At 40.1% G+C, this 230,686-nt stretch carries 206 protein-coding genes and 2 pseudogenes (1 of these 208 cut by a window edge); 89 read left to right on the top strand and 119 right to left on the bottom strand.

What is annotated here, in order from left to right:
• Positions 1–281: the end of an SOS response-associated peptidase gene (locus GSQ84_RS19320; protein WP_158798957.1), read on the top strand. 385 nt of this gene lie to the left of the window's left edge; only the last 281 of its 666 coding nucleotides appear in the window; its start codon lies off the left edge, out of view; it ends in the stop codon at positions 279–281.
• Positions 282–728: 447 nt separating this feature from the next.
• On the opposite strand, the gene GSQ84_RS19315 is transcribed toward GSQ84_RS19320, so the two are convergent.
• The 4 genes from GSQ84_RS19315 to GSQ84_RS19300 all read right to left on the bottom strand — a co-directional run bounded on the left by GSQ84_RS19315 (position 729) and on the right by GSQ84_RS19300 (position 4,898).
• Positions 729–1,364 (bottom strand): outer membrane beta-barrel protein, encoded by a 636-nt coding sequence (locus GSQ84_RS19315; RefSeq protein WP_158798955.1) that lies wholly within the window; start codon positions 1,362–1,364, stop codon positions 729–731.
• A gap of 402 nt (positions 1,365–1,766) precedes the next feature.
• A complete protein-coding gene (locus tag GSQ84_RS19310; RefSeq protein ID WP_158798953.1) occupies positions 1,767–2,924 on the bottom strand; it encodes a zinc-dependent alcohol dehydrogenase in 1,158 nt (385 codons plus the stop codon).
• Positions 2,925–3,146: 222 nt separating this feature from the next.
• Positions 3,147–3,941: an alpha/beta hydrolase gene (locus GSQ84_RS19305; RefSeq protein ID WP_158798951.1), complete on the bottom strand. Its 795-nt coding sequence runs from the start codon at positions 3,939–3,941 to the stop codon at positions 3,147–3,149.
• 96 nt (positions 3,942–4,037) lie between these two features.
• The gene (locus GSQ84_RS19300; RefSeq protein WP_158798949.1) at positions 4,038–4,898 is read right to left on the bottom strand and encodes a helix-turn-helix domain-containing protein; all 861 of its coding nucleotides are present in this window, start codon (positions 4,896–4,898) and stop codon (positions 4,038–4,040) included.
• A gap of 375 nt (positions 4,899–5,273) precedes the next feature.
• Here GSQ84_RS19300 and GSQ84_RS19295 point away from each other — a divergent pair, with 375 nt between their 5' ends.
• Both GSQ84_RS19295 and GSQ84_RS19290 read left to right on the top strand, forming a co-directional pair.
• Complete coding sequence (locus GSQ84_RS19295) at positions 5,274–6,803, top strand: GAF domain-containing protein (protein WP_158798947.1); 1,530 nt, start codon at positions 5,274–5,276, stop codon at positions 6,801–6,803.
• Positions 6,803–11,647 carry a chemotaxis protein CheB gene (locus tag GSQ84_RS19290; RefSeq protein ID WP_254070917.1) on the top strand — a complete coding sequence of 1,615 codons (4,845 nt, stop codon included), beginning with the start codon at positions 6,803–6,805 and terminating at the stop codon, positions 11,645–11,647. The genes GSQ84_RS19295 and GSQ84_RS19290 overlap by 1 nt, the downstream gene beginning before the upstream one ends.
• A gap of 86 nt (positions 11,648–11,733) precedes the next feature.
• Here the strand turns inward: GSQ84_RS19290 and GSQ84_RS19285 are convergent, their stop codons facing one another.
• The 12 genes from GSQ84_RS19285 to GSQ84_RS19230 form a co-directional block, all read right to left on the bottom strand.
• On the bottom strand, positions 11,734–14,625 hold the full coding sequence (locus GSQ84_RS19285) for an AsmA-like C-terminal region-containing protein (RefSeq protein ID WP_158798946.1): 2,892 nt from the start codon (positions 14,623–14,625) through the stop codon (positions 11,734–11,736).
• A 314-nt stretch (positions 14,626–14,939) separates the two neighbouring features.
• Entirely contained in the window at positions 14,940–17,411 is a 2,472-nt protein-coding gene (locus tag GSQ84_RS19280; protein ID WP_254070916.1) for a glycoside hydrolase N-terminal domain-containing protein, read from the bottom strand.
• A gap of 130 nt (positions 17,412–17,541) precedes the next feature.
• Entirely contained in the window at positions 17,542–17,826 is a 285-nt protein-coding gene (locus GSQ84_RS19275) for a DUF6799 domain-containing protein (RefSeq protein WP_216848989.1), read from the bottom strand.
• A gap of 358 nt (positions 17,827–18,184) precedes the next feature.
• On the bottom strand, positions 18,185–20,398 hold the full coding sequence (locus tag GSQ84_RS19270) for a hypothetical protein (RefSeq protein WP_158798942.1): 2,214 nt from the start codon (positions 20,396–20,398) through the stop codon (positions 18,185–18,187).
• A 166-nt stretch (positions 20,399–20,564) separates the two neighbouring features.
• Positions 20,565–21,011, bottom strand: a complete 447-nt coding sequence (locus tag GSQ84_RS19265; protein ID WP_158798940.1) for a hypothetical protein — start codon at positions 21,009–21,011, stop codon at positions 20,565–20,567.
• Positions 21,004–21,570, bottom strand: a complete 567-nt coding sequence (locus GSQ84_RS19260; RefSeq protein ID WP_158798939.1) for a hypothetical protein — start codon at positions 21,568–21,570, stop codon at positions 21,004–21,006. Before GSQ84_RS19260 ends, GSQ84_RS19265 begins: the two co-directional genes overlap by 8 nt.
• 96 nt (positions 21,571–21,666) lie before the next feature.
• Positions 21,667–23,286 (bottom strand): ATP-binding protein, encoded by a 1,620-nt coding sequence (locus GSQ84_RS19255; RefSeq protein WP_158798937.1) that lies wholly within the window; start codon positions 23,284–23,286, stop codon positions 21,667–21,669.
• 65 nt (positions 23,287–23,351) lie between these two features.
• Positions 23,352–23,741, bottom strand: a complete 390-nt coding sequence (locus GSQ84_RS19250) for a response regulator (protein WP_371416403.1) — start codon at positions 23,739–23,741, stop codon at positions 23,352–23,354.
• An 89-nt stretch (positions 23,742–23,830) separates the two neighbouring features.
• Positions 23,831–26,326, bottom strand: a complete 2,496-nt coding sequence (locus GSQ84_RS19245) for a PAS domain-containing sensor histidine kinase (RefSeq protein WP_158798934.1) — start codon at positions 26,324–26,326, stop codon at positions 23,831–23,833.
• Between the two features lie 15 nt (positions 26,327–26,341).
• Positions 26,342–26,725 (bottom strand): response regulator transcription factor, encoded by a 384-nt coding sequence (locus GSQ84_RS19240; protein ID WP_158798932.1) that lies wholly within the window; start codon positions 26,723–26,725, stop codon positions 26,342–26,344.
• A gap of 136 nt (positions 26,726–26,861) precedes the next feature.
• Positions 26,862–28,064 (bottom strand): GAF domain-containing sensor histidine kinase, encoded by a 1,203-nt coding sequence (locus GSQ84_RS19235; protein ID WP_158798931.1) that lies wholly within the window; start codon positions 28,062–28,064, stop codon positions 26,862–26,864.
• Between the two features lie 29 nt (positions 28,065–28,093).
• A complete protein-coding gene (locus tag GSQ84_RS19230) occupies positions 28,094–29,224 on the bottom strand; it encodes a cell wall metabolism sensor histidine kinase WalK (protein WP_158798929.1) in 1,131 nt (376 codons plus the stop codon).
• Positions 29,225–29,632: 408 nt separating this feature from the next.
• On the opposite strand from GSQ84_RS19230, the gene GSQ84_RS19225 reads away from it, so the two are divergent.
• Positions 29,633–30,166: a sigma-70 family RNA polymerase sigma factor gene (locus tag GSQ84_RS19225; RefSeq protein WP_158798927.1), complete on the top strand. Its 534-nt coding sequence runs from the start codon at positions 29,633–29,635 to the stop codon at positions 30,164–30,166.
• 82 nt (positions 30,167–30,248) lie between these two features.
• Here the strand turns inward: GSQ84_RS19225 and GSQ84_RS19220 are convergent, their stop codons facing one another.
• Entirely contained in the window at positions 30,249–31,433 is a 1,185-nt protein-coding gene (locus GSQ84_RS19220; protein ID WP_254070915.1) for a GAF domain-containing sensor histidine kinase, read from the bottom strand.
• A 271-nt stretch (positions 31,434–31,704) separates the two neighbouring features.
• On the opposite strand from GSQ84_RS19220, the gene GSQ84_RS19215 reads away from it, so the two are divergent.
• On the top strand, positions 31,705–33,435 hold the full coding sequence (locus GSQ84_RS19215; protein WP_158798926.1) for a glycoside hydrolase family 15 protein: 1,731 nt from the start codon (positions 31,705–31,707) through the stop codon (positions 33,433–33,435).
• Between the two features lie 86 nt (positions 33,436–33,521).
• Here the strand turns inward: GSQ84_RS19215 and GSQ84_RS19210 are convergent, their stop codons facing one another.
• A complete protein-coding gene (locus GSQ84_RS19210) occupies positions 33,522–34,421 on the bottom strand; it encodes an SDR family oxidoreductase (protein WP_158798925.1) in 900 nt (299 codons plus the stop codon).
• A gap of 364 nt (positions 34,422–34,785) precedes the next feature.
• Here GSQ84_RS19210 and GSQ84_RS19205 point away from each other — a divergent pair, with 364 nt between their 5' ends.
• From GSQ84_RS19205 to GSQ84_RS19195, 3 genes are all read left to right on the top strand, one after another.
• The gene (locus GSQ84_RS19205; RefSeq protein ID WP_254070914.1) at positions 34,786–35,118 is read left to right on the top strand and encodes an AraC family transcriptional regulator; all 333 of its coding nucleotides are present in this window, start codon (positions 34,786–34,788) and stop codon (positions 35,116–35,118) included.
• Between the two features lie 145 nt (positions 35,119–35,263).
• A complete protein-coding gene (locus tag GSQ84_RS19200) occupies positions 35,264–36,067 on the top strand; it encodes an SDR family oxidoreductase (protein WP_158798924.1) in 804 nt (267 codons plus the stop codon).
• A 30-nt stretch (positions 36,068–36,097) separates the two neighbouring features.
• Positions 36,098–37,009, top strand: a complete 912-nt coding sequence (locus GSQ84_RS19195; protein WP_158798922.1) for an AraC family transcriptional regulator — start codon at positions 36,098–36,100, stop codon at positions 37,007–37,009.
• 88 nt (positions 37,010–37,097) lie between these two features.
• Here GSQ84_RS19195 and GSQ84_RS19190 read toward each other — a convergent pair whose 3' ends face one another.
• On the bottom strand, positions 37,098–37,667 hold the full coding sequence (locus tag GSQ84_RS19190) for a Crp/Fnr family transcriptional regulator (RefSeq protein WP_158798921.1): 570 nt from the start codon (positions 37,665–37,667) through the stop codon (positions 37,098–37,100).
• An 8-nt stretch (positions 37,668–37,675) separates the two neighbouring features.
• The gene (locus GSQ84_RS19185) at positions 37,676–38,905 is read right to left on the bottom strand and encodes an MFS transporter (protein ID WP_158798919.1); all 1,230 of its coding nucleotides are present in this window, start codon (positions 38,903–38,905) and stop codon (positions 37,676–37,678) included.
• A 145-nt stretch (positions 38,906–39,050) separates the two neighbouring features.
• Between GSQ84_RS19185 and GSQ84_RS19180 the strand changes: the two genes are divergently transcribed.
• A complete protein-coding gene (locus GSQ84_RS19180; protein WP_158798917.1) occupies positions 39,051–39,512 on the top strand; it encodes a PA2169 family four-helix-bundle protein in 462 nt (153 codons plus the stop codon).
• A 92-nt stretch (positions 39,513–39,604) separates the two neighbouring features.
• Here the strand turns inward: GSQ84_RS19180 and GSQ84_RS19175 are convergent, their stop codons facing one another.
• The 3 genes from GSQ84_RS19175 to GSQ84_RS19165 form a co-directional block, all read right to left on the bottom strand.
• Positions 39,605–39,856 (bottom strand): DUF3072 domain-containing protein, encoded by a 252-nt coding sequence (locus tag GSQ84_RS19175; protein ID WP_158798916.1) that lies wholly within the window; start codon positions 39,854–39,856, stop codon positions 39,605–39,607.
• Positions 39,857–39,958: 102 nt separating this feature from the next.
• Positions 39,959–40,951, bottom strand: a complete 993-nt coding sequence (locus GSQ84_RS19170) for a glycosyltransferase (RefSeq protein WP_158798914.1) — start codon at positions 40,949–40,951, stop codon at positions 39,959–39,961.
• Between the two features lie 16 nt (positions 40,952–40,967).
• Entirely contained in the window at positions 40,968–43,604 is a 2,637-nt protein-coding gene (locus GSQ84_RS19165; protein ID WP_158798913.1) for an amino acid adenylation domain-containing protein, read from the bottom strand.
• Between the two features lie 264 nt (positions 43,605–43,868).
• On the opposite strand from GSQ84_RS19165, the gene GSQ84_RS19160 reads away from it, so the two are divergent.
• Together GSQ84_RS19160 and GSQ84_RS19155 are read left to right on the top strand one after the other, a co-directional pair.
• Entirely contained in the window at positions 43,869–44,507 is a 639-nt protein-coding gene (locus GSQ84_RS19160) for a DUF6875 domain-containing protein (protein WP_158798911.1), read from the top strand.
• Positions 44,508–44,510: 3 nt separating this feature from the next.
• Complete coding sequence (locus GSQ84_RS19155; RefSeq protein WP_158798910.1) at positions 44,511–44,984, top strand: aminoacyl-tRNA deacylase; 474 nt, start codon at positions 44,511–44,513, stop codon at positions 44,982–44,984.
• An 85-nt stretch (positions 44,985–45,069) separates the two neighbouring features.
• On the opposite strand, the gene GSQ84_RS19150 is transcribed toward GSQ84_RS19155, so the two are convergent.
• Positions 45,070–45,231, bottom strand: coding sequence for a hypothetical protein (locus GSQ84_RS19150; RefSeq protein WP_158798909.1), 162 nt, complete (start codon positions 45,229–45,231; stop codon positions 45,070–45,072).
• Positions 45,232–45,743: 512 nt separating this feature from the next.
• Here GSQ84_RS19150 and GSQ84_RS19145 point away from each other — a divergent pair.
• From GSQ84_RS19145 to GSQ84_RS19130, 4 genes are all read left to right on the top strand, one after another.
• A complete protein-coding gene (locus tag GSQ84_RS19145) occupies positions 45,744–47,108 on the top strand; it encodes a TolC family protein (protein ID WP_158798907.1) in 1,365 nt (454 codons plus the stop codon).
• Between the two features lies 1 nt (position 47,109).
• Positions 47,110–48,279, top strand: coding sequence for an efflux RND transporter periplasmic adaptor subunit (locus GSQ84_RS19140; protein ID WP_158798906.1), 1,170 nt, complete (start codon positions 47,110–47,112; stop codon positions 48,277–48,279).
• A gap of 42 nt (positions 48,280–48,321) precedes the next feature.
• Positions 48,322–51,570, top strand: a complete 3,249-nt coding sequence (locus tag GSQ84_RS19135) for an efflux RND transporter permease subunit (RefSeq protein ID WP_158798905.1) — start codon at positions 48,322–48,324, stop codon at positions 51,568–51,570.
• Positions 51,571–51,670: 100 nt separating this feature from the next.
• On the top strand, positions 51,671–51,853 hold the full coding sequence (locus GSQ84_RS19130) for a hypothetical protein (protein WP_158798904.1): 183 nt from the start codon (positions 51,671–51,673) through the stop codon (positions 51,851–51,853).
• Positions 51,854–52,084: 231 nt separating this feature from the next.
• Here the strand turns inward: GSQ84_RS19130 and bla are convergent, their stop codons facing one another.
• Positions 52,085–52,972, bottom strand: coding sequence for a class A beta-lactamase, subclass A2 (gene bla / locus GSQ84_RS19125; RefSeq protein ID WP_158799365.1), 888 nt, complete (start codon positions 52,970–52,972; stop codon positions 52,085–52,087).
• A gap of 116 nt (positions 52,973–53,088) precedes the next feature.
• Entirely contained in the window at positions 53,089–54,180 is a 1,092-nt protein-coding gene (locus GSQ84_RS19120; RefSeq protein WP_158798902.1) for a hypothetical protein, read from the bottom strand.
• Positions 54,181–54,332: 152 nt separating this feature from the next.
• Here GSQ84_RS19120 and GSQ84_RS19115 point away from each other — a divergent pair, with 152 nt between their 5' ends.
• Positions 54,333–55,583 (top strand): hypothetical protein, encoded by a 1,251-nt coding sequence (locus tag GSQ84_RS19115; RefSeq protein WP_158798901.1) that lies wholly within the window; start codon positions 54,333–54,335, stop codon positions 55,581–55,583.
• A 273-nt stretch (positions 55,584–55,856) separates the two neighbouring features.
• Here the strand turns inward: GSQ84_RS19115 and GSQ84_RS19110 are convergent, their stop codons facing one another.
• Positions 55,857–57,260: an NAD-dependent succinate-semialdehyde dehydrogenase gene (locus GSQ84_RS19110; protein ID WP_158798899.1), complete on the bottom strand. Its 1,404-nt coding sequence runs from the start codon at positions 57,258–57,260 to the stop codon at positions 55,857–55,859.
• A gap of 298 nt (positions 57,261–57,558) precedes the next feature.
• On the opposite strand from GSQ84_RS19110, the gene efp reads away from it, so the two are divergent.
• Complete coding sequence (gene efp, locus GSQ84_RS19105) at positions 57,559–58,119, top strand: elongation factor P (RefSeq protein WP_158798897.1); 561 nt, start codon at positions 57,559–57,561, stop codon at positions 58,117–58,119.
• A gap of 90 nt (positions 58,120–58,209) precedes the next feature.
• Here efp and GSQ84_RS19100 read toward each other — a convergent pair whose 3' ends face one another.
• The gene (locus GSQ84_RS19100) at positions 58,210–60,171 is read right to left on the bottom strand and encodes a M1 family metallopeptidase (protein WP_158798895.1); all 1,962 of its coding nucleotides are present in this window, start codon (positions 60,169–60,171) and stop codon (positions 58,210–58,212) included.
• A gap of 272 nt (positions 60,172–60,443) precedes the next feature.
• Between GSQ84_RS19100 and GSQ84_RS19095 the strand changes: the two genes are divergently transcribed.
• Positions 60,444–60,830, top strand: a complete 387-nt coding sequence (locus GSQ84_RS19095) for a hypothetical protein (RefSeq protein ID WP_158798894.1) — start codon at positions 60,444–60,446, stop codon at positions 60,828–60,830.
• Positions 60,831–60,887: 57 nt separating this feature from the next.
• Here the strand turns inward: GSQ84_RS19095 and ccsB are convergent, their stop codons facing one another.
• The 11 genes from ccsB to GSQ84_RS19040 all read right to left on the bottom strand — a co-directional run bounded on the left by ccsB (position 60,888) and on the right by GSQ84_RS19040 (position 74,161).
• Positions 60,888–64,118, bottom strand: coding sequence for a c-type cytochrome biogenesis protein CcsB (ccsB, locus tag GSQ84_RS19090; protein ID WP_254070913.1), 3,231 nt, complete (start codon positions 64,116–64,118; stop codon positions 60,888–60,890).
• Positions 64,119–64,365: 247 nt separating this feature from the next.
• Positions 64,366–65,463 carry an acyltransferase gene (locus GSQ84_RS19085; protein WP_158798892.1) on the bottom strand — a complete coding sequence of 366 codons (1,098 nt, stop codon included), beginning with the start codon at positions 65,461–65,463 and terminating at the stop codon, positions 64,366–64,368.
• Positions 65,464–65,950: 487 nt separating this feature from the next.
• Positions 65,951–66,343 (bottom strand): thioesterase family protein, encoded by a 393-nt coding sequence (locus GSQ84_RS19080; RefSeq protein ID WP_158798890.1) that lies wholly within the window; start codon positions 66,341–66,343, stop codon positions 65,951–65,953.
• A gap of 69 nt (positions 66,344–66,412) precedes the next feature.
• Positions 66,413–66,760: a TfoX/Sxy family protein gene (locus GSQ84_RS19075; protein ID WP_158799363.1), complete on the bottom strand. Its 348-nt coding sequence runs from the start codon at positions 66,758–66,760 to the stop codon at positions 66,413–66,415.
• Positions 66,761–67,360: 600 nt separating this feature from the next.
• The gene (locus GSQ84_RS19070) at positions 67,361–68,425 is read right to left on the bottom strand and encodes a LacI family DNA-binding transcriptional regulator (protein WP_158798888.1); all 1,065 of its coding nucleotides are present in this window, start codon (positions 68,423–68,425) and stop codon (positions 67,361–67,363) included.
• 13 nt (positions 68,426–68,438) lie between these two features.
• Positions 68,439–69,980, bottom strand: coding sequence for a beta-N-acetylhexosaminidase (locus GSQ84_RS19065; protein WP_254070912.1), 1,542 nt, complete (start codon positions 69,978–69,980; stop codon positions 68,439–68,441).
• A gap of 25 nt (positions 69,981–70,005) precedes the next feature.
• Positions 70,006–70,767: a glucosamine-6-phosphate deaminase gene (locus GSQ84_RS19060; RefSeq protein WP_174238678.1), complete on the bottom strand. Its 762-nt coding sequence runs from the start codon at positions 70,765–70,767 to the stop codon at positions 70,006–70,008.
• Between the two features lie 3 nt (positions 70,768–70,770).
• A complete protein-coding gene (gene nagA, locus GSQ84_RS19055) occupies positions 70,771–71,973 on the bottom strand; it encodes an N-acetylglucosamine-6-phosphate deacetylase (RefSeq protein ID WP_158798884.1) in 1,203 nt (400 codons plus the stop codon).
• A 110-nt stretch (positions 71,974–72,083) separates the two neighbouring features.
• Positions 72,084–72,389 (bottom strand): GNAT family N-acetyltransferase, encoded by a 306-nt coding sequence (locus GSQ84_RS19050; protein WP_158798882.1) that lies wholly within the window; start codon positions 72,387–72,389, stop codon positions 72,084–72,086.
• Positions 72,390–72,482: 93 nt separating this feature from the next.
• Positions 72,483–73,511, bottom strand: coding sequence for a prolyl oligopeptidase family serine peptidase (locus tag GSQ84_RS19045; protein WP_158798881.1), 1,029 nt, complete (start codon positions 73,509–73,511; stop codon positions 72,483–72,485).
• Positions 73,512–73,576: 65 nt separating this feature from the next.
• A complete protein-coding gene (locus GSQ84_RS19040; RefSeq protein WP_158798879.1) occupies positions 73,577–74,161 on the bottom strand; it encodes a Crp/Fnr family transcriptional regulator in 585 nt (194 codons plus the stop codon).
• Between the two features lie 113 nt (positions 74,162–74,274).
• On the opposite strand from GSQ84_RS19040, the gene GSQ84_RS19035 reads away from it, so the two are divergent.
• Positions 74,275–75,645, top strand: coding sequence for an MFS transporter (locus GSQ84_RS19035; RefSeq protein ID WP_158798877.1), 1,371 nt, complete (start codon positions 74,275–74,277; stop codon positions 75,643–75,645).
• 21 nt (positions 75,646–75,666) lie between these two features.
• Here GSQ84_RS19035 and GSQ84_RS19030 read toward each other — a convergent pair whose 3' ends face one another.
• The 8 genes from GSQ84_RS19030 to GSQ84_RS18995 all read right to left on the bottom strand — a co-directional run bounded on the left by GSQ84_RS19030 (position 75,667) and on the right by GSQ84_RS18995 (position 82,341).
• Positions 75,667–75,921 carry a hypothetical protein gene (locus GSQ84_RS19030; protein ID WP_158798875.1) on the bottom strand — a complete coding sequence of 85 codons (255 nt, stop codon included), beginning with the start codon at positions 75,919–75,921 and terminating at the stop codon, positions 75,667–75,669.
• Positions 75,922–75,996: 75 nt separating this feature from the next.
• Positions 75,997–76,245, bottom strand: a complete 249-nt coding sequence (locus GSQ84_RS19025; RefSeq protein ID WP_254070911.1) for a protein tyrosine phosphatase — start codon at positions 76,243–76,245, stop codon at positions 75,997–75,999.
• A gap of 125 nt (positions 76,246–76,370) precedes the next feature.
• The gene (locus GSQ84_RS19020; RefSeq protein ID WP_158798871.1) at positions 76,371–77,054 is read right to left on the bottom strand and encodes a MarR family winged helix-turn-helix transcriptional regulator; all 684 of its coding nucleotides are present in this window, start codon (positions 77,052–77,054) and stop codon (positions 76,371–76,373) included.
• Positions 77,055–77,171: 117 nt separating this feature from the next.
• Complete coding sequence (locus GSQ84_RS19015) at positions 77,172–78,425, bottom strand: NAD(P)/FAD-dependent oxidoreductase (RefSeq protein ID WP_158798870.1); 1,254 nt, start codon at positions 78,423–78,425, stop codon at positions 77,172–77,174.
• Positions 78,426–78,430: 5 nt separating this feature from the next.
• Positions 78,431–79,075, bottom strand: a complete 645-nt coding sequence (locus tag GSQ84_RS19010) for a flavin reductase family protein (protein WP_158798869.1) — start codon at positions 79,073–79,075, stop codon at positions 78,431–78,433.
• A 1-nt stretch (position 79,076) separates the two neighbouring features.
• On the bottom strand, positions 79,077–79,793 hold the full coding sequence (locus GSQ84_RS19005) for an SDR family NAD(P)-dependent oxidoreductase (RefSeq protein WP_158798868.1): 717 nt from the start codon (positions 79,791–79,793) through the stop codon (positions 79,077–79,079).
• Between the two features lie 64 nt (positions 79,794–79,857).
• Entirely contained in the window at positions 79,858–80,694 is an 837-nt protein-coding gene (locus tag GSQ84_RS19000) for a phytoene/squalene synthase family protein (RefSeq protein WP_158798867.1), read from the bottom strand.
• Positions 80,695–80,913: 219 nt separating this feature from the next.
• Positions 80,914–82,341, bottom strand: coding sequence for a TonB-dependent receptor (locus tag GSQ84_RS18995; RefSeq protein ID WP_158798866.1), 1,428 nt, complete (start codon positions 82,339–82,341; stop codon positions 80,914–80,916).
• Between the two features lie 332 nt (positions 82,342–82,673).
• Here GSQ84_RS18995 and GSQ84_RS18990 point away from each other — a divergent pair, with 332 nt between their 5' ends.
• Positions 82,674–84,494: an alpha-amylase family glycosyl hydrolase gene (locus GSQ84_RS18990; RefSeq protein ID WP_158798865.1), complete on the top strand. Its 1,821-nt coding sequence runs from the start codon at positions 82,674–82,676 to the stop codon at positions 84,492–84,494.
• A gap of 40 nt (positions 84,495–84,534) precedes the next feature.
• On the top strand, positions 84,535–84,711 hold the full coding sequence (locus GSQ84_RS18985; protein WP_158798864.1) for a hypothetical protein: 177 nt from the start codon (positions 84,535–84,537) through the stop codon (positions 84,709–84,711).
• Positions 84,712–84,950: 239 nt separating this feature from the next.
• Here the strand turns inward: GSQ84_RS18985 and GSQ84_RS18980 are convergent, their stop codons facing one another.
• The gene (locus tag GSQ84_RS18980; RefSeq protein WP_158798863.1) at positions 84,951–85,700 is read right to left on the bottom strand and encodes a M17 family peptidase N-terminal domain-containing protein; all 750 of its coding nucleotides are present in this window, start codon (positions 85,698–85,700) and stop codon (positions 84,951–84,953) included.
• Between the two features lie 307 nt (positions 85,701–86,007).
• Between GSQ84_RS18980 and GSQ84_RS18975 the strand changes: the two genes are divergently transcribed.
• Entirely contained in the window at positions 86,008–86,664 is a 657-nt protein-coding gene (locus GSQ84_RS18975; RefSeq protein WP_158798862.1) for a hypothetical protein, read from the top strand.
• Between the two features lie 15 nt (positions 86,665–86,679).
• Here GSQ84_RS18975 and GSQ84_RS18970 read toward each other — a convergent pair whose 3' ends face one another.
• From GSQ84_RS18970 to GSQ84_RS18955, 4 genes are read right to left on the bottom strand one after another with little or no spacing between them, the layout of a single operon-like run.
• Positions 86,680–87,276, bottom strand: a complete 597-nt coding sequence (locus tag GSQ84_RS18970) for a hypothetical protein (protein ID WP_158798861.1) — start codon at positions 87,274–87,276, stop codon at positions 86,680–86,682.
• A gap of 3 nt (positions 87,277–87,279) precedes the next feature.
• A complete protein-coding gene (locus tag GSQ84_RS18965) occupies positions 87,280–87,498 on the bottom strand; it encodes a hypothetical protein (protein WP_158798860.1) in 219 nt (72 codons plus the stop codon).
• A 43-nt stretch (positions 87,499–87,541) separates the two neighbouring features.
• Positions 87,542–90,097 (bottom strand): hypothetical protein, encoded by a 2,556-nt coding sequence (locus GSQ84_RS18960; RefSeq protein WP_216848986.1) that lies wholly within the window; start codon positions 90,095–90,097, stop codon positions 87,542–87,544.
• On the bottom strand, positions 90,098–90,928 hold the full coding sequence (locus GSQ84_RS18955) for a phytanoyl-CoA dioxygenase family protein (RefSeq protein ID WP_158798858.1): 831 nt from the start codon (positions 90,926–90,928) through the stop codon (positions 90,098–90,100).
• Positions 90,929–91,138: 210 nt separating this feature from the next.
• Between GSQ84_RS18955 and GSQ84_RS18950 the strand changes: the two genes are divergently transcribed.
• Positions 91,139–93,610, top strand: a complete 2,472-nt coding sequence (locus tag GSQ84_RS18950; RefSeq protein WP_158798857.1) for an alpha-L-rhamnosidase C-terminal domain-containing protein — start codon at positions 91,139–91,141, stop codon at positions 93,608–93,610.
• Positions 93,610–94,431, top strand: coding sequence for a sugar phosphate isomerase/epimerase (locus GSQ84_RS18945; protein WP_158798856.1), 822 nt, complete (start codon positions 93,610–93,612; stop codon positions 94,429–94,431). Before GSQ84_RS18950 ends, GSQ84_RS18945 begins: the two co-directional genes overlap by 1 nt.
• 15 nt (positions 94,432–94,446) lie before the next feature.
• On the opposite strand, the gene GSQ84_RS18940 is transcribed toward GSQ84_RS18945, so the two are convergent.
• Positions 94,447–95,334, bottom strand: a complete 888-nt coding sequence (locus GSQ84_RS18940) for an AraC family transcriptional regulator (RefSeq protein WP_158798855.1) — start codon at positions 95,332–95,334, stop codon at positions 94,447–94,449.
• Between the two features lie 360 nt (positions 95,335–95,694).
• Between GSQ84_RS18940 and GSQ84_RS18935 the strand changes: the two genes are divergently transcribed.
• The 7 genes from GSQ84_RS18935 (at position 95,695) to GSQ84_RS18905 (ending at position 105,230) form a co-directional block, all read left to right on the top strand.
• Complete coding sequence (locus GSQ84_RS18935; RefSeq protein WP_216848984.1) at positions 95,695–98,772, top strand: TonB-dependent receptor; 3,078 nt, start codon at positions 95,695–95,697, stop codon at positions 98,770–98,772.
• A 10-nt stretch (positions 98,773–98,782) separates the two neighbouring features.
• Entirely contained in the window at positions 98,783–100,321 is a 1,539-nt protein-coding gene (locus GSQ84_RS18930) for a RagB/SusD family nutrient uptake outer membrane protein (RefSeq protein ID WP_158798854.1), read from the top strand.
• A 420-nt stretch (positions 100,322–100,741) separates the two neighbouring features.
• Positions 100,742–101,560 carry an alpha/beta fold hydrolase gene (locus tag GSQ84_RS18925; RefSeq protein WP_158798853.1) on the top strand — a complete coding sequence of 273 codons (819 nt, stop codon included), beginning with the start codon at positions 100,742–100,744 and terminating at the stop codon, positions 101,558–101,560.
• Between the two features lie 161 nt (positions 101,561–101,721).
• Complete coding sequence (locus tag GSQ84_RS18920; protein WP_158798852.1) at positions 101,722–102,927, top strand: PepSY domain-containing protein; 1,206 nt, start codon at positions 101,722–101,724, stop codon at positions 102,925–102,927.
• A 132-nt stretch (positions 102,928–103,059) separates the two neighbouring features.
• On the top strand, positions 103,060–103,848 hold the full coding sequence (locus GSQ84_RS18915) for an alpha/beta hydrolase (protein WP_158798851.1): 789 nt from the start codon (positions 103,060–103,062) through the stop codon (positions 103,846–103,848).
• Between the two features lie 310 nt (positions 103,849–104,158).
• On the top strand, positions 104,159–104,575 hold the full coding sequence (locus tag GSQ84_RS18910) for an organic hydroperoxide resistance protein (protein ID WP_158798850.1): 417 nt from the start codon (positions 104,159–104,161) through the stop codon (positions 104,573–104,575).
• Positions 104,576–104,795: 220 nt separating this feature from the next.
• Entirely contained in the window at positions 104,796–105,230 is a 435-nt protein-coding gene (locus GSQ84_RS18905; protein WP_158798849.1) for a MarR family winged helix-turn-helix transcriptional regulator, read from the top strand.
• Here GSQ84_RS18905 and GSQ84_RS18900 read toward each other — a convergent pair whose 3' ends face one another.
• A complete protein-coding gene (locus tag GSQ84_RS18900; RefSeq protein ID WP_158798848.1) occupies positions 105,231–106,091 on the bottom strand; it encodes a helix-turn-helix domain-containing protein in 861 nt (286 codons plus the stop codon).
• A 116-nt stretch (positions 106,092–106,207) separates the two neighbouring features.
• On the opposite strand from GSQ84_RS18900, the gene GSQ84_RS18895 reads away from it, so the two are divergent.
• Complete coding sequence (locus tag GSQ84_RS18895) at positions 106,208–107,137, top strand: NAD-dependent epimerase/dehydratase family protein (RefSeq protein ID WP_158798847.1); 930 nt, start codon at positions 106,208–106,210, stop codon at positions 107,135–107,137.
• A gap of 161 nt (positions 107,138–107,298) precedes the next feature.
• Entirely contained in the window at positions 107,299–108,750 is a 1,452-nt protein-coding gene (locus GSQ84_RS18890) for a PAS domain-containing sensor histidine kinase (RefSeq protein ID WP_158798846.1), read from the top strand.
• A gap of 168 nt (positions 108,751–108,918) precedes the next feature.
• Here the strand turns inward: GSQ84_RS18890 and GSQ84_RS18885 are convergent, their stop codons facing one another.
• From GSQ84_RS18885 to GSQ84_RS18865, 5 genes are all read right to left on the bottom strand, one after another.
• Positions 108,919–109,839 carry an AraC family transcriptional regulator gene (locus tag GSQ84_RS18885; protein WP_158798845.1) on the bottom strand — a complete coding sequence of 307 codons (921 nt, stop codon included), beginning with the start codon at positions 109,837–109,839 and terminating at the stop codon, positions 108,919–108,921.
• Between the two features lie 12 nt (positions 109,840–109,851).
• Complete coding sequence (locus GSQ84_RS18880) at positions 109,852–110,781, bottom strand: NAD(P)H-binding protein (protein ID WP_158798844.1); 930 nt, start codon at positions 110,779–110,781, stop codon at positions 109,852–109,854.
• A 4-nt stretch (positions 110,782–110,785) separates the two neighbouring features.
• Positions 110,786–111,682, bottom strand: a complete 897-nt coding sequence (locus tag GSQ84_RS18875; protein WP_158798843.1) for an SDR family oxidoreductase — start codon at positions 111,680–111,682, stop codon at positions 110,786–110,788.
• A 155-nt stretch (positions 111,683–111,837) separates the two neighbouring features.
• Complete coding sequence (locus tag GSQ84_RS18870) at positions 111,838–112,524, bottom strand: response regulator transcription factor (RefSeq protein ID WP_158798842.1); 687 nt, start codon at positions 112,522–112,524, stop codon at positions 111,838–111,840.
• Positions 112,521–113,975, bottom strand: coding sequence for a sensor histidine kinase KdpD (locus GSQ84_RS18865; RefSeq protein ID WP_158798841.1), 1,455 nt, complete (start codon positions 113,973–113,975; stop codon positions 112,521–112,523). The genes GSQ84_RS18870 and GSQ84_RS18865 overlap by 4 nt, the downstream gene beginning before the upstream one ends.
• Before the next feature lie 109 nt (positions 113,976–114,084).
• Between GSQ84_RS18865 and GSQ84_RS18860 the strand changes: the two genes are divergently transcribed.
• On the top strand, positions 114,085–116,472 hold the full coding sequence (locus GSQ84_RS18860) for an outer membrane beta-barrel family protein (RefSeq protein ID WP_158798840.1): 2,388 nt from the start codon (positions 114,085–114,087) through the stop codon (positions 116,470–116,472).
• 19 nt (positions 116,473–116,491) lie between these two features.
• On the opposite strand, the gene GSQ84_RS18855 is transcribed toward GSQ84_RS18860, so the two are convergent.
• The gene (locus GSQ84_RS18855) at positions 116,492–117,430 is read right to left on the bottom strand and encodes an alpha/beta fold hydrolase (RefSeq protein ID WP_158798839.1); all 939 of its coding nucleotides are present in this window, start codon (positions 117,428–117,430) and stop codon (positions 116,492–116,494) included.
• Positions 117,431–117,548: 118 nt separating this feature from the next.
• Here GSQ84_RS18855 and GSQ84_RS18850 point away from each other — a divergent pair, with 118 nt between their 5' ends.
• Together GSQ84_RS18850 and GSQ84_RS18845 are read left to right on the top strand one after the other, a co-directional pair.
• Positions 117,549–118,877, top strand: coding sequence for an APC family permease (locus GSQ84_RS18850; RefSeq protein ID WP_158798838.1), 1,329 nt, complete (start codon positions 117,549–117,551; stop codon positions 118,875–118,877).
• A 346-nt stretch (positions 118,878–119,223) separates the two neighbouring features.
• Positions 119,224–120,285, top strand: a complete 1,062-nt coding sequence (locus GSQ84_RS18845; protein WP_254070910.1) for an alpha/beta hydrolase — start codon at positions 119,224–119,226, stop codon at positions 120,283–120,285.
• On the opposite strand, the gene GSQ84_RS18840 is transcribed toward GSQ84_RS18845, so the two are convergent.
• Complete coding sequence (locus tag GSQ84_RS18840) at positions 120,282–120,545, bottom strand: helix-turn-helix domain-containing protein (RefSeq protein WP_158798837.1); 264 nt, start codon at positions 120,543–120,545, stop codon at positions 120,282–120,284. The two genes, GSQ84_RS18845 and GSQ84_RS18840, sit on opposite strands and share 4 nt — an antisense overlap.
• A 221-nt stretch (positions 120,546–120,766) precedes the next feature.
• On the opposite strand from GSQ84_RS18840, the gene GSQ84_RS18835 reads away from it, so the two are divergent.
• Together GSQ84_RS18835 and GSQ84_RS18830 are read left to right on the top strand one after the other, a co-directional pair.
• A complete protein-coding gene (locus GSQ84_RS18835; protein ID WP_158798836.1) occupies positions 120,767–121,054 on the top strand; it encodes a hypothetical protein in 288 nt (95 codons plus the stop codon).
• Positions 121,055–121,132: 78 nt separating this feature from the next.
• On the top strand, positions 121,133–121,552 hold the full coding sequence (locus tag GSQ84_RS18830) for a hypothetical protein (protein ID WP_158798835.1): 420 nt from the start codon (positions 121,133–121,135) through the stop codon (positions 121,550–121,552).
• A gap of 77 nt (positions 121,553–121,629) precedes the next feature.
• Here GSQ84_RS18830 and GSQ84_RS18825 read toward each other — a convergent pair whose 3' ends face one another.
• Positions 121,630–122,796 carry an NAD(P)/FAD-dependent oxidoreductase gene (locus GSQ84_RS18825; RefSeq protein WP_158798834.1) on the bottom strand — a complete coding sequence of 389 codons (1,167 nt, stop codon included), beginning with the start codon at positions 122,794–122,796 and terminating at the stop codon, positions 121,630–121,632.
• A gap of 29 nt (positions 122,797–122,825) precedes the next feature.
• Positions 122,826–123,569, bottom strand: coding sequence for an AraC family transcriptional regulator (locus tag GSQ84_RS18820; RefSeq protein ID WP_158798833.1), 744 nt, complete (start codon positions 123,567–123,569; stop codon positions 122,826–122,828).
• Between the two features lie 232 nt (positions 123,570–123,801).
• On the opposite strand from GSQ84_RS18820, the gene GSQ84_RS18815 reads away from it, so the two are divergent.
• Positions 123,802–125,817, top strand: coding sequence for a PAS domain S-box protein (locus tag GSQ84_RS18815; protein WP_158798832.1), 2,016 nt, complete (start codon positions 123,802–123,804; stop codon positions 125,815–125,817).
• Positions 125,818–125,993: 176 nt separating this feature from the next.
• Complete coding sequence (locus GSQ84_RS18810; RefSeq protein ID WP_158798831.1) at positions 125,994–126,554, top strand: flavin reductase family protein; 561 nt, start codon at positions 125,994–125,996, stop codon at positions 126,552–126,554.
• A gap of 10 nt (positions 126,555–126,564) precedes the next feature.
• On the opposite strand, the gene GSQ84_RS18805 is transcribed toward GSQ84_RS18810, so the two are convergent.
• Together GSQ84_RS18805 and GSQ84_RS18800 are read right to left on the bottom strand one after the other, a co-directional pair.
• Complete coding sequence (locus GSQ84_RS18805; protein ID WP_158798830.1) at positions 126,565–127,761, bottom strand: winged helix-turn-helix domain-containing protein; 1,197 nt, start codon at positions 127,759–127,761, stop codon at positions 126,565–126,567.
• A gap of 466 nt (positions 127,762–128,227) precedes the next feature.
• On the bottom strand, positions 128,228–129,352 hold the full coding sequence (locus GSQ84_RS18800) for a TlpA disulfide reductase family protein (RefSeq protein ID WP_158798829.1): 1,125 nt from the start codon (positions 129,350–129,352) through the stop codon (positions 128,228–128,230).
• A 514-nt stretch (positions 129,353–129,866) separates the two neighbouring features.
• Here GSQ84_RS18800 and GSQ84_RS27825 point away from each other — a divergent pair.
• The 6 genes from GSQ84_RS27825 (at position 129,867) to GSQ84_RS18780 (ending at position 134,802) form a co-directional block, all read left to right on the top strand.
• Positions 129,867–130,040 carry a hypothetical protein gene (locus tag GSQ84_RS27825; protein ID WP_174238677.1) on the top strand — a complete coding sequence of 58 codons (174 nt, stop codon included), beginning with the start codon at positions 129,867–129,869 and terminating at the stop codon, positions 130,038–130,040.
• Positions 130,041–130,498: 458 nt separating this feature from the next.
• Positions 130,499–132,328, top strand: coding sequence for an ABC transporter ATP-binding protein (locus tag GSQ84_RS18795; protein WP_158798828.1), 1,830 nt, complete (start codon positions 130,499–130,501; stop codon positions 132,326–132,328).
• A gap of 18 nt (positions 132,329–132,346) precedes the next feature.
• Complete coding sequence (locus GSQ84_RS18790) at positions 132,347–133,123, top strand: AraC family transcriptional regulator (RefSeq protein WP_254070909.1); 777 nt, start codon at positions 132,347–132,349, stop codon at positions 133,121–133,123.
• 64 nt (positions 133,124–133,187) lie between these two features.
• Positions 133,188–133,280, top strand: a complete 93-nt coding sequence (locus GSQ84_RS27915) for an FAD-dependent monooxygenase (RefSeq protein ID WP_216848982.1) — start codon at positions 133,188–133,190, stop codon at positions 133,278–133,280.
• Between the two features lie 105 nt (positions 133,281–133,385).
• A complete protein-coding gene (locus GSQ84_RS18785) occupies positions 133,386–134,285 on the top strand; it encodes an NAD(P)/FAD-dependent oxidoreductase (RefSeq protein ID WP_216848980.1) in 900 nt (299 codons plus the stop codon).
• A 112-nt stretch (positions 134,286–134,397) separates the two neighbouring features.
• On the top strand, positions 134,398–134,802 hold the full coding sequence (locus GSQ84_RS18780; RefSeq protein WP_216848979.1) for a DUF2809 domain-containing protein: 405 nt from the start codon (positions 134,398–134,400) through the stop codon (positions 134,800–134,802).
• 145 nt (positions 134,803–134,947) lie between these two features.
• Here GSQ84_RS18780 and GSQ84_RS18775 read toward each other — a convergent pair whose 3' ends face one another.
• Positions 134,948–135,835 carry an AraC family transcriptional regulator gene (locus tag GSQ84_RS18775; RefSeq protein ID WP_158798827.1) on the bottom strand — a complete coding sequence of 296 codons (888 nt, stop codon included), beginning with the start codon at positions 135,833–135,835 and terminating at the stop codon, positions 134,948–134,950.
• A gap of 76 nt (positions 135,836–135,911) precedes the next feature.
• Entirely contained in the window at positions 135,912–136,736 is an 825-nt protein-coding gene (locus GSQ84_RS18770) for an SDR family NAD(P)-dependent oxidoreductase (protein WP_158798826.1), read from the bottom strand.
• A 426-nt stretch (positions 136,737–137,162) separates the two neighbouring features.
• Between GSQ84_RS18770 and GSQ84_RS18765 the strand changes: the two genes are divergently transcribed.
• Positions 137,163–137,453 (top strand): putative quinol monooxygenase, encoded by a 291-nt coding sequence (locus GSQ84_RS18765; RefSeq protein ID WP_158798825.1) that lies wholly within the window; start codon positions 137,163–137,165, stop codon positions 137,451–137,453.
• A 56-nt stretch (positions 137,454–137,509) separates the two neighbouring features.
• A complete protein-coding gene (locus GSQ84_RS18760) occupies positions 137,510–138,208 on the top strand; it encodes a type 1 glutamine amidotransferase domain-containing protein (protein WP_158798824.1) in 699 nt (232 codons plus the stop codon).
• A 268-nt stretch (positions 138,209–138,476) separates the two neighbouring features.
• Here the strand turns inward: GSQ84_RS18760 and GSQ84_RS18755 are convergent, their stop codons facing one another.
• From GSQ84_RS18755 to GSQ84_RS18740, 4 genes are read right to left on the bottom strand one after another with little or no spacing between them, the layout of a single operon-like run.
• A complete protein-coding gene (locus GSQ84_RS18755) occupies positions 138,477–138,785 on the bottom strand; it encodes a hypothetical protein (protein WP_216848978.1) in 309 nt (102 codons plus the stop codon).
• A gap of 48 nt (positions 138,786–138,833) precedes the next feature.
• Complete coding sequence (locus GSQ84_RS18750) at positions 138,834–139,079, bottom strand: hypothetical protein (RefSeq protein ID WP_158798822.1); 246 nt, start codon at positions 139,077–139,079, stop codon at positions 138,834–138,836.
• Positions 139,080–139,110: 31 nt separating this feature from the next.
• Positions 139,111–139,260: a DUF2256 domain-containing protein gene (locus GSQ84_RS18745; RefSeq protein WP_158798821.1), complete on the bottom strand. Its 150-nt coding sequence runs from the start codon at positions 139,258–139,260 to the stop codon at positions 139,111–139,113.
• Complete coding sequence (locus GSQ84_RS18740) at positions 139,247–139,729, bottom strand: DUF4385 domain-containing protein (RefSeq protein ID WP_158798820.1); 483 nt, start codon at positions 139,727–139,729, stop codon at positions 139,247–139,249. Before GSQ84_RS18740 ends, GSQ84_RS18745 begins: the two co-directional genes overlap by 14 nt.
• Positions 139,730–139,873: 144 nt before the next feature.
• On the opposite strand from GSQ84_RS18740, the gene GSQ84_RS18735 reads away from it, so the two are divergent.
• Positions 139,874–140,452, top strand: coding sequence for a GNAT family N-acetyltransferase (locus GSQ84_RS18735; RefSeq protein ID WP_216848976.1), 579 nt, complete (start codon positions 139,874–139,876; stop codon positions 140,450–140,452).
• A 71-nt stretch (positions 140,453–140,523) separates the two neighbouring features.
• On the opposite strand, the gene GSQ84_RS18730 is transcribed toward GSQ84_RS18735, so the two are convergent.
• Together GSQ84_RS18730 and GSQ84_RS18725 are read right to left on the bottom strand one after the other, a co-directional pair.
• Complete coding sequence (locus GSQ84_RS18730; protein ID WP_158798819.1) at positions 140,524–140,769, bottom strand: DUF3253 domain-containing protein; 246 nt, start codon at positions 140,767–140,769, stop codon at positions 140,524–140,526.
• 181 nt (positions 140,770–140,950) lie between these two features.
• Positions 140,951–141,589, bottom strand: coding sequence for a hypothetical protein (locus GSQ84_RS18725; RefSeq protein WP_158798818.1), 639 nt, complete (start codon positions 141,587–141,589; stop codon positions 140,951–140,953).
• A gap of 331 nt (positions 141,590–141,920) precedes the next feature.
• Here GSQ84_RS18725 and GSQ84_RS18720 point away from each other — a divergent pair, with 331 nt between their 5' ends.
• From GSQ84_RS18720 to GSQ84_RS18695, 6 genes are all read left to right on the top strand, one after another.
• A complete protein-coding gene (locus tag GSQ84_RS18720; protein ID WP_158798817.1) occupies positions 141,921–142,736 on the top strand; it encodes an SDR family oxidoreductase in 816 nt (271 codons plus the stop codon).
• Positions 142,737–142,817: 81 nt separating this feature from the next.
• On the top strand, positions 142,818–143,729 hold the full coding sequence (locus GSQ84_RS18715; protein ID WP_158798816.1) for an AraC family transcriptional regulator: 912 nt from the start codon (positions 142,818–142,820) through the stop codon (positions 143,727–143,729).
• Positions 143,730–143,864: 135 nt separating this feature from the next.
• Positions 143,865–144,851, top strand: a complete 987-nt coding sequence (locus GSQ84_RS18710; RefSeq protein ID WP_158798815.1) for a glycosyl hydrolase family 18 protein — start codon at positions 143,865–143,867, stop codon at positions 144,849–144,851.
• Positions 144,852–145,154: 303 nt separating this feature from the next.
• Positions 145,155–145,520 (top strand): BlaI/MecI/CopY family transcriptional regulator, encoded by a 366-nt coding sequence (locus GSQ84_RS18705; protein ID WP_158798814.1) that lies wholly within the window; start codon positions 145,155–145,157, stop codon positions 145,518–145,520.
• A 2-nt stretch (positions 145,521–145,522) separates the two neighbouring features.
• Complete coding sequence (locus GSQ84_RS18700; RefSeq protein ID WP_158798813.1) at positions 145,523–146,830, top strand: M56 family metallopeptidase; 1,308 nt, start codon at positions 145,523–145,525, stop codon at positions 146,828–146,830.
• Positions 146,831–146,868: 38 nt separating this feature from the next.
• Positions 146,869–147,672, top strand: coding sequence for a TlpA disulfide reductase family protein (locus GSQ84_RS18695; protein ID WP_158798812.1), 804 nt, complete (start codon positions 146,869–146,871; stop codon positions 147,670–147,672).
• A 27-nt stretch (positions 147,673–147,699) separates the two neighbouring features.
• Here GSQ84_RS18695 and GSQ84_RS18690 read toward each other — a convergent pair whose 3' ends face one another.
• Positions 147,700–148,332, bottom strand: a complete 633-nt coding sequence (locus tag GSQ84_RS18690) for an NAD(P)-dependent oxidoreductase (RefSeq protein WP_158798811.1) — start codon at positions 148,330–148,332, stop codon at positions 147,700–147,702.
• Positions 148,333–148,454: 122 nt separating this feature from the next.
• Between GSQ84_RS18690 and GSQ84_RS18685 the strand changes: the two genes are divergently transcribed.
• The 3 genes from GSQ84_RS18685 (at position 148,455) to GSQ84_RS18675 (ending at position 150,746) form a co-directional block, all read left to right on the top strand.
• The gene (locus GSQ84_RS18685; protein ID WP_158798810.1) at positions 148,455–148,817 is read left to right on the top strand and encodes a MerR family transcriptional regulator; all 363 of its coding nucleotides are present in this window, start codon (positions 148,455–148,457) and stop codon (positions 148,815–148,817) included.
• Positions 148,818–148,933: 116 nt separating this feature from the next.
• On the top strand, positions 148,934–149,854 hold the full coding sequence (locus GSQ84_RS18680) for an SDR family NAD(P)-dependent oxidoreductase (protein ID WP_158798809.1): 921 nt from the start codon (positions 148,934–148,936) through the stop codon (positions 149,852–149,854).
• A gap of 91 nt (positions 149,855–149,945) precedes the next feature.
• Positions 149,946–150,746, top strand: coding sequence for an AraC family transcriptional regulator (locus GSQ84_RS18675; RefSeq protein ID WP_158798808.1), 801 nt, complete (start codon positions 149,946–149,948; stop codon positions 150,744–150,746).
• Positions 150,747–150,961: 215 nt separating this feature from the next.
• On the opposite strand, the gene GSQ84_RS18670 is transcribed toward GSQ84_RS18675, so the two are convergent.
• The 9 genes from GSQ84_RS18670 to GSQ84_RS18630 all read right to left on the bottom strand — a co-directional run bounded on the left by GSQ84_RS18670 (position 150,962) and on the right by GSQ84_RS18630 (position 158,354).
• Positions 150,962–151,540 (bottom strand): Crp/Fnr family transcriptional regulator, encoded by a 579-nt coding sequence (locus GSQ84_RS18670; protein ID WP_158798807.1) that lies wholly within the window; start codon positions 151,538–151,540, stop codon positions 150,962–150,964.
• A gap of 30 nt (positions 151,541–151,570) precedes the next feature.
• On the bottom strand, positions 151,571–152,257 hold the full coding sequence (locus GSQ84_RS18665; RefSeq protein ID WP_158798806.1) for an alpha/beta hydrolase: 687 nt from the start codon (positions 152,255–152,257) through the stop codon (positions 151,571–151,573).
• A 35-nt stretch (positions 152,258–152,292) separates the two neighbouring features.
• Positions 152,293–152,853 (bottom strand): ester cyclase, encoded by a 561-nt coding sequence (locus GSQ84_RS18660; protein WP_158798805.1) that lies wholly within the window; start codon positions 152,851–152,853, stop codon positions 152,293–152,295.
• Positions 152,854–152,950: 97 nt separating this feature from the next.
• The gene (locus tag GSQ84_RS18655; protein WP_158798804.1) at positions 152,951–154,141 is read right to left on the bottom strand and encodes an NAD(P)/FAD-dependent oxidoreductase; all 1,191 of its coding nucleotides are present in this window, start codon (positions 154,139–154,141) and stop codon (positions 152,951–152,953) included.
• A 78-nt stretch (positions 154,142–154,219) separates the two neighbouring features.
• Entirely contained in the window at positions 154,220–155,077 is an 858-nt protein-coding gene (locus GSQ84_RS18650) for an AraC family transcriptional regulator (protein ID WP_158798803.1), read from the bottom strand.
• 79 nt (positions 155,078–155,156) lie between these two features.
• Entirely contained in the window at positions 155,157–155,432 is a 276-nt protein-coding gene (locus GSQ84_RS18645) for a hypothetical protein (protein WP_158798802.1), read from the bottom strand.
• Positions 155,433–156,172: 740 nt separating this feature from the next.
• Complete coding sequence (locus GSQ84_RS18640; RefSeq protein WP_216848974.1) at positions 156,173–156,565, bottom strand: ester cyclase; 393 nt, start codon at positions 156,563–156,565, stop codon at positions 156,173–156,175.
• 194 nt (positions 156,566–156,759) lie between these two features.
• Positions 156,760–157,749: an amidohydrolase family protein gene (locus tag GSQ84_RS18635; protein ID WP_158798800.1), complete on the bottom strand. Its 990-nt coding sequence runs from the start codon at positions 157,747–157,749 to the stop codon at positions 156,760–156,762.
• 239 nt (positions 157,750–157,988) lie between these two features.
• Positions 157,989–158,354 carry a nuclear transport factor 2 family protein gene (locus GSQ84_RS18630; RefSeq protein ID WP_158798799.1) on the bottom strand — a complete coding sequence of 122 codons (366 nt, stop codon included), beginning with the start codon at positions 158,352–158,354 and terminating at the stop codon, positions 157,989–157,991.
• Positions 158,355–158,453: 99 nt separating this feature from the next.
• Between GSQ84_RS18630 and GSQ84_RS18625 the strand changes: the two genes are divergently transcribed.
• The 4 genes from GSQ84_RS18625 (at position 158,454) to GSQ84_RS18610 (ending at position 161,741) form a co-directional block, all read left to right on the top strand.
• Complete coding sequence (locus GSQ84_RS18625) at positions 158,454–159,368, top strand: AraC family transcriptional regulator (RefSeq protein WP_158798798.1); 915 nt, start codon at positions 158,454–158,456, stop codon at positions 159,366–159,368.
• A gap of 132 nt (positions 159,369–159,500) precedes the next feature.
• Positions 159,501–160,406 carry an NAD(P)H-binding protein gene (locus tag GSQ84_RS18620; protein ID WP_158798797.1) on the top strand — a complete coding sequence of 302 codons (906 nt, stop codon included), beginning with the start codon at positions 159,501–159,503 and terminating at the stop codon, positions 160,404–160,406.
• Positions 160,407–160,418: 12 nt separating this feature from the next.
• Positions 160,419–161,336: an AraC family transcriptional regulator gene (locus tag GSQ84_RS18615; RefSeq protein WP_158798796.1), complete on the top strand. Its 918-nt coding sequence runs from the start codon at positions 160,419–160,421 to the stop codon at positions 161,334–161,336.
• 27 nt (positions 161,337–161,363) lie between these two features.
• A complete protein-coding gene (locus GSQ84_RS18610; protein WP_158798795.1) occupies positions 161,364–161,741 on the top strand; it encodes a DoxX family protein in 378 nt (125 codons plus the stop codon).
• A gap of 58 nt (positions 161,742–161,799) precedes the next feature.
• On the opposite strand, the gene GSQ84_RS18605 is transcribed toward GSQ84_RS18610, so the two are convergent.
• Positions 161,800–164,808: a glycosyl hydrolase gene (locus GSQ84_RS18605; RefSeq protein ID WP_254070908.1), complete on the bottom strand. Its 3,009-nt coding sequence runs from the start codon at positions 164,806–164,808 to the stop codon at positions 161,800–161,802.
• Positions 164,809–165,138: 330 nt separating this feature from the next.
• Here GSQ84_RS18605 and GSQ84_RS18600 point away from each other — a divergent pair, with 330 nt between their 5' ends.
• The 8 genes from GSQ84_RS18600 (at position 165,139) to GSQ84_RS18570 (ending at position 171,946) form a co-directional block, all read left to right on the top strand.
• The gene (locus GSQ84_RS18600) at positions 165,139–166,023 is read left to right on the top strand and encodes an NAD(P)H-binding protein (RefSeq protein WP_158798793.1); all 885 of its coding nucleotides are present in this window, start codon (positions 165,139–165,141) and stop codon (positions 166,021–166,023) included.
• Between the two features lie 21 nt (positions 166,024–166,044).
• Entirely contained in the window at positions 166,045–166,956 is a 912-nt protein-coding gene (locus GSQ84_RS18595; protein ID WP_371416399.1) for a helix-turn-helix domain-containing protein, read from the top strand.
• Positions 166,957–167,277: 321 nt separating this feature from the next.
• Complete coding sequence (locus tag GSQ84_RS18590; protein WP_158798791.1) at positions 167,278–167,841, top strand: SDR family NAD(P)-dependent oxidoreductase; 564 nt, start codon at positions 167,278–167,280, stop codon at positions 167,839–167,841.
• A gap of 39 nt (positions 167,842–167,880) precedes the next feature.
• Positions 167,881–168,819: an AraC family transcriptional regulator gene (locus GSQ84_RS18585; RefSeq protein WP_158798790.1), complete on the top strand. Its 939-nt coding sequence runs from the start codon at positions 167,881–167,883 to the stop codon at positions 168,817–168,819.
• Between the two features lie 127 nt (positions 168,820–168,946).
• A complete protein-coding gene (locus GSQ84_RS28215; RefSeq protein WP_256377535.1) occupies positions 168,947–169,081 on the top strand; it encodes a hypothetical protein in 135 nt (44 codons plus the stop codon).
• 125 nt (positions 169,082–169,206) lie between these two features.
• The gene (locus tag GSQ84_RS18580) at positions 169,207–170,358 is read left to right on the top strand and encodes an alkene reductase (protein WP_158798789.1); all 1,152 of its coding nucleotides are present in this window, start codon (positions 169,207–169,209) and stop codon (positions 170,356–170,358) included.
• Positions 170,359–170,418: 60 nt separating this feature from the next.
• The gene (locus GSQ84_RS18575) at positions 170,419–171,171 is read left to right on the top strand and encodes an SDR family NAD(P)-dependent oxidoreductase (RefSeq protein WP_158798788.1); all 753 of its coding nucleotides are present in this window, start codon (positions 170,419–170,421) and stop codon (positions 171,169–171,171) included.
• 22 nt (positions 171,172–171,193) lie between these two features.
• A complete protein-coding gene (locus GSQ84_RS18570) occupies positions 171,194–171,946 on the top strand; it encodes a glucose 1-dehydrogenase (RefSeq protein WP_158798787.1) in 753 nt (250 codons plus the stop codon).
• Between the two features lie 522 nt (positions 171,947–172,468).
• Here GSQ84_RS18570 and GSQ84_RS18565 read toward each other — a convergent pair.
• Together GSQ84_RS18565 and GSQ84_RS18560 are read right to left on the bottom strand one after the other, a co-directional pair.
• Positions 172,469–173,269 carry a hypothetical protein gene (locus GSQ84_RS18565; RefSeq protein WP_158798786.1) on the bottom strand — a complete coding sequence of 267 codons (801 nt, stop codon included), beginning with the start codon at positions 173,267–173,269 and terminating at the stop codon, positions 172,469–172,471.
• Positions 173,270–173,279: 10 nt separating this feature from the next.
• Positions 173,280–173,846, bottom strand: a complete 567-nt coding sequence (locus GSQ84_RS18560; RefSeq protein WP_158798785.1) for a hypothetical protein — start codon at positions 173,844–173,846, stop codon at positions 173,280–173,282.
• A 674-nt stretch (positions 173,847–174,520) separates the two neighbouring features.
• Here GSQ84_RS18560 and GSQ84_RS28425 point away from each other — a divergent pair.
• Both GSQ84_RS28425 and GSQ84_RS18550 read left to right on the top strand, forming a co-directional pair.
• Entirely contained in the window at positions 174,521–174,907 is a 387-nt protein-coding gene (locus GSQ84_RS28425; RefSeq protein ID WP_158798784.1) for a DUF4870 domain-containing protein, read from the top strand.
• A 599-nt stretch (positions 174,908–175,506) separates the two neighbouring features.
• Positions 175,507–176,097 carry a Pycsar system effector family protein gene (locus tag GSQ84_RS18550; protein ID WP_158798783.1) on the top strand — a complete coding sequence of 197 codons (591 nt, stop codon included), beginning with the start codon at positions 175,507–175,509 and terminating at the stop codon, positions 176,095–176,097.
• Positions 176,098–176,195: 98 nt separating this feature from the next.
• Here the strand turns inward: GSQ84_RS18550 and GSQ84_RS18545 are convergent, their stop codons facing one another.
• The 4 genes from GSQ84_RS18545 to GSQ84_RS18530 all read right to left on the bottom strand — a co-directional run bounded on the left by GSQ84_RS18545 (position 176,196) and on the right by GSQ84_RS18530 (position 179,760).
• Positions 176,196–176,714 (bottom strand): N-acetyltransferase, encoded by a 519-nt coding sequence (locus tag GSQ84_RS18545; protein WP_158798782.1) that lies wholly within the window; start codon positions 176,712–176,714, stop codon positions 176,196–176,198.
• An 80-nt stretch (positions 176,715–176,794) separates the two neighbouring features.
• Complete coding sequence (locus GSQ84_RS18540) at positions 176,795–178,195, bottom strand: PLP-dependent aminotransferase family protein (RefSeq protein WP_158798781.1); 1,401 nt, start codon at positions 178,193–178,195, stop codon at positions 176,795–176,797.
• A 207-nt stretch (positions 178,196–178,402) separates the two neighbouring features.
• Positions 178,403–178,873 (bottom strand): GNAT family N-acetyltransferase, encoded by a 471-nt coding sequence (locus tag GSQ84_RS18535; protein WP_158798780.1) that lies wholly within the window; start codon positions 178,871–178,873, stop codon positions 178,403–178,405.
• The gene (locus tag GSQ84_RS18530; RefSeq protein ID WP_158798779.1) at positions 178,873–179,760 is read right to left on the bottom strand and encodes a LysR family transcriptional regulator; all 888 of its coding nucleotides are present in this window, start codon (positions 179,758–179,760) and stop codon (positions 178,873–178,875) included. The genes GSQ84_RS18535 and GSQ84_RS18530 overlap by 1 nt, the downstream gene beginning before the upstream one ends.
• Before the next feature lie 169 nt (positions 179,761–179,929).
• Between GSQ84_RS18530 and GSQ84_RS18525 the strand changes: the two genes are divergently transcribed.
• Positions 179,930–180,277 (top strand): rhodanese-like domain-containing protein, encoded by a 348-nt coding sequence (locus GSQ84_RS18525; RefSeq protein WP_216848973.1) that lies wholly within the window; start codon positions 179,930–179,932, stop codon positions 180,275–180,277.
• A gap of 238 nt (positions 180,278–180,515) precedes the next feature.
• Here GSQ84_RS18525 and GSQ84_RS18520 read toward each other — a convergent pair whose 3' ends face one another.
• On the bottom strand, positions 180,516–180,902 hold the full coding sequence (locus tag GSQ84_RS18520; protein ID WP_158798777.1) for a hypothetical protein: 387 nt from the start codon (positions 180,900–180,902) through the stop codon (positions 180,516–180,518).
• A gap of 20 nt (positions 180,903–180,922) precedes the next feature.
• Positions 180,923–181,153: a hypothetical protein gene (locus GSQ84_RS18515; RefSeq protein ID WP_158798776.1), complete on the bottom strand. Its 231-nt coding sequence runs from the start codon at positions 181,151–181,153 to the stop codon at positions 180,923–180,925.
• Positions 181,154–181,679: 526 nt separating this feature from the next.
• Between GSQ84_RS18515 and GSQ84_RS18510 the strand changes: the two genes are divergently transcribed.
• On the top strand, positions 181,680–182,468 hold the full coding sequence (locus GSQ84_RS18510) for a Fic family protein (RefSeq protein WP_254070907.1): 789 nt from the start codon (positions 181,680–181,682) through the stop codon (positions 182,466–182,468).
• 69 nt (positions 182,469–182,537) lie between these two features.
• On the opposite strand, the gene GSQ84_RS18505 is transcribed toward GSQ84_RS18510, so the two are convergent.
• The 3 genes from GSQ84_RS18505 to GSQ84_RS18495 all read right to left on the bottom strand — a co-directional run bounded on the left by GSQ84_RS18505 (position 182,538) and on the right by GSQ84_RS18495 (position 187,390).
• Positions 182,538–184,976, bottom strand: a complete 2,439-nt coding sequence (locus tag GSQ84_RS18505) for a TonB-dependent receptor domain-containing protein (RefSeq protein WP_254070942.1) — start codon at positions 184,974–184,976, stop codon at positions 182,538–182,540.
• Positions 184,977–185,580: 604 nt separating this feature from the next.
• Entirely contained in the window at positions 185,581–186,609 is a 1,029-nt protein-coding gene (locus tag GSQ84_RS18500) for a hypothetical protein (RefSeq protein WP_158798773.1), read from the bottom strand.
• Positions 186,610–187,171: 562 nt separating this feature from the next.
• The gene (locus GSQ84_RS18495; RefSeq protein WP_158798772.1) at positions 187,172–187,390 is read right to left on the bottom strand and encodes a hypothetical protein; all 219 of its coding nucleotides are present in this window, start codon (positions 187,388–187,390) and stop codon (positions 187,172–187,174) included.
• A 631-nt stretch (positions 187,391–188,021) separates the two neighbouring features.
• Here GSQ84_RS18495 and GSQ84_RS18490 point away from each other — a divergent pair.
• The 3 genes from GSQ84_RS18490 (at position 188,022) to GSQ84_RS18480 (ending at position 190,762) form a co-directional block, all read left to right on the top strand.
• The gene (locus GSQ84_RS18490) at positions 188,022–189,608 is read left to right on the top strand and encodes a hypothetical protein (protein WP_158798771.1); all 1,587 of its coding nucleotides are present in this window, start codon (positions 188,022–188,024) and stop codon (positions 189,606–189,608) included.
• Between the two features lie 8 nt (positions 189,609–189,616).
• Positions 189,617–190,111, top strand: coding sequence for a hypothetical protein (locus GSQ84_RS18485; protein WP_158798770.1), 495 nt, complete (start codon positions 189,617–189,619; stop codon positions 190,109–190,111).
• Between the two features lie 279 nt (positions 190,112–190,390).
• Positions 190,391–190,762, top strand: coding sequence for a hypothetical protein (locus GSQ84_RS18480; protein ID WP_158798769.1), 372 nt, complete (start codon positions 190,391–190,393; stop codon positions 190,760–190,762).
• 31 nt (positions 190,763–190,793) lie between these two features.
• Here GSQ84_RS18480 and GSQ84_RS18475 read toward each other — a convergent pair whose 3' ends face one another.
• The gene (locus GSQ84_RS18475) at positions 190,794–191,402 is read right to left on the bottom strand and encodes a hypothetical protein (protein ID WP_158798768.1); all 609 of its coding nucleotides are present in this window, start codon (positions 191,400–191,402) and stop codon (positions 190,794–190,796) included.
• Positions 191,403–191,494: 92 nt separating this feature from the next.
• Here GSQ84_RS18475 and GSQ84_RS18470 point away from each other — a divergent pair, with 92 nt between their 5' ends.
• Complete coding sequence (locus tag GSQ84_RS18470; RefSeq protein WP_158798767.1) at positions 191,495–192,172, top strand: hypothetical protein; 678 nt, start codon at positions 191,495–191,497, stop codon at positions 192,170–192,172.
• Positions 192,173–192,222: 50 nt separating this feature from the next.
• Here GSQ84_RS18470 and GSQ84_RS28090 read toward each other — a convergent pair whose 3' ends face one another.
• Entirely contained in the window at positions 192,223–192,387 is a 165-nt protein-coding gene (locus GSQ84_RS28090; protein ID WP_254070906.1) for a hypothetical protein, read from the bottom strand.
• Positions 192,388–192,804: 417 nt separating this feature from the next.
• Between GSQ84_RS28090 and GSQ84_RS18460 the strand changes: the two genes are divergently transcribed.
• Positions 192,805–193,464, top strand: a complete 660-nt coding sequence (locus GSQ84_RS18460; RefSeq protein WP_158798766.1) for a DUF6624 domain-containing protein — start codon at positions 192,805–192,807, stop codon at positions 193,462–193,464.
• Positions 193,465–193,851: 387 nt separating this feature from the next.
• Here GSQ84_RS18460 and GSQ84_RS18455 read toward each other — a convergent pair whose 3' ends face one another.
• The 3 genes from GSQ84_RS18455 to GSQ84_RS18445 all read right to left on the bottom strand — a co-directional run bounded on the left by GSQ84_RS18455 (position 193,852) and on the right by GSQ84_RS18445 (position 200,057).
• Positions 193,852–194,493, bottom strand: a complete 642-nt coding sequence (locus GSQ84_RS18455; protein WP_158798765.1) for a DUF4276 family protein — start codon at positions 194,491–194,493, stop codon at positions 193,852–193,854.
• Positions 194,493–195,734, bottom strand: coding sequence for an AAA family ATPase (locus GSQ84_RS18450; RefSeq protein WP_158798764.1), 1,242 nt, complete (start codon positions 195,732–195,734; stop codon positions 194,493–194,495). The genes GSQ84_RS18455 and GSQ84_RS18450 overlap by 1 nt, the downstream gene beginning before the upstream one ends.
• A gap of 180 nt (positions 195,735–195,914) precedes the next feature.
• A complete protein-coding gene (locus GSQ84_RS18445; protein WP_158798763.1) occupies positions 195,915–200,057 on the bottom strand; it encodes a hybrid sensor histidine kinase/response regulator transcription factor in 4,143 nt (1,380 codons plus the stop codon).
• Positions 200,058–200,251: 194 nt separating this feature from the next.
• Between GSQ84_RS18445 and GSQ84_RS18440 the strand changes: the two genes are divergently transcribed.
• From GSQ84_RS18440 to GSQ84_RS18415, 6 genes are all read left to right on the top strand, one after another.
• Positions 200,252–203,428: a glycoside hydrolase family 2 TIM barrel-domain containing protein gene (locus GSQ84_RS18440; protein WP_158798762.1), complete on the top strand. Its 3,177-nt coding sequence runs from the start codon at positions 200,252–200,254 to the stop codon at positions 203,426–203,428.
• A gap of 2 nt (positions 203,429–203,430) precedes the next feature.
• Positions 203,431–205,677, top strand: coding sequence for a GH92 family glycosyl hydrolase (locus tag GSQ84_RS18435; RefSeq protein ID WP_158798761.1), 2,247 nt, complete (start codon positions 203,431–203,433; stop codon positions 205,675–205,677).
• 191 nt (positions 205,678–205,868) lie between these two features.
• On the top strand, positions 205,869–207,833 hold the full coding sequence (locus GSQ84_RS18430) for a glycoside hydrolase family 97 protein (RefSeq protein ID WP_216848972.1): 1,965 nt from the start codon (positions 205,869–205,871) through the stop codon (positions 207,831–207,833).
• A gap of 66 nt (positions 207,834–207,899) precedes the next feature.
• Entirely contained in the window at positions 207,900–209,822 is a 1,923-nt protein-coding gene (locus tag GSQ84_RS18425; RefSeq protein WP_158798760.1) for a glycoside hydrolase family 97 protein, read from the top strand.
• Positions 209,823–210,205: 383 nt separating this feature from the next.
• Positions 210,206–211,129: an AraC family transcriptional regulator gene (locus tag GSQ84_RS18420; protein WP_158798759.1), complete on the top strand. Its 924-nt coding sequence runs from the start codon at positions 210,206–210,208 to the stop codon at positions 211,127–211,129.
• A gap of 140 nt (positions 211,130–211,269) precedes the next feature.
• Entirely contained in the window at positions 211,270–212,214 is a 945-nt protein-coding gene (locus GSQ84_RS18415; RefSeq protein WP_158798758.1) for an SDR family NAD(P)-dependent oxidoreductase, read from the top strand.
• A gap of 50 nt (positions 212,215–212,264) precedes the next feature.
• On the opposite strand, the gene GSQ84_RS18410 is transcribed toward GSQ84_RS18415, so the two are convergent.
• On the bottom strand, positions 212,265–212,795 hold the full coding sequence (locus GSQ84_RS18410; protein WP_158798757.1) for a DUF3455 domain-containing protein: 531 nt from the start codon (positions 212,793–212,795) through the stop codon (positions 212,265–212,267).
• 85 nt (positions 212,796–212,880) lie between these two features.
• Positions 212,881–213,657, bottom strand: a complete 777-nt coding sequence (locus GSQ84_RS18405; protein ID WP_158798756.1) for an SDR family oxidoreductase — start codon at positions 213,655–213,657, stop codon at positions 212,881–212,883.
• 169 nt (positions 213,658–213,826) lie between these two features.
• Here GSQ84_RS18405 and GSQ84_RS18400 point away from each other — a divergent pair, with 169 nt between their 5' ends.
• Complete coding sequence (locus tag GSQ84_RS18400; RefSeq protein WP_158798755.1) at positions 213,827–214,768, top strand: AraC family transcriptional regulator; 942 nt, start codon at positions 213,827–213,829, stop codon at positions 214,766–214,768.
• Between the two features lie 73 nt (positions 214,769–214,841).
• Here GSQ84_RS18400 and GSQ84_RS18395 read toward each other — a convergent pair whose 3' ends face one another.
• The 3 genes from GSQ84_RS18395 to GSQ84_RS18385 form a co-directional block, all read right to left on the bottom strand.
• On the bottom strand, positions 214,842–215,288 hold the full coding sequence (locus GSQ84_RS18395; protein ID WP_158798754.1) for a hypothetical protein: 447 nt from the start codon (positions 215,286–215,288) through the stop codon (positions 214,842–214,844).
• A gap of 281 nt (positions 215,289–215,569) precedes the next feature.
• Positions 215,570–216,772: an MFS transporter gene (locus GSQ84_RS18390; RefSeq protein ID WP_158798753.1), complete on the bottom strand. Its 1,203-nt coding sequence runs from the start codon at positions 216,770–216,772 to the stop codon at positions 215,570–215,572.
• 109 nt (positions 216,773–216,881) lie between these two features.
• Positions 216,882–218,042 carry an NAD(P)/FAD-dependent oxidoreductase gene (locus tag GSQ84_RS18385; protein WP_158798752.1) on the bottom strand — a complete coding sequence of 387 codons (1,161 nt, stop codon included), beginning with the start codon at positions 218,040–218,042 and terminating at the stop codon, positions 216,882–216,884.
• 90 nt (positions 218,043–218,132) lie between these two features.
• Here GSQ84_RS18385 and GSQ84_RS18380 point away from each other — a divergent pair, with 90 nt between their 5' ends.
• Positions 218,133–219,095 (top strand): AraC family transcriptional regulator, encoded by a 963-nt coding sequence (locus tag GSQ84_RS18380; RefSeq protein WP_158798751.1) that lies wholly within the window; start codon positions 218,133–218,135, stop codon positions 219,093–219,095.
• A 425-nt stretch (positions 219,096–219,520) separates the two neighbouring features.
• Positions 219,521–219,805 (top strand): DUF1304 family protein, encoded by a 285-nt coding sequence (locus tag GSQ84_RS28420; RefSeq protein WP_158799355.1) that lies wholly within the window; start codon positions 219,521–219,523, stop codon positions 219,803–219,805.
• Positions 219,806–219,998: 193 nt separating this feature from the next.
• Here GSQ84_RS28420 and GSQ84_RS18370 read toward each other — a convergent pair whose 3' ends face one another.
• From GSQ84_RS18370 to GSQ84_RS28410, 4 genes are all read right to left on the bottom strand, one after another.
• On the bottom strand, positions 219,999–220,166 hold the full coding sequence (locus GSQ84_RS18370; RefSeq protein ID WP_158798750.1) for a hypothetical protein: 168 nt from the start codon (positions 220,164–220,166) through the stop codon (positions 219,999–220,001).
• A gap of 285 nt (positions 220,167–220,451) precedes the next feature.
• Positions 220,452–220,667 (bottom strand): DNA/RNA helicase domain-containing protein, encoded by a 216-nt coding sequence (locus tag GSQ84_RS28415; RefSeq protein ID WP_371416416.1) that lies wholly within the window; start codon positions 220,665–220,667, stop codon positions 220,452–220,454.
• A complete protein-coding gene (locus tag GSQ84_RS18360) occupies positions 220,667–220,897 on the bottom strand; it encodes a hypothetical protein (protein WP_158798749.1) in 231 nt (76 codons plus the stop codon). Before GSQ84_RS18360 ends, GSQ84_RS28415 begins: the two co-directional genes overlap by 1 nt.
• A gap of 10 nt (positions 220,898–220,907) precedes the next feature.
• Positions 220,908–221,078 carry a DNA/RNA helicase domain-containing protein gene (locus GSQ84_RS28410; protein WP_158799353.1) on the bottom strand — a complete coding sequence of 57 codons (171 nt, stop codon included), beginning with the start codon at positions 221,076–221,078 and terminating at the stop codon, positions 220,908–220,910.
• Between the two features lie 203 nt (positions 221,079–221,281).
• Between GSQ84_RS28410 and GSQ84_RS18350 the strand changes: the two genes are divergently transcribed.
• Entirely contained in the window at positions 221,282–222,844 is a 1,563-nt protein-coding gene (locus GSQ84_RS18350) for a glycosyl hydrolase family 28-related protein (protein WP_158798748.1), read from the top strand.
• A 325-nt stretch (positions 222,845–223,169) separates the two neighbouring features.
• Here GSQ84_RS18350 and GSQ84_RS18345 read toward each other — a convergent pair whose 3' ends face one another.
• The 10 genes and pseudogenes from GSQ84_RS18345 to GSQ84_RS28400 form a co-directional block, all read right to left on the bottom strand.
• Positions 223,170–223,889: an RloB family protein gene (locus GSQ84_RS18345; RefSeq protein ID WP_158798747.1), complete on the bottom strand. Its 720-nt coding sequence runs from the start codon at positions 223,887–223,889 to the stop codon at positions 223,170–223,172.
• An 11-nt stretch (positions 223,890–223,900) separates the two neighbouring features.
• Entirely contained in the window at positions 223,901–225,199 is a 1,299-nt protein-coding gene (locus tag GSQ84_RS18340) for an ATP/GTP-binding protein (protein ID WP_158798746.1), read from the bottom strand.
• A 375-nt stretch (positions 225,200–225,574) separates the two neighbouring features.
• Positions 225,575–225,679, bottom strand: coding sequence for a hypothetical protein (locus tag GSQ84_RS28405; protein WP_371416397.1), 105 nt, complete (start codon positions 225,677–225,679; stop codon positions 225,575–225,577).
• A complete protein-coding gene (locus GSQ84_RS18330) occupies positions 225,651–226,238 on the bottom strand; it encodes a transposase (RefSeq protein WP_256377536.1) in 588 nt (195 codons plus the stop codon). Before GSQ84_RS18330 ends, GSQ84_RS28405 begins: the two co-directional genes overlap by 29 nt.
• A 42-nt stretch (positions 226,239–226,280) precedes the next feature.
• The gene (gene ltrA / locus GSQ84_RS18325; RefSeq protein ID WP_216848971.1) at positions 226,281–227,999 is read right to left on the bottom strand and encodes a group II intron reverse transcriptase/maturase; all 1,719 of its coding nucleotides are present in this window, start codon (positions 227,997–227,999) and stop codon (positions 226,281–226,283) included.
• A gap of 204 nt (positions 228,000–228,203) precedes the next feature.
• Positions 228,204–228,386 carry a hypothetical protein gene (locus GSQ84_RS18320; RefSeq protein ID WP_158798743.1) on the bottom strand — a complete coding sequence of 61 codons (183 nt, stop codon included), beginning with the start codon at positions 228,384–228,386 and terminating at the stop codon, positions 228,204–228,206.
• Between the two features lie 194 nt (positions 228,387–228,580).
• Positions 228,581–229,546, bottom strand: a pseudogene (locus GSQ84_RS18310) (transposase).
• Between the two features lie 75 nt (positions 229,547–229,621).
• Complete coding sequence (gene tnpB, locus GSQ84_RS18305) at positions 229,622–229,984, bottom strand: IS66 family insertion sequence element accessory protein TnpB (RefSeq protein WP_158798741.1); 363 nt, start codon at positions 229,982–229,984, stop codon at positions 229,622–229,624.
• Complete coding sequence (locus tag GSQ84_RS18300) at positions 229,981–230,337, bottom strand: hypothetical protein (protein ID WP_158798740.1); 357 nt, start codon at positions 230,335–230,337, stop codon at positions 229,981–229,983. Before GSQ84_RS18300 ends, tnpB begins: the two co-directional genes overlap by 4 nt.
• A 46-nt stretch (positions 230,338–230,383) precedes the next feature.
• Positions 230,384–230,536, bottom strand: a pseudogene (locus GSQ84_RS28400) (ATP-binding protein); the annotation flags it as partial.
• Positions 230,537–230,686: the final 150 nt, after the last annotated feature.

Below are 230,686 nucleotides of genomic sequence, written 5' to 3'. Positions count from 1 at the left end.
GTTTGTGGAGCCAGTGGAAACATAAATTTAGCGAAGAGGTTTACCGCTCATTTACAATTATGACTACAGTTGCCAACCAAACGGTGGGAAAAGTTCATGATCCAAAATTTAGAATGCCGGTTATATTGGATAAACATGAAGAGCAAATGTGGCTAAGTAAGGATCTCAGCGTAACTGAGTTGCTCACTTTATGTAACCCTTATCCTGATGAAGATATGGTAAGTTTCAAGGTTTCCACAGCTGTAAATGCAACTACAAAGAATAAAATTAACCGAAGATAGTGAAACATAGATTAAAAAGACGATTTTTTGAGACATAAATATCACAAAAAACGGATTGAAAAATAACACCCCCATTATGTCTTAAAAAACGACCGTTAATATAATTGATTTAAAATGCAAATCCGCAAATATTCAGGAGTATTGCTGTCAAATATTCGAATAAATCACAAGAAGTAATTATTGTGGAAGTATCGTTTTTTTGATAATTTAACGCCAAATTTTTCCTAATACTAACCAGTCACTTTTTATTTCAAATAATTTAGATTAATAACACAATCCAATATCCTAATTTTATTAATGCACATACAAGATTTTCAGCAACACTTGCCTCTGAAGTACAACCTTCCGAGTTCAAAAGATCTGGATGATTAATTCATTATCAAGAGCTACCTTAATTATTTTAGGCCGGTAGATCCAACATTTTTGCCATTCCGTTTTATTGGTTATTTATAAAGGCGCTTTAATCCCAATCATTGCGCTGATGCCACTGAGGTGCGTACTTGATTTATTGGGTAGATGTGGTATTGTTGACCCCTGCATTTCAAGGTAAATTATAAACGATTTAGAAACTTTATAGTTCATACCCCCACCTGCATTGACGTATAAGTACGTGCCCGAGAATGTGGTGTAATTAACCGTATTAGTTTCTCTGTCAAGTGATGCAGCAGGTACATCTATAAAAGAAGCTCCGGCACCAGCCAAAACAAATGGCTGCCAGTGACCAAAACTACGCTGGTAACCAAAATTTAAACCCAGATTTGTGCTGTTGGCCTTTGCGTCAACCGCCGAATTTATAGCACCAAAGTTACTCTGTGATTTAAAATTTACCGTTGTTTGTCCAAATTGAAGTTCGGCAAAATAGTCCTGGTGATAGTTAAGCTGTAAGGAAGTCATAGCATTAGACCCCATCAAGGCCTTTTGACCTTTGTCATGATCATAGGGAATAAATATACCTATAGAACCACCAAAATCCAGGTACAATTTGCGGGCTGTCGGGTCATCATTACTTTGTGCGTGCGCAATAGATGTAGATACACCTAAACAGATCAGTACAATAAAAAAAATTACTTTGGATATAGTCATTAGCCGCTAAAATTAGCTGCAATTCCTGGTACATCGTACAATTACAGTGTCACAATTAAAAATTAAGAATTCATCATACTGGATTGCAGCGCAGATTGATCCTGAATACGAGGTTAATTACCCATGCCTACAGCCTTTCAAAAAGCGAATCACCTCTTGCAAATAAAACGTACTAAGGTAACTTTGAGTTACATCCCATAAAACCAGGTAAATTAACCGTGCAAAGCCTTAAAAAACATATCTGCATGTTAAAACGCATTGTTATGCAAAATAGAAGATAAAGGGACTTTGTGCTGTTTTGCAATGAGCAGTTTCATACATACTGATTGAATGGATCTGCCAATCAGGCAAATCCATTCAACCAGTATAGTAGATTTTACTATCGACAAAAAGTTTATCAGGTTAAGGTTTTAAAACAACCTTTACACAATCATCTTCTTTTTCATCGAAAATCTTGTAGGCTTTGGATACCTCACTTAGTGGCATGGTATGGGTAATAATATCATCTAAAACTACCTTTTCTTCTTTTACCAACTGAATCAGTTTATCAATATGGTTAAGCACCGGGGCCTGCCCCTGCTTAATGGTTAACCCTTTGTCAAATATCCGGAATAAGGGGAAGTTGTCATATGGACTACCATATACACCCAAAATAGAAACTGTACCGCTTCTGCGAACCGCTTCAAAACACATTTCAAGTACTTTAATACTGCCTTTTTCAAAGTTAACAGTTGCTTTTACTTTATCCAGAAAAGTTCTTTCGGGTTCAAAACCCACTGCATCTATGCATACATCTGCACCACGGCCAGCTGTCATTTCACGGATGGCGGCTATCACATCTACCTTATGCGGGTTCAAAGTATCCACATTATTTACGGCTTTTGCTTTTTCCAAACGGTAATCTAGTGGGTCTATAGCAATAACGCGGCTTGCACCATGTAACCACGCAGCCTTCTGGGCCATTAAACCAACAGGACCGGAACCAAAAATGGCAACCACCTCACCGCCTTTAAGCTGTGCCCAGTCTACTCCCGACCAGCCGGTAGGAAAAATATCAGTGAGGAACAATGCTTGTTCATCTGTGATATTATCAGGAATAACCCTGGGGCTTACATCAGCATATGGAACACGAACATACTCTGCCTGTCCGCCAGAATAACCTCCGTAAAGGTCTGTGTAACCAAATAAGGCTGCCCCTTTTTGATCCATCATATCGCCATTAGGGCCATAATGTTTGTAATTGGAGTTTTCACAACTCGGCGAAGCACCGTGGTTACAGAAAAAACATGAACCACAGGCAATGGGGAATGGCACAATAACCCGGTCGCCTTTTTTTAAATTCTTTACTTCGGCACCCACTTCTTCAACAATCCCCATAAATTCATGTCCCATTACCATATCGGTACTTTGAGGCACTGCCCCGCTAAGAATATGAAGGTCTGATCCGCAGATTGCTGTTGAGGTTACTTTTAAAATAATGTCTGTTGCCAGTTCAATACGGGGATCTGGAACAGTTGTATAACTGATATCGCCTGGTTTGTGGAATACTGCTGCTTTCATTTTCAATAGGTTTTAGATGAATAATAGCAGTCAACAAAACATAGGGATGAATGTTTATCTTATTTTAAACGTATCGTATAACCCTGACAACGTTACCAATTGTACATCCGATTTGTTTGCATTTATTTATATAGTCAAGAAAACACATGCTAACCCTATATAAAAAAATGCAAACCTCCATTCTTTGAGGCTTGCATGGGCATAAATATGGAATACAGAAATTTATTTAGCTTTTGAGGCATTTTCAGCAGCCTCGATAATCACTTTGGCAACTTCATCCGGATGGGAAATAAATACGGCATGGCTGCCTTTTATTTCGGTTATTTTTGCACCGGCGTGTTTATACATGTTCCGCTCAATTTCAGGATTAATAGCTTTGTCTTCTGTAGCTACTATACCATAACTTGGTTTATTTTTCCATGCGGCTTCCGTAATTGGAGCGGTAAAACACTGAACAAATATTGGCCCCTGGGAGGCTGCCATAAAATCAGCATCGGCTTTAGATAGATCAGCCGCAAAACCAGCGTGAAATTTAGCCTTATCATAATAGACAATACCTTTTTCATCCGGAGGCAAGATTCCGTTTTCGGGTGCTGGCGGCAGTGCAGAAATCAATTGGCCTGCGGTCTGTCCATTGTCTGGTGCAAATGCCGCAACGTAAACCAAACCTACCACTTTTTGGTTTACACCAGCTTCGGTGATTACCGCCCCGCCCCATGAATGGCCAACAAGAATTACCGGCCCGTTTTGTTGATCAACTATCCTGTTAGTAGCGTCAACATCATCCTTTAGGGAAGTAAGAGGATTTTGAACAATTGAAACATTGTACCCTTTTTTTGTAAGGATATCAAATACTTTTTTAAATCCAGAGCCATCTGCAAAAGCGCCGTGTACTACTACAATGTTCTTCACTGCCTGTGCGCTGGCCTGTATAGAGAAACCGAAAGTTGTCGATAAAGCGGTTATGGCGATGATGAACCCGCTTTTTAATTTGTTTTTTAGAAGTGTATTTTTCATTTTCGTGGGTGTTGATCTTTAATGTTTGAATCAACAGCACAAAGATGACCCAGAAAATGGACGCAAAGAACGGTGTAACTTCCCGATAACTTGTAATTATTTCCCGACTTCTACCGTTAGCAGGTTGTTTCTAAATTCTAAAGGTGCAAATGAGGTGTGCTTTTTAAAAAATTTAGCAAAATAGGCAGGGTCTTCAAATCCAAGTTCATAGGTGATTTGTTTAACGGATTTACTGGTATAATATAACAGCCGCTTCGCTTCGGTAATAATTCTTTCACGGATCACCTGCTGGGGAGTTCGCTGGTAATAAAGGGCAAAAATATTGGACAGGGTTTTTGGCGACTTATTCATTATTCCGGCATAATAATTTACGGTATGTTCGGTCCGGAAATTTCCCTCAACCAGTAAATTGAATTTACGGAATATATCCAGCCGCTGGTCATGCAACTTTACGTCTGGCGCAAACTTACTCATTGCCAGCCGGGTGATGAATATGATTAAACGCTTTAAGAGAATGGTTAGCATTTCGCTTTGAATGCTGTCCTGGGTATTCAATTCTTCTATGAACACATTTAGCAATAAGTTCAGTTTGTACTGAGCAGGTTCATCAAGCTTAATGAATAACTCATCTCCCATACAAAATAAAAAACCTACGCAGCTTACTTCAGCATCATGGTCAATGATACAATAAAACTCCCGGTTAAACTGCCACGCAATAATGTCAAAAGGGCGCTCAAAGGAAAACGATTGATCAAACATCAGCGGTATCAGTGTGTTGGGCATAAAATCATGTAAAACACCATCGATTGTGATACGCTGCTGATCACCCTTATTCCAGGCGATAGTAAAGTATTTTTTGTCTTTATCCCGAGAGTAAAAAAGCCTGTCGAAACTTTGCTGTTCACTTAAAAGTAATAGATCGCCGCCAGTTTTAGGATCAGTAAGAGTTAATTTCATAACACCATAAAGTTAAGGCAGCGGATTTTATATATGGTCAGTTCAGTGTCTATTGTTTTGAGGTATTGACCGTAAGTTTTTAATTGTTCATGAACCAATGAGGTGATGTACATTGCAAAAAGGTGAATATATCAGGGCGGTAAGTAATCAAAAAATCGCATCATCATGATGTCACAATACCTTTACAGCTATAGTTAAGGCCTGTAATTTCCAGCATCACCTACTGTTTCAGCCCTTTGCTGATTGTTTTTTCCAGTGAATTTTATATTTTAGCCCATCTGGGCCCATGTTTTACCGTAATTACAAAACATGATGAAAGGAATAGTGTTACCCCTGGTAACATCAATCCATCCCGATTGCATTTGAAAAATAAAAATGGCTGAAAATCAAAATTATGATGCCGCATTCTGCGGTAACCTTGCTATACATCAAACCAACTCTATTCAGGATTACGGTTTTTTACTGGTGATAGACATTGAAAACTTTGAAATTGTTCAAGGAAGTGAAAACCTCGACAAGTTATGTTCAAAGCATATCTCCGAGCTGATAGGCGCCAGTCTTTCTGATTTTATGACAGCTGAAGATTTGAAATCCCTCAGGACCGAAACTGCCAAGGGGCCCAGAAACAGGGTGCCATTTAGCTTTAACTTTATTAATGAACAAATTCAAGTTCCAGTAAATGTATTATGCCATGTGAAAAACGACATGGTGATCATGGAAATTGAAGTAGATGACCAGGAGCCCGAGCGTAGTTTTTCATCTGCTTTTCAGGAGGTCAGATCATTTATTTCCACCCTTGAAAACACCAGCGATTTACAGCAAATCTGCCAGGCCAGCATCCACGAAATACGTCGTATCACCGGATTTGACGGAATCAGGATGTACCGTTTTGATCGTGACTGGAACGGCACCGTCATCGCCGAAGAGATTCAGGGAGATCTGGAAAGTTACCTGGGTAATACTTTTCCGGCCTCAGACGTGCCTAAACAGGCCAGGGCACTATATATAAAAAATCCCTTCCGCTTAATCCCAAACAGAGAGTATAAAGCTTACAAACTTTTTCCGGTTATCAACAGCATTACCAATGGTTTCCTTGATCTATCGGATTGTAACCTTAGAAGTGTAGCACGTGTGCACCTGGAATATATGGCCAATATGAACGTTACCGCATCGATGTCAATCAGGGTAATGGTAGAGGGTGCGCTCTGGGGGCTTATATCCTGCCATCACATCAAGCCCAAGTATATGAGTACCGAGAGCAGGTTTATATTTGAATGGCTTAGTATGGAAATCTCTTACAGGATATCATCCATCCTCAAACAAGAGCAACTGGCCATATCGGCAGAGAAGCTAAAGCTAAAGGCTTCCTTAACTGAAAACATATTCTCAAAAGGAGATATTCTAAAAGGTTTGCTGGAAGATGAAAACCAAATACTGCTAAAGTTGTTTAACTGTGATGGGTGCGCTGTGTGTTTGAATGGTAAAGTTACTACACTGGGCACCGTACCCCTAAAAGAAGATATTGAGAATTTACTGCTGTGGGCAGACGGGAAAGCTTTGGGAAATACTTTTGCAACCCATGAATTGGGAGAAATTTATGAGGAAGGCAAAAGCTATACAGATATGGGTAGCGGTATACTGATTATCCCATTAAATAGAACTAAAGGCGATCTGATTATTTGTTTCAGACCGGAAAAGGTGAAAAGCATTAAATGGGGAGGTGACCCTAATCAGGCAATCAATTTTGAAAAAGATAAGTTGAGTTACCACCCGCGCAATTCTTTTAAAATCTGGATGCAGACAGTATATGGACAGGCCGAAATCTGGAATGATACAGAAATGGAAATGGCAGAATCACTGAGAAATTTTCTTTTTCAGTATAGTGCCGACCAACAATTTAATTAATGCAAAATCATAAAATGACCGAGCGCAATACTAAATATACTACAAAACGATACGACAAATATATAGTGGCTATTGGAGCTTCTGCAGGCGGACTTGAATCAATTCATACCTTCTTTGACAATATGCCGTCTAACACCAGTTTTTCTTTTGTGGTGATCCAGCATTTGTCTTCCGATTATAAAAGTCTGTTGGTTGAGCTGGTGGCCAAACATACACATATGAAGGTGTTTGAAGCGGCCGATGATATGGCCATACAACAGGATTGCGTTTATATCATACCGAATAATAAATTAATGACAGTGAGCCGTGGCAGGCTTAAACTTACTGAAAAGTCATTAGTGAAAGCCCCGAATACAGCAATTGACCATTTTCTGTATACCCTTGCAAAAGACAAAAAAGAAAAAGCAATTGCTATCATACTTTCGGGAACCGGATCGGACGGAACAAGGGGTATACAGGCTATAAAAGAGTGCGGCGGAATGGTTATCGTACAGGAACCTTCTACCGCGAAGTTTGACGGAATGCCTAACAGTGCAATTGCATCTGGTAATGCAGACTTTATTCTATCGCCTCCAGACATGCACAAGGAACTTTTCAATTATGTAAATGAAGAGCCCGTAAAAGTATTGGAAAACGGAAATATCAATGAAGAATTGCTAGATGAAATTTTTACCCTGGTACATCAGCTGAGCGGCAATGATTTTAATCTTTATAAAACCCCTACTATTATCCGCAGGATTGGAAGGAGAATGAATGAAAATGAAATCAAAACATTGGATGAATATGTTGATTTTCTGAAAGAAAATGAAAAAGAGGTATCTATCCTTGGTCAGGATTTCCTGATTGGGGTAACCAAATTTTTTCGTGACACCGCCGCGTTTGATGTTTTCAATGAACAGCTTCGCCAGGTGATAAACGGCAAAAATCACGGAGACACCTTAAAGATTTGGGTATGTGCATGCAGCACAGGGCAGGAAGCCTATAGCATCGCCGTTCTGGCTTGCGATGCAGTAAATAAATCCGGCAAGCACATTGATGTGAAAATATTTGCAACCGATATTGATGAAAAAAGTATCGAGATAGCTTCCAAAAATCAATACCATGCTAACATCATCAAAGAGGTCCCTCCTCAATTATTTAAAAAGTATTTCAATCAGGATGGAAACTTTTACGGAGTGATCCCTGAGGTGAGAAAAACGGTGGTATTTGCCAAACATGACGTGATCAAGTCGCCACCGTTCATCAAAAATGATATCGTTACCTGCCGTAATATGCTGATTTATGTAAACAGTATTCTGCAGGAAAAGATATTATCTGTTTTTCATTTTTCATTGGTGCAGGGAGGATACTTATTCCTGGGTTCAAGTGAAACAGTTTCCTCGCTTAAAGATGGGTTCAGGGAAATCTCCTCCAAATGGAAACTATACCAGAAATCGGGGACAATAAATTATGCAGCTTACAATACTTATAATACCAACCACAAAGCGCAACTTGATAAAAGCAAAAAGAAACCGCAGATAACCGACCTGGTGATGAGCCCGATAGAAAAAAGTTTCAATAGCTTTTTAACGGGCGAACTTGGATACGCGGGTATATATGTAGACAGGTCTTATGTGATGCAGGATGCTATCGGTGATTACCGTAAGTACCTTAACCTGCCGCCTGACAAAATTGAGTTGAACATCCTGAAGATGGTTCCAAAAGAGGTATCAATTGTATTGAATACAGCCTTGAGGACTTCCTGGAAAAACGGTGAAACTACGCATTTAAAGCGGATCCGTTTTCAAAAGGACAACGTAGAAACTTATCTCAACATCTCTGTTAAACCTCCCGATCAGGAAAACGGGGTTGGTTTTACCATGATCCTTTTTGGCGAAAGTACATTGGAAACGATTCCGGAAAAGGACGACCGTGGAATGGTTGAGCTGCATGATGGGAATGAACATGAGTATATATTTGAACTTGAAGCAGAGCTCAACGAAACCAGGAACAGTTTGCAGCTTGCAGTAGAGGAAATGGAAACCACCAATGAGGAACTGCAGTCTACCAATGAAGAGATGCTCTCTGCCAATGAGGAATTACAGTCCAGTAATGAAGAACTGCAATCCTTAAATGAAGAATTACATACCCTGAATACCGAACATCAGTTAAAAATCAAGGAGTTAGTTGATTTGAACGATGACCTGGACAACTATTTTAGAAGTACCGATATCGGTCAGATCTTTATTGATTCCGGACTTTTCATCCGTAAGTTTAATGCAGCGGCGATCAGTATGGTTAACCTGATAGAGGCAGATATAGGCCGTTCTATTGAACAGATTTCTAACAATATCAAATCTGAGAACCTGAATAACGACATTCAGGAGGTGCTGGGAAGTGGTAAAGTCCTGGAAAAAGAAGTGCAGATCAGAACCGGTACCAGTAGTTTAATGCGCATATTGCCTTACATCAGAAAAGATAAAAAGACAGATGGTGTGGTCATCACTTTCGTGGACATATCAAAAATCACAGAACTCAATAATATCATTTCAGGAGTTTTTAATGCCAGTTTAAATGGCGTACTGGCATTCAGATCTATCAGAAATAAACAGCATTTTATCACAGATTTTGAATGTATATCTTTTAATCAGGCTGCCTGCCAAATTCTTAAGCGCGATGAGCAGGAACTATTACACTCCAGGATCCTTGAAAAGCTACCCGAACTAACGGAAGGTAACTTAATGGAGAAATACAATAATGTTGTTGAAAAGGGCAGTCAGCTGCAGGTTGAATTTAAATTACATGATCATGTCTGGCTGGAACTGGTTGCCGTAAAAATGTCTGATGGATTTGCCGCTACAATTACTGATATCACTAAGCAGAAACTTTCTGAGGAAAAGTTAAAAAGGAACTATAATGAGCTGCTGGGCACAAGGGAAAATCTAAAAACGCTCAATGCAGAACTGGAATTAAAAGTAAGGGAACGCACATTGCGTTTATCTGAAAGTGAAGACCGTTTTAACCTGGTTTCACAGGCCACCAACGACACCATCTGGGATTGGAACATGGCAGAAAATACAATGTGGCGCAGTGTAAACTTCACTACGCTGTATGGTTATGAGCAAACTGCCGAAAACCAAAACATAGGATTCTACTTTAACATTATCCATCCTGATGACCGCAAGGCCATAAAAAAAGGGATTTATGATTCGATAAATAAGGGTGAAAGCCAATGGTCTGCCCAGTACCGGCTAATGAAGGCCGATGGCGAGTATGTAACTATCCTGGATAGAGGATCCATTTTAACCGACGAAAATGATGTCCCTTACCGAATGGTAGGATCTATGATAGATATTTCTGTTTTAATTGACACCGAAACCCGGTTAAATTCTACACAGCGGAAATTCAGGAAGATCTTTGATTCCAACGTAATTGGTATGCTCTTCTCCAATATGGAGACAGGCAAAATAGAAACAGCCAATCATATCTTTTTAGATATGCTCGGTTATACCACTGAAGATTTTGAGCAGGGAAATATCAACTGGAAGGATCTTACCCCAGAGGCCTTCCGACCTATAAGCGAGGTATGTGCAGACCTGGTAAAAACACATGGGTTCTGTGAACCGTTTGAAAAACAATACCTGGCAAAAGATGGGAAGCCTGTAGACGTGTTGGTTGGATCAGCCATTTTGGACGATGAAAATCTAACTGATGCCGTCACTTATGTAATTGATATCAGCCGGCAGAAAGAAAATGAAAAACGAAGGGCAGAATTACAGGAGCTGATCAAAAAGCAACAGGATGAATTTTACAGTATCTTTAAAAAAGCACCAGCGCTGATTAGTATAAAAAGAGGTGATCGTCTGGTCTACGAATTTGTGAACGAGTCTTTTATTCAGTTTGACGGTGGCACAGATTATATAGGAAAGGACGAGCTGCGTAAAGGATCACAGTTAGACAGTGATGAGCTAAAAGGTTTTGAAAAGCAGGTGATGTCTACAGGAGAAACTTTTGTGGCAAGTTCTTACAAGATAATCCATGAGGACTTGCAAACAGGTGAAACAAAAGATAGCTGGTTTGACATTATCATTAATCCTGTATATTCTGCTGGTGGGGTTATTGACGGTGTATCATTCTTCGGTTTTGAAGTTACCGATCTGATGATTGCCCAGCACACCACAAAAGAACTCATGTACAAAAAAGATGAGTTTATGAGCATTGCCAGTCATGAGCTTAAAACACCAATTACCACGATTAAAGGTTATCTCCAATTTGCACTTAAAATGGCCGAACAGGAGAAATTTGGTCAGATTTTTGGGTTTATTGATAAGGCAAACAAACAGGTTGCAAAACTGACAACACTGGTTGATGATTTGCTGGACGTTACCAAAATCCAGGCCGGCAAAATGAATTTCACGTATTCAACATTTGATATCGGAGAAATTATAAGTGAGGCAGTTGATGGCATCCAGGGCAGTTTGAACGGCCAGACTATTGTGCAGGATATTGACCATATTACGATTACTGCCGATAGAAACAGAATTGAACAGGTTATCTCAAATTTTATGTCAAACGGGCTGAAATATTCTCCTGATGGAAAACAAATCAAGATCACAGCAAAGGGCATCATGGGTAATATGGTAAGAATAGCTGTAACAGACCAGGGTATTGGTATTCCCAAAGATAAAGCACAATTTATATTCGACCGTTTCTTCAGGGTAGAAGAATCCTCTAATTTATTCTCTGGCTTAGGTTTGGGATTATATATCAGTGCTGAAATTGTACGCCGTCACCAGGGAGAAATAGGTGTAAACAGTGAAGTTAATGTAGGCTCAGAGTTTTGGTTTCAAATTCCGATCAATTAAATCAATTTATCATTTACTATCGTGAGTAACGCATGGTTGTTATAAAGAGACAGCATTAAAATGGGGGCATTCATTGCCCCCATGTATTAATTTTTCTTAACGTCTTTAGTTACCTGGTTTTCAGCGTTTTTAGCTTTCTTTTCCTGAGCTTTATCTTCTTTACGCTGCTCGCCGCCTGATTTTTTTTGATCACGTTTCTCTCCCCTGATCACCTTATTAATTTTCCTGTTATAGAGCGCCGTTACAATTCCTTGTCCGGTCCTGCTGAAAAACTTAATCTTCGGCTTGTCACTTGTTCCTGTTACTGCAACCGGAACAGCGATCCAGCCTGCGGGAGGCAGCCCCACCTTTACCAGTATATCCAGCAATCCGTTAAAACTTGTGGTTCCACTGATAGACGGCCGGAGAACCGATACTTTGAATTTAAATTCATCAATATGAATGAGGTTATCTTTGATATGGGTATGAATATTTACCCCTTTCATATCAGGGTTATTAAAGGCATCAGCACCAACATTATCACCAATCACGGAAAGCATTTTGAGATTTTTCACCGCTACATCCCGAAGGTTAACTACACCTCCCCCTTCTAAAGAAGGATAAATCGGATTCATATTCTCATCAAAATCACCTTTCAGTTTATAATCCAGCGACACAATTCCGGTTACGTCTTTTGCAGAAGAAGCCATTTTATGTACCATATCGATTTCTTTATAAGCTCGCTGCACATTAAAGTCGAGCACTTTTAAGGCGACATCAAAGTTGGCAGTTAAGGGCGACTCATCCTGATAACGGGCATCAATGCTCATCCTGCTGCCAATGATATCAAATGAGGTGTTCTTCAAAAAGATCTGACCACCCTTCACCGCTGCCGTTCCCTGCAACTGATCGATATTAAGTCCTTTAAATCCAACTTTTTTTGCGTCAACCTTTAGGGATACATCCAGATTTTTAGGAACAATGATTACACCGCTGCTTTTAGGGTTTTCAGCTTTCGCATATTCAACGGCTAAAGACTTGTCGTCATTGTCGCCACTCTTTAACGCCATAAATTCGTCAACGAGGATATAATTGGAATGCATACCAAAATCTCCGTGAAGGGTTCCTTTACGCTCGATAAAATAGTTGATCGTATTGAGCAGATAACCATTTAGTGAAAAATCTGATTTTCCATACGTGGCATAAAATTTCCTGAACCACATTTTTTCATTCTCAAACTCGAAGTTTCCTTCTTTGAGATAAAATGGCTTTGGCAGGTAGGAGGTGTTTGCCTTTATATTTTTCAGGTTCAGCGTACCTTTGTTATCCAATTTGCTGTACTGGCCAGTAGTGGCATAACTTTCGCGGCCGTTCAAAGAAAGATCTGCCGTTACTAAACCACTCACATCCAACCCTTTTCTGGCAAAAACCTGATAGATTTTTCCAACATTTAAAACCCCTTTCGCACGAACTTTATACAACATATCTTCGAAATTCTGCAAATCAGCGTTGATGAATACCGGGTTTCCTTCAAAATCAAATTTGAAAGGATTAAGTGTTACGCCAAGGCTACTGAAGGTACCGTCGGTATTTTTGACGCTGGCTGTCACATTGATGTTTGTTATCGGGTTCGGATAAAACTTCGTTTTTAACCAGCCGTCTTTCAGGTTCAGATAACCATCAGTTTTAGGAAATAGCTTTTTATCCATGTTGAAAATACCGTTAGCTTTAACGTCGGCATTCATCAGGCCTCTCATATCGATATCTTTTAAACCCAATGCATCATCTACTGTCTGCAAATTAACAGCACCTTTTATACTGGCATTGACGGTCATTTCGCTTAATCCTTTGGTTTTTACTACCGCCAGGAAATTGTTTTTCGGCCCAAGGTCGAAGCTTAGTTTTTTCAAATCCAGCCCCAACTGTTCCGGATCTAATGAAGGGGCATCGATGTTGAGGTCAATGTTTAGGTTCTTCATCGGCACCGGTGCCTTATTGCTGGAGATCACACCATCCTTAACCAGGAACCGTGCTGTAAAATTTGGTTTAACTTTCCTGGGTTCACTAAATTGTCCTTTCAAACTAAAGAACAGATCGCTTTTACCCTCTATTTTAGTATCCTTGCTCCACTCCAGATACTGGGGAGGCAGCACAGAGATCATATCACGAATGGTAGTTTTTTCTGAAGCAGCTTTGATATCAAGATCATATCCATCTTTGAGGATGCTCACAAAACCAGTGAATTTTAAAGGGAGATCGTTGATCTTTAATTCATTTTTTCTAAGTACAAAGGTCAGCGCATTGGTATTGATCCGTGTGATCAGGTCGGCATGAATGGATTTTTGTTGGGCATAATAGATCCTGTCCAGGCTAAAATCCAGTTTATCAATATCAAGATTGGTTTTCAGATCAAAAATATCCTTACTTAAGCCACCTTGCCCTGTATAATTAAGTCCTTTTGCATCCACTAATACATTAGCGGTATGGTCGATATATTTGATATGCCAGTTCCGGAATTTGATCAGGTCGAGCTTGATGGAGGTACCTTTTCCAGAAGTATCTTTTGGAGTTTTAGAGGGGCTGGAAATGTAAACATTGTAATTCGCCTGCCCTTTACTATTGACATACACATTTGCATTGGCATCAGTTACGTATATTTCATCGATCTTGATTTCACCACCAAAAATCAGATTTTTAAGATTGATTCCCGCTGAGACTTCTTTTGCCGACAGCAAAGTATCCTGCTGAAAGGGTTTGGACCCTAACAATAATAATTCATCCACAGATACGGTAAGCGATGGAAAATGCCTGAAAAATGTAAGATGTGTCTTCTTATAATCGAGTTTCCCGGCAAGACGTTTATTGGCAAATATTTTTACCTGCTCAGAAATAGTTCCAGGGAACAGAAGCGGAATAATAAACATCAGAAACAGAATAGATACGATAAAAATACCCACCCATTTTAAGGTCTTTAATACTATTTTTTTAATATTTTCCATATACTGAGCTAATGATTTCGATTTTATAACAGCTATTTTATAAAAATGTTCAAAGTCAGCTATTTTAAATCGCGGAGCTTATTAATAAAATATAATATTTTGATATAAAATTTATGATTTCATTTTTTGAAAATACAAAACAATTTGGCGCAGATTCTCTCCCCTTCGCTATCTGCTGTATCATTAGACTGGCTAAAATTTGCTCCTATGGTAAAGCAAGCAGGGCTTTATTTGAGAAAACCCGGCCTGCAAGTTTGAGGTGGGTACCTAAGTTATCGAATGGAGTTTTATTTAAGGCGGTTTAATTTCGATAGTTAATCAAATTTCACTTTTGCGAGATCACCTTTTTTCATAAAAATATGGAGGAAATTATCATCAACTTTAGCATTCAGTTTCTTTCCATTTAGGGTAACAGTAAGTCCGGATTGATCATCAGGAACTTTTATCTTTACCATATGGCCAACGGTGGCTTTGAGCGCAACGAACTGTAGTTTACCTGATATCCATTTTGCTGAAACCTCTATCCCGCCCCTGCCGCACAAACCAGAAAAGCTCCCATTTTTCCATTGTTCTGGTAAAGCAGGCAAAAATTCCAGGTATCCATTCTGGCTTTGCAGCAGCATCTCTGCAATACCAGCCGTACCGCCAAAATTACCATCAATCTGGAAGGGCGGATGAGCACAAAACAGGTTGATATAAGAACCACCGCCATTAGACATATTGATGGTATTGCCCTCTACAGGCCTGAATAATTTACGCAGGATTTGAAAAGAATGGCCGCCATCATGCAATCTGGCCCAAAAGTTAACTTTCCAGGCCAGTGACCAGCCCGTTCCATCATCTCCTCTGCCTATTAAAGACGCTTTAGCTGCATCAGCCAGTTTTGGGTTGTCCGTTGTGATTTCATGACCAGGATATAAACCCCACAGATGGGAAACATGACGGTGATGAGGGTCTACTTCCTTGTACTCTTTTAACCACTCCATTAACCTACCATCTTTACCCACCTGATCTGGTGGCAGTTTTTTTATAGCTATTTCTAATTGGTGACGAAACGATCCGTCTTTATTCAGTTCTTTACTGGAAACAATGGCCGCAGCAAACAGACTTCTGAGTATTTGATTATCAATAGTAGGCCCATCACAAACATTTGCCTGTTTACCATCGGGTAGAAAAAAAGCATTCTCAGGAGAACTTGACGGGGCCGTAACCAGCCAGCCATGCGTTGGCTCTTTAACCAGTGCGGATAAATAAAATTCGGCTGAACCTTTTAAAATAGGGTATAGTAGATTTAAATAGGCTTTATCACGGCTAAATTCGTAATGCTGCCACAACATCTGGCACAACCATGCAGAACCTGTATTAAATGAACCCCATGAATAATCTTCTCCCGGAGACGTATATCCCCAGATGTTGGTGATCACATGCGCTACCCATCCATTAGCCCCATAGTAGGTTTTGGCGGTCTGCTCTCCTGGTTTGACTAATCCTTTAACCAGCGTATAAAAAGGTTCATTTAAAACACCGAGGTTGGTGACATCCAATAGCCAGTGATTCATCTGGATATTGATATTTAAATGGTAATCACCATTCCAGGGCGTCGCCACCGTGTTTGCCCATAAACCCTGAAGGTTTGGCGGTAGTAAACCTGGTCTGGTACTGCTAATGAGCAAGTATCTTCCGTATTGGAAATACAGGGCAGGCAGTCCCGGATCATCTGCTTTCAGCGCAAAAGCAGCCAGCCTTTTATCCGTTGGCAAGCTATCTTTTGCATTACTGCCAAGGTTTAACGTGACACGATGAAATAACCGCTGAAATTTTTTGATATGAGCAGTTCTTTCCATCGCATAAGGCTTGCTTAAAGCTTTAGCCAGGTTTTGATCCCCGGTTTTTATATAATTTATATTTTTATAACTGGTAGTGGGAGAAATATAGATGATGGCAGAGTTCGCATTAACAAGCTGCAGGGAGTTACTCTTTATGATGATATTTCCGCCATCATGTTTAATATGGACCTTTACCCTGTACTGCATTCCTTTCCCGTCGGTTCCATTATTCAACTGACCATACATTTGCATTTCTACACCATCTGCTTTTGTTTTAAAGTGCTCCGGCCTGCTCAATTTCAGCACAAAACTGATCTTTTTTAGTTCGCTTGCGGAAAGCCTGACCATGACCACATCATCATCAAAACTTGTAAAATATTCCCTGGTAAAATTTGTATGATCAATTGTAAATCTTGTTGTGGCCAGTGCATCATTTAGTGATAACTCTCTATGATAACCGGAAGGATGCAGTGAAGAACTATCTGCACCATATTGGTAATTCAACTTTAAATTACCAAGAATCTGGTAAGAACCGTAAGGAACATTGGCCCCATTACCCATTCCGGAACCTTTGCCTTTCGATACAAAGTAACGGCTCATTACCTGCTGGGCTTCTATATTTTTACCTGCAAATAATAATTGCCTGATTTCTGAAAGGTGTGCAGCAGCATTTGTTTGATCTGCATCCTGTCTTCCTCCGGACCACAGTGTAATATCATTCAGCACTATATTTTCGTTAAATATGCCACCATCAGGCATTGCACCAAGCCGGCCATTGCCTAATGGAAGACTGGCTTCCCAATAATTTGCAGGGGCTTTATACCATAATCTTGCTGACTGTGACTGGCTATAACCAGCCATAGAACTCCCTAAGAAAATGATTACAAAGATTGTAACTGCCGCCTGCTTACTGAAGTTAGATAATTTAGAAGATTTCAACATTTGTAGTTGAAGATACATATAAATTTTAAATGTCTCCCTGACCCCTGATCTATAACCTAACCATCTGTTTATGTGCAGCAGGCTTAAAATAAAGATAAAAAAATGCCCGGATGCAGATCATCCAGGCATCTAAGAAAATTCATTAATACTACATTTTCATGTCGCTCTTCATTGGCATTGTGGTCACCTTACCACTCATCATTACGCACTGTCCATCTTTTAACATCATGGTTTTACCATCCTTCATTTTAACGGTTCCATCTGTCATGACCATAGTGCCGTTCTTCATGGTCATGGTCTTGTCCATCATCATGGTCTTGCCATCTTTCATGCACATCATTTTACCATCTTTCATCATTACGCTTCCATCCATTTTCATAGATTTTGACATTTTGTGCATTGATGTGTCAGTAGGCATTGTACTTTGGGCCATTGCGCCAAGGCTTAAGGCAACAGCGAAGCAGGTGATCAATAATTTTTTCATGGTTTTAAGTTTTTGTTGTAACTACAGTAACGAAAAACCAAGCCACAGTTGGTATTTACTACTCCCCCAGGTAGTAACCGGCTTTTTTGGAAAATAATGATTAAAGACTTGTGTTATAAGCAGTTTATTTCGTTTTTATTTATCAGTTTATTTTTACGATCTATAAAAATTCATGGGTGGAAACCCCTGGTCTTGTAGATTATAATGGTCAATTATTTTACAAATCTTACAAATATTTATTGAAAAGTATTTTATAAAATAAACGGGAAGATCACATACTATGAAAGAATGGCCAATTAAATTATAACTATAGTTTCTTCCAGCTCAGTTTAACAGATTGATTTCCCTGCAGCTGATAGGCTACATGGCCGTCTTTCATGTTTTCTCCCTTTAGCACTTTTTTTTGCCTGTCAACTTTCACTTGAAAAGCCATCGTCCTTTCTGATTTAAGTCCAACGAATATCATTCTGCAACTTAATTTATCGCTTCCACCGGTTTTGAAGCTTAGTGATTTATCACGATGAAACTGAACCCTGTTTATAGGATAATCTACGTACACCATAAATTCTTCGCCAGGAACCTTTAGATAATGCCGGGGCAGGATACCAAATGCATTCCCCGCTCCATATACCTCCTGGCCTACCTCACCTGACATTTCCCATCCGTCATGCAGGTCTTCGAGTGCTATCCAAAGGTTAGCATCTACTTCGCCAGTTTTTACTTCTTTAGATAGCATTTCTTCTGGCAGCATTGGTGGATAGTAAAAGACAGCCCTTTCGTTCATATACCTGATAAATTCTGCGATAAGCAATGTTATTGACGGAAGGATGTCTACCCCCTGAGCATGATTTAAATAATCGTGCAAAGCACAAAAAACTTCCTGCTCTTCATAAGCCGCAGTATAAGGAGCATCACTCAAAGGGAAAATGGCAAAAAACGTTGGGTAGTTTTTACCATAACCATAGTTACAATCCCAAAGCTGAACGTTTTTAAACACGTTAGCCAAACAAATATAACTGAGATCTAAGTAGAGTTTATTTTCCGTGATCTTAAATAACCTTAACAGGGCACCTGCAGAGAAAGCGGTATTATTGGCCTGGTAAAATAGATCGAAACCAAGACCTTCTAGTTTTTTTGCTGCTTTTTCAGCTTCTTTAAGGTATTTATCCTCATGGGTAATTTCCCAGGCTTGCAACATGACATGGGCATATAAACCGGGTACATCTTTTTCTCCTCCTTTACCAGGCTGGGTTTCAGCTTTTACAATATCAAGCGTGTCCATTTTATAAAACACCGGCCACTCATAATTAAATTTATGCGCCACTTTAATAGCAAATCCAATGGAATCAAGAAAAAGTTTTTTAGCTTCGTTATCACCTTTAAGTGCAAGTCTGGAAAGATTAAGTAATGGATGATGCAAATACCAGGAATCCATCACCAGCGGTTGTTTTTGTTCTTCCTCCCCTTTAAGGTCTTTGGCAGCAGCCGGATGCCAGCGCATGATTGTTTTCAGCTTCTGATCAAAAAACGAAGGCAGTCCTTCTTTAATCTTTTTCATGATTTCAAGTGATGAGCCTGTCCATTCTACGTAATCAAGCAAAGGAAGCAATACTGCCAGTTGCACCATAATTTCCGGAGGTGTTCTATAATCGCTCACATAAGCGTTTAAATAGGAATGTCCTCCTAACTGCGACCAGCAACCCGGATTTTCCTGCAAATCTTTAAGCCCCTTTTCTAATATTTCGGGCCAGTGATTGTATTTTGTACCGGGTTTGGGTAAAGCCAGGTACGCTTCTGCCAGTAAATTCAAAAACTGCTTAACCATTGCCCCTTCATTTTCAGGGACTTCAAGGTCGAAAGCCACAATAGCATCTCCTATGATTACATTTTTACCTGCTGACAAAGCTTTATCCGTTGTGGGTGGAAGCGCAAAACCCATTTCCGGCCAGTCCCCTCCTACTACTCCAGAACATGAGGTTTGCGTTTGCTGGCAGTAGCTTTCCAGTGCAGTTAAATTTTGCAGGTAAAAAATAGATCCTGATTTGGGTTTGGAGGAACTGCAATAAATGATACCCGACCTTGTTCCTACCTGGCTTGCATGTATTTTACCGGTTTTTTGCCGGGTATTGTCATTTTTGCCTGGCACTATGACATCCCTTGGCCAGAAAGGAATAAAAAGATCTGTTATAGGCTTTAAAGTGGTTATATATCTAAGAACTGGTACCGTTTGTTTTAAAAAAGAAATATCTATTTGTATTTCCCCTATTTCAGCAGTCAGATAAAAAGTAATGCCGTCGGGCGATTTATTAAATTTTGAAATTTTAATTTCACCGATTGGGGTAAATGCCGCACGAAATAAAAACTCCCCTCCATTAGGCAAGCTGGCAAGAATAAAAAGCGAATCACGCTCGTTATAAATATTAAAAATTAAACCAGATACTGATTTGGTGAATAATGGAATTAATTCATCATTTTCAAAGATGTTAGTAGCCGATAAAGCCCATGGTGACAGTCCGTTCATAGTTATATAGTAAGAGGTTAGGGCCAATAACCAACTTAACTATGAAATGTTTCTTTTAAATACAGAAACGCAGATAAAACCAAATATTCCTGGCTATTAGCAGCAATAATCGACATTAGATCTTGCATTACGCCTGAGCAAGGAGATCAAAGTGTGATTATGTGGTCTATCTTCTACCGATTTTGAATAGTATCTTTCTAAGCTGGATCAGTCCGTTTGTCAGTTTTTTATTCTTGTTGACAATCGGGATACTGAGCACTGCCAATACTGATATACAGGCCGATGTGCCAAGCGCTCCACCATACCCGTTAAAAAACTTGCTGGTATGCAAAAAAATAAGGCAGAAAATAATACCTGCAGTACCTATCAAAAGGTAGTTAGACAATAAACGGGAAGATACCATACCGATGAAAGAAGCGCCAATAAATACCAGCGGGATGTTTTTCACCAGATAACTATCCATGGAACCTGTATAATAGTGATAATATACAGCTACGATCAAAGAAAGCATAGCGGATGAGCGTACCGGTCCTTGTTTAAGCCGTTCATTTACAAAAAATGTGGCGATTGCACTAATGAAGCTGACCGCGACCAGTATGAGCAGATTATACATATGACGAGATCAGAAAGTATAAAAATGAAGTAATCACTACGCCCGCAAAAGCAAGGGTACCCAGCTTTCCACCAACACCGGCAAAAAGGTTTTTAGACAAAAATAGTAGTATTGCTGTAAAGAAACTTGCCGTTAAAATAAACATAAAACCAGACGCTACGCCAGTGCTGGACATACCAATGAATGCCCCGCAATAAATGGCAGCGGGTAATTGCTTCATATAATGCGACCGTTTATTCAGGTTTGGAATGAAGGAGGCAATACTCCCTACCAGGGTAGCAGAAATAACAGGGCCTAAATTGAAAAAGTGGTTTAGGTAAAAGGTAACCAGCGCCCCAATGGGAATCCATAAGACAACAAATATATGTTCGTATTCATGATCTTCATGATGCAAACTACCCCTTAAATAAGTGATTAAAATGAGCGGGCATAAGATAATGAGAGAGGCAATGGCCCACCAAGACTTTAAGTTCTCCCTGAAAATTGCAAATAAAAAGATAACCTGGATAATTAACAGGAAGATGATGAAAGCTTTTCTTACGTTCTTATTCCAGTTCATGATGTAAATCTACCAACATAGTTTCTGCGAAAATAGCGATAAGAATCTTCATAAAAAACATTAGCGCCTCACGGGAGGCTTTAATAAAGGTTAATCTTAGATTGGGATGGTAAACCAAAATGTAGTACCGCTGCCAACTACACTTTCTACTCCTATAGTACCGCCATGCTTTTTAATAATTTCAGAACTGATATATAATCCAAGACCTAAACCTGAATATTGGAAGCCACTGTAATCTACCCGGTAATATCTTTCAAAAAGATGGATGAGCTGGTCCTGAGCTATACCAGGCCCGCTATCTTTCACTGAAATTTTTAACTGTTCAGCCAGATGTTCTATTATGACATGGATAACTTTAGATTCAGGAGCATATTTTACGGCATTACTCAACAGGTTTACCAAAACCTGGTCAATCTGCTGTTCATCTGCTTCAATCTCCATATCAATTATTCCTTCTATGATGATCTCATGTTTTTCAGCATCACGAATATGCTGACTCTCTAATATGGAGGAAAGGTTAAACTTTGTTTTTCTTAAGTGTAACTGACCTTGCGAAATCCGGTTACTATCTAACAGATCGGTAATCAGGCTGGTTAGCCTGGACAGGCTTTTGTTCGACTGGTCGATCATTTTAGCTAACACGTCTGGTTTCGGATTGTCTTTAATCCGGTCCATAATCTGCATGGCAGCTTTTAAGCTGGTTACCGGAGTACGTAACTCATGGCTGGCAACATTGATAAACTCATCTTTTTGCTGTAACACCTTTCTTCTGTTGGTTACGTCCATAAAAGTACCAATACCGCCAGTGAGTTCACCACTCTGCCGGTCAAATATGGGTGCAGCATTTACAGAAATATAAAAACGTTCTCTACCGGGGGGCTGTAAAGCAACTTCGTAATCCAATACAGGCTGGCCTGTGCGCATCATAATGGCCATAGGATGATCTTCTTCAGGCAAAGGAGATCCATTTACCCACAGGAGCTGCCATTTAGGATCATCATAAACGCCATCTTCTATTTTGCTGGGGGTAAGGCCTAAAAGATGCTGCGCCATGATATTGGCATATACCAGCCGGCCAGAGGTGTCTATGATTCTTACACCTTCCGCCATGGTATCCAGGATAGTTTGAAAGCGCCCTTCACTTGCAGAAAGTTTTTCATTGCTGGCCAACAGCTGATCATTGACCACCGCCTGCCGCTCCGTATCCAGTAAGTTTTGCAGGCGCAGCTCAATTTGCTCCATTACCAATCCCGCCATTCCTTCCAGAATAGATTTGTCATGGTCATTAAATGTTCTGGGTTTTGTATCTACCAAACAAACCGTACCAATCATAAAACCATCATGGGTAATCAATGGTGCACCGGCATAAAAACGCAGGCCAAAATCGCCGCATACCAAAGGATTATTGGCTACCACGGGATCAAGCAGCGCATCTTCAATCACATTAACCTCTGGTTTAAGGATAGTTAATGAGCAGAAACTTTCTCCACGCGGCCCAACAGCATTATCCATACCCACATTAGACCCAAAATATACTTCTTCGGCATCAACCAGGGAGATCATCGCAATAGATGATTTAAAGATATCTGCTACCAGTTTGGCAATGCTCTTGAATGATTTTTCTGCATAGGTACCTAATATCCTATAACTTCTTAGTGCATGTAAACGCTCCTGCTCGTTAGGTAAAATAATCTCGGTGGCAAATGTGTTTTTCATTATTTGCTTTATAGTAATGATTTGGTTAGAGTTTTAGGATAAGGCGAAAACCGAGAATGCGTATATTACGATAATTTACTATTCTTAGTTTTTGCATTTTCTGAAATTATCTTTTCCAGATCTTTCAGATCGAAAGGTTTAGCCAAATAGGAATCTGCACCAGCTTCTGCGGCCAGATCGCTAATTTTACTATTTGCCGAAAAATAAATTACAGGAATATCTTTCACTTCGGGAGAAGCTTTAAGCAATCGGGTGGCTACAATTCCACCAGTATCCGGAATCCAGTTGTCCATCAAAATAACAGCGGGATTGAGTTCAGTTACCTTTTCTACAATGTTCTTACAATCAGGAAAAGTAAACACTTCCCATCCACCATCTTCTAAAACAAAACTGCAAATTGACAGTATATCTTCATCATCATCAAAAATTGCAATTCTTTTGTTTACTAGCTCCATATCTTCCATGTTATGACAAATATAGACGTTTAATCGAATGTTCAAATTCCAATTTCTATATTTATGAAAGACAGGGAAGAAATTAACAATTAATAAGGAAGGGTAAACCAAAAAGTACTTCCAGCCCCTACCTGGCTATCTACTCCAATTTCTCCACCATGCCTTTTCACAATCTCTGCACTGATATAAAGCCCTAATCCCAGTCCTGAATATTGCACGCCTCCATAATCTGCCCTGTAGTAACGTTCAAAAAGATGTGAAAGCTTATCCTCCGGTATACCAGGACCATTATCTTTTACGGATATCCTCGCTTTATCGCCAAGGTCTTCAATGATCAAATAAATTTCGCGGCTATCAGGGGCGTACTTTGCCGCATTGTTTACCAGGTTTACTACCACCTGGTCAATTCTTGCCTCATCTGCATCAATCTGTAAATTTTCGTCACCTTGAACAATCAGGTCATGTTTGCCGCCCATGCGTACATGGCTACAACATTTCTCGAGCATTTCTGCTATCGTAAACCTGGTTTTGGTAAGATGTAATTGTCCCTCGTTTGTTCTGGTGGTATTTAACAGATCGTCCATCAGGTTGGTAATCTTTTCTATACTTACATTTGCCTGGTCAATTAACCTCGGAATAACAGGATTAAGCGGGTTTACTTTGAAACGATCCAGTAGCTGCAATGCTCCTTTTAAAGTTGTGACAGGTGTTTTTAACTCATGACTGGCTATGCTGAGAAAATCATCTTTACGCTGCTCCTCTGATTTACGCTCTGTAATATCCTGCACGGTACCGGTAAAGTTAGCGCCAGTTATATTTTCGCCGATATAGAGTTTGCCTGTAGCCCTAACCCATTTGATTTGTCCGTCATGAAAACTGGTTATAGGATATTCCATATCATAATGCTGTCCGGATGAGATTGCTTCTTCCACTGCATTTTTAACATCATCGCGATAGCCTTCTACAATCTGCTCCATAGCAGCGGCGTAAGGCATTTCTTCGAAGACGCGAAAACCATAGATTTCTTTTAACCGGGCAGAAGGAACAAATTCTCTGGTCACGGCATTGATGTACCACGTTCCCAATTCAGTAGATTCTATAGCCAAACGCAGCTGGGTTTCGGCTTCTTCAACTTTTCTGCGTGAATTGACTTTATCAGTTACGTCAATAACCGTAGCTAAAACCCCAGTACGTTCGCCGTTAACACCTGTTAATGGCTGGTAATAATAATCCACAAAAAAAGGCTTGTCTTCGCCGTTATTTTTATTTTTAAAGACCACTTGTTTTTCCCTGTTTACAATGCGTTCGCCTGTTTCCAGCACATGTTTCCATAAAGCCGGAAAGGGCTGATTGACCAGCTCAGGAAAAACTTCCAGCATTGGTTTCCCTGCCACTTCTTCTTTAGTCCTGTCCCAAAATTCTAATAAAGCTTTGTTAGTAGTAGATATGATCTGCTCCGGCCCCATCAATACTACAATAGGTGCAGGCAGTTCACTCAGGATTTGATCTAACCGGCTTTCACTCTCTTTCAAATGGATATTAAGTGTGATCAGCTGTGCCTGGGATTCCGAAAGCTCTTCGTTGATAACGATCAGTTCCTCATTCAACTGCTGAACGCGATGTCTTGCTGCTACCTGTTCTGAAACTACACTTGCCGCAAGCATAATGCTTTGGGTTTGCCCCTCTTCATCCTTTAATGGCTGATAGACAAAATTGGAATAAACTTCTTCAATTTTCCCATTTTGTTCCAGTAATGCTTTGACTTCGTAGCCATGATAAGCCATACCTGTAGTAAAAACCTGGTCTAGAATAGTTAAAAAATCTTGACCAACCAGTTCTGGCACGCCGATTTTAAGCGGCTTGCCGATGATTTCTTCCGTTTTCCCCCAGGCTTCCAGCACTTTTTTATTGGCCGATTCGAGAATCATTTCCTTTCCGTAGAATACAGCTATGGCAACCGGTGCATCAGAGAGGAGGTAACGTAGGCGGCTTTCTGATCTGGCGAGCGATTCTGTACGCCGTTTAACCCGCTCTTCCAGTTCAGTATTCAAATGTTGCAACTTGTTCTGCACCCTGTACAATTCTTCATTGGTGGCAGAAAGTTCTTCATTAGTTGCTGCTAATTCTTCATTTAGCGACTGCTCACGCTGCAGCATGGCTTCTTTTTCTTTAGCCAGTTCAAGTGCTTCCCTGCTTAAGGTTTTTTCAGTCACATCTAAAGCGGTGTGCATAATTGCATATACCTCACCAAATTCATTTTTTATGGCCAGGTACTGATAATCAAAATAGAAACGCTGCAGGATGCCATCAATCACCAAATCGGCGATGATTGCCTCTCCAATATCATCTATTCCGGTGTTCCATACCTGCTGCAACATTTTGACAAAAGGCTGGTTGCTGATTTCCGGCAATGCTGCGCCGAGTGTTTGACCAATTATTTCAGGCCCTCTGCCCCATGCTGCTAACATGGCATTGTTAGCCATTTCTATCACTATTTCGTGACTGGTATAGATAGCTACAGGGTTAGTATAAAACGAAAGAATATTTAGTAATTGCTTTTCATTGAGGCTTGTTGATGTACTCATCGTGATTAAGAATGCCTATAAGGACGTTTGTAATTGACTGTCGCTGATCAAACGATTAACGATGGCCGCCAGCTGATCTATATCAAATGGTTTTGCTATAAATTCTTCAGCAGCACAACCTTCCTTCATATTTGCTATTTTTAAATTCGCAGTCATCATAAGGATGGGGATATGCTTTGTTTTTTCATCCAATTTTAAATCCCGGCAAACATCCAATCCGCTACCATCAGGAAGCATGACGTCGAGCAAACATAGATCTGGAGAGATCAAATCCACATTGGCATTAAATTCTGAAACCGTTCCAAAGCCGAATACCTGATACTGCTCTTCTTCTAATATGATAGTTATGATCTCCAGGATCTCAATGGTATCTTCCAGCACACATATTTGTTTATTCATTCCTAAGGCATTACAAAAATTTATGTAGAAACCCTACAGAAGTTATTTTGTTTGAAAACAAAATAATATGTTACTTTTTAAAATTCTTTAGGATAATTTTGTCAGTATATTCTTAACAGATTTTTGACTAAGGTTATTATTTACCAAATCTGACAGTAAAAACCGACCCTTCTCCAACTGTAGACTTCAAAGCAACATCTCCATTGAGCGCATTTACCAGGTCTTTTACCGTTGAAAGACCTATCCCGGTACCTTTTTTTTCAAAACGATCTGTCTGATCTAAGGTAAAGTTTGAGGAAAAAATCTGGTGATGAAACTCCTGAGGGATACCAATCCCATTATCGGCAACCTCTAAGACATAAACGTCTTTTTCTTCATTAATGGTTACCATAACCTCACCGTTAACCTTATCATTATAACGAATGGCATTGGTTAGCAAGTTTAACAGGATTTGTTCCATTGCAATCACTGAATGATAGATCTCAGTGATCTGTGAATGGAAATTTATCGTAAAATTCTCTGGTGGCGACACCAAACCCTTTAACCTTTCAAACAGACCCCTGGTGGTAAATTTTTGCTTTCTGGCAATGAGCAGACCCGGAGATTTGGAATAGTCCAGCATTTCATCTACCAGGGTAAGTAAGGTTTTTGTTGAAGATATATTCACATCGAGCAGTTTCAGCGAACGTTCGTTACCAGCTTTTTCAGTACTTACCCTCAATAACTGAGAAGTGAGTAAAATGCTGGTAAGGGGGTTTTTAATATCGTGTGCAGCCATGGAAGCAAACTTTTGGATAAGAACGTTTGCATTCAGCAACTCATGGTTAGTTGTTTCCAGTGTGGCAATCTTTCTTTTTAGCTCGATCTTATCCACGATCTGTTTGGCCAGTGATTTTAATGCTGATACCTGCCCGGGAGATAACTCATGTTTTTTCTGATCGAGAACGCAGAGTGTTCCCAGGGCAAAACCATCTTCATTTACCAGTGGCACCCCGGCATAAAAAACAAGTTTAGTGGGGCCGGTTACCAAAGGGTTATCGGCAAATCTTTCATCCCTGGTGGCATCCTCTATGATCAACACCTCTTCACCAGAGGCTATTGCATGGGTACAGAAGGAAAGCTCTCTTAGATTTTCTGTCGCATCGGTTCCAATGTGCGACTTAAAGTATTGTCTTCCCTCATCAATAAAGGTAATGAGGGAGATGGGAATGCCACAAATGACAGATGCAATACTTGCAATGGCATCAAAATCCTTATCCCAGCCACTGTCCATCAGGTGATAACTTTCCAATACGGCTAGCCTTGCTTTTTCATTTGATGGATAGGGTAACTTAATCATACAATAAGGTAGAACGTCAAAAATAATTATTAGTTGGTATTACCAGTATCATTGGCCATAACACAAGGCAAGCTAAAATAAAATTTAGAGCCTTTATCCAGTTCACTTTCTACCCATATCTCTCCACCCATCTGCTTGATAATTTCAGCAGAAATATAAAGGCCCAGGCCCACGCCAGAAAAGTTGAAAGACTTTTCATTGGAAACACGATAGAATTTCTCAAAAACACGTCCAACCTGGCTTTTTTGAATACCCAGGCCAAAGTCTTCTACACAGCACACCACTTTACCTTCTTCCGTATAAGTATTAATCAATACCTGGCTGGCATCTGGTGAATATTTGATAGCATTGGTGAGAAAGTTGATCAATACCTGGCTGGTACGTTCTTTATCCGCGATTAGATTAACAGAAACTACCTTAATTTGTTTCAGTTGATGCGTATCTGTAGTCATCTGAACATTTTCTACAACTTCGCTGATCAAAACACCGAGGTCAAATTCTTTATTTGTATGTTCAAGCTGGCCCGATCCGGTCTTTGCAGAATCTAAAAAAGTATCAATCAGATAAGTGAGCCTGTTAATTTGAGATTCCATCTTTTCGGCCATCGCTAACATCGAATCATCACCTGTTACAGCAAGTTTTTTCTTTAAGATCTGTGCATATCCTTTTACGGATGTAAGCGGGCTTTTTAGTTCATGGCTCACTACAGCCATAAATTCATCTTTCTGTCTTTCAAGGGCTTTTCTTTCTGTAATATCAACTACGGCATTGATTAGTCCCTTAACTGTACCGTCTGCAGATTTCATAGGTTGCGGGTAAGCAAGTATCTGCCTCATTTCACCATCCGGACGTTGCACCATAGCCTCTGCCTTTAAAAACCGGCTTTCTTTCATGGCTATCGCCGCCGGACATTCATCATGCGGCACCCATTTTCCTTCTAAATTGTACATGCGGTAAGATCCGCACCAAAATTCTTCACCCAATACAGGTGTACGCCCCCACAAAGTGACGGCCGCAGGATTGAAAAATGTGATCCTGGCTTTTTCGTCAAGTGTGTAAACCGCAACAGGTAATCTTTTGATCAGTTCAAGATAACTGATATTGTCTCCCATCCCATCAATTTGCAGCGCCTCTAAAAAGTCAGTGTCTCTGTTAATCATAGTTGAATGGTATAGATGTATACCAAAGATAGGCTAATTATATGGCATTGCAGAGGTTACCCTTAACCGGTCATTATCAGCATTAAAATATCATTCAATATAAATTCTAAATAGTTAAATATCATGAGAAAAGATAGAATTACCAACAGTATGTTCCAACAGCTTTAATAAAAATAATTTGCAGATATGTTAAGGTGTCTATACCAGTAAAAAATTACTAAAAATAGGTCATTTGTTTGTCAAAACCTACACTTTAGAATTGGCATCCGTCCTAACATCTACCTAAAAGAATCTATTCTTATTCATATCCAGTATAATTTAATTAGAACAACAAAACCTATATGAACATTTTTATGGTATATGCATTGTATAATCTGATATACCTACTGAAAATTATAACATCTACCTATGGAAAACTTATCATTTAACAACCGCCTTTTTGACGAAAAACCGTCACTTCAAAACCATGCAATAAAATTTACCCAGAATTTGGATGATGCCAATGACCTGGTTCAGGAAACATTGTTAAAAGCACTGCGTTACTCTGGATTATTTACTGAAGGGACAAATTTAAGAGGCTGGTTGTACACCATCATGAAAAATACCTTTATTAACGGTTATAGAAAAGAAGTAAAATACAAACATCTGGTTGATACCGATGAAGAACTAAAGTCCTATCAATTGTTTAAGTCGGCATCCAGCAACCGCGCTGAAGGCAAATTTATTGCCGAAGATATTTATAAAGCATTAGCAAAACTAGAGGATCAGTATTGTGTCCCATTCATGAAATATTTTGAGGGATTTAAATATCACGAGATTGCTGCAGAATTAGCTATTCCCATCGGAACAGTTAAAACAAGGATTTATATAGCAAGGCAATTACTGAAGAAAAATCTTACGATGTATAAAGAAGAGTTTGAAAGAACTAAGCTTTATAATTAGATCTTTAAACAATTTACCCATCCTTTTACCAACATGATGATAAGGCTACCAGATCTGGTGGCCTTATTGTTTGATAAACAGATTAACTATTGGAGAATAAACAGGTAAAACATGTTTCATCATCTGTAGATGTCACACTGATGGAACCTCCATGCGCTTTGGCAATTTCAGATGAGATAAATAATCCTAAGCCAAGTCCTTCCTTGTTACGTTCGGCATTCCCCCTTGAAAAAGGAAGAAATAAACGATCTATAATATCTTCGGGAATCTTTGCGCCTTTGTTATAAACGCATATTTTAAATTCATTCTGATTACTCACTGCCAAAACTTTGACAGGTAATGAGGCATCACCATGTGATAACGCATTTCCTAATATATTGGACAGCAGTTGAGCAATCCTTATAGGATCACAATTCACTGCGTCATTCAATTCAAATTGTGTGTTAACGATTCTGTCAGGCCAGATTACCCTCAATTCATTGATCACCTGAAGCAGGACATTTTCAAGGTCGTTTGTGGTATTTCGGCTGATCAGTAAACCATCGCCCAGCCTGCTTTTGGCAAAGTCCAGCACATTATCAATTAATGCGGTAATACGGTAAGTGCTGTTTTGAATAATATGAAGAAAACGTGAGGTACGTTCATCTACAGGCATACGCAGCAAAAACTGGGCACTGTTTCTGATAGCACCTACCGGGTTACGTAAATCGTGACCTAATACAGCGATGAACTGATCCCTTAATTCTGATGTTTCTTTTTCCTGGTTTAAACTCTGTTCTGTTTCCAATAGCTTTTTGCCATTACCAACATGCTGCGCAACTAAATCTGCAAACATGATAAACATACCGATGATCTTTGGAGTGTTCACCACTGCCGATTTAGGGTCAAGGGCACATAATGTTCCGTAAAAACTATTATCAGGTAAAATGATAGGCACAGAAATATAACTTTCAAATCCATAGGCCTTTGGCGTAGGATGACAGAAAAATTGCGGGTCGGTAGAGGCTTCATCAAATGCTACAACCTGATGGTGACTTTCAACTTCGTGACAAATTGTACTTTCAAGTACTAATTCACTGCCTGGCAGCACCCCAAAATTGATTTCATCTTTTACTGCACAGGCCAGCCATTGGGTTTTGGTAACACGGGCAATGAAAGCAAATCTCATTCCAGTGAATTCGCACATCAGCTCTAATAATGTATTGACAATAGGTATACGATTTATGATTGCAACCTCTTTTGCAATATCGAGCTTCTCTTCCGTCACGTTGATGGAGTTTAATTTTTGTTGAAGCAATGTAGTTATTATGTAGCACAACAATTATCAAGTGAATGATTTTAACACAATAATTACACAAATAAATGATCTTAAAAACGCTGTTGTCCAGGAGTTGGAATAGAATAATACCTGATTCCCTTTGTAGAGTTAATAATTGAAGAACAAAGATGTTCCAACGTTGTTAAAATGAAAAGATACTTGATAGTCATATGAAAGAACAAGAGGAGAAAACAGTTACAGTGATGGGAGTAAAAATATAATGTCAGGATATCCATTAATTAAAGACCTTGCTGTAATCAGCGATCGTCACACCTGTGCATTATTAGACAACAATGGCCGCATTTATTGGTACTGCCCGGATAGATTTGATGGTGAGGCAATCCTTTCTTCCCTTCTTGATGCTGAAAAAGGCGGTTTCTGGTCTGTTGGGCCTGCAGAAAAAACCTTTCTTGGCAGACAATTCCAGGACAGAAGCAGTATACTGCATACCTATTTCTCTATGGAAGGAAAAGGATTTACCTTGACCGATTTTATGCCCCTGGGTATGGAATGGAAAGGTATATGCCGCAAATTTTCCAGAGTTCCTTATGCAGTGCTCAATGAAGTTAAACTCAAACCAAATTATGGCCTTGAAGAGGAAGAATTTATAGTTGAATCTCCAAACCTTATTAGGTTAAAGAGATCCGGATTGTGGCTTTGTGCCTCCCATCCCCTCTCTGTAAAAGGCGACCTCATTTCTTTTACCATACCTAAGGATGAGGAAGGCTGGGCAAGCTTAACAGACAGTGCGGAAATAACCCGGGAGTTGTTGAATGACAGCATGGATATTACCCTGAAAAACTGGAGCAAGATAGAGTCTTTGGTGAATTATCATGGTCCATTTGAAAACCAGGTCCGTAATTCCCTTCGGGCGTTGCAGCAAATGATCTATGAACCATCCGGGGGAATTGTAGCCGCAGCAACAACCTCCCTGCCAGAAGTGATTGGAGGAGAACGGAATTACGATTACCGTTTTGTTTGGATGCGGGACGCAGCGCTGATCACTTCATCACTGACACAAATCATCACCACCGGCGAATTAGAGAGAAAGTTCATTTCCTTTATCGCAGGGGCGATGGACAAAAACAATGAAGATCATGTATCCTGCTTTTATGGAATAGACCAGACCAAAAGACTCGACGCAAAGGAAATTCCCCTTTCGGGATATATGGACAGCCAGCCTGTTTTTGTAGGCAACCCCGCCGCAAAGCAGTTCCAATTGGACGCTGAAGCCAACGTTTTGATCGCCTGCAGTCTCATCTATAACAAATTTGGGAAGAGGACTAACTGGGAAACGGTAAGCAGGATTGCAGATTATATTTGCAAAAACTGGGAGCGAAAAGATAATGGCATTTGGGAAGAGGAACAGCAGCAACATTATACTTCCAGTAAGGCCTTTGCAGCACGCGGTCTTGAATTACTGGCGCCTTACCAGGAAGATAAAGCACTGGCCAAACGCTGGCTGGACAATGCGGCACTGATCCGTGAGTTTATCAATAAAAATTGCAAAACAACTAATGGTGCTTATGCAATATATGCAGGTTCTGAAGAAGTAGACTTGTCCGCAGCATTATTTGTGGCCTTTGGATTTGACCAGGCCGATAGTGAGCCTATGCTAGCTACTATCGGACAGCTGGAAGAGAAATATTGCGAAAATAATCTGTACAGACGTCATTTACTGGAGTTTGACTCCACAAAGGAAGGCGCCTTTCTTGCGGGAAGCTGCTGGATGGCACATTATTATGCCATTGCAGGAGATCTGGACAAATCAAAAAAGATTATAGAGGCAGTTTTAGGCTTTAGCAATGATCTTGGTTATTTTAGTGAAGAAGTTGACATCGCCTCAGGGCAGATGCTGGGAAATTTCCCGCAGACTTTTGTCCATTCCTCTTTCATTTGCGCTGTAAATGGATATAAGCTTGCGTTGCAGGGTGAGAACAGCGCGGTGTAATTCAAAAGCCGGAAATTAAAGGACCGCCCAAAAAATATAGGGGCAATTTTTTAATTTCCGGCTTTTAGTTTAAAGGGAAAAGATAGTTAAGGATTTCCGCTTCCGCCAGCAGCACCATAGATCTGTCCGGTAGCATAACTGGCGTCATTATCAGCCAGCTGAACATAAATTGAGGCCAGTTCTGCAGGTTGTCCCGGACGTCCCAGAGGAGTTACCTCTCCAAATTTAACAATGGCATCCTGAGGCTGGCCACCACTGGTTTGTAAAGGTGTCCAAACCGGTCCAGGGGCAACACCATTAACACGGATACCTTTAGGGCCTAACTGTTTGGCAAGCGATTTCACAAAAGCAACAATAGCGGCCTTAGTCTGCGCATAATCAAATAGATTCTCTGAGGGTTCATAGGCCTGTACCGAGGTAGTGGATATAATTGATGCACCTTCCGGCAAATAGGCCAGCGCAGCTTTAGTTATCCAGAATGCACCGTAAAGATTGGTTTTCATTGTCGCATCAAAAGCGGCAGTAGTAATATCTAATATGGAGTCAACAGCTTGCTGACGACCAGCATTGTTTACCAGTATATCAATTCCGCCAAGCTTTTCAGCGGCTTGTTCCACCAGTGATTTACAGAAAGATTCATCTGTAATATCGCCTGGGATGGCATATCCCCTGCGTCCGGCAGCTTCAATCAAAGCAATTACCTCGTCTGCATCAGATTGCTCTTCAGGTAAGTAATTGATGGCTACATCTGCGCCTTCCCTTGCATAAGCTATGGCAGCAGCACGTCCAATTCCTGAGTCGCCACCTGTAATCAGCGCCTTGCGGCCTAATAATCGTCCTGTTCCTTTGTAGCTTTTCTCTCCGTGATCTGGCAGAGGCTGCATTTTTGAGGCAAGGCCCGGAGCCTCCTGAGGCTGTTTTACAAAGGGAGGTTTTGGATATTTGTTTGCTGGGTTTTCAAGTGGTTTTTGATTTTGTTCTAGCATGTTCTTAATTTTTATAGGCGATGTGTAATTCCATACCTGCTCCTGACCTGGATTTGATATGGCAGGGAATAATTTTCCTTCGCTACTTAACAGGAGAATAATAGCATTGTTTCTAAAAAATCGTTTTCCCCACAACTGAACAGTTTTAGCTAATTATTAAACCGCTGCAGCTTGGTGAGGGTTAAACGTTTTCGGTGTAATCCCCGCTTTGTATCAGTAATACCCGCTTTTGTATAATTCTCAGTTAGCCTGTCATTATAGATTTGCAGTATTAAATCAAAAACAATGGCAAAAACAATTTTAATAACTGTAGCATTATTATAAAAGACAGTTCATTAACCGCAAAGAATTAACCGGAAAAACAGTGTCGAAGTTTAATCAGCTGCTGACCAATTATTCCGAAAATGGCACACTCCGGGAAAATGGTTTTCCTACGGTTAAGTTTATGGCTGAACAACTCAATATCTCGGCACACTACCTTAGCGACCTGCTCAAACAGGAAACGGGAAAAACCGCTCTTGAATTGATTCACATTTATCTGATCTCCGAAGCCAAAAATCTGTTGAAAGGCTCCGGCAATAATATCACAGAGACGGCCTATGCTTTAGGTTTTGACAACCTTCCTTATTTTTCAAGATTATTTAAAAAAGAAACCGGCGTAAGCCCTAAAAAATTTCAAAATCAATTTTGGAATTAAAAAAAGCCAGGTATGATTAAATTATGATACAATAACAAATTAAAAGGGATTGAGCCTGGCATCCGCCTTTCAAACACAATCTGCCGACATCTGGATACTTTTAAGTGGATGACTTGCAGTTACTTTGTAGCATAGTTTAAAACAAATGAAAGTAACCTTAATTACAGGAGCATCTGGCGGAATTGGCGAAGCCATTGTAAACAGGCTTGCCGAAAGAAAGCAAAATCTTTTGCTCATTGCACGCAATGCAGAAAAACTGGAGAAACAAGGCAGGGAGCTTGCTGAAAAGTTTGGCATCCAGGTGCAGTTTATTGCAGCTGATCTGGCAGACCCCGAAACTGCAGAACGTATTTTCAAAGAAACACAAAACCGCGGGTTGGAAATAGACATGCTGATCAATAATGCAGGTATAGGTTCGGGTGGTGAATTTTCCAGCCTCTCATTAAAATCTGAATTGAGCTTGTTACAATTGAATGTTTCATCTTTGGTGGCCCTCACCCATTTATTTTTGCCCCAGATGCAAAACAGGAAAAGCGGGACAATTATAAATATAGCCTCAATGGCCTCATTTATACCCATTCCATATATGGCTACCTATGCTGCCAGCAAAATGTTTGTGCGTTCATTTACCCAGGCCGTGACCCAGGAATGTAAACCTTATAACGTGCATATGTTATTATTTTGTCCGGGATTAACCAAAACTAACTTTAACAGCGCTGCAGGTATTGATAATGAAAAAGGAGGTGGATTGAGCTCAGACTACAGCAATTCCCCTACACAGACGCCGGAAGAAGTTGCAGATGAGTTGCTGCAAGCCCTGGATAAAAAAAGATCTTTCGCCGTGTCAGGAAGAATGAACCGCTTTGGTTCAAGGTTATTGGCCCTTATCCCAAATTCTTTTATCACCAGGAACTTTGCTAAGTTATACCGCAAAAGACTTAAAATGTAATGCGTAAATTTGATACAGAAAATTTTTGAAATGAGCAACGATAACCTGACCCTGCAATTTAAAACCGTCTCTCAACAACATGAGCGAATGGGAGTAGCCATGCCCAGACATCCCTTGTTTAGCATTATCCGTTTTGAAGACATTCCTAAAATTGAAATTGACCAGCGTACAAAACTGATCTCTGACTTATATTACATTAGCTTAAAGAAAGATTGTCCCTGCAAAATGCAGTACGGACAAACTATGTTTGATTTTGACCAGGGTATCATTTCCTGTTTTGCACCCAAACAAGTGAGTATTATTGATAAAGACTTTTCTTTTGCTACCTCGGGTTGGTTATTGTCTATCCATCCCGACTTTCTGACCACCTATCCATTGAGCCAGAAAATAAAAACCTTCGGTTTTTTTGACTATGTGATTAACGAAGCGCTGATACTTTCTGAAGAAGAACAAAAATCCATAGAAGTTATCTGTCAGCAAATAGAAAGGGAGTACCAATTGCCAATAGATAATTTTAGCCAGGACGTAATTATCGCCAATCTTGATGTATTAATGTCTTATTGCAACCGCTACTACAACAGGCAGTTCATTACCCGCAAAGTAAATCACAATGATATGCTGGGCAAAGTTGAAAAAGTACTGAAATCCTATTTCGAAAATGGAATTAATAAAGGATTACCAACTGCGAGTTATCTGGCCGGAGAATTAAATTTATCTTCTAAATATTTGAGCGATTGCCTGAAACAACTTACAGGGCAAACTACACAGCAGTTGATCCACGAAAAGCTAATAGAAAAGGCCAAAGACTTTTTAACCACAACAGAACTTTCTGTAAGTGAAATTGCCTTTCAATTGGGCTTCGAGTATGCGCAGTCATTTAGTAAATTGTTTAAAACCAAAACGCACCAAACACCCATTGCCTACAGGCAATCATTTAACTAAAGTTGCCTCTTCGAATTTTACTTCCCCCACTACAGATAGGGTTCAATTCTTGATTTTCAGTTTGAACCGGTTTGCGAAACCATACGGGTTATTTGGACTTCATCCGGCTAAGCGTTTCCGGCGACATATTGAGATAAGAGGCCACAACCTTGTTGGATAAGCGCTTCACCACTTCGGGATCGCGATCAAGTAATTCTTTGTAGCGCAATTCAGCATCTTTGGTAATCTCCCGCTGGAATACCTGGAGGTTACTGATGTAGGCATTTTCCAGATTGTATCTATAAAATTTCTCCCAGGCCGGAATGATATTCAGTAGGTAATAAAAGTCTTTACGGGTAATACGTAACAATTCGCTGTTTTCCATCACCTGTATATATTCCATCGATGGCGCTCCTGTAATAAAACTTGCCAACCCTGTAGCAAACTGATTTTCAAATGCAAAGTGCCGCGTTGCTTCCTGGCCATCTTCGCGAATAAAGTAAATCCGCAAACATCCCTTTACTACAAAATTCATGTACTGCCCTACTTTTCCTTTACTTGCCAGCAGGGCTGATTTTTCATGAAAAGAAGGTTTGAAATAGGTAAGGACCAATTTCATCTGCTCTTCATTAAGCGGAATAATATTATTGATATAATCAGCAAGCACCTGTTTCGACATAGACAAATTTAAGCAAGTTGAGCTTTAGTTGCTTGTGTTTTTCTATATTCAGCATATGCCAGTCCCGCACTCATTAAAGCAGCTATCGCGCCAAGAAGGTAGATGTTATTATAATTTCCTGCTCCCGCTACTAAGCCGGCAACCGGAGCGGTAAGCCCCATACCTAAGTCGAAAAAGGCATTGTAGGCAGCCATAGCCATTCCACGGTTCTCTGCCGTTACTTTTTTTACAGCAATGATACCAAATGATGGGAAAACCAACGACATGCCTATCCCTGTTAAGCAGGCACCTGCAATTCCTGCAAAGGCATTTGGTGCTTTCCAGATCAATAGCTGACCGGCTATTTCAATGATTAAAGAAACCATTGCTACCCTTGCCCCGCCAAATTTATCCGGGAAATGAGCAAAAAACAAACGCATTACAATATATCCGGCACCAAAAGCAGTAAGTGCAAAAGGTGCCCCCTGCCAGGAGTGCTGAATAAAAAACAAAGTGATGAAAGATGCGATCCCACCAAATCCGATACTGGCCAGCGCCAGTCCTGCTCCTGATTCCCACACCAGGTTTACTGCTTTGTAAAAGGGAAGCCTTGATACGTTTACCGGTAAGGGTACTGCCTTCAAAAATAACATGGCCAGGTAGCTGATCAGCGGAAAGATAATAATACCCATAAATGCTATGGGCAATGAAAATGCCGATGTTAACCAAATACCTAATGGGGCACCGCAGGCCATACCACCATACATCCCCATTCCGTTCCACACCATTACCTTTCCAACATTTTTTGAACCTACTAAGGCAAAACCCCAGGCAAATATGCCAATGACCAGATAACTTTCACCAATACCCAGGAGTATCCTGCCAATGATCAGGGAAGAAAGGCTCAAAAGCGTTGTGGCGCTTATCCAGTAAGAAATCAGACAAAAAATACCTGATATAGCAGATAGGAAAATCCCTCTGACCACTGATTTTTTACCTCCCATAGTATCAGCCATTTTACCTGCGGAATGACGGGTTAAAAGTGTAGCTAAGTATTGTATCCCAATCACCAATCCAACAATGATATTGCTAAATTTTAGCGTATCATGAACATACACGGGCATTACACCCAATGAGATACCCATAATTAAAAATTCAATAAAAATAATGCTGAACACCGTTACCAGGGTTTTTGTAAGGCTGGCTTCTAAGGCATCATCTTCGATCCTCATACGTTCATTTTGTGATAAAACTGACATAGAATAAATTAATTTTTCAAAGGTAACCTCCAAAATTAACGTCTGCATTGATATAGATCAAAATCGGTTTCAACTTCTCATTCTATAACATAATAGTAATCAAACCTTTTCTATATAATTTGGTTATAAGTGAAAAACATATACCATGGAAACAAATCAAGAAATTGTAGGCGATTTAAAAAGTTTAATTAACATATTAAATGATGGAAAGGAAGGTTACGACTCTGCAGCAGAGACTACAAAAAGCAGTGAGTTAAAATCAGTCTTTTTGGAGCAGGCAGGTAAGCGTGATTCTTATGCACAGGAGCTAAAAGCACATTTGGCCAGGCACGGAGGTAATTCTGATAATGAGAGTGGTGGTTTGCTGGGTGTTTTACATCGTACCTGGATTGATCTTAAAGAAGGTTTTAGTAGCCATGATGATAAAGCCATCCTAAGTTCTATAGAAACAGGCGAAAAAGCGGCCATTGAACAATTTGATAAAGTGCTGGAAAATGAAGGTCCCGATTCTGATCATATTGAGATTTTGCAAAAACAAAGAACAGGCATCAGGGAATCGTTAAGCGAAATCGAAACTTACCGTCAGCGTTTAGATACAGCTATTTAATCCTGTAACAGCACTATATTACTATCACTCAAAAAGGCTTTATTGTTTGTACAATAAAGCCTTTTTGCCAGAACCTGTTTACTAAGATTCAACTATAGTCCCCTACCGGTTTTATGCTGCAGCTCATCAATTCTTTTTGAAGCTTCGGCCTTGCTCAATGTTTCATCAAACTCTTCCTTCGCTTCATCTGAGAGGGTTTTAAGATAAGAATGCTGCGCCCCAGTCATGGGTTCATCACCAGTAGTCCACTCATCCGGATCTTTAACCGTATTAGAGCCTTTTAGTTCCTGATTTTCATTTGAGGGTTTCCCTTGTTCATCGAACAATTCATCTTCTTTGATCATATGCCTGTTGTTTTTAATAACCATTGGAATTAATATTTCCTGACCAATAGATCAGCAAATTAAAACCGTTGGAGCAACAGATAAAATCGGGCTTTGTTTTGATTATGCTTCAGGATAAACCTCGGCCATAATTTCAAGCATCCGCCCGGCACTTTTCTTTAAGGTGAGGTTTTCCAGGATATACGTTCTTGGATGATATTTGTTTTTTGTAACCCCCTGCCAGAACTCTTCTATTTGGGCGTTAAAACCAGCCGCATCTGTAAAGGTAAGTCCGCAATTTTCATCAAAAAACGGAACCGATGAGGTTTCAAATACTGGGTCATTCCAGATAAAGCGGTTGGGATCCATACAAAGGCCCGGGTTCCATGCAAAAACAGGAACATTCATAGACATGGCTTCGCAGCAGGCAAAACCCTGAGTTTCATGTTCGCATAAAAAAACCATCGACCTGCATTGCTTCAATAACTGAAAATAATCCTTTTCCAGATATTTCCCATACACTACTTCGCGATAGCTTAAGCCCAATTCATCTAATTTTTTAAGGACAGGATTGCGTAAAACTGTGTATTGGTGCTGATGGTCCCACCTTATTTTATTGTAAACCAGTACATCAAATTTTTTATCCGGATGCTCTTCAGGTGTCCATTTCCTGGTATCGATACCTGCAGGCCATTCTTCGCACCGGTTTTTTCCGTAATATCTGATATACAAATTGTTTGCCCAGGTGCAATGCTGCAGGTATTTAGCAATAGGATATTGTTCAAAAAGATCTGGCCATTCGGAAGGGTGCGTTAACAAACCAATTCCCGCTATAATACGGTTTGGTTGCTGATATCCTTTTAAAACATCTCTCCCCTGATAAAGCTCATCTCCCAGTACAATTACGGCATCTTCTGGTTTGATTTGATCAAAAGGCAGGTTTTTAGTATAGGGAATATTCAACTCATCAAATCCCTTACACAAATTAAGGTAAACTTTTTCGATGCCTGTAATGGGCCTGATATTAAGCAGACTTTTTAAAAAGCGAATGACGTGTCTGTCGCCTGGTATAAATTTATACCCCACAGGGGTCTTCCGGAAATATATGTTTATCATTTTTTATACGCAGTCCTTAAATCGCATTGTTTGGTGATTGATCCTTTTCATCATTGATCTCATTTAATCTTTCCTGCAGTAAATCTGCTATTTCCTTAATGTAGCGGCTCTCAAACATGTCGTTATGGCCACTGGAAACATTGTAAACCGTTATCCCTTTTTTGGCAAATTTTTTCCATCCCAGGAACTTAGGATCGTCAAGGTAATAGACTTTTTCGGTAATAAAAAGATCAATCTTAATATCAAAAGGTACAATCTTATATTTATAAAAGGCATTGGTTATTTTCATAATAGTTTTTGTCATATAGTCTGGCAGACCATACGTATCAATACTATTAAATACGATTTTCCTGAAATGCTGTTTGTATACCTGTGTTAAATACCTGATATTTTTTTTAGGCTGTTTTGTAAATGATAAAATCCTGAACCTTAATTTATAAAACTGTCTTATTGCTTTTATATATAGTTTTTTGGCCAGTTTAAACTGATGGGTAGGAATTTGAATAGAAGAGTCAAACATCACCAGCAATTTAACATCCTTTCCCTGGTTTTTCAATTGTTTTACCATTTCATAAGCAATTACACCACCAATAGAATAACCGGCAATAGCATATGGCCCATCCGGATTATGACTGGTGACTTCATTGTTATAAAAAGCAGCAATCTCTTCAATAGTGAACAAGGGGTCTATTGGATCATCTGCATCCACGGCCTGTAATCCATAAATAGGCTGTTCATCATCCACATTTAAGGCCAATCCCCTGAAATTTAAAACGTTTAAGCCAATACCATGTACAATATATAATGGAATCTTAGAACCATCCGGTTTAATAGGAACAAGGGATTTAAAATGTTCTGTAGAGGTATCGGAAATTCCGGCTGCCAGCAGTTTAATGGTAGGAAACTTGAAAAGGATCGATGGCCTTAAACGTCTGTTGGTAACTTTTTCTATCTGGATTTTCGTCTTCACGGCAATCAATGAAGTACCGCCAAGATCAAAAAAATTGTCGTTGATCCCTATTTCTTTAATCCCAATGTTATCTATCCATATATCTGTAATGATCTTCTCGAGTTCTGTTGTCGGCGCAGCATATACAGCTGCGTTGTTTTTGATTTCCGGATCAGGCAATGCATTTCTGTCTATTTTGCCACTTGGCAGCAATGGCATTTTTTCCAGGATCAGATAGTCAACTGGCACCATATACTCTGGAAGACATTTTTTGAGTCTGTTTTTAACGATGCTCTTCCAATCGCCCGCAGAGTGTATAGCTGCAGGATCTTTAAGGGTAAGATAGGCCACCAACCTTAAATTATCTACAGAATCCCGGTGTACGATTACTAAAGCAGCCGCAACATTTTTAATTTCTTTCAACTGAAATTCAATCTCTTCAGTTTCGATACGGTAACCCCGTATTTTCACCTGATGATCAATCCGACCTAAAAATTGAATATCGCCGTTTTTATAGAGTTTGGCGAGATCGCCTGTTCTGTACATTTTTTGTCCCGGAACAGCAGAGAATTTATCGTCAATAAACTTTTCTGCCGTCAGTTCCGGCCGGTTGATATATCCTGCGGAAACACCAGCCCCGCTAATATACATTTCGCCTGCCCTGCCTGGCATAACCTCATTGAGCTCCTCATCCAGGATATAGATCTGGGTGTTGGCTATGGGTTTACCAATGGTAATCACCTCATCGTCTTTATCCAGTTTTTTAACGATACAGCAGATAGTAGTTTCCGTAGGGCCATACATGTTCCAGAGCTCCTCGCATCTGTCCAGCAACTGGTTGGCCAGTTTTCTGGTGAGCGCCTCACCGCCGCAGAAAGCTTTTATAGGCAACACCTCTTCCCAATCTGCTTCGAGCATCATTTGCCAGACATAGGGAGTGGCTTGCATGATGGTTATTTTTTCTGCCTTGATAGTTTCGAGCAGTGCCGCCCCGTCTTTTAAAATATCCTCATCTACGATGGTTAAACGGGCACCGCAAATCAGCGGCAGATACAATTCTTCTTCAGAAATATCAAAAGACATGGTGGTAATGCCCAGCATATTATCGGTATGGTCTACACCCGGCGTATGCAGCCTGAATTGTAACAGGTTAAGTAAACTTTTTTGAGTGATCCCTACCCCTTTTGGCAATCCTGTAGAACCAGAGGTGTAGATGATGTAGGCCAGCTGATCTTCATTCTGCACCCAGTTTGTTTTATCTACAGGATAGTCAGAACGGTTTAGCCACACTTCATCAAAAATGATCTTCTGGGCGCCTTCATATAATTCATCGTATTTTTTGGAAGTCACCAATACTTTTGCCGCAGAGTCTTTCAGCAAAAAATTCACCCTTTCTATGGGTAAGTTTGGATCTATAGGAAGATAAGTAGCACCAGCCTTCAATATACCAATCAGACAGAGCGACATTTGTATAGAGCGGTCCATCGAAACGGCAATGACTTCACCGCTTTTAAAATTGCTTTTTAAGAAGAAAGCAGCAATCTGATCAGAACTTAATTCAAGCTCTTCGTAAGTAACTTCTACTCCATTATGCTTTATAGCCACTTGATCAGGAGAATTTTGAGCCTGATCGCTAATGAGATTTAAAATTGTCTTATTTTTAATATGATGATGAACAGGGTTTGCTGTTGATTTTAAAGTCATTGTATTACGAAATCCTTAGCTATTGATGATATTAATGCGCACTAAATATCTAAATTATATTACATATAACACAGCATAATGTTTTGGAAATGTTACATATTAATATCAATATTGAAAATAAGATCACGGTTAAATTATATAGCGTCACAAAATGGCCTATTCAAAAATCTTTATCTCAATAATTTATATAATTTAAAACATCCTAATGGTATAAACCGTTATTTTAGCTCCTAGATTTCAACAACTAAAACTCAAAAATTATATATGCCCTCCTCAGTTAGCCGTCCAGATATTTTACTCTTTAATTTAAAGGACATTTCAAGCCATAAAATTCCGGAAATTTATCTGCCCTACACTTCAGAACTCAGCTTGTTCTCTGGTTGGGTTACCAATTTCCTCGCGCAGTCAAACATCGATCTGGGCCGCACGGGTGCCGTATGTCCATATGTTCAGTATGCTGAGGAAAAAGGCTTTTTTAAAGTTGGCATATTTGATGAGCCTAATCCTAAGCAGGATTTTGTCATTGAACTGATCAGGAACTTAAAGGATATTTTTATCGCTATGCTTCCTACCACCAAAAAAGACCAAAAGTTCAAAGCGATCACCATACTTTTTCCAACACTGCATCCAGATCAGGTAATTGAGATTATCGACGGTGTACAGCTCTTTCTAAAACCCGAATTTGTTAAACAGGGACTAATGATAGGACAATTCTATGAAAATTGTGAACAGGGAGGCTTAAGAAATTCCAACTTCCGGCCTTTACAATCACCTGTACCTTTGCTGGCTATCAGAAACATGGTAGAAACGGACTGGCCTTTCCTGGAAGGCGATGAAATATTAGAAAAAGCCTACAAAGACAATTTTGGAACAATTAATTTTGGAGCAAAAGTTAATTATTAAAACATGCATGATCAGATAAAAGAGCGTCTAACTTCACAACATATCAATTATAAAGAGATCAGACATGACTCTTTTGCTACCCCAATCCGGTCGCCTTTTGATTTTGCAAAGGCTTTGGACTATGAACCGGAAAGAATTACCAAGTCGGTCTTTTTAAGATCGAAAATAAAGGATAAATACATTATGGCCGTTTGTTCCTGCGGAAAAAAACTGAACCTGCCAAAACTAGCTTTGCTGGCCGGGGTAAATAAGCTAGAAGTAGCCGATCAGCAGGAATTGACCGATCTGGTGGGTTATCCTGTTCATGGTGTTTCTTCCATAGGTTTATCTTCTGATATTGAAGCATTTATGGACAAGGCTTTACTTGATTTTACTACGGTATTGGCCGGATCGGGCGAAACAGCGGTAGAGATAGAATTGTCTCCTAAAAACCTGGCAGAATTATCCAATGCAACGCTTGATGATATCAGTTTATGATTTCATTAGTTAGATAATGAACATTGTACCACTTAAAGATCAATGTTCATTATCCTTTTATATTGATAAGTCTTCATGAAATTTTTTATCCGACCATTTTCTCGCTGCCTTGATTCTTAACAATGACTTTCACCTTATTCATAAAACGTTGATTTTCATTTCGCCTGTCAGCGTCGGCATTTTTGATTTTAGCCAAGACTTGTTTCCAGAGAATATTATCTGAGATATTTTCCTTAATAGTTTTCATAAGATAAAATTATATAATAATATTAAACACTCCTTTCTCTTCGATTATAGCTATTCCTTCTTTGGCTATTATGCTTGCTATAAATGTCATCAATATTACAATTAATGAATCAAATATACTAATGCGACTTTAAATACCTCAAATAAAATTAATTTAATTAAAGTAATATTATGTTCGCTAACAATATTTATTCCATCTCAATTGTAAATAACTGGATAGATTAGCCTAATTCTGCTATGTTCATAATTCTCTTACTTAAAACAAAATATTATACCATACAAATAGTAAGTTAATTGATTTTTTCGCTGTTGTTTGGGATAATTTTGATCAGTAAAACTGATTAATCGACTATATTAAGCTTAGAATTAAAAAAACACACAAAACTATTTGTACATTTATTTGTTATCCAAATGCATTAGGTATGATATAAATTCATGACGGATAATATTTCTGACCTTATATAACTAATTGATGATGAAAATAAATCACGCTTACACCTGGATGTTTCGTCTATGAAAAAAACACATTACTCACTATTCATCTGTTTATCCCTACTTTTACCGCATTGTGTATTCTCCCAGGATGTAAAGGACTCTGTTGTTACTTTAAAACAGTGCGTTAATTTTGCCCTGCAAAATCAACCGGCAGTAAAGCAGGCTGCTATAGATCAGGAGATTAACGAAAAAGATATCAGAATAGGCTTATCTGCTTGGCTTCCACAGCTAAATTCATCCAATTTATACCAGCATTATTTCCAGGGCTCTCCCCTTGCGGCAAGTGTGGCGACTACAGGTAGTTCAAGTCCAACTACTGGTTCTGCCAGTACATCCTCCAGCTCTAATCTAAAAGAATATTCTGCATTGGGATTACAGGCAAGCCAGGTAATTTATAACAATGAGGTATTACAGGCAGCTAAAGCAGCCAAATATTCCCGCCAGTATTATAAACAGAATACCTATAGCAGCCAGATCAATGTGGTAGCCGATGTAAGTAAAGCCTTTTTTGATGTGCTGTTATCTGAAAAACAGCTGGATATATTAAATGCAGACATTGTGAGGTTACAACGTAGTTTGAAAGATGCACAAAACAGGTATCAGGCCGGTGTAACCGACAAAACAGATTACAAACAGGCTACAATATTGCTAAACAACTCAACGGCAAGCCGTAAGCAAACGGCCGAAGCAGTGAAAAGTAAAACGGCTTACCTCAAACAGATCATGGGGATTTCTGCAGACCATAATTTAAAACTTTCCTACGACTCTGCACGGTATGAGCAAGAAGCAGCTATTGATACCAATCAAAGGCTGGATGTAAACAACCGTATAGAATACCGCTTGCTGGAAACTCAAAAGGGATTGCTGAATGTCAATGTAAGTTATTACAAATGGGGATTTTTACCATCCGTTTCTGCAGTTGGCGTATATAATTTAAATTATCTCAGTAATAAATTCTCTAACCTGTATAACAACGCCTATCCAAATTCATACGCCGGCTTAACGTTAGACATCCCCATCTTTACGGGAACCAAGCGTTTACAGAATTTAAGCAAAGCGCGGTTACAGGTAGAACGCAACAACTACGATATTGTCAATTCGGCCAATTCAATCAATACCGAATATGTACAGTCGCTGGCCGATTACAAAAGCAATTATACCAACTGGCAGCTGCTCAAAGAAAATGTGACCCTGGCGAATGATGTGTATAAGGTAGTTAGCCTCCAATACAGAGAAGGGATAAAAACTTATCTGGATGTGATCGTATCACAATCTGACCTACGCACTGCCGAACTAAATTATTATAACGCTTTATTCCAGTTATTATCCAGTAAAATAGATCTGGAAAAATCATTGGGAATCCTTAATGTACAATACAATTGATATGAGAACCATAAATATCCTTTTTCTTGCACCCATCGCTCTAATATGGACTTCATGCCAAAACAAGGCAAAACCAAATACAGCCCCGCCGGCAACTCCGGTAAGTGTTGCTGAAGCAAAAAAAGCAGACGCCGTATACTATGATCAGTTTCAGGGGGCAGTAGTAGCCTTAAATTCCGTTGAATTGCGCAGCGAGGTATCTGGTTTCATCACCAAAATATATTTTAAGGAAGGCGAAGTAGTGCCTAAAGGTAAAGTCCTGTATGAAATTGACCGCAGGAAATACCAGGCCGCTTATCAACAGGCAGAAGCAAATTTAATGAGCGCCAATGCTAACCTGGTTAAAGACCAGAAAGATATCGACAGGTATAACATGTTACTGAAAAATGATGCTGTTGCCCGTCAAACGGTAGATCAGGCCCAGGCTACATTTGAAACCGGCAAAAGCCAGGTGGCGCAGGCAAAGGCAGGTTTATTGTCAGCTAAAACAGATCTTTCTTATTCACTCATCACTGCGCCTTTTACAGGCAGGATCGGTATTTCACAGGTTAAACTTGGTGCACAGGTAAGCCCGGGTACTACCCTCTTAAATACCATATCCAGTGAACACCCTATTGGTGTTGACGTAGTGATTAACGAACAGGATATAGACCGCTTTTATAAGTTTCAGAAAAAAAGTACTGATTCTACCTTTAAATTGACACTGGCAGACGGCACCAGTTACAAAAAACCTGGTAAAGTATTGGCCATTGACAGAGGCGTTGCCAGCGGAACAGGTACAGTTAGGGTCAGGATCCAGTTTCCAAATGAGCAGGACACGTTGAAAGACGGTATGAGTTGTGTGTTAAATGTACTGAATGCCGCATCAGGCAGCAGAGTACAGATTCCGTATAAAGCAGTAACTGAGCAAATGGGCGAGTTTTTTGTCTTTGTATCACTGGATACCATTGCCAAACAGCATAAAGTGAAATTAGGCCCCCGTATTGGTACGGATGTGGTGATCATGGAAGGTGTTAAGGCTGGTGATAAAGTGGTTACTGATGGTTTCCAGCGTTTGCGTGATGGTGGTAAGATTACCCTCGGCAATCCACAACAGGCAGCGGCCCCAGGCCAGGCACCTGCTAAAGGACAGACCACAGATAAAGCACAGCCCGCAAAAGGAGGCAAATAATAAACTGAAAAGACAGCATAGAATTTTTATAAATACAAACGGATGATCGCAGATACTTTTATAAAGAGACCGGTGATGGCAATTGTAATTTCAATTGTAATTGTTGTGGTCGGTATTTTAGCTATTTCAAGCTTACCTATTGGACAATATCCAGAAATAAGTCCGCCAACAGTACAGATTACGGGATCATACACCGGTGCGGATGCCGTCACGGTAGAACAAACCGTGGCTACACCTATTGAGGTCCAGGTAAACGGAACGCCGGGCATGACCTATCTTCAAAGTAACAGTACCAGTAACGGGCAGATGACCATGACCGCCAACTTTGAAGTGGGTACTGATATTAATATTGCAGCCCTCGACGTACAGAACCGTGTGGGTATTGCCACACCAAGTTTACCACAGGATGTTCAGCGTTTGGGATTAACCGTACGTAAACGTAATCCAAGTATTTTGATGCTCGTAGCGCTGTTCTCCCCAAAAGGAACACACGACGTTACTTTTACAGATAATTATGCCAATATTTATATCAGGGACGCGTTAAACCGTACCAAAGGTGTAGGTGATGTATTTACCCGTGCAGATGATTTTAGTATGCGTATCTGGCTTAAACCAGATAAACTGGCGGCCCTGAATATGACTGCGGCAGATGTTGTTGCCGCCCTGAACGAACAAAATGCCCAGGTTGCAGCCGGTGTGGTTGGCGTACCTCCACAGGAAAAAGCCGAACCTTTTGAATATACCGTACTGGTAAAAGGAAGGTTGTCTCAGCCTAAAGAATTTTCTGATGTCATTGTAAAAACAATGCCAGGCAGTGGTGCTGTAGTTCACTTAAAAGATGTTGCCCGTGTTGAACTGGGCAAATTTAATTACTCTGGTAATTCATTTGTTGACGGTAAAAGAGCTTCTTATCTTTTAGTATACCAGGCGCCAAACAGTAATGCACTGGAAACTGCCGACAATGTATACAAAACCATGGATGAGCTTAAAAAGGCTTTTCCGGCAGATATCGACTATGTCGTTCCATTTGAATCCATCTCAGTAGTAAAAGTATCCGTACATGAAGTGATAGAAACTTTAGTTATTGCGCTGATACTGGTAATTATCGTGGTTTTCTTATTCCTGCAAAGCTGGAGAACAACATTGATCCCGGTACTGGCAATTCCTGTATCTATTATCGGGACGTTTATATTCTTTATTCCGATGCACTTTACCATCAATACCCTTACCCTGTTTGGTTTTGTGCTCGCGATTGGTATTGTGGTAGATGATGCGATTGTAGTGGTTGAATCCGTCCAGCATTATATGGATGAAGAAGGCATGACGCCCAAGGATGCCACCACAGCAGCGATGAAAGATATATCCGCACCGGTAATTGCTATCGCCCTTATTTTGGCAGCAGTGTTCGTACCCGTAGGATTTATCCCGGGTATTGTAGGCCGTCTCTATCAACAATTCGCAATCACGATCGCCATCTCTGTATTGATATCAGCTTTTGTAGCCCTTTCATTAACCCCGGCATTATGTACGCTGATTTTACGCCCTCATAAACTGGACGAAAAATCCAAAGGACTGGATAAATGGTTTTTCAAGTTCAATGCCTGGTTTGACAGGGTGAGTCATAGTTACCGTAACGGGGTAGATAAGAGTATCAAACATGCTAAATTTGTATTTGTTATCCTGATCTGTATCATCGTTGGTACCGTCTTCCTGTTTATGAAGAAACCTTCAGGGTTTATTCCGCTCGAAGATGACGGACGTATCTACATTACTTACGATCTGCCGGAAGCTTCTTCAACACAACGAACAGTTGCTGTATTAACACAGATTATGCATACACTGGATAGCGTGCCTCAGATTTTACATTATGCTGCCCTGGGTGGTTTAAATGCGGTGAGTTTTGCCAGTAAATCCAACAGCGCCACCATATTTGTACAGCTTAAGCCCTGGGACGACCGGAGTGCCAAGAAAGATCAGATTACGGCTATTATTGCCAATCTCCAGCAGCGATTGTCCAGATTTAAAGAAGCAAATGTAGTGGTTATCCAGCCACCCGCAATTCCTGGTTTAGGTAGTACCGGTGGATTTACTTTCATCATGGAAGAAAAAGAAGCCGGCGGGGATATTAAAGTTTTTGAGAATACACTGCACGGCTTTATAGCAGAGGTAAACAAGCGGCCTGAAATTGCCAAATCATTCTCCTTCTTTACCGCCAGTACACCGGGTTATGAATTAACTATTAACCGTGAAAAGGCTAAAAAACTGGGTGTATCCATTAGTGATATCAATGGTGCCCTGCAAACGTATATGGGTAGTACTTATGTGAATGACCTTACCTTATACGGCAGGACCTTTCACGTTCTGGCACAGGCCGATACCAATTACAGAACTAATATTCAGAATATAGGGCAATATTTTGTGCGTAATTCTTCAGGTGCGATGGTGCCGCTGAGCACACTGACCTCTTATAAATTAATTGAAAATGCACCTTTGGTGTCCCATTATAATCTATTCAGATCTGCTGAGGTTGATGGAGGTGCCGCTCCGGGATATAGTAGTGGTGACGCCTTAAAGGCACTAAAAGAAGTGGCTGATAAAAGCTTACCGCAAGGTTTTGGTTATGAATTTTCTGGGTTAAGCCGTGAGGAGTTACTATCAGGATCAAAAACGATCTATATCTTTATGTTGTCCATAGGATTTGTATTCCTCTTCCTTGCTGCATTGTATGAAAGTTGGTCGGTACCATTCTCCGTATTACTTGCTGTACCTTTAGGTGCATTCGGTGCGATCCTATTCCTTACATTTAAGTCCAGTATAGACAATAACGTGTATGCGCAGATCGGTTTGATCACGCTGATTGGTCTGGCGGCGAAAAATGCCATTCTGATCGTAGAGTTTGCCAAAGAACGGGTAGATCGGGGGGTGGAACTGGAGAAGGCTACCCTGGATGCGGTAAGGCTTCGTCTAAGACCAATTATCATGACTTCCCTGGCCTTTATCTTAGGCGTATTACCATTGGTATTTGCTTCAGGAGCCGGTGCACAGTCAAGACAAACCATTGGCTGGACAGTTTTTGGAGGAATGCTTGCAGCTACCTCATTAGCTATCTTTATCGTTCCCGTATTGTTTTTCGTGATCACACGTTTTGCTTACGGTAAAGAGAAACTGGCCGAGCTGGAAAAAAATTATAAACCTGAAGATTACGAACATAAACCATCAGCAGCAAAAGAAGTAAAAGGAGATCCTCAAACGGGTGAAACAAATGATGAACATCCTGCACCAGCTGATTAAACCATTATCAAAAACTACTATCTAATTATAAAAATGGGACGATCACTTTTCCTTCTGGAAGAGTGATCTTAACAGATTTTAAACCTTAAATAGCAGAAAAATGAAATATCTAAAATTGATGGTATTGGTTATAGTAACCATACTTACCTTTGGAAGTCCAAAAGCAGACGCACAAGTTATTGTAAGAGTAGGCCCTGGCCATTATTATTATCATCACCGTTACTGGCACCATCGCGCTCCTTACTTTAACAGGTATCACCACAGATACTACCGTTACTACTAAATAAAAAGGAAACCTTATTGCACTGCCCCCAAAATGTTGGACACTATTTGGGGGCATTTTTATGCGAAAAAAATTAGCTACATTTAGGCTGAAAGTCCTTATTCGGCGGCATTTCTACGAAGAAAATACCCAACCAGATTTAGGCTGAAAGACATTATTTGGGGACATTCCTACGCAAAAAAACTCAGCCAAATTTAGGCTAAAGAAGCTAATCGACGAATATTTAGCAGGTTAAAGCGAGTTGTTAATCAGGTAATCCCAGCTAGTTTTAGTCAACTCGGCAATAGTTGCATCAATAGTTTTTTCATCTTCTTTGGTCATGGATACGAACACGGCGAGAGCAAAATGTTTCCCATTGGGAAGCGTTACGACTCCAATATCATTAGAAGCTGCTGTAATACCCGCATCATTTACACCAGAATATCCGGTTTTATGCGCTACAGGTGTACCTGCAGGAAGCTGACCTTTAATTTTGGTGGATATCCTTGTGGTTCCCGTCATCACGTTCCATAAAAATTCCTGCGAAGAAGCTGAAAGCAAATGCTTACTATAAAATAGTTTTAGCAGTTGTGTAGCTGCACGCGCTGTTGTCCAGTTGGTAAACTGTGCCTGCTCGTTGTGGTGCATTTCATGTTCAGTGGCTGTGATGGCTATCTCCTTTACGCCCAGACTATGTATATAGGCGTTTACTTTAGCTGGGCCGCCAATCAATCTGAATAAGAGATCACATCCGTTATTATCACTTTCTGCAACGGTAACCCTTAGTAGTTCCGACAAAGGAATTTCTACTTCCCCATTCGGATATTTATCTCTCAAAGGACTCCAGGTATCTGGCATCAAGTCGCTTTTCCTGATCAGTATCTTTTGATCCAATCGCAATTTCCCCTGATCTACCTGGTTTAAAATGGCCAGGGCAAGGTGAAACTTAAATACACTTTGCATCGGTAAATGTTTAGCCCCGTTAATGGTCAATGTATCACCGTTCTGCAGGTCCATCAATGAGAATCCAATGATTGCCTGGTGTGCATTGATAACAGACTGAAGTTTTGCCTGCAAAGCTTCGTTTTTTTGTGCAAAACTGTTTACCGAAATAACCAGTAAAAAAAACACACAAATCATCCTTGTTAGTGTAGAAAGTCTATTCATCCTCCAAAATTAAGAAAATCAATGAGCTGCGATATTCAATCTATTGATTTTCATTCAAATTTTACTATAAAAACATTACCATCTATTGGTTAGGCGTTTTTCTTCCCCTTTCTGAAGATGCCCGCAGCAGTACTTTTCCCATCCGATGCCTGAGATAAATTTAAATAATCAGCAGGGATGACCTTGTTTTTTGGCTGCACTAGTTCTATGGTTCCGGATTTATGGATATTAATTTCCCTGATACGGGAATTGTCTACCGGTACAGGAACAGGTACCTGTTTATCTTTTGATGGGCCATAAGCGCCCAGATAATGCTCATTGCCTGTTAGGTAAGAATCACTAAAAGTATAATCCGGCTGTTTATTTTCAGGGTGCACCATAACGAACCTGCAATTGGTGATGATATTGTTTTTAAAGGTAAATGGCGAACCGGATCCCGAATACCATATGGCCGATTCATAAGAACCACTAATGATAGAATGCGTTAAAGAAAAATCATTGATCACACTACTCAGCACCAATGCGGTTTTGCTGGAATAAAAGATGCAATGATCAATGTGAATCCCTCCCCCACTTACCCACAAGGAACTTTCAATGGGTGCAGCCATCTTCTCTCCGATAAAGTAACATTGTGATAAGTTTAACCCGGACAATGTTTTATCTGCCCTTCTGACCGGGTAATAGGATTTAACATTTACGTTGGGGTTGCCCATAAACTTCAGGCCTTTAAAAGTGACGTTATCTTTTGCTAACAGAAAACCAATACAATGAACAAAAGGCAGGATAGCAGTATTGCTGGATATAGATTGTACGACCGGCATTTTGGATGGCCGCCATGAACGGTCATCAGGCATAGTTATCGCTTCAATGGTATAAGCGATAGTATCCTTACCCGAAACAGCTGTTTTTATGGTCAGTTCATGTGCCATAGTATATAGTCCTGGCCCAAGTTTAATCTTTATAGGTTCCTGACCACTAAAACTATTGGTTCTGTTTACCGCTTCTTCTAAACTGGCCAGCGGATCAGCAGCAGTTCCATTTGCTTCAGCTTTTCCCTTTGCTGCATCCACATAAATTGTTTGCGCATGCAGGTTACCTGAGCTATTCAACACGATCAATAAAAATAAGAAAGTTAATATTTTACTGTGGCTGGCAATAGTTATTTTTTGTCTTGTTTTCATACTGCAAGTTTACCTGCAGCCTAACACCAGAACGACTCATTTGCTGTTCAAGTTATTTCATTTTATATCATATTGACATATAGCTGATTAATAATAAGTGTTTTTTTACTGCCCAATTTTATTCGTTCTATATTTACGCTTTATTACCTGCCATGAAAACTACCGCAATCCGTGAACTTTTAAACCTTATTGAAAAACAGCTCAACTGGGGAGATGTTAATGAATGGCCAAGTAAAGACTTTGAGAAACTTAACCTGCTCATTCTGGAGAAAACAAAAGTTTCTCTAAGTGCCAGTACGTTGAGGAGGCTGTGGGGCAAAGTAGATTATAACCATCAGCCAAGCGGCACCACCCTGGATACGCTGGCCCAGTTTGCAGGGTATGAAAGCTGGCGTGAATTCACATCGCATATCCAACTGCCTGAAGCAGTACCACCAGCCCCTATCACTGTCAAAGAACAATTCAACTCAGCTAAGTGGTTTAAGATAGCTTTATCAGGAATTGGGGGTGTAGCTTTGCTACTGTTAATCAGCTATATCATCAAATCTGCAAATCCGGTTATAAATGCCCGCAAATACTCTTTTAGCAGCAGGACCATTACCCGTGATGTACCAAATTCTGTAGTGTTTACTTATAATGCGCAGGCAGCACCAACAGATTCCGTATTTGTTCAGCAATCCTGGGACAGCAGCAAGCGATCGCCAGTGGCGAAAAATGGACATCAATATACTTCTATTTATTATCGTCCGGGTTTCTATCTGGCTAAACTGGTTATAGGTCAGCAGATCGTAAAAGAGCATCCATTGCTTATTTCAACCAATGGGTGGCTGGGAATGATTGCCCAAAAACCTGTGCCTGTTTATCTGGCACAAAATGAATTTAAGCAAAACGGTGAACTCCGGATTACTCCTTCAACAGTCCTTTCCAAAGGTTTAACCATGAGCCCAAACCCGCCAGTTACCGAATTTTATAATGTAGGTAACTTTAAGGCGGTACCCTTAACCGACTTCTTCTTCAGTACTGAAGTGAAAAATGAATACAATGAAGGGGCTGCTAAATGCCAGCTGATCAAAGTAGTGCTGCTCACTGATGAAACCCCAATTGCGATTCCCCTTTCAGCCCCCGGCTGTATTGCCAAATTAAATTTGATGAATGGTGTAGACATGGTTTCAGGAAAATCTACAGACCTGTCGGGATTTGGGGTAGACTTGTCTAAATGGGTGAAGGTTTTATGCCGTAGTAAAGGTAAAAAGATCCAGTATTTTGTAAACGACAAACTCGTATATGAATCACAATTGCCAGCTGTAAAAAGAAGTATCTTAGGAATTGGATTTACATTTCAGGGGGCCGGCGCGGTGAAAAATATACAGTTGAGTTCAAATAACATTCCTGTATTTCAATAAAATTATTTTCTGATAAGCTTATCAGGTACCTTTTACAGGCTAAGGCTCCTTCATCTGCTTTCTACCTCAATTTTATAGTATCGGATTGTCCTTTAACAGGGTTTGGTACCATTTTAAACATCACTCTTAATTAAAAATGATAAGGTAAAAAAGATCTGTAATTTGAACTGCCAAAAAAGTTCAGACAATTATGACGGTATTTCAAATTACAGATCTTTATTATTCTGGTTCATGGTTCCTGTCAGGAATCAACAGTTTTTATCCTTATAAAACTTAATAGGGATCCTGAGCAGTTGTTACACGGATCAGTTTTGCATTTACAAATTCATAGATAGCAGCCTGGGATTGCTCACGGCCATATCCTGAGTTTTTAGTTCCTCCAAATGGCAGTTCTGGTGCAATACCGGTAACATGATTAATGTATACCATACCCGTATCCATTTGCCTGGCCACATTTACAGCCCTCTCCTGATTTGAACTGAACACACTGCCGCCTAAACCAAATGTAGTGGCGTTTGCCAGCAGAATAGCTTCCTTTTCATTTTTAACTTTGTAGAACATAAATACCGGCCCAAAGATCTCTTCCTGGTAAGCTGAATTATCAGGATAAATATCAGTTAAAATTGTAGGTTCCATAAATGCTCCGGGACGATCAATACGATGTCCTCCGGCCAGTAAACGGGCACCGCCTGCAACAGCCTTTTCCACTTGTCTGATCACATCTGCAACAGCTTTTTCACTGCTTAGCGGAGCCAGGTCAGTTTGTGCATCCAGTGGGTCGCCTATTTTCAGCGTCGCAAATTTTGCTTTTACTTTTTCCAGAAATTCATCCGCTATCCCCTCCTCTACAATAATCCTTTTAGGGGATACACAAACCTGTCCTGCATTCCAGATACGGCCTTCTACGGCTGCTTTCACAGCGTCATCTATATTGGCATCGTTGAGTACAATAAATGCATCGCTACCACCCAGTTCCAGCGTTGATTTTTTCACATACTTACCCGCAGCAGCGGCAATAGCAGATCCTGCCGGCTCACTTCCGGTAAGCGTTACTGCCTTGATCCTTTCATCGGCCACTAAACTCTCCATTTTACTTCCGGGAATAAACAGGTTCTGGTAAACGCCTAGTGGAAAACCTGCTTCCAGGAAAATATCTTCCATCACCTGTGCGCATTGTGGTACATTAGAAGCATGTTTCAGCAACATCGTATTGCCTGCCATCAGATTGGTAGCCGTAGAACGTGTAATCTGGTAGAAGGGGAAATTCCAGGGCTGGATACTTAACAAAACACCCAGGGGTTCATAACTCAAAAAGGCAGAACCAATGGGTGTTTCCAAAGGCTGATCTGCCAGGAACTCTTCACTATGGGCAGCATAATATTCAAAAATAGAAGCACAAAGCTCTACTTCGCCAATGCTTTCCTTTAACAGCTTGCCCATTTCCAGTGTAGCCAGCTTCCCAAGTTCTTCTTTTCTGCTCCGCATGATACCAGCTACCTTTTTCAGCAACTGTGCCCGCTGTGCTTTAGGTGTCTTTTTCCAGGTTCGGAAGGTATAGTCGGCCAGTTCAATTTTATCATCGATCTGCTCGTCTGTCAGTACATCAAACTCTTTAACCAATTCATTATTAAAAGGGTTTACAGTTTTAACAGCTGATATTTTTGATATTGTTTCCATAGTATGAGTTATTAAATGCCACCTGAGGCTGAATAAAATTACGGCTATCGGGCAGTATGGCAGCTGACTAGTATCAGTTAATAAAATGATCTTCATCAATATGTTTAAGGTGATATAGACCGGGTGCTTATTAGCAATATCAAAAACTGGTATAGATATGATCTTCTAACACCGTCGAGGACATAAAAAACAGCGTTAAAAACACCTTCAGGGACAAAAAGACAATATTTGGTGTGCATCAAGTATAAAAAACCAAAAAAGCGTATATCTTTGGACTCAAATTTTACAATTATATTTTATGGCAAAAGCATCCGAAATTAAAGTAGGAAATATTTTACGTTTCAACAACGAACTGGTAACAGTAATTGAAATCTTACACCGTACACCAGGTAAAGGCGGCGCTTTTTACCTTGGCAAATGGCGCAATATTAAAACCGGAAAAATTGTGGAAGCCCGTTTGGCAACTGATGAGCAGGTAGAAATTTGCCGTGTAGAAACTAATGATTTCCAATATTTATACGAAGAAGGTGATTATTTTGTAGTAATGGACAATATCACTTTTGATCAGTTCAATATTCCTAAAGCATTGTTCGGCACTGCTGCAAAGTTCCTTAAAGAAGGAATGGACGTGATTGTTTCTTTTGAAAGTGAAGAACCTATTATGGCCCAGGCACCAAATTTTGTAGAATTGTTAATTACTTACTCTGAGCCTGCCGTTAAAGGTGACACCTCTTCTGGCGCACAGAAATCTGCAACTACAGAAAATGGTTTAGAGTTAAAAGTACCTTTGTTTGTAAACGAAGGCGATAAGATAAAAGTAGATACCCGCACAGGAGAATATGTAGAGCGTGTTAAATAATTAGCAGCTTCGATCCATATAAAAAAAGGCAATTTTCAAATAGAAAATTGCCTTTTTTTATGAAAAGAATAACCGGAAATAAGTGTTTTACTAATTTCCGGTGTAGGTATTGTTTTTAAGATCAATATCAGGAAGTTCATTTCCCGGGTCTATCACTATACTTTTTATAGATGAAGTAGAAGGATATTTAAATACCCACACTCCACCGCGCTGCCAGATATTTACAGGCAAGTTAAGGATTTCAGTTTTACCATTACTCTGTGTAATCTTCAGCTGAACAGGCATTACCATTTTTTCTTTATTGGTGAGCGTGATCAGGGCACCATCAGTAACCTTTCCATTGACATATTTAACTGAAGTAACCGCCTGATCCAGTTTCCAGGTGGTAAAGAACCATTCTTTCCAGAACCAGTTCAGGTCTTCGCCCGAAGCATCGTTCATCGCCCTGAAAAGATCATAAGGAAGCGGATGTTTAAATGCCCAGTGTTTAACGTATTCATTAAAGGCATAATCAAAACGTTGCGGACCAAGCACTAGATCGCGCAGCATATTCAATCCTACAGCCGTTTTAATATAATATTGACCATAATCATTTAACCCAATTGCTTCGGGAGGTGTCATCAGCGGATCTTTGCTTTTTAAGTTGCGTACAATCTGTACCGATCTTTTTGAAGTGTCGTTATATTCACCATGATTGAACTGCTGGCTGGCATATTGATTGATAAAAGTATTAAAACCTTCATCCATCCACATGTATTTGCGTTCATTGGAACCTACAATCATAGGAAACCAGTTGTGTCCTATTTCGTGGGTTACATCGCCCCACAATCCGCCATTTTTCAGATTGCTCAGACAAAATACAGCTCCCGGATATTCCATTCCTAAAGCTACGCCTGATACATTCACAGCAGAGTTCCATGGGTATTCGAAATAAGCTTTAGAATAGATTTCCATACTGTTTTTCAGGTATTCAGTTGAGCGGCCCCAGCTATCATTACCTGAGCTTTCCAATGGATAGGCCGACATAGCGATACCTTTTCTACCGGAAGGGAAATTCACCTTTGCGCCGTCCCAGATAAATGCATTGGAGGCGCCCCAGGCTACATCACGGCTATTTTCCATTTTATAATGCCATGTTAGTGTTCCGTTAAACGGGCGTGTAGCTGCCTTTCCCACTTCATCTGCACTAATGATGGTTACTGTTTTATCACTTTTTTTAGCTTCTTCGTATCTTTTGTTCTGTTCAGCGCTCAATACATCTCTTGGATTTTGCAGGTCACCAGAACCTACTACGATCATATTGGCCGGGGCAGTGATATAATAATCAAAATCGCCATACTCGCAGTAAAACTCACCTAAGCCCATGTAAGGAAGGGTATTCCATCCTTCTACATCATCATACACACACATCCGGGGATACCACTGTGCGATCTCATATACATAACCCTGTTTGAACTTTTTACGGCCCATACGGTCGGCACCATAATATGGAATAGCAAAGTCATAATTGATGGCCACCTGTATCTTCTCTCCCTTACCATCAAGCGGTGTATTTAAACGCAGCTGCATACGGGCATCAGTAATCACAGGAACAACGGTATAAGTTTTGCCTTTATAGGTGATCGTTACCGAACCAATATGGTAACCACCCTGATTAAAACCCTTCACATCAAAACGGTCGCCCGTTACCGGAGTAACTGCAGCTCCACGCGAATCTGGTTTAAACAGGTTCTGATCCAATTGCAACCATAGGTAATCCAGCTGATCCGGGCTGTTATTGGTATAATCGATAATTACCTTTCCATTGATCGTAGTATCTGCACCTTCATTCAGGGTAGCTTTAATCTGATAATCGGCACGGTTTTGCCAGTAAGCAGGTGAAGGTTTTCCACTGGCAGAACGGGTACCGCCAACAGTAACAGGCCAGGTAATAGGGCCAAAAAGCTCCTGATGGTTATACTTTACCGTATCGGCCATCTGGGCTTCTGCGGTGATTGTACCCGCCAGCAAGCAAAGGGTACTCAAAAAATTGCTTAATTTAAAATAGCGCATTTGGTTTTTTAGTTAATATTTAAGGTGATTACAATCGTATATCCTATCAGATTTCAAAGCTACAATATTCTTTAAAACTCTGTAAATAAAATATATACGAATAGGTGAACTGAAAATCTTATAGTGCATCAAGAAACAACTATTTTCTTGGATTAACAAAAATAATAATCAACGATGTAAAGGCTTTTATGTTATGCTAAAAGGATATACATCTCACGATCTTATACTTATGGAATAGTATTTGCAACTCCACAAATTATAAACGGAAGACCATGAAAGAAGAGAACATAAAAAAAGCCGCCAGAATAGTATTAGGTGCAAATTTAATATTTGCAGGAATTAGCCATTTGTCTTTTGCCAGAAAAGCATTTCGTGCCCAGGTTCCGGATTGGGTTCCCTTAAAAACGGATGATACTGTTGTTTATTCAGGTTTCGTAGAAATAGCGATGGGAAGTGCATTGATTTTTACCAGCGAAAAACACAGGGAAACTGTAGGTAAAATAGCCGCTACTTTTTTTACCGCTGTATTTCCTGGAAATATTTCTCAATATACGCATCACAGAAGTGCCTTTGGATTAGACACCGATAAAAAGAGATTTGCACGTTTGCTTTTTCAACCGGTACTGGTTTATTGGGCATTAAAAAGTACCAGTAAATAAGTATTTGATACCTGCATGCAGTAACTTATTCAGTTCTAACATGCAGGTATCAAATACTTATTTCTTTACCTGCATTATCTTATATCTTCTATAAGAAACAACAGCTAAAATAAAAACAAAGGTTATGGTGATGTACACCCATGAAGGGATAGGTACAGGATCGCCTTTAGCATAAGAATGAAGGCCAGTTAGGTAATAATTCACCCCGAAATAAGTCATCACTACTGTTGAAAAGCCCACCAGCGAAAGCAGGTTAAATAAATATTTGCTTTTGAGCCCCGGGATAAGCCTTACATGCAATATAAACGCATAAATGATCACAGAGATAAAAGCCCAGGTTTCTTTAGGGTCCCAGCTCCAATAACGGCCCCAGCTTTCATTGGCCCATATCCCTCCTAAAAAGGTTCCTATACTTAACAGGAATAAACCTACCGTTAAAGACATCTCATTCACCAGCGTCAGTTCCGTAATAGATGGTTTAACTTTAGCATTTGTCTTTTTACTATTGATAATATACAAGATCAGCGTTACGGCTCCAAGCAAAGCACTGAGACCAAAAAAACCATAACTTGAAGTAATAATTGCCACGTGTATCATCAGCCAGTAGGATTTAAGTACCGGAACCAAAGGGGTGATCTGTGGGTTCATCTGTGATCCTCCATGGGCAAAACCCATCAGGATCACTGCAATCAAACAACCAGCAGCAGGAATGAAAGCATTACTGTTCCTGTACATCAGTAAACCAGAGGATATACCGATCCAGCTGATAAACTGTACCGCCTCATATCCATTACTCCAGGGCTCATGACCTGAGATGTACCATCTTACCCCCAACCCTATCCCCTGAAGGATCACGGCGATACTGATAATAGTTAGCACGACAGTAATCAGTGTATTTAACAATTTAGAATGATTGATAAACAGTTTGAAAAATGCCAATGCTAAGATCAACGTACCTAAAAGGGCATAGGCGATCATAAGGTTTAGAAAAATGTTCCATGAATTGTAACGCACTTCCCAATCGATCTTTGCCTGTGAAGGCACCACACTGCTGCCATATTTAAGCTGTAACTCCCCGATATGATTTAAAGACGCATCTGCCGCCGACCAATTTCCCGACTCCTGCGCAGCGATACTATTTTTCAGATAAACGGCCACAGGATCTGTCATTTTCATCGTGCTATTTAAAGCAGAAGAAGGCATGGCAATCCAGGTATTATTCGCATCCCCGGCGATGGGAAGCACACGTAAATACTGCCCTACCAGCAATTGCTGCATGGCCTGCAGTTTATCATTCAATTCAATGATATCTTTATCATAACTATCCTGATCTGCCGGTTTCTTTCTGAATGCCCTTGCATAATCATCTTTTAAGATAAAATCGGCTGTGCTATCAGAACTGATCTTTACCAGGTTCATCATTGAGGTATACCCATCCGCATTGGCATTCGTTACTTTAAGTAGTTCTGCACCGCCTTTTGTCCTTACCTTAATCAAAGGGACATTGATCCAGTCAAAAGGTGAAACGGACATCGACAGGAAAAATTGGTTGGCATCCAGTGAATAAAAACGATCTGCCTGATATAATTTCCGAAGGATCTCCAGCGCCATGGTATTTACGGGCTCAATTCTGCCGTCAATATTCTGTACCATTAGATGGCCAAACCGGTCGGCATGTGCTGCATCAATTTTGATAGCAGCCGCGAATTTCTCTCCGTTGAGCATTGTTCCTTTCAGGAACTGCTGGGCATTACCCTGAGTTGGGGTATGACTATGTTCAAATTGGGATGTACCGTTGGTACCATGCATATCAATTTTCTGGCTGAATGCAGCACCGGCGGGCAGGCATAACAATAAAAGCAGTAATGCTTTTGATTTCGATAGAGATTTCAATTGCTCGTTTAACTTAGAAAAATGAGTTCCTTTCCAGAATAAAGTAACAAACATACCCAGGAAAAGTAAGGTATAACCCGTATAAGTTACATGTGTACCCAGGGAATCATGATTGACCGACAATACGGTTCCTTTTTCATCCTGATCGAAACTGGACTGAAAGAAGCGATATCCCAAATGGTCTAATACATGGTTCATAAATATTTTATAAGGCGTTTGTGTTCCTGATTCTTCGATCATGATATCTGATGAATAAGCAGCGGGACTGGTACTGCCCGGATATTTATCCATTTTAAAATGTACCAGTTTTAATGAAAACGGGGTAGGATATATTTTAGAACCATAGGCCAGGGATATTCTTAGCCCTCCTACTTCGCTCTGATGCTGAAAGTTCGTTAAACCTTTTCCGCCATAAAATGAAACCGTATCTACTGCAGCTGGTGTGGTTACCTCTACCTTAACCAGGTCGGGATCATTTTCATGGGTACGCTTATCCCCTTCAAAGTACATGATATGACCATTTACCGGTCCCTCAGGTACTACGAAGGTCAATCCGGTAATGTTATATAAACTCCTTAAATGAAAGGGTGCTTTGATATTAGTAGAATCTAAATTTCCTTTGATCTGGCTGGCCATGATCATATAGTTCCCCTGGAATGGGGAAGAAATCTGAAGTGTTCCTGCAGCATCACTTAGATTGATGGCACCGGCTGTTTGTTTGTTGTAGCTCACCAGAACATTTTCCATCAGCTGTACTGTTCCTGACGGTACGTATTTGTTTACCCTTTTACCGTTTTCCAGCACTACCAGGTGTAATGTAGGTTTGCCGACATCTTCACGTACCAGCGAGTCCTGCGCCCTGGCATAAAAATCTACAACTTTTAATTTAACCCGCTGTCCCTGGTAATCATATTCTGAAGTGAAGGTCTTTTTAAAGGGTTTAAGAAAAGTAGGGATACGGTTAGAGATCAATATAGCAGGTATATCATCATAGGCCAAGGCCTGATCATCTTTTCCAATCTGTACTTTAAAAAATGTAGCGTCAGAAACAATCTCATTACTGGATGCACCTTCACGGATGTGCATCGATCCTTCAAAGCTCACATACCGCGTAATACATCCGCCAATAAAAATCACGATGAAGGCAAGGTGAAACACCAGTAAAGACCATTTATTTCGTTTATACAGTTGATATCTTTTGATATTTCCAATAAAGTTTAACACCAAAATCAACATTACCAGTTCAAACCACCAGCAGTTGTAGATCAATGCTTTTGCTACTGCTGTTCCGTAATCATTCTCTACAAAGGTGGCCGTGGCCATAGAAAAAGCGAAAATCAATAACATAAGACCCATGGTGCGGGTAGAGAATAGTATTTTGGCGATTGTATTCATTCGTGTTTTGTAACTGGATTGAAAAGGTATTGATCTCTAATCAAGAGGGTACCTTCTTAAAAGGTTCAAATCTATCTAAAATTCAACCCTGATATGACCTTAATCCGGATTATGACCTTTATATGGATAAAAACCAGCGATCTTCCTGTTTAGTTACAGAAAGCACGAATGTGGTGGGAGAAAAGTTACCAAGTACAGCAGTCTCAGCCGCCAGGGAGTTTATTACACCAGTTGATCCATAGCCGACTTACGTTACGACCTGTTGGGTCTGAACCTTAAATAATCTACTCAATATCTTTTTACGTCTTTTCAAAAATACTTCTTCTACCATGACCGTGAAGAAAATCGCAACTGTAAATGTGATTAGTAAATATGTAATTAAAGCTCCAATAGGATTTTTAATATAAGTGGAGATAAATATCACAAAAACAGGATGCCACAAGTACCAGTTATAGCTGTAATAAGCGATAAAACGGATTACTTTAAACCTTGAAAAATCCACATAATAAAGCCCTGACATCATCAAAAAGAAAGAGAAAGGAACAATTGAATGAAGATATATTTTCCCGAACAATACTGAATTGAAACTTACGGTAAAATATATGGTTCCGACCAGTATTAAAAGCCCTAAAGAGAAGCTGAGAAATTTATAGACTGACGATTGCAGGATTTTGCCGCAATATATTACCATAAGATTCAACAGAACGCCCCAGGCCAAAGCATCAATTCTGTTATGTGTTCCTGCATAAGTGTCTTTACTATTTGTAAAATAATAAGAACAAAATTTGAAAAATATACCAGCAATAATGGTTAAGATAACCGATATAAAAATCACATTGACTTTGTGTTTTTTATTGGCAAAGGTTTGAATCAGTATGAATAAAATAGGTAACAAAATATAGAAATGCTCCTCGACACATAATGACCATACATGGTCAAAACTCCAGTGGAATGGCCCGCCCGTATAATTCTGGTAAAAAAACAAGTATCGCTTCATATCCCAAAATGGTATAATTTGTTCAGGATGGCTATTCCGATAGAAGCCAAACGCAATAAGGCTACCGAATACTATAAAAGCATAAAAAGAAGGCCAAATTTTAAATCCTCTTTGAAGAAAAAACTTAAGGAAATTGATTTTTTTATCAGATTCTAAATTTTTAGTTAACAGGCCCCCAACAAGTAAACCAGATATCACAAAAAATAAGTCAACACCCAGATTTCCAAGCGGCAAAAATCTATTGAAATGAAATATGACTACGCAAATAATAGCAATCCCACGAAAAAAATCGACACTTGAATTTCTATTGGGATCTTTTAAAACCTGAAAGGCTTTCAATTTTAGCATGTTTACTATTTTATTAAATGGTATATAAACTTCCACTTATAAAACTCAAACTACTGATTATCAAAGTATATAAAAAATAAGCCTATAAAAGATTAGTTCATATGAAATTAATAACAACAAGTATTCTATTCAGAAACATGATTTTAAATCACCTGAAAACGGTGAAAGTTGAATCATATTTATAAATAATTGGTAAGAGCATTAAACGTATAAGCGATTAATTGAAATAAATATAGTACCAATTTCAATAAAAAAAAAACGACTCATAAGCCTATTTAAGCACTAAATATCAAACACTTACATGCTAAATCGAAATAAATTACACTAAAACGTTTATCCCAAACCTGAAAATATTTTCAAATAGTCTTAAAAAATATCAGGGATCTTGAATATGGGAGAAAACATGGTGATTGGGACAACTCCTATTTTTTACCTTAAAAGAATAAGGAGAGATTGCAGCCCGTTACCGATCAAATTAGTTCAATATCTAAATGTCTAAATGATCAAAAACTTCCCCTCTGCTTAGCTTGTCATTGATTTTAGCAATTACCTCAACCTTTGCTTTAAGGCATAAGGCATCATCTGAAAGACGGAAAATATCCTGAAAAAAGACAAGCTTTACGCCCTGCCTTTCGGTTCTTAGCTTCACCGCAAAATGATCCCTGCTGGTCAATGATCTTTTAAAATCCATTTCTATCCGGGACACCATTAACAGGATACCTTTTTCGGTCAGTTCTTTAAATGAATTAGCTTTCGACAAAAGATATTCATGCCTGGCATGTTCCAGGTAACCCTGATAAACAGCATTGTTAACTACTCCCTGCAGATCACACTCGTAATCTCTTACCTTCAGTTGAATTTCAAATATATAGTCTTGCATAGTTGTCATTATGATCTTAACAGTTTCTGAGGGGATTAGAAAAGCCTTATCCGATAGGAAACGAGTAAATTAGGTTTTAGGTCTTTTTTTGGAAGATTTAGCCTGTGGGTTAAATTTCAAACAAAGGTCAATCCAGTAGTTGAAGTCTTTGTTGTTCCTGATATCTTCAGCTGAAACATATACATAATCCTTCATCACGGTCTTACCGTTTACCATTTGCCTGCAATTCCCTTTTTCCAATTCTATTTCTGCTTGTTCAGCGCCGATACGGCAAAGAAATTCATCATCAAAGGTACAGATGCACATTTTATCGTCTACCATAAAACACATGCCGCGGAACATTTCTTTTTCCTCAATGGTCAGGGAAGTATTTAATGTTTCCCTGATTCTGTTCACCAATACTTCCTGATAAGCCATTTTAAAATATCTGTTTACAAAACTATTAAATAATACATGGGATAGGAAAGATTTTGCCATCACATATCCCGGATTGCCTGGGTTGCTACAATAGGAGAAGACAGTGTTCAGGTTGTGCCCGGGTTGTAGTCGGAATGAGACCAGTCTCACTGCAGTCTCTCTCCAATATGACTCCAATGTTTTTCAGGAATATATTGGAGTCATATTGGAGAGAGACTAGTAGCACTATGCTCTCACCCCGAGCACTACCTAACGTTAACCCAGTCACAACCCAATTCCTGGTGATTTTACAAACAGATGGAATTGCCAGATCAGACCATTAGTGTCGGGGCTAAAATTGAACTTTATATATAACCTGTTGATTATGCCATTGATCGTGATTAGCTTTGATTTAAGAAGGTCCTGAGTTGTCATTTGTATAACGTTATAAAAATGACAAATAAAAGTCTCGCCAATAACGAGTTAAACCCAAACAGAATTAGAGTCACGCACTGATATAATTATAGATCAGATCTGATACGGGAAAAATACCGTCCCGTTCAAGACAGCTATTTTAGTAGAAGAATTTGGATCAGCAGAATGCACTCATGTTTCGCCCGGCTAATTTCCGTAAACAGCATAGTTTTCCCTGGTAATGATATCAATCGGCATAAAATGAACTTTTTCTATAACTTCATTCAGGATCAGGTGCTGATACAATGCCATAATCCCCTTATATCCCTGCTCCTGGGGTTTCTGACAAATCAGAAAATCAATCGTTCCTTTTTTTAACTGTTCGATATTATCCTTCAGGAAATCAAAACCGATCAACAATTTATCCGTGATTTCGGCTTGTTGAAGATATCTTGCAACAGCACTAACCCTTGAATTGGTGACAAAAATTCCCTGTATATCTGGATGTGCTGCAAAAACCGCTGAAAGCTGTTGCGTGATGAAGACATCATCTGTTTGCCTGATATCTGCTCTTACAACTTTAATAGAAATACCCTTGTCTTTAAAATAAGTATTGAAGCCTGTTTCCTTACGCAGTAAATGATGATCATTATCCAGATCCTTTGAAATATTCACGACTAGAACTTTTCCTTCTTTAATTGCATAACCGGCCAGATGGGCACTTAAATATCCGCTGTTAAACAAATCAGGTCCAATATAACTGAGGCTATCCACTTCAGGAAGGTCAGAATTGATCAATACATAAGGAATTTTTGCAACCTGACAGGCTGTAACAAATTCAGCAGATTCTCCAATAAACGAAGGAGCTAATAAAACCCCATCAGAACCGTCCTTTAAGATTTTTTTTGTAAGGCCTACAAAACTTTTCCGGTCGTTCTGATCAAAAAAATATTTTTCGATATGGATGCCATATGGCTTAAGCTCCTGTTCTGCCTTTTCAATGCCAATCAGCGGTGCTTTCCAGAACTCAGTTTCTGCTGAAACTCCCGGTATCAATATGGTAAAACGAAGATTCTTTTTTGAAGCCAGACGCTGCGCCATAATATTTGGCTGGTAATCGAGTTCTTTAATGATCGATTGGATCAGGATTCTGGTTTTTTCAGAAACACCTGTACGATTGTGAATTACACGGTCCACAGTGCCTATAGATACATTTGCCCGTCGGGCGATTTCTTTTACGCCAGCCCGTTCTGGCTGATGAGTTTTTCCCATTTAAAATAGTTTATTACCTGTTTTTTGATAATCGGTCATACAATAACTGGACTTTAACCAGGCGCAATTGGTTATCAAGAGCCAGCTCTGAGGGATAAAAGGTGTCCTGATTAAGTGCGGTATACCGAAGGTTGGTTGCTTTGATTTCGTCCAGCAAAACAGCAAGCTGATGTTTAATTAAAAGAAGTCCGGCTTCCTTAAAATCTGCCGCATTGACTGTTGCTTCCAGATGCTGGTAAGTTAGGTATTGAAGGCGTGTATCAGCCATCAGGCTATATTGCGCATATTCATCTTTGTTTTTTAAAGGTTTCAGTGAATGAATAGTTTTTGCGGATGCTGCTGCACTATCTACTAATTGGGTTAATGAGATGGGCCCTTTTACCTTTCCATTGATTACTTCGTATGGGGCTGCTTTTAAAGCGTTCCAAAATATGATAGCCTGAGCCTGATTAAAGCCATAATTCACGTTACAGTAGTGGATGACAAAAACTTCAATGTTGAGTGGCTGTTCCGTTTTTAGGCTTTGTGTAAAGGCATCGATCAATAGATTAAAAGCTGTTAGCGGGTAAACACGCCTGATAGGATAAAGATCCATCAGGTCCTCGCCAGATTCATTTACCCGGTCGTACACGCCAGAAGTAGACCATGAAGTCAGGATCATTCCCTTGTAACCCAGCTTACGTGCGGCTGGTAAAAAATCTCTTATATTTTCAAAATGTTTTTGCCAGAGGGTAAGGTTATAATTGTCGGGGCTGCTTCTTAAACTTGCCGCACCCCAGATCTCGAAACCGCTTTTCATTAACTTTTCATGATCACCAAATTTATCCATCCCCCATCCATAGTTCCAGTCTACAAAAATCACCTGCTTAGGTAAATATTGCAGGGCATCAGGATATTTTAATGCAATATCGGCCCAAAGTACAGGTATTTTGCCCAGTTTAATTACAATGTCACACATCAGTTTGATATGTTCGCCATATAATTTAGCTATTCCATCTTTCTCTACCCTAGCCCTACAAATAGGGCAATGACCCAATAAATGTGTTTCATCACCACCAATATGGATGTATTTAGAAGTATGCGAAGCAGCCAGTTCGGTAAACAGATCGGTGAACAGTTTTTTATTCAGCTCTTCCTGTGAAGGGCAAACCTGTGACAGGTCCTGTTGGTCTTCACGCTGTTGGCTATACCGGTTATGCCGAAGGATATATTCCACATGACCAAAACTTTGCTGCAAAGGAATCAGGTCTATCCCCAATTGGTTACAATAAGCTACCAAGTCTTTAATCTCGGCTTTGGTATAGGCATAACGATTAGCAATTAAGGGATGTGAGGCATAAGGATAAGTTGCTTCATATTCTATGATCAGGGTATTAATGCCTCCTTGTTTCAATTTGAGTACCAGCTTTTTGATTGACGGCATTTTCATCACCTGTATACGAAGATCCAGGTGAAAACCTCTTACAGGAAATTCATTTTTAGTTTGCTGCGCATAACTGACAGTGCAGTAAAGAAAAACAAGAATGGATAAAACAGATAACTTTTTCAAGAACATACCGATATAGATTAATAGAAGTGAATTAAATCAATGAGGCACTTGCTGCATCCAAAAACAGGATAACATCAGGATGTTTTCTGAGTATGGTAGAAGGATAATTTTCCTGAATAGTTTCAGTTAAGGTATGATGAATGGCCTGTGCTTTTTTCTCTCCCGGAACAACACAGTAGGCAAAACGTGTCTGATATAGAGCAGGGATAGTTAAGGTTAAGGCATGAACCGGCACTTGATCCAGCGTTTCAAAACATCCATCGTTTACCTGCTGTTGCCTGCAAGCCAGATCCAGTTCTACCACTTTCACTAACTGAGGATCATTAAATTCCGCAACATGCGGATCGTTAAATGCCAGGTGGGTATTTTCACCAATACCGAGGCATACGATATCAGCAGGCGATTGTTTGAGCAGGAGTGCATAACGTCTGCATTCTTCATCCAGATCCGCAGCATTACCATTCAGATAATATACTTTGTGGAAAGCCACCTGATCAAAAAGCCGTTCTTTTAAAAAATTCCCGAAGCCCTGAGAGGCTGATGCATCGAGACCGATGTACTCATCCATGTGAAATGCATTGATACGGCCCCAGTTTACCCCGCTGTTCAACAGTGCAGTCAGAAACTCATTTTGTGAAGGAGCCGCAGCGAAAATGATATTTACAAAATCCTGCCGGGTTAGCAGGTCTGTAATCTTTTCAGTTACCGCAACGGCAGCAGCCGAACCCATTTCCGCTCTGGATGGATAAATGTTAACGACCAACTGATCTTTCTGAATCTGACGAATAGACATAATTTAATTTATAACTGTGTTAAATCCTTTTTTGCTGTATATGACTTTGCCATTGATGATAGTGGTTTTGATGTTGATCTGTTCATCAAAAATAACCAGGTCGGCATCTTTACCTGGGGTTAAGGTTCCTTTTTTATCTGCAATGCCCATAATAGAAGCAGGTGTTTTGGTGATCATTCTTACTGCTTCTATCAGGGGTACGTCAGCCAGTTTAATCATATTACGTACCAGCAGATCTGCGGTAGCTACGCTCCCTGCAAAGGAAGAACGATCAGGTAATTTAGCTACCCCATCTTCTATAATTACGTCTAAGCCATTTTTAAGACTACCCAATATACTTGGTCCTTCTGGCATGCCGGCAGCCCTCATGGAATCGGTAATCAGGGCAATACGGTCGGGGCCCTTTATTTTATAGATCAGTTTTAACAAGGGCGCCGGGAGGTGTACCCCATCGGCAATCACTTCTACATTCATGTTATCGATCAGAAAAGCGCTTTCAATTACGCCTGCATACCGAAATGCATTTCTGCGGGTTACTCCAGACATTCCCGAGTATAAATGCGTAGCAAGCGTGTAACCGTTCTCAAAAGCTTCTACAACTTCTTCATAGATGGCATCTGTGTGCGCCAACGCGGGCAACACACCTTTAGATAACAGGTATCTTGCAAATTCGATGGCCCCTTTTAATTCAGGGGCGGCACTCCAGCGTTTAATTACTTGGGTTCTGGAAAGGATATCCTGGTATTCTTCCGGATCAGGATCCCGAATATAACGGGGGTCTTGTGCACCGCGCTGGCTCATTGCAAAATAAGGCCCTTCCAGATGGAGGCCTAAAAACTGCGCACCCGAATGGTTAATTCGTGTGGCCTGTTCATAGGTGGATATCGTGTCTATCAGGTCTTTTTTTCCACTACTTAGTGTGGTTGGAAACATGGATGTGGTACCATATTTTGCATGGGTTTCGGCTATGCTTAAAAAGCCCTGCAAGTTGTTGTCCATGAAGTCGTGGTTTCCGCCACCATGAACATGCAGGTCGATAAACCCCGGTGCCACATAATGCGCCCTGGCATCCAGTTCCTCCGCTTCCGGCGTCTCTATATTTCCGTTACCGATTTCTTTAATGAGGCCATCCTGAATCAGGACATAACCATTTGGAATGATGCGGTAAGGCGTGATGAGTTTTGCATTGAATATTTTTAAAATCATTTTATAGCCAGGTTATAAATGAATATATACAGCAATATACGCTTTCGTGTGCGTACACGGAAATATATTTTTATCAACCTGCCTTTATGATGGGCGGTAAAGAATAATGCTTAAAACTTGATTTTGCTATCGCTCCGAATGTCTTTGTACAGGTCGGGATGCCTGTCAAACTGCAGGTGTACAAAAGAACACATGGGGATCACTTTTAGATGATTCTCTCTGACATAGGTGACCATGGATTGGAGCAGCATACCCGCATAACCTTTTCCGCCCTGGTCTTCATCTACCTCGGTATGGAATACGGTCATATCCTTCCCTTTAATTTCGACTATCATTTCGCCTATTTTTTTTCCTGCATCGTAGAGGTTAAATGCAGCAGGTTCGTTTTCCAGGGTTTCAAATTTGATTTCTGCCATGATGCTAAAGTTAAAAAGAAAATCCGATCATGCTATGCAGAATAATGATGATAACATTTAAAGAAATCGATACTAAGCAGGCTACAGTAATAATTATGTTAAATTCCTCTTGAAAAATTCCACAGCCATACCACCAACCAGTTCATGCACCGCATGTCTGTTTACCGAAGGATTATCATTGAACATGGCTATACCGCTTTTTTTAACTTCAGTATTCGCTTCATTCAAAAACAAGTAGTGGCCTGCTTTTCCCGGAACCAGATATAACGTCGATTTTGAGAGTAACTGATGATAGTGTTTTACGTTTGTTTTAACCGGCGCTATACTATCACTTTGTGCACCAACTAAATAAACCGGATCTTTAACACTTTCAAACTGGTTTTCGTGAATAAAGCCCTGTCCTATGGCCGGACAAATAGCAAAAAAAGCTTTAATACGACCATCTTTTAATACAGGGCTGTTGATAAACGATTCCCTGACTGCCGCTTCATCTAAAGTTTTTAGTAATCCTGGAAATTCGGGGATGGCTGTTTCTTTTATTCCTTCTGTTGTTTTAGTAAAAGCGGTTAAGGCATTCAGATCTAACCTGGCACCAGCAAGCGCCAGTACCGTATAACCGCCGATGGAAAAGCCTGCAGCCCCAATACGTTGTTTATCTATTATTTGATCTAAACTTTTATCTTTTAAGATTTGTGTAAGTACAAAGCTGATATCCTGCGGTCTTTGCCATGGGGTTAAAAATTCAATTGCAATCTTATGATCATAGGTATTTCCCCAGTGGTCTACCGCAGCTACGATAAAACCTTGTTTTACCAGTAAATCGGCCATCCATTCCAATGTCATCCGGCCACCACCTGTACCGTGCGACAATAAGATGAGTGGATGTTTTGAGACAGGATAAACCCCGTTTCTTACGGTAGGTTCCGTCAGGAAGGGATAATCCTCTTTCGGGGATGGCTTTCTATCGTCGTTTGTTGGATACCATATTTCGGTAACCAGCTTTCTGTTACGGATGGTATCGTTAAAATAAAACGTCCTTTCCCCAATAACAGTTTCACCATTTTGCGCAATCGCTGCAAGAGGTAATAGAAATAATAAACTTAAAATATATTTGAATCGCATAGCCAAAGAATATCTGCAAAACAAGATATTTTATAAAAACTGGTGATTGACAAATGTCAATAAATTTATCTTTTTGACTTTAACCGGCTCAGCGTTTCCTGCGATATTCCCAGGTAATCAGCAATCATCCTGGAAGGAAACCTTTGTATAAACGAAGGACTGGTTTCCATCAGGGCCTGGTAACGCTGTTTCGCATCCATGGTGATCAGACTTTCAATTCGTTTGATCGATTCAATATATTCCTTTTCAAGGATGATGCGATAAATACGCTCCCAGGCCGGATATTCATGAAGTAAAACATTGAAATCTTTATAAGAGATATAAAGCAGATCGGCTGGTTCAAGGCTTTGAATCGATGCCAAAGATGGTTCCTGCAATTTAAAACTCGGGAAAGACGTCCCGAATTTGTTTTCTGTAACCAGAAACCTTGTCGATTCATTGCCATTGTTATCCAACAGATAAATCCGCAGGCAACCCGAATTCACAAAATACAGATAGCTACATACCTCATCTACAGATAGCAGTAATTCATTTTTTTTGGTTTTTTTGTGCTTAAATTTCTTGCAAAATTCAGTGATTTGATCGTCAGCCTCCAAATGCAGCGACAGAAACTGCTTAAAAAGTCTGTAAGGATCGTTAGATAGTTGCATAATCAAAATTATAAAATTTTAGGGAGTACAAGAACAGCGGAATTGGTAGTACTATTGTCCCTGATGATCCGTACTTTCGCAAGCTAAATGGATTAAATTACGGCACGAATAATATGAGCGAAACCACTAAAACTCCTTCTGTAATTTCTTTTGGCTGGATAGTAACAATCACAAGCCTTGCCTTTGTAGTTGCTCAGCTGGATGTATCCATTGTAAATATTGCACTGCCACAAATTGCACACACTTACCAGGCCAGTATCAGTACGCTGCAATGGATCATTGATGCCTATACACTAGCCTTCGCAGTATTGATGCTTTCTGCAGGCAGCATTAGTGATCTTTTAGGTGCGAAGAGAATTTTCCAGCTGGGTATGTTTATTTTTGGCGTGGCCTCTGTAGGATGTGGCTTCGCCTGGAATGCAAATAGCCTGATCAGCTTTAGGGTTTTGCAGGGCTTAGGTGCTGCTACGATGATCCCCAGTTCACTGGCCATCTTAAACCAGGCTTTTGCACATGATCCGGCAAAACGCACCCGTGCCATAGGACTATGGACCGCAGCAGGCAGTGCAGCAATTGCGGCTGGCCCTATTGTAGGAGGCCTGCTAATAGAAATCAGTAACTGGCGGTTTATCTTCTTTGTAAATGCCCCTATCTGTGTGGCCGGTATTTTATTAAGTATAAAACTTAGACAGCAGCATACCCCTGTAAATAAAAAGTTTGATTTCGCCGGCCAGATTGCATGGATGTTATCGATCACTACACTGATTGCTGTGATCATTGAATGGCCAAAATGGGGTTTTGAAAATCCCCTGGTGTTTGGAGGCCTGATCTTCAGTGCCATTATGTTAAGCTTATTTTTATATATCGAAAAAAAAGTTCCCCATCCCATGCTGCCCCTGCATCTTTTTCGCTCTTCAACATTTAACACTCTTCTATTGCTGGGTGCTGTTTTAAACGGCGCTTATTATGGAACGGTTTTCATACTGAGTTTGTACCTGCAAAATGTACTGCACTACCCCTCGCTTACGGCGGGGCTTGCTTTTCTGCCTCTAACAGTAGGGTTTGTAATCTCTAATTTGGCGAGTGGCAGAATTATCAACCGATATGGGATACGGGTACCTATCCTCATTGGGCTCACCTTATTCATAGCTGGTTTCGCCGGTTTATTTATTGCTAAAGCAGATACGCCTTACTGGCAGCTGTTACTTCCGTTTTTAATTATCCCTATAGGTATGGGATTAGCAGTTCCTTCTATGATCAATGGAATATTGGCCAGTGTAGATAAATCCCTATCCGGTACAGCTTCTGCCGCATTAAACACAGCAAGGCAGGCAGCTGGTGCGATAGGTGTTGCAGTATTTGGATCTGTAGCCGCTGGTGGTGATGCTTCTATCCTTCATGCTGTTAGCATAAGCGCAATGATTTCTATAACCGGTGCAGTGCTGATCGCTGTTTTACTTTTTCGCTACTTAAAACCTGTTTAATTTTGAGATTGATCAGCCTTATTACGAAAAGTCAGTCCCATCGTCATCCAGATCCTCACCGTTCAAAGCTTCGAGATCATATTCGTCCACATTGGTGTCAGGATCATCATTCGGATCTAAGTCCAGATCTTCATTGCTGTTGCCAGTATCATCAGCTGAATTGTAACCACTGTTCACTTCTTCATTGATTGGTTTTTCAGCTTTTGCTGATTCCTGTTCTGCCGAAAGTATTAATTTATTGTCTGCATCCAGGCGTTCTTGTTCAGTAGGTTCCATAATTTGAGATTTTGATAAAAAACAACATATATCCAATTTGGTTTCAATTTAATAAATTGAATAAGCTAAATTAGGTTAAGAAACAGGCAAATAAGGTTCAATTGATCTTTCCAGCATACCCACCAATTCGATATCCATGTACTGGTATTCATCAGGGATTTCCAATATGACAACCTGCTTACCGGACATTATAGCAGGATATTTCTGAATCAGCCATTGTTTGTGATGTTTTTCCATTACGAATATCAAATCTGCCCATGCCAGCAATTTTTCATTCACCTTGATACGTGCTGAATTTGAGGTACCAGCTGAACGAACATTCAAAACTTCAATAAGCTTAAAAATATCTTCAGCGGTTCTGCTTCGCCATTGGTTTCGGCTACAAATAAAAAGGAAATTATTCAATTACTTTAAGATGAATGACGGGTATAAAGTTAAGATCAATTGGTCTAATCCTGTTTATCTTCAGCAAATGTTTTCAAATCTTCCTTAGTTTGGATTGTTTTCTTTTCATAATGCTCATAATGGAAGTCCTCGAGTTTTTGAAGCAGATATTGCAGGGTTAATTTTTCAGCAACGGTTAATCTGCCGGTGATCATTTTACCTACATTGTTCATATCTTTGAATACCTGGTACAACAATGTCTTTCCCTCTTCAGTAATGCCGATTTGCTTACCGCGTTTATCTTTTAAGTTATCCCATTGTTTGACCAAACCCGCAGTAATCAAACGCCTGATCACTTCCGAACCTGAAGTTTTCTCCTGTAAATTATAGCTGATCAGCTCACTTTTAGACAAATGATCATGCGTAAGCAGGATAGCAAGCCCTGTAAAGTCTTCCCCCGTTTGCAGTGGTGTTCCTTCCAGCGCTTTTTTGATATACGATTTCGCATAACGGCTCATAAACACAAATAATCTGCCGATATTATTATCCAGCTGATAGGCAATATCCAGTGCAGCCCCTTCACTTGCCCCAAATCTCACCTCATCATTCACCAATTTTGTATCAGGACTCCCCAAGTGGTTAATCAGAAAACCTGCAAAATCCTGTATAGAAATCTCCTGTCCCTTTTGTTCTTCCTCCAGTTGTTCTACCAAAGTGATTAATTGATGAATAAGGTGATATGATTTCATAATATTTCAGGATTAATGCCAGAGCGACCAAAATTAAGATCTTTTATGTTGTTATACCATTTTTTGTGATTGTGGTGCAACAAAAGTTAACTATTGATAAATTTTCTCACAGATTATCTAACTCATTTGACTGATGATCGCTTCGGCGGCCAGCCTTCCGCTTTTCATGGCTGCATTGATAGACCCATTCATTAAATGATCACCACAGATAAAACAGTGCTCATCTAACTGTAAGGCTTCCCGCGACAAATCATTAGTGATATGATCATCATTTGGCAGCGCATATCTGATCTGATAAGTCCTTAAATGTTTCCAGTTTATAGCATCGGGATACCAGCCAGACAGCTCTTTGATTGCTTTGGACTGGAGCGAGACCACATCTTCTTTCGAAAAATCACCCACCAGGGAAACAGAGATCAGCGCTTCTCCATTGGTAGAATAAGCAGGAGACACCTGATCTATCACGGCTATATTGTTCACCAGCTTTCCGGGTAAGGTATTTAAAGCAATAATTGGGTTTTTGAAAGGAGGATTTTTAGCAGTAAAATAGATATTGGTTACAGATTGAAAAGAAGCCGTTAGCTGCTGGTGTGGTGGAGGTAAATGAAGCTGGTCGGTTGCGATTAATATATACGCAGCGCAATAAATATTCCCGGACCTGGTTTTTACCTGATTGCCCTCAATAGCAGTCACACTTTCGTTCAGGAACAACTCTGAGGAAGAAAGGTCCTGAGCCAGCTGCAAAGGGATCATCCCCATTCCTTTGGCAGGAATAGCCGCATCGCCTTCACTGAACATTTTAAATACAAACTCAAACATCCTGCTGGAAGTGGTTAGTTTGTCTTCCAGAAAAATACCGGTCATGAATGGTTTGAAGAACTGGCTGATCATCCTATCGCTAAAACCAAAAGCCTGAAGATAGGCCATAGTGGTAGTTTCCTCTTCAGCAAATATCGCATCAATTTCTTTGGCCGCCAGCTTTAACTTCAAACGCAGCATCCGCAGCTTATCTGGTAGTGTTCCCGCGGGAGATAACAACGTCTTAAATAAAGATGATGGTCTTCTTAAGGGATCACCAATTTCCGTTGTTCCTTCAGCATTTAAAATCAGGGCACCGGGATTAAACGGACGCAGATCTAATGCTTCATAATCCAGAAAACGTTTTGCTTCCGGGTAAGCAGTTAACAATACCTGAAAGCCACGGTCCAGCAAAAAACCGTCGACCACATCTGTCCTCACCCTTCCTCCAATTGCATCTGAAGCTTCGAGAACTTTGACCAACTTACCTGCCATTTTCAGCACTTTAGCCGCTGTTAAGCCCGCTAATCCGCCTCCAATGATGATTACATCGGCGTCTTTTTCCTGGTCCATAAAAATTATCTTTTAATTGTTAGTTCCTTAGGTTCAATCCCTGGTTTGGCATAAGTTAAACGCCCAACAGGTTTTGGAAGATAATAACTGTCTAAACCTGTTAAAGTCATGGTTTCTGCCTGTATATGATCTACAAATCCATCCTCCTCGATCAGCGGGTCATCAACTAAAATATGCACTACTTCTCCAATCACGATAGTGGTACCATTGATCTCCATATCGATAGTTTCCCGCAGTTCCAACCCTACCCTTACCGTAGACTGACCTACAAAAGGTGCTTTAAACTTCTCGGTGTAGATTTTTTTAAAACCGCATTCGTCAAATTCTGAAACTCCTGCCGGATAACTGGCACTGGTTTGATGTGCCTGTTTATAAAATTCTGGTAAAACGTTATTTAGCGTATACTGACCCACTGCTTTGATATTTTTTAGTGTATCATTATGTTCACGCTCAGGACGGATCACCATTCCGAAGAGCGGAGGATTAGAACCCAGGTGAAATACTGAACTTACGATGCAAAGGTTGGTAACCCCGTTTGTATTACTGGTGCCTACCAGGTTGAGCGATTTGTAACCCGTTAAGCTGTTGATCAGGTTAATACGATAGTATTTGTCCAGTTCAGAGATTTGGTCACTGTTAATGCTTTTCATGTCAAATTGTTTTTATTTTACCCAATCCTCCATCTATACCAATTACCTGGCCAGTCATCCAGCTGCTTCCTTCAGAAAGTAAAAATACGATAGACTGACTGATATCTTCAGGTTGCCCATAACTACCTAAAGAATGTCTTTTTGCTGAAGCTTCTCGTTTTTCTGGCGTGTTCAGCAACTGCTGGGCCATGGGCGTATCAGTCAATGAAGGAGCTACCACATTGACCCTTATTTTTGAAGAAGCCAGTTCTGCGGCAAGTGATAAGGCCAATCCTTCCACTGCAGCCTTAGCTGCCGATACACTGGCGTGATAAGGCATACCTATTCTTGCAGCAACAGAACTAATCAGCACTACCGATGCAGCACCGGCATTCTTTAAAGATTTAAGGGCATACTGAATGGTCTTTGCAGCTCCAAGCACGTTGAGCCTGTAATCCTTTAAAAAATCTTCTTCTTTCAGCCTGTTAAACGGTTTGAGGTTAATACTACCAATAGCGTAAACCAAACCATGAAGCTGATCGGGTAAAAAATCAGTTAACGCATCCAGATTTCCGGTGATGTCCAGCGCAATATGATGAATATCTTCAGGCCAGTCTTCAGCTATCGTTCTCGAAATTACATACACTGCCGCCCCCTGTTCACTCAATAATTTCACAAGCGATAACCCAATACCCGAGCTTCCACCTGCAACTAGTACGTTTTTTCCTTTAAAATTCATGATTTATATAATTTATTAACGTCATTTCAAGCAAATGAGATTACAGATTTAGAGGAAAACTGCTTTACATCACATTCAGTTTATAACGCACCAGGGAATCAAACATCAGCCAGAATTTGTAACCGTTTGAAACCCGTATCCTTTCAGACATCACCCGCTCCGCAGGGGCCTTACCAATTTTCCGGAACAGATGATGATAGTAAACATAAGCCAGATAAACGCCCTTTTTACAGGAACGCGGTAATTCTCTGATCCCATTTAAGGCTTCTTTAAACTCTTGGTGGATATCCTGTTCGATTTTACTTTTGTCCGCATCAGAAAAGGCAGACAGATTTACATCCGGAAAATAAGAACGGCTCAGTTCCTGATAATCTGCATTTACGTCCCTTAAAAAATTCACTTTCTGAAAAGCAGAACCCAGTTTCATTGCCGGCAAACGCAGGCGTTCAAAATCGTCCTGATTACCATTTGTAAAAACATGAAGACACATCAGCCCAACTACCTGTGCAGAACCCAGTATATATTCTTCATATTTTTCCATCGTATAGTCCTGCTCGGCCAGGTCCATTTCCATACTTTTTAGAAACAGGCTGATCAACTGATGTTCAATACCGTACTGATTAACAACCTGTTGAAAGGAGTTGAGCACAGGATTGATACTGATCCCCCGCTCAATGGCCAGAAAACAGTCTTTCTTAAGTTCCTCCAGCATCGTAGATTTGGGATAATTATGGAAGCTGTCAACGATCTCGTCGGCCAGCCTTACGAAGCCATAAATTGCATAGATTGGCTGGCGTATTTCTTTATTTAAAAAATAAATACCCATTGAAAAACTGGTGCTGTAAAGCCTGGTCGTCTCCTTGCTGCAGATAGCAGATAATAGGTCAAATCTCTCTTTCATTAATACCGTTGGTGTGTTTTTAGATTGCACCATGTGTTATTAAATGCAACACAACTAGTACATATTTGTTTTAAATATAACAATAATGTACGTTGACGTATCAAATAAAAAGATGATATTCCTATTTTGTTTAAGGTAATGATATCACATAAAATTCCTTATCAATTGATAAGGAATGCTCGCTATGAATGAATTATAAAGAGGAAATTCTGGATTTGATTAAGCCACAGAAAATCCAAACAAGGATCTTTCTTTAATTAATGCGGCCACTTTCTCTGGTACATATTCTTCCCAGCCAAGTGCATTTTGCTTAACCAATTCGAGTACTGAATCAGTCTGCACGTGAAGATTATTCACGTTATAGTTTAGTATATCCGCAATTTTATCATTTGCAATCAAATACTCAAACAAGTCTATCAGGTGAGGAGGCGGAAAAAATCTTTTGGAATTATAGACTATTCCATCTCCTAAAGTAGGATAGATAAAGAGTTTTACTTTTCTGCTGAACAGCGTTGCAAAGGCTTCCAGGATGCCACCCTGAAGGCTCTTATAATGCTCTTCGTTAAAAATAAATTCCAGGTTGGGATAGCCCAGTACAACGCCCATTTTAAGACTGGTGATCTTCGATAAATAAGCGACCAATTTATAATATTCGTGAAAATTGGAGATTAAAACCGTTTGTCCCATGGAACAAAGAATGTCCACGCGGTCTAAATAATCTTTCTCATTGATTTCAGCGAGTTCATCAGCCCCTCTTTCTTTCAGGGACTGCAAGGTAAGTTCTGTAACCACAATCACTTTAGACGGATCAACATCAGGCTCCTCCATAAACCGTTCGATCCCTGTGTTGATCATATCCATGTGGATATTGATCAGCGGACGGAAGCGGCCACGGACAATCATGATATGCTTTTTATATAAAACTTCTGATGGCTGCAGGTTTTTACCGTCAGGCCCAAATACGGCCGCATCAGATAAACCGAATTTCACCAGGTGCAAACTCATCAGCCGGTTGTCAACTTCACTAAAACCAGGACCTTCAAAACGGATCATATCTATCTGGATTCGGTCGCGCCCCAGGTCATCCAGTAAGGAAAGTATAAATACTGAAGGCGATTTATGGTAATTAAAACAGGCATATAACAAGTTAACCCCTAGGGTACCTACCGCTGAGTGCTGTAAACCATGGTCATTATCCAGGAGTTTCACGTGCAGTACCACATCATGAAATTCACCATTAGGTTCTTGCTGATAGCGTACACCCATCCAGCCATGCCCTTCATTGGTTTTATAATAATTTAGTGACGAAAAGGTATCCGCAAAAGCAAAAAAGGTTGAATCATCACCTCTCTTAGCGGCTAAACGCTGAATTAACAGGTCATATTCGTGACCAAGCATAGAGATCAAACGCTCCTCACTTACATATCTCTTGGTTTGCTGAACCCCATAAATAGCATCAGAAAAGGCCATATCATAGGCAGACATGGTTTTGGCAATCGTACCATCGGCAGCTCCTGACTTAAAAAAATTAGCCGCCACATCCTGGCCTGCACCAATTTCCGCAAATGAGCCATAAATTTTTTTATCGAGGTTAACGGCGAGTGCCTTTTGCTTTGTTCCTATATATTTATTGTGAATGTCTTCCATGCAGCTAATTGGGATTGCTATATCATTTTACGAAAGCTGCAAGTTAATCATCTTATCAATAATAACTGTCACAGAAGTACCCGTTTAAGTTTTAAAAAATTACGTTCTGCTTTTAAAGACTGGTAACAATTTATATATACGGCACGAAAAACTACAACTATCTATCTACAGAACAATAAGTTACCACAAAGCTCTCCGTAATTTCTTCTATATTGGATCAGGCAGCAACAAGTTAAAAGAGCTTGTTTCATTATTTTTGATTTCCGCAGTATCATAGCCCTTCCATTATCATTCCGATTCCGTAAAGAGCAACCAATATAAAATCATAAATTATGACAACAACAAATCTTTACTGTTGGTCCCGTTTTTTGCAGCGCGGACTACAAACTTTTTTATTGTTTTTACTTGCCTTTATTGCACAAACCAGTTATGCCCAGGATCCTGCGCAATATGGAACACCTTTTGCCAGCGTCCCCAACCCTATGGATGTTAACCTCTACCAGGTTAACATCAGGGCATTTAGTTCAGGCAGTAATTTACCGGGGGTTACAGCACGTCTGGACCAGATCAGGGCATTAGGAACAAATGTAATTTACCTGATGCCCATTTATCCCGTAGGTACGGATTCAAGGAGCAAAATTGCCAGTTCAACTTCCCCTTACAGCATTAAGGACTTTACTTCTGTAGGAACTGAATACGGTACCCTTTCAGATCTGCGCGCACTCGTGGATGGAGCACATAACCGAGGCATGGCTGTTATTCTGGATTTTGCAGTAAATGGCACTTCATGGGACCATCCCTGGATTACACAGCATTCCGACTGGTATAATAAAGATGCCAGTAATAACATTACACAGCTGGCAACTTTTGCTGATGTGGCCGGCTTAAATTTTGCTAATACTTCCATGAGGACCGCCATGATCAATGCGATGCGTTATTGGATATTCGCTGCAAATGTAGATGGGTTCCGCTGCGATTTCGCCAATAATCCACCACTTGATTTCTGGACACAAGCTATCAGCAACCTCCGGGGGATCACTACCCATCATCTGCTGTTATTCGCTGAGGGCGACAGGCGCGAGAATTTCCAAACTGGCTTCGATTATACCTTTGGCGATCAGTTTTACTACCAGGCATTAAAACCCATCCATAACGGCACCTCTGTGGCACAGCTCCAAACTTCCATAGATTACGAATATACCTATGCTACCGGCACCCAGCAGGTGATGCATTATACTGGCAATCATGATACCAGTGGTGACGGAACGCCGCTGGAAATATTTGGAAGTACTGCCGGCGTAATGGCAAATTTTGTAGTCTGCGCTTATATGAGAGGTGTGCCCTTTTTATACGGGGGACAGGAAGTAGCATTTTCACAAAGGATCCCCTGGCCTTATGACAGTGTTAATATCGACTGGACGTTGAACCCATCCGTCACTGCCGAATTTACTAAGGTACTGAATTACAGAACCTCCAGCACAGCTATCCGAAGAGGTACAATGACCAATTATTCTAACACCAATGTATGTGCGTTCACAAAGATTTCCGGCGCTGAAAAGGTAGTGGTATTGGTTAACCTCAGAGGCTCTTCGTCTACTTATACCATTCCATCCAACTTAGCAGGTAGCTATAACGATGCATACTCAGGCAGCGCTGTAACTTTAACATCGGGAGCCCAGAACACCTTGGCTGCCTATCAGTATATGGTATTAACAAATCAGAGTGGCGGCACCACACCTACGGGAACCACTTATTACCAGATCGTTAACAGGTACCAGGCTAACAATTATCTATATGATGCCGGTAACGGCAAAGTTGCTTACGGCACTACGCCAAACACAAATAATTACCAGTGGACAAGAGTGGATGCCGGCTCAGGATATTACCTGTTAAAGAACCGTGCTACGGGGAACTTAATGCATGTGGAAGATCAGAATGGCAATGTTGAAGCTACAACTGCCAATACTACCTGGTATAGCGCCATGTGGTCTACTGCTGCAGCAACCGATGGCTGGAGTTATATTCAAAACAGGTGGCAAACCAATGAATGGATACATATTGAAAATCTGACAGGTTTTGCCCAGTATGCAGGTGCTCAAACCGGCTGGTATAGTGCCATGTGGCAATTTGTTAATCCGGTCACTGTACCATAAGAACACGTTATTAAATTCAACTAAAATATAAAATATTGATATGAAAAAGTTAACCTATTGCATCGCATTCCTGGTTATCATTTGTTTGTTATCGTGTAAAAAAGACGACAATACAAAGCCAGTACCACAGCCGGTCAAATCAGAGATAAACAGCCATCCTGCGGCCTATAATTATCAAAAAGCCATCACTGTAAAAAGAACGCTGAATACACATTAAATTAATTTCAATTTTTAAAGGAGGCCTGTTGTCAGGTCTCCTTTGCATAATGATCCATGATGCCTGCTTCCATTTTCATTTCTAAAAGAAATAATATCAAATCTGGCAGCTGGTCTTTTACACAGACTATTTTTGATAACATTAAAATCAAAATCTGGCGGCTGGCTTTCTACATAAACTATTTTTGATAACATTAAAATATACCTTGCCTAATGAGAGGCATTAGCATCTGCAGGATGTTAATTTTTAAGGCTTGTTATAGCTTCCAGTATGCCACTCCCGGCTACTGTAAAAAATGAAGGACCTGCCAGCAGGATAACTTTGGCAATGGGTTTAAACGCTTCCATTTTTTGACTTTTTAACCACAGCTGTGTACGGTAAGCCTGAAATATTCCTTTAACTACATTACCGGCAACAAGGGCTGTGGGTGAGTCAATTCCTCCGTCTTTCAGGTCGCTGCCAAAAGATAAGTTATTCGCTCCCAATCTGAGTGCCTCTCTTATCGCTACACTGCCTACGGTAATCATCATATCCGGACTAAATTTATTCCTGTCGCCGAGACCAATTAAAAGCAATCGTTTTCCACCAATCATTCCCTTTGGGGGACTAATCAAAATTGTTTCAAAGGCATGTCCGGAAAATCCTCCGCTTTTACGCATCGCCGTAATGATACCCTTCAGATCATGATCCAGATGCACCATACCGTTCAGCGCCGCAGGTAATGCCGGTGGAGAATTGAAAATATCACCTTCTGTATACTCAAATACGCATGCAATTTGAAGATCACTCACCTGTGCGTTAGGCCCCTGAACTACCCCTTCAATGGCAACTCCATCTACGGTTCCCCATACTTTTGAAGTACCCACCGCTGTAGTTTCTTGTCCAAAAACCGTAGTTCCGGCAAATAATAGTAAACAAGTTAGCGTTAATAGGTACCTGATAGGAAGTGCGAATTGTTTCCAGGAAAGAAGATTTGCTGATGATTTCATAATGAATATTTGTTTCAGCTAATATCCAGGAAAAAGGCCGTTAATTAAACAGCTTTTTTACCAGCATTTTAAAATAATCAGCAGGATATAGAATAACTATATATCTTCAATTTACTAAACCATTGATGAAAGCTGGTTTTCTTCTGACCCTAAAAGTTTCGGGTTTACCTCTTATTGATTGAGAAGTTTTAAAGCTTTTTTTATGGAAAATTAACGCAGTAAACATCTTAAAAAAGAAGATGAAATTATCATCTACAGCTTAAAATTAAAGAATTGGGTATTAAGTATGAATTTGAAAAATAGTTTGATGAAACCATTTTTAAGAAATTTCTTAGTGTGCTTACTGGTTTTGGTAGGCACAGGAAATTATTGCTCTGCTCAATATGGTTTACCGAACCCTCCCCTTTATGATTTCATGCAGCAAAATGCAGATAGCACTTTAATTTTTACATTTGAAACCAATTGGCTTGCTATTCCTCCTTCCTTAATGATCCTCAGCAAAAAAAAAGACACAATTTCCATCTATACCTATCGTTCCATTTATACCCCTGATGTAATTGTACCCAGAAAAATCAGAGACAAGTTATACCAACTGGATGGTTATCCCCAAATACTTCTGGCTAAAATCGATGTTAACCGTTTTTTCTCGGCAAAATATATTGAACCAGAAAAGTCTGCCGCTTTCTGGAAATCAATTTTAAAATTCAAACCCTGGCAAATAAAGGACGACAAGCATGAAGGTGGTGAAGGGTGCCCGCTGGACCCAAATAACAAAAACAGTCAGACAAAGCTTTTCGATGGAGGAAGTGTTGTACTGGATTTGATCACAAAAGATAATATCCGCCATTTGCATTTTTATGCGCCTGAATTTTATGAACAAAAAGACATGTGCCCGGGAAGGAAAGCAAGAATGGATATACTGGAAATTGAGAAAGTATTTTTCAGCTATTTCGGTCGCTGGTAACAGTTACACTACTGACTAATCATCTCCTCCAGACTCCAGAAAACCTTTCAGATCATTTGCTAACCACTCAGGCAACTCTTTTATCATTAGAAGACGACGCCCTTTTTTGTAATACTGTAAAACAATCTTTGGAGAATCACCTGCTGTAATATTTACCGCAGTGAGTGAGGAAATTTGAAGGAAATTAGTTTTGAGCAATGGCAAGGTATTTTGATACATTTCCTTTATAGTCGTTGGACTTACTAAGTGCAAGCCAGATTGATGTCTGATTTCAGCTCTTTTAAAACATAGATTGATATCATCCGTGAAAAACAATATCACATCTATGGTATTATCTTTATTAAAATTTTTGATTGACTTTACGAAATCATAATGACTCTGGTATCCAAGATTAAGCTCAATTCCAAAGTCATTCCCTTTAAAAAGTTCTCTTTTTACAAGTTCATTGAATTTTAAATTTCCTATATCTTTATAATCAGCAAATCCGTTTTTTTTATATCGGTCAGCGATTTGATCCGGATCTAAAATGGTAAGATCATTTGGAATAACAGCCCCCCCGGAAGTACTTTTACCAATACCCGGTGGCCCAGCGATGATATAAATATTAGCCAAAGATTATATAAGTTCTATTCTACCATCAGCGTATTCCGCTACCATTGAGCCTTCTTTTAAATATACTAAAGGTTGCCCAACAGAGAAAAGGTAATTACGTACGTAGGCTTTTTCCTTTTTTTCCCATGTTTTCAATTCTTCAGCCTTCATTTCAAAAGGAGACTTTTTCATACGTCCTTTTTTCAGAAAAGCTTCATCAGAAATATTAACTTGATCTGCCATAAATCAAATTTAACAAAGATTCTTTTTACAACACAAAATATGTTTAAAATACTTCGTTACTGATACTCATCACTTCAGCATTGTCTTTCGCCAAACGTTGAATAGTGATTACTCCAATTGAACTACTCTTTAGCTTGCTCATGAACTTACCATTAACAGAAAGCCTGTAAACCGTATTAGGCTTCAACTGATGTAACGTATAAACAATTGGTTTCACCGCTGGTTTCACAACCGTTTGTACCCATTCATGATTTTTTGCAGTCCAGCTTTTAACCTGAATGCCCAACCGCTGTGCTGCTTTCACCTGCAGGGAAACAGCATCACTGTTCAAATGGAAATAAGACAACTCATTTTTTGCGGTGTTAAAGCCAAAATTATGATCCGCTATTACCCTGAACTGTTGATCTGAAACCGAATAGCCATTGTTATCCAGTTTTATCACTAAGCGTTTATTTCTGAAATTGTAATTCAATACCGTACCGGCAAGCTCCGGTGTGATATGCGGCTCCAGGTAAAAACGGTTATACATTGGGTTAATCCCATAAATTGCCTGGTACAGGCCAACGATAGCCAGACTATTACCGGATAAAATATCGTCACCCAAGCCATTTTGTTTAACCCTTCCATAACGCTGAAAGGCCAATCCGTCTTTGCTGTATTGATCCAGTACATTTTTGACATACTTCAGGGCAATTGCAGGATTATATTCCACATATGCTTTTACCGCAATAGATCCCCAGGATAAAAACAGGTCACCATTCTCATAAGAAGGAAAAGGGAACTGATACTCTTTACCTTCGTCATCAGCATAGCTAGTCATGGCCAATGGCCAGAAGAAAAGTTTCTCCTGCTGCATTTGGGTTTCAATATTATCCAGAATGATTTTCCGGCGTGCTGGCTGATCGCAGATTCCATAAGCAATAGCCATAAAATTAACCGGCGTAACCATATTCCTGCCATGTACAGATTTATCTTTATCTATCCAATAATCATAACATCCTTTCTCCTCATCCCAAAAACCACCATCTTTGGTCGATCGGTTAAAACTTGTCTTTAATTTCTCAGCAAATGCCTGATAATACCTGGACTTCACCTCATTGTTTAACTGGTGCTCTATTGCGGCCCATTTGACCAGCGCATGGTATAACTTGGCATTCACAAAAGCATTTTCATAAGATGCCCAGATAATATCGATCCAGTCACTGCTCCTTTTCTGCGTGTGGTTATCCGTCATCATTTCCACCAAACCATTTTTGTTACTGTCCCTTTTCAGAATCCAGTCTAACGCTTTTTCAGAAGATAACTGATGGCCTTTAACCCAATTTTTATCACCCGTCATATCGTATAACTCAGCAACGTTGGTCACCAGATCGGGATTAGAATCCATTAAAATTCCCCATTGGGCTTCATAAAAACCATCCTTATTGTATTGTCCCGGTGCTGCATCTTCATTGGTATAAGCCCATCGGGGATATACACGCCCGTCCGGCTTTATCGCATGGTCCCTGTAATAATCCAGGCAACTCTGGTAGCCTTGCAGATAGTGAGGATCATTGATCGCCAATCCTAGCTGCGCTATATATTGCTCGTGCAAACAGATAGGGCCATAAGGCGTGTGCCAGCTGTTCCCGCCAAAATGCAGGGAATCAATTACGCCAATCCTTGCAATTGTATTGAGCACAGCACTCACTTTATCGCCATTAACCCCTTTAAACTCTCCCCTGCCATACTTTTGTTTAAAGTCAAAATAACTCAGCGTAATGGTCTGGCTACTATTACCGGCAGAAACAGTATAGGGTGCCCAAACATCCGTACTGCCCCTAATAAATCTTCTCCTGTTGGTACCGTTATCCTGTTTTGACAATAACTCTTTATTAGACACATTGATGGTATAGGCCAGCTGATTATCATTGGTCCTGCTGTATTTCATGGATACATTTTTTCCGGGTGCTGAAACGGATATATCCAATCCTATTCCATTTTTACTGTTCCAGAAACTGGAAGAACTGGTATGAACACCATAAGTGCTTAACTTTTCATTGAACAGATAAAACCAGGCCAGGCCTCCATAACCCTGAAAGGCCCCCTCCCAGGTATTCATATCCTTAAAATTAAACACTGGTAAAGCAGATTCATCTACCTGAACGGCCTTCGAAAAACTTCTTTCAATGGTCCATTTAATTGCTTTTGCAGTAGTATTAAAGATCCAGTTTTCTTTGATCATCTGGTGATCATCTCCATAAACAATGCCCGTTAGCTTAATCAGGTTTCCGCTTTTAATTAAAACCGGCAATCCTTTTAGCTGCAATGAAGAGTAAGTTATTCCCTTTGCCTTTACCGAAGTATAGATTCCATCAGCACTGCTGATCACCTTTTTACCATTAACCACTAGCTCCGTGATACTGGCCTTGTCGCCATATTCCAGTACCATTTTGATCTTAGGATTGCTGATTGTAATTGTACCGGTTCCTGGTGCATGGGTAAAAGAGGACAATGTAAGTACCAATACCAGGCAAGTTATTACGGATACCAGCCATTGATAACTTCTTACTTTTAAAGAATTTATAAGCATATGATCATTCATCTTTTCAAAGATCATTTAAATATTTGATGATTTCCGGGTGAATATTAAAGGGTTAAGTGTATCATTTTGCAATAGGTCCCCTATTTTTAATCTTTCCATCTCTGCATCAGGCAGCACATTCTGATTTCCATTAAAAGTACTTCCATCAGGCATGTAAGCGCAGGTCATTGCCCTTCTGCTGCCGGGGGTCATGTTGGCATGTGCGCCATGGATGGTAAGCCCATTATGAAAAGAGCAGCTCCCCGCCTTCATAGGGGCAGCAACAGTATTCGCGGTAGCGTACTGAGGGTAAACCTCAAAGATAGCATCCATGTTTTTACTGATGCCCAGGTTGTCAAATCCGGTACCCTTCTGTGTTCCGGGAATAAAGAATAAACAGCCGTTTTCCAAAGTAGCATCATCCAAAGCCACCCAGATAGACAGGGCCCTGTGATCTGAGAACGACCAGAATGGGGTGTCCAGGTGCCAGGATGTAGGATTTCCCCAGGGCTTTTTAAATAAAGCCTGATCGTGCCATATCCTAATTCCATCTACCTCTGCCAGGGTGGCTGCCATCTCTCCTATTTTGGGATTCAGCATCAATTGTTTTACCTCTTCACTGGTTTGCCAAAGGTTAACCAGCTGGTCAAATACTTTACTGTGATATTTTGCATCCTTATTAATCCCATCATCTTCATTAATCTTACCCGGTCTGCCAGGAATTTTTTGTCCTTTTCTTTCTGCTATTGCAGTGCTTACTGCGGCTCTCCAGGTATCCAGTTCTGCAGTATTTAAAAAGTCTTCTATGATAATGTAGCCATTTTCCTGATAAAATTGCACCTGTTGAGTCGTGATTACTGTGTTCATTGATATGCTTTTTTTAAGAGTTGTATAAGTCAAACCTATAGAATGTTTTAAAAAAAACCTTTTTACAAACCTCACAATTACATGTATATTTTGACATGCAGGCATTTTAAATAATTATCATAAAGTACAAAAGAAAATTGCCTGTGTACAGGAAAGCAATTGCTCTGGTGTATTATCTTGTTCCAGTTAAAAATATACTTAACCAAATTTATGATTTCTTTTAAATCGCTTATTTCTAGCTTGGTATTGTTAACTATCAGCGGTGTGAACGCCAATGCCCAGTTGAAAGTCTATCCGCCCATTTCGGCAATATCAAATGGTAAAACAAATGGCTATTCTCCAGATCCGATGATCAGTTATCTATGGCCTTCACCAAAAGCAAGCGATGGACTTGAGCAATATGAGCTGCAACCGATAGGCTTTTACACAGCCGAACACAACAGTTTCGATTTAAAAAATAAAAAGGGAATAGAAATAAAGGGAAAAGGAACGCTGCGTTTCGACTTTGGCAGGGTGAGCGCCGGATGGCTGGAATTCGAATCTGAAGATCTGCAGGACAGCATTACCATGAGCATCAGTGAATACAATGAGCCAGCGGTGGTTAACAAGGGAGCCCTAAACCCGGTAAAAACAAAAACTCCCTTAAAACACGGGTATACTTACAGGCTGGAATTAAACCCGGAGCTCTATGAAGGTGTTAGATTTGGCTGGCTGGACGTGAAAACCCACCAGCACGACTGGCATATGAAAAACCTGCGGCTGGTATGCCAGGTAAAACCTGTAAACTACCAGGGTAGTTTTTCCTGTAGTGATTCTACCCTAACTAAGATCTGGTACACAGGAGCATACACTGTAAAACTAAATCTGCAACAGGATTATTTTGGTGCGATATTGATGGAAAGAAGCGACCGTCATTCCTGGACCGGAGATGCCTATCCATCACAAGCAGCTTCCATGGTTGCTTTTGGAAATTATGATTTTGTAAAAAACAACCTCATTAATACCTCAGGGCTCAACAATGGCATTGCAAGTTACTCCCTCTATTGGGTACTCAGCCTGATTGATTATGTCAATTATACCGGAGATGCCGATTTTGCAAGAAAATATGCCGGCAATGCCTGTAGTAAACTAGACACCGCTTTCAGCCATTTTGGAAAGACGCCAAGCCTGGGCTTTTATGGCTGGGACGAGAGACTGGGCGCCGGCTTTGAAAATCCCAACATCGCCGAATCGCAATATGCCTACAGCATGCTGTCTATTCGCGCATGGTCGGAATTTGCCCATCTGATGGAACAAATTGGTAATCCGGTACTGGCAGCAAAATACCAAAACTATGCAGGGATCAAGCTCTCCGAAATTAGAGAGAAAAATACGTGGACAGCTTCGTTTGGGCTACATGCAGCCGCAGATGCGATCAATACAGGGCTAACTACCAAAGCAGAGAAAAACCTCTTTTACCACAAAAATTTTGAGGATAGGATCAATAGACTCTCCTACTCTCCCTTTAACCAGTTCTTTGTTTTGAACGCCATGTCAACAACCGGCCACTATGATGACGCTTTAAATATGGTGAGGGATTATTGGGGAGGCCAGATCGCACAGGGCGGTACCACCTTTTATGAAGATTACCGGCCAAGCTGGAACGCTGCAATTGGCATCAACGGCGCGCCACCCAATAATCAATGCGGCTATACCAGTTTAACCCATCCATGGAGCACCGGTGTGGTAAAGTGGCTCTCTGAGGAAGTTTTAGGAATTAAACCCCTCCAACCAGGATTCAAAACCTTCCAGATTAAACCTCATTTAGGGGCATCACTCAAATGGGCGTCAGGAAGTGTTTATACTAAAAATGGCCTCATCGCTGTCGCCACCAATATAGGCTCCGGCATCACCAGAATAACTATACCCCGGGGCACTACGGCACAACAAATAGCTATCCCGCTTGCAGGTACTGATATCTGGTCTATCCTTATGAATGGAAAACCAGTGTATTCAAAAAATAAAGCCTTTTCAGCAGCAGGTGTACAACTCGCAAATAATTGCCTGAACATCCATCAGCTGGAAGCCGGAAATTATACAATCAGGGTTAACTATACTAAAAAGACTTTCCCGAAAGCAAAGATTGACGCACCATGGAATTATCCGATCAGCAAATTTACACAAGACAGCGTAACTGCCGGAAAATGGTTAAAAACCTATGGAAAAGATGGTTATATACTATTTAACGCCAAAAAATCGGGCGAAAACTTACAGCAATTACCCAATTACATAAAGACTGTTAGCTTAAAAAACCAGGCAAACCGGTATTTAACCGTTGTTATGGATGATGCAAAACTGTTAACTGATCCCTCGGGTAAACCCCAAAACTTTGGAGCAGTGATCACTAAAGACCCCGATCCTACGCAACAGACCATTACCATCGATCTGGACGTTAATGATGAACAGTCGCACCAGATATCCCTTTATTTTCTCGATTGGGAAAAGCACAACCGCAGATCGGCCATCGAAATTTTCGATCTTAAAACACTAAAGATATTTTCTCCGTTACAACTTGTGCAGAATTACACCAATGGAAAATACTTTAGCTTCAATTATAGCGGTAGCATCAGGATACGTATCGACCAGGTAAGGGGCGAGAACGTGGCTATAAGTGGATTATTCTTCGACCAAAGCAAAAACTAATGCAGATTAAAATACTTAGTCCCCTGTGGGGTTACGAGCAGATCAACAGAACAGATTTTTTGGATAAAATCAAGAATGCAGGATATGACGGGCTGGATACCTGGCTCCCTGAAACATTCGCCGAGAAAAGGTTATTGTTCAATTATCTGGATAAAGAAGAAATGTGCCTTGTTACCCATCAGCATGCTGCCGAGGGAAGTACCTTTAAGAAATTCAGAAGCTCCTATTTCAGCAACCTGCAAAAATGTGCGGAGCCTAATCCACTGCTCATCAATTCGCACACCGGTAAAGATTACTTTTGCATCGCCCAGCAGCTGGAGCTGATTGATACCGCAGCAGAATTTTCGGCAAAAACAGGGATCACTGTGGTTCATGAAACCCATCGCGGAAGAATGGGCTATACACCTCAAATGACCGAAGAGTTGTTTAAGAAAAACAAGGAATTCCTACTTACGGCCGATTTCTCCCACTGGGTATGTGTGACGGAAAGTATGCTGGAAAATTTCACTGACATTTTACAACAGGCTATCCAAAGAACGAGACATATACATGCCAGGGTAGGTTTTGAACAAGGGCCACAAATTTCTGATCCACGGGCACCAGAGTGGCAGTATGCAGTAAACAAATTTTTAGGGTGGTGGGATGAGATTGTAGAGGTAAATGAACAGAAAAATACACCTGTACTTACCATGACCACAGAATTCGGCCCTCCGCCTTATATGCCGGTAATACCCTTTAGCCAGGAGCCCCTGGCCGATCAGTTTACCATTAATTGCTATATGAAAGACTTGCTGCGTCAGCGCTATGGTAACTATTGCTAGGGTCAGACATTGAAGTTAAGAAGGAATTTCTCTGTTAAGCCTAAAACTCCGGGGGCTTATCCCCTGCTTCTTTTTAAACAGTTTGGAAAAATAGAATACCGACTCAAAGCCGGTTTGGTCGGCTATTTCATTGATGTTCAAATTTGTCATCATTAACAAGTGTTTAGCCCTTTCCAGTCTCAAATTCAAATGGTATTGATTGGGCGACTGTCCTGTAATATTTTTAAATGCTTTTCTGAAAGAAGAGTAACCCATAGGAAGCTCGAAGGCCAGCTGTTCCATATCTACAGAATTTTTATAAGATTCCTGAAGGATAAACTTAGCCTTTGCAATCAATTTACCTATTGGATCATCTGCACGCTCGTTATAACGTGCTACTGTGCTGACCAGACCAAGCAGTTGAATAGTTACCCCGGCAATCTGCTGAGGATAACCAACGGAGGAAGCCCTCACCAGGTCAATTAACTTATTATACAAAGTTAGCATTTCTGTATTGAAGCCTAAATCAACAATAGGATGTTCAGGGTCAAAGACCCCTTTTTCCATAATATGCTGTAAATGTATGCCATTAAAGCCTACCCAATACTCTTCCCATCCATGTTTCGGATTAGGTTTATATCGGTGTCTTACCCCGGGATAAAGCAAAAAGCAATTTCCCGCCACTACTTCACAAGGATCTGCCAGTAAAGAGCTATAACTTCCCTTTCCTTTAGAAATAAATACAATGTAATAGTCGTTTAAAATTCTTCCCCTCTCCCAGGTTAATTGATGACTATCAGGATGCCGCTCATTTGGATACTGGTCCTCAGGCTGCACCTTTGCATAGCCAACGGTGGTAACATACATTCCCCATTGATGTTCTACAGGAGTAATGTTCAGGTATTTGAAATAGTTGTGCTGCATAGATCAAAAGCAAATACTGTTTAAAACAATCCAATATAAAGAATTAACAGGCCCTCCCTTGCTGCTAGTTCTTAAACTTTCCCCGCGCTACCCGGGATGATTTCAGCATTCTACAAAATTATTGTGACTTGTTCCAACAAAAGGTAACATTCTGATCAAAAATATCAAAAAGGACAAATGAACGCACCAATAGTACATTCCTTTTAGTTTACCCATACAATATATTTGATTTAACCAAATATACTAATTTTCTTAAAATGGAAAGCGCTCCTATCAGCCTTGCTGTCTCTAAATACCGGACAAATACCGCGGCACAAAAAAATTCCCTCCAATAAATTAAATTTTCTAAAACCAAACTGTATGAAACAAAAACTATTACTCTTAATTCCATGGCGTCATCAGCTGCTACTGGTGCTAGCCTCACTCATTCTTCCCTTTCTGGCTTATGCCCAGGTGCCTGTACATGGCACCATAATGGACGGATCTTCTATGAAACCCCTGGCTGGCGTTTCTGTCAGCGTAGAAGGAAAAACACAGGCTACACAAACAGATGCCAATGGAAAATACCAGCTCAGTGCACCGGCAGGAGCCACATTGGTATTTAAAATGATTGGTTACATGCAGCAAACCAAGGTAATCGGCAACTCCATGCTGATTAATATTCAGCTCCTCTCCTCCTCCCAGGACTTAAAAGAGGTTGTTGTGGTGAGTTATGGTACACAAGCGAAAAAGGAGATTACCGGATCTATCAGCCAGTTAAACATCGCTGAAGTAAAAGACATGCCGGTAAGTAATGTGGGCCAGAAGCTGCAGGGCAAATTTGCCGGGGTACAGATTGCCCAGAATAGTGGTCAGCCGGGAGTAGACCTTTCTTTCCGTATCCGCGGTGCGGCCTCTATCAACGCTGGTAACAGTCCGCTGATTGTTATTGATGGTTTCCCCACAGAAAGTGGATTACAGACGGTAAGCCCCGATGAAATCGAAAGTATCACGGTACTCAAAGATGCTTCGGCCTCCTCTTTATATGGGTCACGGGCTGCCAATGGAGTCATTCTAGTAACTACTAAACAAGCCAAAATAGGAACACAAAGCATTGAATTCAGCAGTTATACCGGCATCCAGACGGTGTCCAAAAGGGGTCGCCCCGATCTGATGAATGCCCAGCAATTTGCGGAGTTTAAAAAAGAATATTATGAAGATGCCGCTACTTATGAGGGCTACACGGGTGGTGTGCCGGCACAATATCAAAACCCATCGCAGTATCAACCTGGTGCTGGCACAAACTGGTTTGACGTATTGTTGAGAGACGCACCAACGCAGGATTATAACCTGTCAGTTTCAAGTGGTACCACTAATCTTAAATCGGTAGTGAATCTAAACTATAACCGGCAAGACGGGGTGATGCTGAACCAATGGGCGGAAAGGTTTACCGCCAGGTCAAATAATGTTTACACGGTATCAGACAGGCTTACCCTTGGTGCTAATCTGGGCATCACCTATCGCAACCAGAATATTACACCGGGTCTTGGTGAAGGCCGTAACATCATTCAGACGGCTTATCTCACAGATCCTACCGTTAACTATAAAAATGCCGACGGCACTTATCCCATTGGTTTCGCTCCTCCGGGGATGTTCTCCACCCCCAATTATTATGAGGTGCTGATGAAATCTGTCAACCTCACGAAGACCCTTACCCTTATTGGCAACGCTTATGCTACCTACCAGATCATTGACGGTTTAAAGTTCAAGACCAGTATCAACGTCAATACAGAAAACGCAAACAACAGGAACTTTAGTCCGTCCACCATACTTGGCGGAACCATTCCTGCGTCTTCAGCATCAGCCAGCTACAATACCAATAACTTTTTGTCGTGGTTATCAGAGAACACGCTGACCTATACCAAAACGATCAACGAAAAACATAACATTGAAGCCTTTGTAGGTTATACCGCCCAAAAAGTACATTACGAAAGCAGCGGTATTGTAGGCTCACAGTTTCCCGATGATAACATTGAATACCTCAATGTTGCGGCAACGAGGATTGGTACGGTAGACGCCAGCGACTTCTCCCTGCTGTCCCTCATAGGAAGGATCAATTACAATTATAACGGCAGGTATTTGCTTTCCCTTGCTATGAGAAGGGATGGATCTTCCAAATTTGGCTCCGAAACTAAATACGGAACTTTCCCCTCCATATCTGGCGGATGGATTATTTCTGATGAGAATTTCATGAAGGATATAAAAAAGGTCAGCCTCTTGAAAGTAAGGGCCAGTTATGGTAAAGTGGGGAACAATAACATCGGAAACTACACTTACCTGGCCGGGGTATCACAAAGCAATTATACATTGAACAACCAGCTCGCTTCGGGAAGTGCACTTAACGGCATAGGCAATCAGAACCTTACCTGGGAAACCACCGCGGGTTACGACCTGGGTTTAGACCTGGGGTTGTTCAATAACAGGGTTATGTTTACCTACGACTATTACTGGAAAAAAACTGATGGATTGTTATACGCCATAGATATCCCTGTACAATCGGGCTTTAACAGCGTGACTTCCAATGTAGGGCGTTTTGATTTCTGGGGACATGAATTTTCCATACAAACAAAAAACACTACCGGCAGGGTTAAATGGACGAGCAGCTTTAATATCTCATTTGATAGAAATATCGTCAAAAAATTAGGCACCAACGATGCCCCGATTGGTGGTTATCAGGAATATTGGGATGACAACAGAACAGCGGTAGGCCATCCGATAGGCATGTTCTACGGTTATATCAATACCGGCGTTTATATGACGCAAAAGGAGTTTGATACGCAGCCACATGATGCTACCGCGATGGTGGGCACAGCCAGGTTTAAAGACGTTAGCGGTCCAAATGGCGTACCGGATGGCATTATCGATTATCATGACCGTACGTATATCGGCAATCCCAATCCAACATTTACCTACGGTTTCACTAACCAGCTGAGTTACAAAAACCTTGATTTTAGTTTAGTGCTGGCTGGTACAGTGGGCAATGATATTGCCGACGATTCTTTTCAGTCTACAGAAAACCTGGATGGTGTATTTAATGTGAGGGCTGGGGTAGCCAACAGATGGAGGTCTGAAGCAGACCCTGGTGATGGCGTTTATCCGAGGACAAGATCGGGTACTACCGCAGATTTTAGAAATTTCACCAGCAGACAGGTATTCAGCGGCACTTATATCATGGCTAAAAACATCACCTTCGGTTATACTTTTAAAGTTAAACCCAACCCTTATTTCAAAGGTGCACGCCTTTACCTGAGTGCCCAGAATGCATTCACTTTTACCAGATATCCGGGCATGAACCCTGAAGTAGGTTATGCCGGCTTAAACGGTTTAAACCAGGGACGGGACTTCAGTTCCTTCCCGATTGCAAAAACTTATACCATTGGTGTGAACGTAAATTTTTAACCCGACTATCATGAAAAAATATTTATTTCTCCTGCTTCTTACCAGCCTCTGGGCTTGTAAAAAGGATTTCCTTAATCTCACTCCCGATACTTCTCTGAGTTCCGCCTCTTTTTTTAAAGATAAGGGACAGTTTAACCAGGCCTTAATTGCTGCCTATGTGCCACTCCGTACACTAGTTCATACCGCCATTTATATGGATGAAATGCGTTCAGATAATGCATTCTTTACCAGGTACGGTGCCAACAGGGGTTTAGAAACAAGTACAGAGTCTCTGGCAGAATTTCTGGATGACGCCAATTCGAGTGCGCAGCAAAATTCTCCAGGAAACCGCTATGGTAATGATTATTCCGGAATTGCGATGACCAATACCATTCTCACCAGAATTGCAGGTGTAGATTTTGCAGCCTCTGCCAAAGATTCGATATCAGGAGAAGCTTTGTTTTTAAGGGCATATTACTATTTCGACCTGGTGCAGCATTATGGTGGCGTCCCTTTACAATTAGACGAAATTACTGCGGCAGCGCAGGCATTTAAACCAAGAAATACATCAGAAGAAGTTTATGCTCAAATTGTGAAAGACCTTACGTCTGCCATTCCTAAGCTTCCTGTAGTAACCAGCTTTCCTCAATCAGGAAGAGCCTCAAAAGGAGCGGCAAAAATGCTGCTTGCCTATACCTACATGTCTCAGGCTGCAAAAAATTATGCCGGTGCCGAAACAGAGTTAATGGACATTACCAGGATGAACTACTCGTTACTGCCAGATTATGCGAGTGTGTTTGATCCTAATAATAAAAACAGCTCGGAATCTATCTTTGAAGTCCAGTATATGGCAGATTTGGTAAGCGGCCAACAGAGTAATTTTGCCTGGATCATGATTCCAAAAACATTAAACTCTGAAGTACTCACCGGCTATCATGGCAGCACCATGAACATTTTTAGCGGCTGGGACGTTCCTACTCAGGAAATGGTAGATTCTTACGAAACGGGTGATAAACGATTGTCGGCATCCATTGGCGTTGTTGAAGGAAAGATCAGCGGGGTAGAGGATTTTACGGCGATAGACATTAAAAGTCCGGTAAATTTTACTCCCGTTGCCGGCCAAACCAATATCTATATGGTCAAAAAATATTTCCACCCTCCATACACTGTGGAGTTCAATACTCCTGACGATTGGCCGATATTTCGTTATTCAGGTGCTTTATTGTTACTGTCTGAATGTTTAGTGCAGGAAGGTAAAAGCGGGCAGGCACTGATCTACCTGAACCAGGTTAGACAGCGGGCAGGTCTCGCACCCCTTGCAGAAGCAACTATGGACGACATAGCCAATGAAACCAGACATGAACTGGCTTTCGAAAATCACCGCTGGACGGATTTGATACGCATTGGAAAAGCAATTGATGTATCAAACGCTAAAGGTGTTAGGTTAAAGGCATTATATGGATGGCTCATACCAGCGTCTTTTAATGTAAATGCCAATAAACTGATCTTCCCAATCCCGGCCAGGGAATTACAGATCAATACCCTGCTTACCCAAAATCCAGGTTATTAAATAATTGCACCTGCATGAACAGTGATCCCTTTGTTCATGCAGGTGCAATTTATGATTTTAACAGAAGGTTCAAGTTGCGTTCCATCTTTCAGGCGTAGTTCAAACAACTTGGCAGAATGTAGCTATTTTAAAAGATGGCTCATTGCTGGTTGCCGACAATGTGAGCAGTACGATCTGGAGAGTTGCCGCGAAATAAGCGTCTTACCTCCAGGCATACGCTCAACTTCAATAATAGATTTAAAAAGCTTTAAACAAATAAAAATTACACCCTAAGCTTAAAAAATTATAATTACATTTATTTCATTGACCATCAATACATAAATTGCAGCATATTGTTAGCATAAACACCTGATCTACAATAAAATAAAAAATTGATCAGGCTTTATGAAGAAATCGTATTTATCAATAAATAAAATCAACATGAAAATCACAGTAAAAGACGGAACTGAAATTTATTACAAGGATTGGGGAACAGGACAACCTATAGTATTTCACCATGGATGGCCATTATCAGGTGATGATTGGGATACACAGATGATGTTTTTCCTTGAAAAAGGATATCGGGTGATTGCGCACGACCGCAGAGGCCATGGCAGATCAACTCAGAGTTCTACTGGTCATGATATGGATACCTACGCAGCAGATGTAGCAGAACTGACCGAATTTCTTGATTTAAAAGATGCCATACACATCGGTCACTCTACAGGTGGCGGTGAAGTGATCCACTATGCAGCAAAGTATGGTAAAGATCGTGTAGCCAAAGCAGTGCTGGTGAGTGCAGTTACCCCTATCATGGTGCAAAGCGATAGTAATCCTGAAGGTGTGCCCATGTCCGTATTTGATGAGATACGTTTAAACACAGCAACCAACAGGGCTCAGTACTTTGAGGATTTTACCATGCCATTTTATGGATATAACCGTGAGGGGGCTAAAATATCGCAGGGTATTCGCGACAACTGGTGGCGCCAGGGAATGATGGGCGGAATTAAAGCACATTATGATGGTATAAAAGCTTTTTCAGAAACTGATTTTACTGAAGACCTGCAGAGTGTAGATTTCCCGGTATTGGTTTTACATGGTGAAGATGATCAGATTGTACCCTTTCCAATTTCTGGCGCTAAAGCTGTAAAACTACTTAAAAACGGAAAACTGATTTCTTATCCTGGATTTCCTCATGGGATGCCAGCTACCGAAGCCGCAACTATTAATGCGGATATCTTAGCCTTTATCCAGTCATAAACAAGAGGAAATTTCTCACTATAACAAAGGGTATCCCAAATCAGGATACCCTTTGCTGTTTATATTGATTATAAATAATATTGCATCATTTAACTTAATTTACTATTTTCGCATCCTATCTAAACTCAATCTAAATAACAAACCCTAAAGAAAGCATACATATGACCTTTAAAAAAGTGCTATTATTTATACATCGCTGGCTTGGATTAATCTCCGGAATAGTGGTATTTATCGTATGTATTACCGGTTGTATCTTTTGTTTTCAGGACGAGATCCAGGATGTATTTTATAGCTACCGCCATGTAGAAGATCAGCATCGTCCATATTTGCCGCCCTCGACTTTAAAGGCTAATGCCCTTAAGAATAATACCGGAGCCACCGCCAGCTACCTTTATTATTATGGAAGGCAAAGGCCGGCCGGCGTATTGGTCAATTTGCCCAAAAAGAAGGGAATGTTATATGTTTATCTGAACCCTTACACCGGTCAGATCACCCACACAGAAAACCCAACAAAAAACTTTTTCATCATCGTTGAATATATTCATTTATACCTGCTGCTGCCTCCAAAAATTGGCAGCATGGTGGTAGGCATATCCGTTATTATATTCCTTGCCATCATGATTACTGGTATAGTCCTTTGGTGGCCCAAGCGTAAAAGCGACCGTAAGCGCAGCTTTACCGTAAAATGGAATGCCCGCTGGAGACGTATCAATTACGATCTGCATAATGTATTGGGCTTTTATGCCACTGCTGTCGCAATTGTTATTGCTTTAACCGGTTTATCCATGGTTTTTAACTTTGTGCGCGAAGGGATTTATGCCACTGCCAATCTGGGAAAAGCTTATCCTCAGGAAAAGATAGTGCTCAAATCAGATTCATTGATGAGAGGTAAAATAAATAACACAAAAGTAGCCGACCAGGCTTTTGCAAAAGCATTGGCAGGCTCCCCAAAAGCAGAAATGTTTTTTATTTCGGAAGATGCAACTGCTTCGGGAACTATCGGTGTAGGTGCTTATGCCACTAGTTTGTATTATTATAAAAGCGACCAATATACGTTTGATAAATACACAGGCAAACAGCTCAAAATAACTACACATGAGCAAAAAAGTCCCGGTATGAAGATGAATGAGATGAATTATGATTTGCACGTAGGTCAGGCATTAGGCCTTCCGGGGAAGATCATCGCTTTTTTAGCTACCCTCATCTGTGCATCATTACCTATTACAGGATTGATCATCTGGCTGGGTAAAGGCAAAAAGGGGAAACCAAAGAAAGGGAAAAAGATAACGCATAAAAAGCTCGTTAAACTGGCATCAACAGGTAACCCGGCGATAATACAAACAAACTCAGAGCAATTGATCAGCTAGCCGGTTTACATCAGTTCCACTGCGGATTCTCATAAATATTATTTATTATCAGGACCTGTAAAACAATTAGCAAACATCAGACGTTTATAGATAAACATTTGTTGTTTAACAGATCACATAAATGATATTATCATGAACAATTCAATTTTTAAAAACAGGATATTCCTGTTTTGTACCCTTCTTTTCTGCTCTATTTACATTAGTCAAAATGCCGCAGCACAGGCACCAGCAGGAATCAAAAATATCGTACTGGTACACGGCGCATTTGTAGACGGCTCAGGCTGGAAACCCGTATATGACATACTGGTAAAAAAAGGTTACCATGTCACTATCACACAACAAGCTTTAACTTCGTTTGATGGTGATGTAGCCGCGGTAAAAAGGGTATTAGCTATGCAGAACGGCCCCTGTATTTTAGTCGGCCATAGTTATGGCGGTGCCATTATAACGGTTGCCGGAAATGATGCTCACGTAGCAGGCCTGGTTTACATTGCTGCCCATGCTCCTGATGATGGAGAGAGTGAAGGCGGGAATGGGAAATTGTACCCATCGGCCTACAAATCCTTACAAAAAGGAGCCGACGGATTTGATTATATAGCACCGCAAAGTTTTTATGCAGATTTCGCTGCAGACCTTCCTAAAGGGGTAGCTGAATTTGAAGCCAATGCGCAAATGCCGGCAGCTGATGCCGTATTTCATGCCATTATTAAAAATCCGGCATGGAGATCAAGACCAAGCTGGTACATGGTAGCTAAATCAGACCGTATTATCAATCCAGATTTGGAACGTCTGTATGCCAAACGTGCAACCAGCACCGTAGTAGAAATTCCAGGTGCCAGTCACTCTGTTTATGAATCACACCCACTGGAAGTGGCCAACCTGATTATCAGCGCCGCCACCCATAGTCCGGTTAAAAAATAATACACAAGCTTTTAAAAAAGGCTTTGCCTTATAGTTGTGATCAGCTATATGCACAGCATTTTTTTGTGGTTGATATTGCCGGATATCAATCACCAAAGACCTTAAAGAATTCTGTTTTCACTGATTTCAACTTCGCAAAATATATTACTATTGAATTACATTATATTCCATACATTTACATCGTGCACGACACAATCGCGCCAGACATAGCTAACTAAAAGGAATTATATGAAACCATCATCAGTTCACCGCTTACAAACAGAAATTAGCTGATGATAGCTTCATGACCATTAAACAACAATTATATCATATGAAAACAATGTATCAAACCACTGTAGACGTTACCGGTGGCAGAAATGGACAAATCAAAAGTGAAGATGGTGTTCTGGAATTAGAGGTAAGAATGCCCAAAGAATTAGGCGGCGTAGAAGGATATACAAATCCGGAACAATTATTTGCCGCAGGTTATGCAGCATGTTTTGACAGTGCCCTTAATTTGGTGATGAAACAGGAAAAAGTTACTCCGGAAGCACCTTCTGTTGTAAAAGCAACTGTTGGTTTGCATTCCAATGATGCCGGAGGATTTGGTTTAGAGGTTGCTTTAGCCGTACAAATACCTGGTATAGAAAAAGAACTGGCGCATAAACTGGTAGAAAAAGCACATCAGGTATGTCCTTATTCTAATGCTACACGCGGAAATATAGACGTGCAGTTATCTGTCATTTAATACAACAGACCAAGGCTGTGTTCAGTTACCCAGGTACCAGAAAATAGTCATAAATATGCTGAGTTTTAAATCGTCCAAACCTGAATAAGATGTTATCATCACAGATGATCTTATTCAGGTTTGATCTTATAAAGATAATTTAATAAACCCGCGGCCTACGGCTTTTAAGGCCGTTAAACAAATTGATACGAGCTCATCACTGCTAAAGACATACATTCCTATGAAAGAAAATGATTTCCTGAAACTGGAAAACCAATTATGTTTTCCTCTTTATGCAGCTTCAAGACTGGTCACTAAATGTTATCAGCCTCTTTTAGATGAATTTGGTCTAACCTATCCACAGTACCTAGTATTACTTATCCTGTGGGAAACTGATACGGTAAGCCTGAAGGTAATTTCAGAAAAACTTTATTTACAATCCAATACCCTAACTCCTCTTCTAAAACGCATGGAAGATACAGGGCTGATCAACCGCACCCGCTCCCAGGAAGATGAACGCAGTATCATTATTTCGTTAACAAAAAAAGGCAACCTGCTCAAATTAGAAGCCCCAAAAATTCAGGATTTGCTAAAAAATAACCTCGGCGTTACCTTAGAAGAAGCAGAACAGTTACATGGCCTGCTCTACAAGCTGATTGGACATCTCAGCGTATAATTACTGGCCCTGGCTTTTCAAACCCCGCCCCGCCACACAAAATTCTTTGTCGTTTAACCTCTTGATAAAGTATTGCGGTGTGGTACCTAAAAAATGCTGAAAATCTTTGATCAGGTGACTTTGGTCGTGATAGCCAAAATCCAATACAATTTCAAATAGATTAACCTCTCTGTCCTGTTCAGTCATTAACTTGTCTATGACCGTTTTAAAGCGTAAAAACCTTAGTAATTCTTTTGGGGAATATCCTGTGTATTTCTGAAAGCGCAGCTGAATGGTCCTTTCCGTTAATTGTGCATCAGCAGCAATGGCCTTTACTGGCTGGATCACCGGATTATAAAAGTAATGTTCTCCGCTCAGCAAGGGTTGTACAGCATCGTCATTTTCATCCATAAAGGTTTTGACATAATTGCTGATCATCAGCAACCTTGCTTCAATGTTACTCATGCCGGATAACTCTTTCCAAAGCGCTGCAAAGTTATACTGATCGGTCAGCCTTTCTGCATTGTAGATCGATTCCCCATCCAGTTCATTTAATGGTATCTTAAATAACCGGTAAAAACCGTTCAGCTTAAAGTTAATACTGATGGCATCGGCTCCCGGACGGAGTTCAAAATTTAGCATTTTCCTTAAAGGGCCAATTACAAAAATCCCTTGTTTAATTTCATCCTTGGGAGCAGTACTGCCAAAAGATCCACGAACAGCGGTGCCAAAGTTAAAGATCATCGTAATTTCCAGGTTAGGCGAAAAGTGTCTTACAACGGGCTCCCCTTCTGTATGATAGGCATGATAATAACTGTTGATCACCTCTTTCAAAGCGTACTCTACAGGATATAACCTTCCATTTTGATCGTCTTGTTCCATAGGATTTACAATGCATTTATAAATGCCCTGTTCCAGGCATTCACGTCCTTCGTTTTCTTACAATTTTAAAAACCTGAAGCCAGGTAATTTTGATGAACAAATTAAAAGATAAAGATATGAAATTACATACTATTTTAGGTTCCAATGGAACCATCGCTAAAGAACTCGTTCCGATATTAAAATCAAATCAGGTAAACATCAGGCTGGTATCCAGAAATCAGGGACCGGTTGAAGGTGCAGAATCAATGGTTGCAGATGTGTTGAACTATGATCAGGTATTGAAAGCCGTAGCAGGTTCGGAGGCGGTTTATTTGCTGGTTGGTCTCACTTACAATGCCGACATATGGAAAAAAGATTGGCCGGTGCTCATGCGCAACGTCATAAACGCCTGTAAGGCTACCAATGCCAGACTGGTTTTTTTTGATGGCATTTACATGTATGGCAAGGTAGACGGAGTGATTACTGAAGACACTCCTTATTATCCCAGCAGCAGAAAAGGACAGGTCCGCGCAGAAGTTGCACGGATGTTATTGCAGGAAATGGCTGCCGGAACCATTAAGGCCGTCATCGCCAGGGCTACAGATTTTTACGGCCCGGGGGTGACCGACAAAAGTGCCGCTGGGATCCTGGTTTTTGACAATATGAAAAAAGGAAAAAGAGCCCAATGGATGATCAATGCCAATGTACCCCGTTCCTATAATTATACTCCGAATGCAGCCAAAGCACTTTATATTCTGGCCTCTCATGAAGAAGCATTTGGGCAGGTATGGCACTTGCCTTCAGCCTCTCCTCTAACCGGAAGAGAATTTATCCGTTTAGCCGCGAAGTATATGAAGACCTCTGATAAGGTTTTTGTTCTGCCTAAATGGTGCATTAAGATCATCGGATGGTTTAATCCCTTTATGAAATCGTACTACGAAATGACTTACCAGGATGAATTCCCTTTACAACTCAGCTCAGCCAAGTTTGAAAAAGCTTTTCATTTCACACCTACTTCTTATGAAGATGGCGTGAAGGCTACTGCAGACTGGTATCTGGCCAACTAAGGATAAATTTGCCATAAAAAAGGCCCATAAAGAAATTACAATTGCTGATCTTTTCAGATGTAAACATCGTATATGAAATAGGTGCATGATTTATTTAAAAACCATTTAGCACCGATCAGTTATTTAAGTAATTGGGCCTGACAAAACATCCATCGGAAACTATGAACATTAATCAGCTTTTTAACCTATCTTCTGATTTGATCTGCACCATAGATATTCAGGGTAATTTTAAAGCAGTTAATAACGTTGCCACGATGATCTTAGGCTACAGCACTGAAGAACTGCTGGGGAAACCCTTTCTGAATTTTGTTTATACTCCTGATCGTGAGCTGACTTCAAATGGTATCACTGCGGCACTGAACGGCAAAGTAGCAGTCGGCATTGAAAGCCGGTTTATGCAAAAAAACTTAAGCAGTTTGCTGCTGGCCTGGTCTTTTCTGTGGGATGAAGAGCAGCAACAACTGTATGGGCTTGCTAAAGGCGGTGAATCTACCGAGATCATGGAACGTTCGTTGAATGAAAGTAATCTGCGATACCAGTACGTATCGCGGGCTACATCCGATGCCATCTGGGATTGGGATCTCCAGAACAACACTTTATTCTGGGGTGACGGGTTCAGCACTATTTTTGGCTATGACCCATCAGAACTTCCCCGCGGCATCAATTCGTGGACAAATAATATCCATCCCGAAGATCATCTGGCCGTAATTACCAGCATTGAAATGGTGTTGAATAGCCAGGAGACCAATTGGAAAGCTGAATACCGCTACTTAAAAGCCGACGGCCATTTCGCTGAAGTGGTAGATCGTGGTTTTATCATTCGAAATACAGACGGTGCTGCCATAAGGATGGTTGGCGCGATGCACGATATCAGCGAAAGGAAAAAAAACCTGAAGGACATGAAACGGGTAACGGATGATCTTTATAAACGCAACCGCGAGCTCCATGAATTTGGATATATTGTTTCTCACAACCTTCGCTCACCAGTGGCAAATATTATGGGAATTGCTTCACTAATGGGATTGGAAACAGACGTGCCTGAAGCAGTGTCTAACTACATTAGGAAGATAGAGGTCTCCATAGAAAGTTTAAATGAAGTGATCACCGATCTCAGTAAAATATTAAGCTCGACGGACAGAACCGATACCCTGAGCCTGGAGCAATTTGAACTGACGGAGCTTGTTAACCATATTAAGGTAGATTTAAAGGCGACCATTAACTCTTCTCGCGCTCATATTACCGTAACCGGAGGGCCGGTTATCGTACATTCCCATAAAGCTTACCTCTATAGTGTTTTCTTTAATCTCATCAGCAACGCACTGAAATATACCGCAAGCGATCACCCGCAGATCACCATTGGGTTTCTCCAGCAGCATGGTCTGTTGGAAATTTCATTTAGGGATAACGGAATTGGCATTGATCTCAAAAAAAACGGGTCTGAACTATTTAAACCTTACAAACGCTTCAATACAAATTATACCGGAAAAGGCCTGGGCCTCTTTTTGGTAAAAAGCCACGTGGAAGCACTAAACGGAACAATTGCTATTGAAAGTGAATTGGATAAAGGAACAACTTTTACCATTTCCCTGCCCAATAGCATAGCGCAACTTTGATTTGCAGGAGCAAAATTGATGTTAATATGGTCTTCCGCTTTCTTTCTCCAAAAATTATATCTTATCGGTGAATACGTCTAGCCTTAAACAAATTCACAGTTAAATACATGGATGGTTTACCAGCTTTCGTTTCTGCAAGAATGAAGAACGGACAATGGGCAATTCAATTTAGTTAAAAGAAGCCCTGAATTCCATAGGCGACACTTTGGTTTTGGTTTTGAACAACTTACTAAAAGACTGAAGGTGTTCAAAGCCCAGTTCATAGGCGATCTCGCTCACGGATAAGCTGGTGGTAGATAACTTTTCTTTGGCCAGTTCAATCAGTTTGTTATGCAAGTGCTGCTGTGTGCTCTGCCCTGTTAAAGTTTTGAGTAAACTACTCAGATAACCAGGAGAGATATTCAGGCTTTCAGCAATAAAAGTTACGCTGGGCAAACCCTGTTTTGCCAGTGAGCCGCTGTTAAAATAATCGGAAAGCAGATCTTCCAGCCGGCTAAGGATCTCGTGGTTTGAGACCTTACGGGTGATGAACTGACGCTGGTAAAAGCGGTCGCCATAGGTAAGGAGCAGTTCCAGCTGGGCAATGATCACACTTTCACTGAAGCGGTCAATATTACCATTATATTCGTGGGCTATGTTCTGAGCTATCCCTGTCACCATTGTTTCTTCCTTGTCTGACAGAAAGAGGGCCTCATAAACCGAATAATTAAAATATTCGTAATTCTTAATCGTTTTGGCCAGTGCCGTGTTCCATAAAAAGTCAGGATGGATCAGGATCATCCATCCGTTGGGCTGGTGCCTTACCCCCTCCCCAAGATCTATACCAAACACCTGACCAGGAGCCATAAAAAATAGTACGCCTTCATCAAAATCACTTTCCTCCTGGCCATATTTATATTTGACGTTATGCGTCCTCTTCAAAGAGATCGAATAAAAATCAAAGATCAGACTGAAAGATCCACTGGTCACCGGAGGTGTAACATTTGCAAAATTGATGACGCTGATCAGCGGATGCTCCGGTTTCGGCAGCCCTGCCCCACGGTGATACTCGGTGATTGTTTTTACTCTGATAGGTTGGTTGCCGGACATAAGACAAGATAATTATTTTTGGTGATAAACCTGGGCAAACTCTTTGGCAAAATCAGCCAGTTTTACTTTACCCATTTTTGTGTTGTTCCGGTGAAAGTTCTCCAGGGTTTTCCCGCTGTGCATCGCCGCCTGCATTTCTACCATGGTTTCTGCTAGTTTTTGAGGCATTTTGGCCATTTTCAGACCCTGCATCATCTGCTTGTCAGACAGCAATACCCATTTTAACCAGGGTTTACCAATCGCTCTACCGATAATTCCGGCTGCTTCGTTACAAGTCATTTCTTCACTGCCTACATAGCGGATCTTTTTATGAGCTGTGTTTGCCAGCAGTTCTTCTGCCGCAGCATCGGCTATGTCTTTGGGTGAAACAAAAACAACCTTGTCGTCACCGCCATAGTTCCCCATTAGCAAACCTGTTTTTCCTGTCAGCAATGCCCATAAACCAAAATGACGCAGGGTAAGAAACTTACCTAATAATCCGTTACCCCTAATCAGATCGATGGAATAATAAAAATTTGTGTAAAAAGACGCTGGCCGCAGGATGGTGACTGAAACATCGCTCAGGTCATCAAAAATACCTTCTGCACTACCTTCGCCTGTCAGGTCGGCTGCCCAGCCACTTAGTAACACAATGCGCTTAACAGCAGCAGCTTTCACTGCCTGCAGATAGTTGCCTGCAATTCGATGCATGTAAGCGTTAAGATCCGGATCTGTATAACTGAGGGGGATCATCACATATACAGCATCGGCTCCGATAAAGGCGGTGCTCAAAAATGCAGCATCTTCCATAGAGCCAATGGCAGCAGTGGCGCCCAAACCTTCAATGGCCTTTTTTTTATGCGGATTACTGCTAATCACAGTGACCGAATGCCCCTGACCGACCAATGTCTGTGTCAGGGGTTTACTGATATTCCCTAAGGAACCTGTAACGATGATCTTCATCTTTTTATGAATTAAAATAAATTCCTTTTTCCAGATCGGCTACCAGGCCAGGATGGGTTGGATGCCAGTTTAAACTTTCCTGTGTTATTTTGCTTGAAGCCGGACAATCTATACTTGCCATCATGCTAAACCAGCCAAAATGTTCTCCTGCTTCTTCTGGCGTTAAAGAAACTACCGGGAGGTTAAGATGTTTACCTATAATTTCTGCAATAGTCTTAATAGTAATTTCTTCATCACCAACGGCATGAAACCGGGTTCGTGCAACTGCATTTTCCAGTGCCAGGCGAAATAACAATGCTGCATCCAATCTGTGAACAGCATTCCAGCGGTTCAGTCCTTCGCCGATGTAAGCTGAAACACCTTTTTCACGCGCTGTGTTGACCAGGATAGGAACGAAACCATGATGATCCCCCTCACCATGAACAGATGGTGAAAGGCGCACAATTGAACTGCGGACACCCTTTGCTGCCGCAGCATCTGCCGCCTGCTCCGATCGTCGTGGAGTACGGCTCTGACTAAGGTCTTGTATAATATCTTCGGTAGCTATTTCGCCATCGTGCGAAAATGCAGTACCGGAGGTAACGATGAGTGGTTTGTCAGAACCTACCAGCACATCGGCAATGGTTTCGATAGCCACGCGATCTATTTCACATACCTCTGCGAACCTAAAAAAATCATGAATAAAACCGGCATGGATCACGCCATCTGCAGCGGCCGCACCTTTGCGTAAACTATCTAAATCTTCCAGGTCGCCGCGTAATACTTCAGCACCTGCGGCAATCAGTTTTTCGGCAGATGAATCTGAACGGGCAAGACCAATTACCTGGTGGCCTGCATTAATTAGTTCCGGAACAATGGCAGAACCTATGAAGCCTGTGGCTCCTGTAACAAATACACGCATAATCTTATTATTAGTTGAATATTGATATCAACAAATATCGGTCCCAGGAAAATAGCAGATTTAGCCATTTCTGCTTTTGATTTAGCCAAAACGAGTATCGTAAAATAAGATTTTTATTTGCGGTCAGATATGAAGCCGATTAAAACCGACAATAGTTAACAAAGCAGTTTATACCCGATACTCCTGATGCTCATGATTTGGATATCAGGTTCATCTTTGAGCATTTTACGCAGATGGTTGATAAAAACATTCATGCTGTTCGTATTATAAATGCTATCGTCGCCCCATATTTTGATTAAGGCCTCCTGTCTTTCCAGTACCGCATTTTTATATTGCAATAACAGCGAAAGCAGTGCCGCTTCTTTGTAAGATAGATCGTAGGTGGCGGTACTCGTTTTCAGCTGCTGGTTCACGGTATCTAAGCTGCAATGACCAAATTCATATTGTTTTTGCGGGCCGGCCGGCTGTTGGGTATTACCATAGCGGCTAAGCAGGGCTTCTATCCGCACCAGTAGTTCCACAATGCTGAAGGGCTTTTTCAGATAATCATTACCGCCGGTTTTAAAACCTTTCACCACATCTTCATCGAGGGACTTTGCACTCAGAAAGATAATGGGAATACCCTTGTCCAGTTTCCTGATATCTTCGGCCAGCATGTACCCGTCTTTAAGCGGCATCATAATATCCAGCAGACAGAGATCCAGTTTAATTTGCTGAAAGAGATTTATTGCCTGCTCACCATCCGTAGCCAGGAAAACTTCATACCCTTTACCTTTCAGGTTATCACAAACAATCTGGGCAAGAAAAGGCTCATCCTCGGCATATAAAATTTTATAACTCATTTGTTTGCAGGTAAATAGATGATAAAATTACTGCCTTTTCCCACTTCACTGCTCAGCGTAATCCTGCCGCCTTGTTTTTCAACGATCTGTTTTACATAATTCAACCCCAGGCCTGTACCTTTTACATTGTGGATGGCCGTGGTTCCCACAGGTATCCTGAAATAACGCTCAAAAACACGGTCCTGGTAGATGGCTGCAATACCGGGGCCATTATCCTTAAAACTAATCATGATCTCCTCTGACATACGTTTGCAGCTCACTTCAATGATCACTCCTTTTCCACCATATTTGATCGCATTTTCAATCAGGTTATAAAATACATTGGTCAGGTGAACTGGGTCGCCGCTTACAAAACAGGGTTCATCTAGTGGTTGCCACTGAATGGAAGCACTGGCATTCTTCAATTGCAATTGCATGGAACCAATCACTTCCTGTAAACACAATTGCACATCAAAAAGTTCTGCACGTAAACGGTCCTGACCGTGATCCAGCTGTTCTATGTTTAACACCTTATCAATCATCAGGTTCAGCCGTTTCAACTCGCTCCTGCTAATTTCCAGGTAATTCCTCAGCGTTACCGGATCATTTTCCAGGTGATTTTCCATAATAGACTCGAGGGCAATGGCCACAGTGGCCACCGGTGTTTTCAGCTCATGCGTCATATTACTGGTAAACGATAAACGCGCCTGTGCATACAAGCGCTGGTTATGCATCAGCCGAAGAATAAAGATAAATACAGCACCAGTTAGCAGCAGCATGAGGCAGGAAGAAATCAGGTAATACCTCATCCGGTATAAAACCAATCCATCTATCGCCGGAACAACTAACTGATAAGTATGAAAGAATTTAAGATCGTAGGTATACTGCCGACTAGTAAAGGCGGCATTTTTAATTTTATCGGCAGCCAGGCCATTGATTATATTATCATCGGCATACCCTCTGATGGCAGTATAGGTAGTTAATGAAAACTCAGTTTTATCGATTTCACGATGCACTAAACTGTCCATACGCTTACGGTCTCTTCTGTCCTTAGCCTGGCTCACGCGGAGCGGTTCCCCAAAATCAAAACGCACTACCCGGCGATGCTGGCTGCCACGTTCTTTCTCATTACCGAAACGCAGACTGATATTCAGGATCGTACTGTCTGCATTGTAATGATCATCAAAACGACTTCCAATTTTATAGCGCATATTTGTATAAGCCTGACTGAATTGCCTCCATTCGGGCGAAAGGAAAAAATTCCTGAAATTTTCATTCCCCTCGTGGCCCGGTACCACGCTCATATAGCTGCTCATTTTTGCCGCGTCGGCCACTGTTTGTTCCAGGTCCAGCTTCACCTGTACGCGTTGGGCGATAAAAAGCTGGTTCAACCAGGCAAACTGCAGGGCACCACTAATCAAGATCGCGAAGATCACCAGTGGATAAGCATAACGGTTGGACAGCCATTTCATACAACGAAATTCATCATAATTAACCGGTTATCATCGCACCCACTCCAGATTTAATGTTATTTAATGTTTCTTAATGTTCGTTAACCTAACATCGGGGTAGGTTTGTGGCATGAAAAAAACACTCTCCTGCCTGCTATTTTTATTCCCCTTTTTATTGCAGGCACAACAACAGTTTAAAGGCAGGGTAACGGATGCTGCAGGCTTACCTTTGGATGCGGTAACGCTCATCCTGAGCCAGCAAAATAAGAATCTTTCTTCGGCATTGGCCGATTCGGGACGTTTTACATTGAATTATCCACTGGCCGGTACTTATCTGGTAAGCGCCAGCCTTGTTGGTTACCAATCTTTAAGCAGGACGATTACATTACCCAATGACACCCTTCATCTGATCCTGAAACCAGACAGTAAACAACTGGGTTTGGTAACGATCACAGCGCGTAAGCCCGTTATTGAAAGAAAGATCGACCGGATTACGTTTAATGTAGAAAATAGTATTGTTGCTTCTGGCGGCAATGCATGGGATGCGCTGGGAAAAGCACCAGGTGTTCAGTTGAAGTCTGATAATACAGTGACGGCCAACAAGAAAGAGGTTAAACTTTTTCTGGATGGCAAACCTCTCCAGCTTTCAGGTGACGACCTGGCCGGTTATCTTCAGGGGCTTCCTTCCGATCAGATTTCCAAGATCGAAGTGTTTTCCAATCCACCGGCCATGTTCGACGCTGAAGGCGCCTCAGTAGTCAATATTATAACTAAAAAATCGAATAACCAGGGTTTTAATGGAACGCTCAATAGTGCCTTTACACAGGCAACTTATGGCAGCTACAATGCCAGCGCTGCATTCAATTACCGAAAAGACAAATTGAATATTTATGGCAGTTACGGATACCGCTATAATAAAAAGGCGCATGATCAGCATGATTATGTCACTTACAATACGCCGGGTAATCAGTCTTTCTGGGATAGTCCCGGTTATACCACCTTTGAATCCAAAAATCATAACTACCGGGCCGGAGCAGACTATCAGTTAAGTGATAACCAGATCTTAGGTTTCTTGATGACCGGTAGTAACCGTGCAGGAAATACGAACACCACTACCCCTACTTATGTCACCAATAACTTTAAAAATTCCCCGGATTCTGTTTTACAGACCAATGGAAAGACGCCCAATCGCGGAAACCTATATGCCTTCAACCTCAACTATAACCTAAAAATGGATACCAGCGGGAAAAGCTTAAATATCGATCTTGATTATTCGCCCTACAGCAGCACCAGGGATCAATATGTAGATAACCAGACCTTTTTGCCCAATGGGTTTCCTACTGCTACCTCCTATCACATTTACACACCAACCCTTCAGAATATCGATATCTATTCGGGTAAACTGGACTACAATTATAAATTGGGTAAAACCTGGAACCTTACTTCGGGTTTGAAATACAGCAGTATCAAAAGCCAGAACAATTTTGATTTTTATAACAATGGTGGCGTGCAGCCTGTACTGGTCGCGGCTAATTCCAATCATTTTGAATACACAGAAAATACCGGAGCCGCTTATACCAGCATTACAGGAAGTGTTGGCAAATGGACTTTCCAGGGAGGCTTACGCGCAGAGCTTACCCATACCCGCGGATATTCTGAAACATTGGATTCCCTCAATCAAAGACAATACTTTAAGCTGTTCCCAACGCTTTTTGCCTTATATAAAATCGACGACGATAATGAGCTGCAACTGAATTACGGTTACAGAATAGAGCGACCAGAATATGCACGGATGAACCCTGCCAAGCATTATGCCAATCCTTATAGTTACCTGGTCGGCAACCCTTCGCTTCAGCCAGCGTTTGTGCAGAATGTAGAATTGGGTTATACCTATAAAAAAGATTACAATATCACCGCATATTATACATCTACGCACGATGTGTTCAGCAATATCACTGTCCAGGATAACGTGAACAAACTCTTTTATGATACACAGGCCAACCTGGGTTTAAGCGTTAACAGTGGTATCCGCTTGTCGGCAGCCTTTCATCCCACCAGCTGGTGGGATATGACGTTCCTATCAGAAGGTTATTACCAGCAAGAAAAATCAACTTATCTGGAAGGAAGTTACAACTACCATAAATTCGCTTATGACGGAACTACCACACAATCCTTTACCATTGATCAAAAGCTGGGGTTAAAAGCAGAAATCAGCGGGACCTATAATTCATCGGGTATACAGGTGATTTTTAGAGCCGATGCCAATTATAATGTAGATGCCGGTATCAAAGCAACGGTATTATATGGTCAGGGTACAATCAAATTAGCCGCTGGCGATATCTTTTACAGCAATAACTACCATATCTCTGTGAATTATCTGAACCAGAACAATGGCTTTTACCAGCGAAATGATACCCGCAATGGCACCTTAAGTTTCAGCTATCGCTTCGGCAAAAATATCGCCGCTTCCCGTAAACGCAGCACCTCTAGCGACGAAGAAAAACAAAGAACACAGTAATGATAAAATTTCGTTTTTGCTATTCATTATATTGGGTTAGAAAATCATTGATCAGCTTTCCACATTCTTCTGATTTTTCCAGCCAGGGTAAATGACTTCCCTCATTAATGATATGATACTTACAGTCGGGTATAGCTTCGGCAATACTTTGACCAACAGGTACAGAGGCAAAGGTATCTTTATCCCCCATTAGGAGTTGAACAGGTTGTTTAACACCACTCAATTGTGCGGCATCTATATTTGGTGCCGCATTTTTTAGCAGGCTGGTAAAGGATATCAAATAATGCGGCAACCTTCTAAACGCATAATAACTCTCGCCTATTTCCTTTGGCAATTTATCTATCGTTTCACTTGTGCTGCCCATTGCTTTGAGCATCGTTGGCCGCTTGTCACCCTCTTTTCCCATCATCAGCTTATACAGAAGCTTGTTAAACGGCCAGTGGATCATCAGGCGTAAGGCCAATGGCAGTTTACCCTTCATCACATTGCCAGGATTACCCAGCAGGGTTAATGATTTTACCCGTTCCGGTCTGTCCATCGCCGTCCATAAACTCCAGTGTGCCCCCATAGAATGGGCAACAATATTTACCTTGTCCAGTTGAAAAGCATCCATCACCGCTATAATAGTCTCCACAGCAAATTCCCTGATATTCACTGTAGTATGGTCTATACCCTCGCTCAAACCGCCGCCGGGGCGATTGATCGCAATGATACGCCTGCCCTTCATTTCCGAAAGCAGGGAAGCTAAGGGAAAAACATCCCCTGTATTTCCTGGAACAACCAATACAGGCTCTCCGGTACCTATTTCCGATATCCTCATTTTCAGGTTTGTGCCTGGGATGGGGAGATAATGATCTTTGACCTGTAAACCGTAATGCCTGAACAGCGAAGTTTCGGCATCACGCGCAGCGATCACCGCAGTATCTTTAGGATCAAGTGTTAATATTTCGTTATTCATTGTAGCAGGATTCGTTTTTCAAAGTAAATCATCTTTTAGCTGAAATCTCTATTTAAATCAAATTATCTAGCCGGTTTTATAAGACATTAACTTCATTTAATTACTTTTAAACCAATTTATGTCCGTATCCCTGCCCCGCAAAAAAATAAGGCTGATACAACTGGTAGCCATCATCTTTTTCACCGTATCTGGCGGCCCTTTTGGTCTGGAACCGCTGCTAACCTATGCCGGCCAGCATGGGGCAATGCTCATTTTATTGATTACCCCGTTGTTATGGGATGTGCCGGCTATCTTAACCGTCATGGAGCTGAACAGTATGATGCCCGTTACCGGTGGTTATTATCAATGGGTAAAGTATGGTTTAGGCCAGCGCTTAGGCTTTTATGAAGGTTGGTGGACATGGCTGTACACCTTTGTTGACCTGGCCATCTACCCGGTATTATTTGTTGGCTACGCCACTTTTTTCTTCCCCGGACTGGAATATTATAAGGTTCCCTTGTACCTCCTGATCATCTGGGGATCGGCAGGATTAAACATTCTTGGGATTATGCAGGTTGGAAAAACATCCCTGCTATTAAGCGCACTCGTGTTATCCCCCTTTATCATCTTATTTGTGATTGCGGCTAACACAACAGGGAATCACGCAGTGCCGGCACCTAGTTTGCATGGCATTCCCTTTCCTTCCATGGGCATGGCCTTATATACCGTGATGTGGAACTGTTTAGGCTGGGACAACATTACCACTTATGCACAGGAAGTAGATAAACCAGTTCGTTCTTACTTATATGCTATTGCCATTGCTTTCGGATTGGTCATAGTTTTATATGCATTGACCATTTTTGTAGCACAGCAATCCGGAATTAATGCTGCTGTGTTAACCGATAAGGGTTTTCCGGTGCTGGGATTACATTATGGCGGGCACTGGCTTGGCGCGTTAGTAGCAGCAGGCGGTATGGCCAGTACACTGGGCATCTATGCGGCAGTGCTGCTCTCGGTATCCCGCGTGCCTCAGGCAATGTCTGATGACAAACTATTACCAAAAGCTTTGCACCGTTTGCACCCCCGCTTCAAAACACCTTATGTCTCCATCCTGATCTGCTCCGTTGTGGTGAGTTTAATGGTGTTGTGGACTTTCTCCGAATTGCTGATTATCGATGTGATTGTATATGGCGCAGGCTTGTCACTGGAGTATATTACCCTGATCAAACTCCGTATCAAAGAACCGGATCGTAACCGGCCTTTTAAAATCCCCATGAATGTATTGGGTTTGTGCTTATTGTTATTGTTACCGGTATTGGTTTACATTGTAGCTTTAGCAGGGGCTTTTACATCTGACGGGCAGGGCATTAAACCCGCACTATTTGCTATTGGCGCTTTACTCTCCGCAGAGCTTGTCTGGCAGATCATTAGCTGGCGCAAGCTTCGCATTTCGCGCGATGAGTTTTAATATCGTGTAATAAATCACCATAATATCTGACCAACATATTATTTACAGTACCTTATACCTGTCTTGGTCGAGATTAGTTTTATATTAACCCGTGACTGGCTCCTCTAATACAGTAGGTTGACTCGTAAAAAGCCGCCCCAACCCCCTGTATTATCCCTTTCGCCCCCCTGTCACCCCCCTGTCAATGCAAACCAAAAGTAGAACAACACACGAAAATGTCCTGTACATACTATTTGTACGAAATTAGTGTGCAACTATTTAAAGTTATTAGTTTGCTTTACAAACCATATTGTTACAAATCTTAAACGCTTTGTTTTATACATTGTATCAGTAAATCTATCCGCATATGTTGTTTAAGATCAAGGTGCTTTGTTGCTGCGTTTCGTTATCATTATATTCATTAACTTCATCTGCGCAGCATATAAATTATCCTCCTGCTGAACAGGTTGCAGCAGATTTAACCAGGTTACTGGAGCGGCCACGCGTTCCGTTAAATCCTTCTTTTGTGGTAGTCAAAACAGACTCTTTGATTATTGAACATGGTTTTATATTCAGCGAAAAGAACCAGCGCGTTCCCATTCTGATTTACAAACCAGTTAAGCCGGCTAAATCCTATCCTGCCGTTATCTTTTTACATGGCACAGGTGGCAAAAAAGAAGATAATGAAAAGTTCATGTACCAGCTGGTTAAAAGGGGAATCATAGGTGTATCTGTTGATGCCCGGTTTCATGGCGAACGGATAGCCGGTGGAGCACATGGCGCAAGGGAATATGTGGCTGCAGCAACGAGCGCCTGGGAAAACAAAGACAAAACCCATCAAACCCATCCTTTTTTATATGATACCGCTTTTGATCTTTGGCGGGTAACCGATTACCTGGTGAGCAGGCCGGATGTTGATCATAAACGCATTGGTTTGGGTGGTATATCTATGGGCGGTATAGAAACATGGCTGGCTGCTTCAGTAGATCAGCGGATAAAAGTGATTGTGCTGGATATTTCGGTACAAAGCTTCAAATGGTCCTTAGACCACGATAAATGGCAGGGACGAGTGGGTACTATCCAGGCTACGCATCTGCAGGCGGCCAAAGATTTGGGCGATTCAACCTTAAATAAAAGAAACGTAGCGGTCGTATGGAACAAATTGCTGCCAAATATTACAGGAGAATTTGACTGTCCTTCTTTACTGAGGTTAATGGCTCCCCGGCCTTTACTGGTTGTTGGTACAGAAAATGATCCTAACTGTCCTTTACCGGGCGCAAACATAGCCTATGAAGCGGCCGTTCAAGCCTACACGTCAAAACATGCGTCTGATAAAATTAAACGGGATGTGACCCCTAAACTATTTCACACCTCTACACCGGAACATTTTAAAATGACGCTGGATTGGTTTAGCAAATGGCTAAATTAATCCTTAACCGTTTGTTTTTTCTTAACGATCAATAATTCAAAGGTTTCAATATCCAGATGTAACGCGAGGATAGATAACATCGTAATGTTGGTATCCACAGTTCCAGCTTCGTACTTGTGTATCTGAGAATATTCTATGTCTGTCAGGATGGAAAGCTTTCTGAGCGATAAGCCTTTTAAAGTTCGATAATGCCTTATATTTTCACCTACACTTTTCAAGAGTGCATCATTGCGTCTTTTAGTTTTAGGTGAATCAGCCATTTGTGTTTCACGAAATAATAAATTATTTCTATAAGAAATGTTGTATAATAACACATAACTTTATGAAATATATCAGTATTTTTATACTACCAAATAAATCATTATGATAAGCCACGCCATAGAAATATTAGCAGTGGAAAATTGTTATAGTTATGGAAAAGACATACATCATAAAATACCACCTATATTATACTCAGGAGTGTGAGGGTATATCTGTTTTCATGGCAAATTCAGCTCACCAGAAAGGTGATATATGGTCAAAGGATAACTATACAGAACCCATAAGCTGGATAGCGCATATTCAAAAGCTGGAGGAATTTAAAAGTATGGTCGAAGACAGACCGACAGTGTGTGCATATATCAGCAAAATGATCAGGAAGAAGAATCAGGAAATGATATTAAAACTTTTAGAAACTCATTCTACAGCAGAAGTCGAATTGATGCTGGAACTAATGGATGAATTTGTCAAAATCACAGTGATTGAAGATTATGTCATTCTTAATCTATAAAAAGTTAATATCATGAAAACCATAGGAAACAGATTACCAGTAACCAAATTTATAAATCCCAATTGAGAATGAAAAACAATGAAGAAAAGTATCAGAATTATAATTTTCGCCATAATTCTTTTAGCTGTTTGCTTCCTCAGCAGCAGACATGAAAAGTTTAACCAACTCGTACAATCGAAATTACTACATCCAGAAAAACCATTACCCTATCAACCCTGCGATATCAATGTACCCAATCATCAGCTACAAACGAATATAACTGCTTATGATTTTAAGGTGCTGGAGGAAGATATCAATGCAGAAGCCGGAGGGACGGACACAGCAAAATGTACTAAGACCTACTGTTTTCTGGCAAAACATCTTGTTGATAACAAGGAGACTGCCGGCATCTGGCACCTTATTTTAACCTATCAGCAAGTTGGCTACGATTACAAATTGCTTCATTTTTCTGCTTACAAACAGGTTAAAGGGCAATTAGAAAAGATTGATATCATTTAGCCAGAAAACTCCTGCAACCACACCGTCGGTTGCAGGATTAAATACAAAATCAATAGCTGCGCACATCACATGATCATTTAATTTTTCATGGGATTAAACAGTTCAAGGATCTTTTTCAGTCCTGCTGGAGAATGCATCCATGAAGTATTGTCCAATGTATCTTCTCCAACCTGATTAAATCTTTCCAGCATCTGCTTTTCATAATCAGTAATAGCGGATAAGGTGTTTGTAAAAATATCACCCGTCAGCGCTTCGCTCAGTTCCAGCGCATCAAGCATTGCCATATTTACTCCTTCACCGGCATATGGCGGCATCAGGTGTGCAGCGTCTCCAAGCATGGTGATGTTGGATTGTGACGGCCAGGCCTGATCAAGGGGCATGCAATACAGGGGCCTGACAATAAATGATGTTGAGGGATGTTCAAATAGCTCATACCATAGCGGATCCCAGCCAGAATACTCCTCTTTAAACCAATCCAGAACTTTCAGGTGATCTTTTATGTCGATAGTAGATGCTTTCGTTGCAGCTGTAACTGAACCAAAACCAGTATAAAACGAAATGCTCCCATCGCCTTTAGCGCTTAGGATAACAGTTCGGGAATCACCTAAAGCAAATATCTTCCCCCCCTTCAACAGCTCCGCTAGCTGTGGTGCATTCGTTTCGGCATTATAAATATTCCCTTCAACAACAGTAATTCCAGCATAGAAAGGCTTTATAGGTGTAATCAATGGCCTGACTTTAGAGTTTGCCCCATCAGCCGCAATCACGATGTCTGCTTCAGCTGAATTGCCGTTTTCAAAGTTCAGTAACCATCCTTCATTCTGTTTCTGAATACCTGTCACATAGCTGTCCCAAATTACTGTGCCCGGTTGTAAAGAATCCAGTAAAAGCTCTCTTAAAGGCCCCCGGTCAATCTCCGGTCTAAACCACGGATCTCCGAAATCTCCCGAAACTTCCTCGATATGCTGGTCGTAATAAACTTTTGCATGTTCGTCAGTCACACGGATACGGTCTGCTCCGGGTCGGTAGTTGTCCTTAAAGGCATTCATCAAACCAGCTTTATCCAGGGCTTTCAAACCCGATTCATCATGCAGATCCAACGTGGCACCTTGTACCCGTACCTGCCTGTTTACATCTCTTTCGTACACTTTAACATCTACACCTTTTAGCTGTAAAAGTCTCGCCAGCGTGAGGCCGCCGGGACCGCCGCCTACAATCGCAATTTTCTTCGCTTGTAATAACATAATTTTATGGTTTAAATGACCATGCAATATTACTTCTCCGGGATTGCAGAAAATTGTATAAATCGGTCGTTTTTGTTTTTGCTAAGTTCTTTTGGCGTTACACCAGAAAGCTTTTTAATGGCCTTGATAAAATGCGCCTGATCGGCAAAGTCCCCTTCAGGAAACAGCCTGCCTTCCTTGAGTTGTGTAAAAGAAGCACGGAATCTCAATATGCCACAATATTCCTTCAGCGATAAACCTATACGTGCATTAAAGTAGCGGTTGATCTGCCTTGCTGACCAGCATGATGATTCTGACAAGGCGGCAATGGTCATTGAACCTTTTGTTTTGTATAGCAGTTCAAATAATTTTCTTTTCCTCTGATCTATTTTTTGTGTCCCCAATATGGCCAGCATAGCTGTAGAAACACGATCTGCAAAGCTTTGAAGGTCCTCTAAATCTACAGTAGTAACGCCCCAGAAATCATTGGGCAGGGATATAGGTTGCCTTAATGTTTCATCGGTCATATCCAGAATATATTCTAGTGCGGGAAGCTTAAAACTCACTGCAAACATCGTGGTTCCTGATTCGAGGATAGCCCGAGAGGCCTCCCGGTCAAGGTTCATCAGCATCACATGAAGTTGTTCCCTGGCAGACCATGCAAAAATCAGATCGATACGTCCATCTGGTAAAATAATAATGTCCTTATCCTGGCCCGTATGGCTGGCCAGCATCCAGAAGCTTTCCACGTAATCGTAAAGTAATGGGACAGGTTTAATTATTTTATATTCCATAGTATTCTATCCTTCTGAAACTTTAACAAATTAACGTTTATAGTTTGATACCTCTAATAATTTAAACATTCACCCGGTTGGTAATTTAGCAAAAACCGCAAATGAAAAGTTTATCCCAAATTTGAGTTAGTTGATTTATTTTTGTCTTTAGTTAATACAGATATGTCAGCTTGTAAAACAAATTACTAACTTCCCTGTTTTTTACGATCGATACCCGTTTTATTCCAGAGTTATGACTGATTTCTCCAATATACCTACATCAAATGAAAAAACAGCCGCTGCAAGTGAGGCACGTTTTAGGGCATTGGTTACCGCAACTTCCGATGTGATTTATGGCCTGAGCGCCGATTGGCAGGTGATGTACGAACTTGACGGCCGCGGTTTTTTAAAAGATGCTGATGAACCAACGAACGACTGGATGACTCACAATATCCATCCGGAAGATATGGAAAAAGTAAAGGCAGCTATCGCAGATGCCATACGGGAGAAAAAAATATTTCAGCTGGAGCATCAGGTATTGCGGGCAGATGGTACACCCGGCTGGACGTTTTCACGGGCAGTTCCTATACTGGATGATCAGGGGGAAATCCTGGAATGGTTTGGCACAGCCAGCGATATTACAGAACGTAAAAAAGCTGAAGAGGGAGTTAATGAATGGAGAGCGCATTCAGATCAGCAAAAAAGGGTATATGAAACCATTACTTCCAATACACCCGATTTGATGTATGTTTTTGATCTGAACTATCGCTTTACCTATGCCAATACCGCGCTGCTTTCCATGTGGGGTAAAACCTGGGATAATGCTATTGGCAAAGGATTGCTGGAAAACGGTTACGAACCCTGGCATGCCGAAATGCATGAAAGAGAGATCGATAAAATAAAATTATTCAAAAAGCCCATTCGTGGTGAAGTGTCGTTTCCACATGCTACCCTGGGCCGCCGCGTATATGACTACATCCTAACACCAGTGCTGAATGAGCAAGGTGAGGTAGAAGCTGTAGCCGGTACTACCCGGGATATTACCGAACGCAAGCAATGGGAAGATTCCCTGGCAAACAGTGCGGAAGAACTTCAGGCTATTAATGAAGAAATGGCCTCTACCAACGAAGAGCTGGCTGCTTCTAATGAGGAGTTGCTGGCAACAAACGATGAGCTGGCCCTGGTTAATCATGAGCTGATCATTGCCCAGCAAAAAATTGAAGAAGGACAGCTCGCTTTTCGTTTAGCTGTTAATGCCGCGAATTTCGGTACCTGGTTAATTCATTCAGTTACGCGGGAATTTATCACTGATGACCGCATGAAAGAACTATTTGGCTATTACCCCGGGGAACCACTTTCTCTTGAACAGTCAACAGCGCAGATCACCGAAGAATATCGCGACTATGTATCCAAAAAACTAGAATCTGCATTTAGCAACGGTACGCGGTTTGATATGGAGTATCCGATTATAGGCCGCCATGACGGCAAAATCCGCTGGGTACGGAGCATCGGCGAAATGCAGCATAGTGGGGGCAAAGAATACTTTACGGGTGTACTTCATGAGATTACAGAGAAAAAACAGGATGAGATCCGCAAGAACGACTTTATTGGAATGGTAAGTCACGAACTGAAAACGCCACTCACCTCCATGAAGGGTTATATCCAGCTCCTGATGATGAGGCTTAAAAAACAGGAAGACGAATTTATTACTAATGCACTGGAAAAAGCAAATGCCCAGGTAGCTAAAATGAGCAGCATGATCAATGGGTTTTTAAATATTTCCAGGCTGGAATCAGGTAAAATACATATAGACCAACAAAATTTTGACCTGGCCCAGCTGGTTAAGGAAGCAGAAGATGAGTCTTTAGCTACCATTCAAAGTCATAGAATAATATTTGAACCCGTAAAAACTATATTAGTGAATGCCGACCGTGACAAGATTGGACAGGTAATCCATAACCTTGTCAGTAATGCAGTGAAATATTCTCCTCAGAATAGCATCATCGACGTTGCGTGTTTTACCGTTGGTAACCATGCACACATCAGTGTTACAGACCACGGAATGGGTATCAAACCTGACGATCTATCTAAAATATTTGACCGGTATTATCGTGTTGAGGGCGACCATATGTATTCTATTTCCGGCTTTGGGATTGGCCTATATCTTTGTGCAGAAATCATTCACAGACACCAGGGTGAAATATGGGCAGAAAGCCAGTTTGGTAAAGGTTCTACATTTACCTTCAGTTTGCCACTGGAAGAAAGTTAAGCCTGCCACTAATTGCAATTTCCACTTACCAAAAACTGTTAGTATAGCTCGCAATAAATTGGCGGTTTGATTCATTTCAGTGTTCCTATCGGCCCTTTACTCGTTTTTCAGGTATTTTAAGCATATATTCAAATCAAAAGTCCTGCTATGCTGTTGTTTGGTAAACACATTAAAGCATGAAAAAAGAATATCATAAAAAAGATTTCCCGGTGGCTCAAATCCGAAAGTTTTTGGAACCGGGTCCGATTGTTTTGGTGAGTTCGCACTATAAAGGGAAGGATAATATCATGACGATGGGCTGGCACACAGTCATGGAGTTTTCACCATCATTGATAGGCTGTATGATTACCGGCAGCAATCATAGTTTCCACATGATCAAAGAAAGTGGCGAATGCGTCATCAACATTCCTACTTTTGATATGATTGATACCGTTATAGGCATCGGCAATACAAGAGGTTCAGAAATTGACAAATTCAAGGAGTTTAAGCTCACCGCAGCGCAATCAATTGAGGTAAAGGCACCTTTGATCAAAGAGTGTTTTGCAAACTTTGAATGTAAGGTTGTGGATGATCAATTGTTATCAAAGTACAATTTTTTCGTGATGGAAATAGTTAAGGCACATGTGGCCACTTCTCCAAAATATCCTAAAACTATTCACTACCGCGGGGAAGGGAAGTTCATGATTTCCGGGAGAACTTTGGACTATTCCAGTCAGTTTAAACCAGAGATGTTATAAGAAATTCCGTTTACCGGAAACCATTACTTATAGATTTTAAGTAGGCTTGCTGATTTGATTTTTTAAAGACGATTTCCCGGCACTGGTTAAATTGCACAAATACTTTTAGTGCTTCTATAAGTTCATCTATCATCGTTTCAGTCAATTCCAGGTCCTCAAAGTGCAGGTTATGTACAACTAATACTTTTTGTTTCCTGTCGGCCTTAGCATCCATCCGGGCTATAAACGTCTCCCCTATCAATATAGGCAAAGAAAAATATCCGTATTTCCGTTTGGCCAAAGGGACAAAACATTCAATCTGATAATCGAAATCGAAAAAGTCCTTTAGACGGTAGCGGAAGACATTTATGATGTCAAAAGGTGAAAGGATAAAAGCTTCACCTGATATTTCGATTGCAGTGTCCTGATCAGTCAGCATATATAGCGGCGCACTTTTCAATCCTTCTACGGCTACTGTTTTCACTTCACCTTCAGTGATCATTTTCTCCAGTTCCTTTTTGACTAAGTTATTCTTTACGCGACGGGCACGCCAGGCCATTTCTTTGACGGAGGCAATACCCAATACGCCCAGCGTTCGTTGGATCACATACCGGGCAAACTCTTCTGCTGTCGGCATCTTCAGATCAGTATCTTCCGGAATCAAATTGCCAGGCAAATCGTATACTTTATGAAATTTGTTATTGCGGGTAACCATCAGCTTACCATCCAGATATAACCGTTCCAGGGCTACTTTGCCCGGTCGCCAATCCCACCAGCCCGAACTGGCCTCCAATCTATCATCTTCAAAATCCCCAACCATTAACGGACCTTCCCGTTCTACCCGGTCGAGCACCTGTTTCATCAATTGCGTTTCCGCATTCGTAAGAGGAGGTTTTCTGTTTTTGGAAAAACTTTCTTTAACGGGCAGCGAAAAGCGAAAGTCAGTCATCGGCATGTATCCCGCGTCGGAGGTAAAAAATTCAAAGATCCTGCCTTCGGCTGATAAGTCCCAAAGCCAGTTCAATTGATAATCCGGAATACGTGAAGCCATTACCTGGTGATGCGCCCGCTCTACCACGTAATTTGTATCCAGCTGCACGAAACCCATATGGTCGATCAATTGGTAAACCGCCTCTGGACCAGTTCCAAATTGTGCTTTTCTAGCCAATCCTGCTGCATGAAGAATGATTTTACGGGCTTGTGATTTAGAAAAGATTATTGGTTCCATACCTGTAAAATTATAATTTTTTTACGTTTATGCACCAGATATACAACTCTAACATTGATGATTACTAAAGCCAATAACCTTTGGTACAATTGATCTCCATGAAAACGAAGAGGCTCTCTCGTTATGTAAGGATATCAGTGTTCCTGACCTGATCAGTCTATGTGATACTTTCCCAGATGAAGAAATGAGTAGTTACCAGGTATCAGCTTCTGTTAAGTCTACTGTGATGAATAAGTCAGTAAAAAACCATTCCGACCTGATTTTACCACCAAATAGTCTATAGGAATATATCACAACACGAACGATTAATGGTGAGGAACACAAACTAAAATTGAGCCAATCTGCCATGATACATTGAATTTGTATTGTGATACAGACTCAAAAATATCTGGAAGGATGTTGGCAGAAATCGGTGAATTTACAGTGCTACGTTCTAAAGTAATGCGGCAATATTTTTCATCCTCCTTTACCGACAAATAGCACTTTTGATATAGTTTTCAATATGCTCGATACCGACATCTGTTTCATCAGAATTATAAATGATAACCCCTCTTTTATTAACTAATAAGCACGTGGGTATGGAATAAACGCCAAAAGATTTTTGAATTTTACTTTGGCTTGGCTTTAGCCTTTCTGAGACATTTATCCAGTCAAGTTGATGTACGGAAACGTGTTCTTTCCATCGGCTTACATTGTCGTCGTTATTGAAATAGACAACTTTTAATCCCCTGTTTTTATAGATCCGGTATAACTCTTTCAGTCGTGGTAATTCTTGCTGGCATGGTCCGCACCAGGTAGCAGAAAAAACGATCATGTAATTTTGCCCTGCCAATGAACTGTTGCTGAAGGGTTTATTATTGATGTCATTTACATGAAATATCGAAGCTTTGTTTCCAGTTCGGGAAGCATTTTTGTGAGTTATGAGATCGGTATTTTCAGTGTATACCTGTTTACCTAAAGCAGAATGTTTTAGAGTATCCCCAAATCTTGCAAAGGTGTTCAATATGTTTTTCGAATAATCAGGGTTACTGCTGCTTCTGCTGAGCAAGTATAAGTAGATTAAACCAGCATAATCATCAGGATAAGTTTCGAGTTGTTTCAACTGTTCTTTTGTGATCTGGGCCATTAAATCCTCAGGTATTTTAAGAATGCCATTCACTCTTGCCGGTTTTGAATAATGATCTACTTTATCATCAAGAATATTATCCATTTTATTAAAAATTTGATTGCCTTTTGTATCAGACTTTATTTTTAATAATTTGGATTGTCCATCTGGCAATTCGACATTTATAATATTTTTTCCTGAGTCAACAATAAGTCTGGTTGCAATAAGCTTGCTGTTACCTGATACACTAAATGTTGCGATATTACTTGGTTGATTTACCCTACCATTCACTATTGCAGAACCTCCTTCAAAAACGAATGAATCAATTTGTATTGGAATAAAGATGTTATGGTTATCAAAGATATTAAGGTAGATTTTTTTGCCTTCCAATGTTTGGCTGTTAATCGTAAGCGTGAAATTGGATTGGCCGGATACAATAGCGAAGCAAAGTCCTGAAAATAGCGTTAAAAATAGTTTTTTCATCATAGTGATATGAGTTGTTTCAGCATGAATCGCCATCCTTGATATAGAATCAAGCAAAACTCACAGTTAAAGGTTGCTGGCCGCAACCCAAGCAAAGAGTTAACAGCCCCAACTGACAGCACATTTTAAGTTTATATTTTGGTTAATTTAGAACATCAGTATCTTCTGACTGATAATTTTACCTGTTTATTGATATTTTCATAAGTTTAACCTTATAAATATATCATAAAAAATAAACATAAGTAAAGAACATCACTTTTTATTTCTTATTTTTCTTTTTATAAACAAAATGAATTTGATCAAATTGAAGTCATCGCAAAGCGCTGATGAAGTTATTTTATGGCTATAGTTACAGCCATAAGATGGCCTAAAAAACAAAAAATCAACAAGGCAGCGTGCCGAAGGTGAGCGTTAATTAAGTTCTTTAACTTAACTTTTTAAAACATAAATCCAGGAGCCCTGTTATAATGGATGTCTATTGACGCTTGCTTCATTACATAAATTAAAAATTACAGTTATGAAAAATCAACAAGATTCAAAGCACTCAGTAAATGGTCAAGGTAATCCAACAGCTGATCGTGCACACCACGATGTGAAAAACGACAAAAAACAACAAGGAATAACTAATGGCGGTGGTCAGCGTTCCGACCAGACTTCGAATAAAGACAATGAGCGGAAACGCGGAGAATAGTCTTTCAGAAACATATATACCAAGCCTCTTCCAAATCTGGGAGAGGCTTTTTTGTTTCTATACATCAACCAGTAAGATAACCACTGCCTGACCATACAAAATTAACAGTAGTACCTCCTCCCCTGTTTATTCTGCTCCATTCACTTTGTCATTTGATGGATAAAAAAACTATTGTAATGTTAGAATCTTTTTGGTTCTCATTCGTCTTAACTATTATGTAGAACTTATTATTTTTAAACATGTCCCATAAAGAGCATGTGAATGTAATCTTAGGACTGGAACATGAATTGGCTTTAAAAGCCTAAGAAGATGTGAATTTTCAAGTGAAAAACAGGTTCATTATACAATAACTTAATAAAGACGCTGAACCGGGAAGCATTGCTGATCGGCTCAAATATCACACAAATCATAGTTTATTAAAGCTAACGGTTTTGAATACTGTATATTAACATCAAATAATGGCAAGACAACAACTAAACAGCGGTAACGCATCGGGCATAGAATTATCAAAGGCAAAGCTAACCAGGGAAACCTTAACGCATGTTGCACGTTTACTCACTTATTTAAAACCATATCGTGGTAAATTCATAGCGGCTTTATTCTTTTTATTTCTATCCAGCTTAGTGGGGCTTGCCTTTCCATCGTTCATAGGTGCACTTATTGATACTGCCCAGGGTAAACGCACCAGCGATTATTTACCAGCCACCATACAGGGTATCCTGGTATTAGCTTTTATCGTATTAGCATTACAGGCGGTGGTGTCCTATTTCCGGATACTATGGTTTGTTAACGTCGCAGAGCGCTCATTGGCCGACATCAGGCGGGATACCTACTTCAAATTGGTTACGCTACCGATGAACTTCTTTTCCAACCGAAGAGTTGGCGAGCTCAACAGCAGAATATCTGCCGATTTATCACAGGTTCAGGATACACTGACCACTACCATCGCCGAAATGTTAAGACAGGCGGTTTTACTGGTTGGAGGTATCATTTTCATGGCTATCATTTCGAAAAAACTGGTATTTGCGCTGCTGCTGGTGCTACCAGTAATGATTGTCTTTGCGGTTTTCTTTGGCAGGTTCATTAAAAAGATTTCGCGTCAGGCTCAGGATAAAATGGCAGAATCCAATACCATAGTTGAAGAAACCTTATTGGGTATAGCCAATGTAAAAGCTTTTGTAAACGAAGCATTTGAAGCTACCCGTTACAGTAATACCATTCACGACGTGGCCAATATCGCTATTAAGGGTGCAAAATTCAGAGGTATGTTTGTCTCCTTTATTGTGCTTTGTGTTTTTGGAGGTATTTTGGCTGTTGTAGGTTATGGTTGCGTTTTGGTAAGTCACCATGAAATTACCTTCGGCGAACTCTTGAAATTTTCTCTTTATGCGATGTTTTTAGGAAGCTCTCTCGGCAGTTTTCCGGAGCTGTTTGCCAACGTACAAAAGACTGTAGGCGCCAGCGAAAGGGTATTGGAAATATTGGCAGAAGAAGGTGAAGATGTCTCCATAAACGAAACGGATAACCTGGTGAAACAAAAAATAGAAGGAAACCTGTCGTTCCAAAATGTCAATTTCGCCTATCCATCGCGACCAGAAATAGAGGTATTAAACAGTGTTTCCTTTGAAGCCAGAGCGGGGCAGAAAATAGCTATCGTGGGCCCAAGTGGTTCTGGAAAATCTACCATTGCCGGATTGATCTTACAGTTCTATCATCCGCAAAACGGAGAAATACTGTTTGATGGCAAAGCAGCTGATGAGTATTCACTGACTGATATCAGAAGCCAGGTAGCCATTGTTCCGCAGGATGTGATGTTATTTGGCGGTACAATACTGGAAAACATTGCCTATGGCAAACTAAGTGCTACAAAAGAAGAAATCATACAATCGGCGAAACGGGCAAATGCCCATCAGTTTATCACTTCATTCCCCGAAGGATATGAAACGGTGGTTGGGGAACGCGGCGTCAAACTATCAGGCGGTCAGCGCCAGCGTATTGCTATTGCCCGGGCATTGCTGAAAAACCCATCGATATTGATTTTAGATGAAGCCACTTCTGCCCTGGACTCAGAATCAGAACGTTTAGTGCAGGAAGCCCTGGAAGAATTAATGAAAGGCCGTACTTCAATCATTATCGCACATCGCTTATCTACCATTCGTGAGGCCGATTTGATTATGGTGCTGGAGAAAGGTCAGATCATTGAATCGGGTAGTCATCAGGAACTAATGAGCAGTGAACAGGGATTGTACAGATATTTAAGCGGGTTACAGTTTGAGGTGGCACCTTAATAGTTAAAGTAACCCTGTATGTCAAAACAATATCAGATGAGAAATGTCGAAATCCAATACCAAAGAAATCTGCCCGACAAATCGTTAACAGAGTTTGTTGAATGTTTTTGGATGGTTGAAAATTCAACAGGAATGGAAAAAGACGTTATTGTGATGCCTGATGCAAATTTCGATTTAGTTCTTACAAAAGATAAGGACGAACCATTTCAAATTTACTTACTTGGTCTTGGCACATTGTACGATAAAAGAAAAATTGAAGCTCATACAAAGATGGTTTTTATTAGTTTCAAACTTCTGGCAGCCGAATACTTATTGCATAAATCTATAGCAACGCTGATCAACAAGTTTGAACAATTACCAAATAACTTCTGGGATTTTGAAGAATCCGACCTCAATGATTTTAATGCTTTTTCCCTTAAAGCTTCTCAAAAAATTAAAATGTTAATTCCGACTAACATTGACCATCGAAAACAAAAACTATTCGATTTGATTTATTCATCAAATGGAGAACTGACCATTGCAGCTTTTTCAGAAAAATCATTTTGGAACAGCCGACAAATAAACCGCTACTTTACCCAATACATAGGAATATCATTAAAAGCTTACCGTAATATCCTTCGTTTTCGGGCATCTTTTGAACAAATCAAAAAGGGTGAGCTCTTCCCTGAATTAAATTATTCCGATCAGGCACATTTCAGTAGAGAAGTAAAAAAACTATCAGGTGTAAACCCAAGAGAATTGCACAGAAACAAAAACGACCGATTTATTCAAGTTTCTGCCATCGGCAAGAAGTAATTTTGTGGTGTATCCAGTGGCTCAATAGGCTTTGCTGGCTAATTATTCATAAAATAAAAATATCATGTTATTAAAAAATAAAAAAGTAGGCATTATAGGTGGTGGCCCTGTTGGTTTAATGCTTGCCAAACTTTTGCAACAACAGGTGCAGAGGTAACAGTATACGAACGCGATGAAAGTGCAAATGCCAGAATTATGGGCGGCACATTGGATATCCACAAAGAAACCGGACAAAAAGCACTAGAAAAAGCAGGGCTTATAGATGCTTTCTACAAAATTGCCAAAACCAACTGGCGAAAGGGCAGCAAATATTGATGGCCAAATTGTTATGGAAGAATTTCCAGACGATGAACACCTTTATGACAGGCCCGAAATTGACAGGAATGATTTGAGGAAATTACTGATTGAAAATTTAACCGACGGTACAGTTGTTTGGAACAGGAAATTTATTTCGCTGGAAAAACATAAAGAAGGCTATAATTTATATTTTGATGGCAACATAGTAGAAACCGTTGATTTAGTAATTGGAGCGAATGGCGGAATGTGTAACTTTAGAAAGCATGTTACAGATGCTAATCCTGAGTATACAGGAACAATTATTATTCAGGGTGAGGTTCTGCAGCCCAATATCGAATGCCCAAACTTTATGGAAATTTGTGGAGATGGAAATTTAATGGTGATGGGTGAACAAAAAATGCTTTTCTCACAAAATAAAGCCAATGGAGCATTAAATTATTATGTTTCATTTCAAAAACCTGAAAACTGGCTGAAGGAACACAATTTAAATTTCAAAGATAAAAACACAGTTGTTTCCTTTTTAAATGATCTATTGGCAAATTGGAATGAAAGCTATAAAGAACTGTTTGGGGCAACGTCAGCCTTTACGCTTTTACCCATGCGAAAAATGTCACTTGACCAATCCTGGAAGACAAAAAATAATATTACATTAGTTGGAGATGCGGCACATGTGATGCCACCCTTTGCGGGAATAGGTGTAAATATTGGATTTTTGGACGCCCTTTATTTAGCTGAAAACCTAACAAACGGACTGTTTGAAAATATCCAGCAAGCCATTCAAAACTATGAAGTTAAAATGTTTGAATATGGATCAAAAGCCCAGCAAGACACTGCGGAAGCAGAAAATCAAATACATTCAGACTAAGACATACTCAACATTATGAAAGATAGATCATAAAAGCATCCTTTTTTTTAACGGACAGGCTTTGAAGGCGTTCAAGCCATAATTTTAGTTATTAAGCATTTTAAAATACACGGTGAATAGTAATCAGCATTATCATCAAGTCAAAAGCAGAAATTGGAGGATAAGATCAACCTATGCCCTATTAGTCATTATCGTGATCGCATTAGGTATCTTATCGAGAAAAGTAGCGGCCATACCGCCAATTACCGGTGATGTATTATATGCAGTAATGATGTTCCTGATCATCAGGTTTCTCTTGATCAGGCTAAATTATAAAACCGTCGCACTCATCAGTTTATCAATATGTTATTGTATTGAACTCAGCCAACTTTATCAGGCGCCCTGGATCAATCAGATTAGAAATACAACGCTAGGTGGCTTAGTATTGGGTCATGGTTTTCTCTGGAGCGACATGATAGCTTATACTGTAGGAACGGTTATTTGTTTGCTGGCGTTTAAATTTTTTTCACGCAAATAGTAGTTACAGGCCCCTATCATAGGTTGGTTGACCAATTCTTGAACAATTATCAGTATCAATATTTTCATTCACAACTATCTTTATGTTTACTGCTTTATTATAAATAAATTAAATTCCTCTGTTACTCAAACTAAGCACTTGCTTATTAATTCGGATATTGATTTTTAAACTGCTTAGGACTCATACCAGTCTCTTTTTTAAATAAGCGGGAGAAATAAGGTGGATTTTCGAAACCTAACAGATAGGCGGTCTCAGCTATAGTATGATCTCCCTGATTCAGTAAATTCTTAGCCTCTGAAACCAGGAACATTTGTATCAGATCCATCGCCGTCTTGCCGGTTTCCTGTTTCAGCAAATCACTCAGGTAACGTACAGACAAATTTAGTTCAGCTGCAAACATAGCTACCGTTGGTAAACCTTTTTCCTGCAGCAAACCTTTTTCAAAATATGCCGACAATACTTCATTGAACTTAGTTACAGTAGTCCCTGAAAGTATAAAACGGTTGATAAATTGCCGTTTATAAAAACGCATAGAATACTTAAGAATAGATGCAATGTGTCCAAGAATGATATCGCGGGTAAATTCATCCTGGTTATTATGATATTCAGTGGCTATCTTTTCATAAAGTTCCCATATAATCTGTTGCTCTTTTGAAGAGACGTGAAGCGCTTCATTCAGCTCATAATTGAAATAACTATACTTTTTTATCTCCGTATATAAAGGATGACCGCTCAGATAATCTTCATGAAACCATATTTCAAAACCATCACCATCTAAGGCGATGTCCTTCATTTGTATCGTCTGATGAGGCTTTAAAAAGTACATCGAGCCGCTTTCATGATCATAGCGGGTTTTCCCATACCTAACTTCTCCGCTGCTAAATTTTTTGAAGGAGATGATATAAAAATCAGTTGTCACCTCATAGCTGGAAACACTCCGTAGCGGATTACATGTAAACAGTGTAAGCAGAGGATTCTCTGGTGCGGGATAATCGTTACAGCGATGAATATCACTTAAGCTCTTAAAATGCATGATTTTTACAATTAGAGTTAGCCCATGTATTGAGCACGGGCTAACTATTTAATAAATTTACGATTAATTCTTTCAATTATAAACCATGGGCTTTAATTGAAACATCCTTCCAGCTTTCCCATAAAGCAAGCCGATCGGCATAAACATATTGAGCTAAAGGAAGTGCTTTCTTTCCTAAAATCAATCTCAATGGTGGATTGGCCGTATCTACAAGGTTTAAGATGGCTTCAGAAGTTGCATTCGGATCTCCGTAAACATCAGCAGCTGAAAATTCAGGATGGGCATATAATTCGGCTTTCATCGTATCATAAGCGGCAATAGCATTGCTTTGAACAGAAGCGCTGTTAAAGTCAGTGGCATATCCGTTAGGCTCTACGATAGTGACATGAACACCCAACCCTTTTACTTCCTGTGCAAGCGCTTCACTCAACCCTTCCACAGCAAATTTAGTTGCACTGTAAAGGCCTACTGTAGCAAACGCATAGATACCAAGGGCGCTGGATAACTGAATAATATGTCCGTGTCCCTGTGCCCTTAGAATAGGTAAAGCAGCTTGCGTCATCCATAAGGTTCCAAAAAAGTTAGCATCGAAAATATCTCTGGCCGACTGCTCTTCAGTTTCCTCTACTGCACCAAAAACACCCATTCCCGCATTATTGATTACCACATCAATCTTACCGAAATGTGCATTTGCTTTTGCAATAGCATCGAAACAGGCTGCCCTGTCAGTTACATCAAGTTCTAAGGGTAAGAAAGCATTTCCATATCTGGAGGCCATATCCGTTAAACCGTTCATATTTCTTGATGTGGCAATAACATTGTCACCACGATCTAAAAAGGCTTCCGCCCATATTTTTCCAAACCCGCGGGATGCACCCGTAATAAAAATTGTCTTTGACATTACTTTATAGTTTTAATAAGACAAAACTACAGCCATGATCACGGAGAAAGTTATACAGAATACCACTATACATATACATTTATACAGTAATCACATTCAAGTTTCTTAATCAATCGGCAGAAATCCCCTGCCTTTAAAGTAATGATTAAAATAATTGGAGTATACCGGCTGAATTGGATTATCGGAAAATGATCTTAGTAATTGCGAAATGATAATAAGCATATTAATTTCTAGTCCCAGAGAGGTGTGACTTGTCTCACAATCAGCAGCATGAGCCATTTCTGTGACCTGCATCACATAATTTGGGTTGCATTTTTAATGTGATGCAGGTCACAGACCTTTCTTCTCTTTTAAACGGAGTTTTGTCATGTCAACAGCGGGAAGCTGTAAACAACAAACCAATTTAACCACTCGAATATTAAAAAAATGGAAAAAGAAGTAATCGTAAAATGGAAGATCAAAGAAAATGAAACTTCAAGGATACTGGGCCTGTTACCGGAGCTGGTAGAAAAAACAAGGGCCGAAAAAGGAAATCTTGCTTACAACATTTACCAGTCGGTAGAAGACACGAATGTCCTTATCCTTCATGAGCGGTATGTTGACACTGACGCCGCTGATGCCCATAAAAATTCAGCACATTACCAGAAAATAGTAGTCGGACAGATTGTTCCGCACCTGGAAATCCGCGAAGTATCCAGCGTAAAAAAGCTGTATTAATCAGCCAGATAAAAACCATCTCGTAAATGTTTAACCAACTTCTAAAACACAATGTCATGTTAAAAAAAATATTAATCATCGTTTCTAATGCAACAGTTATTGGACCGAAACACAGAAAAACAGGCGTATTTCTTGATGAAGTAGCCCACCCTTATGTTGAGTTTGATCATGCCGGTTATGAAATCGACTTTGCGAGTATAACCGGAGAAGTACCTGGTTTGGATAATCTGGAAGCAAAGGATGAAGTGATGAACGCAGAGTTCCTAAACGGCGGCGGCTGGGATAAAATGCAGCATAACCGCAAACTTGAAGAAATTGATGTAAGTGTGTATGATGCTATATTTATGCCTGGTGGCCTTGCCCCAATGGTTGATTTCCCCGAAAACCCACTTCTTAAACAAGTAATCAAAGAAACTTATGAGCGTAATGCCATAGTTGGTGCAGTGTGCCATGGCCCGGTATCATTGTTTAATGTTAAATTAAGTGATGGAACGTATCTGCTTAAAGATAAAAATATCACTTCTTTCACCAGCGAAGAAGAAGAAAACTACGCAAAAGCAGATGTTCCTTTTGATCTTCAAACAGCCTTAACAGAACAGGGAGCTATATTTCATGAAGCTACACCCTGGTCTTCAAATAGCATAGTTGATGGAAACCTGGTTACTGGTCAAAACCCTGCATCGGCAAGTGCCGTTGGTAAAAAAATGATTGCACTCTTAGAAGGTAAATCAGAGCCGGAATTGGCGAGATTATAATTTTAATTATCAAGGGGGCGCCAGAAACGTGTCCCCTTACAACATAAACTTCATCTGGCACGCCGCTTAATTTGGGAATCCATGCGGTGATCAGCCGAACACAATCAACGAATTAAAACTAACCTTTCATTAGTTCAAAATATCAGCGATTTCCCTAAAGTCGTTAATGTGTATTTTACCTGAGTGGATTTCTATATTGGAAGATGATAAATCCAGCTGACGCAATCTTTCCGAGAATTGAGGGCGTTGATACAGAGTTGGTTTTATCCTAAAGATCACGGAAGTTAAAAGCATAGGCAATTTTTAAACTGGCTATCGGGATAAGCCCATCGCCAAATCCCCTTTCTACTTTGATCAGATCGGTGTTAAATACAAATTCAAACTTATTTCGTTTATCCAGCATCAGCTGATAGCCTAAACCAGCCGTACCTCCTATTCCTAAACCGGCAATATCTTCATTGCCGCCGGCCGTGTAAAAGGTTGGTCCAAGTCTCACAAAAAAATCGGGGATCAGGTAATACCTCACTGCCAGGTCTATATGAGCCAAATCTAACGACTCTGCTTCTCGAATATACATGGGACCGTCGGGGCCACTGAACAAAGACCTTTTTCCATTTACCCTGTCTTACCCTATTGATGGTTCAAAACCCCATTTGCTGTTAAAAGCGATATTGCCCTGCAACGCTACGCTGGTGCCAAATTTGTAAGCATATGCAAATGGTTTGTTCTCGCCGAAACTTATCCCCAAACCGCTCCTGGATTGCGCAAAACTTCTTTGAGCATCCACAATAAATAATGAAAAGAATAAGAGGAAGCTTAAAAAAAGAATAAGCCTTGTTTTGTTTCCGAAGTTATAGGAGTTGTTTTTCATACAGGTAATAGCTCAACTTGACTAATCAAATTTAAGAAATAGTTTTACGTTGTTGCCTGCATTTATCCGAACAGTATTTTACTTCATTCCAAACCTTTTCCCACTTTTTCCGCCAGGTAAAAGGCCGGCCGCAGGTAATGCACAACTTTTCAGGTAAATCTTGTTTTTTAACCCCTTTCATGTTTCCATTGTTTTTTCTGGTTAGCATATTCTCCGTTGGCTTCCGCGGCTTTCCATTGCTTATAAAAAATGGCGGCCGCAGCCGCTTTCTCAGGATCACCGGTGCCGCGTTCCAAATGCGCATAATCATTTGTCGCATCATACTTTTTTCCGCCTTTATAATTTGCATAACGCCGTGCACGGGTATATCCCATTTGCAAATATTTACGTGCCATATCTGCACCCACAAACTCACCGTCCTTCAAATAACTTAAGAATTGCTGATAAATTTTCCCTGCACTGGTCTGTGCTATTTCCTCGGTCTTGAAACGCCAGTTTATACCAATTTCGCTTTTATAAGGCTGGCAAATTAAAACACCCTGTTCGCCTTTTCCAACATGGTAAAGTTCAGGATGGTTGCGATAATCGATGTCGGGTTTCCATGCGTATGAAGGTTTGTCGAAGTTCAAATAAGAAGGCTGCTCATTCATGGCTAAAATACATATCGGATGGTAAAATAAGAAGTCATTTCAGTATAGAGATTGATCAGTTCATCAACCAATTCCCGCTTCATATTGTTTTTATACCGTATGGATTGTGAGTAAATGATCGATTGTCTTTTCACGCAGCACTTTATGATTAACTCATTTGAAACTACCACAAATTATAGCTATACCAACAATTGCTGGTCTGTTTACCTTATATTTGATCAATGCTTTAGTTTAATGTATAGTTATCCTCCATATCCAAATTTTCCAATACTCGCATCTGGTGACGTTATATTGCGCCAGGTCACTACCGCTGATGCCAAAGAGATTATAGACATTTCTTATTATGATGGTGTTCAGGCAACTACTCTTAATCAAGCAATAGAAATGCACGAAAGAATAAACCAGGATTACCTCCAGGGTAATTCGATTCACTGGATTATTGTGGATACACAAAGTGCTGCTATCGTTGGCACCTGTGGATACTATCGTGGTTTTGCTGACAATACTGGCGAGCTCGGGTATCTTTTAAAGCCCTTTTTTGTGGGAAAGGGATATATGACTAAAGCACTGGAACTTGTTATTTCTTTTGGTAAAAATACTATCGGGCTCAAAAAGGTTATCGCGATAACCGAGATAGAAAATATTAAGTCGCAAAATGTATTAAAACGTTTAGGTTTTACGAAGCAGGATGAGCACGCTGAATACATTACGTATGCATACTAAGAAGCATTAATGGTTAATTAAGAAAAAATTTAATGTTTTAGTTCGATTTACTCTATTCTACAACATCAGGGTCAAATGATTTTAATGCGAATAGGTCCTTTAATATGATTCACATCAACAGGTATCCCCTTCTGTGTGATCACCACCTTACCTTGATTATGCAAATCAATAGCCACATCAACTACGTTTTTCATGTGTTTACGCCAGTCGTCAGGAAACAGCATACGGGCAATTTCGGATGGACAGGTACTTTTTTCAGGGCCACGCTGTGCAGCGATAGACAAAATCGCCGGTAATATATCTGTTTGCCGTTGCATATGGTTCTAACAACTAAATATCAAGCAAATTGCAAGCCAATAAGTCCATACAAAAAAGGGGTTGATGATTCATAACAAGAAGCATCAGGTACATGGTCAAAAAGGGAATTTTTCAGCAATATCTTCGTGATTATCCTCAATATTATGGGGGTTTATTCCGTATATATTTTTATACCAGTTATCATTTGTTTGTTGGAGTAAATGAGTTTACTTCTTTCCCCTGGGCATCCAAAAAGCTGATGCTGCTTTTACCATTTGCTTCAACCTTTAAAACAAGTCGTTTTTTACCAATAGAATCCATTAGGGCAACTTCTGAATTACCTTGTTCGTCGCGCCCAACCCAAATTCTTGACGGATCTTTTTTTGTATCTGGATGACTATCTGATATTCTAAGCCCGGCAAAGCGGTTTTCACTGTCATTTACCCCAACAAGTTGTACCTCCTGATTGCCTGCATACCTATCAAAAGATAGGCTTCCGCCAGCATCGATCACCTGCCCTTTAACATTTTTTTTACCCCCAAAAATTAAACCTCCATTTTCAGCCCCTTCATCATTATAAAAAAGCATTCCAGCCTGCGGCCGTTCTTCAGTCACCAATTTTCCATTAACAGTCATGCTCGTCCCTGGAAACCTTTTGCGATTTGAAAGCAGTAGTCGTACTGTTCCATCAGGCTCAACTATCTTGATTTGTTCCGCTTCTAATTCCTTTACTTTCAGTTGAGAAGGCGCTTGCTTAAAGGCCATAAAAACTGTTCCGGTAAATGCTATGGTTACTAATAATGAATACACAAATAAGAAAGTTTGATTATACTTTTTCATATTTAATAAAAATTGATGTTTAACTGTTTAAAACCTGTATGCGTAAATAAGACGATGTTTCAATTAACAGGTTACAATAATTTCGAAAAAAATCACTGTTATTACCAAGTTGCCAGAATAGACTGTTTTAAATTTCATCAAGGATAATTTTCTATCAAACACGCAGATAATTAATCACATGAAAAATCTAAGGCATTAAGCCTTCCTACAGATTTGTGGGTAGAAGGCAGTTTTTTGAACGTTAATCCGTAAAAACTATACAAATCTCCTGAATTCGTCTTATCTGCCATCTAATCGTTGTTCCGATCTTTACCATATTAAAATCAACGAAATGAGAAAGACAATCTTAATAACAGGAGCAAGCAGTGGTTTAGGAAAAGAAACCGCAAAATTATTTCAGCGTGAAGGTTGGAACGTTATTGCAACGATGCGTAACCCGGAAAACGAGACGGAACTGACTTCATTAGATCATGTTTTGGTGACTAAAATAGACGTTCTGGATTTAGATTCTATAACCAACGGTATGAATGAGGGTCTACATCAATTTGGTAAGATTGACGTCTTACTCAATAACGCAGGCTACGGTGCCTATGGGTCTTTAGAGTCTTTTCCAAGAGAAAAAATTCTCCGCCAGTTTAATACCAATGTGATTGGTCTTTTAGATGTCACCAAAGCAGTACTACCGCATTTTCGTGAAAATAAGAGTGGAATGATCATTAATATTTCTTCTATTGGGGGCAAAATGACTTTTCCCTTAGGTGCTTTGTACCACGGAACGAAATTTGCCGTGGAAGGGATTTCTGAATCTTTAAAATATGAAGTAGAACAATTTGGAGGGAATATAAAAATTATCGAGCCTGGAGCTATTGACACTGACTTTACAGGTCGTTCCCTTGATTTCAGTAACGATGAATCCCTTACAGCATACCAACCCCTCATTGGAAAGGTCATGTCGGCGATGCAGTCATTATTTCAGCACGCATCACCAGCAAGTGTAATCGCTCAGGTCATTTACCAGGCAGCGACTGATGGTAAGAATCAACTCCGGTATACCGCAGGAGAAGATGCCGGGGTCATGGTCGCAAACCGGAAACAATATGATGATGAATCTTTTATGGCAGGAATAAAAGCCACCTTTGGAATTTAATTCATGCTTAAAATGAATATTGAAGCTATTGCATAGGTAATGGCTTCAATATTCCTGATATTTACGAAAACGCTATATTTAATGAGCAACTTTATTCATCTGCAAACGATCTCAGAAATGTTTGACTTATTTGGATTGCATCAGCATATCCAGCATCCTTTAATTGGTGTGGTTGATTTTAGCAAGGTGAAAAAACACACAGATGGTGAGCTGAAAATTTCTGCAGATTACTACTCCATGATGTTCAAAAATTATCCCAAAAACAACATTAAATATGGGCGCAAGATGATCGATTTCCAGAATGGAAGTTTGATCTGCATGGCACCTAACCAGGTTATTGAGATTGAAAATGAGGATCAAGCGTCAGAAAATATAACGGGTTGGGGATTGTTCTTTCATCCTGATCTGATCAGGGCGACTTCATTGAATGACAAAATGAACGAATACAGCTTTTTTTCTTACACAACATCGGAAGCACTTCATTTATCGGAAAAGGAACAGCAAGTGTTGTATGACTTTGTAGTTAAAATTGATAGTGAACTCAAAGAAAACATAGATGTATATAGCCAAGCCATTATTGTTTCGACAATCGAACTGCTGCTAAATTATTGCACCCGTTTTTACGGACGGCAGTTTATTACCAGGAAAAATTCCCATCATTCAGTAGTTTTCCAAATAGAGAAAATTCTCACAGAACACTTTACCTCGAATAATATACACATAACAGGCATACCTACCGTAAAGTATCTGTCTGATCAGGTTCACTTATCACCTAATTATTTAAGCGATTTACTCAAAAAGGAAACCGGCAAAAATGCTCAGGACCATATCCATTTCTATTTAATCGAACAAGCCAAAAGCACTTTATTAAGTACCGATAAATCAGTAAGTGAGATTGCATATGCATTAGGTTTTGATTACCCTCAATATTTTAACAAACTTTTTAAACAAAAAACCGGAAAAACCCCTACACAATTCAGGAATATAAATTGAAGGTTTAATGATTTCAATTTAGTTGATCAGGCGTTTCCTCCCCCAACCCATCAAATCCCTTTGGCAATGAGATAACAGCACAATGGAGGTTTGCAGATAAAATGTTAATTTAATAGATTAGCAAAAAGAACAGAAGTGAAAAACAGATTTTGGATTGCAGTTTTATTTATTGTGGTAATTTTAGGGGTACAAAAAAGCAGCGCAGGCATAACATTGACTGTTCCTGGAAAAAACCCCGGTTTTAAAATCATTGGCTACTTGCTACAATCTGATATTGCAGCAGGAAATGCAGCGAATTTTGATTTTACCAGGATAACCCATCTTAATGTCGCTTTTATCAATCCTGATCAAAATGGCAATTTTCCGGTATTCAGCGGTTTAAGCACTATCATTGCCACTGCCCATCAAAAAAATGTTAAAGTTATGGCTTCTATTGGCGGAGGCTCTGCACCAGCATATTATGCTACTTTACTGGCAGACAGCAGTCGTAATGACTTTATAAAAAAGCTGGTAGAGGTCGCTGTAACTAATGGTTTTGATGGGGTAGATGTCGATTTGGAAAGCACACGCATTGATAACAACTATGAAAATTTTGTTACGGGACTTGCTGCTGCCTTAAAACTAAAAGGCAAAATGATCACCGCAGCAGTGGCTACAGCTTATGGCACTCAATACACAGATAAAGCTTTATCCCAGTTTGATTTTATCAATATCATGTCTTATGATAAAACCGGTCCCTGGAACCTTTCAAATCCTGGTCAGGATGCGCCTTATGATATGGCAGTGGACGATTTAACCTATTGGAGTACCACTCGAGGTATAAAAAAAGATAAGCTTAATCTTGGCGTACCTTTTTACGGTTATGGTTTTGGAACAAACGCACCTTCCAGCATTAGCTTTAAAAATTTGGTTGCCCAATATCCTGGGGCTGAAAACACAGATCAGGTAACATTACCTGGAGGAGGCATTATTTATTACAATGGAATACCCACCATTAAATCCAAAGTACAGCTGGCTTTACAAAAAGCTGGTGGCGTAATGATGTGGCAATTGTTACAGGATACTACTGGCGACCTGTCATTGCTGCATGCGATTAACGCAACCATAGCTGGCCATAATTAGCTAATTATCAGTATTAATACTTTCCCAGGTTGATAATCTGGTTTGTCCACCTGGTTTCTTCTACAGCGTCAAGCAAACATAAGGCACAGTTAGCATAAGACATCAAATTAAAAGATATGCTCTCTTTAACTCCTGCCTTGCACCGCCCAGTAGGCTGACTGTGTGATAAACCCGAAACCCTGACACCTAGCAAATCACCATCAGTTTCGTATTCTCAATGATCTCAAATTCAGCTATAAAAACAATTAAAAATTAAATTACAATTGTAGTTGATAAATTACATTATTAATTCTACATTGCAGTATGAAACGAAGACTAAGTGAAAAAGAAGAAGCATTGATGAAGATCACCTGGGAACAAAAGAAAGTTTTTGCAAAAGAAGTTAGAGAATCATTACCTGATCCTAAGCCACATATCAGTACTGTTTCTACTATGATGAGAAGACTTGCAGAGAAAGGTTTTTTAAAGATTGAAGATTTTGGAACTACCCATCGTTACTCCGCTGCAATTTCCATGAAAGAATATACAACACGTTTTGTAAAACCGCTGCTAGCAGGCTTGTTTAATAATTCCATCAAAAATGCGGTTACCTTTTTTGCAGAACAGGAAGAAATTTCTGTAGCAGAATTAAAAGAAATTATGGAATTGATAGAAAAGAAAAACAAATAATCATGGAAAACCTACTCTCCTACCTGGTTAAAGTTAATGTTGTATTTACTGTACTTTTTCTATTATACTATCTGTTTTTTAGAAAAGAGAAGTTTTTGGTAGCAAATAGGTTCATTCTTATAGTTGTCCTGTTTGCTGGTTTTATATTTCCTCTTTCCCCTGCTTTAAATTTTGGACAACCGTTACTGAAAGCACAAAATCAGGTCAGGCCTTCTCTCTCTTCAGGACATCCATTGCAGATAGTCCCTTTAGGCCCCGGCACGGTATCAAAACATCAGGTACCTTTTGATTACCCTGGGTTAGCTATCAAAGTTTATGTATTAGTAATTATCGCCTTGTTTTTTGCTTTTATATGGCACCTGATTCAGCTTGCAATGATCATTAAAAAAAGCAGTAGAAAAAAGTACCGCGGAATAATCTATTGTGATCCATCCTCTTCTACTTCTCCCTTCTCTTTTTTCCATTATATCGTGATTTCACCTTCTACATTTGATTCAGAAAGATATCGTCAAATCATCTTACATAAGTGTGCACATGTCAGACAATGGCATAGCCTGGATGTATTACTCACCGAAATTTCCTGTATAATTCTCTGGTTCAATCCGCTAATCTATTTATATCATCGACAGGTAAAACTAAACCTTGAATATTTGGCTGATGAGGCTACACTGAATACCGGGGTTGATGCCAAAAGCTACCAACTTACCCTGCTTGCAACTGCTTTAAAAACGCCCATATATCTTCCTGCAAATTCTTTCTTTTCTTCAAAATTGAAAGAGCGGATCCATATGATGAACAGATCGGCACCGCAGCCAGCAAGGGCGAGCGGGTACTTTTTATTTTTGCCGGCTGTGCTTTTGCTATCTGCGTTTACAGGATCTAAAAAGAACAAAGTTATGGAAACCAGGCTAAAGCAGTTAATCACCAAAAACATTTCCATACCTCAGTCCACAAAAGAGCTACCCTTATTAATTGCTAAACCAGTAAAAAAAGTAGTACACAAAGCTGCTACCGCTCGTAGGTTACTATCCAAAATAACTATCGATGCAACTACTGACACAGTGAAGTTTAACCTGGTTCCTGATAGCACAGGACAGGTAAAACGATATAAAGGAATCTTTGTAATTGACGACAAAATTATACTTACTGACAAGCAGGTAAGGGATTCAATAAAATCCGCTGGTAAGCTGAATTTCGTGATGACAAGAAGGCCAATATTTGGCTTTTTCACACCAAAGGATAGTGCTGCTATTAAATACTGGGGCAAAAAAGCGGGCAAGGGTGTAATTTTTATGCAATTGTACAGGTAGAAAATATTGCCATGACTTTTAAATCGCCCATCACTGAGATGAAGACAAACTATATTGCCACAGGCGGTAAAGAGCAAACTTTGCAAACCCAATTGGATCAGCTTGAGCGAAAATATGAGCGGGTCTACCTTTCTGCTTATGATAGCGTCACCAGAAAATTATATGTAGACAGCATCCAGAGATCCAGACTAGTTAAAGTATTTAATGTGGCAAATGATGCCTTTATGAATATTTACGTGTCCTTTGGAAAAAAACATATTGACTCCTACCTCGGCCTTGATATTATTTATCGAAACAGAAATTCTATCCCAAAGGATTCTGTAGTCCTCCTCTATAAAGCTTTACCAGCATTTCTGAAAAACACGGGCAATGCAGTAGCTCTAAAGGTTTTCATCTCAGAAAACCTTGTCAAAAAAGGAGATCATTTTAAGGATTTTCAAGTACTGGATATCCAGGGTAAACCATTTAAACTATCCGCGCTTAAGGATAAATACATCTATCTGACTTTCGGCAGCCTTGGCTGTGGACCATGTAGAATGGAAAACAAAGAGATCAGTAAAAACTATGATTCACTATCAAAGAATGTAGCTCTTGTTAATTTTTCATTAGACGTTAATAAAGTAGAATGGGAAGCTGCCGCTAAGGCTGATGGAATTATATGGTACAATGTTTCTGACATGGCCGGAATGTCAGGGAAAATTAAAACCCTTTATGGCGTTCAAGCTATGCCTACTTCATTCTTGATTGACAAAAATGGAATCATAGTAGAAAAATTTGATGGATATAGCCCTGATAATTTTAAAGAGGTGGAGCGCATTGTTAGTAACCCTCATGTGCTATAACGATGATCAGATGTCTCAACCTGGGTACTAATATTTACCCACGTTGATGATCTGGTTTGTCCACCTGGTTTCTTCTACAGCATCAAGCAAACATAACGCACAGTCAGCATATGACATCAGGTTAAAAGATATGCCCTCTTTAACTCCGGCCTTGTATAGTCCAGTAGGTTGGCTGTGAGCTAAACCCGAAGCCCTGACAATCACCCACTCCATTTTACTTTTTTCTATAGCTGCTTCAGCGATCACTTTGTCTTTGTAAGAATCCTTATAATAAATACGGAATACCTTAATGGCCAGCCTGGTCAAAAGAGAAAACTCTTCGCCGTCTGATTGTACAAACCCACTCATAAAAACAAAACGTTTTACACTATTGAGTTCACAGGCTTTTACAATGTTGGTGGCTCCTAAAGACATTAAATTACCCACTTCTTTATGTTTAGCCGGGCCAAAGCAGCTGATTACAACATCAATATTTCGGAGGGATGATACAAGGCTTTCCAAATCAGTGACATCTCCTTTTACTACTTTTAAATTTCCCTGCACCGGTATAGAATTTGAAGATCTTTCAACAACTGTAACGTAATAGTTTGATTCTAATGCTAGTCGGACTAATTCTTTCCCGGTGGAACCTGTACTTCCAATGATTGCTAAATTTTTCATTTCAAATATTTGTTTTAGATAAAAGAATTTTGATTTGGCAATGTTAGATAGTAGTTTTACAATATACAAGTATAGAGTATAGTCTATACATCAACTATAGTTATCAACATTATCACAGGATCATGCTAATCAACGAATTATCAAAACGAACAGGAGTTACCATCCATACATTGAGGTACTATGAGAATCTTGGATTGATAAAAGGCAATACCGATGAAACCGTAAAATCCAATACATACAAACAGTATGATGAAATCCTGGTAGAAACCTTAAGTTGGATTATAGCCTCAAAAAAAGCAGGTTTCAGCTTAGCTGAAATCAATACCCTATTACAGGAATGGTTTGATGAAAAACTAACGCTCAGTGCGAAAGTAGAAATAGTGGATAAAAAGATCAACGAAGTTGATCTTAAAATCAAGCAACTGAAAGAAGTCAAAAAATTTCTGCTGGAGGCGAAGAAGGATGTAGAAAAAGGATTATGCTAGCAACTTAGCAATCTATCCTGGGCTTTTAGCGACAATAACATTGGGCTTTTCACGCAAACAGATTAAAATTATACAGCTGATATTTGTGGTATAGTTTTAATTAAATAGTGAAAATCATGTCAAATACAATGTTGGAAGATAAAAAAGCATACATTATTACCGGCCCCACCTCCGGCTTTGGTAAGCTGGCGGCCTTTGAAATAGCTAAAAAGAATATAGTCGTTTTGGTGGGTCGCGACCGAATAAAACTCCACGAGTTAAAAAATTCAATAAACCAAAAAGGCCAACAAGCTTTTGCCGTAGTGTGCGACCTTTCAGATATGGCCAGCGTGAAACGCGCAGCCAATGAAATCATTGCGCTTCAACTTCCTCTTGCTGGCTTATTGAACAATGCTGGCATTATGCAAATGCGTCCTACAAAAAATGCCCAGGGTTGGGACATGACTTTTGCAACCGACCATCTGGGCCCTTTCGCCCTAACCGAAGCACTCCTTCCCCATCTGCCTGATGGTGCACATGTTGCCTTTGTAGCATCAGGTGTAGAAGATCCTGAGCGAAAACCAGCAAAGACGGCGGGCTTCCGTGGTGGGCGTTTTCTGTCTGTAGAAGCAAGCGCTCGCGGCGAATGGATGGCCGGAGGATCTAAAATGCCAGGTGCCGATGCCTATGCAACGTCCAAACAATGCATTCTGGCGGCAACATTCGCGCTGGCACGGGAAAACCCAAGGTTACGTATCAATGCCATTGAGCCAGGATTTACGCCTAATACCGGCCTTGGCCGGGATGCTAACGCCTTTTTCCGTTTTTTGGCTAATTACTTGCTGCCATTGCTTGCCCCCCATTTGAAATACTGGAGCACACCTAAGTTAGCTGCAAAACTGGAGGCCGATGTACTTACAGGGTCTTCTAACGAAACTGGAGTCTATTATGATGAAAAAGGGGAACACATGTTAGGTTCTGAATTGGTGCGCAGACCAGCATTTCAAGATGAAGTAGTTACCCAGACAAGGAGTTTTTTATCAAAGTTTAAATCATAAACAACAGGCAAAAACTATGTAATTTTGTGATCGGTGCCCAATAGCCGGCGGTAAAAAAACAAAACCCGCGAGGGGAGAAATTTAATACGAAATGAAAACTTCTGTCAACAAAACCTGCCTTATCGGACCTGCCATAACGCAAGAACAATTTATTGCCGAGCACCTCTTTTTTTATATGGTAAACGGAACGATGAGTGGTTATTACGGCGGTAAAGATTATACCTTGCGGACAGCTGAATATGGAATTGTCCGCAAAAATCGTTTGAGCCGTTTAAACCAGGGAAAAGACAACCATAAGGCAGAAAAGATAATTTTCGTGTTTGATGAATCATTTTTGAGAAAATTCCAGGAAAAACACAAGTTTGTTTCATCACCTTTCAAATCGGATGAATCATTTTTGGGATTACCGGAGAATAATTTGATCCCGCATTTTATCCAATCTTTATTACCTTATTACAACCATCGGGGAGAAATGGACAATGCTTTTTTTGATGTCAAACGGGAAGAATTACTGCTTATTTTATTGCAATTACAACCCGAACTATCCGGGGTGTTCTTTGACTATGGTATACCTGCAAAAATAGATCTGGAAGAGTTTATGAACCGCAATTACCGCTTTAACGTAGGTATTGAACGCTTTGCTTACCTTACAGGAAGAAGTTTATCGGCTTTCAAAAGAGATTTCAATACCGTATTTGATGATTCGCCCAGTCGCTGGCTGGTGCGAAAACGTTTGGAAGATGCATATTTCCTCATCGACAAAGCAAACAAAAGACCATCTGAAATTTATATGGACCTGGGGTTTGAAGGATTGTCTCATTTTTCATTTGCCTTCAAGAAATTGTTTGGATATTCACCTTCTCAATTGGCGGAAGGGAAAGTAGGGTTATGATAATTGATATCTGCATTCAGCATATTGTTAATATACCGGGTTAGCCAGATCATCGTAAAATGAATATTCGCTGGGTTAGCCAGATTTTCGTAAAAAAGAAGCCGACAAAGTCTCAAACGGCGAAGAAGGAATTGAGCAAAGGAATTTAAAAAATATTTTCCCCTTATTGATTGCAAATTCCTAAATAGGCTATTTTGCTTTAGTCTTTGAAGTATTTAACTGAAAAGCTGCTTCCTGATCCGGCTCAGGCTTTCTGGCGTTATACCTAAATATGAAGCAATATAAATCAACGGAATACGGGCAGCGACGTAAGGATGTTCATGGATCAGTTGCCGGTATCTTTCTTCGGCATGATCGCTTTGTGCAGCATGATGTCGCTGTTGTAAAGTTACATAAGCCCGCTGGTAGAGCTGTCGAAAGAACCGTTCCATCTGCGGAATTTGTTCGAACAATGATTCCAGATCATGATGAGGCAACAATAGAACCTCACTATCTTCAATCGCTTCAATATTAATATTTCCAGGTGATTGACTTACGAAGCTGGATAAATCAGCTATCCAGTGCCCTTCAATAGCCAGCTGTAATACATGCTCATTACCAACTTTATCTATCGAATAAGACCGAAGAGCACCTTTTTCAACAAAATATATGTATCGGCTAGCTTCACCTTGCATGAGTAAGGTCTTTCTTTTCTTTACGAAACGTTTGGTAATATGCTGTTCTATCACTTCAAAATCAGTTTCACTGATCCTGGCGTATTTATTAAAACTTTCAAAAAGCAGGGTTGATATCATAGGGCATCATTCACCCTTGCAATCTAATAATTAATAAGCATTTTTTTCCAGGGAGGTTTGCAGCCAAATGGAGAGGTCATCAAGCTCTCTTTCATTAATGGTATGCCCCATTTCATATTCATGATAGACCAAATTCGGGGTAAGACCCCGCAAATAATCTTTTGCTTCATCAGCATAACTAAGCCTCAACACAGCATCCTGTTTGCCATGGGCAATAAAAACCCTCAACTGTGCCAGTGCCGGCCCGGGTTTAATCAGTGGTTTTACCTCTGGCAATAAGCGGCTGCTCAAAATAAAAATCCCTTTAAATTTCTCAGGGAAAGTTAAACCAACACTATAGGACATGATTCCCCCCTGGCTAAATCCACCTATAAATACCTCATCAGCATTTATATCATAAAGCTCAATTAGCTGTTTAACGAATATATTCAAGACTTGCCTGCTTTTTTCTGCTTGCTCAGGATTAATCACCGGTTTGCCTGCAGACATATCCACCTGAAACCATGCATACCTACCAGGAGCAATGGTATAAGGTGCTCTTGCAGAAACAACAACAAATTCTGTCGGGAATTTACTGGCCAGGGAAAACAAATCATCTTCATTACTTCCTACTCCATGCAGTAATAAAATTAAACCTGGCTTTCGGTTTTCGCTGCTTGCCTCACGGATCTTATATGCTAAAGCCGTATCCTTTACGGTACTATTTTTATCTTCCATTTGTTTATTAAATTTGGGAATGGTACTGCTATTTATTATTTGGCCAGGATCTGGTCCATATATGCCTTATTGTCCCAAAATAAGTGTTCCTCTATCATCACACCGTCTTTCCAAATTCCAATGGTAGCCATTGGGATGTTGAATTTTTTGCCGGTCGGCTGGATAAACTTGCCGCCACCAATGGGCATTGGTTTAGTGAATGTACCCTGAAAAACGCCGGTTACCGCCGTAAACTCACCTGAACCGAAACGGATTGGATGCTGTTTGATACGTGTATCCGGAGCATAAACAAACAAAGCCTTCATGTCTTCAATATGTTTTTTCAAACCAACTGTTACATGTCCGTCGGGCCAGAAAACTTTGATATCTTTTGCGTGGCTCTCGTGCATGCGCACCCATTTCTGGTTACTGAAGACTGTAAAATCCAGTGTATCAAATCTTGTTAAATGCTGTTGTACTAATTTGTCTGCTGCAGTTAATTGTTTCAATTCTTTCTGCATTTTCTGAACTTCCTGTTTTGTCTGTGCCTGGCCATATAAAGTAGTTCCGGCCATTATAGTTAGCGTAAGTGTTGCGGTTATAAAAAGATTTTTCATTTTGAAAGATTTTAGGTTGTCATTATTGACATCACAAAAATGTCCGTAAAAACAATAATTGTATTTGACGTAGGGTAAGAAATTATCTTGATGTTTGTTAGTTTAATGCCTTTTGCTCAAATTGCAGTTTAAGTTTACTAACTGATTCTTCAGTAGGGGACGCAAAATCTTTTATCCCGTCAAGTGACTCTTGCCCAAGCGTAAAGGCTCTTGACAGCATTTGTTTTTCAAAAGCAGCAATAGCCGATTGTAAATTTTTAAATTTACCGCTGGTAAGGCACTGGCTTAAATCCAGAGCGTCCAGCATGGCTGTATTTACGCCCTCTCCCGACGGTGGCATTAAATGGGCAGCATCCCCAATAATGGTAATATTTGATTGGGCATCCCATTTTTGGTCCAAAGGAAAATAATTTAACGGCCTCGCGGAAAAGTGAGTACAGGCTTTAAATAGTGTAAAAAATACTGGATTCCATCCTTCATAAAACTCCATCAAAAAGGCATTTACTTCTTCACTTTTGCCAAAATCAATTCCACATAATTTTATCCAATTTTCCGGATATAATGAAGCAGCATAAAATGTTAACCCGCCATCACCTCTGGGTTGCACGGCGATGGTCTTTCCCACACCCATCGCAATCAGACTGCCATTGTCAACTAATTGATATACCTCAGGGCAATCTTTTTCAGGATGATCTATCTCGCCCTGAATAATTGTTGCACCCGAATAGGCTGCTTTAATATCTGTTACATAAGGCCGGATTTTAGAGCGGTGGCCATCTGACCCTATTACGAGATCTGCAACAGCCTTCGTTCCATTTTTGAATTGGATTTCCCACTTACCATTTATTTGTTCCATCCCGATAAACTGGCTATCCCAAACAACAGTACCTGGTAAAAGGGAATCCGCTAAAACATTTCTAAGAGCTCCACGGTCAATTTCCGGTCTGAATCTATTGTCGCCAAAATTGACCTCTGATACTTCATTATGTTCATCAACGTAAACATGAGCATTCTGATCAACCATTCGGGTTTTATCCGCTCCCTGCATATAATTAGCTTTGAAAGCTTCCATCAAACCTGCGGCTTCCATAACTTTCAGGCCCGAATCAAAATGAAGATCTACAATAGCACCCTGCACCCGTGATGCTCTATTAGCGTCACGTTCATAAACTTTAACCTCTGCCCCTTTAAACTGTAATAGTCTTGCCAGTGTCAATCCCCCCGGGCCTCCGCCTATGATGGCGATTTTTTTATTTTCTAAGAGATTTATTGCTTTTTCTGTCTTCATTTGATGTCCTTTTTTGTTAGCGGTAAAGAAACATCTAATGCTCAGTTCAAACAATGTTGATAGAGGGTTATTATAGGACTAATCGAAGTTTTTACTTCTGAAGGTTATTGGGGTTATCCCTGTAAGCTTTACAAACAGCCGGGTAAAATAAGAATAATCAGCATAACCGAGCTGCCCCGCAATCTCTTTTACAGATTTGCTGGAATAAAAAAGCAGGCGTTTTGCTTCCAGAATTACACGCTGCTGAATGTGTTCGGAAACCGAATTACCAGTAGTGGCTTTTACACACTCGTTGAGGTAAGGCGTCGATATATTCAAACGCTTAGCGTATGCTCCCGGGGTCTTAACAGTTGCAAAATCCTTTTCTAATAGTAATTTGAATGCTTTGGTGACCACCCCGAACCGGGAGGTTTTATCAGTTGTTTGATGTTGCGCTAAATACTGAGATATAACTAATGCGATCAGGGTATTACAACTTTCTTTAAGGATGGAACCAAAAAGTTTCTCCTGTTTTCTTTTAGAAAATTGCACACAAAGAGTAGCTGTTTCCGAAATCATAGTGAAGGTCTGTTCATCTAAAACCAATGCATCCACCGGTGTGAGGCCCTCCAGCAATTTCAAATATTCTGGCTGAAGGTTTTCACTGGTTATCATCCAGGTACTCATAGTGGCATTTTCAAAGCCTATTAGCCGATGTATTTGGTTAGGGTTGATATAGATAACCGATGATGCTGTTATCTGGTGAATTTGAAAGTCAATCTCAATATGAGTTGTTCCTTTTTCCTGCAAAATAAAAACGTACCCATTGTCCCGGTGTGACCGTTCTACCTCTTTTGAGTTGGGTAACCCATGAATTGATGTTCTGGCAATCATAATTCCTTCCCTGGTTCCCGCAGGTAAGACGTTGACAGGAATATCTTTTATTCTTTTTTGCATTGTATGAACAAAGATATCTTTTTTTACCTATGAGCCGCTTGCTACCAGATCCCACTATCCCTCGCCTCCATAGAGAGATTCAATAACCATACTTAGAAAACTCATACCAAACTTTTATCGCACTACAAATATTCATAACTGCTAACTTAATACTGTCCGTTACGTCTTTTACGCAATTGATCATTATTTTGTATTCATCGACCAATAAATCTGATTTAAAATCTGCTTTAATGTAAATATTAAATTGACCGGTAAGCCAGAGCATATCCATTTTAGATTCAAGCTCAAAGCGTAACTGTTCAGATAGGACGATGAATAGTTTGCCTTCCTGATTTCTTAGATGATGTCTTTTCATAGTGATGAGATGAATGATCATTTGTAATTTGATCAGTAAAAAAACTATTGATTTATAGGTCGATAGTTTTGTTAAAAATGATATGCGATATACGTTTTAAAAAAAATGAACCTATCAGGTAAAGAAACTCTAACAGATTAAAATCCATTGCATTTCCAGTTTTTAAAAGGTAATTTATGATCGCTGTATCCATTGTTATACTAACCTTGTATAGCAAATTTAATATTTGGGCGGTAGTCATTATCTGTCTTAATTATTTTATGATTAAGTATCGTTGATCTCATAATATTTTTCATTCTCCTTTCACATTTTAAATGTTATTTCTTTAACTTGAAGCTGATGGCGGCTATTTCTTAGCGACCGAAAGTTCAAGAAATGCAATGCAAAAAACAGGTTGACTTCGTTATTTTTATTGATTTGATACTAAACTATGGACAGGATGAATACGATCTTTTTATATTATACCAAAGAGATTAGCTATTATACTAAAGTGGTTTTACAGTATAGATTTGCGAACGCTTTTTCTTTGAGTTTACTGGAAATCAGATCTTTATTTACAAATAATTGCTATGGTGTATTCAGATAGAGATGAAGCTTAGTGACGCAATCTTAGCGTAGGTAATTAATATACCCTATGGAAGCAGAAAATATTATTGCTGAACCTGGATTCAGCAATATCGAATTTTCCGAAATTGGAAGGTTAGTCCCGATGGAATTGTTATTCTAATTTTTATGCCATTTTACCTACTGGGAATGGCTCCGATTTGATACATTAAACCAAGCAAGTCCGGTTGTCCATATTCTTCAATAATCTGATTTTCTGATAAATAATAAATGTTAATAGCCCGAGCCTCTATTGACTTTCCCGTAGCTGGTACACCAAGAAAAGTTCCCTGGTGGGTTCCACGCATTGTAAAACGTGCTGCGACTTTCTCATTTTCAATGATCATATCTTCCAATGTCCACTGAATATCAGGGAAGCCAGACCGCATCATACCGATGATATGGAGGTATCCCTCAAGTCCGCGCATCGGTATGGGATTGGAAGGCACATAAAATAGGGCCTTAGGAGATATAATCTCCTTCCCTAACTTTTTATCTGCGGTGTTAATGAAACTTACAAAAGTTTCCATCAACTGTTCGTTTGTTTGAATTGACATATTCTATTTTCGTTACACTGTTACAAATAATTTAACAATAAACAATAGTCCTTCGCTTTATCGAAGGACATTGTTTAACTATTTCTCTGACACTCTTTATCGCAATAAAGAATCGCAGGAAAAAGAACTTTTCTCCTGCCTGACTTTTTTTAAGGCAATAGCCGGGGCTATCGGCGAATATTCGCCCACATTTTTTCCCAATTGCCAAAGGCAATCTTTTCCTTATCGGCGATGCTCAGGTCTGCTTCATCAAGAAAACGGCGTGCGCTTCCATGCTTTGACAAATTAAACGGATGGTCTGACGCAAAGAGGATACGATCAACTCCCCCTAATACATCGATAGTCCATTTTAGATATCGCTGGCTGAATATGCCACCTGGTGTTATGCTGATGTTAGTCCTGAAATAATCAGATATTGGTCGGGGTAATTTTAAGTTCGCAGAGACTGCGTCGATGCGGTCGAGGTAAAATAACACTACCTCTCCCCAATGGCCCAGGATGATTTGGAGGTCGGGAAGTTTTTCGAACACGCCGGATACAATCAGACGAAGCACTTGCAATCCTGCTTCGTAGTGCCATCCAAATCCACCCGCAGCGAGAAAGATTTCCGCATCCGGACCAAGGCCCTGGTAATAAGCCTCGCGTACAACTACCGGAGGTGTCTGCGGGTGCACGTAGATAGGTGCATGCATTTCAGCAGCAGCTTCAAGAATGGAAAAAAATTCCGGATGGTCCAGATGGCGATCTTCTGTGCGCCCAAATAACATTGCTCCGTTCAATCCGAGTTCACGGACGGCACGCTTCAATTCGCGAACTGCATCATCCGGCGCTCCGGTAGGCAATGTAGCAAAACCCTGAAAGCGGTCGGGATGCTGACGTATGGTTTGAGCGATGACGTCATTTGCGCCGCGTGCAAGCTCAACCGCTTGATCCGGCATCAGGCCCTGCACCCCGGGCGTGGTCACTGAGAGCACCAAAACATCTATACCAGCCTCATCCATTGCCATAATTCTCTCTTCCCCGGTATAAAGTAATCTTTTCTCCCAGTCGTTTCCCATTGTCATTTTTATACTAAGGTCCTGCACACCTTTCAGCTTTTTCCAGGCTGCAACAATCTCCTCCGTGATCAAATGTTCCTCAATTGCAATTATTTTCATAAGTCATTTTTCTTGACACAAATGTCTGCAACTATAACCCGGTGAACGTAGCCAAAACGCTCTTAGTCGTAGTCAAAAAAAATACAAATGTTTTAAAGCAATAAATTGTCAGTCACTTAGATTCACGGGTAGTTTAACTTCATTTACCAGAATAATACCCTCATTTACCGCCTTAACCAGCATTAAAAGACATAAAAAAGGATCATCTGAATGATCCTCAGCCCTGCAAATTATTATTACTAGTAAAAAAAAGTTTCGGTTATGATCTTACCGTCCTTTACGCCAAAAACGGCTATCTCTGCAACTTGTAAACGCTGGCCATTTTTCATAGTCATGTCCCTTCCCATCGCCAGGCTAAAATAGTCGCCCCCAACCACAATTTCACTGATAAAAAAACTGTGTACTTCTGCAATCAATTCCATTCTGGATTTTGACTTTGCTAAAACCGCTTCAATACCCCTGGTGATGGTAGGGATACCCATTGCCAAAGCATGTTCAGGTTCGGTACAAACAATATCTGCACTGTAAAGCTCCTGATAAATTTCTGCTGCTTGCCTTTTTTGAAAAAGTTCATTGTAGCGATTTGCTAATTCTTGAGTTGTCATAATATTCTAATTGATTAATGACACAAATGTAACCTGTTATCCAATACTTAAAGCACTGAAAAGTATCGTATATTTGCTCAATCGTATCAAAATAATCAAATGGATGCATTAAGTACCGTATTAGAGGCCATCAGGCTAAAGACTGTGGTTTACAGCAAATTCCCCCTTTCGGCTCCCTGGGGACTGGATATAGTTGCGGATGAAAATTCGCAATTCTGGCGACTGGTGAGCGGCAGTTGTACTATTGGATCACCTGATGGTCATCGCATAGAAATGGCGGAAGGCGATCTGGTATTTGTCCCTCACGGAAGCGCTCACTGGATAGCTGATCGATCTACCAGTTTACGCATGACCTCTCCTGAATTTGTGAAGGCCCGCAGGGAAGGTATCCCTGTTTTTAATGGCAGCGGCGACATCACTATGCTTGTAGCAGGCCATTTTGAATTTGATTACAAGCTCCTCCATCCTTTTTTAAAGGACTTACCTTCAATTATTCACATCAGCCAATACGGGACTGAAAATCAGCAATTACTAAAGCAGGTGACGCAATTAATGCTGGAGGAAATGAATGATGAAAAGCCAGGAAGCAGTGTGATGCTCAAATGTTTGTCGGAAATTATGTTTGTCAATATCATCAGGGCATACTTGGAGCGGGACGCGCCTGCCAGTGGTTTTCTTTCTGCGTTAAACGATCCCAAGATCAGCAAGGCGCTAAAACTGATGCAAGATTCCCCTCAAATAAATTGGACGTTGGAATCGTTAGCATCAGAGATTGGCATGTCACGTTCTGTTTTCTTCAATCAGTTTAAAAAACTATTGCATGAAACGCCCTTAAACTACCTTACCAATTGGCGCATTAAAAGGGCCTCCACATTGCTACTCACAGATAACAGCAATATAGCAGAGATTGCAGCAAACGTTAGTTATCAGTCGGAAGCCGCTTTTAACAGGATTTTTAAATCAAAAACAGGCTCCACTCCCGCAGCCTACCGAAAAAATAAAGGTTTCCAGTAAAACAGATAAGTTTAGAAAAATTCAATATTTCTTTAGACACCAGCATCATACGTATAGACTACAACAAAGAGCGTTTTGGTTATTTTAACCTGGTGATTGATGCAGAGATTTGCTTCAACAAAAAAGAGAAATATGAAAATTGTACTTACGGGGTCTATAGGAAATATAGGAAAACCGCTCACCAAAGAATTGGTAGAAAAAGGCCATGCAGTAACTGTTATCACCAGCAAAACAGATCGGCAACAGGAGATTGAAGCATTAGGTGCAACAGCGGCAATTGGAAGCACGCAGGATGCAGAATTTTTAACGGCTACATTCAAAGGGGCAGATATTGTTTACCTGGTGGAAATCTGGGAAGTTGTTGGCAGTTTATTTGACAAAGAGATAGATTTTCTGGAAGGGATGCGCCAGATAGGCCGAAACTATAAACAAGCCGTTGAACAATCAGGAGTAAAACAGATTGTACATTTAAGCAGCATTGGCGCACATGCCGAAAAGGGATTTGGAATGCTTTCCGTTCATCATGATGTAGAAACCATATTAAACCAGCTTCCTAATGATGTATCCATTAAATTTATGCGTCCGGTAAACTTTTACACCAATCTTTACAGGTCAATGCAAACTATAAAAGAACAATCTGCTATCGTTGCCAATTATGGTGGTGATGAAAAAGAGCCCTGGGTATCACCATTGGATATTGCCAGTGTAATCGCTGAAGAAATGGAGAAATATTTTACAGGCAGAACCTTTCGCTACATAGCGAGCGACGAAATTTCTCCTAATGAAGTGGCAGCACTAGTTGGCGAAGCTATTCATAACAAAGACCTGAAATGGATCGCAATTGAGGATGAGCAGCTTTTAAATGGCATGCTTGGTTTTGGATTAAATCCTGAAATGGCAAAAGGTTTGGTTGAAATGGGCACAGCTCAGCGTAGCGGTACTTTATATGAAGACTTTTACCTCAATAAACCCATTTTGGGGAAAGTAAAATTCAAAGATTTTGTAAAAGAATTTGCACAAGCTTTTAATCAAAAATAACGATCTTGTAACATGACCGGGAAACAAGTAAAAAGAGTAAAAACCATTAGTGAGTTTCATAAACTTAAAGGTTTTCCACCCCCACAACATCCTCTGATTAGCCTAGTTGAGTATGATATTCAATGCGGAACAAAAGCCAATATATTCAATTTAGTTTTTGATTTTTATCATATATCTGTAAGACGGATGGAAAATGGTAAATTGATCTACGGTCAGCAGGATTACGATTTTGACAACGGGGTAATGTACTTTGTAGCACCCAATCAGGTAACTGGCATTGAACCGGAAAAAAATCAGAAAATGAAAGAATCTGGATGGACATTATTGATCCATCCTGACTTTCTCTGGAATACGCCGTTAGCCAAAACCATCAAACAATATGAGTATTTTGATTATTCGGTTAATGAAGCATTGTTTTTGTCAGAAAAGGAAGAATTGACTTTAAAAGGAATTATTGGAAATATCCAGCAAGAATATAATGCCAGCATTGATAAATTCAGTCAAAGTATTATCAGCTCCCATCTGGAAGCCTTATTAAACTATTCAGAAAGATTTTACCAGCGTCAATTCATTACACGAAAAATAACCCATCACCAGATTTTAGAACGCCTGGAAAATTTGCTTTCCGATTATTTCAATGGTTCGGACCTGGCAACAAAGGGGCTGCCTACCGTTCAATACATATCCGACCAATTAAATATATCGCCAACCTATCTGCGAAGCTTGCTAAAGGCTTTAACGGGATTAAACACCCAGCAGCATATACATGAAAAGCTAATTGGTAAAGCCAAGGAAAAATTGTCTACCACCAGCCTATCGATAAGCGAAATTGCTTATGAACTGGGATTTGAACACCCACAATCATTTAGTAAATTATTCAAAACCAAAACTAATCTGGCGCCACTGGAATTCAGGCAGTCCTTCAACTAATGCCAGATAAATTATAACATAACAATCATGCAAACACAAAAAATTATATATCGGATTTCTACCGGCCTTCTTGTGCTGGGAATGCTGGCCACTTTTGGTAATTACTTCTTTAACCCGGCATTTAAAATAATATTCCCCCATCTCGGATTTCCTAATTGGTTCCGCATAGAACTTGGAACCGCTAAATTACTGGGCGCAATTGCGATAGCCATTCCTGCTATACCATCACGCGTTAAGGAATGGGCCTATTTTGGATTTTTTATCAGCTTCTCCTCTGCCCTCCTTGCCCATTACAATGCCGGAGACCCCGCATTTAATCTGGTTCCACCATTTTTGATGTTGTTTATATTAGTAACATCCTATCTCACTTATCACAAAGTAACAGCAGAGAAACAAGCTATCTAACCCATTTAAAAACCATTACATGATCAAATTGGGCATGTAATGGTTTTAAAGTATGACTTTATTGATCCGTATGGAGCTCAATAGTTACAGGCCCCAGCAGTCCTGAAGGCAGCAGAGGCGAGTTTTTAGTATAGGGACTATAAGAAGTAAAGGTATAACGACCACTGTTACGTGGCAGACCTTTGGTTAACCATTCAGGCCATTGACCATTTTTAACGCCGTCATAAGGTAAGCTGGCATCACCAATTAATCTGTTGGGCCAAAGGTTGGCCACCTCTACCTGTAATTGGTTACCTTTCGGCAAAACCAGTCCACTGATATCAACGCTATAAGGTGCCGTCCATATCACGCCAAGATCCTTTCCATTTAATTTAACCCTTGCCAGGTTTTTAATATCGCCCAGGTTTAGGTATAGCTTATCTCCTTTTTTAAATGTTTTGCCCACATCAAAAACCTTATGGTAAACTGCTATGCCAGAGTAATATTTAATCCCATCTTCGGGTCTCAGCGTCCAATCTTTAAGTGCATCAAAAGTTACACTGGCAGGGCCTCCCCATTTGGGATCAAACGCCACTTTCCAGGGTCCGCTAAGGGTTGTGATCACTTTGCGTTCCGAAAAATTCCTTTTAGCGTTTGCCGCTTTGACATTGGTTTTACTGAACACGATAAAATAACTCTGGTTAGGAACAAATTGCAGCGGAATGGTTGTTTGTTCTCCATTTACCTGATACTCTGGTAAACTGCGAATGGTTCCTGCGGCTGCATCCCAAAGTGATGGTATACCTTTGTTGCTCCTGAATGTGGCGCTGGCCTTACAGGCTTTGCCGGTAGTGTTAGACACAAAGTAAATATCCCAATCCGCCGAGGTACGGTGGGTATAACGTAATGGGGCAGCAGTAGTAAAATCCTGCTTAATACCCATTTCGTTTAAAATCTTTGCAGTAAGGTCATATTCCGGGTAAAGGTCATTGATCTGTTTATCCAGTTGGCCACCCCAGATTACCCTTCCCTTTCCAAAAGCATGTGTGGTTTCTTTTTCGGGAATATCGAGGCTTCCCCACATAGACGCAGACAAAGATTTAATGTCTGCGTCAACTGTAGGAAATCCTGCTAACCCAGGAGATTTTAGTGGCGGTGAGCCTATTATCGTAGCACCAGCGCTCACCAGCGATTTAATTTTTTGCAACAAGGCCGGTGTCATAGTTTTGACCGCAGGCAGTACCAATATCCTGTAGCTGGCGCCGCTTGGGAAAACAATCCGGCCGTTATTTACCGTAGCTTTAAACAATTGCCCCGGTGCGCAACCATCAAAATTATAAGCTTTTCTATCCGGCAAAAATACATCCCCCTTTAGTGCCGAGGATGGCGGGCGAAACACATGTGGCGACCCTTCAGGCGTTAAATATAATACATCTGCAACTGTGCGTCCCTGCTGCAAAACGTACTGTGTGCTCGAAATATAATGGTGATATCCGTTAGCCATTGGCCACCAGGTTTGGTTGCGGTCCCAATGTACACCATATGGCCCCATGGTCATACCGGGACGTAATGAATCCGGCAGTTCCTGGTTTTGAAAAGTATGGTATACAAACCGGTTTAAGCCAGCAGCAAATGCCCAGTCGCCCTGGTTTTTCATAGAACCGGGATATTGTTTCCAGCTTTCATCATCCTGTGCAGTAAACGCTTCTGATGGCACCACTGCCTGACCATTGATATGGGCTACAGATGTTGCTTCGGTAACACTAAAAGTTGAATTATAACCGTAACCTTTGCTCCAAAACTCAGACATCACCCAGTCGGCAACGGAGCCCAGTTCAAGGTCGGCCGTAGGATTCATATCATAAGGCTCTATAGATAAACTTAACCCGTTTTTATGGGCATATTTTTTCACCGCCTCGGCATGGTATTCCAGCACCAGCTCTTGCGAGGTTTGGCGTAGGTCCCACAAAAAGCGTTCACTGATCTCGGGGCTTTCTACTATTTGGCCGGCATAAACCGGGTAAAACGGCAATGGGTCGTAACCCCTCCGTTTAATAAACTGCTGCCTGAAATTGGCCGTCCAGTTTTGCGAACCCATTTCCCAGCTGTCCATGTGCAGCCTTTTTAATCCACCTGCCAATTTCGGATCAGACTTCCCTACTTTTTTCAGCAATGTACCTATGTATTTGTTCAAATGCGCATTTAAGGCGACAGTATCAAACTTATCAGATTCGAAACCCAGGCCGGTTACCGGTGCAGGGCGTGTTGCAGCCCCATTATTGCGGCTCACAAAACGCATAATAGTCCAGTTTCCTGCCGGGGCCTCCCAGTTCAGCGTACCATCGGCTTGTAATTTACTGGTCAGGTCAATGATATTTTTTTGCGCTACAACGGCATCTTTTGGCACTTCCGGATAGGTAAAAGGATAGGGCAAAAATTGCTTCACTCCTTCTTGTGACGAGTAAGGTGCACGGTAATAAAGTGCTTTTTCATCAATATCTGTTATTGTTTTGTCTACAGAAGGAGTTGGATAGGCTAAAACAGCTATATCTTTATAAAAATCTAACCGCTGTTGGATCAATTCAGGTGTCAAACTGCCATCGCCAAAAAATGGTTTCTTTGGCAGTGGCAATGGTAATTTTATCTTTTGTAGCGTACCGCCTTTAATAGAAACCGAACTTGATACGAGGTGCTGCATGGATTGATCTGCTGGCACCCAGGGCCCACCGCTACCTGTCCAGCCCGGGCCAATGCCCAGGGTAATCTCAATTCCCAACCGCTCGCTTTCCCGTACAGCATGTTTAAACATATCCTGCCATTGTTCACTCAAAAAATCAACAGGGCCAACAGGTACGCCCACATTTACCTCCAAAAATATAACATTGCCAATGCCGGCCTTTTTCATTGACTCCAGATCTTTCGTCATTGATTCTTTATTCATGTTGCCATCCATAAAATACCAGTAAACGCCAGGTCGGGATATTGCAGGCGGGTTAAAAAAGCCAGTCTTCACCTTACTTAACTGTGCCGTGGCGTTAAAGAGCAAAGAAAAGGTAAAAAGGAGGATCAGGGAAAAAGATTTATTCATAAACATCGTTCTTATTAAATTATAACAGGGCAGGCTGATACATCCCCTGGAAACAAACAATTTGGGTACAGTACTTATACTTGGTTTAGCTAACGGCTTATTAAAACAACAAAAAAAAGCTGCGACATTTCATCGATCACGCAAGAAGCTATTGATTATCAAAAATATTTAGATAAATATTCAAAATAATAACAGATTTGATATTTCACATCTATATTTTGACAAACGCGGTAAAGCTCACAAATATGAAGTTTGGCTACAACAATCATAAGTTTGGCTACTTCCATATAGATCAGACAGGCGAACTTTGAACTATCAAATCATACAACTATGAAAATTATCATCACAGGTTCATTAGGAAACATCAGCAAACCACTTGCTGAAGAGTTAGTGCAAAAAGGACACTCAGTTACAGTGATTAGCAGTCATCAAGATAGACAACAAGATATTGAAGCTATAGGCGCAACTGCCGCTATTGGCTCTGTAGAAGACGTTGAATTTTTAACGGCTAAGTTTAGCGGTGCCGATGCAGTTTATGCAATGATACCACCTAATTTTGCCGCAAAAGATCCTTTAGCACATTATGAGGTTATCGGAAAGAGTTATGCAAAAGCTATTCAGCAAGCCGGCGTTAAACGTGTTGTACAGCTGAGTAGCTGGGGCGCACACCTGACAGAAGGCACAGGGTTTATTGTGGGTTCCCATCGTGTAGAAGTAATTATGAATGAACTGTCAGATGTGGCGATTACCTACCTGCGCCCATGTTCATTTTATAATAATTTATACCACTATACCGATATGATTAAACAGGTAGGCTTTATCGGTACAAACTTTGGAGGGGAAGACAAGGTTACTTTAGTCTCCACTCAGGACATTGCTGGTGCCGCTGCAGAAGAACTACAAAAAACAACCACAGGTAAAAATATAAGATACGTTGCCAGCGATGAACATACCTGCAATGAGATCGCCAGTATTTTGGGAGCGGCAATTGGTCAGCCGGATATGAAATGGCTGTTATTTACCGGCAATCAGGTAAAAGAAGCTTTGGAAAAAACTGGTATGCCAGCAGCAGCGGTTGATAAAATGGTAGAATTAAACTTGAGCATTCATAATGGCAAACTAAGGGAAGATTATGATTTACACCAGCCAGCTGAAATGGGCAAAGTAAAACTGGAAGATTTTGCGAAGGAATTTGCCGCAGCATTTAAAAAATAAGTATATTGTAATATGGCTAATATGCAACCTCTGCAAATAAAAACAATAGCTGCCTATCATCAGGCCATGAACTTAAAAAAGCCTGAACACCCTTTGATCAGTGTGATTGATTTTGCAGATATCAGGACTTTGCTGGGAGTGGAATCCATTAGTTTTACCCTTGACTTTTATTCCATCGCGCTTAAACGAAATTTCGATGCAAAAATGAAATATGGTCAGCAGGTGTATGACTTCGACGGAGGCATGATGACATTCGTATCTCCCGGACAAGTACTTCGCTTTGAGATGGAGAAAGATAAAGAATTAAACCACTCGGGATGGCTCTTGCTGGTCCATCCCGATTTTTTATGGAATACCCCCTTAGCCAGCAACATCAAGAAATACGAGTATTTTAGCTACGCGGTAAATGAAGCTTTACATCTTTCCGAAAAAGAAGAGACAAGCGTCACCAATATCATGCAGATCATTGAACAGGAATACCATTCTAATATCGATCAATTTAGTCAGAGCCTGATCATTGCGCAGTTGGAAGTACTGCTTACCTATGCAGAGAGATTTTACAATCGTCAGTTCATTACCCGTAAAATCACAAATCATCAGACCCTTACCCGTTTCGAAAGTATCCTGGAAGAATATTTTAAAGATGATACGCAGTTAAAAAATGGATTACCTACCGTTGCTTTCCTGGCCGGATCTTTACACTTATCGCCCGTTTACTTGAGCGGATTGCTGAAAACCTTAACAGGTAAAAGCCCTCAGCAACATATCCATCATCATTTGATAGAAAAGGCGAAAGAGGAGTTATCTAACACAGGTTTATCAGTAAGCGAAATTGCTTATCAACTGGGGTTTGAACATTCACAATCCTTCAGTAAGTTATTCAAGACAAAAACCAATCTTTCGCCACTGGAATTTCGTCAATCTTTCAACTGATGGGTAATCTGCCCTGGTTAAATTAAACTTTTCCAAAATCACTATGCCCACTATTTCCTGGGCTTTAAGTAAAAGATATGATTAAAAAAAATCATATCTTTTTCGTGTTTAAAATCTATCAGGTATTACCATTCATCAATGAGAAAGATCAGGATCGTAGAGGGTATCTGGTTTTTCAGTTTGTTCTATCGAAGATATCCTTTTCATCCAAGCTATTTTAAATTTAGCAGCGTTGTAATCTTTGAAATTCATAACTGATACTTTGATTCTCCTATAAATAATTGACGTTTCAATCCAGACCTTTACCTATTAAAAAAAATCATGAAACGTTCAAAGGTATGGGTAGTTCTTGGTGCGGCCGAAGGGCTTGGATATGCAGCTGTAAAATATCTTACTGCGAACAGGCAAACTGTTATTGCCGTGGCAGATACATGTAACGCTATATTTTTTGATTGTTGTTCTGAACATCTGTATTTGATACATCCGGATATATCCGATAAGGTTGAACTCACAGCAGCATTCAAAACCGCCGGTATTAATTATGGATCTATTGATTACATCATTAACAATGGCAACTACCGGTTATTTCACAATGCCCAACTTAAAACCGACCAGGAAGTTGAAAAAACAATCCAAAGCGGTGCTATCAGTACCATAGATCTTATCACCGGCATGCTTCCTTATTTACGCAAAAAACCTCAAGGAAATATCATCAACATCCCTCCTCAATTGTGTCTGGCATCAGTTCCTGATCCCTTAATAGCCCTTAACTTAGCTGCTGCGATGGAGTTATTTCTAAAACGATTACACCAAGGATTACAGACGCTGGATTGCGGATTAAAATTCCTCGAACCTGGTGAAAGGCTGACAGGTTTTAAGGTTTAAACCTTACAGGATTAATATATTTGTATAACACCAAAAGATATGGCATTTAAAACAGATGATAGCAAAAGTATAGCCTTACTGCATGACATGAAGGATTTGTTAGGCTTTGAATGGGACGGGCCAAAAGAGTGGTCTTTCCAGGTTTTGCGCCGACAACCTGATACCTGCAAAAGTTATATCTCGCCAAACAGGCGGGAATTTTACAAAATCCTTTACATGACCAAAGGGGTATCCGTATTAACTATTGGGCTGAACAGCTATTTTATTGATCGGCCAACCATTTTTTTTATCGCCCCAAATGAAATCCTGACCTTTAAAAAACTAGACTCGGAATCGGAAGGGTTTATCTGTTTCTTTAAGCGCAGACTGGCCGATCATAACCAGAGCCTCAAAATCATCCTTGATAAGTATAGCCTTTTTTCCGATCCGGTAAAGAGTGCCATTTCCTTGTCGGATGAAGTTATTGCAGAATTAGACCCGATCTTTGAAAAAATGCTGTCCATTAATGTGCAGCATGGTGGCGCGGCCGAAGAAGATCTGTTACAGATCTATCTGCAATTAGTAATGGTTACGGCTGCAAAGAATAACCTTCACCCCCAACCAGATACAGTAAGCGATGAATTCAGGCACGTCAATGAGTTTTTTCAGTTACTGGAAAACGAAGTATCCGGCATCAATTATACATCCCCTATCCAGGCAAAAACCGCACAGGAATTTGCCGACAAACTGCTGATCCATCCCAACCACCTGAACGCGTTACTTAAAAAACATACCGGCAAAAATGTGAGTACACATATTAAAACCAAACTACTGGAAGAGAGTAAGATTTTGCTTGCCCAAACCGATTGGAGTGTGCAACAGATTGGCTATGCGGTAGGTTTTGCAGATCAGCCAAACTTCAGCCTATTCTTTAAAAAGAATGCCGGTACCACACCCGCAGCATTCAGGAAAAATTATGTGAGAATAGGAACCGTTTAATCTCTTTGTTTTTAGAAAAGGGGCAGTTTAAATGCAAGGCCCAAAAAAGTTATAGAGACTGCAAAGTCTCCCAAAAAGTTAAACTGTAAAGCCCCCAAAAAGTTAGATACTTTATGGGGGCATTTCTATGAATAGAAAAAACGAGCATAGTTTGGAATTTAAGGTAGCTATCGTTAAAGAAGTTTTAAGGGGCAATCAGTTTATTGCCAATATCTCATCAAGTCAGTCCAAACGGGTAGTCTTTTTTTCGGGATGGAACTGATTTGATGATCACCGAAGTCTTTGAAATTCATACATCGCTCTTTGATTCCAGTATAAGCTACCCTCTCCTTTAGCTGCAACTTTGTCTTGTCCAGTAACAAAAAGAAAATCCTGGACATCAAGACGATGAAAAATCAAGCCAACTCAATAACTCCTTACGGACATTACAAATTATTCTCACCCGTTAATTTAGGCCCTTATACTTTAGCTCATCGTGTGGCTCTTGCCCCTATGACGAGGTTGCGCTCGGATGCCGATGACGCCCCATCAGCTATGATGGTGAAATTTTACGAACAGCGCGCATCTGATGGTGGTTTGCTAATTGCAGAAGCTACCTCAGTATCTGTTAGCGGCCGTTCTTATTTCGGTGCGCCGGGCATTTATGCCGATGAGCAAATCCCTGCCTGGAAAAAGTTAGCTGACGCTGTTCATGCAAAAGGCGGAACTGTATTTGCCCAATTGTTTCATGGAGGACGCCAGTCGCATGTAGATATGACTGGTGGCGTTGCCCCCGTAGCACCATCAGTAGTTCCTTTTGAAGGTTTATCCTTTACACCCAGCGGATGGATGCCGGTTTCTGAACACCGGGTTTTACCCTTAGATGAGATCCCGGCTATTATCGAAGACTTCCGTACAGCCGCACAACGTGCGCTGGCTGCGGGACTGGATGGTGTGGAATTACACGGCGCTAATGGTTACCTGCCCGACCAATTCTTACAGGATGGCACCAATAAACGCACAGACAGTTACGGCGGTTCTATTGAAAACAGGGCACGTTTAATGCTGGAACTGACCAAAGCGCTGATTGCTGTTTGGGGAGCCGACCGAGTAGGTGTACGTATCTCTCCAAGTGGCGAATGGGGCGGCGTATCTGACAGTAACCCTGAAGCTACTTTTGCTTACCTGGCTACTGAGCTGAATCAATTAGGTGTTGCCTACATCCATGTAATCGAGCCTCGTATTAAAGGCGACAGCACCTTACATGAAGGTCAGGCTCCAGTAGCCTCAGGATTTATCCGCAAAAACTTTAAAGGCACCATCATTTCAGCAGGAGGTTTTGACCGGGAGGAGGCCGAAGCGATTATCAATCGTGGCGATGCCGACATTGTAGCTTTCGGTCGTTTTTTCTCTTCCAATCCCGATTTACCAGAGCGTTTGAAAAACGGTTATCCGCTCAATCCTTATGTGCGGGACACCTTCTGGGGAGGTAGCGAAATCCAGTATAATGATTTCTTAAGCTATAACAAACAAGCTAAAACAGAGAATCAAACTATCTAAAAACAATTCATTAAAAATGATCATGAAACCCTCATGGTCTTAAAAAACAATAATTAAATCATGAAAAAATTAGAAAATAAAGTAGCAGTGGTTACCGGCGGTAACAGCGGCATAGGCCTGGCAGCAGCAGTATTATTTGCAGAACAGGGTGCAAAAGTGGCCGTCACTGGTCGTGATCAACAAACACTGGACAGTGCTGTGAAAGAAATTGGTCATGAGGCCATTGGTATAATTGGAGATGTCTCTACGGTAAGCCAGATTGAAGCAACCTATAAAAAAACAGCAGAAACATTTGGAAAAATCGATGTGCTGGTGATTAATGCAGGTGTATTTATTCCGGGCGCATTAGCAGATTTTACCGAAGAGGAATTTGACAAAACCAGTGACATCAATTTTAAAGGTGTTTTCTTTTCTGTGCAGAAAGCCTTGCCTTATTTGAACGACGGGGCATCTGTGGTAATTACTTCCTCAGCACTGGCCACTATGGGACTGGGCGGCACTTCAGTTTATTCAGCTACCAAAGGTGCTGTGATCACTTTAGCAAAAGCTTTCTCTATTGAACTGGCAGGCCGTAATATCCGGGTAAACATCCTGTCCCCTGGCCCTATCGTTACACCGATCATGACCCGTGACGGAGCCACTCCTGAGCAATTTGAAAAAGCCAAAAGTGGTATGGCCTCAAAAACCGTTGTTGGCCGTATGGGTAACTCTGAAGAGATTGCACAAGGCTTTCTTTACCTGGCTTCAGATGACTCCCGGTTTATGCTAGGCGGCGAGTTATTACTCGATGGCGGCATGAGAATTAAATCATAAAACAAGATCACTCCACGAAAGCGTGGTGCTGATCACCGGCGCGCTGACCGGTATAGGTCGTGCAGCAGCTATTGCCTTCGCTAAAGAAGGCTCAAAAATTATTGTATCAGGCAGAAAAGAACAATCAGGACAGGAATTGGTAACAGTCCTTCGTGACTTGGGCACGGAGGCCGAATTTATTAAAGCAGATATACGTTTTGAAAGCGAAATTGAGGCTTTAGTTCAGGGCACTATCGCCCGCTTTGGCCGACTGGATATCGCGGTTAACAATGCAGGTTCTGAAGGGCAGCCCGGTCTCATTATAAATCAGAATGAAGAGACGTATAAAGCAACTTTTGACACGAATGTATTAGGTACTTTATTAAGTCTTAAACATGAAATGAAAGTTATGCTGGCACAAGGACATGGCAGCATTGTTAATGTTTCTTCCACATTTGGCAAAAGGGCTGCTGCCGGTGCATCCGTATATGCGGCCAGTAAACACGCGGTAGAAGGTCTAACCAAAGCTGCCGCATTGGAAGGCGCAATAGCTGGTGTACGGGTAAACGCCGTAGCACCGGGCCCTACAGATACCGATATGCTAACCAGATTTTCCGGTACGCCAGAATATAAAGCAAAACTAATGGCCGGTGTACCCATGAAACGTCTGGGCTTACCCGAAGAAGTTGCAGAGGCTATTGTTTTTCTGGGATCAGACCGCTCTCCGTTTTTAAGCGGACAGATATTGGCCATCGATGGGGCGAAACTAGCGGTTGATGGAGGTTCGCTGTCCTAATCATTTAATTTTCAACATCAGGAGTGCTCTTTATTTCTGAGCCTCCGGCAAAAGATATGATTTTTGTTAAGTCATATCTTTTGTGTGTTTAAAGGCTATACTTCATAAGAATAAGTAAATCATCAACAAAACATCAGTATCTATTTAAGAAATAACAGTCAACTGTTGCCGCGTTGTAAATTTATCTCCTTTCCATTTTTCTCTTCTGATATTTTTTTAAGCCTTTACTCTAATTGATATATTAGCAACCAGGATATTTTACCCCACTCAGGGATGTGCTATTGGACATTGAATCAAACCCCTGGCAGATCAACACCAAATGTCATTACAAACAAATTATTGAGATCAGCATATAATGAGTTCATGTTTGGATTGATTATAGTTATCGTGGTATTTCTTCAATCTATCATACTGAATCATAACTTATTCAATAAATAATACTCGCTGGGTTAACTATTATTGGCAATCCCCCTAATCATCCCATTCAGATAAATTTTATTGGAGAGTATTTTAAAAACAGTCTTATTTTCCATTTTTTACAGATGACCTTTTAAATTTATCAATGAGTATTTTTATCCCTTTCCTGTCCGGCACATCTACCTCTTGAATTTCAAACGACTGTCTAAATTTTGTTTTTTCTTCGCTAACATTATTGATATTATCGGCTTTGGGAATGTGGTTATAAATTATGATCGCTTTGTAGAGGTACATATTGTCTGCCCGCTTATCTTTAATCAGAAAGGAATAATCAAGAGGCTTTTTTCTAAAGAAAAAATATGAGGAATCTGGATCTGTTTCCGAAAGCTTTCTATTTGTAATTACTTCTGTCAGGTAAGCATTTCTATTATTTCTTATAATTTTGATAGAATCTTTTTCTTTGCCTCTTCCAATATAAAACAAAGATGGAAAATGTAAAAAATCTTTAATTAATGAATCTACAGCATATATCTTGCCTACTGAATCAGAAATGGAAGTATAACTCATACCATATTTTTCACCTTTTTTACAAATAAAAAAACTATAGCCTATTTTAAGTGTTGAAGGCCGTTTGTCGTCTGGCACTTCCAGGCCTAATTGGTTTATTTTTACATAAGTATTCGTAATTGGATAAGGTTCTCTTATTATTTCGTAATCATTTGAATAAATAAGGTCAGGTGATCGAGTGAAGGTTAAATGATCACCTGTTTTTTGAGGAATTTGCCAAGTATTTGTAATGCGAATAGCCTTAAAGTCTTCTAAATCACTATTCAAAGTAAAACTATTAAAACCTATATAAACAATAAAAAATAAGACTATTAAGGCTATTTTTAAAAAAAAATTCATTTATTATCCATTAAACTGTGAATGATTTGCTTGCGATTGAGGCAGATGGGCTAATATCTCCTTCAATTGGTACACCAAAACAGTAGGTAGTTCCCCTTACTTTAAAGTTTAGTGTCATAGAAGCTAGGTGTGGATTGACAACAACGCCAGATGGAGGCATTATATCAATATATGTTGCGACATAACCACCTGTAGAACCAGTTATATATACATTTTGATGTACGATGGACGTAAATTGCCAAACCCCACTAATCAATTGTTGATAACCTACATCTACGCTATTATATTGATAAGAATTAAATAACCCCCTGTAACATTCCCACGTATAGGTTATATATCTACTTGCTGAATCTATAGCAGTCGTTAAACTTGATATTGAAATACTGGCAGTTTCACCTGCTAGTGCCGATTGCATTGCAGCAATACAAGCGGAGGTGTCACCGATGCCACCATTGCCGCCACCTCCGCCACCACCACCACCACTACCACCTCCACTACCACCACCGGGATCGGTAATCGAACCATATTGGACAATCGGTTTTTTATAATGTTCCATGTTAAAAAAAATCTTTTTCATCGGATTACAATTTAATTTATGCCATTATTCAAGGTTTGGCAATCCCTTGTTCTAATTATTATTAATCAAGAAACTTCGACACCTTACAACTGTAAGTTTTCAAAATTTATTTCAACTAATAAATTTATGACGTAATTAATTGGTAAACAACGTCATATGTTACAATTTTAAATTTTAGTGCAACTGATCCGAATTGCCAAATTTCATTCCTTTTTTATGGATTGAGGCTTTAGAGCATGACACATGAACATGTGACATGTTTGAACATTATTGTTTTTTTAATTTAAAACGTATTAGTTGAAAATATTATTTTATTAATGTACTATTTATAATTTTGGCTTAAAAGTCCGCTCTTAAAAACTAGATTGTAAGTAAAATTGTATACCAAATATTTGATGATGATCGAAGCGGATAGGTTTAAAACAACATTGCAAGAATATAACGCAATTAAACCCATAGAGACCAGTAAAAGTAGTCTTAGTCCCGTTTTAATTTTCTTTATAATCTTGTTTCTCATTTTTGATGGTCTATCAAATAGAAGTATATTAAATTATACACTTATCCTAACGAAAAGGGTTAGCAAACATTTACAGCTTTATATGACAGTTATTTTCTTGAAAATAAAATTCAATCTGGAATTTGGTTTTAGTTCTATAGTGAAATAATTTTAATCAATGAACAATTCTAAACATGAAAAGAAAGAGGTATTACTAGCTGTATTACTTAATCTTTCAGCATTATCTTATTATCCCCTTATTTGGTTGGGAATAATTATACCACTGGTTTTCTGGATATTCACAAAGAACAAGTATAGCACAGTAAATGAAGTAGGCAGACGACTTTTAAACTTTCAGATTTGTTGGTGTTTGCTGATCTTATATATATTTGCGATCATGTACCTCATTCCAAAATTTAATCTCAAAATTGGCAACCCTAATGCGCAATTGTTGTTGGTTTTTGAATTCCTTTACGTAATGAATGCTCTTTTCATCATGATTAATTCTATCAGATGTTATTTGGGTAAAGAGGTATTCTATCCAGCTTTAAGGTTCATTAAATGACCTAGCGGTTTTAGACACCACCAACCATATCATTTCTAGACCATTATAGTCCTCCTCTGTCATTCCAGCAGCTAGATATTCGTCCTTGCCCAACTTCATTACCAGTTTGTTGTTCTCTACAACCACATTATTTTCCATCACCACTTTTAATACTTTAGAATGCACTTTCCCCTCTGGAGTAAGTAGGATATCCGGAATTTCTGAGAACGTAATGTAGTGATCGCCTTTTGCATCAATATAGACTGGATATTTTGATTTCAGATAATCTGTATTCTTTGCTACAGACGAACTTCAGACATTTCCTCCGGCTAAGAAATTAATTTGTGTTTTACTTCCTGTTACCTTAACAAAAGATCATGTTAACCGCCTGATTCAAGACCAAATGATTAAAAAAAGTAAGCGATGCTAAAAAGGTTTAGGGGGACCAGCATGAAAACCATAGAGGGTCCAGAAAGTTATTTTTTTAAGCCTTTACTTTAATTGATATATTAGCAACCGGGAATATTTGATCACCACCTAAGGACGTGCTATTGGATATTGACTTGATTCAAAACCGCGCACATCAATATAAAATCTCATTACAAACGAATTACTATCACATGAAAGAAGAGCAAGCAGCAGAAGAAATATTGCCCGTAACGGAAGTTGACTATAAAACTTCTATTGATATGCTCCTTAAAATTACAGCCGGCAATGATCACCGTTTGAGTGACATGGCGGATAATAAAGCGCAGATCCTGATTACAGTGAACTCCATTATCTTATCAGCAATCATCAGTCTTGTGCTTGGCCGTTTAAGGGATACCCAATATTTAATCATCCCATCTTTCATTTTGCTCGCCACAAGCCTGATTACGCTGATCCTGGCTATTTTGTCTACCAGGCCCAAACTTCCAAACGGTAAATTCACAGCAAGGGACCTATCTTCTAAAAGAGTGAACCTTCTTTTCTTCGGGAATTTCTATAGAATGAAAATCAAAGATTATTCTTCAGGTATGACCCATATCCTTACCGATGATAGCTTTTTATACGAGAGCCTGATCAAGGATAGTTATGCACAAGGCGTGGTGCTGGGCAGAAAATACAGGTTATTGAGATTAGCCTATAATGTATTCATGTTTGGGCTGATTATTGTCATCCTGGTATTTCTTCAATCTATCATCCTGGATCACAACTTATTCAATAAATAATCCTCGCTGATTTGATGATTAACCCTGTGGTCCGGCCTACCAACGTACTCATCAACACTTACAAACACGTTGGGTCGCAAAAAACCTTGTGTGCTTCATCAGGATTGCTTTATTAAACAAACAGCACACAATTGGAGTTCATCCAGCTCCATCGTCTCTTTTTGTTTAGCAAAACCTTCTGATTCAAAAAAATCAATAAAAGGATTTCCTGAATATTCAATCATCCAAACTGCCTCGTATGATTTACAAACAGCTAAGCATTTATCAAATAATGATTGCCTTATAGCGGGATTTGTATATTCTTTGATTACACCAAAATCAGCAATCCGGATAGCGCGCATATGCGCTATATTTTTGGGCCTTTCTCCTTTGGAGGTAATTCGGGCAAAACCTACTGGCTTGTCGTTTGTATAAACTACCAACCACTGATTGGACATACTGTTAACTTCTACCGTAAGCGTCTTTTCACTGAAATTTTCCGAAAGATAATTTTCAACTTTTTCTTTTGGCACTAAGGATAGAAATTTTTCCCTGGCAATTGTCTGGGTCAGATATAATAAGGTATCCATACCCTGTTCCGTAGCTATGGTAAATTTGGTGATGATTTTTGAATCCATTTTTGACATTTTATTCGGCCAAAATTAAGCTATCCGGGACCACCATATAGGTACAGAATCTTTAAGACTAACCGGTACAGTTAGATAGATACAGCTTTGCCAAAACGTTCCAGCGCTTTAATTTTCACCGGAGAATATTGGTCGGCAAACACGATCCTGAAATTATTGGCAAACCTGCCCGAAAAAGAAAAGGTATAACCGGGGGTAAATTTTATGCCCATTCTTTCGCACTGAGTGTAAAAATTATTCATATCCAGGTGATCAGGCATTCTTACCCAAAGATTATAACCACCTGGTGGTGGTACAACAAATGTGCCTTCAGGGAAATGCTGCGCTAAAAGATTGATGGTAAAATATGCGTTTTTTGAAAGCTGCCTGTTAAACGCCCGCAAATGCCGACTATAACTATTTGTTGATAATAAGCGGTTAACAGTTTCCTGATAAATTGGTGAAACTGTACTGCCCATAGAAAATTTAATTTGTTCTGCCTGCTTCAGGAATTTGCCGGCAGCTAACCATCCCAAACGGATACCCGGTGCGAGCGTTTTTGCATATGAAGTATAAGTGATTACCAAACCACTCTCATCGTAACTCCTTAGTGTTGACGGACGCTTTCCGCTAAAGTTTAAATCGCCATAGATGTCATTTTCAATAACGGCAACATGGTGTTTCTGAATAACTTCAACCAATTCCTTCTTCACTTCATCAGAAAGTAATATGCCCGTGGGATTATGAAAGTTAGGTGTGATGACAAGGGCTTTTATTTTGTTCTTCTCACAAGCTTTTTTTAAAAAATCAACATCAAAACCATTCATCAAATTTACCGGGACTTCAATCACTTTGAGCTTAAGCACCCTGATCACTTCCAATATGGAAAAAATGCAGGGGCTTTCTACGGCAACTATATCTCCGGCATCACATACTGAGGAGAGAGCGATATACAGCGCCTGTAACGCGCCGTCTGTAATTAGCAATTCTTGCAAACTGAGCTTTGTCTCATACCCGGCAGCATGTTTTATGATATTAGTTTTTAAATCTTCAGACCCGCTTGCAGGATAATATCTTAACAAGCCCACACCTTTTTCCCTGACTATATTTTGCATTGTTCTCAACAATAACTTTTGAGAGATGATAAGATCTCCAGGCATGGCCACATTAAATTCCACTAACTTTTTTTCACCCCGGGAAGAGGTGATGAGATCAATATTTCTTTCAAATATTGCATCCCTTACTACTGGATTATCCTGGATTTCCTTCTTCTGGTTAGCAGGTGCCGCTACATAATAACCTGATTTAGGAATACTAATTACTAAACCAAGAATGATTAAATGCTCATAACCATTTTGAATTGTAGTAACACTGGTATGGTATTGCTTTTTCAGGTCACGGACAGAAGGTAACTTATCACCTGGCTTATAAATTCCGTTGCGGATATTCTTTTCGATGTTAGCAGTGAATATCTCAAACCTGTATATCCTCATGACTATAAATCTATTTTATGAAGCTCTTACTGTAGCAGCTGTGTGTGATTAAAAATATTGGCAAATGTCATTAATTATGATGTGATATTACCTGTACAGTTTTTGAATACATGAGGATAACAGACGATAATTTATAAAGATTTCCTTTTCCATGGCTGTTGCCTCCAAATAGATTATAGCAATGGTAACCAGCACCGTCATGATGCTTCAGCCGGAAAAGGCAGCCGGACGATAAAGTGTAAACCTTACTTTATCCTTTGACAATGCGCCGTTCTTTTTATAAAATTTAATTGCAGGCGCATTGAAATCGGGCGTCTGCCACTGAACATTCACGCATTCTCTTTCAACAGCAAGCTTTTGGAGTTTTTCAAGAACCGCAGAACCGATGCCGAGGCCACGAAATGATGAACGGATATACAGGCAGTCCATGTAAATAAAGTAAGCAGCGTCCCAGGTGGAATAATCAAAAGTAAAACTGCAGAATCCGTTTACCACCTGATCAATTTCGATCACCCAGCAGTTGAGTTGATTGCCAGTTCCAAAAAGTTCAGTTTTAAGCCGCTCCCTTTTTCCCTCGCTTATAAAAGCAGCTTTTTCATAGGCGGTATGCTCGCCAATCAACAACAGCAATTCATCCAGGTCGTTTTCTGTTATTTCGCGGATTAGAAAGGTATTCATTAGCTGGTCAATTCTTCGTGTAAGTTATTTACAAATTCGATGAGATATTTTTTACCGGCGTCTTCATGCCTTATAGCCGCAAAATGCGTCCTGATCAAACCTTTTGGGCCGATCTTCACCAATTGCAAGTCTGGAGAAGATATAAATGGCTTTAATGCCCAGGCAGGTAGTGTCATGATCCCCATGCCCGATTTAACCATTTCAAGCGCTACCTCTGTAAGTGGGATAGCAATAATTTGTTCAGGCTTAATCTTCTCCTCTTTCAGAAAATGCTGGTAAACAGTAACGGTTTCCAGGGGATAGGAATGGATGATGAGTGTTTGCGTGGCGAAATCTGCAGGTGTCAGGTATTTTTTGTGCGCCAACGGACTTTCCTTATGCACAATGGCCATCACCTCATCCTTGAAAAGCTCGATATACTTTATGCTTTTATCACCACCCGGATCAGAAGTAATTCCCACATCCAATTCGTTTTGGAGCAGTTTTTCCAATGGTTTGTGGGTGGCTTCAATCACAATTTTAACTTCAAGCTTTGGATATAGAACCTTCATCTTTGTCAAAAAAGCCGGCAGCCAGTGATAGCTGGTGTAACACTCCGTACTTAAGCGGATAGAGCCTGCATGCCCACCACGCATATCGTTCACTTTTTCCATCGCTGCATTTAGCTCTCCAAGAACAATCACCGCTGTATCGTAAAGAATTTTTCCTTCATCTGTTAATAACCACTGATTCTTTGTCCGGTAAAATATTTTGGCACCGATCCGCTCCTCAATATCTTTGAGTTGATGGCTAACAGCAGACTGCGTAAGAAACAGCTTATCGAGCGATTTGGTAATGCCCTTCTCTTCAGCAATTATCTTTATTAGGTTAAGATGCCTTATTTCCATAATTCAAAAATAGATAATAATAAATACACACCGACATGAATATTACACATAAGGACTTGCTTTATAATTCATTAGCGTTTTATTTATAAGGTATATAATTTAGCAAAAAAAAAACAGAAAGAATATGGAAACAGCAATTCAACATTATCAGAACAAATTAGCGTTTGAAATGGACCCTTCGGATCTTTTCGATGCACTGGAGGCAAAACAAAATGTGGTGGTAATCGACGCCCGTAAAGAATTCGCTTTTATAAGAGAGCATATCCCCGGAGCAATTAGCCTTCCACACCGCGTTATGTCTGCCCAATCAACCGCCCAACTTGATAAAGAAGCAATTTATGTGATATACTGTGATGGTATAGGCTGCAACGCCTCAACCAGAGGCGCATTGAACATGGCCCGGTTAGGCTTTAATGTCCGCGAACTAGTCGGCGGTATTGAATGGTGGAAATTTGATGGTTATGCAACAGAAGGGACAAATCAGACAACTGGTCTTCAGATTGAATGTGCCTGTTAGCAGAAAATTGGAGGGATAGGAAGAGGATACTCAGAAAATGCCGTTTCTAAAATTAGGAACGGCTAATATTATCTAGTTCCTGATCAACCATTGCGGCAAACAAATAGACCTCAATTTCATGTTCGATACCAGGTGTTTAGGCGGGCAATTTCCACCTTTATTAATGATTGATCAGCCAAGCTTATTACTTCTCTAAAACTGCCAAGCGTAGAAATGGACATTTGTTTCTTGTAGGTATTTAGTCTCTTAAAAATTTAATTAAATCATCTATCTTTTTTACCTGGTTGGTATACTGATCATTCACTGTTCCATTGCCATGCAGGCCCAAATTAAAACTCCTGTATTTATTCCCTAATTTTATCTCAACAACAGGATAAGTGGCATCTAATATTAAGAATCCTCCGCTCTCATATTGGTTATTCTTTTTTAATTTATCATATTCTTTTTGCCAGGTTGTTATTGTAAATATTCCAGAATCTTTAATCTTTTCTATTAATCCTTCCTGTAAAATAGTCTTGTGCAGGCGTGACAAATAAAGCTTAACATCCTTTCTCTCCGGATCAACTCCAATAATTTTCAAGCGGGGATCATTCTGCCTAAGGCTGGTAATATTAATTCTGTACATATCATAAACTATTGAATCATTTACACTTTTATAATCAAGACTTTACCATAAGTCATATATTGTAAATCATATATTCTGATTTCCAGACAGGATCTTGATTCCTTAATAGATGGCAGCATTTTATACCTAACAGGCGGCTGATCGTTAAATGAAGCAACCGAATCTGCAGAAAACTTCTCATTAATTAACTTACATGGGTTAGCATCTCTTCTTTCTTTTTGCGCATACACAGCTGCACCTGAGATGAACATTATAACCAATATTAACACATATTTTTTCATCATCATTAAGTTCTACATTAATTTTAACTACAGCTTTAATTACATGTAAACTCAATAATTAAAACTCTATCATAAAAATATGCACCTATCTCTGATTTCAGAAATCATAGCCGATATATTACATTACTAATTAGAGAACTTAAATTAGTTTAATGGTTATAAGTCAACTCGCCATCCCTTGAAACTATAAAATTTGACCCTTGTTTAAAGTCTAATACAAAGTCCTCATATTATGTTAATGTTGTAAGTTTTTCTGAAGATATTGGCTCACATTACAAAAAAGTAATTAACTTTGATAGTATCATATGAGACTATGACTATGAATTTCACTAAGCCTCCATATACTATAACGGGTTACATACTAAACTTACTATCAGACATTTCTGAAAAGATTGGCGAAATAAATGCTATACAATTAAACAGACCTCCGGCGGAGCTCCGAAAATCAAATCGCATCAAAACAATACAATCATCATTATCTATTGAAGGTAATACAATGACAGAAGAGCAGATTACTGCGCTGATTAACAATAAAAGAGTTTTGGCTCCTCAAAAAGACATTATAGAAGTACAAAATGCAATTAAAGTATATGAAATGCTCAATGATTTCAAGCCAATGCAAGTAAACTCTCTGTTAAATGCGCATAAAATATTAATGAACGGACTGATTCCAAACGCCGGAAAATTTAGAAGCGGAAATGTTGGTATTGTTAAAGGATCCAAAATTACCCATCTAGCTCCACAAGGCGTTATGGTAACCGGTTTGTTATACGATCTGATGAATTACATTAAACATGACGATGACCCCATTTTAATTAAAAGCTGTGTATTTCATTACGAATTTGAGTTTATACATCCTTTTGTTGATGGAAATGGACGTATAGGCAGATTATGGCAGACACTTTTGCTGATGAAAAAACACCCTGTCTTTGAATATCTTCCCGTAGAAAGTATCATTAAAAACGAACAGAGTAAATATTATGAGGCTTTGAATAAATCTGATAGCCTTGGCCATTCTACTCCTTTTATCACGTTTATGCTGGAAAGTATATTAAAAGCATTAAATACTTTGTACCGTATACCAAATATTTCTTTGCAGGAAGAAGACAGAATTTCGATTTTTAAAGAAGTAACAGGTCAAAGATCTTTCGCCCGCAAGGATTATCTTCAATATTTTAAGAATATTTCCCCGGCAACGGCAAGCCGCGATCTAAAATCAGCTACAGAAAAAAACATTTTAAGTAAAAATGGCGATAAAAGGTTAAGTAGCTATAGTTACTTATAGATTAGCGCCATCCTATCGTGATCATTAATTGTGGCAGCCACATCGTGGCCTTTTTATGAAAGATGGAGCTTATAACCTATTGGTTTCACTTTTTAGCCCCGACTCATTTTCTTTCGGCGCCTTTACCTTAGTATTGCCAAAATTATAACTGAAATTCAACTTTACCTGCCTCGTTTCTGCATGGCCGTAACTTCTGATAAAATAGTTGCTGTAATAATTCGTAGAGTCCCACTTATTACCCTGATAGATGTCGGTAATCGCTAAACTCACCTTTGCTTTATTTTTGAGCAGGCTTTTCTGTAAGGCCAGGTCTACCTGGCTATTTCTGCGCGAAATATCATTGGAGCCCCCTAAGCGGTTGGTATTAAAAACGGCCCCAACCTCCCCTTTCATTCCCAATGGGAGCTGTATCGTTTGCTGAATATTTAAACTTGCGGCCAGTCTGCCCAAACTAAAGATACGGGTTTCATCGAGCGCAATTTGATTGTGCATATAATAGACAACTGCATTTGCACTGATATTCCAGATTTTCAAAGGACGAATTTGCTGGATGATATTCAGTCCTGCCTGCTTCTGCACGCCCAGGTTACGGGTCTGCATCACTACCTTGTTGCCGCCCAGCGTATCGGTAACATAGGCAAAATAATTGGATGTACGGGAAACAGAAAGGTCTATGATTGTTTTTTTAAAACTAAACTGAAGTGAAACACGGTTCGTCAACTGAGGCAGAAGATAAGGATTTCCTTTGATCGTAGTTAAGCCATCGAAGGGCTGCTCAATAGGGTTAAGATCCTGGTAAGCGGGCCGGTCTATCCTTTTTCCATAATTTAAGGAAAGGGTTTCACCCTCTTTTACCTTCATGACCAACCCAATAGATGGAAAGCCATTCCAATAATTCCTTTTGATATTCCCCTCCTGCTGACCAGCCTGAATGGTAGATAGTAAACCTGTAGCAGTAGTTTCCTCTAATCGCATTCCTCCCTGAAAAGACAACTTATCCGTTAGCGGATGCTCATACTGTACAAAAGAACTGAATATCTGTTCTTTGAAATCAAAATTGTTGGAACTTTGGGTATTCAGTAGCTCTTCATTGTTGTCGATAGCATACAAATCAAATAGGTTTGCGGCAGTGATGCTTGAATATTTGAGACCAGCTGAGAACTTGCCTGCCCAGAGATGACGCGCGTAATTGGCAAAAAGTGCATACAAGTTAATATCCCTGTTGTTGACGGTTCGGGTATTGTTAGCGGATGACACCGTACCATCGGGAAGCAAATACGTATTCGGCTGTAAAATCCCCTGTCCGCCATTAAATTTGCCATAATCCGCATCTACAGTTAAAACGTTACCCAGGGTATCCTCATAGCGGTAATTCAAATTAGAGTTATACCGGTTTGAAGATTGGTGGTAATAATTGCTTTCTGAAAGCAGTGTATTTTCAAGAGTGCCAGTTGCCAGGTCACTGATGGTAGTCCTCGTATTGATATCACCCGGCCCAAATAAAAAGTTACCGTTAAACTGTACACCAATAGTTTGATGATGAGCAATGTTATAGTCCATTCCTACAGATGAACTTATTGTTTTGCGTTGATCTGTATCGTGCGACCAGCCTCTGTAACTCTGGCCATCTTCATCCCTGTCAATACCATACCGAAAGCCATGGCTCCCGACAGTCTGACTATAATTACCAAAAACATTGATCTTGTCTTTCCGGTAATTAAAAGATAAAGCGGTATTGTTCTTAAGCGAGTATCCATAAGAAACACCGGTATCAAAGGTGCCGTTTAATCCTTCGTTTTCATTTTTTTTAAGGACGATGTTAATTATCCCCCCGGAACCTGCGGCATCATACTGAGCGGATGGGTTATTGATCACTTCTATCGTTTTTACATTTGAAGAGGAGATTGATTTAAGCAGATCAGACAGTTCTGCGGGCTGCAGATAGGTTTGTTTACCATTCAGCATCACCAATGCCCCCTGCCTGCCTGCAATATTAATTGTGTTATCTGGATTTACCGTTACTCCAGGGGCTTTTTTAAGTACTTCTAAAGCATTACTTCCCTGGCTGCTCACACTGTTTGCTACATTAAAAACAATCTTCCCTCCACTGGCCTGGATTAAGGGTGGCGTGCTCTCCCCTTTAATCACCACCTCTTTCAATTTATTATCATCCTGTAGGATGACAGGATCAATAACTGTGTTTCTGGAAATAAGAAGTGGCTTAGTTCTGTTTAATCCATAACCTACATAACTGACTAAAATTTCTATGGATCCTCCGCCACTTTCAAATTGATACCCCCCTTTTTCATTCGTAATTGTTTTACTGATGATCTGTTCAGTTGGGCTACTTAAGATCGTAACAGATGCTCCCGGCACTGGCTGCTGCTTATTATCCAATACCAGCCCCTTTACCAAAAAGATTTTATCCTGTGCATGGAGGTTCGTTTTTGCGAAAAAAAAGCAAAGAACAAGAATCAGAAAATTTGATTTAAACTTGGATTGAGGCATCAATATAATGAAGTTAACGGCTAATAATTAGAAAATCAATGACCTAAACTTATTAAAAATATTTCAAACAAAAGTAATAAGCTACTGATTTCCATTAATTTCACGATTTATCAGTTCGAAAAAGTAAATGGGTCACTTAAGATGTTATTACTGGTAATATCCATATTGTTTTTCAAAGGATTTTAAGAGGTTTCCTTCCAAAACGACAAATTATTTACATTGACGGAGATTTTAATAAAAACTAAATTCAGTCGCAGCCGGGAGTTAAGCGCTTTCAACTGCACATCACCTACAGACTGGCTGCGCCCTACCTGCCCAATTTGTTTAACAAACATGGGCAGGTAGAGACGAGGGAAAGCGTAGGTAATATGGAACCGAAAGCCGCTATCAACGAACAGCGAATGCTAAGAAAGTTGTTGATCAGGATTAAAATTCCAGAAAACAAGGCTATAAGAGCAATAGACAGTTAAGATACCCCGTGTCAAGTGATGTTTTCTCTACTAATGATTCCGACCGACAGGGAATCATTTGACAATGAAGGCAAAAAAAAGGATTAATTCGAAAATACAAATTAATCCTATATGGATAACGAGCGGTGGAAGTATTAGATGTTTTTCAGTAACTCCAGGCATTCTTTAGTTTTTACAACTGAAAGGGCATCCAACAGTATCGATTTATACTCAGTATGAAACCTGCCCCCATAAAATTTAAAAAGGGTAATGATCATTTTATCCCTTAGAACCGGGTTTTCTACCCTCTTAATTCTTTCATAAACGATAGGATAATTGATGTAAGTAAAATCAATTAAAACCTTTGTCTTTATTTTTTCGATCATAAACAAGGCATACTCTTTTGAATCAGATAAAACACTATCCGGAATTTTGCTCATAAAATCGAATTTATATCGGTCAGAAAAGCTTTTTGCTAAAGCTTGAAAGCCTGCTGTATCTTTTTTTGCCAGCTGATCATGTAGCTGAACCTGCAGATCTGACAATACATATTTGCCCATATTTCCCAGCACATCTGCATACAGCAGGTGATAAGAATAATCAGACATTTCTGGCTGATATTTTTCAATCAGGTCGTACAGTATATTAGTATATCGCAGCGTATGATCATTTTTACTGTACTGATTACCATTGACAGGCTCGGGTAACGCTTTGGCCGAATCTATTTGTTTTGCATACAAGAATTCATTTTGACATCTGTACTTTGCTGAGCCCTGACCAGAAAAGTCAAGATCGTAGATGTTAGGCACATCCGTTTTGTTTACCTGAATTTTAATATGGTCTCCGGGTTCAAAGTGAAACTCCCTGGCTATGGTTACGTCCATTAAATAACTTGTCAGCAACAAGGAGAAATATAAAGGTTTGGATTGGTCTTCCAGTTCAAAGGTGTAGGAGTTGCCTGTATTAGATTTTGGCTGTATATTTACTTTCCTGGTATTTGACAGATCACGTTGGTTTATCTCTTTTTTATAAACCAGTAAAAAAGGTTTGCTGGTTATCCCCTCTTCCAAAATTACTTCAAATATTACTTTTTTTGTTAGAGGCATGATCCGTTTAACAGGATTGCCCTGGGTAACTATACTTAACAGAACCAGTGTAGAGGTTAGGTTTAAAATGGATTTCATAACTTAATTTTTAGAATTTACTCAATAATGGTGCGCTGATGATTTCTTAGTAGAACCTTATAGCAGTTGATGACAGGTAGTTTTATGGTGATATGTCTTTTACAGGTTGATTGCGCCAATGCAGGACGATTTGGACATGAATTAGCTAGTAGAATAAGCAAAACCAAAGCCCCGTCCCTGGGCGAAAGTTTTAGACATAACAATCCCATTAAGCGATTTTTTGCTTTCATTTTTTTTAAGATTTTATGATATAAAGGGGGTTTTTACTTTCTTTGCAGATAAGATCATCGATCAATAAAAATGCACAGCGGCCGGCAAGTATTACCAGTAACCAACCTAAATAACCAGCCGCTTGTGCATTCATCTTCAGTCTGGGGGCTTGATGATGTTTCTAAATGAATGGATCGGGTTAGTTTGCATTGTGGTATATATTTAGTTTACCAGATTTAAGGGCTGGTTATCCCTCTCCCATTTCCTCAACGACATTTTAGACATAGGAAGGCCTTTAGGATTAAATCCTTGTTTTTTTAATGATGGAGAATTAAGTTAAAAAAGGGAAAATTTAGCTGGGCGGCTTGGAGAATTTGGGAAGCTGGTTGTAAATTGAATGGATAGTGCAAAACAACAAGCTCAAGTTTTCTAATGGATGCCTGCTGGCGTTCAGAAACCTGTTGAAAAAAGATGCGGTAGCGCGAAACAGCGTAGCCAGGTTTTCTATGCAATGCGTTCTGGCATTCAGAAGCCTGATGAAATAGAATAAGCTGTTATTTCGATTTTCCATTGCTTTAAGTTTTAAAGGCATTTCAGCAATGAAACTTGTAAGGGGAGCAGGCGAATATGGATGCTCCCCGTACGCATAGGTACCTCGTGAGTAGGCGAGAACGAATTCTCTTAGCAAGCATACGGAGAGCGCCCATATCCTACCCTGTGCAGGATGCGTAACCCAACACAAAGATAAAGAATTTGGGCATTTTATCATCCGTAACTTTGCTTGCCATTTAGATTCTCACGTCTACCTATGCAAAGTTTCTTCGATTTAAAATACCAAATCAATAATAAAGTTCATCAGTCTCTAACACTTAAGAACTACAATACAAATATACGAATCATATCGAATTAACACCAAAAAACAAAACATATTTTATATTAAATTAATATTGACATCGATATAAATAAATTTTGAAAATATAAAATAATATTATGGGTAAATAACCATATACTAGGTTAATCATACAAATAGCTTAACCATCTATGTATTGATGATCTCACAATAGGGTTCGCTCAACTCTACCAATGAATGCATTAAGTTCACCTAAGCCATAATAAGTTTCACCACGACAAAACAGCGATTAACGTAATAAAATATTTTATAGATGAATTATTCTATACCTTGGATTTAATAGAATTTAACCATGAAAGTATATTTATCATCTAAAAACTGTTTACGATTATCAATATTTTTAATACTAGCGCTTTTTTATCTGTCCTGTAAAAAAAATAACGATGCTAATATTCCAAGTAACAATGTTTCTGATATTAGTCAAGCCAAAGTTTGGTATGACAGTTTATATTCCACTAGTCAGAAAATTAATAGTTCTACCCTCTCAACTATCAAAGAAAAAGGAGTCATTAAAAATTACGATCTAAATCAAGTGATTAAACCCAACTGGAATAATCCTACCTCCTATAAAAAATTTGGTCAGAACGTCATCGAGATGAATATTGATCCATCGAATAAATTCAGTTCCATGTTAAAAAACAACTTAAACAATCTAACTAATACAAACCCTGCATATAGCAAAAGTTCCTATATTCTGGTTAACGATGGATCAGGTTATCAAGCTTATATCATGACTTTAATAGCTGATTCCTCCTATTTAAAAGGCGATATAAAAAAATTAGCCAATAACACTTACAGAAAGCGTGATATTGACTATAGCGGATTAGTACTATACTTTACGCCAAAAGGTAAGTATGTGAGCGGTTACAGATACAAAAATGGAACTTTAGTCAACCCACAAAGTCAAACTAATAAATCTGTTAGTAATGGTACCTTAAGTATAATGTCTGCACCAGTAGATTGTTACGATTATTATTTAGTAAGTTACACTAATGGTGTGGAAACCAGTAGTGAATATCTTTTTACCGAATGTGGCGGAGGAGATGATGCCGGTGGCGGAGGAGGAGGTGGCAGCGGAGGTAGTGGTGGTGGCGGTGATGGAACAGGCGGATCGGGATCTTCAGGACCTACTCCACCTGCATTACCTTGTCATATTTCTACAAATGGTGCTCTTTCTGTAAATAGCGCTCCTGTTGATCCGGGACCTGGACAGGGATTTCCAAATCCAGCTCCGTGTATCGAATATACCGGGGCGCGCGAAATTGTAAACCAGATGATCAATCCTTGTATGAAATCAACAGTGGATCTTATACTGTCAAACAATATTAATATTATGGGAGAAATGTCTGAGATTTTAAATAAATTTGGAGATAAAAACGGAACCATAATACATATAGTGGAGGACAATACTTTACATTATGACGATGGAAGCCCGAAAAGTGGAGCAAGCGAAGCGAAAGCAATAGATGCCCAGGGAAATGGCATTGCTGGAACCATCTGGTTAAATGCAAGCTACCTTGATAGTACATCAGTTCAATCAGTAGCTGCAACATTAATTCATGAATTTGTTCATTCTTACATTACATATAAAAATGATCCGATACTCACTAGCTCTCACGATGTAATTGCGGCAAAATATGTCGATCCAATGGCTGTATTTTTTCAAGCCAAATTTAAAATGCCGGCATTAGACGCATACGCATTAGCTTGGTCAGGCATACCTGATTCTGATATTATGAAAAATGCGAAAGCAAACCGGGACGCTGAACTTTTTACCATGACAGATGGCACTAAATTTACATATAATCAAATTATCAGTCAGGAAGCATTATATAACTTTCAGGGAAATGGAGCTCTGGGTCAGCCTGTATGCCATTAAAAAAGATTATGAAAAATAGTATAATATTTATTTTCTTATTAAATTTCATTACTTTCTCGCCGAAAGCGCAAAGTAAGAATTATTATGACATTGGCAATAAAGTGGCTTGGGCACTTTTTTTACAAATGCAAAATGACAAATGCCCCGATTCAATTGCTATGTACAGTTTTACTGTCAAAATCAATGTAGATTATACTATCAAAAAAAAACCCAAGATAAAAGTCAATGTTGATGATTCTCTATTTTATAAAATTTTCAAAAATATAGACACATTAAAGACAATAGACTACTCAACATTAATGGTAAAGAGAAAAAAAGCCGAGTTAATTTTACCTCTAGGACTGATTGTATTATCGAGTAAAAGCAGTTCATTTAGACCAAGCGTTGACATCCATGCTGTTGAATATAATATATATAAATTATTACATGTTGATAAAGAAATGAGCTCAAAAATTTACTTCAGGCCTTTTTTAATACGAGCTGAACTTAAACCGACTGATTAAAAGAATATTAAGATAACAAAATAAATATTCCTCGTTTGAGATTTTTACAATTTATTCCAGACATCTTATCACTTACAGGTAGATCACTAACTTCCATTTTTTATTTATAAGTAAATTGAAATTTTAGATCAATTTGTTTGAAACCCATAATAATCTTGAAAACTAAGATATTTTTCACATTCCTACTGATCTTCTTCACTTTCTCCTCAAAAGCGCAAAGTAAAACATATTATGCTTTAGGCGATAAAATAGCTACGGCTATTTTCAGACAATTTCAAAGTGGAAAAATGCCCTGATTCTATTGCGATGTACAGTTTTGCTGTAAAAATTGATATAGATTACAGCAATAAAAATAATCACACGATTAAGATAAACGTTGATGATTCTTTATTTTATAAAATGTTCAAGGATATAAGTGTCATAAAAACTTATGATTATTCTGAACTTATGGCTGGGAGAACAAAGGCCCAGTTAATTATCCCTCTGGGAGTTATTGCCCTATCTAGTAAAAGCAGTTCATCCAGGCCACAAATAGATGTCCATGCTCTAGAATTTAGTATGGAAAAGTTACTTCACGTGGATAAAGAAAAAGAATCAAAAATTTATTTCAGGCCTTCTTTAATAAGTACTGAACTTAAACCGACCGATTAAAAGAATATGATGCCTCCAACAGCTGTAGGCATCAGTGCTTTCGGCTATAGATAATCAAGATTATAGTTGTAGCCAACCAAAGCAATCCAATTATGCCAAGCATGTGGCGTCCCACTTTCGTAGAAAAAAAAGTAGGTTGGAGTTCTATCCTACCATTAACGGGATTATCTTCATTATAAATTTTTACATGATCCTTAACGCGATATATGATATCACTTTCATCATTAATTTTTTGTTCTACAAAAGAATATTGCCGATTACTGCCGTCTTTAAAATAGATTTTTAAGAAAGAAGAGTGATCTCTAAACGCTTCAGTTGTGAAATATGATTTGATATCCTGATACAGATATTCATTTTCTTCTTTGACATCACCTGTCGCATTATCAAAAATTTGTATTAAAATCGAGGTTTTAGACAGGGTGATTACACTTTTTTTAACAAATGGCTTTCTGAATTTTTTCAAGAAAATAAAGGGAAGAACTCCAAAAACGAAGAATCCAATAAACATAATGACCTCGATGCGTAAATGTAATGCCAAAAATATTGAACCGTATATCCCACCTATAACATAAAATAAAACCAAAATCATATATTTCTTTACATTAATGATTTTGACATCTAACGTTTCAATTTCTTTCATAACTTTATATGTAGAGCCCTTATTTATTAATTACATGTTCCTCTAAAATAAAATTATTACAAGACCATTTGATGAAGATAAACAGATTTTTTATGTTATGTACAATTTTAGTGCTAACCACCTTAAAAACGTTTGCGGTTTCAACCGATACAGATTCGCTTGTTAAAGGGATAAATTTTGAACTGCATTTAATTCAGAAATTTAATGAGGGACACTATGAATGTATGGCAGTTGGCATATCCGTTATCAATAAATCTGGCCACGATGTCTATATGCCAAATTTATATTTCGAGTTATTGAGTAGGCTTTCCTTGTATAAAAAGACTAATGACTCATCATATGATCAAAAATTAAAAAACATCTATAATTTCACAATAGATACTGTACATCTTATGCGCAATTATGTTATGCCGACAAACGCTATAAATAAGATAGTAGCAAAAAGAGTTTACATCAGTGAGAATGGAGGTTATTTGACCACAAAAATAGATAGTATCAGCGATAAAGCGTTCACGATTATTTTAAGAGACTGTAATTCAATATTGCCGTTTATAAAGGATGGAGCAACACTCCAGGATTTTATGGTGTTTGATATTGACTGGCTGGCTAAAGAAAAAGGTGAATATAGAATCTGTTTAGAACAAACAGGAAATAACGCAGGTGCTACTCTTTCTGGTTCTTGTAATCTTCCAAATATACTTTATAGCTATAGGAAAGAACGGAGTTTGAGCTCATACCATGCTGAACCACTATATATTTCTATTTGGTAATTTAATTCCGAACCCTGCCGGCTTACCGGCAGCAAAGAGTGTAGAAAACATTATAACCTCCTGATTATCGTATTTTTCTTCTGATCCTGCTCAAAGAAGATTTTGTAATCCCTAAGTAGGATGCCAAATAGTGCAGCAGCATAAACGTTATACCCGTTTTGTGCTAACTCAATTGCGGTTGCTTTACCTATTCCGGCAGAAGCACCTGTAACCAATACTGTTTTTATTCCTTATTGTTTAAACCGACAATGCAAAAATTCGCAATTTAAAAATGAAAGCTGTTGCCATTTGGCAACAAATGAAAAACACCGGTTTTAAGGACGAATAATTTGCCGATATATCTGCCAGCATTCACTAAAGAATTCTGATTGGGTTGCTTATATAAATTCTCATTTTATCTCATCCACAACCGTTTTCTCACTCAGTTTTTCAAGCATTTGCTTGATTTCCGGTTCCAAACCTTTTTAGTATACGATAGCGATAGTGGTTGGTTTTAATTCTGAAAGCAATTTTAAAAGCAAAAATACAATAGGTAACTAAATCGTTATGAGGTAAACAGATAAAAATTGTTAATTTTAATGCAACCTTTATTACCTTAACACTTGTAATCAGACCATTCAAAATCCCTATTTATGAAGTCCTCACTGTTTTTTTCGTTAATCCTAGTTTGTCTTATTTCCACAGTATCGGCCCAAAAGAAAATTAACCAGCCTTTGTGTGACAGTTTGAACAATTGGGTAGTGGTAGATCAAATTGCAGCCAAGCCAGCAGAAGGGATATACAAAACAATGAGCAAGGATCAATTCCAGCATTTTAGAGACAGCGTATTTACAACTCATCAAATGCTGATCAGTAAGATATTCGATAGTATCGGTTATCCCGGATACGATGTAGCAGGCGAAAAAGGTGCCTACCAATTTTGGTTACTGGTGCAACATTGCGATAAACAACCAGAGTTTCAGCAAAAGGTACTTGTGGCGATGGAAAAGGAAGTTGCCAGGAAAAATGCTAATCCTAAGGACTATGCTTATCTAACAGATAGGGTTAAAATCAATACCGGTCAGCAACAGGTTTATGGAACACAGGTAACTTACAACCCAGATATTTGTCAGGCAATCCCTAAACCGCTTGTTGATAGTAAAAATGTAAATCAGCGTCGAAAAACAATGGGATTGGGTCCAATTGAAGAGTACCTGAATTTCATATCCGAACACAATTTCGAAATGAATAAAGCTAATTATGAGTCCAGAGGCATCAAAGGCCCTAAGCTGGTAGAGGTTCCTGCCTCATAGGCATGTTGTTAGGGAGCAAAATGGCCTTATTCAAACCTTCATCATCGGCTGCTGTTACTTCAGGCCTTCTTTAATAAGTCTCAACCTTAAACCGATTGATTGAATCCCGTTGATAAAATGATAGTCTACGCAAATCTTCCATAAAATAGTTTGAGAACCGACTAATAGGGCTACTAAATTTAGATTTCTCGAAAAAATATAAACGTCTACACTTCGAATAACCATAAGGTTTCAATTGTTACATCGAATGGTTCAAATTCTTCTCTAGCAAACAAGGATGTTTTTTTATTAATTAAATATGCATTATTGGAAAGTGATAACCTTTTAACCGCTTATTCTAACCAATATACAACTACATAAATCAAACAAGCTTATACGGTATATAGTCTATTTTTTAGCAACTGATTTCTGGGCAGGTACCAATGCGTGGATGGCCGTAATAGCCTGTTTAAGTTCGGGCACATTTTCATAGATCAGGCCAAGATCAAGCCCATCTACAAAACCTGCAACACGGCGACCTTTCTGGTAATGTTTCTTATACCGGTGAAACAGCCCTGAAAGAACCCTATTGTTAACTTTATCTTTATTGGGATAAGCATTCATCTTCCGTTGCTTGACAGGTACTTGCAAATGTTTGTATATGCCCCCGAGGTCGTGAAAAAACCAGGATTCAAGATCCTGCGTAGCAATCAGTCCGTGGATTTTTTTGATACGTGACCCTTCATATATAAATTCCTTCTCCAACTCGGCTAACCGCAGCAAATCAGGCGTGCTTCGATCACCTTCCCGGTCGATGGCCACAAACACATTTATATCTTCGCAGTCCTGAAAAGATCTATTTTCCAGGTATGCCTTGATCTTATTCCTTACCTTTTCCGTTACATTATATACACCCTTCAGGTTCCCGAAGTTACAACGGATCGCACGTTCGGGAATATACTTCTTAAAAATCTTTTTATAAAAATCATCTTCTGTTTCACCCTCATAAAGAAACAGGATAGAGCTCGGGTTCTTTTCCGTCTTGGCCATTAGTCGAACTCCTCCTCAGTTTGCTCAAAAAATAATTCATCAGCAAAGCTGCTGCTCCCCGAACGCAGGCGTGTTTTTAAATCCTTACGGGAGCTGGCATTTTCAAACTCACTCATCCCCTTAGCCGTAGTTCGGCTGGTAATGATTTCCTCCAGTTTACTTTTATTGAGTAATACGATGGAGTGGGAAGTGATGATGAACTGCTTATTTTCGCTGAAACTTTTCAGGAAAGCTACCAGGTCCATCAGCGCTTTGGGATGCGTCGAATTCTCAGGTTCCTCTATAAGGAAAATATCGTGATCGCTGTTCAGTACCTTGACAATAAGCGCGATCAGAAGAATGCTTCCGTCGGAAAGTTCCTTCAAAGTTTTCAGATTGCCCGCATGGCGAAAACGGAGAAATTTGATTTCTTCTTCGTTTGTCTTTTGCTTGTCGCCCGTATAGAATCTGGCCACATTTACATCATCAATGCCGAGCACGTTGTAAAGCGCACTCTTGAAAATATCCCAGCTCTCACCGTTTTCCAGGTTCAGAACTTCACTTTCAAGATCAAAAGCAATCACTCTCCCTTTATAAAGCCCTAATCGGCTCATACTATCATTTTTGGTGAGCTCAGTGTGAGAAAAATAAAATACAGGTGTCTTTAATACATTGCTCAAACACTTTTGCGCATCCATATAAGCCACATTCGATCCGCTGCTAAGCTGTAGAACACGTACGAGGCTAAAAGCATCGGGCACACCGTTTTCAAACTTAAATTTCGGGAAATCGCTGCCATAATGTACATCGTTTTCATGACGGGAAAAAATCCTTACCGGGCCGCCGGTCTTACCATTTTCCTTATAGCGAAAGCTTTCGCTGTCTATATAAAATATTGGGTGTCTCGACCGTTCACTGATCCGGTAACGAATACGGATATAATAAATAAATTTACGGTTGGTTTCTGTGTTCTCAAATTCCAATTCGGCAGATATCGCCGGGATAGCTTCTGCATCTTCGGTAATTATCCAATTGTTAGGCAATGCATTGCTGTACGACGTGCCTCTGAATCCACTGCGAAATGAGGCAGTCACTTCTTCTGAAGCGCTGTACAAAATGTAGTTCAAGAAACCGAACGACTGAATAAAATTAGACTTTCCAGAGTTGTTTGTTCCGATAATCACATTGTAATTGCCGAATACCAGTTCCGCGGATCCGATATTCCGAAAATGTTGTAATTTATAATTCACTATTCTCACCATTGCATTGTATTTTAAATAACATTAACAATAAAAACAGTCAAATATAGGTAAAAATAGTTCAATACACCCCAATTTTTGGGGTATTACATTTATTCGATATTTTATGGATAATCTTTTTTTACAACAAAGAAGTGGAATGGCAAACGTTCCAAAAGAAAATGATCCCTACTTTACAGTATATTACTGCTTTTTAAAAGCAGTAATATACTGTAAAGGTGATTTTCCAAATTCCTTTTTAAATGCCCTCGAAAAATTAGAACTGCTCAGGAAACCGGTTCTTTCGGCAACCTCATAAAGGGGAACATCTTCGTGGGTCATTATCTGAACGGCCTTTTTTAGCCTGATGGTGCGGATGAACTCTCCTACCGACTGATTGGAAATACTCTTTATCTTTTGGTAAAGCTTGGTCCGGCTGATGAACAGCTGGTTACATAAAAAATCTACATCAAGGTTTGGGTCTTTAATATTCTGTTCTACTAAACTTAAAAGCTCAGCGATAAATTTCTTATCTTTTTCGGAATGAACCAGATCTGTGGCCTGCGCAAGATAATTCTTGATGTACCGTTCTTTAACTTTTTCTGCCTTTTCAAAGATGTTCTGAACGGTTAACAACAGCAGTTCATTGCTAAAGGGCTTGGAGAAATAAAAGTCTGCTCCCGATGCCATCCCTTTAATTTTTGTTTCCAATTCATCCTTACCCGAGAGGATGATAAAAGGGATGTGACTGGTTTCAAAAGTTTCTTTGACGTTTTCACAAAATTCAATTCCATCCATATCCGGCATCATCACATCGCTGATAATTAAATCAGGGAGGTACTGGCTGGCCACGTTAAGTGCTGTTTTACCATTATTGGCCTCTAGTATAAGATATTGCGTTTTAAAAATCTGTTTTAAATAATGCCTCAAATCATCATTATCATCCACCAGCAAAATGGTCTTTTTGCTTTTTACATCCTCTTCGCCACTGATGGTTTCTTCTTCAGACACCAGCTCAATGCTAAAGGAATCAATTTTTTCAAGCTGTTTTTCTAAAGATTGATTGGGCATGATCCTTTCTGAGGCTTCATAAAAATCTGCCTCACTTGGTATGCCGATAACTATCTGAGTACCCTTTTCAGGCTCACTGTACAAATAAATATCACCTTTGTGCAATTCAGCAAGGCTTTTAACAATGGCAAGGCCTACTCCAGAACCCAAGTGCTGATGATTAACCCGGTAATAGCGGTCAAAAACTTTCGAAATCCACTCAGGGGAGATGCCTATACCCGAATCCGACAGGATAAAATAAATATAACTTTTGGCCCTTAAGGGATGTAAAAATTCAATCCCTTTTTTAAAACGGGGTGTAAAATTTGAAATATCATCTACAACGTCCAATATCACCTCACCACCGGCCTTAGTATATTTAAACGCATTGCTTAGCAAATTAAAGAGTATTTTTTCGATGACTTCAACATCTATGTATAGCGGTTGGACTGCAGTATGCTGTTCTGCCGGCTGATTGATCTTAAAGGTAATCTGCTTGCGGTCAGCAAGTATTTCAAATTCCTGTACAACATCGAGGCAAAATTGATCAATCCATACCGGCTGCACCTGAAGTTTGATGGTTTTATCCGCAATTTTCCTGAAGTTCATCAGTTCAGTTACCAGGTTTAGCAACCGCCTTGCATTTCTCAGTATAAACTGATAGCTATGATCAACCGTTGGGTTTTGGTTTTGGCCAATCAGATTTTCTATCGAGCCCATGAGTATAGTCAGCGGTGTGCGAAAATCATGAGAGATATTGGTAAAAAAAACAAGCTGCTGCTCAGAAAGTTCTTCCCGCTGCCGGTGCATATCCTGCATTCTTTTTTCATTGACCTGACGCAGCGCAATCTCACTTTTCATGCGGTACCACCTGGCCTGAAGCAGGAAAGTTGCGGATATTGCCGCTATGAAAAATACGGCATACAACAGTTTTGCCAGGTCTGACTTCCACCAGGGTGGTGAAATTGAGATGGTGGTTCTAGCACTTTCCATGCTCCACACCCCATCGTTATTGGTAGCCTGTACCACAAAGGTATAGCGGTCATAGTTCAGGTTACTGTAGGCGGCCCTTGGATTATTTCCATCGGTATATCTCCAATTGTTATCAAAACCAATCAGTTGATAGCGATAATGACATTTTAACGGATTCGCGAAGTGCATCGATGAAAAAGAGATCACAAAGTTGTTTTGCAGGTAATTGATAGCTATATCCCCGCTATATCCTATCGCCTTGCTGATGGTATTGTCTTTAGCAGATCGGGCAACGCCAAAATCCGGCTTCTGGTTATTGATTAAAATTCCTGTTAGGATAGGTTTCGCATCGACAGAATTTGACCGTATTTCACGCGGATAAAAATAGTTGAGGCCATTGATCCCGCCAAAAAACAAACAGCCATCTTTCGCTTTGTATGAAGAACCTACTTTGAAACTGTTGCCTTGTAGTCCATCGTTTTTATCAAACCTGGTCAGTTTTCCCGTTTTTGAATTGAGGGATTCTAATCCATTACCGCCCATCCAGATGTTCCCATCATCATCAATTTCCAGGCTCTCCACATCATTGAATACCCCGAAGTTACTACCGAAAGCCTTGATGTGCTGCAAACGGTTATCCTTTCCAAAAGTAAGTTTGTTTAAACCGCCCCCAATGGTGCCTACCCAATAGGTATCATTTTGCTGCCTGGCAATTGGATAGGTATAATCAGAACTCAGGGCATTCTTTTTTCCCGTTGCCCTGTACGTAGTTGTTTTAAGGATGCTGCCCTCAGCATCAACCAAAATTTGCTTTAATCCTTTGGTACTGGAAACAAAGAGCTGTGGCCTATTCTGATCTGCCTGGATAAAGTAGCCTTCTCCATAATATTTAACCTGATAAACACCTTTACTGTCCTTATATATCACACCAAATTTGTCGACGTGATTGCCGAACCAAATGTTGCCGTAACAATCTACAGCGAGGGTTTCTATACCATATTTTGGAAAGTGCTGTGCACCGGGCGGGTTCCATAAAACACTACGATTGGGTTTTAGAATTTCTAAACCGCCACCCGTACCTATCCATAAATTTTTACTTTTATCTGCAACAATCGCAGTAACCGCATCGTTTTTGAGCTTTAAGGGCGAATGATCGGAATTGAAAAAAGTCCATTGCTTCGTTTTCAAGTTGTAATGGATTAGTCCTTTGGTCATGGTGCCGATCCACAGCTCTTCACCTTCTGCAAATACCGAACGGACATAATTTCCCGACACCGAATTAATGTGCTCAGGATCGGGTTTAAGCGTATAAAAGCGTTTCTCATTCAGGTCGCAGTAATTTAGCCCGCCCCCAAAAGTGCTCAGCCACAAACATTCAGAACGATCTATGAGAATGGTGTTTATTGAAGTTGAGTTGATGCTGAACAGGCTGCTTGTACTTTCAAGAGTTTGGATAAAATTCAAATTCTGGTCCAACCTGATCAGGCGCCTACCGGTGTTGATCCAATAGTCTGACTTTCCCTTTTGCGCCATATTTTGTATATCCCTGATATCGTGATGTACAAATCTCTTCTCTATCGATAGCTGATCCTGGTTTCCGCTGGTTAAATATAAGGTATCAGCCGATGCGGTAAGGATATGATGGCTGTTGTCAAGAAATATGGTGTTTAAATTTTGATTCGATTTGCCATTGATCAATAACCGGCTGATCTTCATTTTCGTATCCATTACCCATATTCCCCTGTTGCTGGACAAATAAACCCGGCCCTTTGCATCAGTGACCATATCCGAAAAATGGACATCAGCAGGGATGTTTATTTTTATGGGATTAAGAACAGTTTTATCTACCCGATAAACTTTCAGTAAGCCCCTTTGCAGTCCATAAAGCAGGTTGTTTCCGGGCTTCACAATCTTTTTAAAATATGGAGAGGTATTTTTTATAGCCTCCGTGATTTCAACATACTGCTCCAATGCAGGATCGAAATACGCCAGGCCATCTTCGGTGCCCAACCAGATCTTACCCTCAAAATCGGGATATACAAAACGAATCCTGTTTTGATAAGCATTTTTTAAAGGTTGTTTATTGTTGTAATATTTTGTGTTTACATAACCATCAAAGCGGTTGAGGCCGAAGTTTGTTCCTGTCCAGATGTACCCCCTGGAATCTTGTGCAATATCATTAGCGTCTGTATGGGAAAGCCCTTCGTCAACAGTAAGATATTTAAATTTATAGGGAAAAGACTGACTAAAAACCGCCTGGCTGCACACAGTACTTAAAAGAAATACAGCGCTAAAAATAGCTATCCATTTAAACCAAACCATCATAAAAAATAAAACGGGCTTACCATGGTGTAAAAATGAACTTATATCCGGTTAATATACAATCCATCTACACAAATGTACGTATTGTCAAAAAAAATGTATGCAGTGGCAACCCAACAAAACGTTTTATTAAAGTTATTTGTGTTTGCACCTATTTACAATTTAAACCTGCTAACCAATTATTCCTAAACCTGATTATGCTAAAATTTACCCGGTTCATCAAGCTCTTTATCCTGCTTTTCATCAGTTATACCAATATCACACAGGCACAACAAAAAGAAAGTAGTTTCCTGTCTAAACAAGATACAGCATCGGTACCAAAAGAAATTGAGGACCCGGAAAACATCGGTATCCATAAAGAAGCTGCACATGCTACCTTAATGCCCTATGTCGATTTAAAGCAGGCACTTTTGGCAAACAGACGTGCCTCTACCTTTGCGGTGAGTTTAAATGGAATGTGGAAATTTAACTGGGTAGACTGGCCGCAAAAACGTCCGGTTAACTTTTACAAACCCGAATATGATGTTTCTGGCTGGAAGGAAATCAAAGTGCCTTCAAATTTTCAGGTAGAAGGATATGGAACACCTTACTACAGCAATTACACCTATATATTCAAAAAGGATTTCCCCCGGGTGATGAGTACCCCTCCAGAAAAATTCACTGCCTTTAAAGAGCGGAACCCCGTGGGCAGTTACCGCCGTGATTTTACGGTACCCGCTAGCTGGAAGGACCGTAAGGTTTTTATCACTTTTGATGGTGTGGATGCCGGATTTTTTATCTGGGTTAACGGACACAAGGTTGGCTACAGTGTAAACAGCCGTAACGCAGCCGAGTTCGATCTAACAAAGTACCTGCAACCAGGCAAAAATACACTCGCTGTTGAAGTGTACCGTTTTACCACCGGTAGTTACCTGGAAGATCAGGATATGTGGCGCTTGAGCGGCATTTTCAGGAATGTAACACTTTGGAGTGCCCCGGAGCAACACATCCGCGACTTTTTTATTAAAACCAACCTGGACAAGCAATTTAAAGATGCAGAGGTCAAAGTATCCACTAAAATTAAGAATTATGGTACAAAGGCAATCCGGGCAAGGGTTATCCAGGCATCACTCTATAACGGCGATGTATTCGTTAAGGGCAACCAAACTGCGGTACCGGCCCTTAAACCGGGTGAAGAAGTGAATGTAAATTTGAGTTTTAACGTTACAGCGCCATCTAAATGGACAGCCGAAACACCGAAACTGTACACCACCGTTTTAGAACTTAAAGACGGGAATAAAGATGTAGAAATTCTATCCTCAAAAACCGGATTCCGACAGATAGAAATAAAGGGCAGACAGTTTTTAGTGAACGGTGTGGCCATCAAGTTAAAGGGTGTAAACCGACATGAAAACTGGCCTGATGTTGGTCACGCGATTACCGAAGACCAGATGATCAAGGATATTACGCTGATTAAGCAGGCCAATTGTAACCATGTACGTACCTGTCACTACTCAGACGATCCAAGATGGTATGAGTTATGCGACCAGTATGGTATTTATCTGGTGGCAGAAGCCAATTTGGAGAGTCATGGTTCATGGGATGAATTTAATGAAGATCCACGCATCAAGGCGGCTATTATCGACAGAAACGTTGCCAATGTAGAGAATTTTAAAAACCATCCCTCAGTAATTATCTGGTCTCTGGGAAATGAATGTGGTAGCGGAGGTTCTAATTTTAGGGCTGCACTACAGACCATCAAGACTATAGACCCAACCAGGCCCACGCATTATGAAGGTTTTGGAATTGGGAAAGACAACCCTGCAGATATCGACAGCCAGATGTATACAGATGTGGCCAGCCTGGAAAAACATGCAAAGGATGATAAGCTGACCAAACCATTTTACCTGTGTGAATATGCACATGCTATGTTCAATTCGATGGGTTCGGTAGATATTTACAACGATCTATTCGATAAATATCCATCCCTGTTGGGCGGAGCCATCTGGGAATGGCAGGATCAGGGAATTTACAACAACAGAGATCCAAAACATCCCATTACGGCATTCGGTGGTGGTTTTGGTGAGTATCCTAATGATCAGTATTTTATCCATAAAGGGGTTGTATTTTCTGACAGGACACTTAAACCGCACTATCCTGAGTTGAAACATGCCTACCAGTGGATTACCATCGCCGCAAAAGACCTGAAGACTGGAACTTTAACCCTTAAAAACCGTTACCAGTTTACAGACGTCAATACCCTGGAAGGAAAATGGGAGCTCACGGAAGATGGAAAAGCTTTGTCGTCGGGAACTTTTAGCCCGGGATCTATCGCTCCTGGTGCAGAAAAAGAACTTAAGATCCCTTATCAGGTACAGCCGAAACCTGGTGCAGCCTATTTTTTAAGGGTTTCTTTTCATTTATCTGAAGATAAAATTTGGGCAAAAAAAGGATATGACGTTGCGTCACAACAATTTGAATTGCCTATCAATATTCCTGAAACCCCGGTAAAGGTTAGCGGTGTATTAACGATGAACAACTCGAAGTCAACTATTAAGATTAAGGGGGCCGACTTTTCCCTGGAGTTCGATAAGGTGAAAGGTACGTTTTCAAAGATGGAGAAAGCCGGCAAAAACATCCTTCAGCCTGGCGGAGGCCCGATGTTACATTTATGGCGTGCACCCCATCGTAAAGATGATATGTGGATTTATCCGGAATGGGAAAAGAACGGTTTAAAAAATATCAGTTGGTCGGTAGACGAGATAAATGCCACTCAGCTAAGCAAGAACAAGGTTAAAATTCAATTAAGCCTTACCGGAACTGGAAAACAAAATTTTGTAGTTCATCATAAGGTGACTTACACGATTGATGCCAATGGCTTAATTCTTTCAGAAAACGTGGTTGATTTTAGCGACCCTAAATTGATCCTGGCCAAAATTGGGGTGCGCCTTTTTCTGGACGAACAATTAACCGAATTTGATTATCTGGGACGCGGGCCCATGGAAAATTATGCAGACCGCAAAAGCGGGTTTGACATCGGTCATTATTCAAGTACGGTAAAACAACAGATGACACCTTATGAAAAACCTATGGAAAACGGCAATCATGAAGATGTGCATTGGGCCAACATACAAACGGATGGCGGCATAGGGTTAACTGTTAAACAAGGTACAGATTTATTTCAGGTAGCAGCCCTCCCCTACAGCGACGAGGAGATGGAAAATGTAGAGTATAAAATTGACCTGCCTAAAAGCAAGGGAACAGTTTTAAACATTAGCCATAAAACCCTTGGCGTAGGCTCATGGGGTTGCGGGCCCAAACCACTGGAACCCTATTTGGTGTATGCAAAACCCACTTCGTTCAGTTATCAGATTTTGTTAAGGGCTAAAAAGTAAGGATGAAACTTACAACTTTTACCTCCATGATGAACAGAAGCACCAGAAATGGGTTATACCTCAGCTGCATGATCTCGCTGTTAAGTATTTCCATTTGTTTGGGCCAGGTAAGCGGTAACGCACGTTTTGTTGATCCATTTATTGGAGCGGCAAACACCGGGCATACTTTTCCGGGAGCAACAGTGCCTTTCGGGATGATTCAGGCAAGTCCGGAAACAGGAAATATGGGCTGGGATTACTGCTCCGGTTATCGCTATGAAGACCAGCAGATCTGGGGATTTTCTCAAACACACCTGAACGGAACGGGTATCCCAGATCTTGGCGATCTGTTACTGCAACCCTTTACAGGATCAATAAACAGGGATAATTTTCATAGCGGTTTTTTAAAGGAAACCGAAAAGGCCTACCCGGGATATTACACCGTTGCCCTTCAGGACTTCGGGGTAAAAGTGGAGCTTACTGCTACACCGCATACCGCATTTCATCAGTATACTTACAACCCTGCAAAAGGAAAGGCAAAATTACTTGTCGACCTTCAGTCCGGGCTAGTATCATCCGAAGAGCAACTGCGCAACCGGGTAATTGAAAATGAAGTCACCTTTACAAGCCCTACCGAGATGGAGGGTTACAGCAAGGTAAATCATTGGGTAGAACGAAATTATTACTATGTGATTCAATTTAGCAGTGCCATTACCGCTAAAACGGTGTTGCCAACATTTAAAGGAGAGAAAGCCCCCCGGTATGCGCTTGAATTTGATCTGAAACCAGGAGAACAGTTAAAGGTTAAAATAGGCCTTTCTACAGTGAGCATCGCCGGGGCGCGTGCCAACTTAGCCGCAGAAACACCGGGCTGGAATTTCAATGAAACCCAGCGTAAAGCAACCAGCCAGTGGAACACCTATTTATCGAGAGTAACCGCAACAGGAAGCACTGCACAAAAAGTTAACCTGTATACCAGCTTTTATCATTTGCTGGTGCAACCCAATAATATTGCAGATGTAGATGGCAGCTACAGGGGCGCCAAAAATAAAGTTTTCAAGAGCAAATCCGGATACTATTATTCCACTTTATCCCTTTGGGACACCTACCGGGCAGCGCATCCCCTGTATACGATTCTTACGCCTGAACGCGTTGGTGGATTTATCAATACGATGCTGGAGCATTACGATCAGCAAGGTTACCTCCCCATTTGGTTGTTATGGGGCAAAGAAAATTTTTGTATGATCGGGAACCATTCCATACCGGTCATTGCTGATGCGTATTTAAAAGGTATCCGTGGATTTGATGCAGAGAAAGCTTTTCAGGCCATTAAAACATCTTCCACACAGCATCATCCTAAGTCAGACTGGGAGATCTATAACAAGTTTGGCTACCTGCCCTTTGATCTGATCAAAGAGGAGTCTGTTTCCAGAACTTTGGAATATGCTTACGATGATTATGCAGCATCGCAAATGGCCAAAGCTTTACACAAAACCGCCGACTACAACTATTTCCACAAACGATCTCTGTTTTACAAAAATTTATTGGATCCGGAAACCAAACTGATGCGGGGCAAAGATTCAAATGGGAAATGGAGAAGTCCTTTTAGCAGTTTAGCACTTTCTCACGCCTCTACTGCCGGTGGCGATTATACGGAAGGCAACGCCTGGCAATACAGCTGGTCGGTGCAGCATGACATTAAGGGCCTATCTGCTTTACTAGGCGGCAATAAAGCTTTTGCAGCAAAGCTGGATTCTTTGTTCCTATTGAAAGAGGTACAGGAGGGCACCGGTTTTACGGGCGATGTTACAGGTTTGATCGGACAATATGCCCACGGCAATGAGCCCAGCCATCATATAGCTTATTTATTTACCCTACTGGGCAAACCGGAAAGAACACAGGAACTGGTAAGGGAAATTTGCGATAAGTTTTACCAGAATAAACCAGATGGCCTATCTGGAAATGACGATTGTGGCCAGATGTCGGCATGGTACTTCTTTTCAGCAATGGGCTTCTACCCCGTTAACCCTGTTGGAGGCGATTATGTCTTTGGGGCCCCGCAGCTAAAAAAAATACAGCTTAAAGTTCCAGGACATAAAACATTTACAATTGAAGCGAAGAATTTGTCTGCATCCTGCAAATACGTTAAATCGATCATGTTAAATGGTAAACCCTACGCTGCAAATTTCATCCATCATAGGGATATCATGAAAGGCGGGAATTTGACATTTATAATGACTGCAGAGCGGCCTGAAAGTATTTCGCCCTAAATGCGCAATCTGGCAGAATTGTACTATATGCTAACTAATGCAACTGTTTAGCCGTCTGGGCAAAGATCTGAAAATTTGCAACAAAGCTCTGGATTATTGAAACGTATAGTTAAATTGCATGATCGGGTTGTTGAGCGAAGGAATAAAATACTATCCAGCTGAGGCTGTTATGATTACTAACCTATAAAAAAATGAATTTAATTAAAAAACTTTTAGTAGTACTGATCTTACTTTCCGGATGCCCTGCGGTATTATTTGCCCAGCAAATACCATTGGTATTGAAGTCTCCAAATGGCGACCTAAACGTAACTGTAAGTATTGGGGATAATATAAGCTATGCTGTAAGTGCAAAAGGCAATTTGTTATTTACCAATGCCCAGCTGGCACTGGTATTAAAAAATGAAGTGCTTGGCCAGAAACCTAAACTTTTAAACAGTAAAATCACAAAAGCTGAAGAGGTAATTACCCCTTATGTTTCGTTAAAATATGCATCCGTAAAAAGTGTTTACAACACCCTGCTATTGAATTTTAAAGGGAATTTCTCCGTTGAGTTCCGGGCTTTTGATGATGGGATTTCCTATCGCTTTATCACCAATAAAAACGATAGTATTGAAGTGATGAATGAAAACCTGGCTATTAATTTCCCGTCAGATTACCTGTTGCATCTGCAGCAAAACAATAGTTTCAAAACAGCTTACGAGGAGTTATATCAACACGTTGACTCTAAACAATGGAAGCCTGAAGATAAAATAGCCGACCTTCCCGCCCTGATTGACACGAAAAATCAATATAAAATATTATTCAGCGAGTCAGATCTTTCTGATTATCCGGCCATGTTTTTAAAGGGAACCGGCAGCAATGGTGTAGAGGCTACTTTCCCGAAAGTACCGCTACAATTTGGACCTGATGGGGACAGAAGTTTAAAGATCCTTAAGTCGGCAGATTACATTGCCAAAACCACCGGCAAGAGAAATTTCCCGTGGCGCTATTTCGTGATCACGAATGACGATAAGAAAATACTTGAAAATACCATGACCCTTAAGCTTGCCGGAAAAAGCAAAATTGCAGATCCTTCCTGGATTAAACCGGGCCAGGCCAGCTGGGAATGGTGGAATGATGCTACCCCATACGGCCCTGATGTAAACTTTGTTTCGGGCTACAACCTGGACACCTATAAGTATTATATTGACTTTGCTTCGAAGTATGGCGTAAAATATATTGTGATGGATGAAGGCTGGGCAAAAACCATAGAAGATCCCTATACGCCAAATGCAAAAGTGGATGTGAAGGAACTGATCCGTTATGGTAAAACCAAAAATGTAGACATCATTCTGTGGTTAAGCTGGTTAACAGTGCACAACAACATGGATGTATTTAAAACTTTTGAACAATGGGGCATAAAGGGAGTAAAGATCGATTTCATGGAAAGAAGCGATCAGTGGATGGTAAACTATTATGAGGATGTAGTCAAAGAAGCGGCGAAACATCACATTTTTGTTGATTTCCATGGGGCTTTTAAACCTGCAGGGTTGGAATATAGGTACCCTAACCTGATCTCCTATGAAGGTGTTAGGGGATTAGAGCAGATGGGCGGATGTTATCCAGACAACAGTATCTATTTGCCTTTTATGCGTAATGCAGTCGGCCCGATGGATTTTACCCCCGGCGCCATGATCAATATGCAACCTGAAGTAAACAAGTCGGCCAGGCCAAATGCATCTGCCATTGGAACCCGTGTTAGCCAGATGGCTTTGTATGTGGTTTTTGAAAGTGGCATACAAATGCTGGCAGATAATCCTACCCTATATTACCGTAATCCCGATTGTACGGAATTTATTACCAGCGTGCCTACAACCTGGGACGAGACAAAAGCCCTTTCGGCAATTGCCGGAGAGGTGGCCGTGGTTGCCAAAAGAAAAGGAAAAAAATGGTTTATCGGTGGGATCACCAATGGAAAAGAAAATACGAGAACGTTGACGCTTAATTTTGATTTCCTGGAAAAGAACAAAACGTACACCATGACCTATTTTGAAGATGGAATTAACGCAGGCAAACAGGCCATGGATTACCGCAAAAAAGTGGTTCACGTTAAGGCTGGCGACCAAATGACCATCAAAATGGTGCGTAATGGCGGATGGGCGGCAAGGCTGGAATAACTTGCCTGCATAACAGTAATCTCTCATCCCAGATAAAACCCCTAACCAGGTAAACCAAAGTCAAAAATGAAACATGCTCTATTATTTATTACTGCGGTATTTTTATTTGGTTCTGTAAAGGCTAAGCATCACACTTATGTATTACTATCCCCGAATACGAAGAATTGTATCACCCTTACAAAAAGGGCCGATGGTATATTCACGTATCAACTGCAAGTAAATAAAAAACAGTTGATAAATCCATCTCCCATGGGTTTCAAGATAGAAGATGGTACTACCATACCTTCTGCAACTAATTGGAAGGTAGATCATATCACAAAGCAGGATATTAATACAGTTTGGAAACCGGTTTGGGGCAAGCGGGCTATCGTTCCGGAAGTGTATAACCAAATGACAGTTACTTTATCATCTCCCGGTTCGGCAATAAAAAAGTTAGTGATCGAAGTAAGGGCTTATAATGATGGGGTTGCGTTCAGGTATCTGATACCAAAATCAGAAAGTTATCAAGTTAAAGTGACCTCGGAACTGACCGGTTTTAATTTTGCAGGCGACTATACAGCCTGGTACTACAACGGAGAGAACAGCAACATCGGCCCGGAAAAATTGACGGATTGTAATGGTACCCGCATGCCGGTGATGACCATAAAAGTTGATAATGCAAACTACCTTGCGGTTCATGAGGCAGATCTTCGTGAGGGAGAACCGCTTTTATTACATTCAGATAAAAGCACGCTAAATTTTACGGTGCTTTCAAAGCCGGCGGCATTAACCCCGGGTTATGTTTCGGCGTGGCGTACAATTGTTATTGGCAATTCACCCGGTGCGCTGATAGATTCACATCTTATAGAATTGCTGAACCCGGCACCTGCAAAAAATATAGATTTTTCATGGGTTAAACCCGGCGTTGCCGTATGGGATTGGCGTATGAATGGCGCCGTTGTAAATGGGTTTACCTATACCATGTCTTACCCATCCTGGTTACGTGCCGTGGATTTTGCTTCAAAACAAGGTATTCTTTACCTCATATTGGACGCTGACTGGTACGGGCCTGAGAATGACAAAGATTCAGACCCGCTCAACGGCAACAAAGTGGGCGATGTGAGAAAACTGATTCAATACGCAAAAAGTAAAAACGTAGGTATCTGGCTCTATTTAAATGACGTTGCCGGAAAAAAATACCCGATAGAAGCAACACTAAAACATTACGGAGATTGGGGGGCCGCTGGCGTAAAATACGGTTTTATGAATGGTAGCCCCGAAGAGAAAAATGTTTGGACGAGAAAGGTTACCGGGTTATGTGCTAAAAATCACCTGTTAGTAGACTTTCATGACGGCCCTGTACACCCCTATGGCCAGATGCGTACATGGCCCAATGCAGTGACCCGTGAATATTGCCAGTCACAGTCGGATGGACACAAAGTATTTATGCCTTCAACTTTCGTGACTTCGGCATTTGTAAATATGATAGCAGGCCCAATAGATATGTGCAATGGCATGTTTGATCTGAGACAAGGTAATACTACCCGAATAGATGAAAATCAACCTGTTCCTTCCACAGTGGTTTCAGAGGCTGCAAGAACCCTTATCGTATTCTCCGGCGCAACGGTATTACCTGATATACCCGAATTTTATCTCCAATACCCCGCGCTGCTACGGTTTATTTCAGCAGAAAAAATGCCCTGGAAAGAAAGTAAAACCCTGGCCGGGGAAATCGGCGAATACATCGTCATGATGCGTCAAAGTCACAATGCCTACCTGATAGGCGCAGCGTCCAATGAAACAGGCAGAACTATAAACATACCCTTGTCGTTTTTGCCAAAGGGTAAATTTGAAGTCGAGATCACACAAGACGGGAAGGACGCAAATTATCTTACCAACAGGGAAGTACTCCAAACTAAGGTAAAAACAGTTACCGGTGCCGATAACATAACGGTAAAACTGGCTCCGGGCGGGGGTGCCTGTTTATTAATAAAGCCGGTATTAAATTAAATTTGGTAGTAACCACTTGGCGATAAGCCTTTCTTTTTTAGCAGTTTTAGTTTGTTGGGTATCGCAAAAGGCGTCATTTTAAAATCTCATTGTTTTGTACTGTAGTTCAAAAGTTTATCAGACATTTGAATCAGTATATTAACAAGACAGTATTTTTAAAGACAATGTGAAATTTATCTGTGCAAAAAAATTACATTTTTCTTAGTTTGGCTACAAAGTCCTTCAAATCGGCTACAAAACGGGTGTTTTTAAAACTGACTTTTGTAACGTTAAACGTAGTGTAAAACAATTTGAATACCCTAATTAGGTTGACGGATTAAATACATTTAGTAACAGATGATGATTCAATTGAATCATACAATTTGAATTTAAAAGGTTCCGCTATGAAAAAGAAAGATAACAGCCCGCTCAAATTCGATTCTATATCAGCTGCTCACCAGGCTTTTGGCTTACCAAAGCCCGCCCATCCGCTGATCAGTCTTGTAAACACTACCGGGCTGCCTGGTCATGTGGTCCGGCCTTCGGGAAGCCATCTCCTTAATTTTTATAAAATATCCCTGCGGACAAAACTAAGTGCATCTTTAAAATACGGCCAGGGATACTATGATTTTGCTGAAGGCGGATTGTTATTTGCCGCACCAAATCAACTGATCGGTAGTAGAGACGATGGGCCTAAAGATGGAATTTCGGAGTATGTGTTACTCGTTCACCCCGACTTTTTTATTGGATATCCCTTGTCTGGAAAGATCAAACAATATGGATTCTTTTCCTATTCAACAAATGAAGCTTTACACCTTTCCGAGCGGGAAAAGGCAACGATCGTTTCAACGTTTAAACTCATTGAAGAAGAATTAAACAGCAGAATAGATGATTTTAGCCAGGAAGTCATTGTTACGCAGATTGAGCTGTTGCTCAATTATGCCAAGCGTTTTTATAAACGTCAGTTCATTACCCGCAAGGCCACCAGCAATGCTTTGTTACAACAATTTGAACTTTTACTGGATGAATATTTCAGCAACGAAAAGTCTTTAAGCAAGGGAATTCCGACTGTACATTATTTAGCAGAGAACCTAAATATTTCCCCACAATACCTGAGTGATCTATTGCGCTCGCTGACGGGGCAAAATGCACAACAGCATATTCATGATAAGCTCATTGAGAAAGCAAAAGAAAAACTATCAACTACCAATCTTTCCGTCAGTGAAGTAGCCTATGTAATGGGATTTGAACACTCACAATCTTTTAGTAAGCTGTTTAAACTCAAAACCAAGGTGTCGCCACTGGCTTTCAAAAGGTCTTTTAATTAAAAAAGGTCAGCTCACAGTTCTAGTTCACCATCAAATATTTTGTTTGATGCCTATGCGGCAACTTCCGGTTGCTTGTATGCAGGGGAATTTTATGCCAAAAAATTAAGTAGTGTAAAAATCATAAATATTTTAAAATTAAAATGAAATCAATTATCATCACAGGCGCGAATAGCGGAATAGGTTTTGAATGTGCGTTGCAACTGGCAAATACCGCACCGGATACGCAAATTATCCTGGCCTGCAGAAATATACAGATCGGAGAAGAGGCTGTAAAACAAATACAGCGCAAAACCGGTCATCAAAATTTAGTTTGCTGGGTGCTGGACTTAGCTTCGCTGAAATCAATAAAAAAGTTTACTACTGATTTTGCCATGTTGCCCCAACCTGTTATATCAGCTTTGATCAACAATGCCGGGGGGCTATTTATGGGTAAAACCTCTTACACAATGGACGGCTTTGAAACTACCTTCGGCACAAACCACCTCGGCGGATTCTATTTGACTTTATTGTTGCTGCCTTTTATCGAAGAAAACGGGAGTATCACATTTACTTCCAGCGGAGTGCACGATCCAGCAAATCATACCGGCATTGCGCCACCAGAATATACAAGTGGCAGAAATCTGGCTTTTCCGGAAATATCAAATGACAGTGAAATGGTTGTGGCACAACGGCGCTACTCGACCTCAAAACTTTGCAACATTTTAACGGCCTATACCCTGCACCAGAAGTTAACCGAAAAAAAGATCAGGGTAAATGCTTTTGATCCGGGAAAGGTACCCGGTACGGGATTCCTGAGAACCCTCCCATCTCCCATGCGTTTAGTTGCCGGTCTGTTGACACAGTTAAGCCTGCTTCTTGGAAAGAAGGATATATTTAGTGCAGCAACATCCGGCAAAAGGTTGGCAAAATTGGCCTGTTCGCAAGAATTACAACTATTAAGCGGGATATATTACAAACGAGGGCAGGTCACAGACTCGTCGGCCGATTCCCATAATCAAACTTTCCAGGCTGAGTTATGGAAATCAAGCATCATACTAACAGGTTTAGAACAACAAGAAACCAGCGTAAACCTGCAACTATCATAGAAATATGAAAAAGGAGAACTGAAAAACGCCGCTGTTCATCTCCTTCTATTTTATTTATAAAAAAGGTATTCTGCGGTATAGGGAACTTCCAACAACTGGCCGTTACGTGGCGGAGTGCCGGTTATTAAAGGCGAATTTCCACCACGGGTATTGATACGCTGTATATAGGTGACCTCCTTAGCTTGCCCTGTTCCTTCAGGCGTTATCCCTTTCAACAACAACCACGGAACAGACAGGCTATCTGAAGCTTTCACAGATTTCAGCTTTAAGCCACTAATTGTAGATCCATCCTTCATTTTCCATGTTGGTTTTTTCCCCGCATTCAGGTAGTGTTTGCCAACGAGTTTATGATAGTCGGTATCGCTGTACAAATCTGCTTTCGGTGCTATAAATACCCAGGAATAGCGGGTGGTATCCTTTGAATCCTGGGAACAAACATATTGCTGTACGCCTTTAGCATAAACATGGGTTATTAAACTGGTTCCATTAGGAACTTTTAATGAATCTGGAATTACCCTATCCTGCGCAGCAGTACTCAGCGCACAAAATAGTAAAAACGAAGTAGCAATGTTGCGGATCATAATTCATAAACATCAAATCATCGGGAAAGTTATAATTTTCTAATGATTATGTAAGATTGCCTTATCACCATTGGCATTACTGATTTCAATTACCCACCATTTGTTTTGCACCAGCTTTACTCAATTGCTTTAATAAAAAACCAGGTGCAAGCCTGCTCATGATTAACAAAATGCGGGAAAGGCCGGGATATACTTCATACTTACCCTTTTCCATAGCCTTTATTGTCATATCGACAATCTCTAAAGGATCCATTAATTTGATGTCAAATCCGTCCATACCCTCAAATTGATCGTTTAAAGGTGTGTTTGCAGCCGGGGCAACTAATTCAAATACTTCTACTTTTGTATTTTTAAGTTGCACGCGCAGCGATTTGGTGTAAGACCGCAAGCCGGATTTTGTAGCGCCATAAATTGGTGCTATCGGAAACGGAACCATAGAAAGACCTGATGTTACATTTACTATGGCAGCCGATTTCATCTGTTTTAAGTGCGGAAGAAATGCCTGTACCATGCGGATAGGGCCCATCAGGTTGGTTTCTACCTCGCGGGTAATATCGGTTAGGCCTATCGATGTGTCATGAAGGCTGATCGCGCGCATTTGACCGGCATTATTAATTAATATATTGAGATCAGGAAATTGCCTGATTACTTTTTCATATAGTGCGGATATCTCTTCCGGATTGCTTACATCACTTTGGAAAGTATGTAAACCTGGTAAGTTTTTTTTAGCTGACGCTAATTTCACAGCATCCCTGCCCGTTACAATGACGTTGTTTTTTAGTTCCAGCAGTCTTTTAGCGAATATTAATCCGAAGCCACTTGTTCCGCCGGTGATGAGTATAGTGTTATTTTTAAGTTCCATCTTTTTCTTTTTTTAATGATACCTCAAAGGTAGGCCGGCTTCAGATAGGTGATTTACTCAATTCAATCCATTATTTATCAGATTCAAATATGACTTATATTTAAACAAGGTGAAAACGTATATTTGATAGGTAATCAACAGCTAAGGAATTATTTAATTCAATCAACCCATGAAAAAACTAACCATTGATGACTTCTATAAAGACACCGCCGAGGCAACCCAGGAAAATGTAGATAACCTTTTACCTCCGGGAATAAAAAAGGAAATAGGCCATTTTAATGTGTTCAGCGTAGCTGATCTGGTTACCCGGTTCAAAGCAGATCCGCAAACTATGGTGTACAATCAGCGGGAATATTATAAGATCAGCCTGATCAGGGGGAAAAGCTTGGTGGAGTATGCAGATAAGGTTATTGAAGTAGAGAAGTACGCGTTGTTGTTCGCCACACCCAAGATCCCTTACCGCTGGGTACCTCAAAATGAGGATCAGAAAGGATATTTCTGCGTATTTACCGGTGATTTTCTTTTGCCTTCGAAAAGCGGTGGTGTAGTGTTGGATGATCTCCCTTTATTCCGCCCCGGAGCATGCCCGGTATTTCAGATCTCCGAATCACAGGCAGATAACATGGTGTTGATTTACAAGAAAATGCAGGAAGAAATGGCTTCAACTTATTTGTATAAGTATGATATGATCAGAAATTTCCTCATGGAGATGATCCATAATGGACAAAAGCTAGAACCATTAACCACCTATAATTATACCCATAATGCCTCAGCCAGGATTTCTTCCCTGTTCCTTGAATTGCTCGAAAGACAGTTCCCGATTGCTTCGCCAGAACAAAAAGTCAGTCTCAGAACAGCGAAAGATTATGCCGATCAGCTTTCTGTGCACAGTAACCACCTGAACAAGGTGTTGAAAGAGAATACGGGAAAAACAACAACTGAACATATCACTAACCGGCTTATTCAGGAAGCTAAAATTTTGTTGAAACAAACGGATTGGAACATTTCGGAGATTGCTTATAGCCTCGGTTTTGAACAGTTATCTCATTTTTCAAGTTTTTTCAAGAAACAAACACAATTAACACCTGTTGAGATCAGGACGGAGTTGTGATTTGTTGAATTAGCAGGGGTTTATGACTAGTTACAACTAGCGCACAACTTCTCAGCCAAATTCTCTTTTTTAACTAATTTAAAAATCGGTAATCCAACACATTCCAATTTTTCATTTCATTTGTTTCGCCACCTAAATAATGTATTCGAATGTAATATTTTTTTCTAACAGGGTTACCTAAGCTATTTTGACTGTCAACATATCCTGATATCCTCCATGACGTATCTTGTACTACAGCTCGTATGCTATAACCACCCATTATAGGATAATCGGCAGATTGAGGATTAGTTAAGCTCTGCGATATGTAAAAATGACTAGCAGCATATGCTTCATTGTCTGTTGGAAAGTTCACTGGCAATAGTATTTCTTCACCAGATGAATTTTTACTATAATTTTTATTAGGAAAGATTTTCCCATCTCCTGTACAACTTTTATAAACTATTATGGCTATTACCGAGGCAATTAATAGAATTCGAAAAATTTTACGTCCAGTGGATGGCTTACTCGTTGTTGCTGACATATGAGAGTGTTATAAAGCATCTTAAAACTAATGAAAGTTTTCGAAAAAACTTCTCAGACTAAAATTTTGAACAGCACAGTTACAAGAAGCTGTTATGCTTTTCTAATCCTACTCCTAAAATATCTTTCTTTATCCTTATCCATGAAATGGACATAACAAGCTTTCATACCTCTTCCAAATAAGACCCAGTAGGTATTTTTCACTAATTTCGGAAAATATTAGCCTGAGTGAAAGATGATAAGCGTTTTTGGTGTTTGTTGATTATAATCCAGATGAAGGGCTTAATGAGGTTGAGCTAATTCTCCTTTAGGTAGGTAGTTTGAAAATGTAATTATCGCTGCCAGTATGATACATGCAGCTATCAAATACAAAGTACCAGGGCTGCTTAAATAGATGGCAGCGGCACCCATTGGGATAAGTACATTGTTCGCCGACTGCAAACTTTGGTTTACGCCTTGTAACTTCCCCTGTTGGGTTTCGTCAACAGACTGTGATAAAATTCCATTATAGGTAGGTTCGAATAAGCCTTCGCCGCAGATGATAAATACAATTGCTAATCCAATAATAGTTACCGATGGCATCAATGTACTTACCGCAACAAGTCCTAAGCCAGTTCCGAGACCAATTAAGCCGGCTATTCCGATATGTCTTTGGTTAAAACTTTTCAATAACCAAGGCAATATAAAGGCACGTACTGTAATATCGCAGATACCAACAAGTGTTAGCATAACGCCAATAAATGCTGGTCCCCATTTAAAAATATCTTTTAGGAAAATGATGAAATTAAAATGGAATATGCCCAAGCCTGCATAAAACAATATGCCTAATATCAGCAGCAATTTGATTGCTTTCAATCCGAACATATCTTTGAAATGTGAAAAGGCATTAAAACTCCTAAGTGTTATCTGTTTAGTCCTGTTTTCAGGAGCTAAAGATTCGGGTAACAGAAAATATACCGCTACTCCGGAAATGAAGATTAATGCGGCAGTCACATAAAAAGGTAGGGAGATATCGATGCCGCCCAGCAATCCACCCAGTGCCGGCCCTCCTAACTTCCCTATCCCCATCGCCGAACCGATGTAGCCAAACCATTTAGCCCGATCTTTAGGTGGTGTGCAATCTGATACATAAGCAAAGAGTGTACTTATATTTCCGGCTGTAAGTCCATCGATGATGCGTCCAAGGAATAGTATCCAAAGTGCGCCTCCAATTCCAAACAAAACATAACCGATTACAGAGCCGGCCAAGCTAAGGAGTAAGATTTTTCTCCGGCCGTACCTGTCACTTAAGGCACCCAAGGCAGGAGCTGCAAAAAAAGTACAAGCAGCAAAAACCGATATTAGGGCACTCATGCCTATAACTACTTGCCCGGAAGGGAGATATTTTCCAACGATAAAGGGTAAAAGGGGTAACACTATTGACATTCCAATGGAATTTAGCGCTACAATCCCTATGATAATCCATAGTTGTTTTTTTGACTGCATTTTTAGCGTTAGATGTCGATTATATATGATGAGACGTTAATCAAGAGCTTGTACTGAAAGGTAATATTCTGTTGCTGACTTCTTACACATCAGTATTTTGTTCTTGCTGTTAATCTCTGCTAAACCTTATCAACATCTTATCTAACGCACCATCAGAATGCATCAAATTAGCATTGTCAAGCGATTGTTTGGCTGCCTTTGCTGCTCTTTGTCGCATACTATTTTCATAATCAGCAATGGCTTCCCGTAATGTTGGATATTGATCAGACGATAAACATTCGCTTAATTCTAATGCATCAAACATAGAAGTGTTTGCACCTTCGCCTGCAAAGGGTGGCATGACGTGTGCCGCATCGCCAAGCAGCGTTAAATTGGTCAGCGGTTCCCAGGTTTGATCTAAGGGCATACAATAAATCCGACGCGGAACAGCAGGCATTATCGCATTATCAAAAAGTTCATACCAGATATTGCTCCAGTCGGCATATTCTTTTTTGAACCAGGTCAATAATTGCGCCCTATCAGAAAAATCCAAACCACTATCTGTCGCCCAGTTTTCATCCGGTTTAAAGCTTGCATAAAAACCAAGGTCGCCATTGCCTTTCTGACCTCCAAGTATATTTCTTCCATTTCCAAAAGCCATTATTTTACCACCATTCATCAGTTTATAAATGTGAGGTGTTGCTTTTTCTGCACTAGCGATATTTATTTCAACCATGGTAACGCCGGAATAAAAAGCCTTGATCTCTGTAATGTATGGACGGATCTTTGAATTAGCACCATCTGCCCCAATTACAAGGTCAGCGTAAACAGATGAACCATTTTTAAAATGCATTAGCCATCCCTCATTTTGCTTTTCCATCGAAATAAATTGACTATCCCAGACAACTGTTTCCTGTTGCAAGGAGCTTAGCAATACTTTTCTTAATGCACCACGGCTTATTTCAGGACGAGGAGGCTCACCGCCCAGTTTTTCATTTGATTTGTTTTCATGGTCGCTGAAAAAGACTTCTGCGCGCGCATTAACGATAACCTTTTTATCTGCACCTTGAATGACATTTTTTTTATACTCATCTACTAAATTTGCGCTACGTAGAGCTGCCCATCCCGATTCTTCGTGCATATCGAGTGGTGAACCTTGCACCCTGGCATATTCGTTAATATCCCGTTCATATACTCTTACGTTTACACCCTTAAGCTGCAAGAGCCTTGCTAAGGTTAAGCCTCCAGGACCACCGCCAATAATGGCAACTTTTTTATTTTCAAGTAACATAGTTCGATTTTTATTCAGAACTCAAAATTGCTGACTATCTTACAGATAAAATAATTGCATGAGACTGAAAAATAGCTGTATGAGACTTTTATGGGGAAAATAAAACGCGATACGGAACCGAATGTCTTGAAAATTTTCGCTCATTCACTAGGTACGGAAATAAAAAACTGGAGATTAGAAATACCTGAAAAATTTGGCAATGGTTATTGCACCGGATTCGTTTTTAACGAGCATATCCGAATGCTTATCCTTAATTATGAACTCAATGAAGAGCTGGTTATTAAGAATCCTGATATCAATGTCAGTGCAAAAACAATACTTTTCAAGTTTAAGAACATTTTCCCCAGCGCCGAAGTCTTACTGGCAGAGAACGACGCTAGAGCAATGCCTACAGTTTTAATTGCAACGACTGGCCTTGGTACCGAGGTCGTTATTCCGATACATACCAATACCGCTACCATAAATATTGAAGTCGATGCAGACTATTTAAATGGATTCTTTGATCTTTCAAAGGAATCGCCAGTTTTACAAGGTCTGCTTCAGAATACACAACCTTTATTTTTCGAACAAATGATTTATCCATCTTTGCAAAAAGTTGTAGATGAAATTGTTTCTGAAGCGGTTGAAGACATCTTTAAACTTTTTTTTCTACGGGTAAAGGCTGAAGAACTTGTTTGCAGATTATTAATGGAACTAGAAAAGCGGGATGCGAAACAGCTATATGCTTTAAATAGTCATGATATAGCTGCCATATACAAAGTTAAAAATCAGATGCTGGCGCATCTTGACACTCCACCAATTATTAAAGAACTGGCAGTATCTTCCGGTATGAGCCCAACCAAGTTTAAACGGTTATTTAAACAAATTTTCGGCAAAAGCAGTTTCAATTATTATCAGGACTTAAGGATTAAAGAAGCTTCCCTTTTGTTGAAACAGCAAAAGCTATCTGTTGCAGATGTAGGTTATAAGCTCGGCTTTACCAATCTAAGTCATTTTTCCAAAGTCTTTGAAGCGAATATTGGAATGAAGCCGAAACAATTTAGTAAGTCTTAAGAACAGAACAGGTGAATGTTTATTAATTGTTTTAAAATCAGCTATCTTCATAATATCCTCGTATAATGATAACAAGTAAGGATAGAATAAGTCTGGGTTATGACCAATATTTGGAAGGATGTGTACTGAATTAGCAGATGAAGTCTAATCTCCTCTCAAGACGATTATCTGAAAGTAAGCCATTCCTAATAATCATTGAGGACGAGTGAGCAGTTACCAATTAATTATTACATTTCGGATCTGTTAACCTTAGCAATTGTATATGGAACAAAATCTCAAACTTTCAACCCCAGCCCGGACCTTTGTCTTGATAGTGATTATTGTTCACCTAATGTTTTTTATACTTGAAGCGCTTTTTGGATGCGCCCAGAAATCTATAAAATATTGTTAGGGTGCTTGATAACTAGGTAGACTTAAGTTATCCAATCCATGCAATTACACTAAAAAGGCTTTTCATTAATCAGGGCTGCTATAATTTATTTTTAGCCATCGGAGGTTTATACGGGCTTCGGCTTGCTCGCAGTGGAAGGTATATTGCAGGCTATACACTGGTACTCTTTCTTTGCTTCTGTGGCATTGGTGCGGGACTAGTGCTGGCTGGAAGTACAATTGCTTATATATTGGCAATTGGTCAAGCAGTTCCAGCTCTTGCAGCTTTTGCAATGGTGTTGCCTTATTTTAAGTTGGCAAGCAGATTTGAGCAACCTTAGTGTTGTAGCTTGTTGCTTTCCTAATCTATAGAACTAGATAGGGTTTATATTCTCATTATTTCCTCGTGGCTGTTGCAGAAGGGGGATGATCTTTGAAACGTTGATTCATCAGATCTTTTATTTAGCCATTAAGACAACTGGTGCTGATTAACTGGATTAGCGGAAAATGCAGATAAGTGCCGCCATAAGGCGCCTATGATGGGTTTAAAGAAGGCACAGAAATGCTTTCTTCCTGCCTTTTCAAGTATTTTTTACGATTGAAGGCAATTGCGGCCATGAGCATGACTTTATACGCACCGGCCTTGCCCAGTACACCTATTTTCCATAATTCGTAGGTAATGGGTAAGACTACTAAATACAAGTTATACTGTGCTTTGTCGTAGTTTTTTATTTGCTTGCCCCTTTTACTATGTTGCCTGCTGTAAGCTCTGAGATACTGCCCGTCATAAATGGTTCTGGTGATTTTTCTGCAGTGTACGTTCGGTGCGCAAGTTGATTTGATCGGGCAAATTTAATAAGTATTATTTTCTGAATAGAAAATTTATACCCATATTGGTTATTCAGGACCTAGAGATCTATACGAGTCTCATCGCCTTGACAAAATCCTGGGTTCTAACCGGGGTACTTTTTATTTCTGTATATGTTACTATTTTCTGATCCTACTCCTAAAATATCTTTCTGTATCTTTATCCATAAAATGGACATAACAAGCTTTCATACCTCTTCCAAGTAACACCCGGTAAGTGTTTTTCGCCAATTTCATAAAATCCTTACTTCCTTTAACCTGTCCATCAAAACTACGCTCAGGAAAACCTTCCCACTCTGCAGTATCAGGATTATATTTTAAGTCTTTCCCGAAAATTATACCAGCATCGTCAAATTCAAATCCCTGGGCGGTATAGACGCAACCAATCTGATCACCCCCCCCCCCTCATCATAAGCCCAAAATTGAGATTTAGGAATTCCCTTTCTCATTCCAGTGAGTCCTTCCTGGACATTCCATGGAAGTTTATAATCGCCAATTTCTACGTCATTAATCAATTCATTATTTTCATCTAATCTTTTCCACGAGGGTCTGCAAAAACCTGTCATGATTCTTGCGTTATAAAGCCTGCTCAACTTTTGCTTTTATGATTTCTTCAATAGTTTCTGGTGAATCCATGGTATGAAATTCATAATGATGCTCATTTATCCATTCTAAGGTGGCAATGCATCTGATGGGTAAGGTATGATCAATCCATTCACTGTATCTTTCAGATCCACCATTTCGCAGGTGTCACCTATGAGTAGAAATACTTTATAAACTTAGAATGCTTTATAGGGCTTATTGAAATTATTCCTGATACAATTACTTAGTACGAACGTATGGAATATAATAACACCTTTTATCTCGCAGTCATATGTAAGTAATAATAATTAATAATTTTTTTAATTAAAAGTACATTGGGTTATTATTTTTATTAATCATAAAAAACTATGGCCATTCGTATTATTAACGATTTAAAAAGTACTACAGGTACAACGGAAAACAACTTCATGACAGTTTTGGGGTATTATACAACCGGCGACGGAGGAGGCGGCAATTTTTATTGGGATGATGCTTCAACAGAAGCAGATAATAATGGGACTATCTTCCAGGTTTCAAATGTATCAGTCGGTAGATGGAAGCGGATACATTCTGGAGAAATCAATGTTAAATGGTTTGGGGCAAAGGGAGATAATTCCTTCGACAACTATTCTGCATTCAGTGCAGTCAGTGGATTCCTTTCTAATTCCCCTTATGGAGGCACGATGTACATTCCTGAAGGAATATACATCCTTGAAACTGGAATAGAGTTTAATCAACTTGTAGGTGACGAATCAGCTATAAGAAGGATTTCTATAAATGGTTCCGGACTTGGTAGCACAGAAATCATTTATAATGGAATAGGCAATGCATTTCGATTTTATTCTCAATACGATGGAGCTGTCGTACAGAATTACTCAGTATCAAATTTCAAATTGATAAACAACAACTTATACAAAGGGACCGGTATCAAAATTGAATATTCCGCTTTTATGGAAATGCATAATGTGAAAATAGAATTTTTCGAACAAGGTTTATCAACTAATAATTTTCTGGGTGCAGCATTCTATTCTTGTATATTCAATCAGAATAACTATGGAGTAATTATGCAAGGAGCAATTTTACCACCTAACGATATTAATTTTTATTCTTGTTCTTTTAGTTCAAATAGAACTCTTGCTTTGTATGTAACTGGTGGTGTTATTTTAAATATTTTTGGTGGCGACATTGAAGGAAATGGCTGGTATCCAACAGATGTTAGGCAGGGCGGAATGGTCATAGATACAGGCACCGATGGGATCGACGGAACTGTATCTGCAAATATACATGGCGTATATTTTGAAGGAAATGGAGGACTAGCGGATATAATTTATTATGCAGGAAATGGAGCTGGCCTTTCAATTCTTAACGTATATGGGTCTACTTTTAATAGGTTAGATTTGGATACAAATAGATTTGTAATTAACAATATTATCGCGCAACTAGGAGGACAATCAAATTCACCAGTTAAAATAAATGTCAGGGATTGTGGATTCAGGGGTTTTAATACTTATGTATCTGATAGTACAAGGAAATATGTAACTATAAATAGCACAGGAGCCAAATATATATTTTCCGATGAAGGGAGCGCATATGAAGATATTATTGAGATACCTGTAATTAAAGGAATTGTACTAAAAGACAACAATAAAATAACTACCGGGGTTATCTTTAGAGGAACGGATGGCTCAATTATAAATAGCATAGGAAATGTGTCTGATGTTATTAGAAACGGAATTGGCGATTACACAATTGAATTTGAACAGGAATTTTCATCTCCATGGTACTTCCCTTCTCTGTCAAGTAGCGAGCCAGCAACACTTTATACATTCTCAAATTTTGTTAATCAACTTAGGATAAAGTCAGAAGATAATTATGGCAATCCAAAAGATGTTGCGGGGGTATACGTATCTATATGCGGCGCAGATATTTAATTTAAGGATCACCTCTTTGATCGAAGACAAGTGAAGTTTCCCCAACCCAAGCTATAATAAAATAGAACTCATTATTAGGTAATCAACTGTACTTACCAAAAGTAATTTAATTAAGATTGATAGATCGATTTTATTATGGCTTGGCTACTGATTATCCTAGTACGAGATCGAACCAAAAATGCAATTTCCTGTGAATAGATGTATATCAAAACTAAACTGGAGATGCTATATTTAAGTAGAGACAGAGTTAAGATCAGTTCGCCCTCAGCCCAGGAACGCAGATACTTGCGCAACACGTAATGCTGTTTGTTTTTGAGTTGGCCCATCAGTCTTCTTTCCAGGAATAATAAGCGATCAGTCCCAGCAATGATTTCACCAGCAGGCAAACTCGTGTTGAAGGATTAGCCTTAATAGTCGGTGTATTGTCATGATGTTTTAGCAAGGCGAATGCCCTGTTTAAAGCCTGTTCTTGGTCTCCAGCCGCAGCAATAACCGGAATAACCGCGCCACCGTCAGTTGCATGGTCATAAACATAAGCCTGGTACGGATCATGTTTGTTAATTTCTTCGCCCAACTGTTGATAGACTTCGGCCCTTGTTAATGATATAGCCGGGTTGACATCGCACAGGTGAAGCAAAAGCCATAATTCGAACACTTCGTTGCTTAACGCGATTTCGATTTTATTTGCCCTCGCGTTCGCCAAGGCTTTATTCCAGTTGGCCATTCGGGTTTTGTTCAGATCAGCATCATCTTTATCAAAAACCGCCCAAACCACATCCACTTCTTTTTTAGCCTCTTCTTCCAGTTCTTTGCGCTCGGCAATCGCGCGCGTCACCACACCCAGCGGATCGCGGCCCGTACCAATTTCACGCAGGTAAATGCTATCTTCCGGTATCTGTTGCTGGAACTGCCGGAAATATGCCGGTTCGGTGACCGAATCTTCACAAACGATCAGGAACAGATATTTGTACTTCTTGGGTCGCTCCGGCCGCTGGATAGCGGTTTTTTCTACCGAATTGGCTCGTAAACTACCTTTTTTTGCCATTGTTCCGAAGCTTAAATGGTAAATTTGCCTAACATCGGAACGGCACCGTAACGCCCCTCAATGTAACGCTTCTCCTTGTCGGTATCCGGACGTTCTTTCGACGTACTGCCGTCGAGGTCATTTAAATATTTGAAATCAGAAAGGGAGTAGATCTCGGTGGATTCCCAGCCATTTTTTTCGGCAAAATAGATCTGGTCCCTTCGCAGCTTAGCATAGGAAAGCAAATTAGTGTCGTGCGTGGTGAATATCAGTTGCGCGCCATACTTATTAATGTCCTTATTCAGAAAAAGATTGATGGTATCCAGCGTCATGATCGGATGCATGTTAGCTTCGATTTCGTCGATGATCAGCACATTGCCCTGCATCAGTGTGCTCAGTATCGCGCCGCTGATCTGCAAAGCCTTTTTTGTTCCGCTCGACTCAAATTCCTCGACCGGCCAGCTAAGCGTATTGGTGGTTTTTTTTCCTTTCTTATCGTAAATAAAGTGTGAGGCCATCGGTACCCGCCTTTCTGAGCGGCCTTGCGGATTGACCACCGACTGCTTTTTACTTTCTCTAAGCAAGATTGTGGTATCAGTGTCATCCTGGTCGTAAACCTTCATACTTATCTCTTCTATACCCGTTTTCATCCGCACCATATAATCCAGTATCCGTGAGCGCAATTCGGCGTCATCCCACATGCTGATGATCCCGGTTTCCAACTCGGTCTTGTTTTTATCGTTGACGATGCCGACGCTGCTGAACCATTTAAATATTTCCGTAGCTTCTTCGATATTCAGCATATCGCAAATAGATAAAAACAGGCTGTTCTGCTTCGTGGACTCTATCGCTGCATCAATAACTTTGGCATGCGCTTTAAAGGCCGACGAAGTGTCTATAACATCATCCTCTCGCAGGAACACAGGCACCTCCCGGCCAACCGACTTTCGGTAAAGCCACTCTTTTTGTACAGTTGTTTTAAATTCGACGCCATACCGGTACCGGTTATTATTCAGAATAAAAGTAATTTCAAAAAAGGTCGGTTTCTCCGTCCATCCCTCACGTAAAAGAAAAGGTTCCCAGGGAAGTTTTTGGACTGAAGAAAATCTGGACGATAGCGCAATCAACTCTTCCAGCAGCACCATCGCCATGAGTAAATTGCTTTTTCCGCTGCCATTCGACCCATAAAAAGCAATAACATTTAAGGCATCATAACCCGCCTTCTGGAATACGTTGTCCGGGTAGTCCCTTTGCTTCAGTGCAGGCACCAAGCTGACAACCTGTTCTTCACCGATTGATCGGTAATTCCCTACTCTAAATTCAATCAACATGGCTTATTACGTAATATTTCCTCTAAATTACATAAGTTCATTCAAAAAAGCAAATTTATATTTTTCATGCAGCCACAATAATCGCCCGCCTTTAGACTTCCAAAGTTTAACTAATTACAGTAATTGTTTATTCTGAGATCGAACATGACAATTTTGGTCAACAGAGGATAACTGAACATTATCTTTGAGTCCCGATATTTTTTAGCGATATATCTCAAACTATGGTTGGGGGTGATGAGCTGATAATTATTAATTTAATCACTTCTTTTGGATCTTTTAAATTTGTTCTGTTACATATTTGTAACGGATTTGTGCGAAGCTATTGCGCGAATACTAAAAACGTTAATTAGTTAAGATTTTATACGTAAGCTGACACTACAGCACAGGTGCAACTTCTTGCAGCTCTTTCCATCTGTGGGGTAAAAGATCCTGGATTTCTGCTGCCGGGTGTTTATTGATTTTTCTCAGCACATCTTCCATCCAGATCATTGGATTTATACCGTGTAATTTGCAGGTTCCCATGAAAGAAATATAACATTGCGCTTCTTTGTGCGCCATCATGCGATCCACTGAACATGTAGTTTTTTCTGCCCAGGGCAATCGGTCTGATACTTGACTCAATTGGGATGTTATCGATGTTTAGCAGCCCATTATCCATGTATACCGCTAATCGCTTATATCTTTTCATAGTGTATGCGAATGCTTTATGGATCGCACTTTTCTCATTTAAGTGCCCGGCATTTTCTTCCAGCCACTGGCCAAAGCAAGCCCAGATGGGTTTGGCCAGTTCCTGCCTAACTTCCTTACGTTCACAGGTGCTTTTATCTTTGATTTCGCGCTCGATGTCATAAAGCCGGGTAAAGATATCCATCGCGTAGGCTGCCCTTTTTGGATCGTTCTTTTCTGCCTCCAGAAAGTAGCGTCTTGCGTGTGCCATGCAGCAGAGCAAAGTGATATCCTTTTTTGCAGCGAGCGTTTCGTAGTCGGGTAAGAGGGCCCGATCACCCGGGCCGACTCCCCTAAGAACCGTGCATGCCAGTTTCCCGGCACACGGCTCAAGTCATTTCAAAGCCGGACTTTATTAGCCCGGCCGGTAAGCAAACACAAGATTTCTCTCACTACCACGACGACAGCATTTTGGATGCACCAGACACAGATTATCAAGAGCATCCGATCCGCCTTCCAGTTTGCTTTTGTGCCAATGGACAATCCAATTACTCTCTTTGGTAATCTTTTCCAAACATATTGGACAGCAACCGACCTGCCGTTTCCATAACGCCATTACCTTTAGTTTTCCGCTTTTATTTCCTTTCCATTTCTGTGAAGTACGTTCTTGAAAGTATCGGTCATAAAACATGTCAAATGGAATAGCCTGCTGTTTTATCTTGATATGTCGAACTATTGCCACATCAACAGCATGAAATAGGGTGTCCTTCACAGTTTTCCCATTTTCTTTAATAATGGACTGGAAGCAGTGCTGACGCAAACCGATACGATGGAAGTATCTTGCGTGCACCCATCGCCTGCCTTTGGAAGGATGTCTCCTTAATGACCAGCGCCATATAGCTTCCCATATGGCCTTGTCTACAGAGCTGTAGATTTTGGAGGCGACAATAGAGCGGTGATAATATGCCCAACCTCTTATTTTGGGATTTAGTAAACGGATGAGTTCCGTCTGGCTCATACTTCTAGCTGATTTAACTATCCTTCGTATGCTTGTTAGAAAGGTCTGGATATTCTTTTTGGAAGGCTTTATTAGCAGTTTATCTTTGCCGTTGAGTATCTGGTACTTCCTGATGTTCTGGCCAAGAAAGTCAAAGCCATCATAAATATGTGAGATCTTAGTTTTCGTTTCAGAAAGTTCAAGACCACGCTCTTTTAGAAAGGATTGGATCATTGATTTGATTTCCTGTTCAAGTACTTCTTTTGTTCTCCCTATCACAACAAAGTCATCGGCATATCGAACAAATAATACTGGGTTTTTCCGTTGTCTTTCATAGTCTCCATCATATTTGAAAGAGCCAAACTTCTGACCTATGATATCTTCTATTCCGTCCAGAACCATATTAGCGAGCGTTGGCGAAGCCAATCCTCCTTGTGGAGTACCCTGATTTGTCGGGAATAATTTACCAGATTCTACATAACCAGCTTTCAGCCATTGCAAAAGCACTTTTTTGTCCATAGGAATATGTCTGAGCATCCACTCATGGCTAATCTGGTCAAAGCAGGCTTTAATATCTCCTTCAAGAATCCATTGTGAAGACCTGCTTGTTCCCAGTCCTATAAACAGTTGTTCAATCGCATCTGCTGTTCCTCTTTCAGGCCGGAATCCATAACTATTCCAATCGGCACTCATTTCTGATACCGGCAATAATGCCATCGTATGCAGTGCTTGCATAGCGCGGTCTTTCATGGATGGCAAGCCGAGCGGCCTGCGCTTCTTTCCATTAGATTTCATAATATAGACTCTTCGTAGGGGAAGGGATTTGTATCCTCTTCTTTTAAGACTATGAACCATTTTCCATTTATCTTCGGGAGAAGATAATATGACACCATCTATTCCTGCTGTGCGATGACCTTTGTTTTGTGTAATTTTCTTTACAGCCAGACATTTGGCCGCAAAGCTGTGAGAAAGTAGCCATTGAAGCGCTTTCACTTTTCGATGGTTCCCCTGTTTTGCCCACCTGGCGATTCGCATTTGAAGCTTCCTCACCAATAATATACTGGATTTCCAATCTATGGAATTCCAATTATTATCGGCACCAATCGCAGCCGTATACATTTTATTGTTAACAGTCATTTGCTTATTGATTTAGTGAAAGTTCTTCGCTGGTCCTCACCGAAATAACCAGAAGTAAGTCTGCCAGCTTTCACTGTAAGGCAATCATTGCATCCTCTATATGGTTCATTACAAACCACCATTTGCTTTTTACTTCTTCCTTTAACCGCTCATCCATCGACATTCCTCACGGACTGCTTTGCAAATTATTGCGGATAATCGGTCTTACCCTGTTGCCGTTGTGTAACATACTGACGTAGATGCTGACTTTTCACCGGGTGTGTTGGTTGGCTGTGTATTTCCAGTCTGTAAGGAAATATCCCACACGGTACCTGTTTGGTTTAAGCGTTCCAGTTCTTTTCGCTTATTCGGATTAACGGTGTTTAACATCAATTCAATTAATTTCATCCTATCAGTAAGCCTAACCCTATCCGGAATTGAACTTTCCGGTACCTGCTTTGCCTCACGATTCTGCAGGTCAACATTCGTTTTCGGTATATTGTCCTTCGGGCTCCACACAGGTTAATTACTCATCCTGCATGCCGAAGTAGGCTACCATTAACAGTATAACGGGTTCTTTGGTCATTCCTGACCTTGAACAATTATACAATGACCTTTGCAGGTCGCACAAAGGCATATCCGTCCGATTGAAGGTATCCGTTGAAATCGCATAGCAGTGCCTGTGGCACTTCCTGATTACGCCCAGGCTGACATTCAAAAAATACCAGATTGGCTAGCGGAGCCTGCGCTGCCTAGACATCCCCACGGTGAGTGGTTCCCGTTTTACTCTTATCCATCACTTTAATGGTGGTTTCATCCATCATCAGGTAATTGCAATCCAGCACTTCCTGTTTGAGTTTTTCATAAAGCGGATGCAGCAATGTGCAGGTTTTTGCGATCCAGTCCAGTAAGGTAGAATGCGCCAGCTTGATGCCGGAACGGTCAAAATGGATCATTTGCCGGTATACCGGCAAATGATCACAATATTTTTCAATGATCAAAGTAGCTAGAAAGGAGGCATCGGCCATACAATTTTTGATCACCTCATCAGGTAGCGGCGCAATAATGATCTTGCTGGTCAACCCCGGATCACCTACAGGTGTAGGCAACAGGTATTTATAACGGATGATCTTTTTGGCCGTTAGGCGTGCAGGACTACATTTCAACCGATAAGATACTTCGCTGCCGGTGCATTTGCTACCTTCAGGGATCACATCAGGATGAATCTCCTGGATTTCATCCACAATATTCTCGGGAATTACAAAGTGCTTCTTCTTTTCTGTTACGGCCGGTACCTGTTTTGCTTTTTCAAGAGAAACGGGTGCTGGTACGGTAACTTCGATAGCGACCTCTTCGATTAGCCCTAACCGGAGTTGCCCGGGAGTTTGTTCTGTTCCCAGATACCGTTCACTTTTACTGCCAAAGCTCTGCTTAAGCAATTGTTCCAATCGATGCACCAGCAGCTCATTAACTGCGCGTAATTGTTTGAACTCTTCCCGTAAAAGGAGGTTTTCCTTTTGGGACTGTTCATACAACTCTTTGTAATCAATCGTCTCTGATGACTGCATAAAGGCCTTTTTGGTAGCCCAAAAATATACAGACGCAGTTTTTTATACAAATTTCCGGCAGATATTTCCTGTCGGTTATTGTTCTAAAACCAAGGTAGTTTGCCTTGTTCTTTTACGTTGTTTTTCTTTCTGGAATTCGATCCCGCGCAGCACTTGCAACAATTGGATTTCACTGATATGCCGACCTTGTCCATCGGCACGAAGTGGTGGAACATCAAAACTACCATTATCCATTCTTTTATAGTAGATCACAAAGCCGCCATGTTCCCAAAATAACAGTTTGATGCTTTGCCGGGAGCGGCTGACAAAAATAAACACATCACCCCCGGCAGGATCACGCTGAAGTTCCCCGCGAATAATTCCTGTGAGCCCGTTAAAACTTTTCCGGCCATCGATACAGTCAGGATACACAAAATAATTTTTGGCGGTCGGTATCATGAGCCCTGGCGTTTATTGAACAGGGAGAGAATATAATCTGGGCTCACAAACTCATGGAGCTGCACGGTCAGTTCACCTGAACTGATGCTCGCAAAAATTGGAATTGGTCTTGAGGCTTCAGCTACCACAGGTTCAACTGATATGGCGATAAATCTCCCTTCGGCTTTATATTTACCCTCACGTCGATACCTGAGCCAGGTATAAAATGTGCCTACCGGCACACCATGGCCTTTACAAAATTCGGTCGGACTGGTTTTTCCTTTTAGGGATTCGTATTTTTCCAGCAACTCCATGATTACCTGCTTGCTGCGAAAGCAGACTGTCCTGCGTGGTTTGATTTTTTGAAACTCCATAATAATATTTTTATGCAGCCAAATTTATAAGCAAAGCTAAAGCATGTCAATATGCACTGTATTGGGAGCTTACATTCAGTCGGGTAAAAAGTTTAGAGGTATTGTAGTAAGCCACTTTATAACCCATTGCACAAGCCTGATGCCCCAATGCTGATACAATAAAGCTTTTTCCAACACCAGTGGGACCTGTAACCAGAACGTTTTCTTTTTGTTAAATAAACTGACACGAAGAAAGTCGGTTCAATAGTTCTTTATCGAGATCTCTTGCTGCCTGATAGTTGATTTCAGATAGATGAGAGAGGTAACGGAATGCTGCTCCCTGTGTTAAGCGGGCCACTTTTTTGTTAGA

Source organism: Pedobacter sp. L105 (genome assembly GCF_009765875.1).
GTDB lineage: Bacteria > Bacteroidota > Bacteroidia > Sphingobacteriales > Sphingobacteriaceae > Pedobacter.
This window is presented reverse-complemented; position numbering and strand designations above follow the sequence as displayed.

Bases quoted from the DNA above. Each gene is read 5' to 3' on its own strand.
- GSQ84_RS19315 (WP_158798955.1), bottom strand. From the start codon at position 1,364: ATGACTATATCCAAAGTAATTTTTTTTATTGTACTGATCTGTTTAGGT.
- GSQ84_RS19310 (WP_158798953.1), bottom strand. From the start codon at position 2,924: ATGAAAGCAGCAGTATTCCACAAACCAGGCGATATCAGTTATACAACT.
- GSQ84_RS19305 (WP_158798951.1), bottom strand. From the start codon at position 3,941: ATGAAAAATACACTTCTAAAAAACAAATTAAAAAGCGGGTTCATCATC.
- GSQ84_RS19300 (WP_158798949.1), bottom strand. From the start codon at position 4,898: ATGAAATTAACTCTTACTGATCCTAAAACTGGCGGCGATCTATTACTT.
- GSQ84_RS19295 (WP_158798947.1), top strand. From the start codon at position 5,274: ATGGCTGAAAATCAAAATTATGATGCCGCATTCTGCGGTAACCTTGCT.
- GSQ84_RS19290 (WP_254070917.1), top strand. From the start codon at position 6,803: ATGCAAAATCATAAAATGACCGAGCGCAATACTAAATATACTACAAAA.
- GSQ84_RS19285 (WP_158798946.1), bottom strand. From the start codon at position 14,625: ATGGAAAATATTAAAAAAATAGTATTAAAGACCTTAAAATGGGTGGGT.
- GSQ84_RS19280 (WP_254070916.1), bottom strand. From the start codon at position 17,411: ATGTATCTTCAACTACAAATGTTGAAATCTTCTAAATTATCTAACTTC.
- GSQ84_RS19275 (WP_216848989.1), bottom strand. From the start codon at position 17,826: ATGGCCCAAAGTACAATGCCTACTGACACATCAATGCACAAAATGTCA.
- GSQ84_RS19270 (WP_158798942.1), bottom strand. From the start codon at position 20,398: ATGAACGGACTGTCACCATGGGCTTTATCGGCTACTAACATCTTTGAA.
- GSQ84_RS19265 (WP_158798940.1), bottom strand. From the start codon at position 21,011: ATGTATAATCTGCTCATACTGGTCGCGGTCAGCTTCATTAGTGCAATC.
- GSQ84_RS19260 (WP_158798939.1), bottom strand. From the start codon at position 21,570: ATGAACTGGAATAAGAACGTAAGAAAAGCTTTCATCATCTTCCTGTTA.
- GSQ84_RS19255 (WP_158798937.1), bottom strand. From the start codon at position 23,286: ATGAAAAACACATTTGCCACCGAGATTATTTTACCTAACGAGCAGGAG.
- GSQ84_RS19250 (WP_371416403.1), bottom strand. From the start codon at position 23,741: ATGGAGCTAGTAAACAAAAGAATTGCAATTTTTGATGATGATGAAGAT.
- GSQ84_RS19245 (WP_158798934.1), bottom strand. From the start codon at position 26,326: ATGAGTACATCAACAAGCCTCAATGAAAAGCAATTACTAAATATTCTT.
- GSQ84_RS19240 (WP_158798932.1), bottom strand. From the start codon at position 26,725: ATGAATAAACAAATATGTGTGCTGGAAGATACCATTGAGATCCTGGAG.
- GSQ84_RS19235 (WP_158798931.1), bottom strand. From the start codon at position 28,064: ATGATTAAGTTACCCTATCCATCAAATGAAAAAGCAAGGCTAGCCGTA.
- GSQ84_RS19230 (WP_158798929.1), bottom strand. From the start codon at position 29,224: ATGATTAACAGAGACACTGACTTTTTAGAGGCGCTGCAAATTGATGGG.
- GSQ84_RS19225 (WP_158798927.1), top strand. From the start codon at position 29,633: ATGGAAAACTTATCATTTAACAACCGCCTTTTTGACGAAAAACCGTCA.
- GSQ84_RS19215 (WP_158798926.1), top strand. From the start codon at position 31,705: ATGTCAGGATATCCATTAATTAAAGACCTTGCTGTAATCAGCGATCGT.
- GSQ84_RS19210 (WP_158798925.1), bottom strand. From the start codon at position 34,421: ATGCTAGAACAAAATCAAAAACCACTTGAAAACCCAGCAAACAAATAT.
- GSQ84_RS19200 (WP_158798924.1), top strand. From the start codon at position 35,264: ATGAAAGTAACCTTAATTACAGGAGCATCTGGCGGAATTGGCGAAGCC.
- GSQ84_RS19195 (WP_158798922.1), top strand. From the start codon at position 36,098: ATGAGCAACGATAACCTGACCCTGCAATTTAAAACCGTCTCTCAACAA.
- GSQ84_RS19190 (WP_158798921.1), bottom strand. From the start codon at position 37,667: ATGTCGAAACAGGTGCTTGCTGATTATATCAATAATATTATTCCGCTT.
- GSQ84_RS19185 (WP_158798919.1), bottom strand. From the start codon at position 38,905: ATGTCAGTTTTATCACAAAATGAACGTATGAGGATCGAAGATGATGCC.
- GSQ84_RS19180 (WP_158798917.1), top strand. From the start codon at position 39,051: ATGGAAACAAATCAAGAAATTGTAGGCGATTTAAAAAGTTTAATTAAC.
- GSQ84_RS19175 (WP_158798916.1), bottom strand. From the start codon at position 39,856: ATGATCAAAGAAGATGAATTGTTCGATGAACAAGGGAAACCCTCAAAT.
- GSQ84_RS19170 (WP_158798914.1), bottom strand. From the start codon at position 40,951: ATGATAAACATATATTTCCGGAAGACCCCTGTGGGGTATAAATTTATA.
- GSQ84_RS19165 (WP_158798913.1), bottom strand. From the start codon at position 43,604: ATGACTTTAAAATCAACAGCAAACCCTGTTCATCATCATATTAAAAAT.
- GSQ84_RS19160 (WP_158798911.1), top strand. From the start codon at position 43,869: ATGCCCTCCTCAGTTAGCCGTCCAGATATTTTACTCTTTAATTTAAAG.
- GSQ84_RS19155 (WP_158798910.1), top strand. From the start codon at position 44,511: ATGCATGATCAGATAAAAGAGCGTCTAACTTCACAACATATCAATTAT.
- GSQ84_RS19150 (WP_158798909.1), bottom strand. From the start codon at position 45,231: ATGAAAACTATTAAGGAAAATATCTCAGATAATATTCTCTGGAAACAA.
- GSQ84_RS19145 (WP_158798907.1), top strand. From the start codon at position 45,744: ATGAAAAAAACACATTACTCACTATTCATCTGTTTATCCCTACTTTTA.
- GSQ84_RS19140 (WP_158798906.1), top strand. From the start codon at position 47,110: ATGAGAACCATAAATATCCTTTTTCTTGCACCCATCGCTCTAATATGG.
- GSQ84_RS19135 (WP_158798905.1), top strand. From the start codon at position 48,322: ATGATCGCAGATACTTTTATAAAGAGACCGGTGATGGCAATTGTAATT.
- GSQ84_RS19130 (WP_158798904.1), top strand. From the start codon at position 51,671: ATGAAATATCTAAAATTGATGGTATTGGTTATAGTAACCATACTTACC.
- bla (WP_158799365.1), bottom strand. From the start codon at position 52,972: ATGATTTGTGTGTTTTTTTTACTGGTTATTTCGGTAAACAGTTTTGCA.
- GSQ84_RS19120 (WP_158798902.1), bottom strand. From the start codon at position 54,180: ATGAAAACAAGACAAAAAATAACTATTGCCAGCCACAGTAAAATATTA.
- GSQ84_RS19115 (WP_158798901.1), top strand. From the start codon at position 54,333: ATGAAAACTACCGCAATCCGTGAACTTTTAAACCTTATTGAAAAACAG.
- GSQ84_RS19110 (WP_158798899.1), bottom strand. From the start codon at position 57,260: ATGGAAACAATATCAAAAATATCAGCTGTTAAAACTGTAAACCCTTTT.
- efp (WP_158798897.1), top strand. From the start codon at position 57,559: ATGGCAAAAGCATCCGAAATTAAAGTAGGAAATATTTTACGTTTCAAC.
- GSQ84_RS19100 (WP_158798895.1), bottom strand. From the start codon at position 60,171: ATGCGCTATTTTAAATTAAGCAATTTTTTGAGTACCCTTTGCTTGCTG.
- GSQ84_RS19095 (WP_158798894.1), top strand. From the start codon at position 60,444: ATGAAAGAAGAGAACATAAAAAAAGCCGCCAGAATAGTATTAGGTGCA.
- ccsB (WP_254070913.1), bottom strand. From the start codon at position 64,118: ATGAATACAATCGCCAAAATACTATTCTCTACCCGCACCATGGGTCTT.
- GSQ84_RS19085 (WP_158798892.1), bottom strand. From the start codon at position 65,463: ATGCTAAAATTGAAAGCCTTTCAGGTTTTAAAAGATCCCAATAGAAAT.
- GSQ84_RS19080 (WP_158798890.1), bottom strand. From the start codon at position 66,343: ATGCAAGACTATATATTTGAAATTCAACTGAAGGTAAGAGATTACGAG.
- GSQ84_RS19075 (WP_158799363.1), bottom strand. From the start codon at position 66,760: ATGGCTTATCAGGAAGTATTGGTGAACAGAATCAGGGAAACATTAAAT.
- GSQ84_RS19070 (WP_158798888.1), bottom strand. From the start codon at position 68,425: ATGGGAAAAACTCATCAGCCAGAACGGGCTGGCGTAAAAGAAATCGCC.
- GSQ84_RS19065 (WP_254070912.1), bottom strand. From the start codon at position 69,980: ATGTTCTTGAAAAAGTTATCTGTTTTATCCATTCTTGTTTTTCTTTAC.
- GSQ84_RS19060 (WP_174238678.1), bottom strand. From the start codon at position 70,767: ATGTCTATTCGTCAGATTCAGAAAGATCAGTTGGTCGTTAACATTTAT.
- nagA (WP_158798884.1), bottom strand. From the start codon at position 71,973: ATGATTTTAAAAATATTCAATGCAAAACTCATCACGCCTTACCGCATC.
- GSQ84_RS19050 (WP_158798882.1), bottom strand. From the start codon at position 72,389: ATGGCAGAAATCAAATTTGAAACCCTGGAAAACGAACCTGCTGCATTT.
- GSQ84_RS19045 (WP_158798881.1), bottom strand. From the start codon at position 73,511: ATGCGATTCAAATATATTTTAAGTTTATTATTTCTATTACCTCTTGCA.
- GSQ84_RS19040 (WP_158798879.1), bottom strand. From the start codon at position 74,161: ATGCAACTATCTAACGATCCTTACAGACTTTTTAAGCAGTTTCTGTCG.
- GSQ84_RS19035 (WP_158798877.1), top strand. From the start codon at position 74,275: ATGAGCGAAACCACTAAAACTCCTTCTGTAATTTCTTTTGGCTGGATA.
- GSQ84_RS19030 (WP_158798875.1), bottom strand. From the start codon at position 75,921: ATGGAACCTACTGAACAAGAACGCCTGGATGCAGACAATAAATTAATA.
- GSQ84_RS19020 (WP_158798871.1), bottom strand. From the start codon at position 77,054: ATGAAATCATATCACCTTATTCATCAATTAATCACTTTGGTAGAACAA.
- GSQ84_RS19015 (WP_158798870.1), bottom strand. From the start codon at position 78,425: ATGGACCAGGAAAAAGACGCCGATGTAATCATCATTGGAGGCGGATTA.
- GSQ84_RS19010 (WP_158798869.1), bottom strand. From the start codon at position 79,075: ATGAAAAGCATTAACAGTGACCAAATCTCTGAACTGGACAAATACTAT.
- GSQ84_RS19005 (WP_158798868.1), bottom strand. From the start codon at position 79,793: ATGAATTTTAAAGGAAAAAACGTACTAGTTGCAGGTGGAAGCTCGGGT.
- GSQ84_RS19000 (WP_158798867.1), bottom strand. From the start codon at position 80,694: ATGAAAGAGAGATTTGACCTATTATCTGCTATCTGCAGCAAGGAGACG.
- GSQ84_RS18995 (WP_158798866.1), bottom strand. From the start codon at position 82,341: ATGGAAGACATTCACAATAAATATATAGGAACAAAGCAAAAGGCACTC.
- GSQ84_RS18990 (WP_158798865.1), top strand. From the start codon at position 82,674: ATGACAACAACAAATCTTTACTGTTGGTCCCGTTTTTTGCAGCGCGGA.
- GSQ84_RS18985 (WP_158798864.1), top strand. From the start codon at position 84,535: ATGAAAAAGTTAACCTATTGCATCGCATTCCTGGTTATCATTTGTTTG.
- GSQ84_RS18980 (WP_158798863.1), bottom strand. From the start codon at position 85,700: ATGAAATCATCAGCAAATCTTCTTTCCTGGAAACAATTCGCACTTCCT.
- GSQ84_RS18975 (WP_158798862.1), top strand. From the start codon at position 86,008: ATGAAACCATTTTTAAGAAATTTCTTAGTGTGCTTACTGGTTTTGGTA.
- GSQ84_RS18965 (WP_158798860.1), bottom strand. From the start codon at position 87,498: ATGGCAGATCAAGTTAATATTTCTGATGAAGCTTTTCTGAAAAAAGGA.
- GSQ84_RS18960 (WP_216848986.1), bottom strand. From the start codon at position 90,097: ATGATCTTTGAAAAGATGAATGATCATATGCTTATAAATTCTTTAAAA.
- GSQ84_RS18955 (WP_158798858.1), bottom strand. From the start codon at position 90,928: ATGAACACAGTAATCACGACTCAACAGGTGCAATTTTATCAGGAAAAT.
- GSQ84_RS18950 (WP_158798857.1), top strand. From the start codon at position 91,139: ATGATTTCTTTTAAATCGCTTATTTCTAGCTTGGTATTGTTAACTATC.
- GSQ84_RS18945 (WP_158798856.1), top strand. From the start codon at position 93,610: ATGCAGATTAAAATACTTAGTCCCCTGTGGGGTTACGAGCAGATCAAC.
- GSQ84_RS18940 (WP_158798855.1), bottom strand. From the start codon at position 95,334: ATGCAGCACAACTATTTCAAATACCTGAACATTACTCCTGTAGAACAT.
- GSQ84_RS18935 (WP_216848984.1), top strand. From the start codon at position 95,695: ATGAAACAAAAACTATTACTCTTAATTCCATGGCGTCATCAGCTGCTA.
- GSQ84_RS18930 (WP_158798854.1), top strand. From the start codon at position 98,783: ATGAAAAAATATTTATTTCTCCTGCTTCTTACCAGCCTCTGGGCTTGT.
- GSQ84_RS18925 (WP_158798853.1), top strand. From the start codon at position 100,742: ATGAAAATCACAGTAAAAGACGGAACTGAAATTTATTACAAGGATTGG.
- GSQ84_RS18920 (WP_158798852.1), top strand. From the start codon at position 101,722: ATGACCTTTAAAAAAGTGCTATTATTTATACATCGCTGGCTTGGATTA.
- GSQ84_RS18915 (WP_158798851.1), top strand. From the start codon at position 103,060: ATGAACAATTCAATTTTTAAAAACAGGATATTCCTGTTTTGTACCCTT.
- GSQ84_RS18910 (WP_158798850.1), top strand. From the start codon at position 104,159: ATGAAAACAATGTATCAAACCACTGTAGACGTTACCGGTGGCAGAAAT.
- GSQ84_RS18905 (WP_158798849.1), top strand. From the start codon at position 104,796: ATGAAAGAAAATGATTTCCTGAAACTGGAAAACCAATTATGTTTTCCT.
- GSQ84_RS18900 (WP_158798848.1), bottom strand. From the start codon at position 106,091: ATGGAACAAGACGATCAAAATGGAAGGTTATATCCTGTAGAGTACGCT.
- GSQ84_RS18895 (WP_158798847.1), top strand. From the start codon at position 106,208: ATGAAATTACATACTATTTTAGGTTCCAATGGAACCATCGCTAAAGAA.
- GSQ84_RS18890 (WP_158798846.1), top strand. From the start codon at position 107,299: ATGAACATTAATCAGCTTTTTAACCTATCTTCTGATTTGATCTGCACC.
- GSQ84_RS18885 (WP_158798845.1), bottom strand. From the start codon at position 109,839: ATGTCCGGCAACCAACCTATCAGAGTAAAAACAATCACCGAGTATCAC.
- GSQ84_RS18880 (WP_158798844.1), bottom strand. From the start codon at position 110,781: ATGAAGATCATCGTTACAGGTTCCTTAGGGAATATCAGTAAACCCCTG.
- GSQ84_RS18875 (WP_158798843.1), bottom strand. From the start codon at position 111,682: ATGCGTGTATTTGTTACAGGAGCCACAGGCTTCATAGGTTCTGCCATT.
- GSQ84_RS18870 (WP_158798842.1), bottom strand. From the start codon at position 112,524: ATGAGTTATAAAATTTTATATGCCGAGGATGAGCCTTTTCTTGCCCAG.
- GSQ84_RS18865 (WP_158798841.1), bottom strand. From the start codon at position 113,975: ATGAAATGGCTGTCCAACCGTTATGCTTATCCACTGGTGATCTTCGCG.
- GSQ84_RS18860 (WP_158798840.1), top strand. From the start codon at position 114,085: ATGAAAAAAACACTCTCCTGCCTGCTATTTTTATTCCCCTTTTTATTG.
- GSQ84_RS18855 (WP_158798839.1), bottom strand. From the start codon at position 117,430: ATGAATAACGAAATATTAACACTTGATCCTAAAGATACTGCGGTGATC.
- GSQ84_RS18850 (WP_158798838.1), top strand. From the start codon at position 117,549: ATGTCCGTATCCCTGCCCCGCAAAAAAATAAGGCTGATACAACTGGTA.
- GSQ84_RS18845 (WP_254070910.1), top strand. From the start codon at position 119,224: ATGTTGTTTAAGATCAAGGTGCTTTGTTGCTGCGTTTCGTTATCATTA.
- GSQ84_RS18840 (WP_158798837.1), bottom strand. From the start codon at position 120,545: ATGGCTGATTCACCTAAAACTAAAAGACGCAATGATGCACTCTTGAAA.
- GSQ84_RS18835 (WP_158798836.1), top strand. From the start codon at position 120,767: ATGGCAAATTCAGCTCACCAGAAAGGTGATATATGGTCAAAGGATAAC.
- GSQ84_RS18830 (WP_158798835.1), top strand. From the start codon at position 121,133: ATGAAGAAAAGTATCAGAATTATAATTTTCGCCATAATTCTTTTAGCT.
- GSQ84_RS18825 (WP_158798834.1), bottom strand. From the start codon at position 122,796: ATGTTATTACAAGCGAAGAAAATTGCGATTGTAGGCGGCGGTCCCGGC.
- GSQ84_RS18820 (WP_158798833.1), bottom strand. From the start codon at position 123,569: ATGGAATATAAAATAATTAAACCTGTCCCATTACTTTACGATTACGTG.
- GSQ84_RS18815 (WP_158798832.1), top strand. From the start codon at position 123,802: ATGACTGATTTCTCCAATATACCTACATCAAATGAAAAAACAGCCGCT.
- GSQ84_RS18810 (WP_158798831.1), top strand. From the start codon at position 125,994: ATGAAAAAAGAATATCATAAAAAAGATTTCCCGGTGGCTCAAATCCGA.
- GSQ84_RS18805 (WP_158798830.1), bottom strand. From the start codon at position 127,761: ATGGAACCAATAATCTTTTCTAAATCACAAGCCCGTAAAATCATTCTT.
- GSQ84_RS18800 (WP_158798829.1), bottom strand. From the start codon at position 129,352: ATGATGAAAAAACTATTTTTAACGCTATTTTCAGGACTTTGCTTCGCT.
- GSQ84_RS27825 (WP_174238677.1), top strand. From the start codon at position 129,867: ATGAAAAATCAACAAGATTCAAAGCACTCAGTAAATGGTCAAGGTAAT.
- GSQ84_RS18795 (WP_158798828.1), top strand. From the start codon at position 130,499: ATGGCAAGACAACAACTAAACAGCGGTAACGCATCGGGCATAGAATTA.
- GSQ84_RS18790 (WP_254070909.1), top strand. From the start codon at position 132,347: ATGTCAAAACAATATCAGATGAGAAATGTCGAAATCCAATACCAAAGA.
- GSQ84_RS27915 (WP_216848982.1), top strand. From the start codon at position 133,188: ATGTTATTAAAAAATAAAAAAGTAGGCATTATAGGTGGTGGCCCTGTT.
- GSQ84_RS18785 (WP_216848980.1), top strand. From the start codon at position 133,386: ATGCTTTCTACAAAATTGCCAAAACCAACTGGCGAAAGGGCAGCAAAT.
- GSQ84_RS18775 (WP_158798827.1), bottom strand. From the start codon at position 135,835: ATGCATTTTAAGAGCTTAAGTGATATTCATCGCTGTAACGATTATCCC.
- GSQ84_RS18770 (WP_158798826.1), bottom strand. From the start codon at position 136,736: ATGTCAAAGACAATTTTTATTACGGGTGCATCCCGCGGGTTTGGAAAA.
- GSQ84_RS18765 (WP_158798825.1), top strand. From the start codon at position 137,163: ATGGAAAAAGAAGTAATCGTAAAATGGAAGATCAAAGAAAATGAAACT.
- GSQ84_RS18760 (WP_158798824.1), top strand. From the start codon at position 137,510: ATGTTAAAAAAAATATTAATCATCGTTTCTAATGCAACAGTTATTGGA.
- GSQ84_RS18755 (WP_216848978.1), bottom strand. From the start codon at position 138,785: ATGTATATTCGAGAAGCAGAGTCGTTAGATTTGGCTCATATAGACCTG.
- GSQ84_RS18750 (WP_158798822.1), bottom strand. From the start codon at position 139,079: ATGAAAAACAACTCCTATAACTTCGGAAACAAAACAAGGCTTATTCTT.
- GSQ84_RS18745 (WP_158798821.1), bottom strand. From the start codon at position 139,260: ATGAAAGGGGTTAAAAAACAAGATTTACCTGAAAAGTTGTGCATTACC.
- GSQ84_RS18740 (WP_158798820.1), bottom strand. From the start codon at position 139,729: ATGAATGAGCAGCCTTCTTATTTGAACTTCGACAAACCTTCATACGCA.
- GSQ84_RS18735 (WP_216848976.1), top strand. From the start codon at position 139,874: ATGATTAACTCATTTGAAACTACCACAAATTATAGCTATACCAACAAT.
- GSQ84_RS18730 (WP_158798819.1), bottom strand. From the start codon at position 140,769: ATGCAACGGCAAACAGATATATTACCGGCGATTTTGTCTATCGCTGCA.
- GSQ84_RS18725 (WP_158798818.1), bottom strand. From the start codon at position 141,589: ATGAAAAAGTATAATCAAACTTTCTTATTTGTGTATTCATTATTAGTA.
- GSQ84_RS18720 (WP_158798817.1), top strand. From the start codon at position 141,921: ATGAGAAAGACAATCTTAATAACAGGAGCAAGCAGTGGTTTAGGAAAA.
- GSQ84_RS18715 (WP_158798816.1), top strand. From the start codon at position 142,818: ATGAGCAACTTTATTCATCTGCAAACGATCTCAGAAATGTTTGACTTA.
- GSQ84_RS18705 (WP_158798814.1), top strand. From the start codon at position 145,155: ATGAAACGAAGACTAAGTGAAAAAGAAGAAGCATTGATGAAGATCACC.
- GSQ84_RS18700 (WP_158798813.1), top strand. From the start codon at position 145,523: ATGGAAAACCTACTCTCCTACCTGGTTAAAGTTAATGTTGTATTTACT.
- GSQ84_RS18695 (WP_158798812.1), top strand. From the start codon at position 146,869: ATGAAGACAAACTATATTGCCACAGGCGGTAAAGAGCAAACTTTGCAA.
- GSQ84_RS18690 (WP_158798811.1), bottom strand. From the start codon at position 148,332: ATGAAAAATTTAGCAATCATTGGAAGTACAGGTTCCACCGGGAAAGAA.
- GSQ84_RS18685 (WP_158798810.1), top strand. From the start codon at position 148,455: ATGCTAATCAACGAATTATCAAAACGAACAGGAGTTACCATCCATACA.
- GSQ84_RS18680 (WP_158798809.1), top strand. From the start codon at position 148,934: ATGTCAAATACAATGTTGGAAGATAAAAAAGCATACATTATTACCGGC.
- GSQ84_RS18675 (WP_158798808.1), top strand. From the start codon at position 149,946: ATGAAAACTTCTGTCAACAAAACCTGCCTTATCGGACCTGCCATAACG.
- GSQ84_RS18670 (WP_158798807.1), bottom strand. From the start codon at position 151,540: ATGATATCAACCCTGCTTTTTGAAAGTTTTAATAAATACGCCAGGATC.
- GSQ84_RS18665 (WP_158798806.1), bottom strand. From the start codon at position 152,257: ATGGAAGATAAAAATAGTACCGTAAAGGATACGGCTTTAGCATATAAG.
- GSQ84_RS18660 (WP_158798805.1), bottom strand. From the start codon at position 152,853: ATGAAAAATCTTTTTATAACCGCAACACTTACGCTAACTATAATGGCC.
- GSQ84_RS18655 (WP_158798804.1), bottom strand. From the start codon at position 154,141: ATGAAGACAGAAAAAGCAATAAATCTCTTAGAAAATAAAAAAATCGCC.
- GSQ84_RS18650 (WP_158798803.1), bottom strand. From the start codon at position 155,077: ATGCAAAAAAGAATAAAAGATATTCCTGTCAACGTCTTACCTGCGGGA.
- GSQ84_RS18645 (WP_158798802.1), bottom strand. From the start codon at position 155,432: ATGAAAAGACATCATCTAAGAAATCAGGAAGGCAAACTATTCATCGTC.
- GSQ84_RS18640 (WP_216848974.1), bottom strand. From the start codon at position 156,565: ATGGAAACTTTTGTAAGTTTCATTAACACCGCAGATAAAAAGTTAGGG.
- GSQ84_RS18635 (WP_158798800.1), bottom strand. From the start codon at position 157,749: ATGAAAATAATTGCAATTGAGGAACATTTGATCACGGAGGAGATTGTT.
- GSQ84_RS18630 (WP_158798799.1), bottom strand. From the start codon at position 158,354: ATGACAACTCAAGAATTAGCAAATCGCTACAATGAACTTTTTCAAAAA.
- GSQ84_RS18625 (WP_158798798.1), top strand. From the start codon at position 158,454: ATGGATGCATTAAGTACCGTATTAGAGGCCATCAGGCTAAAGACTGTG.
- GSQ84_RS18620 (WP_158798797.1), top strand. From the start codon at position 159,501: ATGAAAATTGTACTTACGGGGTCTATAGGAAATATAGGAAAACCGCTC.
- GSQ84_RS18615 (WP_158798796.1), top strand. From the start codon at position 160,419: ATGACCGGGAAACAAGTAAAAAGAGTAAAAACCATTAGTGAGTTTCAT.
- GSQ84_RS18610 (WP_158798795.1), top strand. From the start codon at position 161,364: ATGCAAACACAAAAAATTATATATCGGATTTCTACCGGCCTTCTTGTG.
- GSQ84_RS18605 (WP_254070908.1), bottom strand. From the start codon at position 164,808: ATGAATAAATCTTTTTCCCTGATCCTCCTTTTTACCTTTTCTTTGCTC.
- GSQ84_RS18600 (WP_158798793.1), top strand. From the start codon at position 165,139: ATGAAAATTATCATCACAGGTTCATTAGGAAACATCAGCAAACCACTT.
- GSQ84_RS18595 (WP_371416399.1), top strand. From the start codon at position 166,045: ATGCAACCTCTGCAAATAAAAACAATAGCTGCCTATCATCAGGCCATG.
- GSQ84_RS18590 (WP_158798791.1), top strand. From the start codon at position 167,278: ATGAAACGTTCAAAGGTATGGGTAGTTCTTGGTGCGGCCGAAGGGCTT.
- GSQ84_RS18585 (WP_158798790.1), top strand. From the start codon at position 167,881: ATGGCATTTAAAACAGATGATAGCAAAAGTATAGCCTTACTGCATGAC.
- GSQ84_RS28215 (WP_256377535.1), top strand. From the start codon at position 168,947: ATGAATAGAAAAAACGAGCATAGTTTGGAATTTAAGGTAGCTATCGTT.
- GSQ84_RS18580 (WP_158798789.1), top strand. From the start codon at position 169,207: ATGAAAAATCAAGCCAACTCAATAACTCCTTACGGACATTACAAATTA.
- GSQ84_RS18575 (WP_158798788.1), top strand. From the start codon at position 170,419: ATGAAAAAATTAGAAAATAAAGTAGCAGTGGTTACCGGCGGTAACAGC.
- GSQ84_RS18565 (WP_158798786.1), bottom strand. From the start codon at position 173,269: ATGAATTTTTTTTTAAAAATAGCCTTAATAGTCTTATTTTTTATTGTT.
- GSQ84_RS18560 (WP_158798785.1), bottom strand. From the start codon at position 173,846: ATGAAAAAGATTTTTTTTAACATGGAACATTATAAAAAACCGATTGTC.
- GSQ84_RS28425 (WP_158798784.1), top strand. From the start codon at position 174,521: ATGAACAATTCTAAACATGAAAAGAAAGAGGTATTACTAGCTGTATTA.
- GSQ84_RS18550 (WP_158798783.1), top strand. From the start codon at position 175,507: ATGAAAGAAGAGCAAGCAGCAGAAGAAATATTGCCCGTAACGGAAGTT.
- GSQ84_RS18545 (WP_158798782.1), bottom strand. From the start codon at position 176,714: ATGGATTCAAAAATCATCACCAAATTTACCATAGCTACGGAACAGGGT.
- GSQ84_RS18540 (WP_158798781.1), bottom strand. From the start codon at position 178,195: ATGAGGATATACAGGTTTGAGATATTCACTGCTAACATCGAAAAGAAT.
- GSQ84_RS18535 (WP_158798780.1), bottom strand. From the start codon at position 178,873: ATGAATACCTTTCTAATCCGCGAAATAACAGAAAACGACCTGGATGAA.
- GSQ84_RS18530 (WP_158798779.1), bottom strand. From the start codon at position 179,760: ATGGAAATAAGGCATCTTAACCTAATAAAGATAATTGCTGAAGAGAAG.
- GSQ84_RS18525 (WP_216848973.1), top strand. From the start codon at position 179,930: ATGGACCCTTCGGATCTTTTCGATGCACTGGAGGCAAAACAAAATGTG.
- GSQ84_RS18520 (WP_158798777.1), bottom strand. From the start codon at position 180,902: ATGTACAGAATTAATATTACCAGCCTTAGGCAGAATGATCCCCGCTTG.
- GSQ84_RS18515 (WP_158798776.1), bottom strand. From the start codon at position 181,153: ATGTTCATCTCAGGTGCAGCTGTGTATGCGCAAAAAGAAAGAAGAGAT.
- GSQ84_RS18510 (WP_254070907.1), top strand. From the start codon at position 181,680: ATGACAGAAGAGCAGATTACTGCGCTGATTAACAATAAAAGAGTTTTG.
- GSQ84_RS18505 (WP_254070942.1), bottom strand. From the start codon at position 184,976: ATGCCTCAATCCAAGTTTAAATCAAATTTTCTGATTCTTGTTCTTTGC.
- GSQ84_RS18500 (WP_158798773.1), bottom strand. From the start codon at position 186,609: ATGAAATCCATTTTAAACCTAACCTCTACACTGGTTCTGTTAAGTATA.
- GSQ84_RS18495 (WP_158798772.1), bottom strand. From the start codon at position 187,390: ATGGAAAATCGAAATAACAGCTTATTCTATTTCATCAGGCTTCTGAAT.
- GSQ84_RS18490 (WP_158798771.1), top strand. From the start codon at position 188,022: ATGAAAGTATATTTATCATCTAAAAACTGTTTACGATTATCAATATTT.
- GSQ84_RS18485 (WP_158798770.1), top strand. From the start codon at position 189,617: ATGAAAAATAGTATAATATTTATTTTCTTATTAAATTTCATTACTTTC.
- GSQ84_RS18475 (WP_158798768.1), bottom strand. From the start codon at position 191,402: ATGAAAGAAATTGAAACGTTAGATGTCAAAATCATTAATGTAAAGAAA.
- GSQ84_RS18470 (WP_158798767.1), top strand. From the start codon at position 191,495: ATGTTATGTACAATTTTAGTGCTAACCACCTTAAAAACGTTTGCGGTT.
- GSQ84_RS18460 (WP_158798766.1), top strand. From the start codon at position 192,805: ATGAAGTCCTCACTGTTTTTTTCGTTAATCCTAGTTTGTCTTATTTCC.
- GSQ84_RS18455 (WP_158798765.1), bottom strand. From the start codon at position 194,493: ATGGCCAAGACGGAAAAGAACCCGAGCTCTATCCTGTTTCTTTATGAG.
- GSQ84_RS18450 (WP_158798764.1), bottom strand. From the start codon at position 195,734: ATGGTGAGAATAGTGAATTATAAATTACAACATTTTCGGAATATCGGA.
- GSQ84_RS18445 (WP_158798763.1), bottom strand. From the start codon at position 200,057: ATGATGGTTTGGTTTAAATGGATAGCTATTTTTAGCGCTGTATTTCTT.
- GSQ84_RS18440 (WP_158798762.1), top strand. From the start codon at position 200,252: ATGCTAAAATTTACCCGGTTCATCAAGCTCTTTATCCTGCTTTTCATC.
- GSQ84_RS18435 (WP_158798761.1), top strand. From the start codon at position 203,431: ATGAAACTTACAACTTTTACCTCCATGATGAACAGAAGCACCAGAAAT.
- GSQ84_RS18430 (WP_216848972.1), top strand. From the start codon at position 205,869: ATGAATTTAATTAAAAAACTTTTAGTAGTACTGATCTTACTTTCCGGA.
- GSQ84_RS18425 (WP_158798760.1), top strand. From the start codon at position 207,900: ATGAAACATGCTCTATTATTTATTACTGCGGTATTTTTATTTGGTTCT.
- GSQ84_RS18420 (WP_158798759.1), top strand. From the start codon at position 210,206: ATGAAAAAGAAAGATAACAGCCCGCTCAAATTCGATTCTATATCAGCT.
- GSQ84_RS18415 (WP_158798758.1), top strand. From the start codon at position 211,270: ATGAAATCAATTATCATCACAGGCGCGAATAGCGGAATAGGTTTTGAA.
- GSQ84_RS18410 (WP_158798757.1), bottom strand. From the start codon at position 212,795: ATGATCCGCAACATTGCTACTTCGTTTTTACTATTTTGTGCGCTGAGT.
- GSQ84_RS18405 (WP_158798756.1), bottom strand. From the start codon at position 213,657: ATGGAACTTAAAAATAACACTATACTCATCACCGGCGGAACAAGTGGC.
- GSQ84_RS18400 (WP_158798755.1), top strand. From the start codon at position 213,827: ATGAAAAAACTAACCATTGATGACTTCTATAAAGACACCGCCGAGGCA.
- GSQ84_RS18395 (WP_158798754.1), bottom strand. From the start codon at position 215,288: ATGTCAGCAACAACGAGTAAGCCATCCACTGGACGTAAAATTTTTCGA.
- GSQ84_RS18390 (WP_158798753.1), bottom strand. From the start codon at position 216,772: ATGCAGTCAAAAAAACAACTATGGATTATCATAGGGATTGTAGCGCTA.
- GSQ84_RS18385 (WP_158798752.1), bottom strand. From the start codon at position 218,042: ATGTTACTTGAAAATAAAAAAGTTGCCATTATTGGCGGTGGTCCTGGA.
- GSQ84_RS18380 (WP_158798751.1), top strand. From the start codon at position 218,133: ATGGGGAAAATAAAACGCGATACGGAACCGAATGTCTTGAAAATTTTC.
- GSQ84_RS18360 (WP_158798749.1), bottom strand. From the start codon at position 220,897: ATGACAGGTTTTTGCAGACCCTCGTGGAAAAGATTAGATGAAAATAAT.
- GSQ84_RS18350 (WP_158798748.1), top strand. From the start codon at position 221,282: ATGGCCATTCGTATTATTAACGATTTAAAAAGTACTACAGGTACAACG.
- GSQ84_RS18345 (WP_158798747.1), bottom strand. From the start codon at position 223,889: ATGGCAAAAAAAGGTAGTTTACGAGCCAATTCGGTAGAAAAAACCGCT.
- GSQ84_RS18340 (WP_158798746.1), bottom strand. From the start codon at position 225,199: ATGTTGATTGAATTTAGAGTAGGGAATTACCGATCAATCGGTGAAGAA.
- GSQ84_RS28405 (WP_371416397.1), bottom strand. From the start codon at position 225,679: ATGGAAGATGTGCTGAGAAAAATCAATAAACACCCGGCAGCAGAAATC.
- ltrA (WP_216848971.1), bottom strand. From the start codon at position 227,999: ATGACTGTTAACAATAAAATGTATACGGCTGCGATTGGTGCCGATAAT.
- GSQ84_RS18320 (WP_158798743.1), bottom strand. From the start codon at position 228,386: ATGAAATTAATTGAATTGATGTTAAACACCGTTAATCCGAATAAGCGA.
- tnpB (WP_158798741.1), bottom strand. From the start codon at position 229,984: ATGATACCGACCGCCAAAAATTATTTTGTGTATCCTGACTGTATCGAT.
- GSQ84_RS18300 (WP_158798740.1), bottom strand. From the start codon at position 230,337: ATGGAGTTTCAAAAAATCAAACCACGCAGGACAGTCTGCTTTCGCAGC.